This is a genomic window from Phycicoccus sp. M110.8, from assembly GCF_032464895.1.
In the GTDB taxonomy this organism is placed as follows: domain Bacteria; phylum Actinomycetota; class Actinomycetes; order Actinomycetales; family Dermatophilaceae; genus Pedococcus.
The window spans coordinates 625,479-856,164 of record NZ_JAWDIC010000001.1; the positions used below are offsets into that span (position 1 = coordinate 625,479).

The window sequence follows — 230,686 nt, forward strand, 5'->3', positions numbered from 1 at the left end:
TGGCGTCGTCCTCGACCCAGGCCGGGTCGACGTCCGCCGCGGCGACGACACGCTTGGCCACAGCAGTGCCCTGCGCGGCCTCTGCCGCCTCGACCGCCTCGGTGAGGGCGGCGTACTCCCACTCCTCCTCGTCGGCGGTGGGCAGGGAGCGCTCGAGGCGCCGGGTCACGGCATACGCGGCGACGGGCGCCGGGCCGACCTCGCGGCGCTCGGCGAGCACGCGCACGTCGGAGGGCGTCAGCGGCAGGTAGATCCGGGTCTGGGTCATGGGGTCATCCCACATCCTCGAAGGTGCTGTGGTCGGGCAGGGGGGCGGGGTCGCGCAGCGCGGCGGCGGAGGTGCGCAGGGACGTGGCGATGACACCTGGACGCCGGCTGACGTCCATGAGGTTGGAGCCGAACGCCTCGAGGTCCTCCTCACCCGGACCGAGGATGGTCACCTCGGCACCGTCGGCGTGGACCCGGTGCAGCTCGCGCAGGGCGCGCAACGTCACCCGGTTGCGCCACTGGCGCTCGACCCGGGTGCGCCAGTGGGTGGGGGTGTCCTTGACGAAGCTGACCTGGGGCGCGAGGACGTAGACCTCGTCGAGACCGAGCCCGACCATGAGGTCAAGGTTGGTGGAGGACCAGGCCCCGCCGTCGATGTAGCGGTGGTCGCCGATGCGCACGGGCTGGTACCAGCCGGGGATGGCGCACGACGCCATGACCGCGGCCGGCAGGTCGACCTGGGGCGCCTCCTCGCGCCCGAACGGCACCCGCTCGCCGGTGTCGTAGTCGAGGGCGACGACGGTGACGCCGTCCCGGGGCACCCAGCCCGACGGCACGACGTGGCCGACCATGGCGCCGACGGCCTCGAGGCTGCCCCGCCCCTCCGGGAGGATCGCCGACAGGACGGCCGTCGGGGGCAGGCTGCGCAGGTGGAGTGCGTTGCGGCGCAACAGCTCTCGCGACCCCAGTCCGGGGCGCGGCAGCCCCGGCCGGTCGCCCCCGGTGTCGCGCTCGTAGTCCCAGAGGTACCCGGCCAGCGGCCCCGCGTCGATCGAGCCCTCGAGCTGGTGGTGCAGCAGGTCGGCCACCGGGACCCCCGCACCCAGCAGCCCGGCCAGCACCGAGCCGGCCGAGGTGCCGACCACCTGGTCGAAGTCGCGGGCGTCGAGTCCCGTCTGGGCCTCCAGCGCGCTGAGGGCACCGACCATCCACGCCGCGCCGAGGACGCCCCCACCGCCGAGGACCAGGCCCCGGCGGATGCGCTCGCCCCCCTGCGCGCTCATCGGCGCGTCGACCGCTGCGTGTCGAGGAGCTCGGCCAGCGAGTCGACGATGCTCTGGCCGAGGACGTCGACGTCGGGCATGGAGTCGCGGTCGGCGTTGAGGCCGTAGTAGACCCCTCCGTCGTACGACGTGAGGCCGATCGACAGCGCCTGGCCGCGCGCCAGCGGCATGACCGGGTAGGTCGAGAGCATCTTGGCGTCCGCGGCATACAGGGTGTGCTGCGGGCCCGGCACGTTGGTGATGACGACGTTGAACAGGCGGCGCGACACCGCCGATCCCAGTCGCGCGCCGAGCGAGTGCAGCGTCGGCGGGGCGAAGCCCGCCAGCCCGGCGAGCGACTCCGCGCCGACGGCCTGGCCGCCCTCCATCTGCTGGCGCATCGCGAAGGCGATCTGGTGCAGCCGCATCGACGGCCCCGGCTCCCCCACCGGCAGGTCGACGAAGCACGCGGTCAGGCGGCTGCTCACGTGGCGAGCCCCCTCGTCGTAGACGCTCACCGGCACCATCGCGCGGACCGTCGTGCCGGAGTGCACCGACTCCCCGCGGGTCAGCAGCCACGAGCGGAAGGCGCCGGAGATCGTGGCCAGCACGACGTCGTTGATCGACACGTCGTCGGCGTAGCGGCCGCGCGCCAGCCGCGCCCGCACCTTGCGGTAGTCCTCGAGGTCGGTGCCGATCATGACGTACCGGCGGGCCTCCCCCACCGTCGCGTTGAGGGGCGAGTGCGGGGCCGGCCTCGCCGCCGTGCGGGCGAGGGTCGACATGACGTCCCCGGCCGCGGTCAGGGCACGGGCACCGACGGCCTTGACGTCGGCCATGCCACCGCGGATGTTCTCGACCACCTCGCTCGGGCGCCGCACCGCGTCGACGAGCGCGCCGGTGAGCAGCTCCACGTCGCTGGGCTCGCGCGCGGGGCGCCACGTGTCGGTGACCAGCCCCTCGGCCGCGGGGTCGCCGTCGACGATGACGTGCGCGATGTCGACCGCGTTGACCCCGTCGACGAGCGCCTGGTGCGACTTGGTGACGATCGCGAACCGTCCCTCGGCGAGGCCCTCGACGAGGTAGACCTCCCACAGCGGCCGGCGCCGGTCCAGCGCCCGCGGCTGGATCCGGGCGACGAACTCCTGCAGCTGCTCGTCCGTGCCCGGGCGGGGCAGCGCCGAGCGCCGGACGTGGTAGGTGACGTCGAAGTTCTCGTCGTCGACCCACACCGGGTTCGCCAGCCGGCCGGGCACCTGGCGGATCCGCTGGCGGTAGCGTGGCACGAAGGCGATCCGGGTCGACACCAGCTGCACGAGGCGGTCGTAGTCGAAGCCGTCCTCCGGCGGGTCGAACACCATGACCGAGCCCACGTGCATCGGCGTGGTCGACTCCTCGAGGTAGAGGAACGACGCGTCGAGCGAGGTGAGGCGGTCAGGCACCCCCACATCGTGTCAGAAAGGCCTGTCTAGACTTCGGATCGTGACCAACATGACGTGGCCCACACCCCTGCGGTATGCCGGGTCCGTCGTCCTCGTCGTGGGGCTCGCCGCCTGCGGCGGCGGCGCCGCATCCACCTCGGGCACCTCCTCGAGCGGCGCCGGCTCCTCCGCCACCTCCACCGCCTCGTCGTCGGCGCCGTCCCCGTCCGGCTCGTCGTCGGCGTCGTCCTCGAGCAGCCCGGCGCAGCGGACCGTCACGGTGACGGTCACGGGCAGCCGGGTGACCCCCGCTCCCCGCACCGTCGACCTGGGCGTCGGGGAGACGATGACCCTCACCGTCACCAGCGACCACGCCGACCAGCTCCACGTGCACGGGTTCGACATCGAGAAGGAGCTCCCCGCCGGGACACCGGTCAGCGTCGAGCTCACCGGTGAGTCGCCGGGCGTGTACGAGGTCGAGACCCACCACCCGGAGCTGCGGCTGCTCAAGATCGCGGTCCGGTGAGGCTGTCACTGCTGCCGTCGCTGGCCCTGCCCGCCCACGGCGTCGGGTCGCGCGAAGACCTGCCGCTGCCGTTCTCCCTGCTGCTCGTCGGCGCGGGCGCGGCGCTCGTCGTGTCGTTCGTCGCCCTCGGCGCGCTCTGGCGCACGCCGCGGCTGGGCGCCGAGGACGGGGTGCCGCTCCCACGGGGACTCGCCAGGGTGCTCGACAGCCGGGCCCTGCGGTTCGTCGCGGTCGTCCTCACGCTGGTCGTCGCGGCCTGGACCCTGCTGGCCCTCCTCCTGGGCAAGGACGACGCCAACAACCCCGTCCCGTACGTCGTCTACGTCTGGCTGTGGGTCGGGCTCGCGTTCCTGTCGATGCTCGTCGGCGGCGTCTGGCGCCTGGTCAACCCGGTGCGCTGGCTGCACGCGGGGCTCTTGAAGGTGGCGCGGATCGAGCCCGAGTTCGCCCTCGCCGACTACCGGCTCGGCTACTGGCCGGCCGCGGCCGGGCTCGCCGCCTTCGTCTGGCTCGAGCTCGTGGCCCCCGACAACGCGACGCTGCCGGTGCTGCGGGTCGCCGTCCTCGGGTACCTGCTGCTCAGCCTCGTGCTGGCGCTCGCGTTCGGGCAGCCGTACCTGCACCGCGGCGACCCGTTCGCGGCCTGGTCCGGGCTCTACGGGACGCTCAGCCCGCTCGGCCGGCGCACCGACCGGCGGTGGGTCCTGCGCACGCCGCTGCACGGGCCGCTGCAGGTGCGGCCCGAGCCCGGACTGCTCGCCGTCGCGGCGGTGATGCTGGGCTCGACCGCGTACGACGGGTTCTCCGGCGAGACCCGCTGGTACTCCTTCGTCCAGTCCCGTGCGGTGCCACGCCTGTGGGAGACCGGCGGCCTGGTCGCGGTGTGCCTGGTCGTGGCCGGTTCGCTCGCCCTCGCGGCCCTGGTCTCGGCCCGGCTGGCCCGGGTGTCGCCCCGGGGCGTGGCGAGCGCGTTCGCGCCGTCGCTCATCCCCATCGCCGCCGGGTACCTCGTGGCGCACTACTGGTCCCTGTGGGTGTGGGAGGGCGCCAACGGCCTGGCCAAGTTCTCCGACCCGCTCGGCACGGGCGCCGACTGGCTCGGCACCGCCGGCGTACGGCCCTCGGCCGCCCTCATCGCCCCCGGCCTGGTCGCCGGCATCCAGGTCGTCGCGATCATCACCGGTCACGTGCTCGGGGTGGTGGTCGCGCACGAACGCGCGCTGACGCTGTTCCCGCGACGGGCGGCGGTCGTGGGCCAGGTCCCCCTGCTGGTCCTCATGGTCCTGTACACGGTGGGGGGCCTCACGCTGCTGTTCAGCTCCTGACCGTCCCGCGGCCGGCCGGCTGCCGCAGTCCCACTGCCACCCGGCGGCCGCCAGGGCGACCAGCGCCGCCGGCGGGAGTCCGTCAGCGGCGGGCCGCGCGCCGCGAGCGCCGGCTGACCGTGGCCCCGTCTGCGGCCCACCGGGCCGCCAGGGCCTGCAGCGCCCGCCGCAGCTCGGACTGGGGAGCGTGGTCGAGCAGCGTGGTCCCCGCGAACATGGCGGCGTCGAGCGTGGCCTGGTCCCAGGGCAGGTACGTGAGGTCGTCCATCCCGGCGAAGCGTTCGAGGGCCTCGGCGATCCGGCGCTCCGGGCGCGAGCCGACCGCCGAGGCGCGCACCTTGTTGACGACCACGGTCGGGGTCGGTGAGGGCACGATGGCCAGGTCCTGGACGGCCCGGACGAGCCGCTGCAGCCCGATCGGGTCCGCCGCCCCCACGACGACCAGGTCGTCGGCCTCCTCGAGGGCGGTCAGGGTGGCGGCGTTGCGCCGCGGGGCGAGGGTGTCGTACGAGAGCTCCTCGTCGTCCTCGACGCAGAAGCCGCAGTCGATGACGACGTGCGTGGCCAGCTGTCGCGCGATGGTGAGCACCTGGGCCACCGACGGTGCGCGCAGCTCGGTCCAGCGGTGCGGCCTCGGGGTCCCGGTCAGCACCCGGAGGCCGGGGCTCACCTCGGGCGCCAGGCGGGCGAGGGCCAGCAGGTCCAGCCCACCCTGGTCGGCCGCGCGGCAGGCCGCCGTCATCCCGGGGGCCTCGTCCAGCAGTCCGAGGGCCTGGGCGAGCGACGAGCCGTAGGTGTCGGCGTCGACGAGCACCGTGGGTGCGTGGACGGCCAGCTCCGCGGCGAGGTTGAGCGCGACCGTGCTGCGACCGGGAGCTCCGGTGGGTCCCCACACGGCCAGCACCCGGCCGGGGCGCCCACCGGGCAGGTCGAGCGGGTCGTCGCCCACGGGATCCTCGACGGCGACCTCCACGGCGGCCCCGAGGAACCCGAATGCCACCTCGTCGAGGGCGTCCTCCAGGTCCGGCGTCGAGACGTCCGCCCGCACGACGACGGCCAGGCCGAGCTGGCGCAGGCGCCGCTCCCCGGCCTCGTCGCCCGGGGCCACCACCCCCGCGACCCCGAGCCCGTGCTCGGCCAGCTCGTGCAGCGCCGGACGGTCCAGCGCCCGGAGCTCCGCGGAAACCAGCGCCAGGTCGCCGAGCCCTGCCGCAGCCGTCGCGAGCAGGTCGGCGAGGTCGGCGCAGCGCCGTGCCACGGCATACCCCGACGTGGCCTCCAGCGCCGTCACGACGTCGGGCTCCCACGCCCCGGTCAGGGCGGTCAGCACGCTGCGCGTCACCGGGCTCCCCCGGTGCCGGCCACCGGCACCACCGTGACCCGCGCTCCCAGGTCGACGGCGCCGATGATGTCCTTGATCCGGTCGGTGGGCGCCATCACCTGGATCGGCCGGTCGGCCCCGGTGCCGGACCCCAGACCGCTCGACGTCTTCGGCAGGCCGGCCACCGAGACGCCCTGCAGGGCCAGCTCGGGCCCGGTGAACCGCTTCGCGGTGCCCGTCGCGGCCGGGTCGACGGGGTTGACGTAGACGTCGACCCGGGTCCCCACCCTCAGCGTCGCCGCGGACCCTGCGTCGACGACCAGCGTGAGCGGCTGGACCTCGACCCGCTCCCGGCCGCCCACGGCGGACGCCGGGACGAGCTCGCCGGCCGGGACCTCCCGCAGGACGTAGCGGTCCGGCGCGAGACCCGCCGCGGCGGACAGGTACGTCCCGGCGTGCGAGCCGAGCTGCACGTCGACGCGGACCAGGTCGTCCTGCGTCAGCGGCTGGCCCGGCACCAGCGGCCGTGCGGCGGCGTACACGGGCAGGCGGTCGTCGGCGTGGGCGACGACGTACGAGCCCAGGGCAACGGACCCGAGCACGAGCAGGAGGCCCACGAGCAGGCGGGCGTCACGCCAACCGGGTCGGTGCAGCCGGCTCGCCGATGGCACGGGCAGGTCACTCACGGTCTCCCCCTCGATCTGGTGCGTCCCCCGGCGGCCCATCATGGCGTACCCAACGGGCGTTCCGCCCGGCTAATCCACAGCAGGGGGATCATCCACAGGGCCGGGCTGTCAACTCCCCCGAACGGCCGAGGATGCGAGAATTCCCGAATCGACCAGACGCCATCGCACGATCATGGTAAAAAGTTGGTCAAGAGAAGGTTAGTTCCCAGTCAAGTGGGGCGAGAGAGGGGTTGGCCGTGGCCAAGCGCTTCATCCAGTTGTCCGAGGTCTCCGAGGTTTTGGACATCTCCTCGGCCCAGGCGTACGCCCTGGTCCGCTCCGGCGAGCTGCCCGCGATCAAGGTCGGGGGTCGGGGGCAGTGGCGCGTCGAGGTCGCCGAGCTCGAGAGCTACATCCAGCGGATGTACAACGAGACCAAGAGCTTCGTCGCGGCCCACCCGTTCGGGCAGGGCCAGGACTGACCTCCTGACGTCCCACCCCGCCGGGCGGGTCGGCTTCCGACCCTCCGGCGTGGGGACGGTGACCGGCCCCCTGCACCTCGCCCGGGGCCGCGAGCACCGCCCCGAGCCGACGCCCGGCGAGGTCTCTCGCCGACTGCGAGCGACGGCCCGCCGAGGGGCCTCGAGCGGGCCGCACGGCTTCGCCGACTCCGGTCACACCGGCCGCACGAGGACGATCGACGCGAACGGCACGACCCGGTGGCCGGTCAGGTTCTCCGGACGTCGGGGCAGGTCAGCGGCATGCTCGGCCAGCTCAAGGTGGTCCGAGCCCACCGCGTCGATGGTGCCGGTGCAGGTGGCACCCGTGGCGTCGGTCAGCCGCACGACGGCACGGTCGCGGCTCACCGCGCGCAGCGCGTAGCCGAGCCCGAACCTGCGACCCACGGACCCCTCCACGGCCCTGGCGGCCAGGCCCGTCACGGACGCGACGGCCGAGATCGGCACCAGGCAGGGCGCGCGCCCGGCCTCGCCCAGCAGGCACCAGCCGTCCCCCACGTCGGCGACCCGTCCGCTCAGCCGCGACCCGTCGCGCAGCGTCACCGAGACGGGGCCGGCCCCCGCCGCGGCGAGGCGGTCGCCCAGCGACACCGTGGCCCGCTCACGGCGCGTCCGGTCCGCGACCTCGGCGTCCAGCTCGCGACGCTGCTCCGCCTCCCACTGCGACTCCAGGTCCGCGAACAAGTCCTCCCAGCGCATCCCATCCCCCTCCTCGATCGGCGTGGCGAGCGTACGGCACCCGCAACCCCTTGCCTGCGTGAATGCATGCAGATACCTTCTAACGAAGGTAAACACATGCAAACTGCTTCATCAGGGGGATGACATGGCAGGCCGAACCACACGACGGGGACGGATCGCGGCACTCGCCACCGGGGCGCTCGTCGCAGGGTCGGCGCTGGAGACGGCGCTCGTCGCCTCGGCCGAACGGCAGTGGGAGGCCGTCCTGGCCGCCGGACCAGCGAGGCCCGACGAGGTGGTGGGGGCCGTCCTGGCCACCGCGGCCGTCCTCCTCGGGGCCTGGCTGGCGGTCACCACCCTGACGTCCCTGCTCGCTCACCTGCCCGGCCGGGTGGGACGGCTCCTGGACGCCTGGTCGAGGTCGTGGTCCCCCGCGGCCGTGCGGCGGGTGGCGGCGGTGCTCGTCGGCGCGAGCGTCAGCGGCGTCCTGGCGCCGGGCTCCGCCGTCGGTGCGGCCCCACCGTCCCCCTCCCCGGGCTTCACGGTGACCGCTCCCGCGACTCGTCCCACGGCAGCCCCGGACCAGGGCGGTGCCGCCGACCGGGCGGCCCTGCCCGGGTTCACCGTGACGGGAACCCGGTCGGCCCGACCCGAGTCACCGGCCGCGGCACCCGGCTGGGTGCCGCAACGGCCCGTCGTGCGGCCCCAAGCCGCCCCCGGCCTCGTGGCCGGCACCCCGCGCCGGACCTCCGGCGCCGAGGTGGTGGTGCTGCGCGGCGACAGCCTCTGGTCGATCGTGGCGCACCGCCTCGGTCCGGAGGCGACCGATGCCGAGGTGGCCGGGGAGTGGCCGCGGTGGTACGCCGCGAACCGCTCGGTCATCGGCGACGACCCCGGCGTCCTGCTGCCCGGACAGGTGCTCCACGCGCCGCGCGCCGAGGCGGTGGCGCGGTGAGCTCCGTGACCGGGAGCTCGGTGACCGGGAGCCCGGTGACCGGGAGCCCGGTGTCAGGGCCGGGCAGCTCGGCCGGCTCGGCCGCCCCGGCCTCCCGTGTCCCGCAGGGCGCCACGGGAGGGGCTGCGCCGTCCGGCGAGCCCGGGCGCCCGCGGCTGCGCCCGCTGCGGATCATGCCCGCCCCTCGGCACCGGCCGCCGGTGATCGCCGACACCGAGTGGTGGCCCGAGACCGACGGCGACGATCCCCGCTACGTCCAGGGCGCCCTCGCGGTCGACTTCGACAGCCTCACCGACGAGCAGCTGTTCGGTGCGCGGCCCACGCGGCGTGACGACCTCCCCGATCCGCGTGAGTGGGCCGGCCACATCGCCCAGGCACTCGTCGAGGTGATGGCCGGTTCGCGGCCGGCGCCGCAGCTCCTGCGCTGGACCGTGCCCGAGGTGTATGCCGTGGTCGCGCGTCGCGCGGCCGTCTCCGCCCGGCGGGCGGCAGGCGAGGGGCGTCGCGGGGCACCAGCCCCCGGCAGGGCCGTGGTCCGGAGCGTCCGGCTCTGCGAGCCCGCCGACGGGGTCGCCGAGGCCAGCGCGGTGGTCGTCGACGGTGGTCGCGTCCGCGCGCTGGCGTTCCGGCTCGTCGGGTTGGACGGGCGGTGGCGGGTCGAGGCCCTCCAGGTGGGCTGACCGGCATACCGCTGCCCACCCGGGAGTGTCGGGCGCCGGCCGGCACAACGGCGTCGGCCCGCTGCGTCCCGGCACGCCGAGGCGCACCTCGGGTCAAACGCGGACGGCGCCACCCCGTGGGGGCGGCGCCGTCCGGGCTGCCGTGCCGCTGCAGCCGAGCTGCGTCGGTATTGGCCGACTAGAGGTTCTTGCCGTGGCACATCTTGAACTTCTTGCCCGAGCCGCACGGGCACGGCCCGTTGCGCGACGCGCCCCGGAGCTGCTCATCGGTCAGGGTGTCCTGCGCCGTCCCGACCGCGCGGTGCTCGACCTCACCGGTCTCGGTCGGCGCGGAGTACTGCAACTGCTGCGGGCGTCGCTCGGGCTGCTCCAGGCCCTTGGCCCGGAACGACGGCTGCGGCTCGGCCTCCTCCGCGGCTGCGGCTCCCGCCGGCTGCGCCGGCGCCAGCGCCTCGACCGGCTGGCCCTCGGCACCCTGCGCCTCGGCCTCGGCCCGCTCCGCGCTCGACAGCCCTGAGCCCGCGAGCATGTCGGAGACGCTGACCGGCTGGACCGCCGGCGTCTCCTCGTGGGTGTGGTCGACGTCCACCTGGATGTTGAACAGGTAGCCGACCGACTCCTCCTTGATGGAGTCGTTCATGGCCTCGAAGAGCTGGAAGCCCTCGCGCTGGTACTCCACGAGCGGGTCGCGCTGGGCCATGGCGCGCAGGCCGATGCCCTCCTGCAGGTAGTCCATCTCGTAGAGGTGCTCGCGCCACTTGCGGTCCAGGACCGACAGCACGACACGGCGCTCGACCTCGCGCATGACCTCCTCGCCGAGCTCGGCCTCGCGGGCGTCGTAGGCGTGGTGGGCGTCGGAGGTGATCTGCTCGCGCAGCAGGTCGGCGGTGATGCCGGACCGGCCGCCGGCCAGCTCGGCCACGTCGTCGGGCGTGATCGAGACCGGGTAGAGCGTCTTGAGGGCCGACCACAGGCGGTCGTAGTCCCAGTCGTCGGCGAAGCCCTCGGCGGTCTCGGCCGCGACGTAGCTGTCGATGACGTCGTTGACGAAGTGGCGGATCTGCTCGTGCAGGTCCTCGCCCTCGAGCACCCGGCGGCGCTCGTCGTAGATGACCGTGCGCTGCCGGTTGAGGACGTCGTCGTACTTGAGGACGTTCTTGCGGATCTCGAAGTTGCGGCCCTCGACCTGGCCCTGCGCGCTCTGGATCGAGCGGCTCACCATCTTGGACTCGATCGGCACGTCGTCGTCCATCTTGGCCGTCGTCATGAACCGGTCGACCATCGCGGCGTTGAACAGGCGCATGAGGTCGTCCTGCAGCGACAGGTAGAACCGCGACTCACCCGGGTCACCCTGGCGACCGGAGCGGCCACGCAGCTGGTTGTCGATGCGGCGCGACTCGTGCCGCTCGGTGCCCAGGACGTACAGGCCGCCGAGCTCGGTGACCTCGTCGTGCTCGGCCTTGACGGCCTCCTCGGCCTCGGCGAGCGCCTGGTCCCAGGCCGCCTCGTACTCCTCCGGGGTCTCCTCGGGGTCGAGGCCGCGCTGCTTGAGGGCGGCGACCGCCATGAACTCGGGGTTGCCGCCGAGCATGATGTCGGTGCCTCGACCGGCCATGTTGGTGGCCACGGTGACGGCGCCCTTGCGACCTGCCTGGGCGACGATCGCGGCCTCACGCTCGTGCTGCTTGGCGTTGAGGACCTCGTGCGGGACACCGCGGCGGCGCAGCTGGTCGGAGAGGTACTCGCTCTTCTCGACCGAGGTGGTGCCGACGAGGACGGGCTGGCCCTTCTTGTGCCGGTCGACGAGGTCGTCGACCACCGCGGAGAACTTCGCCTCCTCGGTGCGGTAGACGAGGTCCGGCTGATCCATGCGGATCATCGGCCGGTTGGTCGGGATCGGCACGACGCCCAGCTTGTAGATCGAGTACAGCTCGGCCGCCTCGGTCTGGGCGGTGCCCGTCATGCCCGAGAGCTTGTCGTACATGCGGAAGTAGTTCTGCAGGGTGATCGTGGCGAGCGTCTGGTTCTCGTTCTGGATCTCGACGCCCTCCTTCGCCTCGATCGCCTGGTGCATGCCCTCGTTGTAGCGCCGGCCGGCGAGGATGCGGCCCGTGTGCTCGTCGACGATGAGGATCTCGCCGTTGAGGTTGACGTAGTCCTTGTCCCGCTTGAACAGCTCCTTGGCCTTGATGGCGTTGTTGAGGTAGCCGATGAGCGGGGTGTTGACGGACTCGTAGAGGTTGTCGATGCCGAGGTAGTCCTCGACCTTGGCGATGCCCGCCTCGAGCACGCCGACGGTCTTCTTCTTCTCGTCGACCTCGTAGTCGCCCTGACCGGACTCGAGCTCGCCGCGGGTCAGCCGCTGGGCGATGCGCGCGAACTCGGTGTACCACTTGGTCGCCGCGTCGGCGGGTCCGCTGATGATGAGCGGCGTGCGTGCCTCGTCGATGAGGATCGAGTCGACCTCGTCGACGATCGCGAAGTTGTGGCCGCGCTGGACCAGCTCGTCCATCGACCACGCCATGTTGTCGCGCAGGTAGTCGAAGCCGAACTCGTTGTTGGTGCCGTAGGTGATGTCCTTGGCGTACTCGGCGCGCCGCTGCTCCGGCGTCATCGACGACAGGATCACCCCGGTCTCGAGGCCGAGTGCGCGGTGGACGCGGCCCATCAGCTCGGACTGGTACTCGGCCAGGTAGTCGTTGACGGTGATGACGTGCACGCCCTTGCCCTCGAGGGCGTTGAGGTAGGACGGCAGGGTCGCCACGAGGGTCTTGCCCTCACCCGTCTTCATCTCGGCGACGTTGCCCAGGTGCAGGGCGGCGCCACCCATGAGCTGCACGTCGAAGTGCCGCTTGCCGATGGTGCGCTTGGCCGCCTCGCGGACCGCCGCGAACGCCTCGGGAAGGATGTCGTCGAGCGTCTCGCCGTCGAGGAGGCGCTTGCGGAAGACGTCGGTCTCGGCGCGCAGCTCGGCGTCGCTGAGCTTCTCGAAGTCCTCCTCGATCGCGTTCACCTGGGCGGCGATGCCCTGGAGCTTCTTGAGGACGCGTCCCTCACCGGCACGCAGCAGCTTTTCGACGATCTTGGACACGCAGTCTCTCCTGGGAAGTGTGCGGCCTCCGACGACCCTTGCGCCGGCGGCCCGCACTAGGTTAGTCGACCCGTCCCGACCCGCGGACGCACGGCGTGGGGGAACTCTCCCCCTCGAGGGCCAACGCCGGGTGCCGCCTCGCGGTTCCGGCGTCGCCGGGTCCCGCGCTGCCGTTCCGGCGTCACGGTGTGGGGCTACGGCGCCACGAGGTCCTGGTACTCGGGGTGGCGCTCGATCCAGGCCGCGATGAAGGGGCACATCGCCACCACGTCGTGCTCCCCCGCTGCGCGCACCTGGTCCAGGGCACCGCGCGCCAGCTCGCTGCCGACGCCCTGGCCCTCGTACGCGTCGTCCACCTCGGTGTGGGTGAACACGATGTGCCCACCGGAGAAGCGGTATGCCGCGAAGCCGGCGAGCGCGCCGTCGACGTACGCCTCGAAGCGGCCGAGGTCGGGGTTGTCCTTCACGGTGGTGTCGCTCATGGGCCCACCCCACCACGTCGGACCGGCCGAGCGCACCTCAGGCGACGGCCGCGACCTCGGCCTCCTCGAGCGGCGCGGTGTCGCGCTCCTCGCCGGGCGACCGGGAGATCGCGAGGCAGGCCAGCGCTGCGAACAGGCACAGCCCGCCGGCGGTGAGCCACGCGGTGTAGTAGTCGCCGGTGGCCTGGCGCACCCACCCGGCATACGACGCGGCGACGCCGGCGCCGACCATGTGGGCGGCGAACACCCACCCGAACACCACGCTCGACCGGGCCACGCCGAAGTGGCGCCGGCACAGCGCGATCGTCGGCGGGACGGTGGCGACCCAGTCCAGGCCGTAGAAGACGATGAAGACGAACAGGCTGGGGTGGATGTCCGGACCGAGCAGGGCGGGGACGAACAGCAGGGACAGCCCGCGGAACCCGTAGTACCCGCAGAGCAGCAGCCGCGGGTCGACCTTGTCGGTGAGCCACCCGGAGGCGATGGTGCCGACCAGGTCGAAGACGCCGACGAGGGCCAGCAGCCCGGCCGCCGTGGTCTCGGGCATGCCGTGGTCGTGCGCGGCGGGGATGAAGTGGGTGCCGATGAGCCCGTTGGTGGACCAGCCGCAGATCCAGAAGGTCGCGAACAGGATCCAGAACGTCCGGGACCGCGTGCTCGACCGGAGGACGGCCAGCGCGGTCCGGGCCGGCCCCGGACGGCCGGGGGTGTGGCGTGGTGGCGAGGGCTCGGTCACCGCCCCCGGCGCGGAGCCGTACGGCGCCAGCCCGAGGTCGGCCGGGTGGTCGCGGACCGCCAGCAGGACCAGGGGCACCAGCAGCAGCGAGGCGCCGGCGACGACGAGGGCAGCCCAGCGCCAGCCGGGACCGGTCGCGAGCGCCGCGATCCCGGGGAGGAAGACGAGCTGCCCGGCCGCCCCCGCGGCCGAGAACACCCCCGTCACGAGGCCGCGGCGGGACTCGACGAACCAGCGGTTGGCGACCACGGAGCCCAGCACCAGCGCCATGGCGCCGGTGCCGACACCGATCGCGAGCCCCCAGAGCAGCCAGAGCTGCCATGGCGCGGTCATCAGCGTCGTCAGCCCCGAGCCTGCGGCCACGAGCGCGAGCGCCGAGACGACGACGGTGCGGATGCCGAAGCGCTCCATGAGGGCGGCGGCGAAGGGCGCGGTCAGGCCGTAGACGACCAGGTTGGCGGTGACCGCTCCGGACGTGGTGGCGCGCGACCACCCGAACTCGGTCTCGAGCGGGACGAGGAGGGCCCCGGTCGAGGAGCGGAAGCCCGCAGCGGCCACGAGGGCCCCCAGCACGACGAGGGCGACCCACCAGGCGCGGCGCCCCGCCGCGCGGGAGGGTCGGGGAGCCGGCGGCGCGGCAGGAAAAGTCACTTGCGCAGGTTATCTGCCACGGCGACCGCCGGGCCAGCAGGATCCGGACAACGGTCGCCCGGTTCCCGCCAGCCCCTCAGCGCGTCCCTGCAGGTCAGTGGGTCTCGTTCTGGTCACTTCGCCTCCGGGCGCGCCCTCCCCCGGTTACGGTCTGGGCAGGGCTCTGCGGGCATGGGACGCGGGGACAGGAGCCCGGGCAGGGGGTCGAGCGTGCTGGAGCTGCTCGCGACGTCGATGGCGGTGGCCGGTGCGCTGCTCGCCGCCCTCGCGCTGTACGCGGCCTGGCGCCGGGACACCCCCACGGGCTGGAGCCTGGCGGCCGTCCTCGGCTCCGTCGCCTGGTGGGGCATCGCGTACGCCGTGGAGCTCGGCTCCGACGGGGTCGCGGCCAAGTCCCTGTGGGGAGACCTCAAGTACATCGGGGTCAGCACGCTCGGGCCGTCGTTCCTGTGCTTCGTCCTGCAGTACACCGGCCGCGGCCACCGGGTCACGCGCAGGCTGCTGCTGCTCCTGGCCGTCGAACCCGTGGTGGTCATGACCGCCCTGGCCGTCCCGGCGACCCACGACCTGGTCCACCACTACCCACCCCGCGTCGCCCCCGACCAGCTGGTCGTCGTGGAGACCGGTCCGCTCTTCTGGGTGCACCTCGTCTACGTCAACGGCCTGCTCGTCGTGGCCACGGTGCTGTTCATGACGAGCATGGTGCGCCTGGCGCACAGCTACCGGCGGCTGGCCGTCCTCCTCATGGCCTCCGGTCTCCTGCCGTGGGTGGCCAACGTCCTGCACAACGGCGACGTCGGCCCGTTCGCGCGCATCGACCTCACGCCCTTCGCGTTCAGCGTGACCGGCGGGGTGCTGGTTTGGGGCCTGTTCCGCGAGCGCCTCCCCGACCTGGCGCCGCTCGCCCGCAGCGCCGTCGTGGAGAGCATGACCGACGCCGTGTTCGTCCTGGACGTGTTCGGACGGGTCGCGGACGTCAACCCCTCGGGCGCCCGGGCCCTGTCCGCGACGCGGGGTTCGCTCGTCGGCCGGCGCCTGGCCGACGTATTGCCGCAGGAGGTCGGCTTCGCGGTCGCACAGTCGGGCGCCCCCACGTCCGACGCCGGCATACCCGAGGTGCACGTCGACGGGCCGTCCGGCCGGCGGTCCTTCGACGTGCTGCGCCAGCAGCTGGCCGACCGGACCGGGCGGCCCGCGGGCGAGCTGGTCGTGCTGCGCGACGTGACCGAGCGCGTCCGCGCCAGGACCGAGCTGCAGCACGTGCTGGCCGAGCAGCAGCGCGTCGCCGCCGCCCTGCAGGCCAGCATGGTCCCGGGGCGCCTGCCCGAGGTGCCCGGCTGCGAGCTCGCCAGCGCCTACCACCCGGCCGGCGACGGCAGCGAGGTCGGCGGCGACTTCCTCGACGTCTTCGCGCTCGGCCCCGGCACCTGGGGCTTCGTCCTGGGCGACGTGAGCGGCAAGGGAGCGCAGGCCGCGGCGGTGAGCGCGGCAGCCCGGTACACGATCCGGGCGCTCGCCGACCCCCGCCACGCGCCGAGCCGCACGCTGCGCGCGGTCAACACCCGGCTCGTGGGCGCCACCGACCCCGAGATGTTCTGCACCGCGGTCTACGGGCAGGTCGAGCCGCTCGACGAGGGGGTCCGGCTCACCTTCTGCCTCGCGGGGCACCCGCTGCCCGTCGTCGTCGGGGGCGGCGCCGCCGGTGAGCTCGGCGTCCCGGGGACGGTGCTGGGGCTGCTCGACGACCCCGACCTGCACGACACGACGGTCGTCCTGGCACCCGGGGACCTGCTGTGCGCCTTCACCGACGGGCTGGTCGAGTCGCGACGTGGCCCGGCGATGTTCGAGGCCGACCGGGTCGAGACCGTCCTGTCGCGCCACGCGGACGAGCCGACGCAGTCGGTGGTCGACCACCTCGTCCAGGCCGTGCGCGGATTCCACGGCGGCCAGCTCGAGGACGACCTGGCCGTCCTGCTCCTGCGCGCCTCGAGCGGCTCAGCGGGCGACGGCACCCACGAGCTCGCCGGTCACGCCCGACAGGCCTAGCCAGCCGGCGAGGGACGCGAGCTCCTCGTCGAGGGCGGCGCGCGCCTCGTCCGGCGCGCCGGGCTCCCAGTGGACGGCGTGGACCCGGAGCACGCCCGCGGCCCGGTCGGCCTTGAGGTCGCACCGGGCGACGAGGTGCTCGCCGAAGAGGAACGGCAGCACGTAGTACCCGTGCACCCGCTGCGCGGCCGGCACGTAGATCTCGAGGCGGTAGTCGAACCCGAAGAGCGCGGCCGTGCGGTCGCGCTGCCAGATGAGGGAGTCGAACGGGCTGAGCAGGGCGCGCGCCTGCACCCTGCGGGGTCGGCGGGCCTCCACGTGCAGGTATGCCGGGCGGCGCCACCCCTCGATCGTGGCCGGCACCAGGACGCCCTCGGCGACGAGTGAGTCGATGGCCGGGCGGGCCTGCGCGGGCTTGAGCCTGAAGTAGTCGCGCAGGCACTGCTCGGTGCCGACGCCGTGCGCCCGCGCCGACAGCTCGACGAGGGCGCGGAAGGCCGTGGTGTCGTCCGGGCGGTCCTCGGGTCGGGCCGCGACCGCCAGCACCTCCCTCGGCAGCACCCGCTCGAGCGAGGCGTACCGGCGCTCGAACTGCTGCGTGCGCCCGGCCGAGGTGATCCGGCCCGACCAGAAGAGGTGCTCGAGGGCGTTCTTGACCAGGGACCAGTTCCACCCCCACTGGTCCCGCTCGCGCGGCAGGTCGTGCTCGAGCGCTGCCTCGAGCTGGCGGGACGTCACCGGGCCGCGCTCGACCACCTCGGCGAACACCGCCTCGACGAGCTCGGGGTGGTCGCGGGCGACCCGCTGCATGCCACCCCAGGAGTCGTCCTGCGCGCGACGCATCCGGAAGTCCAGCAGGGGCCACGTGGTCGGCGGCACCAGGCTCGCCTCGTGGGCCCAGTACTCGACCAGCCGGCGCGGCGCACGGTCACGCGCACGGTCGAGCAGGGCCGTGTCGTAGGGCCCGAGCCGGGAGAAGAACGGGAGGTACTGGCTGCGGCTGACGACGTTGACGCTGTCGATCTGGACGACCTGCACCCGGTCGACGACGCGCTGCAGGTGCCGCATCGTCGCAGCACCGGCCGGTGGGCGGGCGTCGAGGAACCCCTGGGCCGCCAGGGCGATCCGTCGCGCCTGGGACGTCGTGAGGCGGACGGTGGCGGCGCCGGTCACTCGTCGGGTTCGAGCAGGTTCTCCCGCACGGCATACATCGCGGCTTCCATGCGCGAGTGCAGCTGGAGCTTCTCGAGGATGTTGCGGACGTGGTTCTTGACGGTGTTCTCGGAGATGAACAGGTCGTGCGCGATCTCCTTGTTCGCGAGGCCGCGCGCGACCAGGCGGAGCACCTCGAGCTCGCGCTCGGTCAGCCGCGGGGCGCCGACGGCCGACGGCCGCTCCCCCTGGCGGCGGCTCATGAGCGCGAACTCGGCCAGCAGCTTGGAGGCCATCGACGGGGAGATGAGCGAGTCGCCGTTGTGCACCGCGCGGACGCCGTCGGCGATCTCCTCGCCCGGCACGTCCTTGAGCAGGTAGCCGTTGGCCCCGGCCTTGACCGCCTCGTAGAGGTCGGACTCCTCGTCCGACATCGTCAGCATGATGATCTTGGTCGAGGGGACCTGGGACTTGATCTTCTGGCACGCCTCGATGCCGGAGGTGTGCGGCATGCGCACGTCCATGAGGACGACGTCCGGCAGCAGCTCGACGGTGCGGTCCACGGCCTCCTTGCCGTCACCGGCCTCGCCGACGATCTCGATGTCGTCGTCCTGGGAGACGACCATCTGGAGGCCGCGACGGTAGAGGACGTGGTCGTCCGCGATGACGACCCGGATGGGGTCGGCGGCCGGCGCGGCCTGCGGGTCCTCGGTCACTCGCGCATTCTGTCATGACAGGAGGCCGGCTGCGGCAGGACTCCATCTTCGCGCCCTGCCGCGCCGGCCCTCGTCAGTGCAGGTCAGGAGACCTTTCGGGAGGTCTCGGGCTCCGACACGTCGAGGTGGATGACGCCGTAGGACCAGCCGCGGCGGCGGTAGACGACGCTCGGCTGGCCGGTGTCCTCGTCGTGGTAGAGGTAGAAGTCGTGCCCGACGAGCTCCATCTCGCGGACCGCCTGGTCCAGACCCATCGGCGTCGAGGCGTGGATCTTCTCCCGGACCTCGATCGGTGAGTTCCCCTGCGTCCCGAAGCGGTCGTGCTCGGCGTCCTCGGCCGCGGTGCCGGGCTCCTCCACACCCGACGACCCGTTCGCCTCGAACCGGGCGCTCGCCTCGGCGACGGACTCGGGCGTGTGCCGTCCCCGGTGGACCCGCTTGCGGTCCTGCGCCCTTCGCAATCGCTCCATGAGCTTGTCCATGGCAAGGTCGAGCGCGCCGTACTTGTCGTCGAGGCAGGCCTCCGCCCGCACGATCGGGCCCTTCACGTGGCAGGTGATCTCGACCCGCTCGCACGCCTTCGACTGGCGCTTGTTCGGCTCGTGACTCACCACGACGTCGACCCGCTGGGCGCGGGGCGCGAGCTGGGGGATCTTCGCCAGCTTCTCGTCGAGGTGGGCACGGAAACGGTCCGAGACCTGCATGTGACGTCCGGTGACGACAATTTCCACGGTGTCCTCCATGGTTACGGCGGATGGGGGTGTCGGGAGCGGCAGGACCCGGGAAAGTCAGCCGCGGCACCACCTCCCGATCGCGACGACAGGAGTGTCCGCTCCCCTCGCCGGGGCGTCGGCCGGACGCGGTCGGCGACGCCCTGTGTACGCGTCCAGCGCGTGGGCCAGGGGGGCCATGTACCGACGGTAGACGGTCCGGCTGGATTGCGACAGCGCATCTGACCCAACGTTTACCCGGTGCTGGCAGAGCCGTTCCGAATGCCCGGAATCCGGCGCTCGGTGGCACATGCGGCCGCGGCGAGCACCTCGGGCGCGCCCGCCGCCCGCAGGGCGCGGGCGGCCTCGGTGAGCGTCGCTCCCGTGGTCAGCACGTCGTCGACGAGCAGGCAGGGCAGGCGGCCGACATGGTCGCGCCATCGGGCGCGGACGGCGAAGGCGTGCTCGAGGTTGGCGGCACGGTCCGCGGCACCCAGACCCGCCTGGTCGGCCACGCGCCGTCGCACCGTGAGCGCTGTGGACACCAGGACCTCGCCCGGTGGGAAGCCACGGACCGCCCTGCGGGCGAGGTCGACCAGGGGCGAGTCGCCGCGCGCGCGACGCGCCCGGGCGGAGGACGGGACCGGGACGACCAGCACGGGTCCGGCGCCCGCGGCCAGCGAGGCCGCGAGGGCGGGGTGGAACGCGAGCGCGCCCTCGATGCTGGCGCCCAGCAGCTGCGCCAGGACGGGTGCGCAGTCCCTGCGGTCCCGGTCCTTGTGGGCCACCACGAGTCGCGCGACGGTGCCGGCGAAGGCGGTGGCCGCCACGACCGGCGGCAGGCCCGCCGGGCACGGGGTCGGCGTCACCAGTCGCGGCCCCTGCCAGCTCGACGCCTCGAGGTCGGCCGTGCACGGGCCACACAGGCCGTCGTCTGGCCGCCCGCACGCGGCGCAGGACGGCGGCACGGCGAGGTCGACCAGGCTCCTCAGGGCGCCTCCCAGGGCCGTGACGACGGGCATCTCCCCAGAGTCGTGACCTCGGCTGTTGCGGGCGATCGGGCGACGCGGACCTGTGGACGCGACTAGGCTGTGGACCGGCCTGTGGACAGCGGGACGTCGGAGCCGGGTGAGACGGGAGGCACAGATGAAGTGGATGCCCCACCTCGCGGTGTCCACCAGGCTCCGCCTGGCGTTCGCCCTGCTCGCGGGCATGTTCGCCTACATCGACGGGAACCTGCTCGCCGGGCTCCCGTGGATCCTCCTGGTCCTCACCCTCGACCTCACCGCAGCAGGGCTGGCATACCTCACCGTCCTCGACACGGCGGTGCGGCGGGCGCAGGTCTGGGCGCTGCTGTGCGGCTCGGCCGTCGTCGCGGGTCTCGCCATGGGCTACGCGAGCGGGTGGGCCAAGCTGCTCGTCCTCATCCCGGCATACCACGCAGGCACCCGGTTCCGGCACCGCGGCGCGGTCGTCGTCCCGGCCCTCAGCGCGCCCATCGCCCTGCTGACCGCCTGGCAGCTGCACCGCCTGGACCCGGCCGAGGCCGTCAGCATCGGGCTGGCAGTCCTGCTCGCCCTGCTGTTCGGGATGCTCGGCGCCTGGTCGCACGCGCTCGAGCCCGAGGCCCCGCCGGTCGACGCCAACGTCGCCGCCGAGGCAGGGCTGCTGCTGCGCCGGCTGCACGAGCTGGCCGACACCCTCGACACCGGGTTCGACGCGCCGGCCTCCGCCGAGATGGCGCTGCAGGACCTCGCGAGCCAGATGCGGGCCGCCCGCAGCGCGATCCTCGTCGGGTACGGCACGGACCCGGCCGTGCCGCTCGCGATCCGCGGCGCCGACCGCACCCCGTGGCCCGACCCGACGGAGCCCGGCTCCGTCCTCGGGCCGGCCTGGAACAACGGCACCGCCACGCTGACCGAGTGGACCGAGGACCTGGTCGGCCGGTCGCTGCTCGCGGTCCCCCTCAACGACGAGAACGGCCAGCGGATGGGCCTGCTCGTCGCGGACCGCCCCTTGGTCACGCCGTTCACGGCCGACGACCTCGACGCCGCGGTGGTCGTCGCCGAGCGGCACTCCACCAACATCGACCTGTCGGTCCTCTTCGCCGGCCTGCGCGAGCGCGCCGGGCTCGAGGAGCGCGAGCGGCTGGCCCGGGAGATGCACGACGGCATCGCGCAGGAGATGGTCGCGCTGGGCTTCGGGATCGACTCCCTGCGCCGCACCGCGCGCAACCAGGGCTCCGCCCTCGCCGACGACCTCGACGGCCTGCGCGAGGAGGTCTCGCGGGTGCTGGCGGACCTGCGCCTTCACATCGCGGACCTGCGGATCGCGGTCCGGCCCGACACCGGCCTCGGGGCGATGATCGGGGCGCGGCTGCAGAACTTCGGCTCGAGCTCCGGCGTCACGACGCGGATGCACCTGAGCGAGAACGGCTTCCGGCTGCCGGCGCACACCGAGGTGCTCATCTACCGGTTGTTCCTGCAGGTGCTGGCCGACGCGAGGCACTCCCTCAACGCCACCACCGTCGAGGTGCGGCTCAACGTCGCGGCCCCGCGGGTCGAGCTCTGGATGGGCCACAACGGGACCAGCTCCCTCACCGAGCGTGACTTCACCGACAACCCCCTGACCGGGCTGGGCGGCGAGATCGTCGTCGAGCCCTACGCTGGTGACGGCGTCGCCATCCGCATGCGCATGCGGGGCCGCGGCGGCGCTCCGTCGGCAACGCTGTCGAACGAAAGGATCCCCCAACCGTCATGACCATCAACGTCGTGGTGATCGACGACCACACCCTCGTCCGTGAGGCGGTGTGCCGGATGATCGACAGCGAGGACGACCTCAAGGTGGTCGGCCAGGCTGGTGGGATCGCCGAGGGCAAGGCCGTGCTCGCCGCCAACCTCATCCATGTCCTCGTCGTCGACGTGTCGATGCCGGACGGCTCCGGCCTCGTCCTGGCCCGCGCCGCGCGCGAGGCCTCCCCCCGTCTGGGGATCGTCGTCCTGACGATGCACAACGACGACGAGACCCTGCTCGAGGCCCTCGACCTCGGGGCCTCGGCCCTCGTGCTCAAGTCGGCACCCTCCGACGAGGTCATCGCGGCCGTGCGCCGCGCGGCCGTGGCTCCGGACGCCTTCATGGCCACCGGGCTCGCCGAGGCGCTGCGCCGCCGCGACTCCAACGACAAGCCGCGGCTCACCCCCCGCGAGGCCGAGGTGCTCGACCGGCTCGTCGCGGGCGACTCGATCGCTGCAGTGGCCAAGCGGCTCTACATGAGCGAGTCCACGGTGAAGACCCACGTGTCGAAGGTCTACGAGAAGCTCGGCGCTCACAACCGCGCGTCGGCCGTCATGGCGGCGCTGCGTCTCGGCCTGGTGAAGGCGGAGGCGGTCGGCCAGACCAACCGCTGAGCTCCGCCACGCTGAAGGGCGGCACCTTCGCGGCTCCGGACGCGCGAAGCGGGTCCACTAATCGGTGGACCCGCTTCGATTGGGGCGGAGCCCGCTCAGATCTTGCTAAAGGTCTCGATCATGCTGATCGCGCCGGGGCCGATGATGACGATGAACAGGGCCGGAAAGATGCACAGCAGCATCGGGAAGAGAATCTTGACCGGCACCTTCTGCGCCTTCTCCTCGGCGCGCTGGCGACGGACGAGGCGCATCTGGCTCGACTGCTCACGCAGGACGTTCGCAATGGGCAGTCCGAGCCGGTCCGCCTGCACTAGGGCGCTCACGAAGTTTTTGGCCTCAGGGACGGTGGTCCGCATCGCCAGCGAAGAGAATGCCTCCCCGCGCGACTTCCCGATCTGGACCTCGGACAGGACGCGGGCGAACTCGCCGGCAATCGGGCCGTCGACGGACCGCGCTACCTGCAGCAGCGCGGCGTCAAAGCCTTGCCCCGCCTCGACGCAGACCGTCAGCATGTCCAAGGCGTCCGCCAGGCCGCGCTGGAGCTGGTCCTGCCGTTTGATGCCCTGGTTGTACAGCAGCAGGTCCGGAAGGAAGAAGACAAGCGCGGCGCCGATGAGAGCGAACAGCAGACCCTTGACGCCGATGCCACCGAAGAGGAAGCCGAGTGCACCGCCGACCACGATCCCAGCGCCCTTACCCGCCATGATCCGCTCCGCGGTCCAACTGCTCGGGTTGCCAGCCAGGTCGAGCCGTCGCTGCATCTTCTCGGAGGTTCCGTCCGGCGACAGCCGGTAGGCGAAGCCGCGCGCCGCGGTGAGCATCGGGAGCAGCAGGCGCTCGTATGCCGGCAGGTCGGCCTTGCCCACCTCCTTGGCATCGACCGTCCGCTCGATGATCGCCAGCGAGCGGGCGACGCCAGTCACCTCGCTGGCACCTGCGCTGACCGCGAGAACGAGCGTCACGAGCCCAACGACGATCGCGACCAACCCGACGAGGAGAAGCATCGACGTCATCATCACACCTCCACATCCACGACTTTTCGCATCCAAAAGATTCCAACCCCGAGCGAAATGACCCCGGCGGTGAGCATGGCCAGTCCGAGCGGCTTGGTCCACAGCAGCTCCACGTAGGACCGGTTGGTCTGCATCGAGTAGAGGAAGATGCCGATCGGGAGGGCGATGAGGATGTAGGCCGACAGCTTGCCCTCGGCCGAGAGTGCCTTGACGTGCCGCTGGAGGGCCTCGCGCTCCCGCAGGGTGCCCGCGGTTGTCCGTAGCGTCTCGGCCAAGTTCCCACCGACCTCGCGCTGGATCCGGATGGCCATCGTCGTCCACCGCATGTTGGCGCTACCGGTTCGGTCGGCCATCCGCTCGAGCGACTCGCTGATGTCGGCGCCGATCCGGGTCTCGGCCAGAGCGCGTCCGAACTCCTTGGCGGCTGGCTCTGCGGCGTCCTTGGCGACCGCGTCCAGCGCCTGGAGCAGCGAGAAGCCCGTCGACAGGCTGGAGGCGACGAGGGTGAGCACGTCGGGGAGCTGGGACTCGAACTTCTTGCAGCGCCGCTTGGCCAGGAACCGCAAGACGAAAGCCGGCACCACGATGCCCGTACCGACGCCGAGGAGCATCGAAATGATCGTCATGATCGGGCCGCCGCGCAACAAGATCATCACGAGCGCGGTCGAAACGATAACCGCGACGATCCGCAGGACCCACCATTCCCCAGCACGCAGCGGGAGGTCGGCCTTCTCGATCAGGGCCATCGTCTTGCTCGTGGACTCCCGACCCTGCATTACCTTCTCGCCCAGGTTGACGAGGTTGGTAGAGATGTTGGTCGGGGAGCCGACGTTGCCGCTCATGGTGACCGAGGTAGTGGGGTTGACGTACCGCTCGATGGTCTCGACACGCTTGGAGCGGCCGGACCGCAGCTGCGGTGCCATGAAGGCAATCACCAGCACGAGCAGGCCGAAGAAGATAGCAGCGGCCGCCGCGATGATCGTGAAGCCCGACTCGCTCACCGCCGTCAGTCTGGCCGGCGCGGCGCCCTCGTCGAGCGGGACGGGGACAGCCGTGGTCGCAACAGGCGCTGGAGCAGGCGCCCCGAAGTCGACGGTGGACTGGGCCTCGAACGGGCGCCCACCTGCCACGCCCGTGATCGACACCGGGATGACCGAGGAGAGCCCCGCATCCGGTCGCACGGTGAAGCTCACCTGGGAGTCGAGCACCTTGGCCGCAGCCTCGAACGCCGCCTTGACGGCGGCGGTGTTGTTTGCCGCGGCGACACTGCCCCCGCCGGCCTGGGCGAAGCCGGTCAGGACGGAGTTGTCGCTCTCGGCGGTCTTGAAGGCCACTGCCTCAGCGCGAACTCCGTACTTTCGGAGCGCTGCCGTCGCGGAGGTCTTGGTCGCCTTGTGGCTGACCGTGTCGCCGCCATCGCTCAGCAGGATGAGGCTGCGGTCGTCGTAGCTCGAGAGCGCCGAGGCAGCGAGGGCGACCGCGTCGTACAGGGACGTCTCGCCGCGCGACTTGAGCGCATCGACCTCCTTCTGCACCTTGGCGCGGTCCGTCGTCGGGGCGACGTCGACGCCTGCGGTGCCGGCAAACGAGATCAGCCCCACGGCGACGTCGCGGGGTGCGTCGGCGAGGAAGGCTGCGACGGAGGTCCGGACCGTCGCCATGCCGGCCTGTCCCATGGAGCCGCTCGTGTCGACCACGAGCATCGTGGCTCGGCGGGACGCCGAGACGGGACGCGTGCTGACCGGGTACGTCTTGCCGCCCACCGTTGCGCGCAGCGAGCTCGTGTCGATGGTGAGCGCGTCCTGTCCGCCGCGAACACTCAGTACACCAGTGAGGTCGTCGCCCTGGTGGGCGAGCGCGCTCAGGGACGCCGGAGCCGGTGACTCTGCGGCCACGGACACACTGGCGCCCACGAACGCTCCGAGAAGGACGGCTGCCGCGACAGCAGCACCCATCCGTGCCGCACGGCCAATCTGCATACGCATCCTCACTAGACGCCTCGGATGAACATGTCGGGCGGGAACTCGATACCGAGGTCCCGGAGCTCGTCCGCGAACTTGGGCCGCAGGCCGGTGCTGACAAGGGTCCCGCGGAAGCGCCCCTGCTCGTCACGGCCGGCGGAGTAGTTGAAGGTGAAGATGTCCTGCATCGTGATGATGTCGCCCTCCATGCCGGAGACCTCGCTGATGGCGACGATCCGGCGCGAGCCGTCCTTGAGGCGAGCCTGCTGGATGACGAGGTCGACGGCGCCCGCGACCTGCTCGCGGATGGCGCGGACCGGGAGGTCGACGCCGGCCATGAGCACGAGGGTCTCGAGGCGAGACAGGCTGTCGCGCGGGCTGTTGGCGTGGACGGTGGTGATCGAGCCGTCGTGGCCGGTGTTCATCGCCTGCAGCATGTCGAGCGCTGCGCCGTCACGGATCTCACCGACGACGATGCGGTCGGGGCGCATACGCAGCGAGTTCTTGACGAGCTCGCGGATGGGGATCGCGCCCTTGCCCTCGATGTTGGACGGGCGTGACTCCAGGCGCAGGACGTGGTCCTGGCGCAGCTGGAGCTCGGCGGCGTCCTCGATCGTGACGATGCGCTCGTCCTCGGGGATGAAGGAGGAGACGACGTTGAGCAGGGTCGTCTTACCCGAACCGGTACCACCGGAGATGATGATGTTCCGGCGTCCTCGCACGCAAGCATCGAGGAAGTCGCGCCCGCGCTGGGTGAACGTCCCGAAGGCGATCAGGTCGCGGTCCGTGAACGGGTCGGTCGAGAACTTCCGGATCGTGAGCATGGCGCCGTCGAGGGCGATCGGCGGGATGACCGCGTTGACACGGGAACCGTCGGGAAGGCGGGCGTCCACCAGCGGGCTCGCCTCGTCGACGCGACGGCCCACCCGGCCGACGATCTTGTCGATCGTGCGGCGCAGGTGCGCCTCGCTGGCGAACCGCGTCTCGACGGGGTACAGCTTGCCGGCCCGCTCCACGTAGATGGACTCGGCGCCGTTGACCATGATCTCGGAGATCTCGCTGTCCCGAAGGAGCGGCTCCAGGGGCCCGTGGCCGAGGATCTCGTCGGAGACCTCCTGCGCGATACGGGTACGGTCCGACAGCGAGAGCGGGGTCTCCTCCTGGTCGATGACCTCCTGCAGCGTGTGCCGCACGCGGGTCTCGAGCTCGTTCTGGTCCAGGTGCGGGTCGTACAGCTGCGGACCGAGCGAGTCCAGAAGGGCCTGGTGCACGCTCGCCTTGACCGTCGCGAAGGGGTCGACGATGCGGTGGCGCTCGGGCTGCTGCTGCCCGGCCGTCTTGGCCGCGGTGTCAGGCGTGTTCGGCTGGGCCGCGCGGCGGACGCTGTCGAGGCGGTCGGCGAGGCTCATCACTTACCTCCTCGGCTGAGGCTCCAGCGGCGCTGGGGCCCGGCGTCGACCTTGGCTTCCGCGCGGGTCTCGACAGGTCCGGGGTTGCGCAGGAACTTCTCGGTGAGCTCCTTGAACGCGACGCTGACGGCGTGGCGCGGCTCGTCGATGACGAGCGGGATGCCCTTGTTCACGGAGGCCGGCACCGCCGGGCTCGTGGGGACCATAAGGGCGATGTCCTGGCGGATCGCCGTGACGACGTCCTCGGCGCGCAGGCCGACCTTGGCGTCGGAACGGTTGAGCACCACGAGGCGCGAGTCCTTCGGGGTGCCGAGCAGGTCGAGCGTGTCGAGGCTGAGCCGCAAATTCTTCACCGCGGGGATGTCCAGGGTGGCGATGAGCACGAGCAGGTCGCTGTTGTCGAACGCTGCGAGCACGTGCTCGGTGAAGGCGGGGGGCGTGTCGATGATGACGAAGTCGTACACCGTCTTGGCAACCCGAAGCAGCTCGCTGATCGTGCTCCCGGGGATGCGGTCGGCATCGCTGGGGTCCGACGGCGCCGCAGCGGCGTCGAGCCCGCTGCTGTGGTGCGTCACGACCGAGGCAAGACCCTGCTCGTCGATGTGGCCCGCCATGCTGACGAGGTCCATGATCGAGGTCGTGGGCAGCATCTGCAGGCTGATAGCCACGTCGCCGAACGCGAGGTCGAGGTCGACGAGGAGCACCTTCGAGCCGGAGGTGGCCAAGTAGGCGGCGATGTTGGTGGAGAAAGTGGTCTTGCCGACCCCTCCCTTGGCGGAGAAGACGGTGATGACCTTCCCCTCCCGGCTCGCGTCAGACGTCGTGTGGCCGGCGACCTTCTGGGAGATCTCGCGGCTGCGCCGGGCAGCGTCAGCCAGCGAGGTCAGGTCGTCGGCCTGGACGACCTCACGGACACCTGCCCGCAGCGACTGCGCCAGCACCGTCACGTCGACGCGGCGACGGGTGAGGATGACGCCGACCTCCGGCCGCTGCACGCGGACACCCTCGGAGAAATCACACGCCGAGGCGAGATCGACGTCCGGGCCGATGATGACCAGGAACTCACTCGAGTCTGCCTCGAGCGCACGGCCCAGAGCTGCGGGCGAGTCGTGCCGGGTGACCCCACCCAGCGCGACTTGGAATCGCTCGACGGCGCCGGGGTCGGCGTCCCAAAGGAGGGTCACTTGCCCAGACCCGTCAGATCGACGAGGTTGAGGTCGTCCGCACGCTTGACCTGGCCCATCTTCAGGTCCGCGCTGCGCAGACCGGCGTACAGGCTGCCCTTCTGGATGGCGTGGACCAGCTTCGTGGAGTCCGCCGGGGTCACGGCCACGGTCACGAGGAAAGCGGCCTCCCCAGTGGCCGGCGTCGCGGCCTTGGGGTTTTCGCCGTCGGCGACCGTGGCGGTGTTGCTCTGCCCCGGGTTGAGCGCGGAGCCGCCCATGCCGATGACCAGCACGTCGTCCATCAGCAGGCTCGTGCCGCTGATGCCGGCGTCATTGATGGCCTTCGACTTCGCATCGGCCCCGATCGACTTGATGTTGTACGTGTCGAAGATCGCGATGTGGCTGCCGGGCGTCACGAACGAGCCCACTCGCGCGGGGTCGCTCAGCGAGACCGAGATCGCGATCATGCCCTGCGGTACCTCGATGGCCTTGGTGCCGGTCGGCGTGGTGCCGAAACGGGCCGACTGGATGTACTCACCCGGTGCGATGTCGGCGACGGCGAGCAGGTTGCCGTTGACCTCGTTGACATCCGTCAGGACACCCTCTGGGGCGGCCTTCTTGGCCACCTGGGTGCGCACGATGAGCCCGGAGCGCACTGCGTCCTTGAGCGTCGTCGAGGCCGGCACGAGCGCCTTGGAGACGTAGACGGTTGTCGGTTGGTTGGCGGCCACGGCCCGGCTGTCGGCGCCACGGGCATACAGGAGCACTGCCGCGACGCCGACGAGGGCGATCAGGGCGGCGGCGAAGATGGCGATGACTCGACGTCCCATGGGAGTTCCGATTCCTTAACCGAGTTGAGCGACCGAGGTGAGCCCGTAGTTGGGCGCACCCGGCGTGGGGTTGATGAGGCTGGCCATGTCGGAGGCGCTGATGAGGTCCTTGAGGAACCAGCCCTCGATGCATCGATCACCGCCGGTGCACGGCAGGCCACCGCCGACGATGGACGACTGCGGGGTGCTGGAGAAGTACCAGCCGGTGAGGTAGAAGGCTGCATAGCCCGACACGTGGTAGTAGAGGTTGCTTCCGCTCCCGGAGTTGCAGTCCGTGGCGGCTGTGATGGTCGTCGGCGCGGCGGTCATGCAGTCGAACACCGGCAGATAGACGACCGTGCCGAGCAGGCCGGCGAAGCTCGTGGAGGGGCACGGCGTGGAGTTGCCCGGCTGACCGTGGTACCAGGCGCCGTTGGTGGTCGACACGCTGCACACGGTGTTGGTGTCCAGCTGGGAGAACCCGCCGGGGGCGACGTGGCCGTTCCAGGTCGAGCAGGTGCTCGGGCTGCCCTTGGTGTAGATCGTCCGCTGCCAGCTGGTCTGCCAGGGGTTGGTGCCGCCGTAGCCGTAGGAGTTGATCGAGTAGTCCGGGGCCGGCGGGTAGGTGGCGCTGCCGGGTGTGCCGGTGTAGCCGGTGGCCGCCGTCCAGTCGCAGTACGAGACCGTGATGGGCAGGACGTTCAAGTTGGCCGGGTTGACGCCGCCCCAACCGGCGCGCGAGCAGGCGCGCACGGAGTTCGTGGCGGCGTTGCGGTTGGCGATCCGGGCGAAGCGGTTGATCAGCGTGCTTGAGCCGGTGCTCGTCCTGGTCAGCGTCCGGACCTCGACGTACGGCAGGTTCGCGGCCGCCGTCGGGATCGTCGGGCAGTCCGTCAGCCCGGGACTGGCCGGCGCGGTACACAGGGTCAGGCCGGGCGAGGAGGCGCGCGCTGCGGCGCTGCCGCAGATGGATGTGACGGTGGCCATGTTGTCGTTGGCGTTGGAGTTCGCCATCGTGGCCACGGGCCCGCTAGTGATGCTCGGGGGGCACAGCGACGGCTTCTCGGCGCAGGTCTGTGCGGCGGTGAAGGCCGCGGCGTCGGCGCCGTTCTGGAGCTGACGTCGCTCCGACAGCAGGTTGCCCACGTCAACGCTGAGGGCGGCCGCGGCGAAGAGCACCGGCACGAGCAGGATGATGGTGAGGACGGCGGTGGCGCCGCGCTCGGGAGCCGACGCCAGCCGGCGCCGCATTCCGCGGCGCGAGAAGGTCATGAACATGTCATCGTCGCCGTTCCCCTGAGTGCCGGCACAGGGAGGCCGGGCACGAAACGAAGGACCGTGTAGCTGTACGCGGTGGTCGGGGTCACTGTGACCGTGACGGTCGACCCCGAGGTGGAGCAGTACCATGCGGTCGCGGTGGAGGACACCCCGAGCGGGCTGGCCGACTGGACGATCCGGCTCTGGATCTGCGACTGGCTCCAGCCCGAGGCGCTGTTCGCCACGACCTGGCGTACGCCGTCGCGCGCCGCGTTCGTCAGCTGGATCTGCTGGCGGTACATGTTGCCGAAGTCGAGGACTGCGCCGACGAGCATTAGTAGCACTGGCAGGACGAGGGCGAACTCGACCGCGGCAGCACCCCGCTCGCGTCGACGCATGCACCTGAGCACTCTGGTCACAGCGCGCTCGCCGGCACCTGGAAGAGCTGGATGAGGTTCTGGCCGAAGATCGTGACGCTGCCGACGATCACGACGGCGATCAGGCTCGCCATGATCGCGTACTCGACAGCGGTGGCTCCGTGGTCGCCTCGGCGGGTGCCGAGGCGACCACGGAGACCGCGTAGGGGGAGGGGCTGGAGAGAAGTACCGGTACCTCGCACGTCGCGGACGACGTGTGCGGTGCGGATGGACTTGCTCATGGCCTCTCCTCAGTACGTGGCGTCCGACCCGTCGGTGCCATTGGTGGATCTCTGGTGCACAGTGCGACCGGCTGCGCCGGTCACTCCCGGGTGTGGGTCAGACCGAGCTGCCGACGTTGGTGAAGAGGGTGTTGAGGTTGGTACCGAGGGTGGCGACGGCAGCGATGATCACGATGGCGATGAGGGCGACCATGAGGCCGTACTCGACGGCGGTGGCGCCGTCCTCACGGGTGAGGCGGGTCTGCAGCTTGGCGACGAACTTGGTCATGTCTGTGAGTCCTTTCGAGACCGACAAGGGTGGGCAGACGGGTGTCTGCGGGAGAAAGACTCCCAACGCGCCACCTGCCTGCGAATCCCCTGTCAAGCCACTCCGGACTGGACCTTTGCATCGCGGAGATCGGACGAACGGGTGATGGACCGCGCGGTGGGTTGTCCGCCATGACGCGCGCGCGGCATCGTGACCGGGTGACCCGCCGCACCCCAGTACGGAGCCTGCCCGTTTCGGTGTGGACCGTGACCGCGGCGGTGCTCCTTGCCGCCGGCGCGCTCGCGGTCCGGGCAGTCTCCGACCCCAGCCCCTGGCTCCACCTCAAGGTGGGCCAGTTCCTCCTCGACGGAGGGCGGTTCGGCGACCGCGACCCCTGGGCGCCGTTCGCGCTCGGGCACTACGAGCCCACCCAGTGGCTGCCGTCGGTGGCCACGGCCTGGCTCTACGGCTGGTGGGGCCTGCCGGCCGTCGCGTGGACGCGCGCCGCAGGCATCATCACCCTGACTCTGGTACTGCTGCTGGCGCTCCGGGCGTCGTCCCGCCCGTGGCTGGCCCTGCTCGGCACGGGTTTGGCACTGGCCGGCTCGTGGCCCGCCCTCACCGAGCGCCCCCAGCTCGCGGGGTTCGCGCTACTCGCCGTGACCGTAGGCGCCTGGTGGCGCAGCGCGCACGACGGCCGGCCGCGGTGGTGGCTGGTCCCGCTGACATGGCTCGCCGCCTGCGTCCACGGCGTGTGGTCCATCGGGCTCGGCGTCGGACTGGTCGTGGTCGTGGGTCTGGCCATCGCCCGCTCCTTTGACGCCGGGGGGCGCACCCGCCTGGCCCTGTGCCTGCTGGCGAGCCTGGCGGCGACGGCCCTGACGCCGCTCGGGCCGCGGCTCACCGCCTCCCCCTTCGCGGTCGGCGGCAACGCCCGCCAGTTCGTCGGCGAGTGGATGGCCTCTTCTGCGCGAACACCCTCGGTCGCCCTCACCCTCGTGACGCTGGCGGTGGTCTTCGCTCTGTGGGTGCGACGCGGCACGCGACCCGAGCCGTGGCAGCTAATCCTCTGGCTCGTCGCGCTGGCCGTGACCCTGGTCATGCGCCGCACGGTGCCGGTGGGGGCGGTCCTCGCCGCCTTCCTCGTGACCGAGGCACTCGAGCAGACCCTGGTGTCCCGTGGCCGGCTCGGGGCGCGGGGCGTCGGGACCCTCGAGCTGCGGACCCTGGCGGTCGGCGCGCTGGTGGGAGTGCTCGCGGCCGTCCCCTTGGCCGAGGTCCGGTCGCAGCACCCGGTCGGGGTGCCGATCGGGCTCACCGAGGCGCTGCGGAGGCTCCCCTCGGGGACGCGCCTGCTGTCCGACGGAGACATGTCCGGCTGGGTGCTGTTCGTCGCGCCGAACGTCGCGCCCGTCTACGACCTACGAGTCGAGGCGTACACGCCCGCGCGGATCGAAGGTTTCATCGGCGCCCGGGACGCGCAACCGGGGTGGGCCGACTACCTCCGCAGCTCCGGCACCCGCGCCGCGCTGCTGGAGCACGACGCACCACTCGTCTCGGCGCTGGAGTCGCGTTGGCACTGGCGGACCGTCGCGACCGACGACGGCTACGTGCTCATGGCGGCCTCGTGAAGTCCGCACCCCGCACACCCACTTGGCTGACGGTCGCCGCCCCCGGGCTGCTCCTGGTCGTCGCCCTGTCGCGGGGTCTCTCCCGCTTCCTCGAGCCCGACGTCTGGTGGCACCTGCGGGTCGGGGAGCACGTGCTGGACACCCACCAGCTCTACGGGCGGGACCCGTGGGCCCACTTCATGGACCGCCCCTACCTCGCCTCGCAGTGGCTCGCCGAGGCAGTCGCGGCGCAAGCGTACCGGTGGGCCGGCCTCGGTGGCGTCCTTTGGCTGCGTGCGCTCGCGGTGCTCCTACTCACCGTGCTCGTGTACGCCGCTGCTCGTCGCACGGCCGGCCATCTCCCGGCCGCCCTAGCAACTGGGCTGGGTCTGGTCGGCGCAAGCGGCGGCTTCAACCCGCGCCCGCAGCTTGTGAGCCTCGTCATCCTCGCCCTGGTCGTCCACGCGTGGATGGGCACAGCGGTGGACCTCCGACCGAGGTGGTGGCTGGTCCCCCTGTACTGGCTGTGGGCCTGCCTGCACGGCCTCTGGATGTTCGGCATCCTCCTCGGCGTCGTCACGACCCTCGCGCTGGCGCATGCCGTCGTGCGCAGCGGATCATGGCGTGGCCCACTGCTGCGACTGGGTATATTGCACGCCGCCTCGGTGGTCGTTCTGGCCCTGACCCCCCTGGGGCCGCGGCTGCTGCTCAGCCCCTTCACCGTCGCGGGCAACGCTCACGATGTCGCCGACGAGTGGCAGGCCACGCCGGTGACCAACCCCTTGGCGGTCGCCGCCCTTGGGCTGATCGTACTGACCGCCGTCTGCTGGCTGCTGCGTCCCGCGCGACGCGCGTGGTGGCAGTACGCGTGGCTGGCCCTTGCCACCGTCCTCGTGCTCGTGATGTGGCGGCTCGTGCCGCTCGGCGTCATCATCGTCGCCCCCCTCGCCGCCGGCGCGTTGCAGCCTCTGCTCACCGCAGGCCGCGAGCCGGTTACGCGGCGGGAGCGGACCGGGCTGGCCGCGGCAACCGCGGTCGCGCTCGTCGTCGCCGCCGTCGTTTGCGCCGGTCCGCAGGGTTCCCGCGCTTTCGCCTACCCGGGCTCGATGACAGCCATCGACGCCGATCTGTCCCGCGCTCCGTCGGGCAGTGTCGTTATGGTCGACTTCGGCGTGAGCGGTTGGCTCCTGTGGGCCCACCCGGACCTCACACCCACGGCCGACCTGCGTATGGAGTCTTACTCCCGGCCCTACCTGCACCGCTACATCGACGCGCTGGCAGCTAAGCCCGGCTGGCAGCGCTACTTGAGTGAGGTGGGTGCGCACTACGCGTTGCTCGAACGTGAGTCTGCTCTGAGCGATGCGCTACTTCACGAAGGTGGGTGGCGGGCCGAGGCCTCGAGCGGGCGGTTCGTCCTCTTGGCGTCCCCCATCGCGCGCTGACCATGGCCTGACGTGTCTCTACGGCACGAGGCGCTGCCCAACAAGTGAGATCTCGCGCCCGTCACCGTCTGATGGGCCAAACCGGTGTTCGGCATCCCAGGACGAGCAAAGTCCACCATTGGCGCAAGGGGGTAGGTAGGGACATACCGGAACCATGCCGTGCACTTCAGTCGACGCGGCGCTTTCCTCACCGAGCCGCGACCAGGAAGCCCGTGCCCTTGCCCACGCTCTGCCAGTTGTTGCCGGCCCGGATGTAGACGTCGCCGCCGTCGGTCGTGACGACCAGCTGCCGCTCGCCGCTCACGGTGGTGATGGCGACGGCCCCGGCGAGTCCCGGACCCGCCGTGATCGGGCCGCCCAGCGGGACGAACCACGGTCGGATGACCTGGTTCGCGGACTTGCGTCCCAGAACCGCGAGGGTGGAGTCGTCGACCCAGACCGCGTCGCGCATCAACGTGAGCGACGGTGCGAGCGTCAGCGGTGTCGAGAGGGCCGTGGGCGTGCCGTCGGGCTGGCGCCGGACGCCCGCGACGTCGAGCCGCGGGTCCTGCCCGGAGGCATTCGTGCTGATGACCGCCACGCGCTGGCCGTCGTCGGAGACCCGCAGGCTGACGACCAGGCGGTTGCCCAGCCACGGGGTCGACACGGCCGTCGGGGGGCCGGGCGAGCGGTCGGCGGTCTGGGCCGAGGTGTTGAGCACCCAGATACGACCTTCGCCCGGCGCGTGCCCGCCCACCCACAGGACGTCGCGGACGTCATACGTCGGGGTGGTGAGGTGGTCGCCGTCGACCTCGGAGACCGTGAGCTGGGTCGTGCCTCGCCAGCGCGTCAGCTGCCGGCGGTCCCCGCTGACGGCAGCGACCTCCTGCCCGGTCCGGGACAGCGCCAGGTACGCCCATCCCTCGGGCACCTCCGGGAGGGCGGCGCCGGACGGCCGCGGGGCGTTGCGCGCCGGGTCACCGACCTGCTCGGGGTCCACGCGCACCAGGGACGTCCCCGTGCGCAGGATCGGCTTGACGGCCGGTGGGCTCTCGGTGAGGAAACCCAAGGCGCTCAACGAGTCCAGGCTCGTCGGCGCCCCCGGCACCTGGAGCGTCGTCCCGTCCACCTGGAGCACGACCTTGTCGACCCCCGGCGCCTGCGTCACCGTGGCGAGCACCTGAGCGGCCAGGGCCTGTCGTTGGGCTGGGTCGGCCACCGGGTTGGTGGCGGCGAGGTCGACGGTCGCGGTGCCGCTGTCGATGGGGACGGCGTCCACGGCCAGGCGCGCGCCGGCCGGAAGCTCGGTGCGCACCGCACCTGCGAGGTATGCCGGGACGCCGCCGAGGAGGGCACGCGCCAGACGCGTCGCCAGGCCGCTGGCGAGCCGGAAGTACCGGGTGTCGGGGACGAGCTGGCGTGCGGTCGCGGACTCGAAGTACACCCTGAACGGGTCGTACAGGCGGTCGGTGTCGGACTCGCTCAGCCACGTGCCGAAGCTGTCGGGCACGCGGTCGATCCGCCACTGCCCACCGACCTGGCGCAGGCCGAAGTCGGCCTGCACGACCGAACCGGGCGGGCGCTCGGCATACCGGCCCGAGGAGTCGATCGCGCCCGTCACCTTGGCCGTCGCACGCACGACACCGGGCCGCACCTGCGCGATCGTCAGTGACGACTCGTCGGTGAAGACCATCACCGACCCGTCCGGCCGCCACGTGGACTCCGGCGACGGGGCGAGGTAGGAGCGGGCGACCTGGTAGTCGTCGTCGGTTGCCGCGCCCGCGCGGATGAAGCCCGTCACCACGTCCACGGGGGTCGAGCCGTCGCTGGGCCCGGCGGGCAGGACCCGCACCTCGTTGGCCTGCACGTCGCCGACCTCGAGTCCCGGGCGGACCGGGGAGCTGGTCGCCAGGCCCCCGCACGCGGACAGGGCCAGCGCCGCGACGCAGGCCAGCGCCGCCAGCCGTCCCGTCCTCACTCGGGACTCCGGGCCAGCGGCGGACCGGTGCGCACCGGTGCGGGGAGGACTCCGGCCCGTCCGGCGCCGAGCGGCGAGCCACCGGGAGTGCGGGAGCGCCCGTCGTCCGGCTTCAGCGGCAGCGGGGACTCGTTGATCGGGACGTGCTGCCGGCGCGGCAGCGTGAGGCGGAAGCAGGAGCCGTTGCCCGGCTCGCCCCACGCCTGCAGCCAGCCCTCGTGCAGCCGGGCGTCCTCCAGGGAGATGGCGAGGCCGAGTCCGGTGCCCCCGGTGGTCCGGGCGCGCGCCGGGTCGGCGCGCCAGAAGCGGTTGAAGACCAGGGCGGCCTCCCCCGGGCGCAGACCGACACCGTGGTCGCGGACAGTGACCGCGACGGCGGTGGCGTTGCTCGCGATCGCGACGTCGACGGGCTTGCCCTCACCGTGCTCGACGGCGTTGACGAGCAGGTTGCGCAGGATCCGCTCGACGCGGCGGGCGTCCACCTCCGCCGACATGCGCCCTTCCCCCGCGGTCACGGTGATGACGGTGCCCCAGCGCTCCGCGAGGGCGCGTGCCGAGTCGACGGCCCGCGCCACGACGTCCCGCAGGTCGACGTCGTCGGCCTCGAGGGCCGCGGCGCCGGCGTCGAACCTGCTGATCTCGAGCAGGTCGGCGAGCAGCTCCTCGAAGCGGTCGAGCTCGGCGTGCAGCAGCTCGGCAGAGCGTCCGACCGCCGGCTCGAACTCCCGACGCGAGTCGTGGATGAGGTCGGCGGCCATCCGGATCGTGGTCAGCGGGGTGCGCAGCTCGTGGGAGACGTCGGACACGAACCGCTGCTGGACCCGCGACAGGCCCTCGAGCTGGCGGATCTGCGCCTGCAGGCTGTCGGCCATCTCGTTGAAGGACTTGGCCAGCAGCGCCAGGTCGTCCTCGCCACGAGCGCGCATGCGCTCGTTGAGCCGTCCGGACGACAGCCGCTCCGCCACCACCGCAGCCCGTCGTACCGGCAGGACCACCTGGCGGGTGACCACCCAGGCGATCGCGCCGACGAGCAGCACCAGCGCCACCCCGCCGATGGCGAAGGTCCGGGTGATCAGGCCCAGCGTCGCCTCCTCCCGCTGCATGGGATAGATCGCGTACAGGTCGTACGCGCCGGCCACCGGCACCTCGACCTGGGACCCCACGACCACAGCCGGAACCCGTTGCCTCGTCGCAGGATCGGTGATGCCGATGAGCCGCACCTGCTGGCGCCGGGGGTCGGCGCGAACGGCGGCGCGCACGTCGTCGGGCAGCTCCGCGAGCCCGACGGCCCCGGACTCGACCGTCTGCACGTAGGTGGGACGCGAGTTCCCGAGGGTGCGCGTGAAGACGAGGTAGCGCTCGCTGTCGCCGGACTGGGCCGCCGTCTTCTGGATGAGGTCCTGGGCGAACAGGTTGAGCTGGCCCGCACTGCCGGTGCGGTCGGTGCTGTCGAACTGGCGCTGGATGTCACTGCTCAAGCGAGCTGCCTCGACCTGCGCCGTGTCGATCCGGTCCTGCTCCAGGCCGTCGGAGATCGAGGAGTAGAGCCACGACCCGAGCAGCATCACGACGACGAGCCCGAGCAGCATGGTGCTCGTCACGACGCGGAACTGCAGCGACCGACGCCACGCGTGGACGAGTCGGCGCAGCCAACCCCGGACGGCGGGACGGGCCCGGTCGAGCAGCCCTCGCCCGCGGGCGAGGAACGTCGCACCGGCACCCCGGGACCCCGCCGGTCCCTCCGGCGACCTCACGGGCGATGGGCCGGGTGAGAGCGACACGACTAGCCGGGCCCCGCCTTGTACCCGACGCCGCGGACCGTCACGACGATCTCGGGGTGCTCGGGGTCCTTCTCGATCTTGGAGCGCAGGCGCTGCACGTGCACGTTCACCAGCCGGGTGTCACCGGCGTGGCGGTAGCCCCAGACCTGCTCGAGCAGCACCTCGCGGGTGAACACCTGCCAGGGCTTGCGGGCGAGGGCGACGAGCAGGTCGAACTCGAGCGGGGTGAGCGAGAGGGGCTGGCCGTCGCGTCGCACCGAGTGGCCCGCGACGTCGATGCTGAGGTCGCCGATCTCCAGGCGCTCGGGCTCGGGCTCCTCGCCGCGGCGCAGCCGGGCGCGGATGCGGGCGATGAGCTCCTGCGGCTTGAACGGCTTGACCACGTAGTCGTCGGCGCCGGACTCGAGCCCCACGACGACGTCGACGGTGTCGGTGCGAGCGGTGAGCATGACGATGGGCACCCCCGACTCGGCTCGGATCCGCCGGCACACCTCCATGCCGTCGAGCCCCGGGAGCATCACGTCGAGGAGGACCAGGTCCGGCTTGGAGTCACGGAACGCGGCGACCGCGCCGGCCCCGTCGGCCACGTGCGTGACCTCGAGGCCTTCGTTGCGCAGGACGATCCCCAGCATCTCGGCGAGCGCCAGGTCGTCGTCGACGATGAGCACGCGACCGTTCACGCGTCAGCCCTTTCCCCAACAGTTGGTCAAGAGATTCCCCCAGAATTCTCACACACGGGTGCTGGGCACGTGGTCACCCTCGCTGACCTCGCGCCTCGTGTCCACCGACCGGGCGAGCAGGACCCACCCCAGGATCCCCACCGCCCAGATCGCCCACGCCGCGGACAGGAGCACCTCGGGGATGCTGTAGCCGAGGGCGTCGTTGGCGCGTCCTGCGAGCGCCCACATCGGCGGCAGGAAGAACACGACTGCGGTGACACCGGCGACCAGCCAGGCGCGCGCGGCAAGCAGGACGACGAGGACGGGCACGACCCAGACGTAGTGGTGGGTCCAGGTGACCGGTGCGACGAGAAGGCCGCCGAGGGCCACCGCGACCAGCGCCGCGAGGTCGTTGCCGACGCGGTGGGCACGGCGTGCCGCGAGCAGGGCGAGCGCGAGGGCTGACCCGGAGAGCATCACCGTCACCAGGGCGACAGCCAGCGGCGACAGGCCGCTGGCCTGCGTCGCGCGGTCCACCACGGCCCCGATCGCCTGGTTGTCCCAGCGCCGCACCTCGGGGCCGAACCTGCCGAGGGAACCGAAGGCCGAGAACCAGAAGGAGTACGAGTCGCGAGGCAGGACGAGCCACGCCAGCCCGACGGTGGAGGCGAACGCCGCCGTAGCGGTGGCCGCCGCACGGTACTCGCGTCGCAGGAGGAACCACACCACCACGACGGCGGGCGTCAGCTTGATGCCCGCGGCAACTCCCACCAGCACGCCGCGCCACCTGCCGCGGACCCGCAGCGCGTCGAGCACCACGAGCGCGAGCAACAGCAGGTTGACCTGACCGAACAGCAACGTCCGCTGGACCGGCTCCAGGGCAAGGCCAGCCGCGGTCAACAGCACCGCTACGGGTGTCCCCAGGCGAGCCCGCGAACAGCAGATCCAGACCACCAGCACGTAGCAGGCCAGCGACAGCGCGGTGAGGACCGCCAGGGCGGCCGGGCCCACCAGCGCCAAGGGGACGAAGAGGAGCGCTGCGAAGGGTGGGTACGTGAACAGCAGGTGCCCGCCCTGACCGTCGGCCACTGCCAGGGAGTAGAGGGCGTCACCGTGCAGCACCGCCTGGCCCCCGGCCAGGTAGACCGAGAGGTCCACCGGTCGCGCCTGGGAGACGGTCGTCCAGCGCTGCAGCAGCGCGATGAGCACCTCGACGGCGGCCACGACCCAGACGACCCGCGGCACGACGGGACGGAGAGAGGCAGCGCGGATCGCCGTCCGGCTCATCTGGCTCACGGTTGGGGCGCCTTCCTGGAGCGTGCCTGGATGCTCAAGCCAGTCAACATGAAAGAAGGCAGGGCGTGCCTGTCCGCACACAGCTGGCGCACGGAGGTGCTACTGCATGCAAACCGTTCGGACGATGCCGCCCGGACAGCGGTATGCCGCCCGCTCTGGGTCCCACGCTTTGCGTGGGCGGTGAGCGGGCGGCATACCGAGTGGTGCTGGGGTGCCGTGGAGGCGGTGCCTCAGTAGCGGTAGTGCTCCGGCTTGTACGGGCCGGCGACGTCGACGCCGATGTACTCGGCCTGCTCCTTGGTGAGCTCGGTGAGCTTGGCGCCGAGGGCGTCGAGGTGCAGGCGGGCGACCTTCTCGTCCAGGTGCTTCGGGAGCACGTAGACCTGCTTGTCGTACTCGTCGTTCTTCGTGAACAGCTCGATCTGGGCGATCGTCTGGTTCGCGAAGGAGTTCGACATGACGAAGCTCGGGTGGCCGGTGGCGTTGCCGAGGTTCATCAGGCGTCCCTCGGACAGGACGATGATGGAGCTGCCGTTGCTGAAGGTCCACTCGTGGACCTGCGGCTTGATCTGCGTCTTGGTCACACCCGGGATGCGCGCCAGACCGGCCATGTCGATCTCGTTGTCGAAGTGGCCGATGTTGGACACGATCGCCTTGTTCTTCATCTGCTGCATGTGCTCGGCAGTGATGATGTTGAAGTTGCCGGTCGTGGTGACGTAGATGTCGGCGATGTCGAGGACGTCCTCGAGGCGGGCGACCTGGTAGCCCTCCATCGCGGCCTGCAGCGCGCAGATCGGGTCGATCTCGGTCACGATGACGCGCGCGCCCTGGCCGGCCAGCGCCGACGCGACACCCTTGCCCACGTCGCCGAAGCCGGCGACGACCGCGACCTTGCCGCCGATGAGGACGTCGGTCGCACGGTTGAGGCCGTCGATGACGCTGTGACGGCAGCCGTACTTGTTGTCGAACTTGGACTTGGTGACCGAGTCGTTGACGTTGATCGCCGGGAAGAGCAGGTCACCGGTCTGGGCGAGCTCGTACAGGCGGTGCACGCCGGTCGTGGTCTCCTCGGTGACGCCCTTGATGCCGGCGGCGACCGTCGTCCACTTCTGGGGGTCCTCGGCGATGGTGCGGCGGACGAGCGCCTTGAAGACGCCGAACTCCTCGGAGTCCTGCTCGTCCGTGGCCGGGACCTGGCCGGCCTTCTCCCAGTCGCGGCCCTTGTGGACCAGCATGGTGGCGTCGCCGCCGTCGTCGAGGATCATGTTCGGGCCCTCGCCACCGGGCCAGGTGAGGATCTCGTTGGTGCAGTCCCAGTACTCCTCGAGCGTCTCGCCCTTCCAGGCGAAGACCGGGACGCCCTGCGGGTCCTCGGGCGTGCCCTTGCCCACGACGACGGCCGCGGCGGCCTCGTCCTGGGTGGAGTAGATGTTGCAGGAGGCCCAGCGGACCTCGGCACCGAGCGCGGTGAGCGTCTCGATGAGGACGGCGGTCTGCACGGTCATGTGCAGCGAGCCGGCGATCTTGGCGCCCTTGAGGGGCTGGCTCTCGCCGAACTCCTCGCGCAGGGACATCAGGCCGGGCATCTCGTGCTCGGCGAGTCGGATCTGGTGACGGCCGGCCTCGGCGAGGCCCAGGTCGGCAACCTTGTAGTCAAAGGACATGACGAATCTCCTGTAGTTGACTTCACGATGTTCGACCCGGCGCAGCCCATCTGGGCGTTCACGAGAGCGGGGTATCACCCGCGCCGGCGACCTCCCACTCTACCGGAGCACGCCTCCGGGGCCCCAACCGAACAGCCCCGGGGCGGCACTCGGCGGGCGCCGACCACCAGTGCGTCCTACGGTGAACCTGGCCGGTGCCGAGCGGCGCACGGTGTCGTGACCCGGCAGCCGGGGGCGTTCCGGCCGACCGTCCGCCAACCAGCACAGGAGCAGCAATGAGCGAGCCGAGCAGCGGCGTCCCGAGTGAGATCGCCGACGCCGAGGTCGAGCAGCCCCAGGAGCAGGGGAACCAGCCGGAGCGCGTGGAGCTGGACGTCGACGAGGAGAAGCTCGAGGCCTGGGACAAGGTCAAGGGCGACTACCAGGTGAACCCCGGCGGCGAGCCCGTGCCCAACAGCCAGGAGGACCGGGTCGCCCCCGGCGACGAGGATGACGACGACGACGAGAACGTCGGGGCGCCCGGGCCGTCCTGACGTCGGTCGGCGAAGCGTGACCGCCGGGGCCACCAACTAGGCTGATCGCGTGACCCCTGCACTCATCCTGGTCCGCACCCGGGACGAGTCCACCACGGTGGCCTGCTGATGGCCGGTGGACTGTTCGCCCTGCTCGACGACGTGGCCGTCCTGGCCAAGGCAGCGGCCGCCTCGATCGACGACGTCGGCGCCGCCGCCGGGCGCGCCAGCGTCAAGGCGACCGGCGTGATCGTCGACGACACCGCCGTCACGCCCCGCTACGTCGAGGGCATCGAACCGGCGCGCGAGCTGCCGATCATCCGCAAAATCGCGGTCGGCTCCCTGCGGAACAAGATCCTGCTCATCCTCCCCGCGGCCCTGCTGCTGAGCCAGTTCCTGCCAGTCGCCCTCACGCCGCTGCTCATGCTGGGTGGCACCTACCTCTGCTTCGAGGGCGCCGAGAAGATCTGGGAGCGCGTCAGCGGGCACGGCGGCGAGGAGGCGTCGGGCGACGAGGGCACCAAGCCGGACGAGGACGAGATCACGCGGAGCGCCATCCGCACCGACTTCATCCTCAGCGCGGAGATCATGGTGATCTCGCTGAACGAGGTGGCGAACGAGCCCCTCCTCAGCCGCGCGGTCATCCTCGTCATCGTCGCGCTGCTGATCACGCTCCTCGTCTACGGCGTGGTCGCCCTCATCGTGAAGATGGACGACGTCGGCCTGCACCTCTCGGAGACAGGGTCTGGTGCGACCCGGTCGCTGGGGCGGGGACTCGTCCATGGCATGCCGCGCCTGCTGTCGACCCTGTCCGTGGTGGGAGTCGCCGCGATGATCTGGGTGGGTGGACACATACTCCTGGTCGGACTCGACGACCTTGGGCTCCATGCTCCGTACTCCTGGGTGCACCACGCCGAGGAAGCCGTCCACGACGCCGCCGGTCCCCTCGGCGGCGTGCTGGGCTGGGTGACCAACACCGTGGGCTCGGCCATCCTGGGCCTGGTCGTGGGCGCCCTGGTCGTGGCAGTCGTCTCCGCCATTCACCGAGCGCGCCACGGCGGCGACGTCGAGCCGGAGACGCCTCGGTAGCCTGCGCGCATGGCCACCCCCGAAGGCACGCTCTCCTGGGCGCCCGCCACCGAGCACCCGCACCTCCTCGCCGCGCCCGTCGCCGTCGCGCTCGGTCACGCCCCCTCCGCCCGGGTCGCGCCGATCGACCCGACGCTGGCGGACACGGCCGCCTTCTGCGAGGCCTACGAGAGCGACCCCGCGCACTCGGCGAACTGTGTCGTCGTGGCCGGCAAGCGTGGCGGCGAGGTCCGGCGGGCCGCTGTCCTCGTGCTTGCGACCGACCGGGCCGACATCAACGGCGTCGTCCGGCGCCACCTCGACGTGCGCAAGATCAGCTTCGCGCCGATGGACGAGGCGGTCGCCCTGACCGAGATGGAGTACGGCGGCATCACCCCGGTCGGCCTACCGGGCGACTGGCCGGTCCTGGTCGACGAGGGCGTCCTGGCCGCCGGGACGGTCGTCATCGGCAGCGGCATCCGCGGGAGCAAGCTCCTCGTGGCTACCAATGAGCTCGCCGCGCTGCCAACGGCCGAGGTCCTGCAGCTGTCCCTCTGACGGGCCCGGGGGCGGACTCCAGTGAGGCGTCAGCCCCGTCCCGTACGCCCGGTGCGGTCGGCGAGGTCGGCGACGTGGGGGGAGACACCGGGGTCGAGGCCCAGCCCCAGCGCGAGGTAGGTGGCCGCGAAGTCGGTCGTGGCCATCAGCCCGGCCAGCCTCGTCACCGGCTCCCCCGGTTGCGCTACGACCTCGGACACGCGTGCCCCGGCCTCCCGGGCCGCGTCGGCCACCGTGTCGGCCAGCCGCAACGCCTCGTCCGACTCCCGCGTCGGCGGCTCCACCGGCGCGTCACGCAGCATGAGGAGCGACAGCCGGGGTGAGGCGGGCGCGTCGAGGTACGGGTCGGCGAAGATGTCCACCTCACCCGCCCCCCGACCTGGGCCGGACCACCCGGACCCGCCAGATCCGCCCGCGTCCCCGGAGCCGCCGGCTCCGGCCACCCCTGAGAAGGCCGTCGTGAACGGCCCGTCGAGGCAGGCGACCACCTGCGCCGCGTCGTCGGGCAGCTCGCCCGTCGTCGCGGGCACCCGGGCCGTGCGGGCCAGCATCGAGGCGGCGCGCAGGGCCGCGACACCGGTCAGCGGCCCGTCGCCCAGGATGACCGGCACGCCGTCGGCGAGGTCGGTGGCGAGCACCTTGGCCGGGTTGACGAACGACTCCGACGACGGCCGGCAGGCCTCCGCCACCTCGTCGAGCCGGTCCGCCGTGTCGTAGAGCACCCGCTCGTCCACGTGCACCAGCCCCAGCCGGCCGGCCCCCAGCAGCACGGGCGCCAGCAGCGACCACAGGGCCGTGCGCGACGACGCCCGCTCCCGGCCGATGTCGATGTGCACCCCGCGCGCCCGCGCGCAGACGTCCGCCAGCGGCGACTCGGCGGCCCCGACCGTCAGCAGTGCCGCGCCGCGCCGGGCCGCCTCCGCCGCAAGCGCGAGCGGTCCCGCCGCCCGCCCGGACAACGACACGGCGATGACGAGGTCGAGCGGGCCGACCCACCCGGGCAGGGGCACGTTGCGCCGGGTCGACACCGGCACGGGCGACCCCGGCTCGGCCAGCAGGTCGAGCACGTCGCACACCACCGCCGAACCACCCAGCGACGCGACCAGGACCGATCGAGGGCGCTCTCCCCCGGCGACCCGGTCGATGCCGCCCTCCGTGGCGAGCGCCACCGCCTCGCGCACCTGGGCACCGGCCGTGGCCAGCCCGCGCAGGGTCTGGCGCGAGTCGAGGGCGGCGACCGCCTCCTCGCTGTCCATGCGAGCCTCGTCGAGGAACGGTGCCATGGCGGCCCTCGGCTCAGGCGGGCTTGCGGGCTTCGTCGACCAGGAGCACCGGGACGCCCTCGTCGATGCGGTACTGCAGACCGCACGAGGTGTTGGTGCAGTGCAGCTCGGCGCCCGTCTCACCCTGGGCGTCGGCCAGCTCGGACCGGCAGGCGGGGCAGCGCAGGATCTCGCGCAGCCACGGCTCGATGGAGGCGGCCGCCCCCGTGTCGTGCGCCATCACTGTTCTCCTCTCACCAGGGCGAGGACATCGTCCCGCACCCGTGCCATCGTGTCTGCATCCGCCGCCTCGACGTTGAGCCGCAGCAGCGGCTCGGTGTTCGAGGCGCGGAGGTTGAGCCACCACATCGGGTCGCCGTCGCCACCTGCGTGGGTCGCCGTGAGGCCGTCCAGCTCGTCGAACTCGGCGCCCTGCCCGGCCGCCCACTCGCGCACGAGCCCGGTCGCGGCGCCCGCGTCGGTGACCGTCGAGTTGATCTCGCCGGACGCGGCATACCGGCTGTATGCCGCGGTGAGCCGGCTGAGCGGCTCGTCCTGCTCGCCGAGGGCGGCGAGCACGTGCATGGCGGCGAGCATCCCGGTGTCGGCGAACCAGAAGTCGCGGAAGTAGTAGTGCGCGCTGTGCTCGCCGCCGAACACCGCGTCCTCGCGCGCCATCTCGGCCTTGATGAACGAGTGGCCGACGCGAGTGCGGATGCCGCGGGCGCCCGCCTCGCCGATGATCTCGGGGACGGCGGCCGACGAGATGACGTTGTAGACGACTCCCACCTCGGCGGCGTCGCGGCCCGCGGCCACCTCGCGCGCCACCTCCCGGGTCGCGACCAGGGCGGTCACCGCGCTCGGGCTGACCGGCTCACCCCGCTCGTCGACGACGAAGCAGCGGTCGGCGTCCCCGTCGAAGGCCAGGCCGATGTCCGCACCCTCGCGGACGACGGCCGCCTGCAGGTCGCGCAGGTTCTCCGGCTCGAGCGGGTTCGCCTCGTGGTTGGGGAAGGTGCCGTCGAGCTCGAAGTAGAGCGGGACGACGTCGAGGGGCAGGGCGGGCAGGCCCGCGCCCGTGCCGAGGACGGCGGGGACGGTGTGGCCGCCCATGCCGTTGCCCGCGTCGACGACGACCTTGAGCGGCCGGCCACCGGACAGGTCGACCAGCCCGCGCAGGAATGCCGCGTAGTCGGCGAGGACGTCGCGCTCGCGCAGCGTGCCCGCCTCGACATCGGCCGGCCCTGCGGACGTCCCGGAGTCCAGGAGCGCCTGGGCGGTGTCGCGCACCGTCGCCAGGCCGGAGTCCTGCCCGACAGGTCGGGCGCCCGCGCGGCACAGCTTGATGCCGTTGTAGCGGGCCGGGTTGTGCGACGCGGTGAACATGGCGCCGGGCAGGTCGAGGGCGCCGCTGGCGTAGTACAGGCCGTCGGTGCTGCACAGGCCGATCAGCGTCGCGTCGAGCCCGTGGGCCGTCACCCCGGCGGCGAAGGCGCGCGACAGCTCTGGCGAGGAGGGGCGCATGTCGTGGCCGATGACGACGCCGGTGGCCCCGTCGGCGGCGACGAGCCGGGCGAAGGCCGCGCCGATCGCCCACGCCACGTCGACGTTGAGCTGCTCGGGGACGACGCCACGGACGTCGTAGGCCTTGACGAAGTCGGTCAGCACGGGAACGGGCACGGCACAGACCCTAGCGGGGCCACCGGCCCCGGCGGTCGCAGGCTCAGAGGTCCCGCAGGACGCGCAGGTGGCCGCGGCGGCTGGTCTCCACGGCCCCGGAGGAGCCCTCGTCGACCTGGCCGACGACCCGGGAGGGGGCGGGCGGCTCGCCGAGCTTGGGCCGGCCGGCCTCGCGCACGGCGTTGGCGAGCGCGAGCAGGTCGTCGTGCGAGGGCTCGGGCTCGACGTACTCACCCGACAGGCGCACGATCTCCCAGCCGCGGGGGGCGGTGAGCCGCTCGGCGTGGTCGGCGCACAGGTCGTACGTGTGCGGCTCGGCGAACGTGGCCAGCGGCCCGACGACGGCGGTCTGGTCGCCGTAGACGTAGGTGAGCGTGGCGATGGCTGCCTTGGGGCACGCGGTGCGGGAGCACCTTCTCGACAGACTCACGCGAGGACTGTATGCCACGGCTCCGACAGCGCCGTCCCGGCACGCCGTAGGGTGGCTGCGTGAGTTCGACCCGAGGGGCGTCCGGCCAGGGGCGTGGGCGCACCCGCGACCGCCGGGGCCGGGGCCTGCGGGGTCCCCTGGCGTGGCCTGCCGTGCCGGCGATGGCGACCCGGCGCGAGCAGTTCGACGACCTCGTGCTCGACAGCGCCGCCCGGCTCGAGGGACGCGTCGGGCCGCGGATCCGCGACGTGGAGTTCGCGGTCGAGGACGTCCCACCGTCCGACCCCGCGCCGTGGGAGCGCGACGGGGTCCCGCTGGGGCGCACCTTCCCCGCGCACGGACGGCAGCCTGCCCGGGTCGTCGTCTACCGGCGCCCGGTGGAGAACCGGGCAGAGAGCTCCCGCGAGCTCACCGCGGTCGTGCAGGACGTCGTCGTGGAACAGGTGGCCGCGCTGTTCGGGCTGAACCCCGAGGAGCTCGACCCGCGCTACGACGACGAGTAGCCGCAACAGACGACGAGCAGCCGCGCCGGACCGGCAGGCGGCACGCGCGGGCGCCGACGTCGGCCACCGGGGTCAGCCCTGGGGCGCCTCGCGCACGGCCACCGTGGTCGAGCGGAGCGTCGCGTCCCGCAGGGGCGTGCTCGAGATGAGGGTCCCGCACGAGTCGTTGCCCCACGAGACGACGCCCGCCCGCACGGCGCCCGAACCCGAGACCCGGTGCACCCACACGGACGAGGCCGCCGTGACGTCGACCGTGGTCGTGCTGTCGGCCGCGACCGACACCCGGTTCGAGGTGGCCGTGCCGGACCCGTCGACCGTGACCACCTCGACCCCGGCAGGGGCGCCCGTGGCGGTCAGCAGCAGGGTGCGGTGCAGCACGAACCCGTCCGGCGCGCCCGCCGGCTTCGCGAGCGGCATACCCGCCACTGCGGAGATGGCCGGGGTGGACGACGTCCACGCGAGGTCGCCCGGCTTGCCCGGGGCGTCCCGGACCACCATCGCGGCGGCCACGACCGGGTGGTCGGCGCGCACCTGCAGGGCGACCGAGCCGCTGGGCAGCCCGGAGAGGTCGATGTCGTGCACCGCGCCACCGTCGACCCGGACGACGCCCCCGGCCGGCAGGGCCCGCGGGCCGTCCTTGGTGAGCACCCGCGCCTGGACGACGGCCTCGTCGCGACCGGGGACGACCACCCGCAGGGTGGCCCGCCCGTTGACCGACACGGCAGGGACGACCTGTTCGCGCGACGGCGCCGCGCTGGGCACCGCGTCGTCCGAGCCGGCCGCGCGGGTGCCGTCGAGCCACGTGTCCGCCACGACCGCGCCGACGACGCCGCCGTGGGCGACGACGTGGACCGCCGGGTCGGCCAGGTCGGAGGAGATCGAGTCCAGCAGGAAGGCCGTGCGGCCGTGCGCCGGCACCACCAGGCCCGAGCCACCGGGCGAGGCGACGGGCCCCTTGTCACCGTGGAGCGTGACGTCGACGGACACGGGGTTGCCACCGGGGTTGGTGAGGACGAGTCGCTCCTGGCGGCCGGGCGCGCCACCCCCGGCGAGCAGCCAGAGGTCCGAGCCGGGGTCACCACAGCCCGTCACCGACAAGGCGCGGCGGTCGCCGGACGGCTCCAGCCACGACTGGGCCGCGGCCAGGCCGGGCGCGAGGTTCTGGGTCGCCCGGACCTGCACGCCCGCGGAGGCCCCCACCGTGGCGGAGGTGCTCGCCCCGCGCTGGGTCGCGGGTGACCCCTGCGCGGCGCCGCCGGGCATCGTGCGCAGCGAGACGCGCCCCCCGGCCCCCAGCGGTCGGGTGCTGCCGAGCAGGCGGTCCGGTGCCGTGACCGCGGCAACCCCGACGGGCACGGACTCGTCGTCGAGACCGGGCACGCCGCGCAGCTCCGGGCCGGGGCACAGGAGCGAGGCGTCGCGCACGGCGGCACTGGCCGGTGCGGGCGACGTGGTGCGCGCCCCCGACCCGATGGCGAACGCGCCGTCGTGCTGGGTGGCGGCCAGGACGACCCCGGCACCGGCGGCGGCGACCAGGGCGGTCCGGACGAGGGCGGCGACGGGGACGGTCATGGACGCCTCCGGGACGCGCGGTTGCCGAACGGGATGGCGAGGAACGCCGCCACGAGCAGCGTCAGGCCCTGCAGCCAGCGCCAGTACGTGTCGCTGGGCAGGACGGTCACCTCGAGCCGGTGCGAGCCGGCCGGGACCTTGTATGCCGCCGCGTCGCCGGCCGGCGCCAGCACCTGCCCGTCGCTGGTCACCCGGGCGTGCCGGGTCCACGCCTGCGGCTCGGCCAGGACGAGGGTGGTGCCCTGCGGGGCGACGACCTGGGCGTCGAGCCGGGCGTGGTCGCCCGCGGTCGGGACGACCTGCTCGGAGGACTTCGTGACCAGCCGCGCGCGGGCGGGGGCGAGGCTGTCGTCGGCCGACCGGCCACCTCCGGGCAGGACCCGCCAGAAGATGCTGCCGTCGTGCTCCCCGAGGCGGCTCAGGCCCGCGGTCGCGTCGAGCGCGCGCACCCGCGGGTCGTCGGCGTCGGCGCGCAGACCGACGAAGCCGACGGCGAGGTCGGACAGCACCGCTGTCGGGCTCGTCGCGGGCGCGTCCCCCTCCTGGAAGAGGGTGGTGACGGCGGCGGACAGGGCCCGGGTGTCAGGGCGGTCGGTGGCCACCGGCAGGGCGCGGGCGACGTCGCCCGGCTCCCGGCCGACGAGGCGGTAGGACAGGCCCTCCCCGTCGGGGGCGATGAGCACCATGCGGTTGGAGATGCCGCTCTCGGCCTGGTCGACGGCGACGGCCGGGCGCGGGTCGGACCAGGCACCCAGCGTGGACCCGACGGTGCGCCAGGTGGTCCACCCGGCGCTGAGCAGGACGCCCACGACGAGCGCTGCCCCGACGGGCCAGCGCAGCAGGGCGAGCCAGCCGCCCCGGGCCCGGCTCACGGGCAGGCCGTCGGCACCGAGGAGGGCGGCGGCGACGAGACCGAGCGCCCAGACGAGCAGGCCCGTGCCGGCCCACACCGTGACGGGCCGGCCGGCGTGCGGCAACCCGTCCGGGACGGTGCCGACGACGATGCGCGGTGCCACGACGGCATACGCGAGCCCGGCGAGCCCGAGCAGCGCGAGGGCACCCGCGGCGGCGCCCCTGCGCCCGACCCGCAGCTGGGCCAGGAGCCCGGCCGCGACGACGGGGGCGGACAGCAGTACGGGGAACGACCCGGGTCCGCCGGGATGCAGCAGGGCCAGCTGCCACGGCGCGGCCTGCGCGGTGCCCCACACCGCCAGCCCGGGGCCGGTCAGCAGCAGGGCCGGCCGGTCCAGGACGGCGCCCACGAACGGCCCGAGGAGGGCGAGCGGGCCGGCCACGAGGGCCAGGCCGCGCCAGCGACGGCCTCCCGGCCCGAGGACGAGGAGGACGAGGCCGGCCACGACCACCGGCACGAGCAGGGCCGGCGCGAAGGCGCCGAGCACCCCTGCCGCCAGGACGGTGCCGGCCGTGGCCGTCGCGGTGCCGGAGCGGCGGGCGGCGAGGACGACGCCCGCGGCCACGAGGGGCAGGACGATGGCGGCGACCACGCCCCCGAGCCGCCCGCCCGCGATGGCGGACGTCAGGACCGAGGTGGTCGACCAGGCCAGGGCGGCCAGGGCGCGCGGCCAGCGCGAGTGGGTGACGACCCGCGCGGCGAGGTATGCCGTGGCCGTGGCCAGCGGGAGGGCGAGCGTGACGAGCAGGGCGACGGCGGTACCGGCGGGCGAGTCCGGGGCGGACAGGAACGGCACGTGGGAGACGAGCCACGCCAGGCCGGCCAGCACGACGAGGTGCGGTCCCGCCTCGCCCGACCCGCCCAGGCCGGCTCCGTGCCAGCCGTCGAGCCAGGCGTGCAGGAGCGAGGATGACGTGGCGCGCACGCCGAGCAGCTCGCCACCGCTCATGCCGGAGCCGAGCCGGTCGACCCAGCTGCCCCCGAGGTCGCGGGTGCCGACCACCGCGACGACCGTCATGAGCACCACGGCGAGCAGGCCGGGGTTCCGGGCGGTGCGCGAGACCCAGGTCGAGCCCAGGACGTGCAGGTCCTGGGCCTCGTCGGCCACGGGGCCGGTCTCCGAGCCGACCGCGCCGTCGTCGTCGGTGTCGCCGATCCCCACCTGGTCGTGGATGAGGTCGGTGGTGTGGCGCAGGACCGTCCGGGGCGGCACGAAGAGCCCGTGCAGGTCGCGACGCCGGACGCGGCGGGTGCCGCGCGAGCGCCACCGGGCGCCGAGGACGCGTCCGGGCGTGAGCACGGCCCCCACGTCCGAGAGCTCGGCCCACGCGGCGCGGGGTCGCTTGGCCAGCAGGAGCGCGGCCGCGGCGACCAGGCTCGTGAGGACGACCCAGGCCGCGAGGAGGGGCAGGGCCCAGATGGCGCAGCGGGCCAGGGCCACCCGCCGGGCCTCCCGGCGGCGGCGCGACGGGAGGTCGGCCGGCTGGGCATCGCCCTCGAGGAGGGGAGCACCCGTGCGGACGGTGGCGCGCGGCACCACGACGACCCGGCGCCCGGACTGGTGCGCCCGCCAGGCGAGGTCGACGTCGCCGCCGAAGTCGCCGAGCGCCCGGTCGGGGCCGCCCAGGTGCTCGAAGAGGTCCTGCTCCACCAGCATGCCGGTCGAGGGGACCGCGAGGACGTCGGTGCGGCGGTCGTACTGGCCCTGGTCGGGCTCGCCCGGGGCCGGAGCGGGGATCACCCGGCCGGAGCGGGTGAGCTGCAGCCCGACCGAGTGCAGCGCGCCGGGCCGCTCCCAGTCCAGGAGCTTGGGGCCGGCCACGCCGACGGAGGGGCTGCGCCGGACCGCGTCGAGCAGCCGGGCCAGGGTCATGGGGGCCGCGACGCTGTCCGAGGTCAGGACCCACACGTGGCGCACGGCGTCGTGGGAGCCGCTCGTGGACCCCGCTGTCAGTGGTCGGTGGGACGTTTCCGCCAGGGCCGTGCGGACGGCGGCGGACACCGAGCGGAGGCGCGGGATGGTGACGTAGAGGATCTCGGGGACGGCCGAGGCGAGGCCGTCGTGGGCCCGCACCTGCTCGACGGCGTTGCCGTCGAGGCCGGCGTCGACGACGACGAGGCGGTCGGGGTGGCGGGTCTGCCGCGCGAGGGAGTCGAGGGTCTGGGCGAGGGCCGAGGCCGGGCCGCGGAGCACGAGGACCGCGGTGACCACGGCGTCGGCGAGGGACCCACCCGGGGGGTCGGTCAGGCCGTGCTGGGGTGGGGCAAGCGTCATGCGCTCGTCACGAGGGAGCCGCCGCGCGGGCGGCTAGACCGCACGCTTCTTGAGCTTGCGGCGCTCGCGCTCGGACAGCCCACCCCAGATGCCGAACCGCTCGTCGTTGGCCAGTGCGTACTCGAGGCACTCGGACCGGACCTCGCACCCGACGCAGACCTTCTTGGCCTCGCGGGTCGAGCCGCCCTTCTCGGGGAAGAACGCCTCGGGATCGGTCTGGGCACACAGCGAGCGCTCCTGCCAGGACAGCTCGCCCTCGTCGCCCCCGTCGAGGGCGATCAACTGAAGTTCCTGCACGGCTTCCTCCTCGACCCGGTGCCGCCGTCGTCGTGACCGGTTCGTCACAACACTGGAATTACACGCGTGTCATACGTGGTTCGTCAAGCCGAACTCTGATATCCGCCCGATCGGAGGAGGAGGGCGGACCCGCGTGCCCTCAGCCCCGGTCCATGAGGTACAGCGCGCGGGCGGGGCACAGGCGCACGGCGGCCTCGACGTCGGCCGGGTCGTCGTGCCCGCCACCGGGGGCCAGGACCGGGTAGCCCCACTCGTCGAGCTCGACGGTCCGGGGCAGCAGGCTCGCACAGATCCCGTGGCCGCTGCAGTCCACCCGGTCCACGCGCAGCTCGGCCGCGCCCGCCTGCGGCGTACCGGTCCGCGACGAGCTTCCAAGGCTCATGCCGCCACCCCCGAGGTGGTCGAGCAGCGTCCGGACGCGTGCTCCTCGAGGTGCTCGGCGAGCACCCGCACCGCGGAGGTGGCGAAGCCCGCCACGCCGTCGGGGAAGCGGCAGGCCCCACGGCCCCGCAGCAGGTCGGCGCGTCGCTCGACGCGGTCGAGGGCCGCGTCCCAGCTGCGCGAGACCGCGCCCCCGGCCAGCAGCTCCCAGTCCTCGGCGAGCGCGGGCACCCCGAACATGCACGGCCCGCACTGCCCCGCGCTCTCGCCCGCGGCATACCGCAGCCACCGCGCCACCTCCTCGACCGGGCACACCGCCGGGTCGAGCACGTGGACCACGCCCGGACCGGTGCTCGTGCCGTACGCCGCGAGGTCCTGGCTCGACCACCGCAGGCCCCGGGCCTCGTCCGCCGACAGCAGGACCCCGCCGAGGCCCCCGACGACGACCGGGCCCTCGGGCAGCGGCCCACCGGCCGCCTCGACGAGCTCGGCCAGGCGGACCCCGGCCGCGGTCTCGACCACGCCGGGACGGCTCACGGCGCCGCTCACGGTCACCAGGCGCGGCCCCGGCTCGGCGGCCGTGCCGTACGACCGGAACCACTCCGGCCCGTGCTCGAGCACCTGGTCGACCCGCCACACGGTCTCGGCGTTGAGGACGACGGTCGGGGCGATCCGCCGGCCGGTGGAGTCCGAGCCGCCGACCACGAACGGCGCCCGCTTGGTCATCGGCCGCGCGAGGCCGCCGTGGGCGAGGGAGATGAGCGAGGACTCCTCGGAGGAGACGTACCGGTGCGGCACCTCCAGCACCTTCACCCGGGCGGCGTGCAGCCGCGCCGCCGTGGCCGAGCCGCGGTGGGCGGCGAAGCGCACCCGCTTGCCGGCGATGGCACGCGCGCCGCGGACGAGCTCCTCGAGGTGGTGCTCGACGACGAAGGCGTCCTTGGCCGCCCCGAGCTCGCCGTCGCAGGCGTTGACGATGAGCGAGGCACGGTGCTGGTGCGCGGCCCGGATCTTGGTGGCGGTCGGGAAGGCGGCTCCACCGCGCCCGGTCAGGCCGGCGGACTCGAGCTGGGCGAGCAGGTTCATGACCACTCCTGGAGGGCGACGGCACGACGGCGGTCGCGGTCGTGGTGGGTGCTGACGACGCGCCACGCGAGGGCGGCGAGCCCGATGGCGGCGCAGGCGAGGGTGGAGCCCCGCAGCAGGGGCTGGTTGGCCGTGCCCATCGCCCAGCCGTGGACGACGGCGGAGGGCCACAGCGCGAAGGCGAGGACGTGCACGGCCTTCCAGAGCCGCTCGGGCAGGCGGTGGCGCAGCAGGGAGGTGACGACGAGCGCGAGCACGAGGTCGAACGCGATGGTCCCGAACCCGACCCACAGCGGCTCGTACCCCGAGGTGAACGGCAGGAACGCCGAGACGAGGTCGATGTTGACGTAGGTCTCCCCCACGGCCGTCGCGATGTGCGCGATCAGGAACGTCGTCGTCCCGAGGGCGAGGGAGCGGTGCAGGCCCATGACGACCGCGGGCGAGACGCGGTGCGGTGCGCGGCGACCCGCAGTGAGGGCACCGAGGACGAGCACCGCGGTCAGCAGCGCGAGGCTGACGACGCCGGTGGCGCGGGAGGTGTACCAGAGCAGCTCGTTCATGCCGCACTCCCCGTGAGGTCCTGGCGGGCCGGGTCGGGCCAGCCGGGCGTGGTGGTGACGGCGCCGTCCGTGGCCCGGTCGAGCCGGGCCGGTATGCCGTGCCGCGCCAGCCAGGCGGGCGCGTCCGGCCCGAGCACCACAGCCGCGGTGGACGCGGCATTCGCCTCGACGGCGGTGGCGCCGGCGCAGGTGACCTGCTCCCAGTGGCTCGAGGCGGTGCGCCCCGTGCGCGGGTCGACGATGTGGTGCCGGGGCTGGCCGCCCTGGGTCCACGTGCGACGGGTGGTGGAGGAGGTCGCGAAGGCCTGCCCCGTCCCGGTCACCACCTGGCGCTCCTCGCCGCCCGTGCCCTCGACGCCGATCTGCCACCCGCCGGGCGGCAGGTCGCCGGAGACGGCGATGTCGCCGCCGAGCCCGACGAGGAACCCGCCGGGGAGCGCGGCGGCCAGCCGGGTGGCGATGACGTCGGCGGCGTGCGCCTTCGCGCTGGCCCCCAGGTCGAGCAGCACGCCCTGCGGCACGGTGAGCAGGCCCAGCTCGCGGTCGAGCCGCACCTGCTGCCAGCCACCCACGAGCGGCTGCACCGTCCGCAGCGGCCGGTCGCCCGCCCGCACGACCTCGAGGTCGTCGTCGTAGCCGCTGGCCGCGACGGCCGCCCCCACCGTCGGGTCGACGAGGCCGTCGGTCAGCCTGGCAGCGGCGAGGGCGGCGTCGAGCGCGTCGGCGAGCACGTCGGAGACCAGCGCGGTGACCGGTCCCCGCTCGGCCCGGCGGGCCAGCACGCTGACCTCGGAGTCGGCGCGGAAGCGCGAGGCCGCCCGGTCGAGCTCCGCGAGGTGGGTGCGCGCGGTGACGATGGCCTCGCCCAGGACCTCCGGGCGGGTCACCACGATGCGGTGGGTGGTCCCGATGGCGCGGAAGGTCGCGGCCGCGGTGAACGCGTCACGGGCGTCGTGGCGGCCGGTCATGACCCGCTCGAGCTCGCCTGGGAGGACCCCGTGCCGGAGCCGACCGAGCCGACCGAGCCGAAGCTGCTCGAGGACGACGAGGACGACGTCGACGTCGTGGCCTTCGCGGTCGCCTTGGCCTTGGCCTTGGCCTTCGCGGCCGACGTCGTCGACGAGCTCGAGGAGCTGGACGACGGGGTCGAGGAGCTCGACGCCGAGCCCGTCGTGGACGTGGTGCCGGTCGAGCTGTGGCTCGCTGCCGTGGCGGTGCCGTGGTCCTGCGCGAGGTGCAGGCCGAGGGCGGCGCTGACGGCGGTGCCGGCCAGCATCGCTCCGGTGGTCCACCTCCGGGCGGTGGTGAGCGGGTGGGTGCGGCGGGTCATCGCTGGGTCCTTCCCCGGTCGAGGGTCCTGTCCATGTCCCCACCGTGGGGGCGCTCCCTGTGCGGTTGCTGTGGCCGTCATGGGGGTTCTCTCCCGCCCTCGTGAGCGGCCCGCCGAGGCGCACTGACAGACTGCGTGGCATGCGCATCACGGCACTGGCCGGTGGCGTCGGCGGCGCCCGCTTCCTGCGCGGCCTGCGCGACCACCTCGACCGCATCCCCGACCTCGCGGACGCGACCCTGACCGTCGTCGGCAACACCGGCGACGACATCACCCTGTTCGGCCTGCGGGTCTGCCCCGACCTCGACACGCTGCTCTACACCCTCGGCGGCGGCGTCCACGAGGGCCAGGGCTGGGGCCGTGCCGACGAGAGCCACCGGCTCCAGGGCGAGCTCGCGGCATACGGCGCGGAGCCCCAGTGGTTCGCCCTCGGCGACCTCGACTTCGGCACCCACGTCGTCCGCTCCCAGTGGCTCGGCCAGGGCCTGACGCTCTCGGAGGTGACCGGCCGGCTCGCCGACCGGTGGGGCCTGCCCGGGCGTGGTATCACTCTGCTGCCCATGACCGACTCCCCCGTCGAGACACACGTCGTGGTCGAGGACGACGACGGCCGCCGGGCGGTGCACTTCCAGGAGTGGTGGGTGCGCATGCAGGCCAAGGTCCCGGCTGAGCAGTTCCTCGCCGTGGGCATGGACCGCGCGACGCCCGCGCCCGGCGTGCTCGAGGCCATCCGCGAGGCCGACGTCGTGCTGCTGCCGCCGAGCAACCCGGTCGTCTCGATCGGCATCGTCCTGGGTGTCCCCGGCGTGCGCGACGCCCTGCGCGGCAGCCGCGCCCCGGTCGTGGGCGTGTCACCGCTCATCGGCGGTATGCCGGTGCGCGGCCACGCGGACGCGTGCCTGTCCGCCATCGGGGTCGAGTCCACCGCGGGTGCGGTGGCCGGCCTGTACGAGGACTTCCTCGACGGGTGGCTCGTGGCACCCGACGACGTCGACGCGGTGAAGCTCCCCCGGGCCACGGTGGTCGGGCGGCCGCTCCTGATGACCGACCGGGAGGCGGCGGCGGACATCGCCGGCGCCGCCCTCGACCTCGCGCTCGAGCTCCGGGCGCGCTGAGGTGCGGCTCGAGGTCATCGGGGTCGAGGGGGTCCCGGAGGTCCGTGCCGACGACGACCTGGCCGCCCTGCTCGTCGAGGCCTGCGCGGCCATGGCCGTCGACCTCGTGGACGGCGACGTGGTCGTCGTCTCGAGCAAGGTCGTGTCGAAGTCGCTGGGCCTGTGGGCCGACACGAGCGACCGTTCCGCCGCCGTCGTCGGGCAGACCGTGCGCGTGGTGGCCGAGCGGATGGCAGGCGACCGGGTGACCCGGATCGTCCAGGCCACGAGCGGCCCGGTCATGGCCGCGGCCGGGGTGGACGCCTCGAACACGGGCGGGGTCGACGGGCTGCTGCTGCTGCCCGACGACCCGGACGCCGAGGCCGCGCGGCTGCGCGAGCGGCTGCTGGTGCTCACCGGGCTCACCCGGCTCGGGGTGGTCGTGAGCGACACCGCCGGGCGGCCGTGGCGGGTGGGGCAGACCGACTTCGCGCTCGGCGCTGCCGGGGTGCAGGTCACCGACGACCTGCGCGGCAGCGTGGACGCCGACGGTGCGCCCCTCAGCGTCACCAGCCGGGCCGTCGCGGACGAGCTCGCGGCCGCCGCCGACCTGGTCAAGGGCAAGGTCTCGCACGTCCCGGCCGCGGTGGTCCGCGGCTCGGGCTGGGCCGGCGAGGTCGTCGGCGCGGGCGCGCGCTCACTGGTCAGGACGGGGCGGGAGGACTGGTTCGGCCTCGGCCGGGTCGAGGCCGTCCGGTCCGCGCTCGGGGTCCCGCCGGGCTCCCCCGCCGCCCTCGAGGACGGCATCGCCTCCGTCGCCCCCGAGGCGGTGGCCGAGCGTGTGGCCCGAGCCGTGCGGGTGGCCTTGCGCGGCTGCCCGGACGCCGCCGTGGACGTCGGGCCCGGCCACCTGCGCGTCCAGGCGGACTCCGGCTACCAGCTCGGGGTGGCCGTCAGCCGGCTGCGGACGGCACTGTGGGGCGAGGGCGTCGAGGTCGCCGACCCGCCCGAGCCGAGTGGGCTCGAAGCCGTCCTGCACCTACCGAACGCCTGACCCCGACCCCGGCCTCCCCGCCCGCGTCGCGCCACGACCCGTTCGCGCACCTGGCGCGCGTCCCGCGCCCCCGGCCGGGTCGGCGGGTGTCAGCGCTGGCGGTTGGGCAGGTGCGTCCGCGGCGCCATCCGCGGCCCGCGGCGCGGACGCATGGCACCGCTCAGCTCGAGCAGCCGCTGCACCCGGAACCGGTGACCGCGGTACGGCTCGAGCACCTCGGCCATCTCCTCGTCGCCGAGCGCCTCGCCGGTCAGCGCCCAGGTGACGTTCTTGGCCACGTGGTAGTCGCCGAAGCTCACGGCGTCGGCGTCACCGAACGCGCGCTGCGCCGTCTCGGCCGCGGTCCAGACCCCGATGCCGGGTACCGCCCGCAGGCGCCGCCCTGCCTCCCGTGGCGGCAGGACCGCGGCCTGCTCCAGCCGCCCCGCGACCTTGGCGGCCCGCACGGCCGTGCCCGACCGGGCACCGTCGACCGAGGCCCGCAGCCACTCCCAGGACGGGATGGCGGCCCAGCCCGCCGCGTCCGGGGCGACCCACAGCCGCCGGTCGGCCCCCGGCCCGGGCGCGCGCGAGCCGAACCGCCGCACGAGCGCGCGGTACCCCCCGAAGGCCTCCTGCCCGGTCACCTTCTGCTCGATAGCGGCGGGCACGAGGGCGTGCAGCACCAGGCCGGACCGCGGGACGTGCCACGCGGCATACCTCCGGTGTGCCTGTGCCACCTGCGGGTGGTGCGCCACGAAGTCGCCGTCGTCGTCGTCGGCCCCGAGCAGGGACGGCACCTGCTCCAGCGCCCACTGCGCTCCCGGGCCCCAGGCCGTCGCGTGCACCTCGGCGAGGTCCGAGCGCTGGACCAGCCGCAGCGTCGCCGGCCCGGCAGGCGTGGGCAGGCCGAGCCACCACCCGTCACCCCGGTCGGACTGGAACGTGGGGTCGCCGGCCCCGCGGCGGAACGCCGCGACGACGAGCCCGACCGCCGTCGGGCGAGCGGGCCGCCACACACGGGTCGACTCGGCGGACGGGGACACCAGGCCATTCTCGCGCGTTGCCCCGACAGACCACCGGTCGCCCGGCAGCTCGCCGGACTCCGACCGGGCCACCGGGCGAGGACCGTAGACTCTGCGCGAACCGCCCCCGACTCCCCGAGGAACCCGTGAGCAACAAGCGTGCGAGCCAGGACCGCAAGGCCCGACTGGCCGAGATCCAACAGCAGCAGAAGGCCAAGGAGCGCAGGGTCGCCGGGATGATCATCGTCGGCTGCCTCGTCCTGCTGGCCGCCCTCGGTGGTGTCGTCCTGTTCGCGGTCAACGACGCGAAGGCCGGCCAGCTGCCGAACCTCGGTGCCTCCCTCGCGGCCGCGAAGTGCCAGCCGATCACGACCGACCCCAACACCGGCAGCGGCGAGCACGTCGGCCCGGGCACGAACAAGCCGGACGAGACGTCGGTGAAGTACGACACCGTCCCGCCGAGCCACGGCCCCCACTTCGCCACCCCGGACGTCAGCGGCCGCGACTTCTACACCGCCGCCGACCGGCCGCCGCTCGAGGTCCTCGTGCACAACCTCGAGCACGGCTACACGATCCTCTGGTACGACGGCACCAAGGTGAAGGACACCAAGCTGCTCAAGGAGATCGCCGACAAGGCGGACAAGCAGCCCGAGGCCTCCGGCAAGTTCAAGGTCGTCGAGTGGGACGCCAGCCGCGGAGCCTTCCCCGCCGGCACGCCGTACGCGCTGTCGCACTGGGCCTCCGACGCCGGTCACCGCCAGATGTGCGGTGACCTGTCCGGCAAGGTCGTGATGGACTTCATCACCAAGTACCCGAAGGACAACACCCAGGAGCCCGGCGCCGCCTGACGCCGCGACCGCCCTTCCTGGCTGCAGAGAGACGACGAGGGCCGCCCGCACACCGCGGGCGGCCCTCGTGCATGGTGCCGGGGAGAGGGGCTCGCCGCGTCAGCGGGCCTGGCGGCGGCGGAAGGTCAGCAGGATGAAGGTGTAGTCCAGGTCCACGCGGTCCCAGTGCACCGGACGCTCGGCGTGCGACAGGGCGTCCGAGGTCGAGAGGTCGCCGACCAGCTCGAGCCCCGCGGCGTCGGCCATCGAGACGAGGGCGCTGATGTCCGCCGGGCCGAAGATCTTCACCGGCGTGCCGTATGCCGTGCGGCCGGTGGTGTCGGGCGGGTCCTGGTCGTAGTCGGTCGAGACGCAGAGCACCCCTCCGGGACGCAGCACCCGTGCGCTCTCGCGCAGGAAGCCCTCCAGCGGCACGCCGTGCTCGATGACGGACATGCAGGTGATGGCGTCGAGCGAGCAGTCGGGCAGGCCCGTGGCGGTCACGTCACCGTGCCGGAACACGACGCCGTCCCGGCGCACCTCGTCGCCGAACTCGAGGTTGATGCCGAGCAGGGAGTCGGGGGCACCGCCCAGGCCGTAGAGCCGCAGCCAGGGCAGGACGGGCGAGTAGCGCGCGCTGCCGGCGTCCATGACCCGCGCCGTGCGCGAGCCGTCGTCGGCCAGCGTCAGGACGGCGCCCACCGCGCCGAGGGCGTCCCAGTTCTTCGGTTGGTCGCGGTGCAGCGGCAGGCGCAGGTGCTTCCCCTCGGCCACGGCCCGCTCCCAGTCGGCAGCGGTCCGCAGGACGGCGGTGGGGGGCACCGACCGCGGGACCGGCCGGTTCGCGGCATACCCGCGCCTGGCCTCGGCCCGGCGCTGCACGGCGACGCGCGCCCACAGCACGTGCTCGGCGGCACGCTTGGCGACGGCGAGCAGGGGTCCCCCGGGCGGCGCGGCGACCTGGCCCGAGGCAGCGGCCTCGTCTGGAGTCGTCATTGGCGCAACCTATCGTTCCCGGTCCTCGGGCACGACGACGTGCTCCGCCACCCGCTCCTCGCGCGAGGTCAGCAAGTGGTGGGAGCGCGCGTAGGCCCACCCGAGCAGCGCGAAGACGACGTCGGCCATGACCGTCAGGAACCGCGAGATCACGACCACGGCCGTCGCGGCCGAGGTCGAGGTCACGGGTCCGAGGATGAGGACGAGCAGGCCCTCGCGGACCCCCACCCCGGCGGGCAGCAGGACGCTGAACATCGCCAGCGAGGACGCCAGGGCGAAGCCGCTGAGGGTCCCCAGCACGAGCCGGCCCCCGTCGTACCCGCTGCTCGTGGCCCGCGCCAGGACCAGCACGTGGGAGCCGGAGGCGAGCCACGCCCCGATGAACAGGGCGCTGGAGGTGAGCACGGCACGGCCGGACAGGGTGTGCTCGAGCGGCTCGCGGCGCAGGACGCGCAGCACCAGCGCGATGCCCCAGTTGAGCAGGCGCGGGTAGAGGACCACGGCCAGCAGCGGCACGACGAGCAGCAGGAACCACCCGGTCGTCGCCGCTCCCCCACCGAGGCCGAGGAGCAGCGGCAGCGCGGGCAGCCCGACGATGAGCCCGCAGATGGCGGCCAGCGCGACGCTGACGAAGGCCACGACGGCCGACCGGCGCCGCGGGATCTCCAACCGCGCGCCCATCTCCGCCTGGGCCACGATGCTCCAGACGGCGCCGGGCAGGTACTTGCCGAGCTGGCCGACGAAGAACACGCCGCCGGCCGGGGCCACGTGCAGCGGGGTGCCGAGGTCGGCGAGCAGCACCCGCCACCCCAGCATGGTCAGGATCGGGGGGATGCAGACGAGCAGGGCGGCCAGGGCGAACGTGCCGCCGTCGATGCGGTCGATGTCCTCCGAGACCTCGGCCCAGTTGTGGGCGACCGCGAGCGCGACGGCCGTGACCACCAGCAGGGCGAGGGCGATCCGCAGGACGGTGAAGACCCGGGCGCGCGTCATCAGCGCCGCCTCAGGGTCAGGCGCAGCAGGCTGTATGCCGCGTCGGTGCGCCGGGAGGTGCCGCTGGCCCGGCGCATCCGCTCGGTGATGTCGCCGTCGAGGTCGCCCACCAGCACGAAGCCGAGGTCGTGCGCACGGGCCAGCACACCGCGGACGTCGGCCGGGCCGAGCGCCCCCTCGGCGCCGAGGTGGCCGATCGGCAGGGTGAGGCAGAGCAGGCCGCCGGAGCGCAGCGCCCACGACGCCTGGCTCATCGCCTCGTCGACGTCGTCGGCGTCGCAGCCGCCGGGGTGCAGCCGCACGATGACGTCGAGCGAGGCCGTGTCGACGTCGAGCACCTCGACGCTGGAGCGCGGTCCGGTGAGCTCGAGCTCCACGGGCGCGAACCCGATGGCGCGGGCCCAGCGGGACAGGGGCGAGCGGCTGCCGCTCTCGTCGACGATGACCGCGCTGCGCCGCCCGTCGTCGCGCACGCGGACGATCGCCGCGAGCGTGCCCAGGGCGGCCCAGGCGGCGATGCCGTCGGAGCACCGGGGCAGGCCGAGGGCGCGGGCGAAGGCCTTGGCGTCGTCGGCGTCCTGCGCGTCGGCGAGGACGTCGGACGGCCGGATCCAGTCGGGCAGGTCGGTCGGCCCGAGCTCGACGTCCGGCCGGGCGGCGGCCACGAGTCCCCGAACGCCGGTCGCGAGCCGCCGGCCGAGGCGGCCGGCGACCGCGGCCGCACCGGTCTCCTGCGGCTCGTCGTCCTCGGGGGCGTCCGGCTCCGCAGCCGGCTCGACGCTCGCGAGCGCCTCGATGGCACCGAGGTAGCGCGCCCAGGGCCCCGACAGGTCCGGCGGCCGCACGGCCGACCGGAGCTGCTCGGCATACCCGGGCTCGGCGAGGCGCCGCAGGGCACCGACGAGGGCCTCGCGGTCGTTCGGGGGCACGACGAGCCCGTCGACCCCGTCGCGGACCTGGCGGCCGAAGCCGGCGACGTCCGTGGCCAGGACCGGGAGGCCGTGGCGCTGGCCGAGCAGGGCGTTCTGCGAGGCGGTGGCGCTGCGATAGGTCAGGGTGAGCACGTCGTGGCCGGCGAGCAGTGGCGCGAGCCGCTCGGCGGGCACGTAGCCGCCGTGGACCTCGACCCGGCCCCGCAGCCGCGGGTCGGCGGCGAGCTGCTTGACCCGGTCACCGGCGGCCCCCCACATCTCCCCGGCGACGGTGAGCGTGGGACCGGGCACCTCGGCCAGGGCCTCGAGGAGCAGGTCGACGCCCTTGTACTCGCGGACCAGGCCGAGGGCCAGGAGCCGCGGAGGCCCGTCGTGCTCGGGCCGGTCGACCGGCGGCCCGCCGGGCAGGTGCGGCGGCAGCTCGGCGACCGCGACGTGCGGGGCGTGCAGCTCGCGGGCCAGGCGGGCCTGGTCCTCGCTGTGGACCAGGACCGCGTCGACCCGCTCGAGGAACTGCTGCATGAGCTCGCGGTCGCCGACGTGCGGCTCGTGCGGCAGGACGTTGTGCGCGATGACGACGGTGCGCGGGTGGCCCGGTCGCACGGAGCGTCCGGCAACCGTGCGCCGCCCGACGCCGGCGGCGCGCAGGAGCGCGAGGTGGGCCGGGACGACCGCCGGGATGACGTGCACGACGAGGACGACGTCGAAGGAGCGCAGCCGGCGGCCGGTGCGCACCCACGTGTCGGGGCGCGCCCAGCTCAGGGCGCGGACGGTGCGCGGGAACGGGTCCACGTCGGGGGCACCCCCGGGGACCGCCTGCTCACCCGGGTAGAGCTTGCTGGGGTACAGGTGCGACCACGAGACCAGGGTGACGTCGTGCCCGGCGTCGGCGAGCTCGTGCGCGAGGCTCGTCGTGTGGGCGGCGACCCCGCCCTTGTAGGGGTGGGTCGGACCGACGACCGCGACCTTGAGCGACGCCGTGCTCACACACCCGCCCGCGAGCGCACGACCAGGTCGGACAGCAGCGCCAGCGACCCGATCATGATGCCGCTGACGATCAGCAGCACGGTGCTCGCCGGGAAGTAGAACGGGTGGCGGACCATGTCGACGACGGCCTTGACGACGCCGATGACGATCATCCACAGGGCCGGCGGCATGAGGACCTTGAGCGGGTCGAAGTACATGACCATCCGCAGCACCTGCAGGATGTAGCGGTAGGCGTCGCGCACGAAGTGGAACTTGCTCTCCCCCGCACGCTTGGCGTAGCTCGTCGGCACGTACTTGATGTCGTGCTGGTTGGACAGGAACGCCAGCGTGATGGTCGTGACGCAGCTGAACCCGGGGGGCAGGAGCCGCAGGTAGGGCAGCGACACCTCGCGCCGGAACGCGCGCAGGCCGGAGTTCAGGTCGGGGATCCTCTGGTTCGTGAGCTTCTCGGCGATCTTGCGGATGAGCCACTTCGCCGGGACGCGGGCCCACTTGTGCGTGCCCTCCTCGGTGGTGCGGGCGCCGACGACCTGGTCGTAGGTCGGGTCGTCGCGCAGGATCCGCACGAGCTCGGGGATGCGCTCGTTCTCGTAGGTCATGTCGGCGTCGGTCCAGACGACGATCTCGCCGTACGCCTGCTGGGTGCCGATGCGGCGGGCCGTGCCGCTGCCACCGTTGCGGCGGAACGGCATCACGCGGATGTTGGGGTACTCCGCAGCCGCCCGGTGGAGCACCTCGAGGGTGTCATCGGTCGACGCGTCGTCGATGCAGAGCAGCTCGTACGTCAGCTCGCTGGCGTCCATCGCCGCGGTGATCCGCTCGATCTCGCGCATGACGTGCCGGCCCTCGTTGTAGCAGGGCAGGACGATGGTGACGTAGGGCTTCGACGGGTCCTCGCCGGGCGCGCGGGTGGCCACCTCGGTCGCCGGCAGGTATGCCGCGTCGGCGGGGTGCACCGGCACGTCACCGGGCGCCGGGGCGGGCGGGGTCGCGCCGGCCGGGGTCGTCGTCGACGGGGCGGGCAGGCCGGTGCTGATGACCTCGGTCGCCGGGCTCTCGGGCACCGGGAAGGTCTGGGTAGGTTCGCTCATCTCGCCCGCGAGCCTACCGGCCAGGCACCCTCCCCGAGTTCGTGCGGCGCGGCGCGGTGTGGAACGGTGGGGTCCGTGGACACCGACGAGGTGCTGGACCTGCTCAAGACCGTGGCCGCCGAGGTCATCACCCCCCGCTTCCGGTCGCTGGCCGACGGCGAGGTGATGGAGAAGAACCCGGGCGACCTCGTCACCGTCGCCGACCAGGAGTCCGAGGCGATCCTCACCCGCGAGCTCTCCGCGGCATACCCGGACGCCTTCGTCCTCGGCGAGGAGCGGACGGCCACCGACCCCACCGCGATCAGCCAGTTCGTGGCCGCCGACCACGCCTTCACGGTCGACCCGGTCGACGGCACCAAGAACTTCGTCCACGGGTCCCCGGACCACGCCGTCATGGTCAGCGAGGTCAAGGGCGGGGAGACCGTCCGCGGCTGGATCTGGCAGCCCGAGCACGAGGTGGGCTGGGTCGCCGAGAAGGGCGCCGGTGTCTACCGCAACGGCCAGCGGGTCACCCGCGAGCCCGTCGCCGACGACGTCGCCCCCCACGGGGTCACCTCGATCTGGCCCCTGCGCGGGCACAGCCTGGGCGACCTGCCCGCCCTCACCGGGTCGTGGGTCTGCTGCGGCGTGGATTACCCCCGCCTGATCGAGGGCGCCACCGACTACATCCTCTACGCGCGCAACAGCCCGTGGGACCACTCCCCCGGCTCGCTCATGGTGCGCGAGGCCGGCGGCACCGTGGGTCATCCCGACGGCACGCCCTACTCCCCCTCGGCGATGACCCCCGGCATCATCGTGGCCGCGGACCGGGGCACGTATGCCGCGGTGCGCCGGCTCGCCGCCGACGCCTTCGCGCGCCGCAGCTGACGGAAAGCCGCCACTCAGCCGTCGAGCCGGCCCAGCCAGACCAGCAGCGGCAGGTCGACGAGGTCGTCGGGGCGGCGCTCGAGCAGGCGCGCGTCCTCGCGGACGGTGGTGTCGACGGCCTTGGTGCCGGTCCGCAGCCCCAGGTCGGTGAGGGTCTTCGGCCCGTCGGCGGCCACGAGGACCAGGCGTCCACCGCGGGCCTGCACCGCCGACTCGACCTGCGCCAGGGTCGAGCGCAGCCGCGGCGGGTCCTGGCGCAGGGTGGTCGTCGTCGACAGCGCGGGCACCCCGCAGTAGCCGCGCAGCACCTGCGGCCACTCGTTGGCCGCACGAGAGTCGACCATGATGGCCACGTCGCCGGGCTGCATCGCCGAGCAGACCCGGTCGACCGCGGCCAGCTCGCCCTGCTCGACCCGCTCGTCGCGGTGCGGCCACGTGGCCATGCCCGCCGGGACGACGAGCGCGACCGCCACGAGCAGGCTCGTGGCGACGTTCACGGCATACGGCAGGCGCCGGGTGGACCACCGCGACACCACGGCCGCGCAGGCGACGGTCAGCAGCACGACCGTCGGCAGGGCAATTACCAGCCGCCGGTCGGCCCACGGGTGGTCGGGGGTGATCCCCGGGCGGTAGAGGGTGAGCAGCGTCGACCCGATACCGACCACGGCCGGTCCGGTCCACGCCGGCAGCTCGCGCCCGTCCACCCAGGACGACGCGGCCCGGTGTGCGAGGACGGCCGTGGCGACCAGCGCCAGCACCAGCGCCACGGGGCCGAGCCACCACGACATCCAGACGAGCGACTGCTCGGCGTAGGTGCGGCCCCCGTCGACGGGCAGCCCTTGGCGGGCCTGCAGCCCGGCGACCACGCGTGACCCCGGGTCGGTCGCGGACTGCCGCACCGTCTGCCACAGCGGCCGGGAGGCGAGGAAGGCCCCCACCAGGACGACGGCGCCGGCGAGCGCCCGGGGCAGCCATGCGGTCGCCAGCGTCCCGAGGGACCAGCCCCGTCGCGAGCCCACGACGAGCGCGAGGCCCGCGAGCCCCACGACCAGGCCCAGTGCGACCAGCGGGAGGAGCGACCCGGCGATGCTGCCCAGGTACTCGTAGGACGTCAGCCAGGTGAGGCCGAACGCGACGGCCGAGGCGGCGAGCGCGCTTGCGAGCAGCGCCCTCGCCCAGACCTGTCGCTGCGCGCCCGCGAGCGCGGCGACGACGACGAGCAGGACCACCTCGCGCAGGGCGTCGACCCGCACCACGATGCTGCCGCCGAGCAGCACTCCCGCGACGACGGCCGCCCGTCGCGACGCGGCGGCGTCGCCGGCCGTCCCCGACCGCGCCGCCATGGTGAGGGCCACGAGCGCGACGCCGAGGGCCGGCAGCGCGACCGGCTCGGAGTAGGTCGAGCGCCCGACGTGCAGCAGCGGGAAGAGCAGGGTGGTGGCGAGCGCGGCGAGCGGTCCCCACCGCGGGCCGACGAGCAGCGAGCCCAGGAGCCCGACCGCGAGGACGGTCACGCCGAACAGCGCCGCGGCGAGCCAGAACGCGGCGTCCGCCCCGCCGAGCCACCAGGCGACCGAGTACCAGGCGCTTGGGCCGATCGGAAACTGCGGCTGGATCGCCGGGGAGGCGGGCGACCCCACCGAGTAGAACGCGGGGCTGGCGAGCGTCACGCCGGGCAGCCGCAGGACGGCGGCGCCACCGACGGACCGGGCTGGCACGTCGATGGGGCGGGCGTGCCCGGCCGCGAGCTGGATCGCGGACTGCAGGTAGGAGCCGGAGTCCCGGCGGGGCAGCACCTGCTCCGAGTGGGTCGACCCCGCCCACACTGTCGCCCCGACGCACAGGAGCAGCAGCAGCGCCGTGGACCAGACGGGCAGGGGTCGGGCCGGCACCATCGCGGCCACGCGGACGGCGACGGCCAGCAGGACGAGCAGGACCGGGCCGGCCACCCACGGCTGCCACCACCCCAGCAGGGCGAGGACGCCGGCGGCGACCGCGCCGAGGACGAGCCACGAGGCGACGCCGACCACGCTGCGCGAGACGAGCAGGCCGCCCCACGCCTCACCCCGCAGCAGGGGCAGGTCGCCGGGGTCGGGGGTGTACGGATAGCTGCGGGGCGCGCGGCTGCTCACAACCCGCAACGCTAGCGCTCCGGCGGTGCCAGGAGTCCACGGCGTGCACTGGACCCGCGCGGAGCGTGCGGGTGCCCCCGGCGCGGCGCGGTAGCCTCACGCCATGTCCCAGGAACCGCGGCCCGCTGACGACCCCGCCACCAGCACGAACGGCCGGCGCACCGTCATCACCTTCGGCACCTTCGACGTCCTCCACGTGGGTCACATCCGTATCCTCGAGCGAGCTGCGGCGCTCGGCGACCGCCTCGTGGTCGGGGTGTCCGCGGACGAGCTCAACATGCGCAAGAAGGGCCGTGCCCCCGTGTTCTCGCAGGCCGAGCGGGTCGAGATCGTGCAGAACCTGCGCATGGTCGACGAGGTCTTCGTCGAGGAGAGCCTCGAGCTCAAGCGCGACTACATCACCCGACACAGGGCCGACGTCCTTGCCATGGGCGATGACTGGAAGGGCCGGTTCGACTTCGTCTCCGACCTCTGCGAGGTCGTGTACTTTCCCCGGACCCCCTCGATCTCGACGACCGAGGTCATCGAACACATCGCCAACAACGCCTGATGCCCCCCACGCCCGCGGACGTGCTCGCCCGCATGGTGGCTGGTGACCCGGGGCGCCCCAGGGTGACGTTCTACGAGGACACGCCGGGTGGGACGCAGGGCGAGCGCATCGAGCTGAGCGCCAAGGTGCTGGCCAACTGGGTGAGCAAGGCAGCCAACGCGCTCCAGGACGAGTGGGACCTCGGACCGGGCAGTGTCGTGCGGCTCGACCTGCCGGCGCACTGGCGTGCCCTCTACTGGGCGCTCGCCGTCTGGTCCGTCGGCGCGACCGTCCTTCTCGACGAGGGCCCATGTGACCTGCTCGTCACCGCTGCGCCGGCCGCCACCCCCGCCGAAGCGGCACCGGCGCCGCGTGATGCGGTGCCGGTCGTCGTGGTCACCTTGCCCGCGCTCGCCCGGACGGCTGCCGCACCCCTTCCCCCGGGGACGATGGACGAGGCACGTGAGCTGGCCACGTATGCCGACCAGTTCGCCGCCCTGTCTGACCCCGGGCCCACCGACCCGGCCGTCGTGGGGCACGGCTGGAGCGCGGCATACGACGAGGTGGTGCCGCACCGGGACTGGGACCGAGGCACGCGCGTGCACATCAGGGGTGACGACCTGCCCCGACTGCTCGAGGCCTCGCTGGCGGCGTGGGCGGTCGACGGCTCCGTCGTCGTGTCGCGCGGTCCGGAGCCGCGCGGTGGCCGCGCGGAGCGCCTGGCCTCCGAGGGCGTCACCGTGGACCTTACGGCCTGACGGGCTCACGCGCCGGGGGTCAGCGCCTGCGAAGCTCGGCCTCCAGCGCCTTCCACGTGAGAGTCGCCACGGTGCCGGTTCGCGCCAGCTTGGCGCGGCCCTGCAGGGCCTTGACAGCTGCGGTGGTCCTGGGCCCGTAGGCGCCGTCGGCGGTGACTCGCAGCGCCCTCTGCAGAGCCACCACGGCCGCACCGCGCGACCCGGTGCGCAGCACCGTGTCGTAGTACGCGTGAAGGGGGTAGTCGCGCAGCTCCAGCGCCCGCCACAGCCTGCCGTCGGCCACGCCGGTGACGGGCAGGCGGTGCGACTTCTGGAAGGACGTGACGGCAGCGGTGGTTCGAGGCCCGTAGGCGCCATCGACCGACACTCCGCCGAGCGCACGCTGGAGGGCCTTGACAGCAGAACCCTTCGACCCCGAGCGCAGGACGGTGGACATCAACGCGGTGTACGGCGTGGAGGTGCGCGTCGCGTCGCGCGACACCGTGCTGCCTCCGGATGCGCCGCCTGATCCCGAGGTGGTGCCGTGGCCCGCCCCCGGGGACGAGGCCACTGCCGCCCCCATGAGGGCCGACCAGGTCGCCGGCCCGCAGACGCCGTTGGCCGGCAGGTTGCGTCGGGTCTGGAACGCCTTGACGGCGGCCTCGGTGATGGGCCCGTAGCCTCCGTCGACGGTGACCGACAGCGCCTTCTGCAGGGCTCGGACGGCTGCGCCGGTCGAGCCGCGCTTGAGCGTCGTCTTCGCATAGGGCGCAAGTGGGCTCGACGCAGCGCCCGCAGGCGTGCCCGGCACCGCGGGAGTGGGCGGCACCGCGGGAGTGGGCGGCACCGCGGGAGTGGGCTTGGCGGGGGTCGTCGGCGCTGTCGTCGAGGAGACCGGCCGCGAGGGGACCAGCTTGAGCGCGATCAGGCGGGCCCACGTGGCGGAGTCGAGCTTGCCGGTCACCGGCAGCTTCTGCGCCTTCTGCCAGGCGACGAGTGCCGCCAGGGTCTTGGGCCCGAAGACACCGTCCGCGGGGACCTTCAACACCTTCTGCACGAGGACGACGTCCGCTCCCGTGGCCCACTCGGTGAGCACGGTGTAGACGGCTGAGGGGGCTGTGGGGGGCGTTGTCGGCAACGGTGTGCCGGGTCGTCCGGCGACGGTCTCCAGCGCCTTGCCGGTCCACCAGGACGTGCGGCCGTAGGCGCCGTCCCACGAGAACGAGAAGTGGATGTGGTCGGTGTGCGGGGCCGAGCCGGTGTAGGGCGCCCAGCCACGGCCCGGGTCGTACGCCCGCCACATCTTGCGGTTCCAGATGATGTACATGATCCCGAAGCGGCGGGCCATGGCGCCGGGACGGCCCTGGGCGTCGGGCGCGGACAGCCACTGGGTCACCGAGTCGGCGACCGCCTTCTGCGTGGGGTCGTTGACGCTCAGCATCCAGTCGAGCGCACGGCCCTCGGAGTGCTCGGTGACGCCGCTGTTGCAGTTGCGGCCGATGCCGTACGACGTGGTCGTCACCGAGGCGTAGTGGCTCTTGAGCAGGTCGCCGAACTTCACGACGTACGGCTTCGCGGTCGGGTCGCAGGTGCTCTGGCCGACGTAGGGCTCGGCGATGTCGAGGGCCGCCGGGAGCGCCTTGCTCGGGGGCGGCGGGATCTTCACCGTCGCCGCGGCCGGCAGCACCGAGGCGCTCACCGAGGCGGCGGCGAGCGGGAGGGTGACGGCGGGGATGGTGACGGCACCGATGGCGCGGACCGCGTAGGACGCTCGCACTGGCTGACGCTCCGGGAGTGTGTGCCGCAGGGACGGTGCGGCGGGTTCGACGGGGGCACCCGGTTGTGTCGTGCAACCGGGCCAGACATTTGTCCCAGCAGTTCACAGCCGTCACAAGCCCGTGGCGGGAACTACAGACGTGGAACTCCTCCTTTCATCAGCCGTTCGGACGATGCCACCCGCGTCCGGTGCCCCGGCCGGTGCCATCACCGATGCGTGACAGGTGCCGTCACCGATGCGTGACGGGTGCCTCACCGGTGCGTGACGGGTGCCGTCACCGGCCCCCAGCCGGCCGGCACCCCACGTCGGGCGGACCGGGGTGTGGTCGGGCCACGCGGTTCCGGCGGGACGGTGGGGAGGCACCACGCAGGACGCCCATCACCGGCCCACTAGAGTCCACGCCATGGACAAAGTCGTCTCCACTGCTGCCGAGGCCATCGACGGGATCGTCGACGGCTCCTCCCTGTCGGTGGGCGGTTTCGGGCTCTGCGGCATCCCGAGCGTGCTCATCGCGGCGATCCACGACGCGGGGGTGAGCGAGCTCGAGGCGATCAGCAACAACTGCGGCGTCGACGACTGGGGGCTCGGGATCCTGCTCAAGGACAAGCGGATCCGCCGGATGGTCTCCTCCTACGTCGGGGAGAACAAGGAGTTCGAGCGCCAGTACCTCCACGGCGAGCTCGAGGTCGAGCTCACCCCGCAGGGCACCCTGGCCGAGCGGCTGCGGGCCGGCGGCTCCGGCATACCGGCCTTCTACACGGTGACCGGCGCCGGCACCCAGGTCGCCGAGGGCGGCCTCCCGTGGAAGTACGACGCCGACGGCAACGTCGTCAAGGAGTCACCGCGCAAGGAGACCAAGGTCTTCACGGTCGACGGCGAGGACAAGGAGTTCGTCCTCGAGCACGCCATCGTCGCGGACTTCGGCCTCGTGCGCGCCTGGAAGGGCGACCGGCACGGCAACCTCGTCTTCAACAAGTCCGCCCGCAACTTCAACCCCCTGGCCGCCATGGCGGGGCGCGTCACCATCGCGGAGGTCGAGGAGCTCGTCGAGCCCGGCGAGCTCGACCCCGACACGATTCACCTGCCCGGCATCTACGTGCACCGCGTGCTGCCACTGACCGCCGAGCAGGCCGCCGACAAGCGGATCGAGCGCCGGACCGTCCGACCGAAGCAGGAGGCCTGACATGGCACTGACCCGTGAGCAGATGGCGGCCCGGGCCGCCCGCGAGCTGTCCGACGGCTCGTACGTCAACCTCGGCATCGGCCTGCCGACCCTCGTGCCGAACTACGTCCCCGACGACGTGGAGATCGTGCTGCAGTCCGAGAACGGCATCCTGGGCGTCGGCGCCTACCCCGTCGACGGGGAGGAGGACCCCGACCTCATCAACGCCGGCAAAGAGACCGTCACCCTGCGGCGCGGCTCCTCCTTCTTCGACTCGGCCACGTCCTTCGGGATGATCCGTGGCGGCAAGGTCGACGCGGCCATCCTCGGCGCGATGCAGGTCTCCGCGAAGGGTGACATCGCCAACTGGATGATCCCCGGCAAGATGGTCAAAGGCATGGGTGGCGCGATGGACCTCGTGCACGGCGCCAAGAAGGTCATCGTCCTCATGGAGCACAACGCCAAGGACGGCTCGTACAAGATCGTCGACGAGTGCTCGCTGCCCTACACCGGTCGCGGCGTCGTCCAGCGGATCATCACCGACCTGTGCGTCTTCGACGTCACCGACGACGGTCTCGTGCTGCGCGAGCTCGCCGAGGGCGTCACCGAGGACGAGGTGCGAGACCGGACCGAGCCCGACTTCACCGTCGACGTCGGCTGAGCCGGAGCTGCCCGGTCACCATCCGGTAACGATGGGATGGCGCGGCGGTCCGTCGACCGGCTCGCCCGGCAGCATCGAACTCGGCCAAAAGGTGTCAAACAGAGGGATCGGACCGACATGCCCTTCTCCCCGCGAACCCTGCTTGCCTCGACCGTCTCGCGCACGGGGGTGCTGAGCCTGGTCCTCGCGACCGGCTTCACCATCTCCCCCGTGGTGGGCGGCCACGGTCGAGCGGCCCCCCACCCGGTCGCGACCCACGTCACGCAGCTTGGGATGGACCGGCTCCCGGTGAGCCGCACGGCAGGCGCAGGGAGCCGGAAGCTCACCACCAGCGACGAGGTGGCGACCGGCATGGCGACGGGTTCGCTTGTCGGTGTCACGTGGCCGCACGAGCAGGCTCCGCCCGCGGGCACCACCCTCCGGGTCCGAGGGCTGCGGGACGACGGCACGTGGACGGCGTGGACCCAGACCGAGGTCAGCGCCGAGGACGACTCGGTGGCCACCAGGGCAGGGCGGAAGACCAGAGTGGGGACGGAGCCGGTGTGGACCGGGCCGGTCACCCGGGTCCAGATCCGCTACGACTTCGCCGAAGGGCGGATCATGCGCCGCGGCAGGGTCGAGGTCGTGGCGCCCGGCTCCTCGCCTGCCGACGTCCCGGCGACCACTCCGGCCGGTGCGGCGACCGCGGTCCCGGCGCAGCCGAGGATCATCTCCCGCAGGGGCTGGGGGGCGGACGAGTCGATGCGCACGTGCACCGACTACATGGCCTCGACGACCTCCGCGATGGTGGTCCACCACACGGCCGGGACCAACAGCTACACCGCCGCGCAGTCTGCCTCCATCGTTCGCGGCATCTACGCCTACCACGTCAACGGACAGGGCTGGTGCGACATCGGCTACAACGCCCTCGTCGACAAGTTCGGTCAGATCTTCGAGGGCCGCTACGGCGGCCTCGACCTCCCTGTGATCGGCGCACACACAGGCGGCTTCAACACGGACACCTTCGGGGTCTCGGTGCTGGGCACCTACGACAGCGTGGCGCCCAGCTCGTCCGCGCTCTCGGCCCTCACCACCCTGATGGCCTGGCGTGAGTCGATGTTCTACCGGAACGCGACCAGCAGCTCGGTCCTGACCAGCCGCAGCAGCACGTCCAAGTACCCCGAAGGCACCAGGGTCACGGTGCCGTTCATCGTCGGTCACCGCGACCTATGGCCGACGGGCTGCCCCGGGGCCGTCCTCTACGGACGTCTGGGCACCATCCGGAGCACCGTGCAGTCCAAGACCTCGTTCACGTCCAGCGCCATCTACAAGCGCTGGGCCGCAAGCGGTGGACTCCGCAGCGCCCTCGGCCCGGTGCTCAAGGGTGAGGGCCCGGTCTCCTTCGGCCGGCGGACGGTGTTCCAGCGGGGCTTCGCCATGTATGCCGTGGGCTCCTCGACCCGGCTCGTCGGGCCGGGCAACGACCGCCTCTACTGGCACCTCGGCGGTCCGGCCGTATGGGGAGCCCCACTCGCGGACGAGGCGGCCGTCCCCGGCGGCAGCCAGGTCGCGTTCCAGGACGGCCACCTCGCCGTCTACTCGTCGGCGACCGGCGCCCAGCCGCTCTTCGGCGCGATCCGCGGCTACTGGCTCGCGCCGGGAGCCGGGCTCAGTCCCGTTGGCTATCCCAGGACCGCCGAGTCGGTCCTGCCCTCCGGTGGCGTCGTCCAGACCTTCACCCAGGGCAACGTGTACTACCGCTCCGGGCTCGGCGCTCACGGGGTGTCGGGTCGGATCCTTCTCACCTACCTCCAGCGCGGTGGCCCCGCCGGGGCCCTTGGCTACCCCACCGGCGAGCAGCGGACAGTCGGGACGACCCTCGTCCAGGCATTCCAGGGCGGCACGGTCACCGTGCCGATCTCCGGCCCGACGGCCCCGACCCCGCAGGGCACGGTGGTCCGCCGCCGGTGACTCTGCGGCTCCCGGCTCACCGGCGCAGTCGGCGGCACCACCGGAACGGTCAGCGGACGACCTGGACGGCGCCCGCCGCCTGCGCTGCCTGCCACTCGGCCGGCGTCACGTGGTGCGGCGCCTCCGAGAGCAGCGGCGTCTCCGCGTACACGGCCTTCTCACCGCTGTTGCGCCACCACATGGTGCCCCACAGGTTGCCGACGACCGTCGGGGTGGGCGACCCGAGCGACTGCCACGTCGTTGCGCTCAGGGCGTTCACCTGCGGGCGGGCCTCGCCCGGCCACTGGTAGACGGCATACACGGTCGAGGACCACGCCAGGCGCTGGTAGTTGGGCTTGACGACGGTGACCGGCGGCCTCCCCGACGCCGCGTAGTCGGTGGCGGTGACCCACCCCCGGTCGGTCCAGGAGCCGTTGGGGGCCGAGTAGAGCCGGTACACCTCGGGGGCGTGGGCCAGGCGGACGTAGCGGACGTTCGTGGCCTGCTGCACCGGCTGCACGGCCGGGTAGAACCATGTCGACTTCAGGCCGTACGCGGCGGCGAAGGCGTTTCCGCTGACTCGCACGGTCCTCGTGCTGCCCACCACGTCGAGCGCCGTGACGCGCCCGGAGCCACCGACCCCGGTGCTCGTGACCACTTTGAGCTGCCGGAAGGTGCCCACCCCGTAGCGGGTCGCGATCGCCGCCCCGGACAGACGCACGGTCCAGGCGTGGTTCGGCGAGTGCAGGTCACCGTCGTCCCGGATCACCGGGAAGGCGCCCCCGGCCGTCCAGCCTCCCGTCGACGACGAGAACTCGGTCGACACCACGGCTCCGGTCGAGCTGACGCGGACCTCGCCGCGGGTCGCCGAGATCGCCTCGTCCGTGCGCGGGTCCGCGACGGAGACCCCTGCGGAACTGCGGCCGCCGTACACCTGGCAGCTCGTCGTGTCGCAGGTCTTGGCGTAGGCGTAGCGGTTCTGCGTCCACGCGTAGCTGCGGGCCGCGACTGCCTGCGCCTTGAGCGCCTCGATGCCCCAGCCCTCGCGCACGTCTGCCCAGCTGGCCGGCGACTCGCTGGGGACCACGCCGCGCAAATAGGACTCGACGGGGACGTCGTTGACGAGCCGTGTTGCGGAGCCGTCGCGCACCCAGCGCAGGCTGCCGAGGTAGCCGCGGTTGTTGGCACACACGAGGAGGGTGTCGGTGAGGCCGGTCCCTGGTGTCACGAGGGCGGCCGTCTGCGCCTTGGCGGTGGTCCCCCAGGCCGTGGCCCCCGTCGTGCAACCGTTGTACTTCGTCTCCAGTCGCCAGCCGTTCGTGGTCGTCGACCAGACGACCCTGGCCGCAGAGCCGCCTGCCACGCGGTAGCCACCAGCGGTGAAGTCCTTGTCACTGGTCACCCAGGTGTCGGTGGCGGGCTCCAGGGACAGCAGCCGGACCCCGATCACCGGGTTGCCGATGCTTCCGGGCTTGGTGCCCCCGTAGAAGTGGTTCAGGACCGTGGAGTACTTCCAGCCGTTGTCGACCACGTAGCCGTACGCCCCGTACTGCCCCATGCCGCGCCCGTGCCCCCAGCCGTGGCCGACCACCACCACGTCGTCCGCCGCGGCGACGGCGGGGAGCGCACTGCCCGCGAGCAGGGCGCCGCCGGCGAGGACGGCCGCGCCGGCGACCCGGCGACGACGGGGCAGTAGCAGGGCAGAGGTCATGCGAGATCCAATCGTGGGTGACACGGAGAGGGTAGTGCGCCTCCTGTGGCCGCAGACACCGTATGGGCATTTTGTTCACAACGTCGCGGACCCCGAACCGCCCGCACACGCCCTCGATAGGGTGGTGACCCCACCAGCACCGCCGGAGGTCAGCACTACGATGATCCGCTTCGCACGCCTGCGCGGCAGCGCCCGTCGGGGGTTCGAGGCGGCCGGTGACCTCGCGGGACGGGCTCGCCTGCTCGCGACCGACCGGGTGCTGGAGTCCCGGCACGACGGCTTGCGAGTCCGTGGGCGGGAGGAGTCCTTCGACGTCGTGCTGTTCTTCTCCGCGGAGCCGGCACAGCTGTACCAGGCGACGATGTGGCTGGGGCCGCTCGAGGAGCTGGCACGACACGTCCGCGTCGCCGTCCTCTGTCGCCAGGCCGGTCACGCCATCCGGCTCGCCTCGATGACCGGGCTCCCGGTCCGGATGTCCCGTCGGGCCGAGGAGTGCAACGGTTGGCTGACACGGTCGGGGGTCGCCCTGGTCGTGTACGTCAACCAGAACACCCAGAACTTCCAGACCCTGCGGCTGCCCCGGCCAGCCCACGCGCACCTCAGTCACGGTGAGAGCGAGAAGGTCTCGATGGTGTCGAACCAGCTCAAGGCCTACGACCTGGTCTTCACTGCCGGCCCCGCGGCACGCCACCGGATCCTCGAGAACCTCTTCGACTTCGACCCCGCAGCCTTCGTCGACGTCGGGCGGCCGCAGGTGGACGTGCACGACGCCGTCCGACACCTGCCTTCCAGCGACCGTGTCACCGTGCTGTACGCCCCCACCTGGGAGGGGGACTCCCCAGCCATGGCATACGGGTCCGTGGCCTCGCAGGGCGAGGCCATCGCCGCGGCAGTGCTCCAGAGCTCGGGTCACCGGCTGGTCTACCGTCCACATCCGCAGACCGGGCGGGTGTCCGCCGCCGCTCGCCGGGCCGACCGGGCCATCCGCACCCGGATCGAGCGGGCCGCGGCCGCCGACCCCGCCGCGGGTCACCGGGTCGACACCTCGAGCGTCTGGGGTTGGCAGCTCGACGAGGCTGACCAGTGCATCTGCGACGTCTCGGCCGTCGCGTTCGACTGGTTGGCCACCGGCAAACCGATACTGCTCACGGCCGCCAAGGGCGACGCCCGGTCGGTGGGGCCCACCACGGCACGGTTGCCGCGGCTGTCCGTGGATGAGACGCCTCGCGTCCTGGAGCTGCTGAGCAGCGAGACGGACCTCCAGCACCGACAGGCTCTGGCCGCCCTGGTGGAGCACCACTTCGGCGACACGACCCCTGGGTCGAGCATGCGTCGGTTCGTCCAGGCCTGCACGGATGCCGTGACCCACCGGCGGTCGCAGTGGGGCGAGGGCTGACGTGCCCGCTCGTGGCTCATTCACCTTCGCGGCCGGCAACACGCGCAAGGTGCTCGCCCTTCCCCTCTACGCGATCGGCCAGGTTGCCGCGCTGCTCGTCCCCCGCCGCAACGACCGGTGGGTGGTCGGCAGCGCCTTCGGCGTCCACGACGGAGCCTTGGCGCTGGTCCGGGAGGTGGCTCGCCGCAGTCCAGCGCCGTCGGTCACGTGGCTGACGGGGTCGCCGGGGGACGAACACCGTGCCGAGGACCTGGGGTTGCTGCACGCTCCGCGAGGGTCGCTCCGCGGGTGGTGGCTCACGCAGCGTGCGGGGGTCGTCGTGGTCACCCACGGCTTCGGCGACGTCAACCGGTACGCCGTCCACGGGGCCGTCGTCGTGCAGCTGTGGCACGGCGCACCGCTCAAGCGACTGCACCTGGACAGCCCGGCGGCGCTCGACTTCCCGATGATCGGCCGGGTGCCAGCGGTTCGCGCCGCGCTGCGTGGCATGTACCGGCGGGGCACGCGTCGCATCAGCGTCCTGCCGGTCTCGTCCGACATCATCGCCCCGAGACTCGCCAGCGCGTTCGGTCTCCCGGCGGAGCGTGTCCCCGTCCTGGGCGAGCCGCGGACGGACGTGCTGTTCGCTGGGACCCCGGCGGAGCGGGGGCAGCAGGCTCGACAGCGCCTGGTGTCCGCCGTGGGTGCCCTGCCCGGCGGCCCCGTCGTCCTCTATGCACCTACCTGGCGCGACGGGGGTCACGACCCGGACGTCCCCGACCGCGAGGAGTGGTCTCGGCTCGAGGCGTGGCTGGAGCGTCGCGATGGCACCCTGCTGGTCCGCCAGCACCCGCTCGGTGCCGGCCGGTACACGCCCCGGTCGCCACGGGTGCGTCTCGTGCCGGCCTCGGTGGAGCCCGAGGTGAACGCGGTTCTCTGGGCTGTGGACGCACTGGTGACGGACTACTCGTCCATCCTGTTCGACTTCGCCGTGACCGGCCGTCCCATCGTCTTCTTCGCCAGCGACGTCGAGCAGTACTCGCTCAGCCACGGCCTGTACGAGCCCTACGACTCCTTGACGGGCGGCACCACGAGCGTCAGCTGGGAGCAGACCCTGTCCCACCTCGACGCCGTCCTCGACGAGGGAGCGCAGCGCGATGCCGCCCTGGCTCGCAGCAGGGCCATCGCCGACCGGTACCACTCCCACCGTGACGGTCGGAGCGCCGCCCGCATCGTCGACCACGTCCTGGCACTGACCCGGGTTACTCGGCCGTCCGCGCACGACCGGGCTGGCGACGCGGGGCGCGGGCCCGTGTTCTTCGAGAGCTACTACGGCCGTAACGCCTCCTGCAACCCCTTGGCGCTCGACCGGGAAATCGCCAGGCGGTGGCCGAGCGTCGAGCGCTTCTGGTCGGTCGAGTCCTCGGACGTCGCCGTCCCACCTGGTGCCACGGCCGTCGTGGTCGGCACTGCCGCGTGGGAGCAGGCACGCGAGAGCTCCCGGCTCGTCGTGGTCAACGACTGGATCCGGGACGACTGGCGCCCTCGTCGGGGGCAGACCGTCGTGCAGACTTGGCACGGCACCCCGCTCAAGCGCATCGCGCTCGGCCGCTCCGACCTGGGCCTACGTGACCGCCTCGCGGTGGTGAAGCAGTCGAGCCGCTGGACGGTCACCCTCGCCCAGTCCCCGTCGGCGTCGCGGATCCTCCGTCGGTCGTATGCCGTGACCCGCCGGATGTGGGTCGAGGGATACCCACGCGACGACGTCATCGTCCGCGGAGAGCCCGACGGCCTGCGCGACGAGCTCGGCGTCCGGACCCCGAAGGTCGTCCTCTACGCACCCACCTGGCGGGATGGCGACCTCGGTGCCGCCCACCAGCTCGACGCCTCGGCGCTGGCTGACGCGCTCGGCGCCGACTGGACGGTCATGGTCCGGGGACACGCCCGCACCATGCACGAGCGCGGTGCCAGCGTGGGCGACCGCGTGCTGGACGTGACGCGCTTTCCGGATGCGTCGCCTCTCCTCGCGCTCGCCGACGTGCTGGTGACCGACTACTCCTCGGTCATGTTCGACTTCAGCGCGGGCGGTCGCCCCATGGTCTTCCACGTCCCCGACCTGGCGGACTACGCGGGCCGCGGTCGCGGGTTCTACTGGGACCTGGCCGCGCGCGCTCCCGGCCCGCTGGTCTCGACCACCGCCGAGTGCGCCCGGCGAGTGCTCGACGCAGAGGCAGACGCGCCGCAGTGGGCGGGACGCTATGCCGCGTGGCGGGCGCGCTTCAATCCGCTGGACGACGGCGCCTGCAGCCGACGGATCGTCGATCGGCTGGACCGGGAGCAGCTCATCTGAGTCGTGACCGGTCCAGGGTGCCGACCGCGCCCCGCACGAACCCCTTCCAGAACCCCGCCCCCCACGAGACGTGCATCGTCGCGAGGGCCCCGGCGTTGTAGGCCCAGTCCCGAGGACTGTCGCCCCCCAGAGCGCGGACCGAGGCAATGCCCAGGAAGGCGGCATACGCAACGGGGGCCGTGTGCACGATCCTGACGGCCGACGGCGCCGCACCCAGCGCTCGGGAGCCCGCGACGGCCAGCGACGCGGCCAGTCCGGCCACCAGCGAGGGTGCGACAAGGTACCGGACCGGGGAGCGCTGCTGACGGCGGAAGATCTCGCCACGCCACGCCCCAGTGGCCCACATCTGCCGTGCGAGGTCCGCCCACGAACTCCGCGGCCAGTACGTCACGGCGACGTCGGGCCGCAGCCACACGAGGTGGCCGGCAGCGATGATCCGCTGGTTGAGCTCGTAGTCCTCACCGCGCAGGATGGTCTCGTCGAAGCCGCCGACCTCGCAGAGGACCTGGCGCCGGAAGACGCCGAGGTACGCCGAGTCCGCCGGCCCCTCGACCCCTCCGCCGTGGTAGACCCCGCCGCCGAGACCAACCGGGCTGTTGTAGGCGCGTGCGATCGCCGCCTGGACCGGTGATTCGCCTCGTGCGGTCATCACACCACCCACGTTGGCGGCGCCCGTGCGCACGAGGGTGTCGACCATGGTCGCGGTGTAGCCCTCCGGCAGCTCCGTGTGGGCATCGACCCTGACCACGACGTCACCCGTCGACCTGCTGATCGCGCGATTGAGCCCAGAGGGAATGTGGGCATCGGGGTTGTCGACCACGGTCACGCGCGAGTCCTGTCGCGCCAGCTCAGCTGCGACCTCCTCCGTGCCGTCGGTCGATGGCCCGACCGCGATGACCATGGTCTGCTGCCCCGGGTAGTCCTGAGCCAGCACGGACCTGACCGCGGTGCCCAGCCTGGCCGCCTCGTTGAGCACGGGCATGACGTACGTGACGGTGGGGGTGCCCGTCATCCGTCCGCGTCCGCCTTGTAGGCATCGAGCGTCTCGGTGATGGAGCCGTCTAGGACGAGGTCTCCCTGGCGCATGTAGAGCCCGCGGGTGCAGAAGCGCTTGAGGTCCGACTCGTTGTGGCTCACGAGGAAGAGGGTTCGCCCCTCGGCGAGAAGGCTCTCCATCCTGGCTTGGCACTGCTCACGGAACTTGCGGTCGCCGACGGCGAGGACCTCGTCCACAAGGATGATCGGCTCGTCCAACGTGGTGATGACCGAGAAGCCCAGACGTACCTGCATACCCGAGCTGAAGTGGCGAAAGGGCATGTCGAGAGCCTTGCGAACCTGCGGGCCGGCGAACCCGACGATGTCGTCGAACCGCTCGTCGACCTGGCTCGCGGACAGGCCGTGCAGCCCAGCGGTGAGGTAGATGTTGTCCCGTGCGGTGAGCTCGCCCTTGAACCCACCCGTCAGCTCGATGAGCGGGGCCACACCGGCGTTGACCTCCACCGTTCCCTCGTCGGGCAGGAGCACGCCAGCGATCATCTTGAGCAGCGTGCTCTTCCCGGAGCCGTTGGCGCCCACGAGGCCGACCGCCTCCCCCTCGTGGATGTCGAAGGTGGCGTGCCGGACCGCCCAGAACTTGTCGCTGCGATGGGTTGTCCGTCGCTGCAGGAGCATCTCCCGAACCGACAGCTTGCGGCGGCGCGACTGGTAGAACTCGACGCCGACGTCGTCGGCACGGATGAGCACGCTCACGACTCAGATCTCCTTGAGGACGCTGCGTTCGAGCCTGGTGAATGCCCATGACCCCACCACCAGAAGCACCACGCCGCCGACCAGTGACACCCAGACCGATCTCCACTGGAGCTCGTCGTGGAAGAAGCCGGCCCGCAGCAGCTCGAGCACGCCCGTCATGGGGTTCAGGTCGATGAGCAGGCGCCACGGCTCCGGCACACGCGACGGGGCGTACAGGACGGGCGTCAGGTAGAAGGCCATCCGCAGCAGGATGCGCACGACACGCTGCATGTCGTTCACCAATGCCGTGACCGGCGCGAGCAACAACCCGACGCCCACCAGGAGCACGAACTGCAGGAGGATCCCGACCGGGAAGAGGAGCAGCCGGGAGTTGAAGTGGACTTCGCCACGCACGGCATAGACGACCGTGAACAGCACCAGGACCGGGAGGGCGTAGAGGTACTCCACGGTCTTGGCCAGCACCACCCGGACCACCCAGATCTCCCTGGGAAGGTTGGTGGAGCGCACCAGTCGCGCGTCCTGGATGAGAGACCGGGCGGTGTCGGTCACCGAGGAGCTGAAGAGCTGCCACGAGAGCAGCCCGATCACGAGGAACAGGAAGTAGGGACGGTGCCCGACGTCCCCGCGCTTGAAAATGCCCACGAAGACGACGAAGTAGATCAGGCTCATCGCCAGAGGGTCGAGGACGGTCCACACGTAGCCGAGCCACGACTGCGCGTAACGGACCCTGAGGTCCCGGACCACCAGGGTGCGCAGGACTTGGCGGCGCTGCCAGACGGCAGCGGCTCGACTGGCGGCACTCACGGCGCGATCCTAACGGGCCCTGCCGTGGACCTCGTCCCGGGCATCACAGCACACCCCGGCGCTGCAGTTCCTCCACCACACGCTTGGCAGCGCGCCCGTCGTCGAGCGGGCAGAAGCGCTGGCGGAACGCCTCGAGCTCGGCACCACGGGAGTGAAGCGCCTCGCCGTTTCGCAGCAGCTCGATGACCTCTTGGGTGGTCCGGACGAGCGGTCCAGGCGCCTCACGCTCGAAGTCGAAGTAGAACCCGCGCAGGTTGTCGCGGTACTGCTCGAGGTCGGGGACGAAGAAGATCATCGGCCGCTGCAGCACGGCGTAGTCGAACATCACGGACGAGTAGTCGGTGATGAGGACGTCTGCGCAGGCGAGGAGGTCCTGCATCTGGAACCGCGTACCGCCGTTGTGGACTCCGCGCGGCAGCCGCACCCGACCCCGGATGATGGGGTGAAGGCGCACGATGAGCTCGTACTCCTCCCCCAGCTGGTCGAGCATGGCCTTGACGTCGAGCGGGAGCGCGAATGTGAAGCGCTTGCCCACGGCCTGGTCGTCCCGGAAGGTGGGCGCGTAGAGCACCACCTTCTTGCTCCGCGCCAGCCCAAGCTGCTTGCGGACCGCCGCCGCGCGCTCCCGGGTCCGCTCGTCGGCGAGGACGTCGTTGCGCGGGTAGCCCGCCTCGATGACGTCACCCGAGTAGCGGAACGCTGAACGGAAGCGCTCCGTGGCCCATGGGCTCGGCGACAGGAGCATCGACCACTCGGAGATCATCTGGTCGACCCGGCACACGTACCCCGCATCCCGTCCCACGATCGTGTCGAGGTCGTGCAGCATCCTCTTCAATGGCGTGCCGTGCCACGTCTGGAGGTAAGCCACCGCGGACGGCCTGCGCATCCAGGACGGCATGTTCTGGTTGCCGATCCACACGCTGGCCCTCCCCATCGCCCAGACATAGGGGAAGCTCAGGCGCCGCACCGCACGGGCCCCGGCGGGCGCGTGAACGTCCGGCTGCACCACCCACAGCGCTCGACGTGCAATCCCCTCGGCCCGCATGGCCTCGTAGATCGCGCCGGGGCTGTCTCCCGTGTCCGCGCCGAGGTTGCTCTCGAACACGATCGCTCCGCTGCGGGGAAGGACCCGCGCCAGCGAGTAGGCCCACCGGAGGGCGGGGGTCCGCACGCGCTCGCGCAGCGACTTGTACCTGGGGTTTCGGCGGAGCCTGGCGCTGACTCGCCTGGCGGTCCCGAAGGCGTCCCGCAGTCCCGGGCCCACGAGCCTGCGCCGCGGCGCACGGCGGACGGCGTCAACGATCCGCTCGCGGGCACCTGTGTCGCGGTGGGCGATGAGGTTGGACGCCTTGTCGCGCGCGGACCGGCTGATCGCGAAGTCGCGTCCGGCAACCTGCGTCAGGACCTCCATGACCTCGGGCAGGGTCATGGCGATCTCCCCGGGCAGCTCCTCGTCGAGGTCGAAGTGGGACGGTCGTTTTCCGATGAACCGGTTGCGGTCGAACTGGTAGTAGACGACCGGACGGTCGAGGAAGGCGAAGTCGATCGCCGCACTGGTGTAGTCGGTGATCATGAGCTTCGAGCGCAGGAGCAGGTCCTGGATGCCCGTCTCACCGTGCACGATGACGTTCACGTGCGACAGGTCGAACAGTCCGACGTACGGCTGCATGTTCGCGTGCAGGTAGAAGTCGGCCGTGAGGTCGTGCTGCTTCAGGAACCCGAGGAACTCAGGTGAGCTGAGGAGCGCGCTCCACCGGGCAAGGAAATCGCTCGAGGCGACGGCGTCGGGGTTCTTGAGCCAATCCCGCCACGTCGGCATGATGAGGACGCGTCGCTCCGGGGCGGGCCGGCGATCGAAGAGCCGATCGTACCGGGACAGTCCCGTGACGAAGACCCGCCGAGCAGGCCACCCGAAGTCCTCGCAGATCATGCGGCGCTCGCGCTCCGAGCTCACGATGAAGGCCTCCGCCGTGAACCCGGGGGCGTCATATCCGTAGTTCGTCACCATGTTCTTGGTTCCCATGACCCCGTGCTGGAGGAAGACCCGTCGGGCCTTCACGGCGCGTTGGAAGGCCGGGCCACGTGCCGCCAACAGGTAGTCGGCGTGGTGCGAACTGAGGATGCGCCGTGCCGCCAGGCTGGTCTCGACGTGTGCGCGGCTGCCGAGCTCGACCACGCCCTGCTCGTCCCTGAGCCGGTGCCGGTCGGGAGAGTCGGCCGTGATGACGTAGCGGGCGTCGATCTCCGGGTGGCATTCCCGCAGGTACTCGTACATGGCCAGTCCCGTGTCCTGCGCCGTCTCCGGACGTTCCCCCACCATCCAGACGGGTCGATGCCGGCTGCGCCATCGCAGGCGCTTGGCGTTGAGCCAGGCGGACCGCGCAGTGGTCACCGCGTCTGGGTCCATCGGTCGCAGCTCGAGGGCGAGGGCCCCCGCCTTGAAGGTGCGGTATGCCCTCAGCTCGGCCGCGTGCAGGCCGTCCGAGAAGATCGAGGCGTTGAGGAACAGCCGCGCTCTGGGGGCGATGCGGCGCACCATGACCTCGACCGGTTCGGGGAAGCCGGTGAGGTCCAGCACCAGACGCGCGTCGAGGTACTCGGGGCGATCGAACCTTCCCAGGAGCAGATCCTGTCGGATCTCGGCGACGACGAGTGATCTCCGGTGACCGGACGGCTCGTGCCCAGCATCCTGCGGGAGCAGCTGCGTCGGTAGTTCGATCCGCTGACCGCTGCGTCGGGCCACCAGGACCACGACTGCCCGGTCAACCCCGAAGCTCTGGGTGTCGACAGTGACACGCACCCGCCACATGCCATCGTGACGCGAGATCCGAGCCAGGCTGGCCGCGCTGCGCGGCAGGGGCTGGGTGGCCCCGAAGACAAAACTGATGCCGTGGTCGTCGTGGAGGAAGGCCGTGAGGTTGCCGTGCTCGCTGGGGATTGGCCGGGACGCCTGGACCTCGGTCCGCGCGAATCCCGCGGTGCGCTGGTCGGAACGGCCGAGCGGGATGGTCTCGGTGGCTCGGCTCGACTCGACCGTCATACCCAGGTCCGCGAGCAGCCTTGTTTGCGGCGCCTGCTCCGAGGCGGGAGCCACCTCCGTCGCCATCAGGTCACGCCAGGCGCCTTCGAATGCTTCAACCAACTCGGCCACCGGGATGCGGATCTCGGTCTGGCGGGCTGGCAGGACCTCCACCGACCAGAGGTCCGGTGTGAACGGCGTCCGCGGCCGGACGTAGACGCGAACGATGTTCAACGGGTCGGCAACGGCCAGTCGGACCACAACGTGCTCATCGACGTAGGAGAGCCCGATACTGCGCAGGGGATTGCGGGGGAGCCGTGGCACTGGTGGGGTTCCTCAAGGACGCGGTCAGAATCGTCGCGCCACTGTAGTCCGTGTCGCCGAACCCGAGCCTGCACGGGTTCACCGACGACCGTCAGCAGCGTGCCACATTGCTACTGTGACCGCCGTGCCAAGGACCCCCCGACCGACCCGCCATGACCCGATGCTCGACCGCGTCGGCGACCTCGTCTCCGACCTCGGGATCTGGGGCTTGGCCCTGTGGACCGTCGTCTACCACGCAGGCCGTTCCGCCGGTGTCTCGACCGACCTCCTCGTCGTGGTCGTGGTCGTGGTCATGGTGCCTGTGGGGGTGCTGGCATGGCGCCACGGACAGGTCCCGCCGTCGGCCACCTGGAAGGACGCCACTCCCAGGCGCGCCTGGCCGCTGCTGCTGGTCACCGCTCTTCTCACACTCGCTGCAGTGGTGGTCCACTGGACGGACCGAGCCTCCACGTACCCCCTCGGCTGGGTGCTGGCAGTCGCGGCACTCCTCCCCTTGGTCTGGCTGGCGCTCACCCGCGACCGGGCCGACCGAGTCGAGCTCGCGGGACACGATGAGGAGGACGATGCGCTGGCCCGCGGGAGGTGGCCACAGCTGTCCAGTGCCGCGGTGTGGGGGGTCGCTCTGGTCCTCTCCTACCTGTCCCTGCTCACGGTCCGGTTCGACGCCGACGACGTCTTCTACGTCAACAAGGCGGTCTTCGTGGCCGAGACCGGGCGGATCCCTCTGCGGGACACGATCTACAGCAACCAGGCCCTGCCGGCCCTTCGAGGCGCAGGAACCGCCCCAGTGCAGTCCATCGAGGTCCTGCAGGGGGCAGTGGCGCACCTCTTCGGCTTGTCCGGAGGCACGGTCGTATACCTGCTGACGCCGGCCGTCATGTCCTTCCTGGCCGTGTGGGCAGTGTGGCGCCTGGTTCGCAGCTGGTCTCCCCGGCGCGCAGTGGTCGCCTTCGCCGTCGCCATCGCCTACCTGCTCTGGGGCGTCAAGGACGGTTACGGACTGGGCGCGTTCTGGATCGGGCGCATCTGGCAGGGCAAGGTGATGTTCGTCTGCCTCGCGCTGCCCCTCCTGTACCTCGCGCTCACCCGGTGGGTGACCAGGGGGCGCGTCTACGACGCGGCACTTCTCTTCGCCACCGGCGTCATGGCCGTCGGGCTCACGTCGACGGCGACCCTCGTGGTGCCCCCGATCGGTCTCGCCGTGGCAGCGGCCCTGCTGGTGTGTCGGTACCAGAGGTGGTGGGGGGCCCTGCTCCCGGTGCTCTACCCCGTGGGCAGCGGCCTCATCGTCTCGGCCTCCTCGCCGAGCGGCCAGTTCGGCGACGTCGCGTTCACGTCCTACGCGGCGTACCACCACGTCGTGGGCGACCACCTCTGGGGCGCCCTCGGCCTGACGGCGATCCTGGTGGCCCCCTGGGTGGCGCGTGCCGGCGGCACCCGGGTGGTGGTGGCAGCGGGCTCGTTGGCCGCCCTCGTGATGATGGCGCCGGGCATGCCCGACCTCGTCAACCGCGTGACTGGGGCGGGACCCATCCTCTACCGGCTCATGTGGGTGCCGGCGATCCCGGTCCTCGTGGGCCTGCTCGCCACCGTGTCGCTCCCCGTCCCTGTCGCGCGGCCGGCCCGGGTCCTCGCGATGGTCCTCGCGCCGGCAGCCGTCCTGGCCCTCATCCTCGCCGGCGGACGACTCCTGTGGCTGTCCCCCACCACGTACCTCGAGGGCGCCCCGGTGTGGAAATTCGACCGCAGGGCGCTAGCGCAGGCGCGCTCCATCGAGAACGACTACTCGGGCTCGGGGCCCGTCCTGGCCCCGTGGCGCGTGATGCGAGCCATCGCCTTGACGACCGCAACCGTGCACGCGGTCGACCCCCGGAACTTCTACCTCAGTGCGATCGACGAGCCCAGCGACGTGCACCGGGCGCGCATCCGGCTGAGCGCTTCCATGAAGAACGGCAACCCCGCTCCGCCGGCCACGTTCGCCCAGGACGTGCAGCTGCTCCGCGTCGGCTACATCTGCCTCGACGCCCCCAAGAAGAGGACGACGGCTGCGGTGCTCGCGATGGGGTGGCGCCAGTCCGATCGCGGCCAGGGCCTCACCTGCTACCGGGCGCGCTGACCCACCCTCTCACCGAGGGACGCCCCGCTCGGGATTGCAGGCACTGACAGTGACCGCTCACTCAGCGTGGGTCAGCTGGACGCGGGACCCCCGTCGTCGTCGCGCCGGGAGTCCACGGGCTCCGGGAGGACAGTGGGGGGCAGGGCGGGGTGGTCGCTGTCGCCGTCCTCGCGCAACGCCCTCTCGATCGCCAGGGCCCGCGCGAGCTTGCGGACGCGGGCGTCGCTCTCCTTGATCCGGAAGTACAGGCCCAGGCTCGTCAGCGTGAAGACCACGACGAGCACGTAGAGCAGCAGGTCGGTCCCGCGGCCCACCCCGAGCGCCTCCGCAACCCGCTGCGGGATACCCGGATCGGCGATCGAGGCCACGGCGGCGGCGGCGAGGACGATCGCAACGACCCGCGAACCGGCCCTCAGCTCGACCCGGTCCCGGTTGCGGAAGAGCGCCACCAGGGCAAGGACGGCGAACAGAATGAGGGGAACCTTGACCCACTGCATCAGCGGTGACCTCGCAGGATGCGGTTGACCAGCACGTCGACGCCGATGTTGATCGAGTTGACCGACCGCTGGCCCTTGGCCCGCGAGTAATCGGTGTACGCCACGGTCACGGGGTACTCCTCGTAGGTTGCCTTGACCTCGAACATCCGTTGCAGGAACTCGCTCGCCCACGCCATGTCGGCTGTCCTCATCTCCAGGACCGACGCGAAGGACCGGTCGAACACCCTCAGACCCTGGTGGGCGTCGGTGAGCTGGATGCCTGACGTCAGTCGCTCGAACACGGTGGCGGTCTTGAGCAGGGCACGCTTGCCGAACGACATGCCGACCGCGTCCGCCCCGAGGAACCGGGAGCCGATGACGACCTCCACCCCGGACTCGCGGGCCCGCTCCACCATCTGCACGGCGTCCTCGACGCGGTGCTGCCCGTCGGCGTCGAACGTGACCACGTAACGCATCTTCGGGTCCAGTAGTGCGAAGTCGATGCCAGTCTGCATGGCGGCGCCGGCCCCCATGTTGATGGGGTGCTGCACGAGCCGGGCCCCCGCTCGGCGGATCTCCTCGGCGGACCGGTCGACAGAGCCGTCGTCCACCGCCACGACGTTCGGGAAGTGCTCGAGCAGCCCACCGATCACCTCACCGACGACGGGCTCCTCGTTGTACGTGGGGACCACGACCCAGACGTCGGTGTTGCTGTGCATGCACGCCTCTCGTGTGCGCGGGGTAACCTTGGCGAGCGCTGCCGGCTCCGGCTGTGCCCCGATAGTAGCCGCTCAGGAGAACCCAACCCGTGACCCGACCCGTGTCCGTCATCGTGCTCGGATACGGCACGGAGGACCTGCTCGAGAGCTGTCTGGAGAGCATCGCCTCCCAGCTCCCGGTCGACGGGGAGCTGCTGCTCGTGGACAACGGCATTGCCCGCGCCTCGGAGCGACGGTCCCGGTGGCCCGGCATCGTCCGCGTCCTCGGCGACGGCTCGGAGAACACCGGCTTCGCGGGGGGCTGCCTCGTTGCCGCCGAGCAGGCGCAGGGTGAGGTGCTCGTCTTCCTCAACTCCGACGCCATCCTGCGCGAGGAGGCCCTGGACCGTCTCGTCACTGCTGCCGCGGCCCCCGGCGCGGGGATCGTCTGCGGCTGCCTGCGCCTGGCCCAGGAGCCCGACCTCGTGAACTCGGTCGGCAACCCACTGCAGTTCCTCGGCCTCACCTGGGCCGGCGAGTGCGGCTCCCCGGCGAGCGAGCACACCGACGCGCACGAGGTCCCCGTGGCGACTGGCGGCTTCTTCGCACTCAGCCGGGCCGTCTGGGACGCCGTCGGAGCCTTCGACCCGACCTACTTCGCCTACCACGAGGACACGGACCTGTCGGTTCGGGCGTGGCTGAGCGGGCGCACCGTACGCGTGCTTCCCGACGCGGTGGCCGACCACCACTACGAGTTCTCCCGGAACCCGTTCAAGATGTACCTGCTGGAGCGAAACCGCTTCATCCTGGTCCTCACGACGTACCCGACCGCCCTCCTCCGGCGGGTCCTGCCGGTCCTGGTGCTGCTCGAGCCGGCCTTCTTCCTGCTCTCGGTCCTGCAGGGATGGCCCCGGCAAAAGCTGCAGGCCTGGTGGTGGCTGGCCAACAACACGGCATACCTCCGCCGGCGGCGTGCGGAGGTCCAGGCGCTGTCGACCGGTCCCGACGCCACGGCCCGCCTGGCGGCGCTGATGACGGCCGCCATCGACCCGCCCAACGTTCCCCAACCGCCGGGGATGGGTGTGCTCAACGCGTTCCTGCGGGGCTACTGGGTTCTCGCCCGCCCACGGCGACGCGGCTGATGAGCGAGTCCACGGCCGCCGCGACCGCTCCCACAGGGTCGCTGCGCAGCGGCTCCCTCAAGGTCCTCGCCGGCGTCAGCTTCTTCGGAGCCAGCACCTACCTCTTCACCGTCGTCGCCTCGCGCGCTCTCGGGCCGCTGGGTTTCGCCGAGTTCAGTGTCTTCTGGGGCCTCACCTACGGGCTCGGCCTGGGCGTCAGCCTGCCCTTCGAGCAGGAGACGAGCCGGAGGGTGTCCGCCCTCATGGCGCACGGGGAACGGCCGGGACCGGTCCTGCGAGCTGCGCTCGGGGCGGCCACGGTGGTCTCCCTGCCGATCGTCCTCGTCCTGCTGCCCGTGTCCTTCGCCCTCGCTGATGGCGGACATGCGTGGGCCCTGTGGGCGGCGTGCTCCACCTCCGTCGGGCTGCTGGCCGTTGCCTACCTCACCCGGGGCGGTCTCTCCGGCACCCACCACTTCGGCTCGTACGCCTCCCAGTTCGGCATCGAAGGCGTCACCCGACTCGTCGGCGCCGGCGCCCTGGCCGTCCTGGGCGTCCGTTCCCCCTGGGCGTTCGCCTTCGTCATCCCGGTGGCTCTGGCCCTGGCCGTCGTGGGCACCGTTCGGATGCTCCTGCGCGAGAATCGGGTGCCGCGCCCCCGTTCGTCGGACCCGGTCACGCTGCGCGTCTTCCTCACCACGCTGATCGGCATGATGATCGCTACCACGATCTCGATGTCGCTGGTGAACTTCGGGCCGGTCGCGGTCAAGGCCCTCACCCCCAGCGGGACCACCTCCAACGCGGGGTCCTACCTCGCCGCGGCCCTCATCGCGCGCACCCCCATCTTCCTGTTCGCCGCGGTGCAGTCGGTGCTCATCCCGCAGCTCGTCCGCGCGGTGGTCCGCCGCGACCACGCCGCCTTCCGCTCCACAGTCCGACGGGTCATCGTCCTGACCGCGGGGCTGGGGGTACTGGGCATCCTCGGCTGCCTGGCACTCGGGCCGGAGGTGCTCCGCCTCATGTCCGGGCCGAGCTTCCACCTCGACCGGACCGACATCACCCTGCTGGCCGTGTCCACCGCCTTCATCCTCGGCACGCTCGTCCTGCAACCCGCGGCCTTCGCCCTGGAGAAGCACTGGCCGGCAGTCCTGGCCTGGGTCGTGGCGGGCGTGTCGTTCGGTGTCGTCTGCCTCGTGCCGGGCGACCCCGTGCGGGTCGTGGGGTCGGCGCTCGTCGTGTCGGCCGCGGTGGCGACCGCCGGCCTGGCCGTCGTGGTGAACCGCGGGATGCGCAGCTGACGGAACGTCAGGCGCACTGGGCGGCGACGTCGTCCTGCTGTGCCGGACCGCCGGCGTCTTTGGGGTCCACCGTGGGCGGTACGACCGACGGGGTCGAGGTGGCGCCGGGCCGCGTCGACGGGCCCGATGTCCTCGTGGCCCGCCCCCTCTCGGAGGTGCTGATCGTGCGCGACACAGTGCCCGTGACGAACGTCGCGTCGTAGTCCCAGGGCTTCATCAGCGGCGGCACGAAGTTCACGCTCGTGATCTTCTGCTCGCGTGCCTTGAGCGCGAGCTCGGCGAAGAAAGGGAGCTCGGAGGCCGGCAGGTCGGACTCGAGCAGTCCCGAGCTGGCACGGGCGAGCTCGTCGAAGCGCAGGATGACCGTCTGCGGGTCGAGCTGCTGGACCATCGCTGTCATGACACAGCGCTGGCGGGCCATCCGCTCGTAGTTGGTCGAGCCCGTCCGGGACCGCGCGTACCAGAGGGCGGTCCGGCCGTCGAGGTGCTGGCGTCCGGGTTCGATCCACCCCAGGATCGGTGAGCTGCCCCCACCCATGGGCGTGCGGCGCTTGACCGTGATGTCCAGGCCCCCGACGGCATCCACCATCCGCTGGAAGCCTTTCAGGTCGATCATGACGTAGTACTGGATGTCCAGGCCGCTGAGCGCCTCGACGGCCTCCCGGGTCGCGAGGACTCCGGGGTCCCCACTGCCCGGCGGGAACAACGCCCGGTGGTCGTCCGCCCAGGTGTAGAGGGCGTTGAGCAGGCACTGGTCCCCGCAGTTCCATCCCTCCGGCATGAGGCGCTGCATGACCGAACCAGGGCGGAAGTTGATGTTCTCGGTGTCCCGGGAGAAGCCGAACGTCACAGTGCGCCCCGTCCGGGCGTCGACGCTGGCCACCTGGATGCTGTCGGGCCTCGTGCCCACACGGTTGCGCCCCGTGTCGGCCCCCAGCAGGAGGATGTTGTAGCGCCCATGCGAGGGCGGCATGCTCGTCCGGCCGACGAACACGTCGCCGAGCGCCGCACGTCCCGCTCCGACCGCGGTGCCCGCGTACACGAGCCCGCCTGTGGTGGTCACCAGCATCCCCGCCGTGAGCACCGAGATCCACCGACGAGCGGTGAGGACGATCGACCGCGGCCGCCCCAGCCGCCAGGCGTCGACGATGAGGACCCCCCACAGCACCGCCGAGCCCCAGAGCAACGCCTGCAGGCCGGTGAGGAACCAGTCGCGGGTCAGCAGCCCCAGTGTGGAGGTGCGGTCGACGAGCAGCGCGGCCCCGAACAGCACGGCCCCGGCCCACCAGGCCAGCCAGGCCCTCAGTCCCAGTCGACCCAGAGCGCGCCGCCCGACCGCCAGCTGGGCGGACCCCGGGACCAGGACGGTCGCGAGCAGCAGCGTGAGCGCGCGCCGGCGGTCCCGGGCCGGCGACAACGCGTGCTCGCGTGCGGTCCCTGCCTGGCCCACGGACCTGCTGTATTGCGCCCGTCCGGGAAGCGAACCGGTGGGGGTGGCGCGATGCATGCCCAGCAGTATGCGGGACAACCAGTGGTGTTGATGTGACCTGTGTGACGACGCGAGTGTCGCGCCCCTGCCATCATGGCGGTTCCCCGAGTTGGGTGGCCTCGGCCAAGGCTGGCACGATGCATGCCTGACCCCGACCGAAAGGCCAGCATGTCCGAGCACCCCGTGCACCGCGGCGACGGATCAGAGACCGCAGGCTCCGACTACGCCCAGAGGCTGCAGCGGCTCGAGGGCGCCCGCTGGAAGAAGTTGCTCGACGTCCAGCGGCCGTACCGCTGGAACCTGCGCCGCTTGGGCCTCGGCCGGGTGCTCGATGTCGGCTGCGGTATCGGTCGGAACCTCGCCAACCTCGGTCCCGACAGCGTCGGCGTCGACCACAACGCCGACTCGGTGGCCGCGGCCCGCGCGCGGGGTCTCACGGCATACACCACCCAGGAGTTCTGGGACACGGAGGTGGCGCGACCTGGGTCATTCGACTCGCTTCTGCTCGCCCACGTCATGGAGCACGTCGACGCGGACGTCGCGGACGGCATCGTCCGGGAGTACCTCCCTTGCCTACGGCCGCGGGGCAAGGTCGTTCTCATCACGCCTCAGGAAGTCGGCTTCCGAAGTGACGCGACCCACGTCCGGTTCGTCGACTTGGCCGGACTCGACGACCACGCGCAGCGGCTCGGGCTCGCCGTGGACCGGGCCTACTCCTTCCCCTTCCCCCGCCCTGCGGGGAGGGTGTTCAAGTACAACGAGTTCGTTCTGGTCGCATCGGTCCCGGGAGCCTGACCGTGACCGGCGACAACGCGCGGGCCATCCCGCAAGGCGGCCGAGGCGTTCCGGAGGACGGGGGCGACGTCTACACGGTCGACGTGCGCAGTCGCAGACGACCCGGCGCGGCGGGGGCTCCGACACCGAGGGCCGACCCTGGTGCCCGCCGCCCGACGCTCCCCGCCGACCGGGACAGGGAGGACGACGCGCCGCGACGCCGACGTCGGATTCCGGTGGTTCGGCTGGTCCTGCTACTCGTCGCAGCCTGGCTGGCCTTCATGGTCTACACCCCGCTGCACGCGTGGAACGCGGTCACCAAGCAGGACACCACGCCGCCCGGGCAGCGGCCGCCTGTAGGCAAGGGCTTCAACTACCTGCTCGTGGGGTCGGACAGCCGTGAGGGTCTGACCAGGGCCCAGAAGAAGGAGTACTCGACCGGTAGCGACGCGGGCCGCCGCACCGACTCGATCATCCTGGTGCACACCTCCCAGAGCGGCGGCAAGCCGGTGCTCATCTCGATCCCGCGCGACTCCTACGTTCCGATCCCCGGGCACGGCAGCAACAAGATCAACGCCGCCTTCGCCTTCGGCGGGCCGAAACTGCTGGTCGAGACCGTGGAGAAGGTCACGGACCTGCACATCGACGGCTACGTCGAGATCGGGTTCGCCGGGTTCGCCGGTGTGGTGGACAGCGTCGGCGGGGTGAACATCTGCGTGCCGTTCCACATGAACGACAAGAAGGCCGGCATCAACCTGCAGAAGGGATGCCAGGTCCTCGACGGGCGCAACGCCCTCGGGTACGTCCGCGCGCGCTACTCCGACCCCCGCGGCGACATCGGCCGCGCCGAGCGCCAGCGCCAGTTCCTCGGCGCGATCATGAAGAAGGCGGCCACGCCGTCCACCGTGCTGGTGCCGACCCGGTACTGGGACTTCACCCACGCCGCTGCCAGCGGCCTCATCGTGGGGAACGACACCTCGATGCGGGACGCGAGCCGGGTGCTGCTGGCGATGCGGGCGGTGTCCCAGGACAAGGGCCTGAGCCTCGTCGTGCCGATCCAGAACCTGAACTACCAGACCAGCGCCGGGTCGTCGGTGAAGTGGAACACCGCCCGCGCCAAGGCGCTGTTCGCCGACCTGCGCGAGGACAAGCCGCTCGAGGCGCCCCCGGCCGGCACCGACGGGAAGCCCTCCGCCGGCTGAGTCCGCCTCGGGGCCCTGCCGACCACGGCCCGACCGCAGGAGCGGTCGGGCCGTGGTCGGAGCCTGACGAGGTGGACTACCTCAGGATCTGGCGGGCCATCACGACGCGCTGGATCTGGTTGGTGCCCTCGTAGATCTGGGTGATCTTGGCGTCGCGCATCATCCGCTCGACCGGGAAGTCGCGGACGTAACCGGCGCCGCCGAGCAGCTGGACGGCGTCCGTCGTGACCTCCATGGCGACGTCCGAGGCGTAGCACTTGGCGGCGGCGCCGAAGAAGGTCAGGTCCTTGTCGCTGCGCTCGGACTTGGCGGCCGCGGCATACACCATCTGGCGGGCGGCCTCGACCTTCATGGCCATGTCCGCGAGCATGAATTGCAGGCCCTGGAACTCGGCGAGGTGCTTGCCGAACTGCTTGCGCTCCTTGACGTACGCGACGGCGTGGTCGAGCGCGCCCTGCGCGATGCCGACGGCCTGCGCGCCGATGGTGACGCGGGTGTGGTCGAGGGTCTCAAGGGCGATCTTGAGGCCGCTGCCGACCTCCCCGACGACGCGGTCGCCGGGGATGCGGACGTTGTCGAAGTGCAGCTCGCGGGTGGGGCTGCCCTTGATGCCGAGCTTGCGCTCCTTCTCGCCGAAGGTGAAGCCCTCGTCGGACTTCTCGACGACGAACGCGGTGACGTTGGCGCCGCGGCGGCCCTCGGGGTCGGTGACCGCGAGGACGGTGTAGTAGTCGGAGACGCCGGCGTTGGTGATCCACGACTTCTGGCCGTTCAGGACCCAGCCGTCGCCGTCCTGGCGCGCACGGGTCCTCAGCGACGCGGTGTCGGAACCGGCCTCGCGCTCGGACAGACCGTAGGAGAACGTCGAGCGCCCCTCGGCCACCGGCGGGAGGTAGCGCTGCTTGACGTCGTCGCTCGCAGCGAGGATCAGCGGCATCGTCCCGAGCTTGTTGACCGCCGGGATCAGGGACGCCGACGCGTCGACGCGGGCGACCTCCTCGATGACGATGCAGGTCGCGAGCGCGTCCGCGCCGACGCCGCCGTACTCCTCGGCGATGTGCGGGGCGAAGAAGTCGCTGGCGACGAGGGCGTCGTGTGCCTCCTGCGGGTAGCGCGCCTCCTCGTCGACCGCCGCGGCATACGGCGCGATCTTGTCCTCGGCCACGGCGCGCACGGCCTCGCGCAGCGCCTCGTGGTCCTCGGAGATCCGGAAGAGGTCGAAGTTCGGGTCACCACTCACAAGGGCTCAGGTTACCCGCTGGTATGCCGGGTCGACACCGCTCCCCGCTGTGGTGCCCACCACGGTCCCTCGCCGCCCGGGTGCCCGCCGCGGTGGGGGGCACCCGGGCGTGGGCTCAGATCTCCTGGCGGAGGTGCCAGAGGTGCCCGTGCTGCTCGCGGTCGAGCAGCTCGGGCATGACGTCTCGCTCGAACATCGCGATGCCGGTGGTGTCGTACGCGGCCTCGTAGAAGTAGGAGATGAGGTAGCGCATGCCGAGGCCGTCGAGCTCGCGCAGCCGCTCGACCAGCTGCTCGGCGGTGCCGACGCCGGGCGAGCGGCGCAGCTCCTCCATCCGGCGCTCCCGCTGGGCGTCCGGGACGCCGGCGCCCTTCATGTGGTCGTCGAGCCAGGACAGGCGGTCCGCGATCTCCCGCTCGTCGGCGCCGATGACGATGTCGAGGTTGGTGGTGCGGGTGATCTCGGAGAAGTCGCGGCCGACCTCCTCGCACCGCTGGCGCAGCACCTCGGACTTGTGCTGGAAGTCCTCGGGCACGCCGGAGCCGAAGTTGGTGTAGTCGGCGTACTGGGCGGCGATCCGCAGCGTGACCTTCTCGCCCCCGCCCGCGACCCACATCGGGATGTTGTTGGCCTTCGAGCCCGGCTGGGCGGTGCCCTGCAGGGGCAGCGGGCGGCACAGCGCGCCGTCGGTGCTCCAGTGCCTGCCGGAGAAGGTGGAGGTCCCCTCGGTCCACATCTGGCGGAAGATCTGCACGCCCTCGTCGAGGCGGGCGAGCCGCTCCCCGGCGCCGGGGAAGCCGTAGCCGTACGCCTTCCACTCGTGCTCGTACCAGCCGGCGCCGATGCCCATCTCGAGCCGGCCCTCGGAGACGACGTCGACGGTCGCCGCGACCTTCGCCAGGTAGGCCGGGTTCCGGTAGCTCATGCACGTGCACATCTGCCCGAGCCGCACCCGCCCGGTGACGCCGGCGAAGGCGGCCATGAGCGTCCACGCCTCGTGGGTGGCCTCCTCGCTGGGCACCGGCACGGTGTGGAAGTGGTCGTACACCCAGATGGACGCCCAGTCCTCGTTGGCGTCGGCCCGGCGCGCCAGCCCGGCCATGACGCCCCAGTGCTGGCTCGGATCGATCCCGACGAGGTCCATCTTCCAGCCCTGCGGGATGAACAGTCCGAACTTCATGGTGCTCCTCGGGTCGCGTGCCTGCGGCGTACGACCCTCACCCTAGGTGCGCCGTCCCGGCCTCGCCCCCGGTGGCAGCGCACCCGGCACGCCTCCTCACTGCCCCTCGAGCAGGCGCAGGGCCCCGTCCTTCTCGAGGTAGCTCTCACCGGTGCTCGGGCAGGTCCAGCGACCATCGCCGATCGGCTCCAGGGGCTGACCGGCCCGGCCCACCCAGCGGATCCGTCGGGCAGGCACGCCGGCCACGAGGGCGAAGTCGGGGACGTCCTTCGTGACCACCGATCCGGCAGCCACCAGGGCCCATCGGCCGATGGTCACGGGGGCGACGCATACCGACCGCGCGCCGATCGAGGCACCCTCGCGGCACACGACGCCCACGGCGTCCCAGTCGTCCCCGGTCTTCAGCGACCCGTCGGGGTTGACGGCCCGGGGGAAGTAGTCGTTGGTGAACACGACGGCCGGACCCACGAAGACGCCGTCCTCGAGGACCGCGGGCTCGTAGACGAGGGCGTGGTTCTGGAGCTTGCAACGGTCCCCGATCCGCACGCCGGGGCCCACGTAGGCGCCCCGCCCGATGATGCAGTCGGCACCCACCTCGGCCCGTTCCCGGATCTGTGCCAGGTGCCAGACGAGCGTGCGCTCCCCGATGCGGGCCGTGTCGGCGACGTCGGCCGAGCTCTGGATGGTCGTCACCCGACGATCGTAGGCAGGGGGCTGCTTGCGAGGAGGGCGAACCGTGTGATGCTGGCAGGGTGACGTTGAAGCACCAGAACGACCCCGACCTCATCCGTGAGCTGCTGATCGATCCGGGCATCTGGGCCGTCGTGGGGCTCTCTGCGAACCGCGACCGCCCGGCCTATGACGTGGCCCGGTGGCTCAAGATGGAGCTCGGCAAGGGCCTCGTCGCCGTGCACCCCTCGGCGCAGGAGGTCCACGACTCCCCCGCCTACGCGTCGTTGGCGGACATCCCGGACGGCACAGACCTGAAGGTTGTCGACTGCTTCGTCAACTCCCAGCACGTGGGCGCCGTCGTCGACGAGGCGATCGAGCACAGGGACCGCCTGCAGATCGACGCGGTGTGGATGCAGCTCGACGTGGTGGACGAGGCAGCGGCAACGCGCGCCCGTGACGCGGGTCTGGCTGTCGTGATGGACACGTGCCCGCGCATCGAGTGGCGGAACGTGCGGTCCGCCGGCATGGCTCGCTGAGCCCGGGCCACCAGCGGGACCGTCCGATCGACGGGTGACGCCCCTGCCGGTCGATGCGGCCCGGCTCAGTGCGTCCGGCGCTCCCGCAGCGCGGCGCCCTTGGCGTACGCGGCGTCGCGCAGCGACGCCTGGAAGGCGGTCATCCGCTCGCGCAGCCCCTCGGCATACGCGCCCTCACCGGCGGCGAGCACCCGCACGGCGAGCAGGCCCGCGTTGCGCGCCCCGCCGATCGACACCGTCGCGACGGGCACGCCCGCGGGCATCTGCACGATCGACAGCAGCGAGTCCATGCCGTCGAGGTGCTTGAGCGGCACCGGCACCCCGATGACGGGCAGCGGGGTGACGGCGGCGAGCATCCCGGGCAGGTGCGCGGCGCCTCCTGCCCCGGCGATGACCACGCGCAGGCCGCGGCCGGCCGCCTGCTGCCCGTAGGCGATCATCTCGTCGGGCATGCGGTGCGCGGAGACGACGTCCGCCTCGTACGGCACGCCGAACTCCTCGAGCGCCAGCGCCGCCTGCTCCATGACCGGCCAGTCGCTGTCGCTGCCCATGACCAGCCCGACGAGGGGCTGCGTCGCCGCGGTGTCGCTCATTCGGTGACCACTCCCGTGAGGTAGTCGGCGGCGTGCTGGGCGCGCTCGCGCAGGTCGGCGAGGTCGGTGCCGCTGACGTTGACGTGGCCGATCTTGCGGCCGGGCCGGACGGACTTGCCGTAGAGGTGCACCTTGAGCCCGGGGTCGCGGGCCATGACGTGCCGGTATGCCGGGTAGAGCTCGGGGTAGTCGCCGCCGAGCACGTTGGCCATCACGGTCCACGGCGCCCGCGGGGCGGGCGAGCCGAGCGGCAGGTCGAGCACCGCGCGCAGGTGCTGCTCGAACTGACCGGTGACCGCGCCGTCCATCGACCAGTGGCCGGAGTTGTGCGGGCGCATGGCCAGCTCGTTGACGACGTACTCGGGCGCGCCGGTCTCGGGGTCGCGCACCTCGAACATCTCCACGGCGAAGACGCCGGTGACGCCGAGGTCCTCGGCGATGCGCAGCGCGGCCTCGGTCGCGACCGCCGCGAGGTGCGGGTCGAGGTCGGGCGCCGGGGCGAGCACCTCGGTGCAGATGCCGTCGGTCTGGACCGTCTCGACGACCGGCCACGCAGCGGCCTGGTCCGACGGGCTGCGGGCGACGAGGACGGCCAGCTCGCGCACGAAGTCGACCTTCTCCTCCAGCAGCAGCCCGTCGCGCAGCGGCCCGCTCCCCTGCGCCGCGTCGCTGTCGGCCCGCTCCAGCCAGTCGGCCAGCTCCTCGACGGAGCCGACGACCCGCACGCCCTTGCCGTCGTACCCGCCCCGAGGCGTCTTGGCGACGATGGGCCAGCCCACCTGCTCGGCGAACGTCTCGACGTCGGCGGCGGTCCGGGCCTGCGCCCACGCCGGGCAGGCGACGTCGATCTCGGTGAGGCGGTGGCGCATCGCCAGCTTGTCCTGGGCGAAGACCAGGGCGGCGGGGCTGGGGTGCAGGGGGACGCCGCGCTCCTCCAGCGCCGCGAGGACCTCCGGCGGCACGTGCTCGTGGTCGAAGGTGACGACGTCGCACTCGGCGGCGAACGCGAGCACCGCGTCGACATCGGTGTGCGACCCCACGGGGGCCGACGGGATCACCTGCGCGGCCGCCGCGTCGGGGGCCTCGGCGAGGACCGACAGGGAGACGGCGAGCTCGGCTGCCGGGCCGGCGCACATGCGGGCCAGCTGGCCGCCACCGATGACACCGACCACGGGGAAGCCGCCGGGGGCACGCTGCGGGGAGGTCACGCCGCGAGGATAGCGACGGGCGGGGTCCACCGTTCGTCCGGCTCCCGCTGGCGTTCGTCCGGCACCCGGTCGCCGTGGCATCCGGGCACAGGCTGCCCCGGTACGCTCCCCCGGTGGCACCCACCTCCGTCCTCGACCGCGCCCGTGGCGCCGTCGGGGTGCTCTACCGCGAGATGATCAAGTTCGGCGTCGTCGGTGCGGTCTCGTTCGTCGTCGACGTCGGCCTCATGAACGTGCTGCGGCACACGGTGATGGAGGACAAGCCCACGGGCGCCAAGGTCGTCTCGGCCTCGGTCGCCACCGCCATCGCCTGGATCGGCAACCGCGCCTGGACCTTCCGGCACCGGCGCAACCGCCCGGCGCACCACGAGGCGGGCCTGTTCTTCCTGACCAACGGCATCGCGCTGCTCATCGGCGCCGGCTGCATCGCCCTCTCGCACTACGGGCTCGGCCTGAAGTCGCTGGCCGCCGACAACGTCGCGAACGTCGTGGGCATCGCCCTCGGCACCCTCTTCCGGTTCTGGGCGTACCGCCAGTTCGTCTTCCGCCGCGAGCCCCTGGTCGACACCTCCCCCATCTCCGACCGCCACTGACCCTCGACGGCCGAATTCGTCCGGCCGACCGTCTGGCCCACCCGCCGGTCACTCCGCCAAACCTCCCCCCGGCACAACGGCGGTTGCTGACGCGAAACGGCAGTTCTGGGATGCCGTTTCATGCCAGCAACTGCCGTATTGCGGGGACGACCGCCCAGGCGGGGTATGCCATGGGCGGGGGTATGCCGGGCTGCCGGCGGGCGCCGCTCAGGCGGCGTCGGACTCGCTGAGGAAGAGGGCGAAGATCGCGGGCTGGGCCTGGATCAGCTCGAGCCGGCCGCCGTTGGACTCCGCGAGGTCACGGGCCAGCGCGAGGCCGAGGCCGGTGCCCGTCGTGGTGACCGACCGCTCGAAGATGTGCGGCGCGATCGTCGAGGGCACGCCCTCGCCCTGGTCGCTGACCTCGACCACGACCGACGGACCGCTGCGCCGGGCGTGGACGTCCACCGTCCCGCGGCCGTGGGCCAGCGCGTTCTCGAGGAGCGTCGACAGGACCTGGGACAGGTCCACCGGCTTGGCCTGGACCACCAGGCCCCGCTCGCCGTGCACGTGCACGCTGCGGCGCGCCTGCTCGAAGGCCGGCTGCCACTCCCGCTGCAGGGCGGCGATGACCGAGTCGAGCGAGACGGTCGCCTTGGGCTCGTCGCCGCCGCGGCGGGTGCGCGCCATGAGGTCGTCCACGACGCGGGTCAGGCGCTCGACCTGCGCGATGGCGATCGTGGCCTCCTCCTGGACGACGTCGAGGTCGTCGGTCACCGAGATCTCCTCGAGCCGCATGAGCAGCGCGGTGAGCGGCGTGCGCAGCTGGTGCGAGGCGTCCGCGGCGAAGTCGCGCTCGGACGCCAGCGACTTGGTCAGCCGCTGCGCGCTGCGGGACAGCACCTCGGAGACCTGGTCGAGCTCGGCGATCCCGGAGTGCAGCGGCTGGATGCGCGACTCACCCGCGCCGAGCCGCTCGGCCCGGTCGGCGAGGGCCCGCATGGGCTGCGACATCTGGTGCGCCTGCCGGATGGCCACGAAGACACCGGCCGCCAGGGCCAGCACCGCCAGGGCGACCACGACCGCGACGAGCCGCATCGACGTCTGGCCCGGCGTGCCCTCGGCCAGCCAGCGCCCGACGACGCCGCGCCCGTCCCCGACGCTCGCGTTCCAGATCGCGAAGCCGACCGGGGCCATCGTGATGACGATGGCGAGGCCGACCGCGAGCACCGTCGAACGGATCAGCTGCTGACGCATGGCACGGGCTCAGACGTCGTCGCGCTCGAACCTGAAGCCGACACCGCGGACGGTGGCGATGTAGCGCGGCTGCGCGGCGTCGTCACCGAGCTTGCGGCGCAGGACGGAGATGTGCATGTCGAGGGTCTTGGTCGACCCGAACCACGCGGTCTCCCAGATCTCGCGCATGAGCTGCTCGCGGGAGACGACCTTGCCCTGCTCGCGCACGAGCACCCGCAGCAGGTCGAACTCCTTGGCCGTGAGCTGCAGCTCCTCGTCCTTGAACCAGGCGCGCCGGCCCTCGGGGTCGATCCGGACCAGCTCGTGTGCGGCCGGGGCGTCGGAGGGGTTGCGGCGCATCAGGGCCCGCACGCGCGCCAGCAGCTCGGCCAGCCGGAACGGCTTGGTCACGTAGTCGTCGGCGCCGGCGTCGAGGCCGACCACGGTGTCCACCTCGTCGGCCCGGGCCGTGAGGATGAGCACGGGGACGGTGCGGCCCTCGGCGCGGATCCGGCGGCAGACCTCGAGGCCGTCGACGTACGGGAGGCCCAGGTCGAGCACGACCAGGTCGGGGTTCTCCGCGGAGGCCTCGAGCGCTGCCCGTCCGTCGGCGCGCACGTCGACGTCGTAGCCCTCCCGGCGCAGCGCGCGGGCCAGCGGCTCGGAGATGGCGGGGTCGTCCTCAGCGAGGAGCACTCGGGTCATGGGGGGAATCGTAGGCAAAGCGACGCGTCTTCAGCGACCGGGCCACTGTGGTCGGCGTTTCTCGTTGAACGCGGCCACTCCCTCGGCCCGGTCCGCGGAGAAGGCCGTGGCGGCCCACATCTCGTCCTCGATCCGCAGCCCGGCATCCAGGTCGGTGTCGAATCCGCGCCGCATCGCGGACTTGGCGTTGCGGATGCCGACCGGGGAGTTGCCGGCGACGACGGTCGCCAGCTCCAGGGCACGCTCCCGCGCGGTCCCTGCCGGCACGACCTCGTCGACGGCCCCGAGCTCGTGGGCCTCCTGCGCCGTGAACCGCTGGGCGGTGAAGACCATCCGCGCCGCGCGGCTCCAGCCGACCCGCCGGGTGAGGAGCTGGGTGCCCCCGCCGCCGGGGATGACCCCGACCGACACCTCGGGCAGCCCGACGACCGCTCCCTCCCCGCACACCACCAGGTCGCAGGACAGCGCGATCTCGAAGCCGCCCCCGAGCGCGTACCCGTCCACCGCCGCCACCACCGGGACGGGCAGGTCGAGGACGCCCCGGTATGCCGCCTGCGCCAGCGGGCGCTGGGCGCGCAGCTGCTCGTCGGTGAAGGAGTTGCGCTCCTTGAGGTCGGCGCCCACGCAGAACGCCTTGGGGTGCGTGGAGCTGACGACGACGGCCCGCACGGTCGCGTCGCCCGCGACCTCCCGGGTCGCGCGGCCCAGCGCGTGCGCCATCTCGGTGGAGACGGCGTTCATCGCCTCGGGCCGGTCGAGCACGAGCTCGGCGACGTGCCCGCCCTCCCCGTGCCGCTCGATCCGGACCAGGTCGGTCGTCATGCGGTCGTTCCTCTCGTCGTCGGGTTCCACGTCGTCGCGGCCAGCCCCGCGCCGTCATCGGCTGCCGGGTCGTCGTCGGCCGCGGCGTCCGCCGGCGCCGCGCCCGTCCCCGCCGCGACCGGCCCAGCCGCGTCGTCGTGACCGGTCGGCAGCGGGGCGAGGCCCACCGGCGCCCCGACGAGGTCGAGGTCGGCGAGGACCGCCGACCGGCCCCCGGCCGAGCGGCGCAGGGCGCTCGGGGTGACCTGGCCGATGCCGCGCAGGGTGCGGCGCCGCTGCGGGGTGGTCTGGAAGCCGGACAGGCTGGCGAGCGCGGTCGCGAGGGCGTCGTCGACGAGGACGCCACCGCCGGGCGCGACGCTCGTGAGCCGGCTGGCCCGGTTGACCGTCGTGCCGAAGACGTCGCCGAGGCGGGAGAGCACGGGCCCGAACGCCATGCCGACGCGCACGTCGGGCAGCAGCTCGTCCTCACCCATGAGGTCGACGAGGTCGAGCGCGATGGCGGCCGCGGGCGAGGGCTCGATGTGCACGAACAGCACCTCGTCGCCCACCGTCTTGATGACGCGTCCGCCGTGCGCCGTCACGACGTCGGTGGCCAGGGCCTCGAACCGCTGCACCATGACGGCGAGCTGCCGCTCGGTCATCCGGCGGACCAGCGAGGTGAAGTTGACGAGGTCGGCGAAGCCCACGACCCGCACCACGCCCTCGGACGACGACTGCGGGTCGGCGTCGGCGAGCATGCGCGAGATCGCGGCCGTGAGGTGGCGTCGCCACGCGTAGACCAGCAGGGGCTCGAGCTCGTCGGCCATGTCGGCGAGCTTGAGGGCCGAGGCGCGGGCGGCCGACAGGTCGGGCACCGCGCGGGCATCCGCCTCGTCGAGGGCCGCCTCCGTGTCGGGGGCGGCCAGCGCCTCGGCCATCAGCTGGGTCTGCCAGACCGCCAGCCGGTCGGCGGTGCGGGCGAAGGCGCGCGTCATGGCCAGCGCGGTCGCCTCGTCGAGCTCCTGGTCCCGCACCAGGCGCGCGACGGCCTTGAGCGCCATGAGGTCCGCCTCGGTGAACATGGCGTCCTCGTCCTCGACGATCGGGAACCCGAGGGCGTGCCAGAACTTGCGGGCCGACAGCAGCGAGACCTCGGCGCCACGGCTGACGTCGCGGCGTCCCATCGTCGCCGGTCGGCCCAGCAGGCGGGCCTCGAGGTCGTCGGGGCTCAGCCCCGCCAGGTCCTCGGGCCGCACGATGCGGTGTCGACCGGCGTCCGTCACGCCGCCACCCTAGCCAGCGGCGGACCGCACGTGGACCACGTCACCCGCCGCCACGGCATACTCCCCCGACGGGCCGCTCACCACGAGCCGTCCGTCGTCGTCCACACCGACCGCGCGCACGCGCCGGACGTCGCCCCCGGTGACGTGCAGGTCCACCTCGCGCCCGATGGTGACGCACGCCTTCCGGTATGCCGCGTGGACCTGCGCGCGGCCCTGCGGCCCGGCGGAGAGCAGGCCGTGCCAGTGGGCCAGCCGCTCGAGCACGGCCACGACGAGGTCCTCGCGCCGCACGTCCCGGGCGCCGGCGAGGCGCAGGGAGGTCGCGGTGTCGACCGGCAGCTCCTCGCGCGACTGGTCGACGTTGATCCCGAGGCCCACCACGACACCGCCCGGCTGCAGCTCGCAGAGGATGCCGCAGACCTTGCGCTCGTCGTCCGCGGGGAGCAGGACGTCGTTGGGCCACTTCAGGTCCGCCTGCAGGCCGGTCACCTCGGCGACGGCGTCGCGGACGGCCAAGCCGGTGACCAGCGGCATCCAGCCGCGACCCGCGTCCGGGGCCGGCAGCAGGACGGACATGGTCACCGAGGTCGAGGCCGGTGTCTCCCAGGTGCGGCCGAGCCGCCCCCGGCCGGCCTGCTGGTGGTCGGTCACCACGACGTGGAACGGGCGGGCGAGCCGCGCCGCCTCCGCGTTGGTGGAGCCGAGGGTGGGATGCACGTCGACGCCGGTCCACGGCTTCCCGGACGTGACCAACGCCTCGTGCAATGCCTCACTGTCAAGGGGTCCGCGCATGGCTCCAAGGCTAGGCTCGCCGCCATGGCCTCGACCACCGATCCCCTCGACAGCTTCACCACGACGGGCGGCACGGACGTCCCGGACGACATCGACATCCACTCCACGGCGGGCAAGCTCAAGGACCTCAAGCGCAGGGTCGCCGAGGTCGCCCACGCCGGCTCGGAGCGGGCGGTCGAGAAGCAGCACGCGCGCGGCAAGAAGACGGCCCGCGAGCGCCTCGAGATGCTGCTCGACGAGGGGTCGTTCGTCGAGATGGACAAGTACGCGCGGCACCGCTCGACGGCGTTCGGGCAGGACCAGAACCGCCCGTACGGCGACGGCGTCGTCACCGGCTACGGCACGGTCGACGGGCGCACGGTCGCGGTCTTCGCGCAGGACTTCACGGTGTTCGGCGGCTCCCTCGGCGAGGTCTTCGGCGAGAAGATCTGCAAGGTCATGGACTTCGCCATGAAGGTCGGCTGCCCCGTCATCGGCCTCAACGACTCCGGCGGCGCCCGCATCCAGGAGGGCGTGGTCAGCCTCGGCCTCTACGGCGAGATCTTCCGGCGGAACGTGCACGCGTCCGGTGTGATCCCGCAGATCTCGCTCATCATGGGGCCGTGCGCGGGCGGCGCCGTCTACTCCCCCGCGGTCACCGACTTCACCGTCATGGTCGACCAGACCTCGCACATGTTCATCACCGGGCCCGAGGTCATCAAGACCGTCACCGGCGAGGACGTGTCGTTCGAGGACCTCGGCGGAGCGAAGGCGCACAACACCAAGTCCGGTGTCGCGCACTACATGGGCAGCGACGAGCAGGACGCCATCGACTACGTCAAGGCGCTCATCTCCTACCTGCCGAGCAACAACCTCGAGGACCCGCCCGCCTTCGAGGAGGAGGCGGATCTCGAGGTCACCGACCACGACCGCGAGCTCGACACCCTCATCCCCGACAGCGCGAACCAGCCGTACGACATGAAGACGGTCATCGACCACGTGCTCGACGACGGCGAGTTCCTCGAGGTGCACCCGCTGTTCGCGCCGAACATCGTCTGCGGCTTCGGCCGGGTCGAGGGCCGCTCGGTCGGGGTCGTCGCCAACCAGCCGATGCAGTTCGCCGGCACCCTCGACATCGACGCCTCGGAGAAGGCCGCCCGGTTCGTGCGGACCTGCGACGCGTTCAACATCCCGGTGCTCACCTTCGTCGACGTGCCGGGCTTCCTGCCGGGCACCGACCAGGAGTGGGACGGCATCATCCGCCGCGGTGCCAAGCTCATCTACGCGTATGCCGAGGCCACCGTCCCGCTCGTCACCGTCATCACCCGCAAGGCGTACGGCGGCGCGTACGACGTCATGGGGTCCAAGCACCTCGGTGCCGACATCAACCTCGCCTGGCCCACCGCCCAGATCGCCGTCATGGGCGCGCAGGGCGCGGTCAACATCCTCTACCGCCGCCAGCTCGCGGCGGCGCAGGAGGCCGGCGAGAACGTCGACGACGTCCGCCAGCGGTTCATCACCGAGTACGAGGACACCCTCGCCAACCCCTACGTCGCGGCCGAGCGCGGGTACGTCGACACGGTGATCACGCCGAGCAACACCCGGATGAACGTGACCAAGGCGCTGCGGGCGCTGCGCACCAAGCGCGAGACCCTGCCGCCCAAGAAGCACGGGAACATCCCCCTGTGAGCCGACAGCGAAGCGAGGACCCGAGCGAGGAACGAGCGAGGCCCGGAGCGAGCGCGGAGGCGAACGAACAGGCTATGAGCGAGGACCAGAGGACCGGCGACGAGCCGGCGCAGGACGGGGCTGCGGACGTCGACGGGGTGGCTGCCGAGCGGCCCCCGCTGCGGCTGGTGCGCGGCGACGCCACCGCCGAGGAGGTCGCCGCGCTGCTCGCGGTGCTGTCCGCGGCGGCCGGTGGCGACGACCCCGCGCCGGCGCCGCCACCGGTGTCGCGGTGGGCCTCGCGGGAGCGCGCCGTCCGCCCGCCGCTGAGCCCCGGTCCGGGTGCCTGGCGCGCCTCGGGCTGGCCCCGGTAGCCCACGCGGCACCACCCTGACGCACTAGTACCAACGACCCCGAGGCCGCATGGGCCGTTCGGCCGGTATCCGTCGCCCGGCTAGGTCCTCGCCGGGGCCCGACCTACCGTGGAAGCCAGTCCCCGCCAGCCAGGGCGGGGCGGTCCGCCCGGTCGCCGAGCCCCGACACCCGTGCGGACGGCAAGCGAAGTCTTGCCGCGAGTGTCGGGGACGGAGAACCCAGCAGGACGGGAGCGGTACGAGCGCTTCCTCGGGGTGAAGCCGCTGGCGCACAGCCACGGCCGGGCAGTTCGGTAGCCCGAACCCGACAGGTCACTCTTCGCAGGCGGTCCGAAGATTGGCCTCCCCGCATGTCCCTCCCCACCTCCCTTCGCCGTGCCCTGCCCACGTCCTGGCCGGCATACCTGCTCGCCCTCCTGCTCGGCCTGGGGCTCGTCGTGAGCCCCGTCGCCACCCCCGAGGCCCACGCCGCGGTGTCCCTCGGGACCGTGTCGTCTGCCGCGCGCGTCGCCGGCGCCCAGGTCGGCGTGCCGTACCGGTACGGCGGCACGAGCCCCAGCACCGGCTTCGACTGCTCCGGCCTCACGCTGTACGCCTACGCCCGCGCGGGCAAGCGCCTGCCCCGGACGGCGCAGCAGCAGTACGCCGCGGCCACGCGCATCAGCCGCGCCAGCGCCCGGCCGGGAGACCTCGTGTTCTTCCACAGCGGCAGCACCGTCTACCACGTCGCGGTCTACGCCGGGTCCGGCTGGATCTGGCACGCCCCCAAGCCGGGGAAGCGCGTCGCCAAGGTGCGGCTCTGGACGAGCGCGGTCACCTACGGCCGCGTCCGCTGACGTCGGCTCCCGGCTTTGGGGGTGCAGGGGTGACGGATCCGTCACCCCTGCACCCCCAAAGCGGGAGGGCGCGATCGCTGGGGCGGCGAGGGCTCAGGCGTCGAGCTCGACCCCGGCGGGGGCGCGTCGCTCGACCATGGCGCGCAGCTCGGCGGCCTCGGTCTCGACGAGGCAGCCGGAGTCGAGCACCCGCTGCGCCGCGTCGAGGTCGCCCATGAACGCCCGGAACGTCACCGGCACCGTGATGCCGTGGTCGGGCCGCGAGCGGACCACCACCGGGTCACCGCTGCGGATCGTGCCGGGCGAGACGACCGACAGGTATGCCCCGGTGCGGCCCCGGGCGGCGAACCGCTTCGCCCAGCCACGCTCGCCCATGCGTGCGGTGAAGGTGGCGCACGGGATCCGCGGGCCACACACCTCGAGCACGACCTCGTCGCCGACCTCCCACACCTCGCCCACGACCGCGCTGTCGACGTCCAGCCCGAGGGTGGTGAGGTTCTCGCCGAACATGCCGTTCGGCAGCTCGCGGCCCAGCTCCTCACCCCACCGGTCGAGCTCCTCGCGCGCGAAGGCGTAGACCGCCTGGCTGTCCCCGCCGTGGTGCCGGGTGTCGCCGATGAAGTCGCCGGCAACCCCGCTGCCGAGGCCGCCGTGCTTGGGCCCGGGGGCACGGACCTCGACCGACCCGACCGGCACCTTGCCGATGCCGGTGGTGCCGACCTTCTTCGCGCTGTTGGGCTGCGGCGCCCCGACGTTGAGGGACAGGACGGAGGCGCTCATGCCGCCACCCTACGAGCCGAGCCCGCCGGAATCGCCCGGATATTGCCGATGCCTCCTCCCGGGACCCCGGGGTAGGTTCGCCCCTTGTGACGACCGAGACGACTCCCCGCCCAGCAACCGACATCGACCGGATCGCCGACGAGTACCTCTCGGCCCTGGTGGCCCTGAGCCCGATCACGGCGACGTACCTCGGCATCCCGGGCCACGAGGAGGAGCTCGACGACTTCTCCCCCGCGGGTCACGAGGCCCACGCCGAGCTGCGGCGCGAGACCCTGGCCCGGCTCGAGGCCGCCTCGCCCGTCGACGACATCGACCGGGTCACGCTGGCCGCCATGCGCGAGCGGCTCGGCCTCGCCGAGGAGACCCACGCGGCCGGGCTCGACGAGATGGCGCTCAACGTCATCGCCTCGCCCCTGCAGGAGGTCCGCGGCTGCTTTGACCTCATGGCGACGGCCACCGACGAGGACTGGGGCGTCATCAGCCGGCGCATGGAGAAGGTGCCCGCCGCCCTCGAGCAGTGGAAGCAGAGCCTGCTCGCCGCCGCGGACAAGGGGAACGTCGCGCCGCGGCGCCAGGTCGAGGCGTGCATCCAGCAGTGCGCCGACCTCACGGCAGCGGACGGCTACTTCGCGACCCTGGTGAAGGACGCGCGCCTGTCCGACGGCGAGGACGACGGCGACCTCTCGGAAGGCACCCGCGCCACCCTCGGCGAGGCGACGCAGGCGGCGTCCGCGGCATACGGGGAGCTGGGGACCTGGCTGCGTGAGAACCTGCTCGACCGCGCGCCCGAGACCGACGCGTGCGGGCGCGAGCGCTACCAGCTGCTGTCGCGCTCCTTCCTCGGCGCCACCGTGGACCTCGAGGAGACCTACCGCTGGGGCCAGGAGGAGGTCGCGCAGATCACCGCCCGGATGGAGCAGGTCGCCGAGCGGATCAAGCCCGGCGCCACCGTCAAGGAGGCCATCGCCGCCCTCGACGCCGACCCGGCGTACCAGCTGCACGGCACCGACGCGCTCAAGGCGTGGATGCAGGAGCGCGCCGACGAGGTCATCGCGAACCTCGCCGGCACCCACTTCGACATCCCCGACCCGGTGCGCACCATCGAGTGCCTCATCGCCCCGACCCAGACCGGCGGCATCTACTACACCGGGCCCTCGGAGGACTTCTCCCGGCCCGGCCGCATGTGGTGGTCGGTGCCCAAGGGCGTCACCGAGTTCGGCACCTGGAAGGAGCTCACGACCGTCTACCACGAGGGCGTCCCGGGCCACCACCTCCAGGTCGCGCAGACGGTGTTCCGCTCCGAGCTGCTCAACTCCTGGCGCCGCATGGCCGCGTGGACCTCCGGCCACGGCGAGGGCTGGGCGCTGTATGCCGAGCGGCTCATGGACGAGCTCGGGTACATGGACGACCCCGGCAACCTCATGGGGCTGCTCGACAGCCAGTCGCTGCGCGCGGCCCGCGTCGTCATCGACATCGGCGTGCACTGCGGGTTCGAGGCGCCGCAGGAGGTCGGTGGCGGCGAGTGGACCTACGACAAGGCGTGGCAGTACCTCACCGCGCACGCCAACCAGGGCGAGGCGTGGCTGCGGTTCGAGCTCGACCGCTACCTCGGCTGGCCGGGCCAGGCGCCGTCGTACAAGATCGGCGAGCGGCTCTGGATGCAGCTGCGCGACCAGGTCCGCGAGCGCGAGGGCGAGTCGTTCTCGCTCAAGGACTTCCACCGCCGGGCGCTCGACATCGGCGGCGTCGGCCTCGACACCCTCCGGGAGGCCGTGCTCGGCGAGCTGTGACCGCTCCGGCGCGGCCGACCCCGTGGAGTCGGTCGCGCGGAGCCGGTCACGCCGGCCGACCGGTGCGGCTCAGGCGTCGTCGCGCATCCGTAGGTCGCCGTAGGTGCGCCGTGCCCCGTCCAGGGCGCTCACGTACGCAGACCGTTCGTATGCCGTGGCGTCCGTCCCGAGCGGTACGGCCAGGAGACCACGCAGGTCGTCGACGGAGCCGAAACCCTTGCGCGCCATCCAGTCCTCGAGCCCGGCGAGGAGGCTCGCGGCATACGCCTCCCCGTGCCGCAGCAGGGCGGAGGCGGTCATGACGACGTCCGCGCCGGCGAGCAGGTACTTCACGACGTCCTCGCCGGTCTCCACCCCCGTCGTCGCCGCCAGCGAGCAGCGCACGCGGCTGCGGAGGATCGCGACCCAGGTGCGCGGCAGCCGCGCCTCCTCAGGCACCGACAGGGAGAGCTGGGGGTGCACGGAGACCGTCTCGAGGTCGATGTCGGGCGGCAGGAACCGGTTGAACAGCACCAGTCCGGCGGCCCCGGCCTCATCCAGCCGCAGCGCCATCTGGCCGACCGAGCTGAAGTGCGGGCTGAGCTTCACCGCCACCGGGACGGAGACGACCTCGCGGACGGTCCGCAGGATCTCGACGTGCCAGTCCTCGACGTCACGGCCCGAGAGGTGCGGGTCCCCGGGGACGAGGTAGACGTTGAGCTCGATCGCCGCCGCCCCGGCGTCCTGCAGCGACGCGGCGAAGCCGGCCCACCCACCCGGGCTCGAGCCGTTGAGGCTCGCGACGACCGGCACAACCAGGTCGCCGGCCACGCCGACAGCGCGTTCGACGAGGTGCAGGTAGTGGGCACCACCGCCGGAGGACCCGGCCCGGCTGGGGAAGTACGACAGCGCCTCCCCGAACGACTCGTCGTACGGTTCGGTGACCTGCAGGTCGCGCAGCTGCTCCTGCCGCACCTGCTCCTCGAACAGCGACGGCAGCACCACGGCGCCGACCCCCGCGTCGGCGAGGGCCCGCACGCCCTCCACGGTCTGCGACAGCGGTGAGGCGGAGGCGACGAGCGGGTTGCGCAGGGCCAGCCCGAGGTAGCGGGTCGCGAGGTCGGTCACCTGCTCCTCCTGGCGTCGGCCGCGAACGCCGCCGGGCCACGGGTCGCCATCTCCTCGTAGGTGGCCCATCGCCGATCCACGGCCTCCTGGGCGAGGCCGAGCAGGCGCTCCGCCTCGGCCGGGTCGGAGCTGCGCAGGAGGCGGTAGCGCAGCTCGCGGTAGACATAGTCCGCCAACGGGATCCGCGGCCTCGGGGAGTCGAGCTGGAAGGGGTTGCGGCCGTGGTCGCGCGCGACCGGGTCGTAGCGCACCAGCGGCCAGTGACCGCTGGCGACGGCGCGGTACTGCTGGTCGAGGCCGTCCTTCATGTCGATGCCGTGGGCGATGCAGTGGCTGTAGGCGATGACCAGGGACGGTCCGTCGTAGGCCTCGGCCTCGCGGAACGCGGTCAGGGTCTGCTGCGGGTCGGCCCCCATCGCGACCCGTGCGACGTAGACGTTGCCGTACGCGATCGCCTGCAGCGCGAGGTCCTTCTTGGCTGCGGTCTTGCCCGCCGCCGCGAACTTCGCCACGGCCCCGAGTGGCGTCGCCTTGGACGACTGCCCGCCGGTGTTGGAGTACACCTCGGTGTCGAGCACGAGGACGTTGACGTCCAGGCCGCTCGCGAGCACGTGGTCCAGCCCCCCGGAGCCGATGTCGTAGGCCCACCCGTCGCCACCGACGATCCACAGGCTGCGCCGCAGGAGGTGGTCCGCGACGCTGCGCAGGTCCGCGACGGCCGGCCCGTCGAGGCCGGTCAGGCGGCCCAGCAACTCGGTCACCCGGTCGCGCTGGGCGACGAGCTCGTGCTCGCGGACCTGCGGGGCGGTCAGGATCGCGTCGACGAGGTCAGCGCCGACCTCGTCACGGAGCTCGGCCAGCCGCTCGCGCGCCAGCCGCGCGTGCAGGTCGGCGGCGAGCCGCATGCCCAGGCCGAACTCCGCGTTGTCCTCGAACAGCGAGTTCGACCAGGCGGGGCCGCGCCCGGCGGCGTTCTTCGTCCAGGGGGTCGTCGGCAGGTTCCCGCCGTAGATCGAGGAGCAGCCGGTCGCGTTGGCCACCATCGCCCGCTCGCCGAAGAGCTGGGTGAGGAGCTTGAGGTACGGGGTCTCGCCGCAGCCGGCGCATGCCCCCGAGAACTCGAACAGCGGCTGGAGGAACTGCGTCCCGCGCACCGTCCCGAAGTCGACGCGGGCCCGGTCGTTGACCTCCAACGTTTCGAAGAACGCGATGTTCTCGCGCTCGACGTCGAACCGCTCGACGGCCGGGGTGAGGTTGATCGCCTTGCGGTCCGGCCTTCCGATGGGGCTGACCGGGCACGCCTCGACGCACAGCGAGCACCCGGTGCAGTCCTCCGCGTAGACCTGCAGCGTGTACCGCGCCGACGGCAGCCCCACGGCGTCGAGGGGCGCCGACGCGAAGCCCTCCGGCGCACCGGCCAGGTCCTTCTCGTCGTAGTACTTCGCGCGGATGACGCTGTGCGGGCACACGAACGAACAGGTGCCGCACTGGATGCAGGTGTCGGGATCCCACTGCGCGACCAGGTCGGAGATGCGCCGCTTCTCGTAGGCCGTGGTGCCGCTGGGGAAGGTGCCGTCCACGGGGAGCGCGCTGACGGGGAGGTCCTCGCCACGGCCGGCCATCATCGCGCCCGTCACCTCCCGCACGAACGGTGGTGCGGACGCCGGGACGGCGGGTGGGGAGACCCGCCCGGAGGTCACCACCCCCGGCACCGGTACCCGGTGCAGGGCGGCCAGGGCGGCATCCACGGCCTCCTCGTTCCGGCGGACCACGGCGGTGCCGCGCTTCCAGTAGGTCCGGTGGATGGCTGCCTTCACCTGCTCGACGGCCTGCTCTCGCGGCAGCACCCCGGAGATCGCGAAGAAGCACGTCTGCAGCACCGTGTTCGTGCGCCCCGGCAGGCCGCACTCGCGTGCGACGCGGTCGGCGTCGATGGTGTAGAGCCGCAGGCCCTTGTCGAGAACCTGCTGCTGCACGGTCGCGGGCAGCGCGTCCCAGAGCTCGTCGGGTGGCTGCGGGGCGTTGAGCAGCAGGGTGGCCCCGTCCGCTGCCCGGCCGAGGACGTCGACCTTCTCGAGCAGCCCGAGGTGGTGGCAGCCGACGAAGCCGGCCCGGTCCACGAGGTAGGGCGCACGGATGGGGTGCGGCCCGAAGCGCAGGTGCGAGACGGTCTGCCCGCCGGACTTCTTGGAGTCGTAGACGAAGTAGCCCTGGGCGAAGAGGTGCGGGTCGGCGCCGAGGATCTTGATCGTGTTCTTGGCGGCCCCGACCGTGCCGTCGGAGCCCAGCCCGAAGAAGACCGCGCGCACGGTGGCCGGGTCCTCGATGTCGAGGTCCGGGTCCCACGGCAGGCTGGTGCCGGTGACGTCGTCGACGATGCCGACCGTGAACCTCGGCCGCGGCTCCGGCCGGGCGAGCTCCTCGAACACGCCCACGACCATGCCCGGCGTGAGCTCCTTGGACGACAGGCCGTAGCGGCCACCCACCACCCGGGGCAGGGTGCCGCGCCGACCGCTCCCGTGGGCGTCGGCCAGTGCCGCCACGACGTCGAGGTGTATCGGTTCCCCCGCCGAGCCCGGCTCCTTCGTGCGGTCCAGGACCCCCACCGTCCTGACGGAGGCAGGGAGCGCCGCCACGAGCTGCTCGGCGGGGAAGGGCCGGTACAGCCGCACCTGCAGCACGCCGACGCGCTCCCCCCTCGCGACCAGGTGGTCCACCGTCTCCCGGACCGTCTGCGCTCCCGACCCCATGACGACGACCACCCGGTCGGCCTCGGGGTGCCCGGCATACTCCACCAGCCGGTAGGCCCGCCCGCAGCGCTCGGCGAGCTCGTCCATGACCGACTGCACGATGCCGGGCGTGCGCGCGTAGAACGGGTTCACCGTCTCGCGGGCCTGGAAGTAGACGTCGGGGTTCTGCGCGGTGCCGCGCACGAAGGGCCGCTCGGGGCTGAGCGCCCGCAGCCGGTGCTGGCGGACGAGCTCCTCCGGCACCAGGGCGCGCAGCACGTCGTCGGGCAGCAGCTCGACCGTCGCCAGCTCATGGGAGGTGCGGAAGCCGTCGAAGAAGTGGACGAAGGGCACCCGCGAGCGCAGCGTCGCCGCGTGCGCGACCAGGGCGAGGTCGTGCGCCTCCTGCACCGACGCCGACGCGAGCAGCGCGAAGCCGGTCTGGCGCACCGCCATGACGTCGGAGTGGTCGCCGAAGATCGACAGTCCCTGGGCCGCGAGGGCCCTGGCTGCCACGTGGAAGACGGTCGAGGTCAGCTCACCGGCGATCCTGTACATGTTGGGCACCATGAGCAGCAGGCCCTGAGACGCGGTGAAGGTGGTGCTCAGCGCCCCTCCCTGGAGCGCGCCGTGGAGGGCCCCGGCGGCGCCGCCCTCGCTCTGCATCTCCATGACGGTGGGCACGCTGCCCCAGATGTTGGGCCGGTCGCGTGAGGCCCACTCGTCGGCGAGCTCGGCCATGGCCGACGACGGCGTGATCGGGTAGATGGCACACAGCTCGCTCAGCCGGTACGCCACGCCCACCGCGGCCTCGTTGCCGTCGACGGTCGCCCGCACCTCAGATGCCCCCACCCAGGATGTCCTGCTCCGCTGCAGCCGGCTCGGCCACCATCTCGATGGCGTGCACCGGGCACTGCCGGGCGCAGGTGCCGCAGCCGGTGCAGGCGGTGTAGTCGAAGCGGTACCGGTGCCCCGCGCCGAGCTTGATGACCGCGTCCTCCGGGCACGCCCCGAGGCAGCCGTCGCACTCGAAGCAGTTGCCGCAGGACAGGCACCGCCCCGCCTCGTGCGCCACCTCCTCCGGCGTCAGCCCGGCGGTCACCTCGACGAACCCGTGCACCCGCTCGGCCGGGTCGAGCTCGGCCTGCTCGCGGCGGCCGTGGTCCCCGAAGTACCAGAGGTTGAGCTTCTCGAAGTCGGCCGGCGGGTGCTTGGGGCGCGGCGCCGGCTCGCGGCCGGAGAGCCAGGCATCGATGCTGCGGGCTGCCCTCTTGCCGTGGCCCACGCCGACGGTCACGGTCCTCTCGCTCGGCACGGCGTCACCGCCGGCGAACACGCCCGGGGCGCCGGTCATGAGGGTGAACGGGTCGACCTGGACCGTGTCGCCGTCCAGCCGCACCCCCGGGACGGAGCGCAGGAAGCCGGTGTCGCTCTCCTGGCCGACGGCGAGGATGACGGTGTCGGCGGCGAGCTTCTCGAACTGGCCCGTGCCGTGGGGCCGGCCGTCCTCGTCGAGTGCCTGGACCTCCACGGTGAGCTCGTGCTCGTTCATCGAGCTGATGGTGCGCAGCCAGGTGATGCGGATGCCCTCGCGCTCGGCGTCGGCCGCCTCCTGCTCGTGGGCGGGCATCTGCTCGCGGGTGCGCCGGTACACGATCACGGTGTCGTCGGCACCGAGCCGGCGGGCCACCCGGGCGGCATCCATCGCGGTGTTGCCGCCGCCGTAGACGGCCACGTGACGGCTGGCCAACGAGCCCTGCTCGCCGGACTCGACACCCCGCAGGAACGAGACGGCGTCGATGACCCGGCTGGCGTCCTCGTTGGGGATGTCCACCCGCTTGGACAGGTGGGCACCCACCGCCGCGAACACCGCGTCGAACCCGCCGTCGTGCATCTCGGCGGTGAGGTCGGTGACCCGGTGGTCCTGCTCGAAGACCACGCCCAGGGCGGCGATCCGGGCGATCTCGGCATCGAGCACGTCCCGCGGCAGCCGGTAGGACGGGATGCCGTAGCGCATCATCCCGCCCGGTTCCGGTCCGTTGTCCCGCACCACCACCTCGTGGCCCAGGCGGGCGAGGTGGTATGCCGCGCTGAGGCCGCTGGGTCCGGAGCCCACGACGAGCACCCGCCGGGAGCTGCGCCGCGGCGGCGGGTCGAAGCGCCAGCCGGACTCGATCGCCAGGTCGCCGAGGAACCGTTCGACCCCGTGGATGGACACGGCGGCGTCGAGCTCGACGCGGTTGCAGGCGCCTTCGCACGGGTGGTAGCAGACGCGACCGTGCACGGCGGGCAGCGGGTTGTCGGCCGTGAGCAGCCGCCACGCCTCCTCGTGCCGTCCGGCCCGCACCAGCGCCAGCCACCCCTGGATGTTCTCCCCCGCCGGGCACCCCGCGTTGCAGGGCGGCAGCAGGTCCACGTAGACCGGCCGCTGGGAACGCTGCGGGCCGGCTCGCAGCCGGCCCAGCCCCAAGGGGGCCGGGGGCGTCAGGTCCGGGTCGTCGAGTCCCATCTCCACCTCCGTCGCGTCCGATGCTCACGGCGGAAGGTCAGGCGGGACAGGGCCCTTGGTCACGGTCGCGGGCCACTGCGCCGCCCGGGTCGTCGCGGGTGGCGCCGGGGCAGGAGGGCCGGCGGAGAGGGGTCGGGCGCAAGAGGGCCGGCCGCCCGCGGCGCCGGTGAGACGGGAGTCGGCGGGGTGCCCCGGCGGGTGCGAGGATTCCCCCCGTGGAAGCAGCAACGGCGATCGTCGCCATCATCGCCGTGGTCGTCGTCGTGGCCGGGCTCGCCCAGCGGTTCGGCTTCCTGGCACCCCTGGCCCTGCTCGTCGTGGGGGTGGGCATCAGCTTCGTGCCGGTCATCCCCGAACCGGCCCTGAGCTCCGAGCTCGTCCTGGTCGGCCTGCTGCCCCCGCTGTTGTATGCCGCCGCGATCCGCACGTCGCTGGTGGACTTCCGGGCCAACTGGAGCCCGATCCTGGCCCTGTCCGTGGGGCTCGTCCTCTTCACGGCCGCGGGCGTGGGCCTCGTGACGTGGTGGGCCCTGGGCGTGCCGTTCGTGGTGGCCTTCGCGCTCGGCGCCGTCGTGGCCCCGCCGGACGCGGTGGCGGCGACCGCGGTCGCGAGGCGCATCGGCCTCCCCCGCCGGATCGTGACCATCCTCGAGGGCGAGTCGCTGCTCAACGACGCGACGGCCCTGGTGTCGCTGCGGACCGCGTCCGCGGCGATCATCGCCGCCGGCAGCGTCACGTTCGCCTCCACCGCCGTGGACTTCGGTCGCGCAGTGGTGCTCGGCGTCGGTGTCGGGGCGGTCGTGGCGCTGGGTGTGGCGTTCGTGCGCCGCAAGGTCACCGACCCGGTGATCGACACCTCGATCTCGTTCATCGTCCCCTACGTCGCCTACCTTCCGGCCGAGCACTTCCACGGGTCCGGGGTGCTGGCCGTCGTCGTCGCGGGCATCGTGCTGGGCCACAAGTCACCCGTGGTGCAGAACGCGTCCTCGCGCCTCAGCGAGCGGATCAACTGGCGGACCACCCAGTTCATCCTCGAGAACGTCGTCTTCCTCATGCTCGGCATGCAGATGCGCCGGCTGGTCAAGGACGCCCTCGACTCCGGTGTGGGTCTGGGGCGGCTCATCGGGGTCTGCACCCTCGTGGTCGTCACGGTCATCGTGCTGCGGCCGCTCTACGTCTTCCCCTTCAAGTGGGTCGAGTCGAAGATCAAGGGCGGCGGCCCGCAGTTCCGGCCCTCCAACAGCGCGGTCATCTCCTGGGCCGGCATGCGCGGCGTGGTGACCCTCGCGGCCGCCTTCGCGCTCCCGGAGCAGACGCCGGAGCGGCCCGTCCTCGTGCTCGCCGCCATGTCGGTCACCGTGGGGACGCTGCTGCTCCAGGGCCTGACGCTGCCGTGGCTCGCCCGGCGGCTCGGGGTGCGCGGTCCCGACCCCCGCGAGGACGCCCTGCAGGAGGCCACCATCCTGCAGGCCTCCGTCGCCGCGGGCCTCAAGGCCCTCGAGGAGCACGACGAGGCGGACGAGGAGACGATCGACCTGCTGCGCCGTCGCGCCGAGAACCGCACCAACATCGTCTGGGAGCGGCTCGGGCAGGGCCGGGAGGACGCGAGCGAGACCCCCAGCGCGGCATACCGGCGGCTGCGGATGCACATGCTCGGCGCGGAGCGCGAGGAGCTGCTCAAGATCCGCGACGCGGGCAACGTCGACCAGGAGATCCTGGTCCACGTCCTGGCCCAGCTCGACCTCGAGGAGTCGATGCTCGACCGCATCGAGGAGCGCTCCGACGAGCTGCGCGAGGACCCGCTGCTGCCGCCGGAGCGGGCGGTCGACGAGTGCGAGCACCTCGCCGCGCACCACGACCGGTTCGTGCCGCCGCTCACCCCGCACGGCTGCCAGGAGTGCCTCGAGCTCGGCGACACCTGGGTGCACCTGCGGCTGTGCCTCGACTGCGGGCACGTAGGCTGCTGCGACTCCTCGCCCAACAAGCACGCGAACAAGCACTTCGAGGAGACCGGTCACCCGGTCATGCGCAGCTTCGAGCCGGGCGAGGCGTGGCGCTGGTGCTTCGTCGACGAGCAGGTCGGCTGACCCGGCTGCGCAGCGGCTAGGTTGTGCGCGTGACCCTGCACCTCGTCCTCGCCTCCGCCTCACCCGCCCGCAAGAAGCTCCTGGTCGCCGCGGGCGTCGAGGCGAGCATCGTCGTCAGCGAGGTCGACGAGGACGCAGCCGTCCGCGACGCCCGCCACGTCCACGGTGACGAGCTCGGCGCGGAGGACGTCGCCCTCCTGCTCGCGCGCGCCAAGGCCGAGGACGTCGCCGCCCAGGTCGACGGCGCGCTCGTCCTCGGCTGCGACTCGGTGCTGGAGCTCGACGGGGAGATCCACGGCAAGCCGGCGTCGGTGGCCGAGGCCGTCTCGCGCTGGTCGCGGATGAGCGGCCGGTCCGGCGTCCTGCACACGGGTCACTGGGTCGTCGACACCCGCGACGCCGACGAGGGCGGCACGGGGGCGACGCTCGGCGCGACCGCGGCGACCACCGTCCACTTCGCCCGGCTCGAGGCCGAGGAGGTCGAGGCGTACGTCGCCACCGGCGAGCCGCTGCGCGTGGCCGGCGCGTTCACCCTCGACGGGCTCGGCGCGCCGTACGTCGCCGGCATCGAGGGCGACCCCAGCAACGTCGTCGGGCTGTCGCTGCCCCTGCTGCGCGAGCTGCTCGCCGAGGTCGGCGTGCCGTGGCGCGACCTGCGCGCCGCCGCCTTCCAGGGCGCCCAGGGCGAGCGCGGCGCCTGACGCCGGGGCCGGAGCGGGGCCAGGGCGCCGACACCTCCGCAAAACGGCGGTTGCTCGGCAACCCGCGGGACAACAACCCGCGGTATGCCGCGCAACCGCCGTTTTGCGGGTAACCCAGGGCGGTCAGACCGGGGGGATGTCGCGGCGCTTGGTGGCGAAGTGGCGCTCGCGGTTCTTCGCGTAGCGCAGCCGCAGCAGCAGCTCGGACCGCAGCGCATCGGCCTCGATCACCTGGTCGAGGACGAGGTCGGCGGCGAGCCGCTCGAGGTCGACGTCCTCCTCGTACTCGCGTCGCATCTGCTGGACGAACGCGTCCCTGGCCTCGGTGCCCTGCTCGGCCTCGATGGCCGCGATCCTGTTGGCGTACACCGCGTTGACGGCTGCCTCCGGACCCATGACCGCGATCCGTGCCGTCGGGAGCGCGATCGTCGCGTCGGGCGCGAACCCCGGGCCGCCCATGGCGTAGAGCCCGGCGCCGTAGGCCTTGCGGACGATGACGCAGAACTGCGGGACGGTGGCCGACGAGACCGCCGAGACCATCTTGGCGCCGTGCCGGATGATGCCGCCGCGCTCGACCTCGGAGCCGATCATGAAGCCGGGCACGTCCGCGAGGTAGACGAGCGGGATTGAGTACGCGTCGCACAGCCAGATGAACCGGGCCGCCTTGTCGGCGCTGTCGGTGAAGAGCACGCCGCCCTTGACCGCGGAGTTGTTCGCGACGATGCCGACGGTCTCGCCGGCCATCCGGCCGAAGCCGACGACCAGCTCGGGGGCGAAGAGCGGCTTGACCTCGAAGAACGACTCGTCGTCGACGAGGCCGTCGATCACCTCGTGGATGTCGAACGGCTGGCTCTCGCGCTCGGGCACGGTGTGCCGGGTCAGCGGGCGCGACGGCTCCTCGGGGGCGTACGTCGGCAGCTCCGAGCGCCACGACGCCGGCAGGTACGAGAAGTAGAGCCGGGCCATCTCGATCGCCTCGGCGTCGTCGGACACGAGCAGGTCGCCGACACCCGAGACGGTGCAGTGCATCCGCGCGCCACCCATCTCCTCGAGCGAGACCTTCTCCCCCACGACCATCTCGGCCATGCGCGGGCTGCCGAGGTACATCGACGCGTTGCCCTCCACCATGATCACCAGGTCGGTGAACGACGGGATGTACGCGCCGCCGGCCGCGCTCGGCCCGAACAGGCAGCAAACCTGCGGCACCTTGCCGGACAGGGCCACCTGGTTGTGGAAGATGTGGCCCGCACCCCGCCGGCCGGGGAACATCTCGACCTGGTCGGTGATCCGCGCCCCCGCGGAGTCGACGAACCAGAAGACCGGCAGCTCCTCACGCAGCGCCATCTCGGTCGCGCGGACGATCTTCTCCACGGTGCGCGCACCCCAGGACCCGGCCTTCACGGTCGGGTCGTTGGCGATGACGATGGCGGGGCGGCCGTCGACGGTGCCGCGGCCGGTGACGACGCCGTCGGCGGGCAGTCCGGTGGCCGTCGCGTTGGCGTAGCGGCCGTCCTCGACGAACGACCCCTCGTCGAACAGCAGGGCGATCCGGTCACGGACGTAGAGCTTGCCCTGGCCGTCGAGCTTGGCCTGCGCCTTATCCGGCGCCGAGGCGGAGGCGTCGTGTGCCGCGGCGAGCCGCTCGCGGACGTCGGTCACCTTCGGGTCGGAGCCCGAGTCACCACCGACCGCGAACGGGGCGGACCCGGGCCCGGTGGACGCGGACCGGGTGGACGACGCTGGCGTGGAGGTCACCGGCATACCCTCTCGAACTTCGGTGGACGAACGGATTGCGTTACGGGGCAATGACTTCTGGGGTGCAGGTTCAGGCGGTCGGCAGGCCGAGGTGGCGTGCGATGACCATGCGCTGCACCTCCGAGGTGCCCTCGCCGATCTCGAGGATCTTGGCGTCGCGGTAGAACCGAGCGACGGGGTACTCCTCCATGAAACCGTTGCCGCCGAAAACCTGGGTGGCGATGCGGGTCGCGGTCACGGCCGCCTCGGTGGAGTACAGCTTGCAGATCGCGGCGGCCTGCTTGACCTCCTTGACCGAGCGGCGCCCGCGCTCGAGCTCGTCCTTGAGCCACGCCGCCTTGTAGGTCAGCTGGCGCGAGGCCTCGACCATGACCGCGAGGTCGGCGATCTGGAAGGAGACGCCCTGGTTGACCCCGATCGGCTTGCCGAACGCCTTGCGGGTCTTCGCGTACTCGGTCGTCTCCTCGAGCATCCGCTGGCTCATCCCGACCGCGAGCGCGGAGATGGCGATGCGGCCGTCGTCGAGCGTCTTGAGGAACTGCTTGAAGCCGTCGCCCTCGTTGCCGAGCAGGTTCGAGGCGGGCACCCGGCAGTCCTCGAACGTGAGCCCGTGGGTGTCGGAGGCGTGCCACCCGAGCTTGTCGTATGCCGGCTCGACCGTGAATCCCGGTGTGCCGGAAGGGATCATGATGGCCGAGATCTGGGCCGAGCCGTCGTCGGCCGTGCCGGTACGGGCGGTGACCGTCACGACGGAGGTGATGTCCGTGCCCGAGTTGGTGATGAACGCCTTGGCGCCGTTGACGACCCACTCCTCGCCGTCGCGGACGGCCCTGGTGCGGGTGGCCCCGGCGTCGGAGCCGGCGTCCGGCTCGGTGAGGCCGAATCCGGCGAGCGCGCGGCCGGCGACGAGGTCGGGCAGGAAGCGCTCCTTCTGCTCCTGGCTGCCGTACGTGAGGATCGGGTTGATGCCCAGGCCCACGCCGGCCGACAGGGTGATCCCGATCGACTGGTCGACCCGGCCCAGCTCCTCGATCGCGACGCAGAGCGAGGTGAAGTCGCCGTCGTCGCCCATGCCGCCGAACTCCTCCGGCACGACGAGCCCGAACAGGCCGAGCTCGCCCATCTTGGGCACGAGGTCGGACGGGAAGTGGTGGTCCTTGTCCCACTGGGCGATGTGCGGCTCGACCTCGGCCTGCGCGAACTCCCGCACGACCTTGCGGAAGTCCTCGTGCTCCTTGCTCAGCTCGAACATCGCTTCACTCCTTCGTGGGGCGCGCGCCGAGGATCACCCGGCCACGCGGCATACCCGCCATCGCTTGACGTTGACGTAAACGTAAAGCAATACTCGCGGGTATGCCAAGCCCCACCGCGACCGAGCAGCGGACCTGGACGATCCGCGAGGTCGCCGAGGAGTTCGGGGTCACCCACCGCACCGTCCGCCACTACGAGGACCTCGGGCTCATCTCCCCCGAGCGGCGCGGCACCCAGCGCGTCTACCACCGGCGCGACCGCACCCGGCTGGGGCTGATCCTGCGCGGGCGGCGCCTCGGGTTCCCGCTCGAGGAGATCCGCACGATCATCGACCTCTACGACCGGCCCCGGGGCAAGGCCAGCCAGCTCGAGTACGTGCTCGGCCAGATCGACGAGCGCCGCACCGACCTCGAGCAGCGTCGCCGCGACCTCGAGGACGCCCTCACCGAGCTCGACGAGTTCGAGCGCCGCTGCCGCGAGGACCTCGACCGGCTCCGCTGAACCGTCGGGACGGTCCCACAGGCTGCTGGGCTAGGTTCGCCGCCGTGAACTGGGACGAGGTCGGGGCACGCGTCGTACCCACCGACGGCATCGCGCTGGCCCCGTCGGCGGTGCTCACCTCGCTCGCCGTCGCGCTCGTCGTGGTCGGCGTCGCCCCGGTCTGGCAGGCCCTGCGGGTCGTCGTGACGCTGGTGCACGAGCTGGGCCACGCGCTGGTCGGCATCGCGGTCGGCCGCCGTTTCACCGGCTTCGTGCTTCGGGGGGACATGTCGGGCCACGCCGTGACCGTGGGCCCGTCCCGCGGCGCCGGTCGCGTGGTCACGACGTGGGCCGGCTACCCCGCCCCCGCCGTCCTCGGCGCGGTCCTGGTCTGGGCCGCCGGTCGCGGCTGGGCGGCGCCGATGGTGACCGCCGGACTCGTGGTGCTCGTGGTCGCCGTGCTGAGGGTGCGTTCGGCGCTCACCGCCCTGGTCATGGTGCTCGTGCTCGCCGCGAACGCAGCCCTGTGGTGGTGGCGGGACGACCGGGTGCAGGCGACCGTGCTCGTGGCCCTCGGCGTGGTCCTGCTCGTCGGCGCCTGGCGGCACCTGGCCGCCGTCGCCGGCAGCCGTGACCGCGGCAGCGACCCGGCTGTGCTCGCCGCGCTGACCCGCGTGCCCCGCGGGCTGTGGACGTCGACCTTCGTCCTGGTCTGCGCGGCGGCGACCGTGTGGGCCGGCCGGGTGCTGCTCGACCTCGTGCGCTGACCGACCCCGTCGAGGAGTCGCGCCGCCACCGGCCCGGTCGCAGAGTCAGTGGTCCTGGGCCGCGAGGAAGGCGTCGATCTCCGCAGCCGTGGGGGCGGTTGCCGGTCCCCGCCGGGTGACCTTGATCGCCCCGGCGGCGTTGGCGCGCCGGGCCGCCGTCACCCAGTCCGTCCCCCGGGACACCTCGGCGACCAGCACACCCGTGTGGGTGTCCCCGGCGCCGTTGGTGTCGACCGCCTCCTGCGGGTACCCCGGCAACGCCTCGGTCCGGCCGTCCAGGCGCAGGTGGCACCCGCGCGCCCCGTCCCGGACCACGGCGACGGCGCCGCCCGCGACCGCGCCACCCGCCAGCGCGCCGCCCGCCAGCGCGCCGTCGGCGAGCCGCTCCGCGACCGCCGCGACGGAGTCCACCGGGTCGGCGCAGCCAGTCAGCTGCTCGGCCTCCTCAGCGTTGCTCGTCCACACCGCGGTGCGCTCGAGCACGTGCTGCTGCAGCGAGGGTGCGAGCTCGCCGAACGCCGCACCCGGGTCGAGCACCACCAGCACCCCGTCGGCCAGGTCGTCGAGCCACTCCAGCAGGGGGTCGCGGGTCCGTCCCACGAGCGAGAACCCGCTGACGCAGACGAGGTCCCCGGCTACGGGCCGGCTCGTCGCGAGGCTGGCCGCGCTGATCCTCCGCTCGGCACCCTGGGTCGTGACGAACGTGCGCTCGGCGCTCGGCTCGACCATGACGACGCAGATGCCGGTGTCGAGGCCGTCGACGACCGGGCTCGACACCACGACTCCCTCGGCCGCGAGCGCCGAGCGCACGAGGTCGCCGTTAGGCCCCTCGCCCACGGCTCCGGCGTGCACCGCGTCCGCGCCCGAGCGGGCGGCGGCGACGAGGATGTTGACGGCTCCCCCGGCATACCGCTCGTAGCTGCGGGCCACCGCGTTCCCGCCGCGCCGCGGCAGCGCGTCCACCTCCACGACCACGTCGACGAGGGCCTGTGCCGTGTGGATGACCCGCGTCATGTCCGGAAGTATGCAGGTGGCCGCTACCGTCGGCAGGGAGGCCGGCGAGCGCTCCGGCCCGGGCACTGCAGGAGGGGACGTGCGCGACCTGGTGTACCCGCCGATCGTGGTCGCGGCCAAGCTGGGCCTGCGGCTGCTCGGCCAGCAGGTCGACCTGGCCGGAGCCGAGAACGTCCCGCGCCACGGGGGCGTCGTTCTCGCGCTCAACCACCTCGGCTACCTCGACCCCGTCTACGGCGGCCTGGCCGCCGACCCCTCGCGGCGGCTCGTGCGGTTCCTGTCCAAGCGCGAGCTGTTCGAGCACCGGTGGATCGGCCCGGTGATGAGGGGCGTTCACCACATCGAGGTCGACCGGGCCGAGGGCGGGCGGTCGCTGGAGACGGCCGTCGAGTACCTCCGCGCCGGCGAGGCCGTCGGCATCTTCCCCGAGGCGACGATCTCGCGGTCGATGGAGCTCAAGGAGTTCAAGACCGGCGCGGTGCGCATCGCCGCCGCTGCCGGCGTGCCTGTGGTCCCGGTGGTGCTGTGGGGCACGCAGCGGGTGCTCACCAAGGACCACCCGCGCGACCTCACGCGCGGGCGCACCGTCACCATCCGGGTCGGCGCCCCGAGGAGGTATGCCGCGACCGACCCGGTCGCCGACACCGCCGACCTGCGCGCGGTGATGGGCCGGATGCTGGAGGAGGCGATCGCGGCCCACCCCGCGGACGAACAGCCGCCCGGGTCGTGGTGGCTGCCCGCCCGGTTCGGCGGCTCGGCGCCGACGCCCGAGGAGGCGGCCCGGCTCGACGCCGAGGAGAAGGCGCGTCGGGCTGCCCGTCGCGAGGCGCGACGGGGATAGTCCGGAGGCTGCCGGCAGGACGCCCGTGGCCGAGCGCCGGTGGCTACACCCGGGTGCGGACGGCGTAGAGCTCGGGGAAAAAGGTCAGGTCCAGCGCCCGGCGCAGGAAGTCGACGCCGGACGACCCCCCGGTGCCCCGCTTGTGGCCGATGGTGCGGGTGACGACCTGCAGGTGGCGGAACCGCCACTGCTGGAAGTTGTCCTCGATGTCGACGAGCTCCTCGCAGGTCTCGTAGACGCCCCAGTGGTCGCGCGGGGCCGCGTAGACCTTGGCGAAGGTGTCGACGAGCGCCTCGTCGGCCCGGTAGGGCTGGGACCAGTCGCGCTCGAGCAGGCCCTGCGGCACGGCATACCCGCTGCGGCCGAGGTGGCGCAGGAACTCGTCGTACAGGCTCGGCTGGTGCAGCAGCTCGGCGAGCATCGCGCGGGCCTCCTCGTCGTGCTCGAAGACCTGCAGCATCTCGGCGTTCTTGTTGCCCAGCAGGAACTCCACCGCGCGGTACTGCCAGGACTGGAAGCCCGAGCTCGTCGCGAGGAACGGCCGGATGAGGGCGTACTCGCTCGGGGTCAGGGTGGCCAGCACCGACCACTGGCCCGTGAGGACGACCTGGATGTGCTTGACGCGCGCGAGGCGCTTGAGGGCCGGCGCGAGGTCGTCGGCGGCGAGCAGGTCACGGGCCGAGCGCAGCTCGTGCAGCATGAGCTTGAGCCACAGCTCGGACGTCTGGTGCTGGATGATGAAGAGCAGCTCGTCGTGCTGGGCGGGCACGCTGCGCGGGTGCTGCGCCGACAGCAGCCGGTCGAGGTCGAGGTAGTCGCCGTAGGACATCGCGCGGGAGAAGTCGCGCTCGACCGTCTCCTCGAGGTGGCGCAGGGCGCGGGCGTCGTCGGCGGTGCTCATGGGGCACACGATAGGGCCCGGCCGTGGCCCCAGTGGACGCGTCGTCGACTGTCACCCATGCCACACCCCCGTCGCCGTGGGTGCCGTGACGGAAACGGCTAGGCTCCGCGACATGGCGCCCATCTCCAAGGTCCTCATTGCCAACCGCGGCGAGATCGCCGTCCGCGTCGCCCGTGCCTGCGCCGACAGCGGCCTCACGTCGGTGGCCGTGTATGCCGAGCCGGACCGGGACGCCCTGCACGTGCGCGTGGCCGACGAGGCCTACGCCCTCGGCGGCACCACGCCCGGCGACTCCTACCTGGTGCAGGAGAAGCTGATCGAGGTCGCCAAGAAAGCGGGCGCCGACGCGGTGCACCCCGGCTACGGCTTCCTCTCCGAGAACGCCTCCTTCGCCCAGGCCGTCATGGACGCCGGGCTGACCTGGATCGGGCCGCCGCCGCACGCCATCGACTCCCTCGGCGACAAGGTGAAGGCCCGGCACATCGCTGCTCGCGCCAACGCCCCCCTCGTGGCTGGCACCGCCGACCCGGTCGCCGACGCCGACGAGGTCGTGGGCTTCGCCAGGGAGCACGGGCTCCCGGTGGCGATCAAGGCGGCATACGGCGGCGGTGGTCGCGGCCTCAAGGTCGCACGCACCATCGAGGAGATCCCGCACCTGTACGACTCGGCGGTGCGCGAGGCGGTCGCCGCCTTCGGCCGCGGCGAGTGCTTCGTCGAGCAATACCTCGACAAGCCGCGCCACGTCGAGACCCAGTGCCTCGCCGACCAGCACGGCAATGTCGTGGTCGTCTCCACCCGCGACTGCTCGCTGCAGCGCCGGCACCAGAAGCTCGTCGAGGAGGCGCCCGCGCCGTTCCTCACCGACGAGCAGAACGCCGAGCTGCGCCGGGCGTCGAAGGCGATCCTGTCCGAGGCCGGGTACGTCGGTGCCGGGACCTGCGAGTTCCTCGTCGCCCAGGACGGCCGCATCTCCTTCCTCGAGGTGAACACCCGCCTGCAGGTCGAGCACCCCGTCACCGAGGAGGTGACCGGCATCGACCTCGTCCGCGAGCAGTTCCGCATCGCGAACGGCGAGGAGCTCGGCTACGACGACCCCGAGCCGGTGCGCCACTCGATCGAGTTCCGCATCAACGGCGAGGACGCCGGCCGCGGCTTCCTGCCCGCGCCGGGCACCGTCTCGGTCTTCGACCCGCCGTCGGGTCCCGGCGTGCGCCTGGACTCGGGCGTCGTCTCGGGCGACGTCGTCGCCGGGGCGTTCGACTCGATGCTGGCCAAGCTGATCGTCACCGGCCGCGACCGCCAGCAGGCCCTCGAGCGCTCGCGCCGGGCGCTGGCCGAGTTCGTCATCGAGGGCATGCCCACGGTCCTGCCGTTCCACCGCGTCGTCGTCGAGGACCCCGCGTTCGCGCCGGAGGGCGACAAGCCGTTCACCGTGCACACGCGGTGGATCGAGACCGAGTTCGACAACCAGATCCAGCCGTATGCCGGGCCGGTCGCCGATGCGCCCGAGGACGCCGGCGAGCGCCAGACCGTGGTCGTCGAGGTCGGCGGCAAGCGGCTCGAGGTCGTCCTGCCCGGCGGGCTCTCCCTCGGTGGCGGTGGTGCCGCGGCCAAGAAGAAGGCGCCCCGGCGCTCCTCGTCCGCCAAGGGCGGCGGCGCCGCGTCGGGTGACTCCCTCACCGCGCCCATGCAGGGCACCATCGTCAAGATCGCCGTCGAGGAGGGCCAGCAGGTCGAGGCGGGCGAGCTCGTCGTCGTGCTCGAGGCGATGAAGATGGAGCAGCCGATCAACGCCCACAAGGCCGGCACCATCACCGGACTCGCGGCCGAGGTCGGCCAGACCGTCACCAACGGCGCGGTCCTGGCGGAGATCAAGGACTGACCCGGCTGCCGGCGCACCCCACGCCGGCACCACCCACCCCACGACGAAGGGCGCCTCCCCGGCGGGAGGCGCCCTTCGTCGTGTCGGGCGGTCAGGAACCGGTCAGGAACCGGTCAGGGGCGGCCGAACGGCGGGAGCTCCTTCTCGGGTGCGCCGGCATCACCGGTGTCCGGTCCGGGGCCGGCCGTGCTCGTCGTCCCCGGCTCGTCGGTCGGCACCTGCACGGGCCCACCGGAGTCCGGCTGCCCGCCGCCGGGAGCCGGCTCGTCGGGCTGCGGCTCGCCCTGCTGGGTCGGGCCACCCTGCGGGAGCGGGTCGGCATCCGGGTCCGAGGGCTCCGGGGTGGTGGGAACGTCACCCGGCGACCCGGCGTCCGCGGGCCGCCCCGGCTCGGGGTCACCGGTCCCCGGGCTGGGGTTCGGCGCCGGCACCGGGCTCTCCTGCGAGGACGCGGGCGGCGTCCTCGAGGCCCCCGGCCCCGGCTCCGGCTCCGGGGTGGGCACCGGCCCCGGCTCCGGGGTGGGCACCGGCCCCGGCTCCGGGGTGGGCACCGGACCGGGTTCGGGCTCGGGGGTGGGCAGCGGCGCAGGCGCGGTCGGCGGCTGGCCCGGGTCCGGGTCGGCCGGCGCCCCCTGCGGCGGCAGCCCGAGCTTGTCGCGCAGGACGTCGCCACCCTTGTCGACCTGGTCGGCATACCGCCCGCCCGTGCGCTGGTCGATGAGGTCCTCGACCTTCTCGATCGCCGAGTCGGCCTTGTCGGGGTTCCCCTTCGCGAAGTCCTTGATCTTGTCGAGCCACTCGCCAGCCATCGTCTGCCTCCGGTTGGAACGCGTCGTGCTGGGCACCGGGCGGCACCCGTCGTTCGACCCTACCGAGGCCCGGCCGACCCGGCCCGTCCTGCAGCCGGTCCACCGCCGCGCCGCCTCCCCACCCGACAACAACTCCCCACTTGTTGCCACGTGGTGGTCACCACGCCGGCGATGGGGACCCTTCGTGACCACCACGTGGCAACAAGTGGGAAGGGAGGAGACGGGTCAGTCGCGGGGGTGGAGCTGGCGCGCGGCCTCGGCGATCGAGCCGGACAGCGACGGGTACACCGTGAAGGTGCCCGCGAGCTGGTCGACGGTCAGCCCGTGCTGCACCGCGATCGTGACGGGGTAGATGAGCTCGGACGCCTTGGGCGCCACCACGACCCCGCCCACCACCGTGCCGACCCCGCGCCGGGCGAACAGCTTGACGAAGCCGTCGGTGATCCCCTGCATCTTGGCGCGCGGGTTCGTCGCGAGCGGCAGCATCACGCAGGTCGCGTCGACGGTGTCCTCGTCGACGTCCTTCTGCGAGTAGCCGACCGTGGCGATCTCGGGGTCGGTGAAGATGTTCGCGGACACGCCACGAAGGTTGAGCGGGGCCACCGCGTCGCCGAGGGCGTGGGCCATGGCGATCCGCCCCTGCATGGCGGCCACGGACGCGAGGGGCAGCACGCCCGTGCAGTCGCCCGCGGCATACACGCCTCGCACGGAGGTTCGCGAGACGCGGTCGGTGACGACGTGACCCGACTCGCTGAGGGCGACCCCGACCTCCTCGAGTCCGAGCCCGGACGTCTGCGGGACCGAGCCGACGGCGAGCAGGGCGTGCGAGCCCTCGACCTCGCGGCCGTCGACGAGGCGCACGACGACACCGTCGTCGGTACGCCGTACCGACTCCATCCGCGAGCGGCCGAGGACCTCCATGCCGCGCTTGCGGAAGACGTCCTCGATGACCGTGGCGGCGTCGGCGTCCTCACCGGGCAGGACCCGGTCGCGGGAGGACACGAGCGTGACGCGGGCGCCGAGGCCGAGGTAGGCCTGTGCCAGCTCGGCACCGGTGACGCCGGACCCGACGACGACGAGGTGGTCGGGCAGCTCGGGCAGCTCGTAGATCTGCTGCCAGGTGAGGATGCGCTCGCCGTCGGGTCGCGCGCTGTCCATCACGCGCGGGGTGGCACCCGTGGCGAGGAGCACCACGTCGGCGGCCAGAGTGCGGGTCGAGCCGTCCTCGAGGGTGGCCTCGACCTTGGAGGGCGACAGCAGCCGGCCAGTCCCCCGCAGCACCTCGACGCCGTCGGACGCCAGCCGCTCGCCGATGTCGCGGGACTGCGCGGCGGCGAGCGCCATGACCCGGCGGTTGACGGTGACGAGCTCGGCGACCGAGTCGGACACCTCGTCGCCCTCGTGGTCCTCGAGGTGCAGCCCGAGGTCGGAGGCGGTCTCGAACTGGGAGCGGAAGTCCGCGGTGGAGATGAGCGCCTTGGACGGCACGCAGTCGGTGAGCACGGCCGCTCCCCCGAGGCCGTCGCGGTCCACGACCGTCACGGACGCGCCGAGCTGGGCGGCGACGAGGGCGGCCTCGTACCCGCCGGGGCCGCCACCGAGGATCACGACGGAGGGCTGGGGCGCGTTCACGGCCCCCATCCAACCACTGGGGGCGCCGGCGCCTGCCACCGCGTCAGTGGCGGCAGGACCGCCACCAACCGCGCCACCACGCCGGAGCGCCGGTCAGCGCATGTTGCCGGTGTGGCCCAGCGAGAACCGCCCCGGCTGCGGCCAGACGCACAGGCCGTGCGGCCCGCTGTCGACCTTGATCGTGTGGGTGACCTTGCCGGTCGTGGTGTCGAAGACGTAGACGACGTGGTCGTACCGTCCGGCGAGCCACAGCTCGTCACCCATCGCGGTCACCCCGCCCATGTCCGGCGAGCCGCCGCCCGGGATCTTCCACAGCGCCACCTTGGCCAGGGTGCTGCTGTCCAGGACCGTGATCGAGCCGGCGTCGCGGTTCGACACGAACAGGCGCTTGGCGTCCCGCGAGGGGTAGATGCCGTGGGCCCCCATCGCGGTGTGGATGAAGCGGGAGATCTTCTGCGTCTTCGCGTCGATCACCCAGACGCCGTTGCGCAGCATGTCGGCGACGAGGAACCAGCGGCCGTCGGGCGTCAGCCGCACGTCCTGCGGCATGGCGGACGCGCCGGGCATCAGGCCCTGTTTCGGGCTGCCGGGCATGTTCATCGCCTGGCGCGGCGACGTCGCCCCGGGGGTCTTTACCTTGTTCAGGTCGATGACCTTGCGGACCTTGCGGGCCTCCGCGTCGATCACGAGCAGCTTGCCGGAGAACTCGCAGCTGGCGACGAAGAAGCTCTCGTCGGCGCTGAAGTCGGCGTGGTTGACGCCGTGGCACGGGACCGGCAGCGAGCGCTGCAGCTTCATGGTCTGCGGGTCGCGGACGTCGATGCGCCGCAGCCGCTCGGCCATGACCAGGGCGTGCTTGCCGTTGGGCGTGAAGTACAGGTTGTACGGGTCGTCGACCGGGACGGCCTTGCCCTGCTTGCCCGTCAGCGGGTCGATCGGGATGAGGTCGTTGCCGAGGTCGTCGTTGACCCACAGCGTCTTGAGGTCCCACGACGGCACGACGTGCTGCGGCTCGCGGCCGGTGCTGAACCGGCGGATCACCTTGTACGTGCGCGGGTCGATGACCTGCACGGTGTTGGCCATGGTGTTGGGCACGTAGACGAGCGGCTTGGCCTTCGCCGCCTCCGGCGAGAGCATGCCGGCGCCGTCGTGCTCGTAGACGTTGGTCGCCGCGGCGGTCGTCGTGCTCGAGGACGACGCCTGCGACGCGCTGGTGCTCGGCGTGGTCGTCCCGGACGTGTCGCTCACCGACGGGCTGCAGGCGGACAGCACGCACCCGGCCGTGACGGCCCCGGCGAGGGCGGCGAGGCGCAGGCGCGCGGCCGCCGGTCGGCGTGTCCTCACGCGACGTCCCGCAGGAGGGTGCTCAGCCCGACCGGGCGCAGCCCCATCCGGGACAGGTCGGTGAGTATGCCGGGCAGCGCCTCGGCAGTGCCGGGGTGCCCCAGGTGCAGGCTCACGATCGACCCGGCCCGCACCTGCGCGCGGGTGCGCTGCCGGACCGCGGCAGCGCCGGGGTCGAGGAAGTCCTGGGGGTCCACGTCGTACGACACGCAGCGAGCGTAACCAGCGCGGCGGGCCGCGGCGCGGATGCGCGCCGTGCTGTGCAGGGTGCCACTGGGCCGGAACCACCAGCCGGCCGAGCCGAGGGCCTTCTCCAGGGCGGAGACGCCCTTGGCGACCTCGGCGTCGGCGGTCGCCGCGTCGAGGGTCTTCATCTGCTGGTGGCTCCACGTGTGGTTGCCGACCTCGTGGCCGGCGGCCAGCACGGCGCGGGCCAGCTCGGGGGCGGCGGTGACCCACGTGCCGACCGCGAAGACGGTGACATGGGCGTCGGCGGCCTTGCAGGCCTCGAGGACCTGCTTGGTCAGGGAGGCGGGGCCCTGGCCGTGGAAGGTCAGGGCCACCTCGGACCGGTCGCGCGGCCCGTGGACGATGTCGTCGCCGGGCCGGGAGGCGATGCCCGGCTTCACGAGGCCGCCACCTGCCGTGGCCGTGGATGACCCGGTCGCCGTCGAGGTGGCCGACCCCTTGGTGGTGGTCGTCGACGGCGACGTCGGGGAGCCACTCGCCCCGGACTGCCCGCCCGGGTGGTCGGACGTCGAGCACGCGGCCGTGGTGAGCGCGACTGCCGCCGCCCCGAGCACCGCCCGGCGCGTCGGCGCGGGCCCCCGACCGGCTGGGCGTTCGGGCAGGACGGGGTCTGCGTCGCTGTTCACGCCGGGCATGGTCGCAGGTCTCCTTGGGAAGTCGATCAAGACACCCCTGCGCGCAGGGCCCCGGCCGTCGCTACGCTTCCGGGGTGAGTGAGCAGAGCCGCCCGTCGCCGGGCACGCCGGACCTGTCCGACCCCGCCGTGGACCCCTTCGACGTCGCCCGCGCCGCGGCCGCCGTGATCGCCGAGCGCACGGGCGCCGAGCGCCACGACGTGGCCCTCGTCCTCGGGTCCGGCTGGGGGCAGACCGGCGACCTCATCGGGGAGACGCTCGCGACCATCGACAACGAGGACGTGCCCGGCTTCGGCCGCGCCGCCGTCGCCGGCCACTCCGGCACGATGCGCTCGGTCGCGATCGGCGACACCGGCAAGCGGGCCCTGGTCTACGGCACCCGCACCCACTTCTACGAGGGCCGCGGCGTCCGCGCGGTGGTCCACGCGGTGCGCACCGCCGCCGCGGCGGGCTGCTCGACGATCGTCCTGACGAACGGCTGCGGCGGCCTCAACCCCGCGTGGCGCCCCGGCACCCCGGTCCTCATCCGCGACCACATCAACCTCACGGCGCACTCCCCCATCGAGGGCGCGAACTTCGTCGACCTCACCGACCTGTACTCCCCCCGCCTGCGCGAGCTCGCCCGCAGCGTCGACCCCGACCTCGACGAGGGTGTCTACGTGCAGTTCCGCGGCCCGCACTACGAGACCCCGGCCGAGGTGCAGATGGCCAAGGTGCTCGGCGGCGACCTCGTCGGCATGTCGACCACGCTCGAGGCGATCGCGGCCCGCCAGTGCGGGCTGGAGGTGCTCGGCATCTCACTGGTCACCAACCTCGCCGCCGGCATCAGCGACCAGCCCCTCTCGCACGAGGAGGTCCTCGAGGCCGGCCAGGCCGCTGCGGAGCGGTGCGGTCGGCTGCTCGCCGCCGTGGTCGGCCGGATCTGAGAGGAGCACCCCATGACGTATGCCGCGCGCCACGGCCGCGACGGGTCCACGCCCGAGACCCACGGCCACGAGGACGAGCTCGTCGAGGCCGCCCAGCACTGGATCGACGACGACCCCGACCACGACACCCGGGTCGAGCTCGGTGACGTCCTCGTCCGCGCCAAGCAGGGCGACGAGGAGGCGCTGGCCGACCTGTCGGACCGGTTCGCCGGGATGCTCGAGTTCGGGACCGCCGGGCTGCGGGGTGCCATCGGCGCCGGGCCCAACCGGATGAACCGCGCGGTCGTGATCCGCGCGGCGGCCGGGCTCACGGCATACCTCGAGGAGACCGAGCCCGAGCCCTTCGTCGTGGTCGGCTACGACGCTCGGACCAAGTCCGACGTCTTCGCCCGCGACACCGCGGCGGTGGTCGTCGGTGCGGGCGGCCGGGCCGCGGTGCTGCCGCACGTGCTGCCCACCCCCGTGCTCGCCTTCGCGATCCGCTACCTCGGCGCCGACGCCGGCGTCATGGTCACGGCCAGCCACAACCCGCCGCAGGACAACGGGTACAAGGTCTACCTCGGCGACGGGTCGCAGATCGTCCCGCCGTCCGACAGCCGGATCGCCGGGCACATCGCGCGGGTCGCGCAGGTCGCCGACGTCCCGCTCGCCGACGACGGCTGGGAGACCCTCGGCGACGACGTGCTCGAGGCGTACCTCGACGCGACCGCGCGGGTCGTCGCACCCGACAGCCCGCGCGACCTGTCGGTGGTGCACACGGCCCTGCACGGCGTCGGCAGCGACACCCTCATGCAGGTCTTCGAGCGGGCCGGCTTCCCGGCACCGACCCCGGTGGCCAGCCAGGAGCACCCGGACGCCGCCTTCCCGACCGTGACCTTCCCGAACCCGGAGGAGCCCGGCGCCATCGACGCCGCGCTCGCCCTCGCCGAGGAGGTCCGGCCCGACATCGTCCTGGCCAACGACCCCGACGCCGACCGGTGCGCGGTCGCCGTCCCCGACGGCGGGCAGTGGCACATGCTGCGCGGCGACGAGGTGGGCGCCCTGCTCGGGGCGCACATCCTCGCCCGCGGGGTGCCGGAGGACGCCGTGTTCGCCAACTCGATCGTCTCCTCGCGGCTGCTCGCGGCCATGGCGAAGGACGCCGGCATCCGCCACGAGGAGACCCTCACCGGCTTCAAGTGGATCTCGCGGGTCGAGGGGCTGCGCTACGGCTACGAGGAGGCGCTGGGCTACTGCGTCGACCCGGCGACGGTGCGGGACAAGGACGGCGTGAGCGCCTGCCTGCTCATGGCCGAGCTGGCCGCCACGCTCAAGGCGCAGGGCCGCACCCTCACCGACCTGCTCGACGAGCTCGCGGTGAAGCACGGCGTCCACGCCACCGACTCGTTCTCGGTGCGGGTGGCCGACCTGTCGCTCATCGGCACCGTGATGGCGCGGCTGCGCGAGCAGCCCCCGACCGACGTCGGTGGGACCGCCGTCGCGCGCGCCGACGACCTGGCCACGGGCAGCGAGTCGCTGCCGCCGACCGACGGCCTGCGCTACCACCTCGAGGACGGCAGCCGGGTCATCGTCCGGCCCTCCGGCACCGAGCCGAAGCTCAAGGTCTACCTCGAGGTGGTCGAGCCGGTCGCCGACGAGGAGGCCCTGGACGAGGCCAAGGCCGCCGCCGCCGAGCGCCTGGCGGCCCTGCGCGAGGCGATGTCGGCGCTCACCACGCCCTGAGGCCGCTCACCGGGGCCTGAGCCCTCCGTCCGGCTAGGACTTCCGCCAGAACCGCTTCCTGCCTCCCGACGCCTCAACCGGGTCGGGGGACGGCGCCACGGGGTCGGCGTCCCGGACCACCTGCCGGTCGCCCTCGAAGTCCTGGGCCTCGCCCTCGAGGGCGACCAGCAGCAGGCTGACGAAGTGGCCGGCCCCCTGGTCCCCCGTGACCGCCTCGAGCTCCACCTGCCCGTCCTCGACGAGGAAGTGGAAGGCGTCCAGGTCCGACAGGCGCAGCTCGGTGATCCAGACCGCCTCGAGAAAGCTCGACACCTGCCGCGGGCGCGTGCCCGGCCGGTACCGGACCAGGGCGACCAGCAACCGCTCGGGGTCGTCGGTGACCTCCACCTCCACCTGCGCGAACATCACGCTCGAGACGAGCCGGCGTCGCAGCCGGGCCGCGGCGTCGTCCAGCGGCGCACCGGAGGCGGGCGGCAGGTTGTTCGTCACCGCCTCACGGAGCTGCAGGAATTCCGCGCGGTCCACGCGGGCGAGCGTGCCCGACTTGGGCGGAAACGGCAATGGTGTCCACCGCACGGCGCGTCGCCCGGCGTCGACGGCCGCGCGGCCGGCCGACGGGGAAGATGCAGCGCGCGGAACCGGCCGATCCCGGGCCGCGGCGCCATAGGGTTGCGGATGACCTGGTCCGGCCGTGCCCGGGGACGGACAGCTGCTCGGGAAGGACCGGCGATGAAGGTTCTCGTGGTGGAGGACGACATGGACATCCAGGACCTCGTCGTGACCCTGCTCACCCGTGACGGGCACACGGTGGTCGCCGAGGCGGAGGGCTGGGACGGCCTGGCCGCCGCGCTGGCGCAGGCACCCGACCTCGTGGTCCTCGACTGGATGATGCCGGGCATGAGCGGGGTCGACGTCTGTCGCGCCCTGCGTGCCGACGCCCGCACCAAGGACGTCCCCGTGCTGATGCTCACCTCCAAGGCGCAGGAGGCCGACATCGACCAGGCGTTCACGGCCGGAGCCGACGACTACATGGTCAAGCCGTTCCGCGGGCGCGAGCTGGTCAGCCGGGTCCGCGCCCTCGCCACGCGCTAACGGCATACCGCCGCCACCGCACCCACAGCGACCGCTCAGGCTCGGTACAGCCGGGGTCCACCCGCGAGGTGTGTCGTGGGGTCCATCGATCCCCGACCCGAACCGCAGGTGACCCCGATGCCAGCCCTCCGCCGCTCCATCGCCCTCTCCCTCGTCACCGCCGGCGCCCTGGCGGCCGGCGCCGTCGGCTACGGCGGGTACCAGCTGGAGAGTGCCCTCCGGGCCTCGAACGGCACGGTCGCGGTCGGCGGCACGAGCGCCGGCACCGAGCCCGCCCGATGGGGTGGTGGCCGGTATGCCGGGGACTCCGGCGCGTGGGACAGCGACGGTTGGTGGGGCGCCGGCAGCGACGGCACCGGTGCGGGCGGCTCCGGCACGGACGGCTCCGGCACCGGTAGCTCCGGCACGGGCAGCCCCGGCACCGGCAGCCCCGGCACGGCCACCGCCGCCGGGACGACGACCGAGGCAACGGCCCGGCAGCTGCGCGGAGTCGTCGACATCGTCACGACCGTCGACTACGGGCAGTCCCAGGCCGCCGGCACGGGCATCGTCCTCACCTCCGGCGGTGAGGTGCTCACCAACAACCACGTCGTCGACGGCGCCACGACCATCACGGTGACCGTGCTCTCGACGGGCCGCAGCTACGTCGCCACCGTCGTCGGCACGAGCCCGACCAACGACCTCGCAGTCCTGCGCCTGCGCGGCGCGAGCGGGCTCACGACGGCACCGATGGGCACGTCGTCGTCGGTCGCCGTCGGGGACGCGGTCACCGGTGTCGGCAACGCCGGCAACGATCCCGGCACCGCCGCGGCGAGCGGCACGGTCACGGCCCTCGACCAGCAGGTCACCGCGAGCGACGGCGACGGGACGAGCGAGACGGTCACCGGCCTCATCCGCACGAGTGCACCGATCCAGTCCGGCGACTCCGGCGGCCCGCTGCTCGACAGCGCCGGCAAGGTGATCGGCATCGACACCGCCGCCGAGACGAGCGGTTACGCCGGCCAGACCGTCGCCGGCTACGCCATCCCGATCGACCACGCCCTCGACGTCGCGACGGCCATCCTGTCGGGCACCGACAACGCGACCTACCACCAGGGCCTGCCGGCGTTCCTCGGCGTGCAGACCGGTGGCTCGGGCGCGTATGCCGGGTCGACCGCCGCGGGTGTGCCGGTCGTCGGCGTGGTCACCGGCTCCGCCGCCGAGCGCGCGGGCCTGCAGGCCGGCGACACCATCACCCGGGTGAGCGGGACGGCCGTCTCGTCCCAGACGGAGCTCACCGGTGTGCTGGCGCGACGGTCGCCCGGCGACCGCGTGGTCGTGTCCTGGGTCAACTCCTCCGGGGTGGCCCACCACGCGACGGTGACCCTCGGGTCCGGCCCCGCGGACTGACGGCCGACCCGGGCGGGACAACTCAGCGACGCGGCGCAGCCACCCCAGCGGCGCGGCGGGGGCACCCGCGCGGCCCGGCTAGGATTGGTCGGTGAGCACCTCCCCCGCCGCGGCCCCCGTCGTCGACGCGACGGCCCGCGCCCGTGACCTCCTCGGCGTCTCGCGCCTGTCCAACAGCGCACTGACGAGCTGGCTGCACGGCCTGCCCGGCGTCGACCAGGTCGGCTGCGAGGCCCGCGCCGCCTCCCTCGGCACCCGCTCGATCAAGACGACCTCGAAGGCGTGGGGCATCGACACCGCGATCTCGATGATCGACCTGACGACGCTCGAGGGCGCCGACACCCCCGGCAAGGTGCGCGGGCTGGCGTCCAAGGCGCTCACCCCGGACGCCACCGACATGACGACCCCGCGCCCCGCCGCCGTGTGCGTCTACGGCGACATGGTCGCCACCGCCAAGCAGGCCCTCGGCACCGACAGCGGCGTCAAGGTCGCCGCCGTCGCCACCGCGTTCCCGAGCGGGCGCGCGATCATGCCCGTCAAGCTCGCCGACACCGCCGCGGCGGTCGACGCCGGGGCCGACGAGATCGACATGGTCATCGACCGCGGCGCGTTCCTGTCGGGCGACTACCTCACGGTGTTCCGCGAGATCGCGGCCGTGAAGGAGGCCTGCGGCTCCGCGCGGCTCAAGGTCATCATGGAGACCGGCGAGCTCGTGACGTACGACAACGTCCGCCGCGCGTCCTGGCTGTCGATGCTGGCCGGTGGCGACTTCATCAAGACCTCCACCGGCAAGGTCTCGCCCGCCGCGACCCTGCCCGTCACCCTGGTCATGCTCGAGGCGGTGCGCGACTGGCGCGACCTCACTGGCGAGATGGTCGGGGTCAAGCCCGCCGGGGGCATCCGCACGAGCAAGGACGCGCTGAAGTTCCTCGTGACCGTCAACGAGGTCGCGGGCGAGGACTGGCTCGACAACCACTGGTTCCGCTTCGGCGCCTCGAGCCTGCTCAACGACCTGCTGCTGCAGCGCCAGCGCATGCGGATCGGTGCCTACTCGGGCTCCGACTACGTCACCGACGACTCCCCCAGCCTGTACTGACCTCCCGCCGCGCCCACCGGCCGCGGCCCCGCCCGTCCATCCTCCATCCGCACCGAACCGAGGACACGAACCCGATGGCCACCTTCGAGTACGCACCGGCACCCGAGTCGCGTGCCGTCGTCGACCTGCAGCCCTCCTACGGGCTGTTCATCGACGGCGAGTTCACGCAGTCCCAGGGCGGGTCGGCGTTCAAGTCGACCAACCCCGCCACCGAGGAGGTCCTCGCCGAGGTCACCGAGGCGAGCGAGGCCGACGTCGACCGCGCCGTCGCCGCGGCCCGGCGTGCGTACGAGCGCGTCTGGAGCCGGATGTCCGGCGCCGACCGCGGCAAGTACCTCTTCCGCATCGCGCGCATCCTGCAGGAGCGCGCCCGCGAGTTCGCGGTGCTCGAGAGCCTCGACAACGGCAAGCCGATCAAGGAGAGCCGCGACGTCGACGTCCCGCTCGCGGCGGCGCACTTCTTCTACCACGCGGGCTGGGCCGACAAGCTCGACTACGCCGGCCTCGGCACCAACCCCCGGCCCCACGGCGTCGTCGGCCAGGTCATCCCGTGGAACTTCCCGCTGCTCATGCTGGCGTGGAAGATCGCCCCCGCGCTGGCCACCGGCAACACCGTGGTCATCAAGCCGGCCGAGACCACTCCCCTGTCGGCGCTGCTCTTCGCCGAGGTCCTCCAGCAGGCCGAGCTGCCGCCGGGCGTCGTCAACATCGTCACTGGCGCCGGCGCCACGGGCCAGGCGATCGTCGACCACCCGGGCATCGACAAGCTCGCGTTCACCGGCTCGACCGGCGTCGGCAAGATGATCGCCCGCTCGATCGCCGGCACCCGCAAGAAGGCCACCCTCGAGCTGGGCGGCAAGGCCGCGAACATCATCTTCGACGACGCCCCCATCGACCAGGCCGTCGAGGGCATAGTCAACGGCATCTTCTTCAACCAGGGCCACGTCTGCTGCGCCGGGTCGCGGCTGCTCGTCCAGGAGTCCATCGCCGACGAGGTCGACAAGCGGCTCAAGCGCCGCCTGGCCACCCTGCGCGTCGGCGACCCGCTCGACAAGAACACCGACGTGGGCGCGATCAACTCCCGCGCCCAGCTCGACCGCATCACCGAGCTGACCGCGGTCGGCGAGGCCGAGGGCGCGGAGCGCTGGGACAACGGCTGCGAGCTGCCCAGCAAGGGGTTCTGGTTCCGCCCGACCGTCTTCACCGGCGTCAGCCAGACCCACCGGATCGCCCAGGAGGAGATCTTCGGGCCGGTCCTGTCGGTGCTGACCTTCCGCACGCCGCACGAGGCCGTGGCCAAGGCGAACAACACCCCGTACGGCCTGTCCGCCGGCATCTGGACCGAGAAGGGCTCGCGCATCCTCTGGATGGCCGACCAGCTCCGCGCCGGTGTCGTCTGGGCCAACACTTTCAACAAGTTCGACCCGACCAGCCCCTTCGGCGGCTACAAGGAGTCCGGCTACGGCCGCGAGGGCGGGCGCCACGGCCTGTCCGCCTACGTCACGACGGGAGACGCCAAGTGAGCCCCACCGCCCAGAGGTCCGCCGCCGCGGACACCCGCCTGGACGTCCGCAAGACCTACAAGCTCTACATCGGCGGCAAGTTCCCCCGCTCGGAGTCCGGCCGCTCCTACGAGGTCGTCGACTCCCGCGGCCGGTTCCTCGCCAATGCCGCGCAGGGCTCGCGCAAGGACGCCCGTGACGCCGTCGTCGCAGCGCGTGGCGCGTTCGCCGGCTGGGCCGGCGCCACGGCATACAACCGCGGGCAGGTGCTCTATCGCATCGCCGAGGTGATGGAGGGGCGTCGCGCCCAGTTCGTCGCCGAGGTGCGCGCCGGCGAGGGCGTCACCGAACGCCGCGCGGAGGCGCTGGTGAGCGCGTCCATCGACCGCTGGGTCTGGTATGCCGGGTGGGCCGACAAGCTCGCGCAGGTCCTCGGCGGGCTCAACCCCGTGGCCGGCCCGTACTTCGACATCTCGGCACCCGAGCCGACCGGGGTCGTGGGAGTGCTTGCGCCGCAACGGTCCTCGCTGCTCGGCCTCGTCTCGGTCCTCGCGCCGGTCATCGTCTCGGGCAACACCGCGGTGGTGCTCACCAGCGAGCTGCGGCCGCTGCCGGCGATCACCCTGTCCGAGGCGCTGGCGACCTCCGACGTCCCCGGTGGCGTCGTCAACCTCATCACGGGCCGCACCGCCGAGGTCGCCCCGTGGATCGCCTCGCACCGCGACGTCAACGCGATCGACCTCTCCGGCGCGGCGGACGCCGACGGCGTGAGCTGGGGCGACCTCGAGCTCGCCGCCGCGGAGAATCTCAAGCGGGTCGTGCGCCCGGCCGGTGAGGGCACCGAGGCTGTCGAGCCCGACTGGACCCGCGAGCCCGACCTGTCCCGCGTCACCGCCTTCCTCGAGACCAAGACGGTCTGGCACCCCAAGGGCCGTTGACCGCGGCCCGCGTCGTCGTCCTTGCCGGCCCCAGCGGGGCCGGCAAGTCGCGCCTCGCCGCCCGGCTGCACGACGCGCACGGGTGGCCGATCGTCCGGCTCGACGACTTCTACCGCGACGAGGACGACCCGGCGATGCCGCGCTCAGCCGAGCTCGGCATCGTCGACTGGGACCACCCCGACTCGTGGAACCGCGAGGCGGCGGTCGTCGCCCTCGAGACGCTCGTCGCCACCGGGTCGGTCTCGACCCCGGTCTACGACATCGGCCTCAGCCGGGCCGTCGGGTCGACGGTCGTCACCGCGGGACCGGACGACCTGGTCCTCACCGAGGGCATCTTCGCCGCCGAGATCATCGCCGACCTGCGCGAGCGCGGGCTGCTCGCCGGCGCGTACTGCGTCCACCACCACCGGGCGCTGACCTTCGCCTGGCGCCTGCTTCGCGACCTGTCCGAGCGGCGCAAGCCCCCGTGGACACTGGTGCGCCGCGGGCTCGCGCTGATGCGGGACGAGCCGCGGGTGGTCGCCCGCCAGGAGGCCCTGGGCGCCCTCCCGGCCCGGGCCAGCGAGCTCGAGCCGCTGCTGTCCGCCCTGGCCCACTGAGGCGTCCGGCCTGACGCGGTGCCCGAACGCCTCCGGGAACGGCTGCGGAGTTGGTAGGTTCGCAGCACGCACGGGGTGGAGCAGGAGGGGGCAGGTCGGATGACGCAACCCGCGGGCGGCAACGGGAGTGCCGCGACGCCCGGCTGGTCCGCGCCCGGTGCACCCCCGCCACCCGGTGCCGCCTCCACGCCCAGCGCTGCCTCCACGCCCGGCGCTCCCTCTGCGCCCGGGGCAGCGTTCCCGCCCGGTGCAGCCGTCCCGCCCGGGATCCCGGCCCCCCAGTACCCGCCGCAGGCGCAGTACCCGCCGCAGGCACCGGCATACGCCGGCAGCGGGGCGCCCGGCAACGCACTCCCCGCGGCCCACTGGTCCTCGGCCCTCACCGCGCACAAGCCGGGCATCATCCCGCTGCGGCCGCTGGGGCTCGGCGACATGATCGAGGGCGGCTTCGCGGCGATGCGGCGCAACCCGCGCACCTTCTTCGGGCTGGCGCTGCTCGTGACACTCGCCGTCGTGGTCCTGCTCGGCGCCCTGGGCGCCCTCGGCTACCTCGCCGCGACCACGCTCGGCGGCTCCGCCAGCGACGCCGTGCTCGCGGTGGGCGCCGTCGGCGGCCTCACCCTGCTCTACGCGCTCAGCGCGGTCACCGGGGTCGTCCTCACCGGCATGCTGTCCTACCCCGTCGGGGAGGCGGTCCTCGGCCGCAAGCCCACGACCGGTGAGGTGTGGCGGCACACGCGCCGGATGATCCCCCGGCTCACCGGGCTCTGCCTGCTCCTGCTGGTCCCCGTCGTCGCCGTCTTCGGCGGGCTCATCGCGCTGGTCGTCCTGGCGTTCAGCCGTGGCTCGGACGCCGGTGGGGTCGTGGCGCTGCTCGCGGTGTTCGTCGCGGTGGGGCTCACCGCGTACGTCACGATCCGCCTGGTGCTGGCCACACCGGCGCTCGTGCTGGAGGACCTCGGCGTCGTGGCGTCGCTCAAGCGGTCGTGGCAGCTGACCGACGGGCGCTTCTGGCGCACCCTCGGCGTGCTCATCGTGACGGGCCTGCTCGTCGGGATCGTCCAGCAGGTGCTGGGATTCGGCTTCCAGTTCGCCGGGATGGCGCTCGGGTTCGGCCTGGTGTCAACGACGCACGGCGACCCCAACGGCCCCCTCCTGGCGATTGTCACCGTCGGCACCTCGGTGCTCGGCGCGGGACTGGCGGCCCTGCTCACCCAGCCGTTCTCGGCGGCCGTCTCCGCCCTGCTCTACACCGACGCGCGCATCCGGGCCGAGGGCTTCGACCTCGCCCTGGCCCGCGCGGTCTCCGGCGCCCCGGTGGGTCTGTGACCCTGTCGGCCCTCGCCGCGCTGCCCGCCCGGCTCGACCCCGGCAACGACGAGGCCCGGGCGTGGCTGCGCAAGGAGCTGTCCGACCCGGTCTACCGCGACACCCGCGACCCGCTCCAGCGGGCGCTCGACGCCTTCGGCCGGTGGCTCTCAGACCTGCTCAGCGGGGTCCACGGCTCGTCGAACCCGCTGCCGTCGGTGGCCGCCGGCGTCGTGGCGGTGCTGCTGCTGGTGCTCGGGCTCGTCGCCCTCCGGTACGTGCGCCGCACCGCGCGCCGCGCCGACGACAGCCCCCTGCCGGTGCTCGGCACCGAGGCGCTCACCGCTGCCGAGTACCGCGCCCGGGCCACCCGCGCGCTGGACGAGGGCCGGTATGCCGCGTGCGTCCTCGATGCCGTGCGCGCGGTCGCGGCCGGTGCCGTCGAGCGGACCCTCCTGCAGGACGCTCCATCGCTCACCGCCCACGAGATCGCCGCGCGCCTCGGCCCCGTCTTCCCGCCGCACGCGACCAGCCTGCGGGCGGCCGCCGACCTGTTCGACGCGGTGGCGTACGGCGAGGCGTCCGCGTCGCGGGAGGAGGCCGCCGAGCTGCTGCGGCTGGAGCGGGCGGTGTCCGCCGCCCGTCCGGAGCGTGTGGATCGCGAGCCCGTCAGCGCGGTGGTGCTGCCGTGACGCTGCAGGTGTGGGAGCGCGCGGCGGCGCACGAGGCCACGCGGGACGCCGCCTCGCCGTCGCCGAGCGGTGGCGAGGCACCTCCTCGCGGCCGGCGACGCTGGCGCGGGCGGCTCCTCTGGGCCGCGGCGGTCCTGGCGGCGCTGGCACTGGTCGCGATCGCCGTGCAGGTGGGGCTCACCCGGTCGGCCCACCGTGGCCAGGAGCTCGACCCCCAGAACGCCGGCCCCGAGGGCGCGCGCGCCGTGGCCCGGGTCGTCGACGACCACGGCACGCGGGTGCGGGTCGTCCGCAACGAGGGCGCCTTCGACGGTGCCGAGGTCGACGGCGGCACCACCGTGGTGGTGACCCGCACGGACGCGCTGTCCGCCGAGACCGCCCGCTCGATGCTCGACCACGCCCGCGGCGCCCGGCGACTGGTGCTCGTCGGTCCAAGCCGGTTCCTGTTGCGCGAGCTCGAGCTGCCCGTCTCCCCCGCCGCGGCCGCGAGCGCCCCGCGGGTCGTACGCGCGGGGTGCACGCTGGACGGCCTCTCCCCCACCGACACCGTCGCCGGTGGCGCCGACCTCTACACGGCCGATGCCCCCGGGGCTACGTCGTGCTTCACCGTCGGCGACGGCTCGGGGCTCGTGGCCCTGCCACCGTCCGGCGGACGCCCCGAGGTCGTGGTCCTCGGCGCCACGGACCTGCTGCGGAACGACTCCATCACCCGGTTCGACGCCGCGGGCGTGGCCGTGCGGCTGCTCGCCCGGGGCGACTCCGTGGTCTGGTACGTCCCGTCGTACCTCGACATCACCAGCAGCGACACCACTGCCACCTCGGAGGTCCCGAAGGCCGTCGCTCCCTTGGCGTTCCTCGCGCTGTGGGCGTTGCTGGTGCTGATGATCTGGCGGGGTCGACGGTTCGGGCCGCTGGTGACCGAGCCGCTGCCCGCCGTGGTCAAGGCGATCGAGACCACCCAGAGCCGCGGCCGGCTCTACCGCAAGGCGGGTGACGCCGGACGCGCCGGAGAAGCGCTGCGTGCCCGGGCCGTCCGCCGGCTCGCTGCAAGGCTCGGCCTGCCCACCGGCGCCTCTGCCACAGCCGTGGCCGCGGCCGCGGCCGAGGCCACCGGGCAGGACCCGGTCCTCGTCACCGCCACCCTCGCCGGACCCGCCCCCACGTCGGAGTCGGCCCTCGTCGACCTTGCCCACGACCTGTCGCAACTCGAGAAGGATGTGCGCCGCGCATGACCGACCACCCGACCTCTCCAGCCCCGTCCACCGGGACCGGCGCCGCCCCGATGGGCGCCGCCCCGATGGGCGCCGCCCCGTCGGGCGCCCCGGCGGCATACGCATCTCACCCCATGGGTGGGCGGGACGAGAGCGACGAGCGCGCCCGTGCCGCGCTCATGGCGGTGCGCACCGAGGTGGGCAAGGCCGTCGTGGGCCAGGACGCGGCCGTCGCGGGCATCCTCATCGCGCTGCTGTGCCGCGGGCACATCCTGCTCGAGGGGGTGCCGGGCGTGGCCAAGACCCTGCTGGTCCGCAGTGTCGCCGCCGCCCTGGACGTGCAGACCAAGCGCGTGCAGTTCACCCCCGACCTCATGCCGGGCGACGTCACCGGGTCGCTGGTCTACGACAACGCCACGTCGGAGTTCTCGTTCCGCGAGGGGCCGGTCTTCACCAACCTCCTGCTGGCCGACGAGATCAACCGGACGCCCCCCAAGACGCAGGCGTCCCTGCTCGAGGCGATGGAGGAGCGCCAGGTCTCCGTCGACGGCACCCCGCGCCGGCTGCCGACCCCGTTCCTCGTGGCCGCCACCCAGAACCCGGTCGAGTACGAGGGCACCTACCCGCTGCCCGAGGCCCAGCTCGACCGCTTCCTGCTCAAGGCCGTCCTGCCGCTGCCGCCGCGCGAGGACGAGATCTCGGTCATCAGCCGCCACGCGGCCGGCTTCGACCCCAGGGACCTGGCGGCGGCCGGGCTGCGCGCGGTCGCGAGCGCCGAGGACGTCGAGGCCGGTGCGGCGCGGGTCCGGCACGTGCAGGTGAGCCCGGAGGTCGCGGCATACATCGTCGACATCGCCCGGGCGACGCGGAGCTCACCGTCCCTGTCTCTCGGGGTGAGCCCGCGCGGCGCCACCGCGCTGCTCGCCACGAGCCGCGCCTGGGCCTGGCTCAACGGCCGCACCTTCGTCACCCCGGACGACGTGAAGTCGCTGGCGCAGGCGACGCTCGCCCACCGCCTGTCGCTGCGTCCCGAGGCCGAGCTCGAGGGCGTCGCCGTGTCGGCCGTGCTCGACGCCGCCATCGGCTCGGTGCCGGTCCCCCGCTGACCGTGTTCGTCACCGGCCGTCTGCTCGCGCTCGTGCTCCTGGGAGCCGTGCCCGTCCTCGTGCGCCCGGACACCACCACGGTCTGGGTGTGGGTCGGGGTGTGCCTGGTCGCGGCCGCGCTCGACCTCTCGCTCACCGGCTCGCCGCGTGCGGTGCGGCTCGACCGTATGCCGGTCGCGCCCGTCCGGCTGGGTGAGGGCACATCCACGACGCTGCTCGTGGACAACCCGGGGAGCCGACGGTTCCGCGGCTCCCTGCGCGACGCGTGGCAGCCGTCTGCGGGGGCCACCGGCACGCGCCACCGCCTCTCGGTCCCAGCCGGCGAGCGCAGGCAGGTGACCACACCCTTGCTGCCGACCCGGCGCGGCGACCGGCTCGCCGACCGCGTGACACTGCGCCGGCTGGGGCCGCTCGGCCTCGCCGGGCGTCAGGCGTCGGTCGTCGTCCCCGGCCACGTCCGTGCGCTGCCGCCGTTCCACTCCCGCAAGCACCTGCCGTCGCGGCTGGCCCGGCTGCGCCAGCTCGACGGCCGTTCGGCGGTGCGCACCCGCGGTCAGGGCACGGAGTTCGACTCGCTGCGCGACTACGTCGACGGCGACGACGTGCGCAGCATCGACTGGCGCGCCACGGCCCGGCGCCGCACCACCGTGGTGCGCACCTGGCAGCCCGAGAAGGACCGCCACATCATCCTCGTGCTCGACACGTCACGGACGTCGGCAGGCCGGGTCGGCGACGTGCCGCGCCTCGACTCCGCCATGGATGCCGCGCTGCTGCTCGCGGCCCTGGCCTCCCGGGCGGGCGACCGTGTCGACCTCGTCGCGGGCGACCGACGGGTACACCGCAAGGTCGTCGGGGCCAGCCGCACCGAGCTGCTCCCGGACCTCGTGACCGCGATGGCCCCGCTCGAGCCGGCCCTCGTGGAGGCCGACTGGCCGCTGCTCGTCTCGGAGGTCTCGCGGGTGAGCCGCCAGCGCGGCCTGGTGGTGCTGCTGACGCCGCTCGAGCCGTCGGCCGTGGAGGAGTCCCTCCTCGCCCCGCTGTCCGTCCTCGCGCAGCGCCACCGCGTGGTGCTCGCCTCGGTGTCGGACCCGGCGCTCACCGCGATGGTGGAGTCACACGAGGACGGCCGCGCGGCCTACGACGCCGCCGCCGCAGCGCGGACGATCGCGCTGCGCGAGCGCACCGGGGCGGCGCTCGGGCGGCTGGGGGTCGACGTCCTCGACGCCGACCCCGAGCAGCTGCCCGTCGCCCTCGCCGACCACTACCTCCTGCTCAAGTCCCGCGGCCTGCTTTGAGTGGACCTTGCCTGTTAGCAGTCGGGATCCAGCAGAGGGAGGCGGCGACACGGCACCTGGGGCCCATCACTCCGCCCACTATGCGCCGCATCTCATACCTAATGTCACACCTCGGAGACGGTCCGCACGAGCCGCTTCACTCGCCATACCCCGCGAGCGAGAACCTCATCGAACGTGAGGACCTTGACGAGCCCAACTGGGCGCCCGAAACTGGCCCCTCCTCCGGAGCGCCAAGCAGTGCCCTGTCAGCCTGGTCAGGCAGACTACGACCGTGCCCGTTGAGCCGACGACCCCAGCTGCCGCGGCAGCCCGGGCTGCCGCCATCTTTCCCCGAGTCCGATGGATGGGCTCCAAATACAAGCTCCTGCCGCATCTGGCTGAAGCGTTCGCGGACGTAGGCGGCAATACCGCCCTCGACGCCTTCTCCGGCAGCGGGGTCGTGTCGTATCTGCTCAAGCAACAGGGATACAGCGTCCACTCAAACGACTACCTGGGCTTCCCTGGCATCGTCGCTCAGGCCTCAGTCGTTAACCAGACCGTCAAACTCACCGCGACCGACATCGCGCGCATCACGGGGCCTGCCGCTGACGACCGCGATTTCATCCGCCGAACGTTCGAAGGCATCTACTACACGCCCGGCGACCTGGAGTTCCTCGATGCGGCGTGGTCCCACATCGCGACAATGCGTGGCCACAAGAGGAACCTAGCTGTAGCTTCCCTGTGCCTCGCAGCCGCTCGGAAGCAGCCACGTGGGGTGTTCACTATTTCGGGCGATCTGTCGCACTACGACGACGGCCGGCGCGACCTACGGATGTCGCTTCGTGAGCATTTCGTTGCGCGGGCCGCAGACTACAACGCGGCGGTTTTCAAAGCGGGCGCTGGCCACGAGGTCACGAGCGTCGAGGTCGCGGACTTGGAGTCGCGCCGATACGACGTTGTTTACTTGGACCCACCGTACGCGCCCCCGACAGACGACAACGACTACACGAAACGCTTCCACTTCCTCGAGGGCCTAAGCCGCTATTGGGTCGGCGACACGATCATGGCTCAGACGAAGACGCACAAACTTCCGAAGCGCGTCACAAAGTTCTCTTCAAAGCGGACCATCGAAGAGGGCTTCCGCGACCTGTTCAAGCGGTTTCACGACTCGACCCTCGTCCTCTCCTACTCATCGAACGCACTTCCTGACCGGGAAACTCTTCTAGGGTTGCTGCGTGAGTTCAAAGACGACGTGGAGGTGCGGGTCATTCCGCACACTTACCACTACGGCACGCACAGCACTGCCGAACGCCGCAAGGTCGACGAGTATCTGTTCATCGGACGCTGAGCATTGTGGCTGACAACCCCGAAATGCTCGCGTACCTCGCGCGACTCCAGAAACTGACAGCGCACGTCGACCCAACCATCTCGACGCCTGCAAGCAATGAAATCAAGTTCGCGGCCTGGTCCCTCGGAGCGCTTTCCGTCATTGACCGAGCGTCCCTGACAGCATGGGCACAGAACAGGCCCAAGGACGTGTACACGCTGGGCCTGGTTGTCGGCCTATCGCAGGAGAAGCTGAAAAACCTAGTGCGCGCCGAGTTCAATACGGCGTCATGGGTCAAGGCAGCCAAGGACGACGCCGCCGCGCTGATCGCTTGGCTGGACGACACGTTCAACCTCGTTGCGTCACTGAACGCGCAACGGTTCGCCTCGTACACGTTCGCTGACGTCCTGATCGCCCGCGGCACTAGCCGCACTGCTGCAACGTCTGCCGGCGTGGCCGGCAAGCTCATCGAAGATGCGGTCGAAGACATCGTGAAGGGCCTTGGACTGCCTTACGCGATGCGCGGACGGTTCACTGGCCGCAATGGCGAGACCGGCCCGGCCGACCTCGTCATCCCCGACTTTCCGAACGCAAAGATCACGGTTGCATGCAAGGGTTTCGATTCGACCGGCTCCAAACTCACTGCCGCGGTCACCGAAGTCGAGGCAATGGCGCAGGTCCGTTACGCCGACCAGTACGTGTTTGGGGTTGTCGACGGTATCGGCTGGAATGGTCGACGGGGCGACTTCCGCCGCATGTTCGCCCTGGCTGAGTCGGGCCGAATTGACGGGCTGTACACCCTCGCCGACTTGCCACGGTTCGAGACGGCCCTAGTGGCTGCAGCACAGCGGGTTGGCCTGCTGCCGTAGCATTCTCACCCAAGAGGTCACGCCTAACGCACTTAGACATCAACGGTGCGTCTGACCCCGCATGAGGGCAGGTTCCGCAGACCCATCCTGGACCGAATGACACGTGCTCCTTCGACTCAAGAGTGCGTGACTGCGAGACACTGCTTCGCGACATCCGCACAGCGGGTCGCGTTCTTGAAGAGGCTTGCGAGGTAATTGCCGCCATAGGACTTCCCGACAACCCGGACAGCATCGTCGTACCGGTCCTTCACCTTGCTCGAAATTCCAGCCAGCACTTTCGCAAAGTCGGCTTCGTCGCCCACGGTGACGCCTGCGCCCAGATCCTGGAAGATGATATGCGCGAGAAGCCTGTTGCCATGGACGCCGATTTGACGATCCCTGCCGGTGCGCCGGCTCTGCTCCTTCAAGAGGCACGCATCGATCTCTCGAAGTGTTCGTACGTATCGCCAAAGGTGCGGTCCCGACGTGCTGGAGTTGAACAGCCGCCGGTACTGAGAGCCTCCCTTCGGTGATTCGGCTCCAACCCAGAGGCGACCGATCTCTCTCTTGGCCTGGACCGCGAGTTCCGAGGATGGGTCTGCACATGCCAACGCAACCGTGGCCTCGACCACCGTCAAGCCGGTGGCGGCGGGCGGACTCGGCTCACCGCTCTTGATGACGTATGTAATTCCATCGATCGCGAGCTCTTCGCGAATGCGCACCTGTTCCTTGTCAAGCGCTACGAAGTCTCGACGCTCTACGCGGTTCTGAGTGTTCGTTCCACGAGTTACCTCGGATGCAAAGTCGTCAGGACAGTTCTCGAGGGAGATAAAGCGAACCGTCACACGAGCGTCGGCCACATAGTCTGCATCCTCGGCCGCGGCCTCAGCAATGCACCCTACAGTCTGCGCACCGTTAACGACCGAGACGCCAACGAACTCGAACTGGCCCGACTTTTTCATCGTCGCCCCGGCGGCAGCCTTGCGGACGCTCTCGCACAACACAGTGATGCCGTTGTTTAGGTACCAGAAACGCTCAGGAGTGTTTCGTAGCGTGTTCATGAGCGAGGCATTGACTTCTGACGATCGGCCCAAGAACTCACGCAAGTTCTTATCGAACAGCGATGTCTTGTAGGTGGCATACCAATCTGCGATCTCCGCTGCGTCCACCTGCCCGTAGTACGCGGAATACGGGTCTTGTGTGTACCCCCAGTCGTGCAGCGTCACGCGGAGGTCAGGCTGAGCTCCCCGCACGCCTCTGCGTAGAAAACCGTGCAGCTCCGCTTGGGTCAGACTTTCAAAAGATGCCGTCTCAATCGGGTCGTTCACGTCCAGCAGGAGGTCGTCAATGATCTCGCGACCTTCCTTCGCGAGCGGGCTCGACCCCGTGTGCGCCAGTACGAGTATGAACTTGACCTCTGGGTCGCTTAGCGCAGCCTCGATGTCACTCTGTTTCGCCTGCAGCTTCGTGTTGAAGCGACTGAACTCTGCGTTCACTAGATCTTCGAAGCCCTTGACGAACTTGTGAATGTCGCCTGTAGCAGCGGAACCAGTTCCGTTGACGCTCCACTTACTCTGAACCAGATAGACAGTGCTATTCGTGGCGTCAATATGGATCGCGTCGACGCCATTGTCGCCAAAGTCATCGACCACGGACGCAGCCGCCTCAGCCTCTGTACAGCCGGAGAGTTCCTCAACACTCCACGCCGCCAAGCCCCTGGTGCGCAAGGCCATCTCGGGGTCCTTGGCGTCGCTCGTGTCGATCTTGCCCCGATACTTATCGAGGATCCGTGCTTCGATCTGGTTTAGCTGGATCATGCCCACGCGGCGACCCTAGTCGATCCAGTTACGGCCGGGGCGCAGTCAAGCGAACCGGTCGGAGCCCGCGTCATTCCGCCGGGAACCGCACGGACTGCCGCATTCACAGTCGGGATTGAAAGGCAGCTCACTGGAGGATCTCCCAGTGGGACGTTGGGGTTCACTTATCGAATGGATGCATCCGGGACTGCGGCCCCATCCCGAAAGAGACCCGCGATCACCTCGAAGCTGGTTCGCAGGGCCGGAGCGGTCATCCCGAGTGACCAGACCTGTTGGTAGGTGGGGTGGCTGAAGCGGTTCCGCAGATCCCTGCCGATATCCAGGAAGGACCGCATGTCGTCTGTGATGAGTCCAGCCGCGTGGGCTCGGGATATGAGACCGGCGAAGTTCTCCGATCGCTTGGCACCTAGTCGCAAGCGAAGGGCCGACTCGACTGCAAGGAGGGCGGTTGACACGGCGACAGCGCCGAACTCCCAGACCAGCAGCGAGTGCGTGTAAAGCTGACGAGCCACGTGTAGCTGGTGTTCGATCGCCTCGGGGATGTGAGGACTAGATGCCCACCGATCGGCGACTTCTTCGAGATCCGCCCTGACGAGCGGCCTGAAGCCGTCGCTTGTGCGGACGACCACTGTTGCCGCTCGTGGGTCTATTGAGTAGTCCATAGGGCAATCATCGTCGCGCAGTCCGTCGCGAATGGCTCATTCCGCCACTAATAGCGTGGCCGCGCGGTCAGCGACGTCCGTGCCCGGCCATCACTCCTGAGGCTCGATCAATAGAAGCTGGTGGCCCCGCCGGTTGGGCAGCGCTCGGAGATTCGTGGTCAAGCCCTCGGCCCGAGGTGACCGCCGGCGACGGTGACACGTCGGGTCGCCGCGGGCTCACGGCATACGCGCTGCGCCCGGTGGACGGACGCGCTCGAGCTTCGCCTGCCCCAGGCCGAGGCCGGCCGGCGTCAGCCGGCGACGGGCACGTCGAAGCCGCGCTCGGCCTCGGCGAGGTCACCGGTCTCGCCGCGGTGGTGGGCCCACCGGCCGAGGGTGAAGACGTAGGCGAAGAACGCCCCCTCGGCGAGCAGGCCGATGCCGATCCGCGCCCAGGTGGGCAGACCGGACGGCGTCACGAATGCCTCGATCAGCCCGGACACGAGCAGCAGCACGACGAGCCCGAGCGACACCCCCAGGGCGGCACGCCCCTCCGCCGCCAGCGCCCGCACGCGCGAGCGCGGACCCGGCGACACCCACGCCCAGAACAGCCGCAGCCCCACCCCGGCCGCCACGAAGACGCAGGTGAGCTCGAGCATCCCGTGGGGCAGGATCAGCCCGAAGAACAGGTCGCCCCGCCCGTGCCGCACCATGATCGAGCCGACGACCGCGACGTTGAGCACGTTGGTCACGAGCAGGAAGACCACCGGCAGGCAGAAGACGCCGAGGGCCACACACAGGGCGGCGAGCCAGAAGTTGTTGGTCCACACGTGGAGCGCGAACGACGTCGCGGCGTACTCGCTGTAGTAGCTGGCGAAGTCGTCGTTGACGAGCTGGTCGATCTCCTGCGGCGTCGCGAACGAGCTCTCGACGCGGGGGTGGTCGAGCAGCCACCATCCGATGACGAACGCGAGGACGACGTTGACCACCAGGACGGTGAGCCACCACCAGCGCATCCGGTACAGCGCAGCGGGGAACGACACGGCGGCGAATCGCCCGGCGTCCGACCACGACAGCGTCCGGGTGCCGGCCGACCGCGAGCGCGCACGGGCGAGCAGCATCGACAGGTAGCCGACGAGCGAGGCGTCGGGCGCGGTCGAGCGGATCATCGACAGGTGCGTCGCGACGCGCTGGTACCGGTCGAGGATCTCGTCCGCGTCCGCCCCGGTCAGCCGTCGCTGCCCGGTCAGCTCGTCGAGCCGTTCCCATTCCCCCCGGTGGGCGGCCACGAAGGCGTCCAGGTCCACATCGGCCACCCTAGCCGCCGGCCGCCGTTACAGTGGCCGACATGAGCAGCAGCACCGTGGGGGTCGGTGCGGACGACCTGGTGACGGGTGAGGCCGTCGCCCTGGACCTGCCGAGCGCGGGCATCGGGCTGCGCATCGTCTCCGGCCTCATCGACTACGTGCTCGGGATGCTCGTCCTCATCGGGCTGCAGATCGGGGCCGACGCGGTGTTCGGCGGCGTCGACGACGCCCTCACCCTGGCCATGACGACGCTGGCGACCATCGCGGCCCTCGTGGCGCTGCCCACGACGTTCGAGACGCTCACCCGCGGCAAGACCCTCGGGCACCTGGCGCTGGGACTGCGGACCGTGCGCGACGACGCCGGCCCGATCCGCTTCCGGCAGGCCCTGACCCGGGCGATGCTCGGCGTGGTCGAGGTGTACGGGTGCAGCGGCGTCCCCGCGCTCGTGTCCGCCGCCGTGTCGTCGCGCGGCAAGCGCCTCGGGGACCTCCTCGCCGGCACGTACGTCGTGCGCGACCGGCAGCGGATCAAGCTGACGCCGCCCACCCCCATGCCGCCGCAGCTCGCTGGCTGGGCGGCCACCGCGGACCTCGCGCCCCTGCCCGACCAGCTGGCCGTCGCCGTCCGCCAGTTCCTCGCGCGGGCGCACACGTTCGCCCCGCCCGTGCGCGAGCAGCTCGGCGCCCGACTGCTCGACGAGGCGCGCCCCTACGTCGCACCCGCACCGCCCCCCGGCCACCACGCCGAGTACGTCCTCATGGCGATGCTCGCCGAGCGCCGCACCCGCGACGCCGACCGGCTGGCCCGCGAGGCCCGTCTGCGCGAGCGGCTCCTGCCACCCGACCCCGTGGGCGGCGTCGCCTCCCAGCCGCCGTCGCCCATCCCCTCCTGGGGGACGGGCCCCGGCGGCGCGACGACCGGTCAGCCCAGCAGCTCGGCGTAACCCGGCTTCACGACGTCGTCGATGATGGCGAGCCGCTCGTCGAACGGGATGAACGCGGACTTCATCGCGTTGATGGTGACCCAGCGCAGGTCCTCCAGCGACCAGCCGGCCTCCGCGACGAGCAGCCCCATCTCCCGGCTCATCGACGTGCCGCTCATGAGCCGGTTGTCGGTGTTGACGGTGACGCGGAACCGCAGCCGCTTCAGCAACGAGATCGGGTGCAGCGCAACGGATTCCGCTGCCCCGGTCTGGACGTTGCTGCTCGGGCACATCTCGAGCGGGATGCGCATGTCCCTGACGTATGCCGCGAGCCGGCCCAGGTGCACGTCGGCCGGGTCTGCGGCGATCGCCGCCGCGACGTCGTCGCCGAAGGGACGGCCCTTCACCATGAGGTCGTCGACGATGCGGACGCCGTGCCCGAGCCGGTCGGCGCCGCACCACTGGATCGCCTCCCAGATGCTCGGCAGCCCGAAGGCCTCACCGGCGTGGATGGTGAAGTGCGCGTTCTCCCGGCGCAGGTACTCGAACGCGTCGAGGTGGCGGGTGGGCGGGAACCCGGCCTCGGCCCCGGCGATGTCGAAACCGGCGACCCCGCGGTCCCGGTAGCGGACGGCGAGCTCGGCGATCTCGGTGCTCTTGGCGGCGTGCCGCATCGCGGTGAGCAGCGCGGTGACCCGGATTGGGTTGCCCGCCTCCGCCGCCTCCTGCTCCCCCTCCCGGAAGCCGGCGTTGACCGCCTCAACGACGTCCTCGAGCTCGAGCCCCTGCGTGAGGTGCTGCTCCGGGGCGTACCGGCTCTCGGCATACACCACACCGTCCGCGGCGAGGTCGACGACGCACTCACGGGCGACCCGGCGCAGGCCGTCGGCGGTCTGCATGATGGCCAGGGTGTGGTCGAAGGTCTCGAGGTAGCGCACGAGCGAGCCCGAGTCCGCGCTCTCGCGGAACCAGTCGCCGAGCGCCTCGGCGTCGCCCGCCGGCAGGCCGGCATACCCGACCTCGTCGGCGATCTCGAGGATCGTCTGCGGTCGCAGGCCGCCGTCGAGGTGGTCGTGCAGCAGCGCCTTGGGGGCGCGGGCGATCCGCTCCTCGGTGGTCAGCGCAGCGGTCCCGGCCTCGGCGTCCTGGCCGTCCGCGTCGTCCTTGCCGTCCTTGCGCCCGAAGATCACGCGCCCTCCTCCTCGCGGTTGACCGTGTCGGGTGAGAACGCCGGCAGGCAGACGGCGACGTACTCGGCGCCCTCCGGGCCGGTGGAGTAGCGGATCCGCTCCCCCGCCCGGGTCATGACGCTCTGCCCCGCCTCGACCCGCAGCTGACCGCCGTCGTGGTCGACGAGGACGGCGCCGGCGAGGACCAGGGTGTACTCGTCGAAGGCCGGCGCCTGGAACGGCTCGGTCCAGTCGGCCGGGGCCTTCATGTGGGCGATCGAGACGCCCTCGGAGCCGGTGTTCACCCGGCCCACGTGTTCGTCGATGACCTTGCCGCCGGGGACGGGGATGGTGGTGGGGGACGCGATCAGCTCTGGCACGAGCCCACCCTAGTGCGTGACCTGTCGGGGCCTTGCTGAATCCGAACGGTCGTGCTTTTATGTGTCGGTGAGCAAGGGCGAGGAGACCCGCGAGGCGGTGCTGGCCGAGGCGCTGGCCCAGTCGAGCCGGGTCGGCCTGCGGGGCATCACCATCGGCAGCCTCGCCGACTCCCTGGGGATGTCCAAGAGCGGGCTGTTCTCGCACTTCGGCTCCAAGGAGGGCCTGCAGACCGCGGTCCTCGAGTTCGCCGCCGACCACTTCGCCCGGCTGGTGATCCGTCCTGCGCTGCGCGAGGCCCGCGGCGAGCCCCGCCTGCGCATGCTGTTCGAGCGCTGGCTCGGCTGGGGCGGGTACAGCGACTACGCCCTACCCGGCGGCTGCATCTTCGTCTCCGTCGCAAGCGAGTTCGACGACGAACCGGACACCCCCGTGCGGGACAGGGTCGTCACGACCGAGCGCGACCTCCTCGACACCATCGAGACCATCGTCCGCGGCGGCGTCGCCGAGGGCCAGTTCAGCGAGGACACCGACGCCGCCGCGTTCGCCCAGGACATGCTGTCGATCGTCCTCGGCTACAACTTCTCCGCCCGGCTGCTGCGCGACGACGCCGCAGCTGAGCGCGCCCGGGCGGCCTTCGACCGCCTGCTCGACCACATCCGCGCCTGACCTCCGGGCCACCTCCTCGAGGAGCTGTCATGTCGGCAGAAAAAAGCACGATCGATCGTTTTGGTATGCCGGGTGGCGCCGCTCTGGTGGCCGCACCCCGAGTGGCGACACCGCGGCGCGCGCGCCGCAGGAGCCCGCTGGCCACCTCCTCGCTGCTCCCCGTGGTCTTCCGGCAGCTTGAGCGCACGCCCTCGGTCGGCGGCTGGCTCGCCGAGCGGCTCTGGTTCCGCCTGCCCGCGGCACCTCCCGCGGCCGAGCGCGAGCGCCGGACCCCGCCTGGGGGCGAGCCGTTCGAGACCGCCTGGTCCGGGGGCGTGGTCCGCGGCCGGGTCTACGGCGACCGGGGCCTGCCCACGGCATACCTCGTCCACGGCTGGGGTGGCTGGTGGCAGCAGCTGTCCGCCCACGTGCAGCCCCTGCTCGACCGCGGGCTGTGCGTCGTGGCGTTCGACGCGCCCAGCCACGGCGGCTCGGACGCGGGCCGCTTCGGCGGCCGGTCGACCACGTTCGTCGAGATGGGCGAGGCGCTCGCCGCGGTGGCAGCCGACTTCGGGCGACCGGCCGTGGTCGTCGCGCACTCCGCCGGGGCGATGGCGACCCTGCTGGCCATCGACGCCGGCCTCGACGTCGAGGCGCTGGCCCTGCTCGCTCCACCCATCTCGGTGGCGCCGATCCAGCGCTTCGTCGCGACGTCCCTGGGTGTCGGGCCGCGGTCGGAACGGGTCATGCGCGCCCGCGCCGAGCGCCGCGTGGGCCTGCCGATGCAGGCCCTCGACCTCGTCGACCTCGCCTCACGCCAGCGTTCCCTCCCCCGGCTCCTCGTGGTGCACGACCGCCACGACCGGGAGGCACCGTTCGCGGGCGCGGTCGAGCTCGTCACCGCGTGGCACGGCGCCCGGCTGGTGGTCACCGAGCGCCTCGGTCACCACCGGGTCATGTGGCACCCGGACGCGGTCGCCCGCGTCGCGGCCCTGGGCGGTGACGCCGCCGAGGGGGTCAGGCGATCCGCTCGATGACCAGCGGCAGCAGGTCGGGGCGGGAGCCCTCGGGGGCGATGGTGAAGGCTCCGTCGAGCACGTCGAGGGCGCGCTCGAACTTCTCCGGGGTGTCGGTGTGCAGCGTCAGCAGCTTCTCGCCGCCGCGGACCACGGCACCGGGCTTGGCGTGCATCTCGACGCCGGCGCCGGCCTGCACCGGGTCCTCCTTGCGGGCCCGGCCGGCCCCGAGGCGCCAGGCCGCGACGCCGACCTTGTAGGCGTCGAGCTCGGTGAGCACGCCGTCGGCCGGGGCAAGCACCTCGTGCGTCTCCTGCGCGACCGGCAGCTCGGCGTCGGGGTCGCCGCCTTGCGCGCGAATCATCGCCTTCCACGTGTCCATCGCCCTGCCGTCCTTGAGGGCGTCGGCCGGGTCCACGTCGTCCCGTCCCGCCGCAGCCAGCATCTCGCGGGCCAGCGCCAGGGTGAGCTCGACGACGTCCTCGGGGCCGCCGCCGGCCAGCACCTCGACCGACTCCCGGACCTCGAGCGCGTTGCCCGCGGTCAGGCCGAGCGGGACCTGCATGTTCGTGAGCAGGGCGACCGTGTTGACCCCCGCGTCGGTGCCGAGGTCGACCATCGTGCGGGCGAGCTCGCGGGCGTCCTCGACCGTCTTCATGAAGGCGCCGCTGCCGACCTTGACGTCGAGCACCAGCGCGCCCGTGCCCTCGGCGATCTTCTTGCTCATGATCGAGGAGGCGATGAGCGGGATCGCCTCGACCGTGCCCGTGACGTCGCGCAGCGCGTAGAGCTTCTTGTCCGCCGGGGCCAGGCCCGCGCCGGCCGCGCAGATCACAGCGCCGACGTCCTCGAGCTGGCGCATCATCTCGTCGTTGCTGAGCGCGGCCCGCCACCCGGGGACCGACTCGAGCTTGTCCAGGGTGCCGCCGGTGTGGCCGAGCCCGCGGCCCGACAGCTGCGGCACCGCGACGCCGCAGGCGGCCACGAGCGGAGCCAGCGGCAGGGTGATCTTGTCGCCGACGCCGCCGGTCGAGTGCTTGTCGGCCGTGGGGCGCGACAGCGAGGAGAAGTCCATCCGCTCACCCGACGCGATCATCGCCGCGGTCCAGCGGGAGATCTCACGCCGGTTCATGCCGTTGAGCAGGATCGCCATGGCCAGGCTCGACATCTGCTCGTCGGCGACGACCCCGCGGGTGTACGCGTCGATCACCCAGTCGATCTGCGCGTCCGACAGCTCCTGCTTGCCACGCTTGGTGATGATGACGTCGACGGCGTCGAAGGACTCGCTCATGGGGCTCATCGTGTCAGACGCGTGGCCGCCGCCGACACAGGGCGACAGGCGCCGGTTTCGCCACGACTCGCCCCCGACCGCCGGGCCCGAGGGCGATTCCTGACGTTTCCGGCGCGAGCCGCCCCCGACGGATCGCAGCCGGGGCGAGATCTGACACTTGCGGCGCGAGTCGCCCTCGACCAGTGGGACCCGGGGCGACTCCCGACGTTTCCGGCACGAGTCGCCCCGCCCACTGCAACCGGACGTATGCCGCGCGCGTCGGCGCGGCATACCTCAGCGTGCGGGGGTGGCCGTCAGACGCCCGAGAAGTGCAGGCGCCACTCGTCCGACGTCACCCGAACGGTGCGCCCCTGGGCGGCCAGCGCCGCCACCACCCTGGCAAGGGTGCGCTCGGGCTCCCGGTAGACACCCTTGGCGAGGACGACCACGATCCGCCAGCCCTCGGCATCCAGCTCCTCGCGGCGCTCGACGTCGCGTTCCCACTGCCGCTGCGACTCGGCGTGCTGGCGTCCGTCGTACTCGACCGCCAGCCTCAGCTCGGGGTACGACAGGTCGTACCGACGCACCCACCGACCCCACTCGTCGTGCTCGATGTGGTTGACGACCGGCTCGGGCAGCCCGGCCAGCACGAGCAGCATCCGCAGCCGGGACTCCATCGGCGAGTCCACTCCCGCGCGCACGAGGCCGGCCGCCCGCCGAGCCATCGCCGCGTGCCGCCCACGCATGGCGTCGGCGGCGGCCACGAGAGCGTCGGGAGTCGTGCGACCGCGCCCGACGAGCGAGTCGCCGAGCACGACGAGGTCGACCAGCCCCAGCTCGCCGGCCAGGTCGACGAACGTGTCCTCGGCGGTCGTGACGGGCAGCCCCCCGATCCGGGCGAGCCGGCGCCTGCCCGAGCGCACGCGCGTGGTCACGCCCGGCACCCGAAGCCGACCGCTGGGGACGTTCAGGTGCACCCTGGTCTCGTGGGGGACGATGCCGCCCAGGAGCTCCGCGGCCGTCCAGCACGCGGCAACCGAGCCCTTGGGGGCGAGTCGCAGGGCCGCCAGAGCGCGCACCCGGGTGTCGAGCGGCACGTCGCGTCGCACGTACACCCCGCGGAAGACGCGCTGCACCTGCGGTCCGCGCAGGACCTTGTCGCTCAGCCGCGCACCGAGGGCCTCCGCTCGGGTGAACACCCGGGGCAGGCCGTCGTCCATCGCTCCAGCGTGGCGGACGCGGCGACGTGGGCCGGCGTTGTCCACAGGGGCGATCCGTGCCGTTTCCGCCACGAGTCGCCCCCTGCCGGCCGAGAGCAAGGCGATTCGTGCCGGTTACGGCACGAATCGTCCTCGAGGGCCCAGGCGGAAGGCGCGGGTCAGGCGCGGGTCAGGCGCGGGTCAGGCGGGGTGGTCGGCGACGGCTGCGGCTGCTGCGGCGGCGGTGAGGTTGTCGGGGCCGAACGCCTGCGGCAGCACCTCGCGCATCGGCAGCACGCCCTCGGGGGTGAGCAGCAGGCACTCGGGGCCACCGTTCTCCCACAGCAGCTGGCGGCACCGGCCGCAGGGCATGAGCGGCTGCCCGTCGCCACCGACGCACGACACCGCGACGAGCCGGCCGCCGCCGCTGGCGTGCAGCGAGGAGACCATGCCGCACTCGGCGCAGAGCCCCACTCCGTATGCCGCGTTCTCGACGTTGCAGCCCACCACGACGCGGCCGTCGTCCACGATGCCGGCGACGCCCACCGGGAACCCGGAGTACGGCGCGTACGCCTTGCGCATGATCGCGACGGCCTGCTCGCGCAGGACCTCCCAGTCGATGTGCTCGGCGCCGTGGGGGCTGCCGTGGACCGGAGCCGGGGCGTGCCCGCCATCCGGGGACGCCCCGGACTCGTGGGCGCCGACCGGGGACGCCCCGGACTCGTGGGAGCCGGCCGCCGACGCACCCGACGTCGTCGCGGCGTCGGGCCCGCCGGCATACCCCTCGTGCTCGGTGCCCGGCACTAGGCCCCCTCGCCCTTGCGGTAGATCTGGCCGTCGGCGGCCGGCATCCGCAGCCGCTGCGAGGCGAACGCGAGGACCAGCAGCGTCGTGACGTACGGCGTCGTGCCGGTCAGCTCGGCCGGCACGGCGTCGGCGGCGAAGTACCACCAGGCGACGAGCACGCCCACGACGAGCGCCAGGATCCCCTGCACGAGCCGGCGGTTGCGCACGATCTGCCACACGCCGACGGCCACGAGGATGACGGCGAACAGCAGCAGGAACGCGTGCACCGTCGCGCCACCGCGCAGCTGCACCGCGTCGGTGTAGCCGAACAGGGCCGCGCCGCTGAGCAGGCCGCCGGGCCGCCAGTTGCCGAAGATCATGGCCGCGAGGCCGATGTAGCCGCGGCCGCCGGTCTGGCCGTCGCGGTAGATGTTCGCGGCGACGAGGGCGAGGAACCCGCCACCGAGGCCGGCGAGGCCACCGGAGACCAGCACGGCGAGGAACTTGTACCGGAGCACGTGCACGCCGAGCGACTCCGCTGCCACCGGCGACTCGCCGACCGACCGCAGCCGCAGCCCGAACGGCGTGCGCCACAGCACCCACCACGTCCCCACGAACAGCAGCACCGCGATGATCGTCAGGATCGACAGGTTGGTGCACAGCGCCCGCAGCACGGCGGCGAGGTCGCTGACGAAGAACCAGTTCTTGCGCTCGATGTCGCCGAGCCCGTCGGAGACCCCCGGCAGCGTGAACGCCGGCAGGTCCTTGATCGGCGGCGACTGCGTCGGGCCACCGCCGGGCAGCCCGCTGAAGAACCGGGCGGCGAGGTACTTGGCCACGCCGAGCCCGACGATGTTGATGGCAACACCCGAGACGATGTGGTCGACCCCGAACGTCACGGTGGCGACGGCGTGGATGAGGCCGCCGAGCATGCCCATGAGGATCGCGCCGACGACGCCCATCCACGGACCCATGTGGTACCCGAAGAAGCCGGCCCCCCACGTGCCGAGGATCATCATGCCCTCGAGGCCGATGTTGACCACGCCCGCGCGCTCGGACCACAGGCCACCGAGGCCCGCGAGCCCGATCGGGACCGCGAGCCCGATGGCCGCGGCCAGGGCGCCCGAGGAGGCGATGTCGTCGGCACCCGTGACCACCCGCAGCACCGCGATGACGGCGAGGACGCCCACCGCGACGACGGCATACTCGCGCAGGCCGTAGCGGCGCCGCTTCGGCGCGCCGGCCGTCACCGGCTTGGTGCCGACCTCGAGACCTGCGGCGCTCATGCCGGGGCTCCTTCCGTCGCCGGGGCCTTGGGCTGGGCGGCCAGCTCCCGGGACACGCGCTGCTGCTCGAGGCGCTTGTCGGTGCGGCGGATCAGCTCGTAGGCGATGACGACCGCGAAGAGGATGACGCCCTGGATGATGAAGACGATCTCCTGGGCCACGCCCGCGGTGATCTGCAGGGCATTGGACTGGATGTCGAGGAACGCCCACAGCACCGACGCGAACGCGATGCCGACGGCGTTGTTGCGGCCAAGCAGGGCGATGGCGATGCCGGCGAACCCGAGGCCGGACTGGAACGTGGTGCCGTAGTTGTGGTCCTGCCCGAACAGCAGTGGCATGCCGATGAGCCCGGCGAGCGCGCCCGACGCGATCATCGCCGTCATCACCATCCGCGGGACCTTGACGCCGCTGGCGACGGCCGCGGTCTCGGACCGGCCGGTGGCGCGCAGGTCGAAGCCGAACCGCGTCTTGCCGAGCACGAACCAGTAGGCCAGCCCGACGAGGATCGCGAGCACGATCAGCGTGTAGACGCGGTTGGTCGCACCCGGGATGAGCTTCAGGCCCTGGAGCTGGGAGGAGTCGGGGATCGTCTTGGTGTTGACCGCGTTGCTCCCCTCCTGCCGGTCGGCGACCTTGAGCAGGAGCCAGCTGACGACGCCGGTGGCGATGGCGTTGAGCATGATCGTGGAGATCACCTCGGAGACGCCGCGCTTGACCTTGAGGTATGCCGCGATGCTGGCCCAGAGGCCGCCGGCCACCATCGCGACGACGATGGACGCGAGGATGTTGAGCCACCCCGGCAGCCACGCCTGGCCGGCGAAGACCGCAGCCGCGAAGACGGCAACGCGGTACTGGCCGTCGACGCCGATGTTGAACAGGTTCATCCGGAAGCCGACCGCCACGGCGACGGCCGACAGGTAGTAGACGGTGGCGGCGTTGACGATCTGCACCGTCTGGCGCGGCTTCGGCACGTGCAGGATCGTCTTCCAGACGTCGCCGACCGGGTCGCCGAAGAGGGCGAGGATGAGCGAGGTGATGACGAAGGCGACGACGAGCGCCAGCACCGGTGCCGCGAGGCCCAACAGGATCCGGCGGGGGTTGAGCCGGTTCATGCGGTCTGCTCCTTCTCGCCGGCGCCGGTCATCGCGGCGCCGAGGTCCTCTGCGGTCACGTGGTCGGGGTCGAAGTCGCCCGAGAGCCTGCCGCGCAGGATCACCCGGATGGTGTCGGAGAGCCCGATGAGCTCCTCGAGGTCGGCGGAGATGAGCAGCACCGCCAGGCCCTCGCGCCGCGCCGCCCGGATGTGGTCCCAGATGCTCGCCTGCGCACCGACGTCGACCCCACGGGTCGGGTGGGCGGCGACGAGCACCTTCGGGTGGTGGCTCATCTCGCGGCCGATGATCAGCTTCTGCTGGTTGCCGCCCGACAGCGACCCGGCGGTCACGAAGATCGACGGGGTGCGCACGTCGTACTCCTTGACGATGCGCTCGGTGTCGGCCTTGGCCGAGGCCGCGTCGATGAGGGCGCCCTTGACGTTGGGTTCCTCGGTCTGGTGGCCGAGGACGCGGTTCTCCCACAGCGGCGCCTCGAGCAGCAGTCCGTGGCGGTGGCGGTCCTCGGGGATGTACCCGACGCCCGCCTCGCGGATCTCGCGAACCCCCCACTCGGAGATGTCGGTGTCGCCGAGGAAGACCTTGCCGGAGGTGGGCTCGCGCATGCCCATGATGACCTCGACCAGCTCGGCCTGGCCGTTGCCCTCGACGCCGGCGATGCCGAGAACCTCGCCGGCGTGGATGGTCAGGGAGATGTCGTCGAGGACCGGGCGCCCGGTGCCGTCGCCGAGGACGAGGTCCTCGACGCGCAGCAGGACCCGGTCGGTGACGGTCGACTCCTCCGTCGTGGGCGACGGGAGCTCGGAGCCGACCATGAGCTCGGCCAGCTGACGGGCGTTGACCGACGCGGGGTCGACCGTGTCGATGGTCGTGCCGCGACGGATCACCGTGATCGAGTCGGCGACGCGCAGCACCTCGTCGAGCTTGTGCGAGATGAACAGGACGGTGAGGCCCTCGTCCTTGAGCTCGGCGAGCTGGTCGAACAGCTCGTCGACCTCCTGCGGCACGAGGACGGCGGTGGGCTCGTCGAGGATGAGGGTCTTGGCGCCGCGGTAGAGGACCTTGAGGATCTCGATGCGCTGGCGCGAGCCGACACCGAGGTCGGCCACGAGGGCGTCGGGGTCGACGTCGAGCTTGTACGCCTGGGAGATGCGGGCGATCTCGCGGCGGGCGCCGTCACCGATGCCGTGCAGCTTCTCGGCGCCGAGGACGACGTTCTCCAGGACGGTGAGGTTGTCGGCCAGCATGAAGTGCTGGAAGACCATGCCGATGCCGGCGGCGATCGCGTCGGAGGGCGAGTGCAGGTCGACGACCGTGCCGTCGACCTTGATCGTGCCCTCGTCGGGGCGCTGGACGCCGTAGAGGATCTTCATCAGGGTCGACTTGCCGGCACCGTTCTCGCCGACGATCGCGTGCACCGTGCCGCGCTGGACGGCGAAGGTGATGTCCTTGTTGGCCACGACGCCGGGAAACCGCTTCGTGATGCCCTCGAGCTCGACGGCGGGCACGCCCGCCGGAGACGTCTGCGCTGCGGTCCGCTGCAGGGGTGGGGAGGCGGTGATGGGTCACGCTCCTGGTCCGGGCCCGCGGCGTCGCGAGCAGTGTGGCGCTGGGGGCCCGCCGGGTTCCGGCGGACGGAGGGGCCGAGGTCGGGGAAGCACACGGCCCGGGTCAGACGCTACCGCGCCGCCCGGGCCGTGTAACCAACCCTCAGCCGGTGATCAGGGGGTCGTGGGGACCTTGATCTTGCCGGAGATGATGTCCTGCTTGTAGGCGTCGAGCTTGGCCTTGATGTCCGACAGGTGGTCGCCGGTCGTGGAGTAGTCCACACCGCCGGCCTTGAGGTCGTACACGTTGTTGCCCGTGAGCTCCTTGCCCTCCGAGGCCGACTTGATGAAGTCGTACACGGCGACGTCGACCTTCTTGATCATCGAGGTCAGGATGACGTCGCGGACCTCGGCCGGGGCGGTGAGCGCCTGGTCGGAGTCGACACCGATCGCCCAGTGGTTCGGGCCGGCCGCCTTGGCCGCGGTGAAGACACCGCCGCCGGAGCCACCCGCGGCGTGGTACACGATGTCCGCGCCCTTCTGGAACATGCCCTCGGCCGCGGTCTTGCCCTTGGCCGGGTCACCGAAGCCGCTGAAGTCCGGCGGCTGGGTGAGGTACTGGGAGTCGATCTTGATGTTCGGCTTGACCGCCTTGGCGCCGGCGATGTAGCCCGCCTCGAACTTCTTGATCAGCGGGACGTTGACGCCGCCGACGAAGCCGATGTGGTTCGTCTTGGTCTTCAGCGCGGCCGCCGCGCCGACGAGGAACGAGCCCTCGTTCTCGGCAAAGGTGATCTGGTCGACGTTCGGGCCCTTGGAGTCCGCCGAGGCGTCGTCGACGATGGCGAAGTGGACGTCCGGGTTGTCCTTGGCGGCCTTGCCGACGGACGCGGCGTAGGCGAAGCCGACGGCGACCACGTGCGTGTAGCCGGCGTCGACGAGCTGCTGCAGGCGCTCCTCGCGGGCGGCCTCGTTCTCACCGTTGACGGCCGCGGCCTCCTTGGTGTCGACACCGAGCTCCGACTTGGCCTTGTCCAGGCCGGCGGCGGCGGCGTCGTTGAACGACTGGTCACCGCGACCACCCACGTCGTAGGCCATGCCGACCTTGAGCTTCTTGCCGCTCGAGCTCGAGCCGCTGGCGCTGCCGCTGCTCGAGCTGGTACCGCCCGAGCCGTTGCCCGAGTCACCGCACGCGGCCAGGGCCAGTGCTGCCACTGACACGACCGCTGCAACCTTCATCGTGTGACGCAAGGCTGTCTCCTGTTCTTTGGTCTGCACGAGGCGCCATGCTGCGCCACTAGGGCGGCAGGATAGCCGCAAGAACTCCGGGCTCCGACCGCCTTTGGCCGTAGAACTTGCAATTCCCGCAAACCGTTACCGATCCGCGACGGTGCGCTCCCCCGAACTCTTGACCACGCCGGCCACGACCGCCCCGGCCAGCAGCCGCGCGCCGTGGGCCACGGACGTCTCGTCCACGACGAGGTCCCCCTGGTGCAGGTCGTAGGTGCGGCCGCCCGGCGTGCGGGTCCCGAGCCGGGCCATGGCGCCGGGCACGCGGCGCAGGTACCAGGCGAAGTCCTCCCCACCCAGCGACTGCGGGGTGCCGACCGCGCTCATGCCGCTGCCCTCGGTGGCCTGCCGCAGCACGTCGATGGCCGCGACGTCGTTGACCACGGGCGGCACGCCCTGGACGTGCTCGAGCACGGCCGTCACGGCATACGGCGCCACCACGTGCTGGACCGCCTCGGACAGCAGGGGGCCGATGGTGGTCCAGGCGGTGGCGTCCAGCATCCGCAGGGTGCCGGCGGCGGTGCCGGTCGGCGGGATGACGTTGGCGGCCTGGCCGGCGTGGACCTCGCCCCAGACCAGCGCGAAGGCGGTGCGCGGGTCGAGGCGCCGCGACAGGACCGCCGGCAGCTCGGTGACGACCTTCGCGAGCGCGAAGGTGAGGTCCTCGGTGAGGTGCGGGCGGGAGGTGTGGCCGCCCCGGCCGCTGAGGTGGACGGTCACGCGGTCGGCCGCGGCGGTGATCGGGCCCTCGCGCAGGCCGACGCTGCCCGCGTCGATGGTCGGGTCGCAGTGCACCGCGAAGACGGCGTCGACGCCGTCGAGGGCGCCCGCGGCGATGAGGTCGACCGCCCCTCCGGGGATGACCTCCTCGGCGGGCTGGAACAGCAGGCGGACACCGATGCCCCGCTCCCGCAGGCCCTCCTCGTGCTCCTTGAGGGCCAGCCCCGCGCCGAGCACGGCCGCGACGTGGACGTCGTGGCCGCACGCGTGGCAGATGCCCTCGGTGGTGGAGGACCAGGTGAGCCCGGTGCGCTCGCTGACCGGCAGGGCGTCGAGGTCGGCCCGCAGCGCGACCCGGTATGCCGGCTGCTCGGCACCGAGGTCGGCGACCAGGCCGGAGACGGGCAGGGTGGTGACGGCGATGCCCGCCTCCCGCAGCCGCCGCTCGACGAGGCCGGTGGTGCGCAGCTCCCCCCGGGACAGCTCGGGGTGCGCGTGGATGTCGCGCTGGACCTCGAGCAGGTGGGGGGCGAGGGTCTCGACGCTGGCGCAGACCGCGTCCAGCAGGGGGTTGGTGCTCATCAGGGCGCACTGTACCCGTGCCCGGCATGCGGTCTTTGAGCGATCTGCGCGGTCCCGGCCGCCGCGACCGCTCAAAGACGAGAGGACACCGGACTCGCGGGCGCCTGCCGGCCAAGGTCTGCCGGCCGCGCGGAGGTCAGAAGGTCTCGCGCGGGACGTACAGGCCCCACACGTCGCGCAGGGCGTGGCTGATCTCGCCGCCGGTGGCGCGCAGCCGCAGCGCCTCCTTCATGGGGTAGAGCACGTTGTCTGTGCCACGGGCGGCCTCGCGCACCGCCTCGAGCGCGGCCTCGACGGCGGCGTTGTCGCGGTCGGCGCGCAGGGCGGCGAGCCGCTCGCGCTGGTCGACCTCGATCTGCGGGTCGACCCGCAGCGGCTCGTACGGCTCCTCCTCGTCGAGGGTGAACCGGTTGACGCCGACGACGGTGCGCTCGCGGTTGTCGATCTCGAGGGCGATCCGGTAGGCGGAGCGCTCGATCTCGGACTTCTGGAAGCCCTGCTCGATCGCGGCGACCGCACCGCCCCGGTCCTCGACCGCCTGCATGAGCTCCAACGCCGCGGCCTCGACGTCGTCGGTCATCGACTCCACGACGTAGGAGCCGGCGAACGGGTCGACCGTCTTGGTCACGTCGGTCTCGTACGCGATGACCTGCTGGGTCCGCAGCGCCAGGCGAGCGGCCTTCTGGGTCGGCAGCGCGATCGCCTCGTCGAAGGAGTTGGTGTGCAGCGACTGCGTGCCGCCGAGCACGGCCCCGAGGCCCTGGAGCGCGACCCGGACGAGGTTGACCTCCGGCTGCTGGGCGGTGAGCTGGACCCCGGCGGTCTGGGTGTGGAAGCGCAGCATCTGGCTCTTGGGGTTCGTCGCCCCGAACTCGTCGCGCATGACCCGGGCCCAGATGCGGCGGGCCGCACGGAACTTGGCGACCTCCTCGAGCAGGGTCGTGCGCGCCACGAAGAAGAAGGACAGCCGCGGCGCGAAGTCGTCGACGTCGAGCCCGGCGGCGATCGCGGCCCGCACGTACTCCTTGGCGTTCGCGAGGGTGAAGGCGATCTCCTGCGCGGGCGTCGCCCCCGCCTCGGCCATGTGGTAGCCGCTGATGGAGATGGTGTTCCAGCGCGGCAGCTCCTTGGCGCAGTAGGCGAAGATGTCGCTGATCAGCCGCAGCGACTCCTTCGGCGGGTAGATGTAGGTGCCGCGCGCGATGTACTCCTTGAGCACGTCGTTCTGGATCGTGCCGGCCAGCCGCGTCGGGTCGGCGCCCATCTCCTCGGCCACGAGCTGATACATGAGCAACAGCGTCGAGGCCGGGGCGTTGATCGTCATCGAGGTCGAGAGCTCGCCGAGCGGCAGCCCGCCGAAGAGGGTGCGCATGTCGTCGATGGAGTCGATCGCCACGCCGACCTTGCCGACCTCGCCGTGGGCGATGGCCTCGTCGGAGTCGTAGCCCATCTGGGTCGGCAGGTCGAACGCGACGGACAGTCCGCCGGTGCCGTTGGCGACGAGCTCGTGGTACCGCTCGTTGGACTCCTTGGCGGTGCCGAACCCGGCATACTGCCGCATCGTCCACGGGCGCCCGGTGTACATGTTCGGGTAGACGCCGCGGGTGTAGGGGAAGGCGCCCGGCTCCCCCAGCTGGGCCGCTGCGTCGAAGCCGGCCAGGTCGTCCGGCCCGTACACCGCCTTGATCGGCAGGTCGGACTCGGAACGTGCGTCGGGGACGTCGGCGGCCATGCCGCACACCATAGTGAGCGGGTATGCCGCCTGCTCATGGCTCGTGGCCAACCTCACCCGAGGGGGACGTGTGGCGACGACACACGTGACCACCCACCCCCGTCCGGGGGTTCGACTGGTAGCCGAGCTCGGCCCGTCGCTCGTCCCAGCGAGCGGAGAGCTGCTGCATCTCCTCGGTGACGAACTCGAGGAAGTGGACGCTGAGCGCCAGCCGGTCCCCCGCGCCCGACCCGCGACCGCCGACCTCCTCCACGCCCTCCCGCAGGGCGGCGGTGAGCGGCTCGTAGATCCGGGGGGTGTTGAGCATGACGTCGTGCCAGGCGTCGTCGGCCACGACGTAGACGTCGCGCCGGGTGCCCGGCTCGCGCTCGCGGTGGATCATCCGCATCTGCTGCAGGTGCCGCACCGCACCGGACACCGAGGCCGCGCTGACCGACAGGGCCTCCCCGATCTCGGCCGCCGTCATCCGCCCGTCCTCGTCGGCCAGCAGCGCGGCGAACACCCGGGAGGGCAGGCGCTGCATCCCCGCCTCGGTGAGGGCCGAGCCGAACCGCTCGACGAACCGAGTGGCGTCGCGGCGGTCGGCGTCGGGCTGTCGGGCAGCGCGGGAACTCATGCGAGCAACTTTAGATCATTCAGTATCTTCTGAAAACTGTGTACACTCGGCGGCATGGATGCAGTGCTCGAGGCCTCCGGCCTGCGCAAGACGTTCGGCTCCACGGTCGCCCTCGACGGCCTCGACCTCACGGTCCACCGTGGTGAGGTCCACGGCTTCCTCGGGCCCAACGGCGCCGGGAAGTCCACCACCATCCGCATCCTGCTCGGGCTGCTGCGCGCCGACGGCGGCTCGGTCAGCCTCCTCGGCAGGGACCCCTGGCGGGACGCCACCGAGCTGCACCGGCAGCTGGCCTACGTCCCCGGCGACGTCGTCCTGTGGCCCAACCTCACCGGCGGCGAGGTCATCGACCTGCTCGGCCGCCTGCGCGGCGGCGTCGACCGGGCGCGCCGCGACGAGCTGCTCACGCTGTTCGAGCTCGACCCCACGAAGAAGGGCCGCTCCTACTCCAAGGGCAACCGGCAGAAGGTCGCCCTCGTGGCGGCGCTGGCCAGCGACGTCCCGCTGCTGGTCCTCGACGAGCCGACGTCCGGCCTCGACCCCTTGATGGAGAAGGTCTTCGAGGCCCAGGTCGCCCGGGCCAGGACCGAGGGGCGGACGGTCCTGCTGTCGAGCCACATCCTGTCCGAGGTGGAGGCCACCGCCGACCGGGTGAGCATCGTGCAGGCCGGCCGCATCGTCGACTCCGGCACCCTCGCCGACCTGCGGCACCTGACGCGCACCAGTGTCACCGCGACCCTGGGCACGGTTCCGGACCTGGAGCAGGTCCGGGCATGGCCGGGCGTGGACGGGGTGCGCGTCGACCGCGACCGGCTGGTCATGTCGGTCGAGTCCAGCGCCGTGGGCGACGTGGTCGGGCGCCTCGGCGGCTACCGCATCGACGCCCTCACCTGCCAGCCGCCGACCCTCGAGGAGCTGTTCCTCTCGCAGTACCGCGACGACCTGTCCGCCGCGTCCCGGGGCGAGGAGGTCCGGGCGTGAGCACCTTCGCCGGGACCTGGCCGCTGCTGCGCCTGGCGTGGCGGCGCGACCGGTGGGTGGTGACCGCCAGCGTGCTCGCGCTCGTGGTGACGGCCTACTCCTCGATGGTGGCCACCCTCGACCTCTACCCCACCGACGCCGAGGCCGCCGCCGGTGCCAGGGTCATGGCCGACAACCCGTCCATCACAGCCCTCTACGGCCCCCTCCCGTCGCTCACCGCCCCGGCGGTCGGCGTCCTCAAGACGATCATGTTGGGCAGCGTCTTCACCGCGTTCCTCGCGTTCGCGCTCGTGCGCCGGCACACCCGCACCGAGGAGGAGGAAGGCCGCTTCGAGCTCGTGGCCGGCGGCGTGGTCGGGCGCCGCGCGCCGCTGGCCGCGGCAGTCCTGCTCGCCACGGCGACCGTCCTCGCGACCGGCGGCCTGTCCGCCCTCAGCCTCGTGGCGACCGGCGTCGACCCGACCGGGTCGCTGGCCCTCGGCGTCGTCGAGGTGGTCGCCGGGCTCGTCATGGTCGGCATCACCGCCGTCGCCTGCCAGCTGACCACGACCGCACGGGGAGCAGGCGGGCTGGCGCTGACGATCCTGCTGCTCGCCTTCGTCGTCCGGGCGGTGGCCGACACCTCCACCGACGGCCAGGACCTCGCGTACGCCTCCTTCCTCGGCTGGGCCGAGCGGGTCAGCCCCTTCGGCGACAACCGGCTCTGGCTGGTGCTGCCGGCCGTGGCAGCCCTGGCGGGGCTGCTCGTCGTCGCCGACGTCCTGCTGCAGCGCCGCGACCTCGGGTCGGGCCTCTGGGCCGCGCGGCCCGGGCCGGCGCGCGCCGCAGCCTCGCTCGGCTCCCCGCTGGGCCTGGCCTGGCGGCTGCAGCGCGGGGCCGTGCTGGGCTGGACCATCGGGTATGCCGTCCTCGGCCTGGTCGTCGGCAGCATCGCCCGGTCGGTCGACGAGATCGCCAGCAGCCCCGGCATCGAGGAGATGTTCCGCAAGATGAGCGGCGGGCAGGGGTCGCTGCTCGAGGTCTTCTTCGGCACGGAGATCCGGTTCCTCGCCGTCGGCGCCGCGGCATACGGCATCACCACGGCCCTGCGGCTGCGGTCGGAGGAGAGCGGCGGCCGCGCCGAGGTCACGCTCGCCACCAACGTGGGCCGGTGGCGCTGGCTGTCCAGCCACGTGCTCGTCGCCGTCCTGGGTTCGCTGTGGCTGCTCGTCGTCATGGGGCTGTCCGCCGGACTGTCCGGGGGCGCGGTGAGCGAGGTCGGCGTCGCCGAGGTCCTGCCCGCAGCCCTGGCGACCGCCCCGGCCGTGCTCGTCTGCGTGGCCCTGACGGTGCTGCTGTTCGGGACGGTGCCCCGGTGGACGGCGGCGGCGTGGGGCCTGCTCGCGGCGTTCGTCCTCATCGGCGAGCTCGGTCCCCTCGTCGACCTGCCCGGGTGGGCGATGGGGCTGTCGCCGTTCGACCACCTAGGCAGCCTGCCGGGCGGGGACGCGAACCTCGTCGGCCTCACGGGCCTGCTGCTCGTGGCGCTCGCCGCGGGGGCCCTCGGGTATGCCGGGTTCCGCCGCCGCGACCTCGTCACCTGAGCCGGCCGGTCCCGCGACCCCTTCCCCCGGGTCTTTGAGCGATAGCAGCGGTGATGACCGCTGCTATCGCTCAAAGACCCGGGGAGGCAGAGCTGGGGTCAGAGCAGGTCGGTGCGGCCCTCCGACCGCAGCGCGTCGACGACGGCCTTGACCTCCTGGGCGCGGTCCCTGGCCACCACCAGGACGGCGTCCGTGGTGTCGACCACGACGACGTCCTCGAGCCCGACCAGCGCCACCACGCGACCGGTCCCGGGGACGACGACCCCGGTGGCGTCGGCCACCCGCACCCGGTCCGCGGCCCCGAGGACCTGCACCCCCGGCATACCGTCCGCGTCGGGGAGCAGCTCCCCCAGCGAGGCGAAGTCGCCCACGTCGTCCCACCCGAACCCGCCGGGCACGACGGCCACGCGACCCGCCGCCGCCGCGGGCTCGGCGACCGCGTGGTCGATCGCGATCTTCTCCAGCCCGGGCCACGACTGCTCGAGGCGCGACGGGTCGGCCGCGAGCGCGCGCAGCCCCTGCGCCAGCTCGGGGTGCCACTGCGCCAGGAGGTCGAGCAGCACGCGTGCCTTGACGACGAACATGCCTGCGTTCCAGCGGAACCGGCCGGTGGCGAGGTAGTCCTGCGCCCGCTCGCGGTCCGGCTTCTCGACGAACTGCACGACGGCGTGGGCAGGTCCCCCGCCCAGGCGCTCGCCCAGCTCGATGTAGCCGAACCCCGTCGCCGGGTGCGTCGGTTCGATGCCGATGGTCACGACGAGGTCGTCGGCCGCCGCTTCGACGGCAGCGGCCACGCAGGCCCGGAACGCGTCCTCGTCGCGGATCACGTGGTCGGCCGCGAACGAGCCGAGCACCGCCTCCGGGTCACGGGCCTCCAGCAGCGCGGCCGCCCACCCGATCGCGGCCATCGAGTCGCGCGGCGCCGGCTCGGCGAGCAGCTGGTCGCCGGGCAGGTCGGGCAGCTGCTCGCGGACGGCGTCGACGTGGGCCCTTCCGGTCACCACGAGCACGCGGTCGCCGGTCAGCGGGACGAGCCGGTCCCAGGTCGCCTGGAGCAGCGTGCGGCCGCTGCCGGTGAGGTCGTGCAGGAACTTCGGGGCGGCGGCGCGCGACAGCGGCCACAGGCGGGTGCCCGCTCCCCCGGCCGGGATCACGGCCCAGAAGTGGTCGGTCGACATGGCCGGAACGCTAGCCGACCGCACCCTCCCGTCACCTGCCGCTCACCCGACACGCCCCCGGCCGTCGCCGTGGCCACACCCGCGCGGCGGACCGTGGAGGCGTGCGAGTCGCCATCGTCACCGAGTCCTTCCTCCCGACGTTCAACGGCGTCACGACCAGCGTGTGCCGGGTCACCGAGTGCCTCGTCGCCGCGGGGCACGAGGTGCTCCTCGTGGCGCCACGGCCGGCGCCCGAGTCGTATGCCGGGTGCCCGGTGCACGGCGTCGCCTCCGTGCCGGTGCGGGGCTTCCCGCTGGGGATGCCGTCTCGCGAGATCGAGGACGTGCTGCGCGGGTTCGGGCCGGACGTCGTCCACGTCGCCTCGCCGTTCGTGCTCGGCGCCAGCGCCCTCGCGACCACGTCCCGCCTCGGCGTGCCCAGCGTGGCGGTCTACCAGACCGACATGCCGTCCTACCTCCAGCGCCACGCACCGGCCGCGGTTGGCGCCGGCGCGTCGCGCGCGGCGTGGCGCTGGCTGCGGCGGTTGCACGGCATGGCCGACCTCACCCTCGCCCCGTCGACCGCGGCGCTGGCCGACCTGCACTCGCACGGTGTCGCCCGGACGGCGCTGTGGGGGCGCGGTGTCGACACGCGGCAGTTCTCCCCCGACTGGCGCCTCGACGCCGGCACCCGCGCCCTGCGCCGGCGGCTGTCGCCGGACGGCGAGGTCGTGGTCGGGTACGTCGGCCGGCTGGCCCCCGAGAAGGAGCTCGACCGGCTCGTGCCGGTGGCGACGCTGCCGGGTGTCCGGCTGGTGCTCGTCGGGGACGGACCCGACCGGCAGCGCATCGGCGCCGTCCTCGCGGGCGCGGCGGCGTCGGCGGGCGTGCCGGCGCCCGTCCTCCTGGGCCGGCGCGACGGCGACGACCTCGCCCGGGCGTATGCCGCGCTCGACGTCTTCGTCCACACCGGCACGCGGGAGACGTTCGGCCAGACCCTGCAGGAGGCGGCGGCGACGGGACTGCCCGTCCTGGCGCCGGCGCGCGGAGGGCCGCTCGACCTCGTCGACCACAGCCGCACCGGGCTGCTCTACGACCCCGACGACCCGGCGGCCCTCGTCGACGCCGTCCGGCACCTCGTGGGCGACCGGGCCAAGCGCGAGGCCCTGGGCCGCGCCGGACTCGAGCGCGTGGCCGACCGGGGCTGGACGCCGCTCACGGCAGCGCTGGTCGGGCACTACGAGCAGGTCGCCGCCCGCCAGAGGGTGACCTGACCCGGCCGCGCGACCTGCCGCCGGGGTGCGACCTGCGCCCGGCCGTGGGCATGCTGGCCGCGACCCCGGAGGTGACATGCATGCACTACCGCACGATCGGTTCCGACCCCGCCCGACAGCGCACGGTCAGCGTGCTCGGACTCGGCACCATGGCATTCGGCACCGGCTTGGACGAGGCGGCGTCGTTCGCGCTGCTCGACCGGTTCGTCGAGGCCGGCGGGACCCTGCTCGACACCTCCAACAACTACGCCTTCTGGGCCGACGGCAGCCAGGGCGGCCAGAGCGAGACCATGGTCGGCCGCTGGCTGGCGGCCAGCGGCGCCCGGGACCGCGTCGTGGTGGCGACCAAGGTCGGGGCCCGGCCCGTCCGGCCCGCCCGCGACTTCGCGGAGGTCGAGGGCCTCTCCCCCGACGTCGTCCGCGAGCAGGTCGACCGCAGCCGCGAGCGCCTCGGCGTCGAGCAGGTCGACCTCCTGCACGCCCACCTGCGCGACCCGGCGACCCCCCTGGCGGACCAGGTCGCCGGGCTCGCCGCGCTCGTCGAGGCCGGATCGGTGGGGGTGCTGGGCGCGAGCAACTTCTGGGTCTGGGAGCTCGAGCGCTCCCTGCAGCTCGCCGGCGACGGCCCACGCTACGACACCGTGCAGTACCAGCACTCCTACCTGCGACCCCGCACCGACCTGCCCTCCCTGCACGCACCGGAGGGTGCGGCCGGCGTCGCCGACGGGCAGGTGCTGAGCTGGCTCGCCGACCGTCGCGACGTCACCCTCATCGCCTACTCCGCGCTGCTCAAGGGCACGTATGCCGCGCCGGACGCGCCGCTGCCGCCGGGCTTCGACCACCCCGGCACCCACGAACGACTCGCCGTGCTGGACGAGGTCGCCCGCGAGACGGGCACCTCCCGCAACCAGGTGGTGCTCGCCTGGCTGCTCGGCGGCCAGGTCCCCTCGATCCCGCTCGTGGGCCCGAGGACCGTGGCCGAGCTCGACGAGTGCCTCGCTGCCGTGGACCTGGAGCTCACGGCCGACCAGCGGCAGCGGCTCGACGGCCCCCGCACGTTCGTGGGCTGACCCTGCATACCGGCTGGTAACCACTCCTGTCTGGTTTCTCACAGGCGGGCGGCGCGCGGCCCCGCGGAGCGGCCAGATAACCTGACGGACGAACTACGGCAACCGCCGCCCTCGTCGGACGAGCGACGCCGTCTCCACTCTTCTCGAAAGGGACGCGCAGTGGCGCAGGCAACCACGGGGACTCTCTACCGCGGCCGCGAAGGCATGTGGTCGTGGGTGGCCCACCGCATCAGCGGCGTACTCCTCTTCCTCTTCCTCTTCGCGCACGTGCTCGACACGGCGCTGGTCCGGGTCTCGCCGGACGCCTACAACGAGGTCATGTCGGCCTACAAGAACCCGGTCGTCGGGCTGGGAGAGGCGGGCCTGGTGGCCGCGGTCATCTTCCACGCGCTCAACGGCCTGCGGATCATCGCCGTCGACTTCTGGGGCAAGGGCCCGAAGTACCAGCGGCAGATGTTCTGGGGCGTCGTCGTGGGCTTCGTCGTGCTGTTCGCACCGTTCGCGGTCCGGCACCTCACCAACGTCTTCTCGCACTGAAGGGGCAGAGAATGAGCGCCACCAGCCAGACCACCCCCGTGCCCACCGAGCCGGTCCGCCAGTCGCCCTACCGCAGGGTGAACCGTGGCCGCGGCAACTTCGAGCTGTGGTCGTGGGTCTTCATGCGCGGCAGCGGCATCCTGCTGCTCGTGCTCGTCTTCGGGCACCTGTTCGTCAACCTCATGCTGGGCGAGGGCATCCACGCGATCGACTTCGCGTTCGTCGCCGGCAAGTGGGCCAGCCCGTTCTGGCAGGTCTGGGACATGCTCATGCTGTGGCTGGCCATGCTGCACGGCTTCAACGGTGTCCGCACGATCATCAACGACTACACCGAGCGCGAGAACACGCGCTGGGTGCTCAAGGGCCTGCTGGTGCTGGCGACCTTCTTCACGGTCGTCCTCGGGACGCTGGTGATCTTCACCTTCGACCCCTGCATCGACCCGAACTCCACCCTCTCCGTGTGCACGCGCTGACCCCGCACCTCGCGCAGTAAGGACACAGACACCCATGCAGACGCACAAGTACGACGTCGTCATCGTCGGCGCCGGCGGGGCCGGCATGCGCGCCGCCCTCGAGTCGAGCAAGCGCACCCGCACCGCCGTGCTCACCAAGCTCTACCCGACCCGCTCCCACACCGGCGCGGCCCAGGGCGGCATGTGCGCCGCCCTCGCCAACGTCGAGGAGGACAACTGGGAGTGGCACACCTTCGACACCGTCAAGGGCGGCGACTACCTCGTCGACCAGGACGCCGCCGAGGTCATGTGCCGTGAGGCCATCGACGCCGTCATCGACCTCGAGAAGATGGGCCTGCCGTTCAACCGCACGCCCGAGGGCAAGATCGACCAGCGCCGCTTCGGTGGGCACACCCGCAACCACGGTGAGGCCGCCGTGCGCCGGTCCTGCTTCGCAGCGGACCGCACCGGCCACATGATCCTGCAGACGCTCTACCAGAACTGCGTCAAGCAGGGCGTCGAGTTCTACAACGAGTTCTACGTCCTCGACCTGCTGCTCAACACCGGCGCCGACGGCGTCGAGCGCGCGGCCGGCGTCGTGGCGTACGAGCTGGCCACCGGCGAGCTGCACGTCTTCCAGGCCAAGTCGGTCGTCTTCGCCACCGGCGGCACCGGCAAGGTCTTCAAGACCACCTCCAACGCCCACACCCTCACCGGCGACGGCATGGGCGTGGCCTTCCGACGCGGCATCCCGCTGGAGGACATGGAGTTCTTCCAGTTCCACCCGACAGGCCTCGCCGGCCTCGGCATCCTGCTCTCCGAGGCCGCCCGGGGCGAGGGCGGCATCCTGCGCAACGCCGACGGCGAGCGCTTCATGGAGCGCTACGCCCCCACCATCAAGGACCTCGCGCCGCGCGACATCGTCGCCCGGTCGATGGCCAACGAGGTGCGCGAGGGCCGCGGCGCCGGGCCGAACAAGGACTACGTCCTGCTCGACCTGACCCACCTCGAGCCGGCGCACATCGACGCCAAGCTCCCCGACATCACCGAGTTCGCCCGCACGTACCTGGGCGTCGAGCCGTACACCGAGCCGGTCCCGGTCTACCCGACCGCGCACTACGCCATGGGCGGCATCCCGACCAACGTCGAGGCCGAGGTGCTGCGCAACAACACCGACGTCGTCCCGGGCCTGTACGCCGCCGGCGAGGTCGCGTGCGTGTCCGTGCACGGCTCGAACCGCCTGGGCACCAACAGCCTGCTCGACATCAACGTCTTCGGCCGCCGTGCCGGCATCGCCGCCGCGGAGTATGCCGTGGACGCCCCGTGGGTGGACCTCCCCGAGGCCCCGGAGGCCCTCGTCACCGGCATGGTGGAGGGCATCCGCTCGCGCGAGAGCGGCGAGCGCGTGGCCGACCTGCGCCGCGAGCTGCAGGAGACCATGGACCGCAACGTCCAGGTCTTCCGCACCGAGGCCTCGATGAAGGAGGCCCTCGGCGTCATCGACGAGCTCAAGGAGCGCTACGCCAACGTCGTGGTGCAGGACAAGGGCAAGCGGTACAACACCGACCTGCTCGAGGCCGTGGAGCTCGGCTTCCTCATCGAGCTCGCCGAGGTCATCACGCTCGGCGCCCTCGCCCGCAAGGAGTCCCGCGGCGGCCACTTCCGCGAGGACTACACCGCGCGCGACGACGTGAACTTCATGCGGCACACGATGGCGTACCGCCCGGCGGTCGACGGCGACCTCGGCGCGGGCCCGTCCTTCGCCGACGAGGTCCGCCTCGACTACAAGCCCGTGACCGTGACCCGCTACCAGCCGATGGAGCGCAAGTACTGATGACTGCCACTGCCGAGAAGCAGACCACCGAGGAGCAGAAGGCGGGGGCCGTCCCCACCTTCACGGTGACCCTCAAGGTCCAGCGGTACAACCCCGAGGTCGACAGCGAGCCGCACTGGGAGACCTACGAGGTCACCTCGCACGCCACCGACCGGGTGCTCGACGCCCTGCACCAGATCAAGTGGGAGCAGGACGGCTCGCTGTCGTTCCGCCGTTCCTGCGCCCACGGGGTCTGCGGCTCCGACGCCATGCGGATCAACGGCAAGAACCGGCTCGCCTGCAAGACGCTCATCAAGGACGTCAACCCGGACAAGCCGATCACCGTCGAGCCGATCAAGGGCCTTCCGCTCGAGAAGGACCTCATCGTCGACATGGAGCCGTTCTTCGACGCCTACCGCGAGGTGATGCCGTTCCTCGTCACCACGGGCAACGAGCCGACCCGCGAGCGCATCCAGAGCCAGGCCGACCGCGACCGCTTCGACGACACCACCAAGTGCATCCTGTGCGCCGCCTGCACGACGAGCTGCCCGGTGTTCTGGAACGACGGCCAGTACTTCGGCCCGGCCGCGATCGTCAACGCCCACCGCTTCATCTTCGACAGCCGCGACGAGGGCGGGGCACAACGCCTGGAGATCCTCAACGACAAGGAGGGCGTGTGGCGCTGCCGCACGACCTTCAACTGCACCGAGGCCTGCCCCCGCGGGATCCAGGTCACGAAGGCCATCCAGGAGGTCAAGCGCGCCCTCCTGACCAGCAGGTTCTGACGAACCGGCCCCCTCTGGGGCACACTGTCGCCAGTGCTCAGCCGACGACACCTGACCGCCGCCACCGCCAGCGCCCTGCTGGCGGTCGGCGGCGTCGTCGTTCCCGCCCTCACTGCGCCCGCTGCGGCTGCCCCCAAGCCCAGGCCCGGTGCCACCCCCACGCTGCCCGTGCCGCGCGCGACGGTGCAGCCACTGCAGTCCGTCGGCGGCCCGAAGCTGGCTGCGACCGGCATCGTCACGGACCTGCCCCCCGGCGTCCCGGCCCCGCCGAAGCTGCGCGACGTCGCCTGGCTGCTCGCCGACCTGCAGACCGGTGAGGTGGTCGCGGCCAAGGCACCGCACGCCCGGCTGCTGCCCGCCAGCACCCTGAAGACCCTCACGGCCCTGACGCTCATCCCCCAGGTCCCGCCCGACGAGGTCGTGAAGGCGTCCGCGGCCGACGCCGCCGCCGACGGCACCCGCGTCGGCATGGTCCCCGGGCAGACGTACACCGGACGGCAGCTGTTCCAGGCGCTGCTGATGTCCTCCGGCAACGACGCGGCATACGCCCTCGCGGAGGCGGCCGGCGGCCGCGACAAGGTGCTGGCGCAGATGAACGCGAACGCCGCCCACCTCGGCGCCCACGACACCGTGGCCAAGGACCCGTCGGGGCTCGACGCGCCCGGCCAGACGTCGAGCGCGTACGACCTCGCCCTCATCGCCCGCGCCGCCCTGCAGCTGCCCGACTTCCGCGCCTACGTCACGACGAAGCAGGCCGACTTCCCCGGGCTGGTCGACCCGAGGACCAAGAAGCGCAAGACGTACAAGATCAACAACCACAACGCCCTGCTGTACAACTACCCCGGCACGATCGGCGTCAAGAACGGCTACACGGTGGCGGCCCACCGCACCTTCATCTCGGCCGTCAGCCGGGGCGGGCACACGTACCTGCTCACCGAGATGTACGGCCTCGACAACTCGTGGCGACCCCAGGCGGCGATGTACGACTGGGCGTTCCGGTACGCCTCGAAGGCACGTCCCGTGGGCCGGCTCGTCGAGCCCGGCGAGGTCACCGCGCCCCTGTCCGCACCGCCGACCGCGGTCGCGGGTGCGCCGGGCGACACGGGCGCGCAGCCGGCCCAGCGGACGGCCGCCGCGGCCGCGGTCCCGCCGGCGCAGCTCGGGCCGGTGGCCTCCGTGACGCCGTGGCTGGGCTTCGGTGGCCTGGCGGCCCTGGTCGGGGCCGTCGCGGGCCTGCGGCTGCGCGCCAAGCGCGCCGTCCGCGGCCGCCACCGCGCCCTCTCCTGACCCAGACACCTCCCCCCATCCCCCGCGCAAAACAACGGTTGCCCGTCAACCCTCGGGATGACTTCGCGAGGGTTGGCGGGCAACCGTTGTTTCGCGGGACTTCGCGAGGAGGCGGACGCGCGGCTGTGTCGGGTGCCGGGCAGGAGCCGGTATGCCGGGTGCGTGGCCCGGGCGTGTCAGTGGCGGCGCAGGAGGGCGCGCAGGCCGCGACGGGCCGTCCCGAGGGCGGTCGCGCCGACCGCGCCGAGCACGAGGCCGGCCGCGAGGGTCGTGCGGTCGGCAGCCACCGGCCCGAACGTCGGCAGGCCGGCGTCGGTGCGGGCACGCACCGAGTCCAGCGGCTCGGGCGCCGGGCCCTCGACGAGCTTCTCCCGCTGCGCCGCCGACAGCTGCCCGGCGGTGCCGGCGCTCTCGTCGAGGTCGTTGGCAGCCCAGGCTGCGGAGATGAGCAGCACCCGGGACATGAAGTTCAGCCAGACGAGCAGCCCGACGACGAGCGCGAACCCGAGGTAGAGCTTGTTGTTCGTCGTGCTCGCCAGCAGGACCGACCCGAACTTCTTGAGCAGGGTGAGGGAGATGCCGCCGAACACCGCGGCGTTGCGCAGCCCGTGCCACGGGACGTCCACCCCGGACAGCAGGCGCAGCATGACGACCACGATGGCTCCGTCGAGGGCCACGCCGACGAGCAGCGACACGAGGGTCAGCACCCAGCTCTGGCCGCCGAGCCCGACGAGGCCACCGAGCCAGCGGGCGGCCGCACCCGCGATGCCACCGACGGCTGCCGACACCACGATGCCGACCCCCAGCAGGGCGAGCACACCCAGGTCGCGCAGCTTGGCCACGACCGGGTTGCCCCCGGAACCCTCCACGCCGAAGACGGCGCGGATGCCGTCACGCAGCGCACTCAGCCAGCCCGTCCCCGCGAGCACGAGCAGGACCACGGAGACGATCCCGCTGATCGACAGCGTCGCCGAGCTCGGCATCTCGACCTTGATGATGCCGTCCGGGTTGGCCTTCGACTGCACGAAGCCGGGCAGCAGGTCGTTGATCGCGTTCTTCGTCTCCTCGAGCAGGTCGGGCTGGCCGCGCAGGACGAAGCCGAAGATCGTGAAGGCGAGCACCACCGCCGGGAAGACGGAGAAGAAGGCGAAGTAGCCCACGCCGCCGGCGAGCAGGTTCCCGCGCGCATCGCCGTACCGCTTCCAGGCGCGCCAGACGGGCGTGGTCTGGAACCGGGCCCACCACTGCTTGAGGGTCTGCACCGGTCAGGCTCCGCTCGGTCGGGACGCGTCCGGGCAGCCGCCCAGCGGGAAGGACGTCACCGGGCGCCACACGGAGTCCGCACCGTGCTCGTAGAGGTGGAACTCGGTCACGTCGAACGTGCACTCGAAGTCGGCGAGCTCCTTGAACGCGCGGTCCAGGCTCTCGTCGGGGACGTGGTGTGCCACCGTCACGTGCGGGTGGTAGTAGAAGTCCAGCTTCCGCCGCAGCGGCCCCCGGCGGACGGCCTGCTCGAGCAGCTCGCACTCCCCGATGCCGCCGGAGACCTGGACGAAGACGACCGGCGAGATCGGTCGGAAGGTGCCCGTCCCCCGCAGCACCATCGGGAACGGCTCGCGGCTCGCCGCGGCCTGCGCCAGGTGGTCGTTGACGTCGTCCATCCGCTCCGGCTCCACGTCGGTGGGCGGCAGCAGGGTCACGTGCGTCGGGATCGAGTCGGCGAGGGGGTCGCCGAAGGACGCCCGCTTCGCCTGCAGCATCTCCGCGTGCGGTGAGGGGATGGCGATCGACACACCGATGGTCGGCACCCGAGCGACCCTACCGAACTGCGGGCAGGAGGCCGACCCGGTCGCGGACCCTGGCCATCGTGCCCCGGGCCACCTCGCGCGCCCGCTCGGCGCCGTCGGCGAGGATCCGGTCGAGCTCGGCGGGGTCGTCGAGCAGCTCGCGCATCCGGTCCTGGAAGGGCGTCAGCGCCGCCACCACCACCTCGGCGACCTCCTTCTTGAGGTCGCCGTACCCCTTGCCCGCGAAGGAGTCCGCGACCTGCTCCACCGGCGTGCCCGAGAGCACGGAGTGGATGACGAGCAGGTTGGAGACGCCGGGCTTGGTGTCGGGGTCGTAGCGCACCTCGGCCTCGGTGTCGGTGACGGCCGAGCGGATGTTCTTGGCGATCCGCGCCGGGTCCTCCATGAGGTCGATGAGGCCCTTGGGCGACGAGCCGGTCTTGCTCATCTTCGACGTGGGGTCCTGCAGGTCCTGGATCTTCGCCGAGCCCTTGACGATGTACGGCTCGGGCACGACCAGGCCCCCGCCGAAGCGGGTGTTGAACCGCTCGGCGAGGTCGCGGGTGATCTCGAGGTGCTGGCGCTGGTCCTCCCCGACCGGCACGTAGGCAGCGTCGTACATGAGGATGTCGGCCGCCATGAGCATCGGGTAGGTGAACAGCCCGACGTTGGCGTTCTGGCCCTTGGCGGTCTTGTCCTTGAACTGCGTCATCCGGCTCGCCTCGCCGAACGCGGTGAGGCAGTTCATCACCCAGCCGAGCTCGGCGTGCTCGGTGACGTGGCTCTGGCAGAACACGGCCGAACGCTTGGGGTCCACGCCCCCGGCGATGAACTGGGCGGCCGTGACCCGGGTGCGTCGCCGCAGGACCTCGGGGTCGGTCGGCACGGTCAGCGCGTGCAGGTCGGCGACGAAGTAGAAGGCGTCGAAGTCGTCCTGGAGCTTCACCCAGTTGACCAGCGCCCCGAGGTAGTTGCCGAGGTGGAGCGAGTCGCTGGTGGGCTGCATGCCGGAGAGGATCCGTGGCAGCGCCTGCTGGGTGGGCGTGGCGGACATGGGCGCCATTGTGTCAGGTGAGGTGCAGCAGGAGTCCCTGGGCCGGGGCGAGCACCGGCATGGGCAGCCCGACCTGCGACAGCAGCGCGCCGTCGAGGCGCAGCTCGCCGGACAGTGCGGCCTCCCACCACCCCGGCGCCACGTGCTGCACGAGCGCGGGCATCCCGGCCTCGGGACGCACGCGCACGGCATACGTGCGCTCCGGGTCCAGCCCGGGCAGCCGCACGAGCCCGGGCGTGGCCCGCCGTGCGCTGTCGGTGCGCAGGACCGTGTATGCCGCCTGCGCCCGGTCCGCGGCGAGCGTGCCGGTCACGAGGAGGGCGCCGTCGTCGACGGCGTCGCGGACGAGGTCGCCGGTGTGCAGCAGCCCACGCAGCTCGCGGTACAGGCCCGACCAGGCTCGCAGCGCGTCCAGCTCCTCCGGCGTGCAGGCGCTGACGTCCCACTCCAGGCCCGCGTGCCCCTGCAGGGCGACGAGCATGCGGAACGGCAGGTCGAAGGTGCGGTGGGTGGTGTGCGCGGTGGCCGGCCCCACGTGCGTGCCCATCGTCTCGGCCGGCACGAGGAGGGAGGTCCAGCGCTGGATCTGCACCCGCTCGAGCGGGTCGTTGCAGTCGCTGGTCCAGACGCGGTCGGTGCGGGACAGCACGCCGAGGTCGACACGGGCTCCCCCGCTGGAGCAGGACTCGATCTCGAGGTCCGGGTGGGCCGCGCGCAGGCGGTCGAGCAGGGCGTAGAAGGCGAGGGTCTGCTCGTGGACCGCGGGCCGGTCGGTGCCGCGGCCGTCGCTGCGGACCGCCTCGTGCAGGTCGCGGTTGTGGTCCCACTTGATGAAGTCGATGCCGAGCTCGCCGACCAGGGAGCTGATCTGCCGCTCGACGTGGGCGGCGGCCTCGGGATTGGCGAGGTCGAGCACCTGCTGGTGGCGGGACTCCCGGGGCCGGCCGGCGCGGGGACCGAGGACCCAGTCGGGGTGCGCGCGCACGAGGTCGGAGTCCTCGTTGACCATCTCGGGCTCGAACCACAGCCCGAACTCCATGCCGAGGTCCTTGACGTGCCGCACGAGCGGCTCCAGACCGGTCGGCCAGGCGTCCTCGGAGACCACCCAGTCGCCGAGGCCGCGGTGGTCGTCGCGGCGTCCGCCGAACCAGCCGTCGTCGAGGACGAAGCGCTCGACGCCGATCGAGGCGGCCGTGTCGGCCAGGCCCTTCAGCCGGTCGAGGTCGTGGTCGAAGTAGACGGCCTCCCACGTGTTGAGCACGAGCGGCCGGGGGCCGGTCGCCCGCGTGCGGGTGGCCCGCTGGCGCCGGTGGAGGCGGCGGGAGACGCCGTCGAGCCCGTCGGTCGCGTGCACGAAGAGGACGTCGGGTGCGGTGTACGCCTCGCCGGGCGCCAGGCGCACCTCGCCCGCCTCGAGCAGCTCACCGCCGCCGAGGACGGCGCCGTGCATGCCGGCCCCCTCGGGCAGCCGCTCGACGAGGTGCTCGTGGTTGCCGCTCCAGGCGACGTGGGTCGCCCACACCTCGCCGTGGCCGAAGTCGAACCCTGCGGTCCCGGCCAGGAGCAGGAGCGTCGCGTCGTGACCGGTGCGGCCGCGCCGGGAGGCGCGCAGGTGGGTGCCCTCGTCGAGGGCCGACCGCTGCGGCGACCGCTCCCGGCACCAGCGCCCGGTGAGGTCGAGCACCTCGGTGGCGCGGGACGGCAGGGGCAGCACCGCCCGCAGGGCCGCCAGGTCGAGCGTGGCGGCGGCAGCATCCCCGTCGGCGGTCCCGTCCGAGCCGGTGTTCGTCACCGAGCGGCCGATGCTCAGCACCCCGTGGTCGTCGAGCTCGAGCACGACCTCGACCCGGATCCCGCCGTCCTCGGCGACCGTGCGGAGCGTGCCGTCGCCGTCGCGGGTGGTGGTGGCCCGCCACCGCGGCGCCGTGGCGCCGCCGGCGCGGTGCGCGGCATACGTCGGGGTGCCGAGCCAGCCGTCGCCACCGGTGGGCAGCAGCGTGAGCGGCCACGGCTGGTCCAGCGCGTTCGGCGGCACGGGCCCCCGGGCGAGCAGGGGCAGCGCCTCGACCGCGCTGTCAGGCAGGTCGGCACCCCAGTGCAGGACGCGCGGGAGACCCGGCCCCGAGGTGTCGAGCACCACGAGGGTGCCGGGGGATCGGAGGACCTCGAGGTCGGGACTCATCCCTTGGTTGCTCCCAGCGTCAGGCCGGCGACGAACTGCTTCTGCAGGACGAAGAAGATGATCAGGGTCGGCAGCGCGACGACGACCGAGCCGGCCGCCACCAGGTTGTTGTCGGTGAAGAACTGGCCGCGCAGGTTGTTCAGCGAGCTCGTCACGGGGAACTTGTCACCGGACTGCAGCAGCACCGTCGCCCAGAAGAACTCGTTGTAGATCCAGGTGACCTCGAGCGTCGCCAGCGCGGCCAGCGGCGGCCGGCACAGCGGCAGGGTCAGCTGGAAGAACTGGCGCAGCACGCCAGCCCCGTCGACCACGGCCGACTCGTAGAGCTCGCGCGGCAGCGTCTTCATGTAGTTGGACAGGACGAAGGCGCAGAAGCCGGTCTGGAAGGCGACGTTGACCGCGATGAGGCCCCAGTAGCTGTTGAGCAGGGTGCCCGACTCGCTGAACCAGAACGGCACCTCGATGGACCGGAACATGCGGTAGACCGGGATGAGCAGCGCCTGCGGGGGCAGCAGGTTGGCCGCGGTGAACAGGCCCAGCAGCGCCAGGTTGAACTTCCACGAGAACCGGGCCACCACGAAGGCTACGCAGCAGGACAGGAACAGCGTGAGCAGCACCGCCGGGATCGTGATGATCGCGGAGTTGAGCATGGTGTGCGAGAAGTTCGCCTGCTGCCACGCGTCCTTGTAGTTCTGCAGGGTGAACCCGCCGAACGAGAAGTACCCGTACTTGGACGTGTAGGCGTAGTCGCGGAAGCTGCCCAGCACGGCGTAGGCCACCGGGAAGAGCCAGAGGAGCCCGACCACGCCGAGGAAGACCTGGATGAGCAGGTGCCCGCGGGCGCCGCCCGCCGGCTTGGCGCGCTTGGCGGTGAGCGGGTTGGCGCCCGCGGGGGCCGCGACGGGGGTCTCGGAGGCGGTCATCGCTGCTCCCTCATGACGATTCGCAGGTAGAAGACGATGAAGATCGAGCTGATGAGCAGCATCATCGTCGCCAAGGCCGAGCCGAAGCCGATCCGGCTGGCCTCACCGACGATGTTGCTGGTGACGAGCGTGGAGATGAGCTCCAGGCCGTTGCGTCCCTTGTTGATGACCCAGACGAGGTCGAACGCGCGCAGCGACTCGATGACGGTCACGACCAGCACGATGATGTTGATCGGTGCCATCACCGGGAAGACGACCTTGAAGAAGGTGGTCCGCTCGTTGGCCCCGTCGACCTTGGCGGCCTCGCGCAGGCTGGGGTCGACCCCCTTCAGCCCGGCCAGGTAGAGCAGCATGATGTAGCCGACGTGCCGCCAGCTCGAGGCGACGAGGGCCGCCCAGAGGTTGTAGCGCTGGTCGCCGTACCAGTCGATGGTGCTGCCGGTGACCTGGTTGATCAGGCCCTGGTCGCGGCTGTAGATCAGCTGCCAGATGAAGCCGACGAGGGCCAGCGACAGGACGACCGGCAGGTAGATCGCGGTCTGGTAGACCCGCGACCCGCGCAGCTCGCGGTCGAGCAGCACCGCCAGGAAGATGCCGAACGGCGTGGCCACGAGGAACATCACCGCGAGCCAGATGAGGTTGTGCTGCACCGCCGGCCAGAACGGCGGGTAGATGGTGACCACGTCGTGGTAGTTCTTCAGGCCGATCACCTTGGCCGACGAGATCGGGCCGATGCCGTCCCAGTCGGTGAACGACAGCAGGACCGACCCGACGGCCGGCACCCAGACCAGCCACAGCACCAGCGCGGTCGGGACCGCGATCATCAGTGCCACGACCACCCGGTCGACCGGGCTGAGGTGGTCGATGCCCTTGTAACTGCGTCTCGCCACGAGAACCTCCTCGGTGGGGGGCGAGCACGGGGGCCCGGGCGGGATCGCCCGCCCGGGCCCCGGTGGCTCAGGAGCCGAAGATGCTCTTCTTCTGGTTCTCGATGCTGTTGCAGAGCCCGTCGATGTCCTTCGGGTTCTTGATGAAGGTCTGGATCGCGGGGATCATCACGGTCGACGCGAAGTCGGGCCGGGTGTCGCGGTCCATGAACTGCGCGATGGACTTGGCCTGCTTGACGAACTCGACCGACTTCTTCTGCAGGGCCGTGTAGCTGCCCTGGTCGGCCTGGTCGGTCGTCGCGATGACCGACGGGTCGGCCTTCACGGCGAGGTTCTGGGCGTCCGCGGAGCCGAGGTAGGCGAGGAGCTTCTTGGCGCCGGCCTCGTTCTTCGGCCGCTTGGCCATCATGTAGCCGTCGATCGGCGCCTCGATGGCGTCCGCACCGATGGTGGAGTCGACCTCCGGGAAGTTGAAGAAGTCGAGGTCGTCCTGCTCGGCGCCCTTCTGGAACTGCTGCGCCACGAAGGCGCCGAGCACGTACGTGCCCGCCTTCTTCTGCTGCAGGGCCTGGGCGGCCTCCTGCCACGTGCGGCCGAGGGAGTCGGGCTGGTGCAGGTCGAGCATGCCGGCCCAGGTGTCGAAGACCTTCTTGACCTTGTCGCCGTTCCAGGCCTCCTTGCCGGCCATCAGGCTGACGTGGAAGTCGTAGCCGTTGACCCGCAGGTTGAGCTGGTCGAAGGTGCCCATGGCGGGCCAGCCGTCCTTGTCGCCGAACGCGATCGGGACGAGGCCGTCCTTCTTCATCTGGGCGCCGAGGGCCTTGAACTCGTCGAGGGTCTTGGGGACCTGGTAGCCCTTGTCCTGGAAGACGCTCTTTCGGTAGAAGACCGCCCACGGGTAGTAGGTCGACGGCACGAAGTACTGCTTGCCGTCGTCGCCGGTGGACGCCTTCTTCAGCGCGTCGGACATGCCGGAGAGGTTCTTCCAGACGTCCGAGATGTCACCGGCCAGGCCCTTGTCGGCGAAGAACCGCATGCGGTACCCGGAGAACCAGGTCCAGACGTCGTCCGGCGAGCCCTGCAGGTAGTTGTTGATGTTCTCCTGGAACGTGTTGTGGTCGATCGTGTTGATCTTGACCGTGAGGCCGGAGTTCGCCTTCTGGAAGGCGTCCATCACCGACTGGACGGCGGCCTTCGGCACGGCGTCGGACTGGTTCGAGCCGAGGGTGACGGTGCCGGTGGCCTTGCCGCTGCCCCCGCTGGAGCTCCCGCCACCGCCACAGGCGGCGAGCAGGGAGGGGGCGGCGAGCAGCGTCCCGGCGCCCAGGGCACCGCGCAGCAGGGTCCGGCGGTCCACGCCACGGACGGAGGGCGGGACAAGGCTGGCGAGGTACTCGGCCTCGGTGGCGGGGCGGGTCATGACGGTCTCCTTTGACGCGACGACGTTGTGCCGAGGGCTCCCGAGCGATAGCCACACATTCGATCAGAAACCAACAGCTCCGGACTGAGAATGACCGGCCGCCATATTTCTGTCAAGAGCTTGAAACCGATTCGTCACCTCTTCTTTCAGCGCGTCAACGTGCGGGGCGCCAACGAGTTTCGCCTCGAACGCGGCTGACGGCAGCAACTTCCGCGAGCTGGTGGCAGACGTGTTGGTTTCTGTTGACATTTGCCACCCGAGTCCCGACACTGGCCGTCATGCGCTCATGGCCGAGTGACCGGATCGCCTTCGGTGGCGACTACAACCCCGAGCAGTGGCCGCGTGAGGTCTGGGACGAGGACATGGCCCTGATGCGCGAGGCCGGTGTGAGCTTCGTGTCCCTCGGGATCTTCTCGTGGTCCTGGCTCGAGCCCGCCAAGGGCGAGTACGAGTTCGGCTGGCTCGACGACGTTATGGACCTGCTGCACGCCAACGGTGTCGCGGTCGACCTCGCCACCGCCACCGCGACCCCGCCCCCGTGGCTCTCCACGGCCCACCCCGACATCCTCCCGGTCGACGTCGACGGCCACACCCTGTGGCCGGGCAGCCGGCAGGCCTGGTGCCCCAGCTCGACCGTGTACCGCGAGTACGCCCTCGCCCTGACCCGCCAGCTGGCCCAGCGCTACCACGACCACCCGGCCCTGGCCCTGTGGCACGTCTCGAACGAGTACGCCTGCCACAACATCCCCTGCTACTGCGACACCTGTGCCGCGGCGTTCCGGGTCTGGCTGCGCCGTCGGCACGACAGCCTCGACGCGCTCAACGACTCGTGGGGCACCGCGTTCTGGAGCCAGCGCTACACCGAGTGGGACCAGGTCCTGCCCCCGCGCCGGACGACCACGTTCCACAACCCGACGCACGTGCTGGACTACCGCCGGTTCCAGTCCGACCAGCTGCTCGACTTCTTCCGCGCGGAGAAGGCCGTCCTCACCGAGGTCTCCCCCGGCGTCCCGGTGACCACGAACTTCATGACCCTGGCCCACTTCGAGCACCTCGACTACTCGCAGTGGGCGCCCGAGCAGGACGTCGTCAGCACCGACCACTACGTCGTCGACGCCCTCGAGCACCCGCAGGCGGAGCTGTCGTTCTGCGGCGACCTGACCCGGGGCCTCGCCGGTGGTCGGCCGTGGCTGCTCATGGAGCACTCGACCAGCGCCGTCAACTGGCAGCCGGTCAACCCGGCCAAGGCGCCCGGCGAGATGACGCGGAACAGCGTCGTCCACGTGGCGCGCGGCGCCGACACCCTGGGGTTCTTCCAGTTCCGCCAGTCGCGGGCCGGCGCCGAGAAGTTCCACTCAGCCCTCGTGCCGCACGCCGGCCGGGACAGCGCCCGCTTCCGCGAGGTGGCCGAGCTCGGCGCGCTCGCCGGACGGCTGGGTGAGGTCGTCGGCAGCACGGTCGAGGCGCAGGTCGCGATCCTCTGGGACTACCAGTCCAACTGGGCCGCCACCGGTCCGGCCATGCCGTCGAGCGCCCTGCACCCGACCGCCGTCCCGCACGCGGTCCACCGCCTCCTGCGCGACCGCGGCGTGACGGCCGACGTCGTGCACCCCGGTGCCGACCTCTCGGCATACCGCGTCGTCGTGGTGCCCACCCTGTACTCCGTGACCGACGAGCACGCCCGCAGTGTTTCGGACGCGGCGGCTGCGGGCAGTCACGTCGTCGTGACCTTCTTCTCCGGCATCAGCGACGAGCACGACCACGTGCGGCTGGGCGGCTACCCCGGCGCCTTCCGCGACCTGCTGCAGGTGCGGGCCGAGGAGTTCTTCCCGCTCCGCGTCGGCGAGACCGTCGCCGTCGGCGCCGGCACCGGGAGCCTGTGGAGCGAGGACCTCACCACCTCCGGCGCCGAGACCGTCGAGACGTATGCGTCCGGTCCCCTCGCCGGCAAGCCCGCCGTCACCAGGGCGACCGTGGGCGAGGGCAGCGCGTGGTACCTCGGGACCCTGCCGGACGACGAGCTGCTGGGCAGCCTGCTCGACCGGGTGCTGGGCGACGCGGGCGTGCAGCCCGCGGCGGCCGTGCCGCTCGGGGTCGAGGCCGTGCGGCGCAGCAGCGGGAGCGGCTCGTGGCTGTTCCTCGTCAACCACACCGACAGCGAGCAGACCGTGCCGGCGTCCGGCACGGACCTCGTTCGCCAGGCGGCCGTCGGGCCGCAGGTGACGCTGCCGGCCGGTGGCGTCGCCGTGGTCCGAGAGTCCTAGTCGTGCTCGCCAGCCAGCGCCGCAGCCGGATCGCCGACCTCGTCGAGCAGACCGGCGCCGTCCGGGTGTCCGACCTCGTCGCCGAGCTCGGCGTCTCGGACATGACGATCCGGCGCGACATCGACCAGCTGGCGGACCAGGGGCTGCTCGAGCGCGTCCACGGCGGCGCCGTCGCGGTGAGCACGCCGACCAGCGAGGAGCCGGGCTTCCGCGCGAAGTCGACGCTGATGACCGCCCAGAAGCGGGCCATCGGCGAGGCCGCGGCCGCCCTGGTCGAGCCGGGGTCGTCGATCGGCATCTCGGCGGGGACCACGACCTACGAGCTCGCCCGTGCGGTGCGTGCGGTGCCGGACATCACCGTCGTCACCAACTCGGTGCCCGTCGCCCAGCTGCTGCACGAGTCGGGCACCCCCGGCCAGACCGTCGTCCTCACCGGTGGGATCCGCACGCCGTCCGACGCCCTGGTCGGCCCGGTCGCGGTCGCGGCCCTGCGCTCGCTGCACGTCGACCTGCTCTTCCTCGGCGCCCACGGCGTCGACGCCGGCGCCGGCCTCACCACCCCCAACCTCGTCGAGGCCGAGACCAACCGGGCCCTGGTCGCCTGCGCCCGCCGGACGTGCGTGCTCGTCGACCACTCCAAGTTCGGCGTCATCGGCCTCAGCACCTTCCTCGACCTCGACCAGGTCGACGTGCTCGTCACCGACGACGAGCTGTCCCAGCGGGCCCGGGCGACCGTGGCCGACGTGGTGGACACCCTCGTCGTGGCCCGCGACCACGGCCGCACCGAACGACGGGAGGGCACCGCATGACCGCCCACGGTGAGCGCGTCCGCGTGCGCCGCACCAGCCGCACGCTGGCGGACGGCCGCGAGATCATCTACTTCGACGACAGCCCGGACGCACCGCCGCGCGAGGCGGTCGACGGCCGTCCCCTCGGCCCCCGGGCCAGGGCGGGCCAGGTCCGCTACGACGCGCTGGTCGGCGACTGGGTGGCGATCGCCGGGCACCGCTCGAACCGCACCTTCCTGCCCCCGAAGGACGAGTGCCCGCTGTGCCCGACCGGCACCGGCACGGTCCCGTCCGAGGTGCCGGAGAGCTCGTACGACGTCGTGGTGTTCGAGAACCGGTTCCCCTCGTACGCCCCGGTGTCCGACTTCGTCCCGGAGGTCCACTCCGACCTGGTGCGCTCCGGTCCCGCCCTCGGCCGCTGCGAGGTGGTCTGCTTCACCAGCGACCACGACTCGACGTTCGCGGAGCTGAGCCCGCAGCGCGCCCGCACGGTCATCGACGCCTGGGCGGACCGCACGGCGGCACTCGGGGCCGTCCCCGAGGTGGAACAGGTGTTCTGCTTCGAGAACCGCGGCCAGCAGATCGGCGTCACGCTGCACCACCCCCACGGGCAGATCTACGCCTACCCCTACGTCCCCCAGCGCTCGGCCGCGATCCTCGCCCGGGCCCGCGAGCACCACGCCGCCACCGGGCGGCTGCTCGGCGCGGACCTGCTCGAGGCCGAGCGCCGCGACGGCCTGCGGGTCGTCCTCAGCGGGCAGCACTGGACGGCATACGTGCCGTATGCCGCGCGGTGGCCGGTCGAGGTCCACCTCGCCCCGCACCGCGACGTCCCCGACCTGCCCGCACTCGACGACGACGAGCGCGACGAGCTCGCCGTGCTCTACCTCGACCTGCTGCAGCGGCTGGACCGCTACTACTCGAAGAAGGACGGACGCGACGTGCGACTGCCGTACATCGCCGGCTGGCACCAGGCCCCGGCGAAGGAGGGGCGGGACGTCTCACGGCTGCACCTGCAGGTGATGTCGGTGCTGCGCTCGCCCAGCAAGCTGAAGTACCTCGCCGGGTCCGAGTCGGGTGTCGGCGGCTGGGTCAACGACGTGTCGCCCGAGGACATCGCCGCCCGGCTGCGCGAGGTGGGTGCATGAGCACCGAGTCGGCCTCCGCGGTCTTCCGCGACGCCTTCGGCGCCGAGCCCGAGGGCGTCTGGTCGGCCCCGGGCCGGGTCAACCTCATCGGCGAGCACACCGACTACAACGGCGGGCTGTGCCTGCCGATCGGCCTGCCGCAGCGGACGTTCGCGGCGGTGCGCCGTCGCGACGACGGGCTGCTGCGCATGGTGTCCGCGCAGGGCGGGGACGTCGTCGAGGTCGCCCTCGACGACGTCGGCCCCGGGAAGCCCGAGGGCTGGGCGGCCTACGTCGCCGGGGTGCCGTGGGCCCTGCGCCGGGCCGGGCACGAGGTGTCGGGCCTCGACGTCGCCGTCGACGGCAGGGTGCCGCTCGGAGCGGGCCTGTCGAGCTCGGCCGCCCTCGAGTGCGCGGTGGCCGCAGCCGCCTCGGACCTCTTCGGGCTCGGCCTGCTCGCGGACGCGGCGGGGCGCACGGCCCTCGCCGCTGCGTGCGTCGACGCCGAGAACACGATCGCCCAGGCCCCCACCGGCGGCATGGACCAGTCCGCCGCGATGCTCGCCGAGCCGGGCCACGCCCTGCTCCTGGACTGCCGCGACCACCACACCGAGCAGGTGCCCTTCGACCTCGTCGAGGCCGGTCTCGCCCTGCTCGTGGTCGACACCCGGGCCGAGCACGCGCTGGTCGACGGCCAGTACGCCGAGCGGCGCGACAGCTGCGAGCAGGCGGCCCGCGAGCTCGGCGTGCCGACGCTGCGCGAGGTGGCGGTCGAGGAGCTCGACGACGCGCTGGGCCGCCTCTCCTCCGACCTGCTGCGTCGCCGGACCCGGCACGTCGTCACCGAGATCGACCGCGTCGTGCAGGCGCGGGAGGCACTGCGGCACGACGACTTCGAGCGGCTCGGGGCCTTGTTCCTGCAGAGCCACGCCTCGATGCGCGACGACTTCGAGATCTCCGTCGACGAGCTGGACACGGTCGTGGAGACCGCGGTCGAGGCCGGGGCGCTCGGCGCCCGGATGACCGGCGGCGGCTTCGGCGGCTCGGCCATCGCCCTGGTGCGGGCCGACGCCGTCGACGCGACGACCGAGCGGGTGGAGGCGGCGTTCGCGCAACGTGGCTTCCGGGCGCCCCGGGCGTTCGCCGTGACCGCCTCGGGCTCCGCCGCGCGGGACTCCTAGACGGGCCTGCCCGGCCGGCCGTCCAGCCCGGCCGGGCAGTGCCACCTCCCTCCGCCGCGCGGCGCGGGGGACGCCCTAGCGCGGGTGCGGCCACGCAGTGTCCACCCAGGGGGGGTCGGTCAGCCGAGGTCGTAGTCGACGACCATCGCGGCGTGGTCGGACCAGCGCTGGTCGTAGGCCGCGGCACGGCCGGCCCGCGCCGCGGTGGCCCGGGCCGCCAGCGCGCGGCTGGCCACCTGGTAGTCGATGCGCCAGCCCGCGTCGTTGTCGAACGCCTTGCCGCGCCACGACCACCACGTGTACGGGCCCGGCCCGGGTCCGTGGAGGCTGCGGTGCACGTCGACCCACTCCCCGTCCGCGAACCAGTGGTCGAGGTAGGCCCGCTCGTCGGCCAGGAAGCCGGACTTGGTGAGGTTGCCCTTCCAGTTCTTGAGGTCGTCCTCGCGGTGGGCGATGTTGAGGTCGCCGGTCACGACGGCGAGCGCCCCGGCGGCGGCCCACTCCATGAGCCGGACCGTGATTGCGTCCAGGAACCGGTACTTCTCCTGCTGCCGGGGCGTGCCGGCCTCCCCCGTGTGCACGTACGTCGAGGCCAGCGTCACCGTCCCGGACGGGGTGACGACGTCCGCCTCGACCCACCGGCCCGCCCCGTCGAAGTCGCGGGTGCCCACCGACGTCGCCACGCGCAGCAGCGGGTTCCGGCTCACCACCGCGACACCGGCGCGGCCCTTGGCCTCCGCCTCGGTGTGGGCGACGTGCCAGTCGCCGAACCCGCCGGCCTCCAGGGCCTGCGCGAGCTGCTCGTCGGAGGCGCGCACCTCCTGCAGGCAGAGGACGTCGGGCTCCTGCTCGGCCAGCCACTGCATGCCGCCGCGACGAGCGGCGGCTCGAACTCCGTTGACGTTGGCCGAGATCACACGCACTGGCCCATTCTCCGCGACCCGCGCCACCTCCCCGCACTAGGGTGCAGCCATGGCCGACGACGCCGCACCCACGACCACCTCCACGCCCGCCTCCACACCCGACGAGACCGCCAGGGCGGAGGGCTCCTCGACGACGACCACGACCGACACGACGACGGTCACGACGACCCCGGCCCCGCCGCAGGACGACCTCGTCACCACCCGGCACACCCTCGCCGTGGGTCGGCGCCGCCTGCACTACACGGCCACCACGGGCCGCGTGGTGCTGCGGGAGGAGGTGTTCGAGGACGACGTCTTCAAGGGGCTGCACGCCAAGGCCGAGCTCAGCATCACGGCATACGTCGTCGACGCCCCGGCGGGCACGAACCGGCCGGTGACCTTCGCCTTCAACGGCGGCCCCGGCTCGAGCTCGATGTGGCTGCACCTGGGGCTGCTGGGTCCGCGGCGCGTCGACTCCGGCGACGCCGGGGCCCTGACCCCGCCGCCGTACGGGCTCCTGGACAACCCGCAGTCGCTGCTGGCCGTCTCCGACCTCGTCTTCATCGACCCGGTGTCGACGGGCTTCTCCCGCGCCGTGCAGGGCGGGAAGGCCAAGGACTACCACGGCTTCACCGGGGACATCGAGAGCGTCGGCGAGCTCATCCGGATGTGGACGAGCCGCGAGAACCGTTGGCTGTCACCGAAGTTCGTCGCGGGTGAGTCCTACGGCACCGTCCGGGCCGCCGCCCTGGCCGAGCACCTGCAGAGCGCGCACGGCCTCTACCTCAACGGCGTCATGCTCATCAGCTCCGTGCTGGACCTCGACACGGTCGAGTTCGAGTACCGCAACGACCGCGCGTACGTCGACTACCTGCCCACCTACGCCGCGACCGCGCACCACCACGGCAAGCACGGCCGCAAGGCGCTGCGCACGGTGCTCGCGGAGGCCGAGGAGTATGCCGCGCGCGACTACCCGTGGGCACTGGCCCGGGGGTCCCGCCTCACCGCCGCGGAGCGGGCAGAGCACGTGCGGCGGCTCTCGGAGCTGACCGGGCTGTCGCCGGAGTACGTGGACCGGGCGGACCTGCGGGTCGAGCACGTCCACTTCCTCACCGAGCTGCTGCGCGACCAGGGCCTGGCCGTCGGACGGCTCGACACCCGCTTCACCGGCCCCCTCCACCACCGCAACGCCGCCACGTGGGACGCCGACCCGTCGATGGACGCGATCCTCGGGTCGTACTCGGCCGCGCTCAACCACTACCTGCGCCAGGAGCTGGGCTACCGGCACGACCTCGCCTACACCGCGAGCTCGTCGCGGGCGTACAAGGAGTGGTCGTTCAAGGAGTTCGAGGGCAAGCCGGTCGACGTCAGCGCGAAGCTGTCGCGGGCGATGCGGGCCAACCCCCACCTGCAGGTGCACGTGTCCTACGGGTACCACGACGCGGCCACGCCGTACTGGGCGGCCGAGGACGCCGTGGCGCACCTGGACCTCACGCCCGACCTGCGCGCCAACATCGAGCACGCCTACTACGAGGCGGGGCACATGATGTACGTGCACGAGCCGAGCCGGCTGGCCCAGAGCGCCGACCTGGCCGCGTTCGTGACCCGCGCCAGCAGCCGGTGAGGGCCCCGGCCTAGGCCGAGCGCCCGGTCACGGTCTGGACGAGCGCGGCGTCGACGTGCGGCACATCCCCACCCAGGCCGCGCGCGGGCCTGGAGGGGCGGCGGTCGGCCGGAGTGCCTCCACCGTGAGCAGCCGTCGCGGCCGCGACCTCTCCGCCGGTGCGGTCCGGACCGGCGGACGGCAGCTCGAGGTCGTCGGGCTCCAGGGCCGCCACGGCCACCGGTCGGGACGTGCCACCACGGCCGTAGTAGCCGCCGTAGTGCCCGCTGTCGGTCGAGCGGGGCGCGACACGGTTGAGCACGACGCCGAGGGTCCGGCCCTGGACCGCGTCGAGGTTGCCGAGGGCGGCACCCAGCTGGCTGTCGAGCGTCTGGCCGGCCGTGGCCACCACGAGGGCACCGTCGGCCGAGGCCGTCAGGACAGCCGCGTCGGTGACCGGCAGGAGGGGCGGTGCGTCGACGATCACCGTGTAGCCGCGGTCGGCCAGGCCTCGCAGCAGGCGACCCATCGCCTTGGACCCCAGGAGCTCGCTGGGGTTGGGCGGCGTGCCGCCGGCGGCCAGGACGGTGAGGTTGGGCAGCGAGCCGACACCCTGCGCCACGTCGGAGAACCGCACCCGCCCGATGAGGACGTCGGTGAGGCCGGCGCCCTCGACGAGGCCGAACGACTCGGCCACGACCGGCCGGCGCAGGTCACCGTCGATGAGGACCACCCGGCGGTCCGAGAGCGAGAGGGCGGCCGCGAGGTTGGCGGCGACGCTGGACTTGCCGTCGCCCGGCAGCGGGCTGGTCACCACGATGATGCGCGGCGGGTTGTCGATGTCCATGAACTGCAGGTTGGTGCGCAGCTTGAGGAACGCCTCCGCGGCGTGGGCGGGGTCGTCGGGGCGCTCGGCACCGACGACGAGCGGCACGAGGTCGCCGTCCTTGCGGACCATCGCCTGGCTGCGCGGGATGGTGGCGGCCACGGTGACCCCGAACATCCGCTGGACGTCCTCCGCACGGCGGACCTTGCGGTCGAGCTGGCTGCGCAGCACGGCATACCCGAGGCCCAGCAGCATCCCCGCGGCGAAGCCCATGCCGACGTTGCGGGTGAGGTTCGGCGAGATCGGGGCCGTGGGCAGCGAGGCCGACTCCACGGGCTCGAGCCGCAGCGCCTGCTGGGCGGTCCCGCCCGGGTCCTCGACCTTGCGCACCTGCTCGCTCAGGGCGCGGACCCAGGCGTCGGCCAGGTGCTGGGCCCCGAGCGGCGACGCGGCGCGCGCGCTGATCTTGATGAGCACGGTGTCGGTCGGCTGCGTGACGCTGACCTGTCCGATGAGCGCGGCGGGCGACGCCGTCAGGTGCAGGTCGTCGATGACCGCCTGGGCGGTCGCACGGGAGGTCGCGAGGTCGACGTAGGACGCGGCGCGCGACTTGGCCAGGCTGTCGCCGACCGAGGCCTCACCGGTCGTCGTCGCGGACCCGGCGGAGACGAAGCCGCTCGCGTCTGCCTGGTACACCTTCGGCGTGGCCAGGCTCAGCCCGGCTGCCGCGCCGATCCCCATCAGGACGAAAAGCGCGACCCCGCGCCAGTAGGCCCGGACCACGCGCAGGTAGTCGGTCAGCTCCATGCGATCGCCCCCCTCGCCGTGGACCGTCCTCTACCCTGCGAGCTGTGACCGACGAGAGGGGTGCGGCCCTGCGCACCGCCGTGTCGGCCATGGGTGTCGTGGTGGGCATCGAGGTCACCGGTGCCAGAGCCGCCGAGGTGCTGGCGCGCGTGCCCGAGCTCTGGGCGCACTGCCGCGCCGACGACGAGGCGGAACCCGAGACGGTGGTGCCGGTCCACTTCGACGGCCGTGACGACGCCCCCGGCGGCAAGGCGGACGACGATGCAGTCGGCAATCCGGACAACACCGAGGGCGAAGATGCCGACGCCCGCGGCCCGGTCCGTCACCGCACCGAGCCCGTCACCGCGCCCGACCTCGAGGACCTGCTCCAGCTGCTGACGCAGCGCATCACGGTCGCGGCCATCGACGCCCTCGAAGGCCGTCACCTCATGCTGCACGCCGCGTGCCTGGCCGACCCCACCACGGGCCGGGCCGCCGTCTTCGTGGCGCCGGGCGGCACGGGCAAGACGACCCTGGTCCGCACGCTGGGCCCCGGCCGCTGGTACGTGACCGACGAGACCGCGGTCATCCGCTCCGACGGCAGCATCGAGCCGTACCCCAAGCCGCTGTCCGTGCGACGCAAGCCCGGCAGCGCCTGGAAGAACGAGACGGCTCCGGGCGGCGCCGGCCTGGTGCCGCCGGCCGGTCCGGTACACATCGTGGCTCTGTCCATCCTGCGGCGCGACGACGCGCACAGTGGCGCCCCGGCCGTGACGACGCTGGGCACGCTCGACGCGGTCGTGGAGCTCACGCACCACGCGTCGCACCTGCCGTCGCTCGACCGGCCCCTCCAGCGCGTCGCTGCGCTGGTCGAGTCCCTCGGTGGAGTGCATTCGGTGACCTATCGGGAGTCCGCGGATCTCGCGGAGCTGGTGGACGGCTGGCTGGCGGTGCCCCGGTGAGGGCTCGCCGGCTGCCGGTCGCGGACCGCGTGGACCGCGACGGGGAGTCTGTGGTGCTCGTGGGCCGTGAGGTCGTGCGCCTCTCGGCCCTGGCCACGGCGCTCCTCGACGAATGCTGGGACTGGGCCGAGGAGGAGCGGCTCGTGGCGGTGCTGGTGGACCGGTTCGGACCCCCGCCCGACGGCGGCGACCCGGCGGTCCTGGTCGAGGAGGCCCTTGCCACCCTCAGCGAGCACCGGCTGGTGGAACGTGGCTGAGGGCCGCTGGCGGCGCTGCCCCGAGGTCGCGGTCGTCGACCGCGGTTCCCGGGTCGTCGTGCTCCCGCTCGCGGACCCCGCCGCCGGCCGCCCCCTGGTGCTCGAGGGGCCGGCGTCCGCCGTGTGGCACGCCTTGGACGAACCGGGGACGAGCCGCGAGGTCGCGGGGCGAGTGGCCCACGCGGTGGGTGTCCCCGCCGCCGAGGTGGAGGCCGACGTCGCCAGCTTCCTCCTGCAGCTGGCGGCCGTCCGTGTCGTCGAACCCCCGCCCGACGACACAGACGCCACCCCCGCCACCACGAGCTCCTGTTAAGGCTTCTTGGGTGCGACGACTTTGTTCTTGATGACGACGCCCACGGCGGTCTTCACGGCACCGTTGAGCACGTAGGTGACGTCGACAGTCATCGCAGCATTGTTGTCCGGACGCTCCAACATGAAGGTCACGGTCGCGGTCGTCCCGCTCGTGGCACTGAAGGACTGCACCTCAGTGGGGAGCGTGATCCACGGTCCCTGGGTGATGTCCTGGATCTGAATGGTGTTCGTCCCAGTGACACCGCTGAAGCTGAAGGTGAACCAGACCTGCCTGTTGGGCCCGTCAGCCTCACCCTTCTCGCCCCACACCGCGGCCAGGGCCGTGCGGTCGTTCGCGGGCGTCTGCGATCCGACGTCGGCCGGCGCGGCGACGGCCGCGAGGACGACGGGGACGGACCACGCCGCCCCCAGGTTGACGGTCCGTCTGCTGACCAGACCGGTGTCGGCGGCGCCCACCCTGCTGGGTCGCTCGTCCATGTTCCACCCCTTGTCCGGGACCCCCGCAGGTCCCTCTCGTGTGGACCCATCGTGGCGGCTTAGTCAAAGGAATGCCTCGCTTTGGTAAAGAAAAGGTAAGGAGGACTGTCCGGTTCGCCCGGGTTGGGGCTCATTCATCCGACGTATGCGGCGATCCTGCCCTCGTCCGTTCGGCTGAGGCGCGCGTCGGGGGTGTGCGAGGCGCCGCCGTGCGGGACAGTGGTCCCGACCGGGCCCGCCGGGGGGCCCGCCGTACCGGGAGGGACACCCCATGCGCATCCCCGCACTGCGCTCACGCCTGGCCGCCGAGGCGCTGGGCACGTTCTGGCTCGTCTTCGGGGGCTGCGGCAGCGCGGTCTTCGCGGCGAAGTTCCTGGCCCCCAACGTCGTCGCCGGCCAGAGCGTCCAGCTCGGCATCGGCTTCCTCGGCGTGGCCCTGGCCTTCGGGCTCACCGTGACGACCATGGCGTATGCCGTGGGCCACGTGTCCGGCGCGCACTTCAACCCCGCAGTCACCCTGGGCGTCGCCGTGGCCCGGCGGTTCCCCTGGCGCGACGTCCCGGCATACGTGGTCGCCCAGCTCGTGGGCGGGCTGCTGGCCGGGCTCGCCCTCTGGGGTGTCGCGCGCGGGGTCCCCGGCTTCAGCGCCACCGGTCACCTGGCAGCGAACGGCTACGGCGACCACTCCCCCGGTGGGTACACGCTCGTTGCGGTCCTGTGCGCGGAGGCGATCCTCACCGCCTTCTTCCTCTACGTGATCCTCGGAGTGACCGACGAGCGGGCGCCCGTGGGCTTCGCTCCCCTGGCGATCGGCCTGGCCCTGACGCTGATCCACCTGATCTCGATCCCGATCAGCAACACCTCGGTCAACCCGGCCCGCTCGACCGCGGTCGCCTTCTTCAACGGCGATGGCGCACCCGGCCAGCTCTGGGCGTTCTGGGTGGCGCCGCTACTCGGGGCCGCCATCGCCGGGGCGACGTACCACCTCGTCACCGGCATCGACCGCCGCGACGAGGACATCACCGGCGTCGTGGACCCCGAGGACCTCACACCGGTCGAGTGAGGGCGAGTGAGGGCACCTGCGCCCGGGCTCCGGGTTCCCCGACGCGGGCCGCTCCGGTAGGATTTGTCTTGACATCAAGATAATCGGCACGACCCAGCGAACGACCACACAGCGAGGAGCGTCCACGCGCACCATGGCCACGATCATCTACACCCTCACCGACGAGGCGCCGATGCTGGCGACCTACTCGTTCCTCCCCGTCATCGAGGCCTTCGCCGGCACCGCCGGGGTCGACGTCGAGACCCGTGACATCTCCCTCGCCGGGCGCATCATCGCCGCCTTCGACGACCAGCTGCCGCAGGAGCAGCGCATCGGGGACGCCCTGGCCGAGCTCGGCCAGCTCGCCACCACCCCCGAGGCGAACATCATCAAGCTCCCCAACATCTCGGCCTCGGTCCCGCAGCTCAAGGCCGCGATCGCCGAGCTGCAGGCGCAGGGGTACGGCCTCCCGGCATACCCCGACGAGCCGCGGACGGACGCCGAGAAGGACGCCCGCGCGCGCTACGACAGCGTCAAGGGCAGCGCCGTGAACCCCGTTCTGCGCGAAGGCAACTCGGACCGCCGGGCGCCGGAGTCGGTCAAGAACTACGCCCGCAAGCACCCGCACTCGATGGGTGCGTGGTCGCCCGACTCGAAGACCAACGTCGCCACGATGGGCCAGGACGACTTCCGCTCCAACGAGCAGTCGGTCGTCATGCCCGCCGCCGACACGCTCACCATCCGGCTCGTGACCGACGGCGGCACCACGGTCCTCAAGGACGGCCTGAAGGTGCTCGAGGGCGAGGTCGTCGACGCGACCGTCATGCGCGCCGCGGCGCTCGACGCGTTCCTGCGCGAGCAGGTCGCGCGGGCCAAGGCCGAGGGCGTGCTGTTCTCGGTGCACCTCAAGGCCACGATGATGAAGGTCTCGGACCCGATCGTCTTCGGCCACGTCGTGCGTGCCTTCTTCGCCGACGTGTATGCCGAGCACGGCGACGCGCTGCTCGCGGCCGGCCTCGACGGCAGCGCCGGCCTCGGCGCGGTCCTCGCCGGGCTCGACGCGCTGCCGAACGGCGCCGAGATCAAGGCTGCGTTCGACCGCGCCCTCGCCGACGGCCCGGAGCTGGCGATGGTCAACTCCGACAAGGGGATCACCAACCTGCACGTGCCGAGCGACGTCATCGTCGACGCCTCGATGCCGGCGATGATCCGCACCTCGGGCCACATGTGGGGACCGGACGGCCAGGAGCACGACACGCTCGCCGTCATCCCCGACTCGTCCTACGCCGGCGTCTACCAGGCCGTGATCGAGGACTGCCGGGCCAACGGCGCCTTCGACCCGACCACCATGGGCTCGGTGCCGAACGTCGGGCTCATGGCGCAGAAGGCCGAGGAGTACGGCAGCCACGACAAGACGTTCGAGATCGCCGAGGCGGGCCGGGTCGAGGTCGTCAACGCGGCCGGCGACGTGCTCATGTCGCACGACGTTCAGCCGGGCGACATCTGGCGCGCGTGCCAGACCAAGGACGCCCCGATCCGCGACTGGGTCAAGCTGGCCGTGACGCGCGCCCGCGCCTCGCAGACGCCGGCGGTGTTCTGGCTGGACGAGACCCGCGCGCACGACGCCAACCTCATCGCCAAGGTCAAGGCGTACCTGCCCGAGCACGACACCGAGGGCCTGGACATCTCGATCCTGTCCCCGGTCGAGGCGGCGACGCTGTCGGTGCAGCGGATCCGCAAGGGCGAGGACACCATCTCGGTGACCGGCAACGTGCTGCGCGACTACAACACCGACCTCTTCCCGATCCTCGAGCTCGGCACCTCGGCCAAGATGCTCTCGGTCGTCCCGCTCATGAACGGTGGTGGCCTCTTCGAGACCGGCGCCGGCGGCTCGGCGCCGAAGCACGTGCAGCAGCTCGTGGCCGAGGACTACCTGCGCTGGGACAGCCTCGGTGAGTTCCTCGCGCTGGCCGAGTCCTTCCGCCACGAGGCCACCACGACCGGCAACGCGCGGGCGCAGGTCCTCGCCGACACCCTCGACCGTGCGACCGGCACCCTGCTCGAGGAGAACAAGTCGCCGGCCCGCAAGGTCGGCCAGATCGACAACCGCGGCAGCCACTTCTACCTCGCCCTCTACTGGGCGCAGGAGCTGGCGGGGCAGACCGAGGACCCGGCGCTGGCCGAGGCGTTCGGCCCGGTCGCCGAGGCCCTGACCTCGAACGAGCAGAAGATCAACGACGAGCTGCTCGCCGTGCAGGGCCACCCGGCCGACATCGGCGGGTACTACCGGCCCGACGCCGAGAAGGCCGCTGCGGTCATGCGCCCGTCCGCGACGTTCAACGCGGTGCTCGCCGACCTGCGCTGATACCGCAGGCGGCCCAGCGCCGCCGCACCTCACGAGATTTGGGGGTGCAGGAGTGACGGATGCGTCACCCCTGCACCCCCAAGTCGTGTCCGGAGGCGCGAGTCGTGCCCGGGACCGAGGCGTATGCCGGGAGGCGGCGGCTCAGGGAGCGGCGGCGCCGCGGCGGCGCTCCTGCTCGACCACGTCGTCGAGGTCGGCGAGCCGGTGCCGCTGCTGCAGCGGCCGGGCCATCCGCAGGTTGCCCTCGAGCCGGTCGGCGGTCCGGTCGAGGAACGCCCAGTAGCCGGCCGTGAACGGGCAGGCGCGCTCGCCGACGCGGACCTTCGGGTCGTACCGGCAGCCGCCGCAGTAGTCGGACATGCGGTTCACGTAGGCGCCGCCGGAGACGTACGGCTTGGTCGCCATCGCGCCGCCGTCGGCGTGCTGGCTCATGCCGACGACGTTGGCCGGCATGACCCAGTCGTACCCGTCGACGAAGCGCGTCTGGAACCACTCGGTCAGGGCGTCGGGGTCGTAGCCGCGCTGCGCCGCCCAGTTGCCCAGCACCATCAGCCGCGGGATGTGGTGCACCCAGCCCCGGTCGCGCACGCCCTCGAGCACGTCCCGCAGACAGGCCGCCTCGACCGCGTCGGCGTCGAGCTCGTCGAACCAGGTCGGCAGGGACCGGCGGGCAGCGAGCGCGTTGCGCCGGCGGTAGGTCGGCCCGAAGTGCCAGTAGAGCTGCCAGACGTACTCGCGCCAGCCGACGACCTGGCGCACGAACCCCTCCACCGAGGCCAGCGGCGCGCTGCCGTCGTGGTGTGCCGCGACGGCCCGCTCGGCAACCTCGACCGGGTCGAGCAGGCCGAGGTTCATCGGCACGGACAGCAGGCTGTGCGCCATCGCCCAGTCGCCCTTGAGCATCGCGTCCTCGTGCGGCCCGAAGGCGGGCAGCCGCTCGGTGACGAACCGCTCGAGCGCCGCCAGGGCCTCGCGCCGGGTGACGGCGAACAGGCGTGGGCCGTCACGGCCGACCGTGACCAGCCCGTCCTCGCGCTCCCACCGGTCGAGGTCCTCGCGGACCTGCGCGTCGATGTCGTCCTCGCGCGGCCGGTACGGCGCCGGCACGTCGAGCCGGTCGGCACCCTTCGGCGGCGGCTCGCGGTTGTCCGCGTCGTACGACCACGACCCGCCGACCGGGCCGTCGCCCTCGAGCAGCAGCCCGAGCCGGCGGCGCTGGAACCGGTAGAAGTCGTCCATCCGCAGCTGCCGTCGGCCGTCCGCCCAGGCCCGGAACTCGCTGCGGGGCAACGAGAACCCGGGTGTCGGGTCGACGCCCTCGACCGTGCCCACCTCCACCTGGCGCCGCACGAAGCGCTCCGCCGACCGCGACGTCGGCTCGTAGACGCGCACGGGCCCACCCACCTCGGCGAGCGCCTCGGCATACGTCGTCGTGCGCAGGAGCACCGCGGAGTCGCCGAGCTCGGCGGCGCGGTGCCGCAGGGCCGACAGGACGAGGTGCAGCTTCTGCCGGTGGTAGGTGCGGCGGCCGAGGGCGGCGCGGCTCTCGACGAGCAGCACACCGTCCCGGCCGACGTCGAAGTGCGGGCCGAGCTGGTCGGCGAACAGCCACCGCCGCGTCATGGTGTGGTCCAGGCCGGTGTGGTCCTGGCCGGTGTGGTCCTGGCCGGTGTGTTCCCGGCCGGTGTGGTCCTGGCCGGTGTGTTTCCGGCCGGTGTCGTCCTGGCCGGTGCAGTCCTGGGTGGCGCGGTCCTGGCCGGAGTCGTCCTCACCGGCTCAGTCTCTGCGACACCGGCGCACCCGGCACGTCCGGGCACGACGCCGTAGCGTGGGCGCGGTGGACCTCCCCGACCTCACGGCGCCGCTGCGCGGCGCGCACAGCGGCACCGCCGACGTGCCGGTCGACCGGCTGTGGCGGGTCGTCACCTCGGTCGGCGGCGACACCGGCTGGTTCACCCCCGAGCCCGTGTGGGCCGCCCGGTGCGGTGTGGACCGGCTGCTCGGTGGACCCGGCCGGCGCCGTACCCGGCCCGACCGGCCGCCGCGCGCGGGTGACCTGCTCGACTTCTGGCGGGTCGAGGACGTGGTGGCCACGGGACCGCGCCGGCGCCTCGTCCTCAGCCCACTCACGAAGCTGCCGGGCACGATGCAGCTGGACCTCGAGGTGGACAGGGAGGCGCCCCGGCGCAGCCGGCTCACCGTCCGGCACGTCTTCACCCCGTCCGGGCCGGCCGGGCTCGCCTACGGCCTGACGACCGCTGCTGGGGACCAGGCCCTGTACGCATGGATGCGCACCGCCATGCTGCGGGCCGCGGAGAACGGCTGACGCGCAGCCCTGGTGTCAGCTCCGCTGCTCGACGCGGCAGCCGAGCGCGGTGAGGATGGGCGTCCACGTGCGCCGCAGCGGCCCACCCGAGGACGCCAGCTCCGCGGCGCCGTCGGCCGCCTCCCCCAGCGCTGCCAGGCCGGCCAGGGCGTCGAGCAGGCCGTCGCCGCCACCGCCGCCGGCCATGCCACCCGCGAGCCCCGGGACGGGCATGCCGGCGGCCTTGAGCTGCTCGACCTGGCGCGTGGTGAAGTTCGGCGACCAGTTGGCTCCGTGCCGCTGCAGCGCGAGGCGACGGCCACCGTGGGTCAGGTGCATCAGCCCGAACCGGCTGAACCGCGCCGACACCTCCGTCGCCGGGGCGTCCAGGAGCACGCGGTCCTTGTGGTCGACGAGGCGCATCCGCCGCTCGGCGACGGTGAGGACGGCGGGGTGCAGGACGAGGTAGTTGCGGTACCTCGGCCGGACGTAGAACCCCTGCGTGACCGTCAGCTCCCCCACGTCGCCCATGGGGCCTCACCCTATGCGGGCCCGGGTCGCGACTCAGGCGCGGCGCTCCATCCACACCTCACGACGCACCGAGTCCAGCCACTCCCGGTCCTCGTCGGCGCCGTTGGCGACGACCCACGGCGCGACGCTGTCGAGGTCGCGCAGCAGCTCCCGCTTGCGGTCCGGGATCGCCGCGGCGACCGCCGCGTCCATCGTCGAGAGGACCCGACGCGTTCCCTCGTCGTACTGCGGGCCCGGCCCCCGTGGGTTGCGCTTGGACAGGTCCTTGCGGAGCCGCTTGAGCATGACGTCGACGTACGCGCGCACCAGCTCGAGTCCCAGGTCGGCCCGGCCGCCGGCGGCGAACAGGTCGAGCACGTCGCTGGCTGCCTCGTCCGGCCAGGGCTCGGTGCTCCACTGCCTGCGCACGCGGGTGGTGTGGTACCTCAGCAGCGGCTCCCACGCCTGCTCCGCGGCATAGCGCCGCTGCAGGGGCAGCCGGAGCGCCCAGTCGACGTCGAGGAACAGCGCCCGGGCGAGGTCGAGCGACCCCTCGTCCTCCCTCACGGCCCGGGAGGCCGCGGTGCTGATCCGCTCGAAGTCCACCCTGAAGTCGCGGAACCGCGGCTGCGCCTGCGCCACGAGCCGGTCCCCGAGCGCCGAGAGCTCGGTCGACGGGTCAGTCACCAGTGCCCAGCTGGAGCTTGTAGCCCTCGTGCGAGCCGACGAAGCCGAGCCGCTCGTAGAACCGGTGCGCGTCGGTGCGGGACTTGTTCGTCGTGAGCTGGACCATCCGGCAGCCCCGCCGGCGGCTCTCCTGCACGACCCACTCCATGAGCCGGCCGCCGAGCCCGCTGCCGCGCCGGTCGGACGCGATGCGCACGCCCTCGACCTGTGCGCGCCAGGCGCCGCCATGGGAGATGCCCGGGATGAAGCTCAGCTGCAGGGTCCCGACCACCTGGCCGGCGTCGTCGAGGACGACCAGGAGCTGGTTGGGGTCCGCGTCGATCGCCGCGAGCCCACGCCGGTATGCCGTGAGGTCGCCCTCGTCCTCCCGCGTCGCCCCGAGCCGGTCGTCGGCCAGCAGGTGCACGATGGCGCGGAGGTCCGCCTCGCGCGCCCGGCGCACGACAACCTCCCGGTCCCCGACGCGCAGGGTGGCGAGGACCTGGTCGCGGGCCGGCCGCCCGGCATCCCCGTCCTGGCCGCCGGTGGAGGTGTCGCCGGTGGAGTCGTCGCCGGTGGCGAACCAGACCCGGCCGCCGTGGGTGAGGGCGCGGTCGAGCCGGACCCGCGAGCGCTCCATCATCGGCGAGGGCAGGGCGTCGGGGGCGAACCAGCCGACCTCGAGCGACTCGTCGTCGTTGACCCGGGCCTCGCCGGAGACGTAGGTCGCGAGGAAGCACAGGTCGAGGTACTGCGCCCGGTCGCCGTTGGGGTACTCGATCGGCGGGAGGGTCCAGACACCGGTGAGGGTGTCGACGGTCGCGACGACCCCGGTCTCCTCCTCGATCTCGCGGCGCAGCCCCTCGGCCGGCTGCTCACCCGGCTCGAGGATGCCGCTGACCAGCGCCCACTGGTTGTTGTCGGCCCGGCGGACGAGCAGGACCTCGCCGCGGTCGTTGCGGACGACGGCGCTGACACCGCTCAGCCACAGCAGGTCGGTGCCGACCCGCTCGCGCAGGGCCACGATGAACTCGGGGACGGGCATGGACCGACCCTAGCCACCCGGCATCCGCCCGACCGGGTGCGCCGCTCCGCGCCCCGGACGGGGCGGCAACCACCCGGTCGGCGCGCACGGCCATCCTGCTAGCGTCGGCCGCAGACACCCCACCAGCGACGCGAAGGGTCCCCACCGTGAGCACTACCCCCGTCAAGGTCGCCGTCACCGGCGCGGCCGGCCAGATCGGCTACAGCCTCCTGTTCCGCATCGCGAGCGGCTCGCTCTTCGGCCCGGACACCCCGGTCGAGCTGCGCCTGCTCGAGATCACCCCGGCGCTCAAGGCGCTCGAGGGTGTCGTCATGGAGCTCGACGACTGCGCGTTCCCGACCCTGGCGAAGGTCGAGATCGGCGACGACGCCGAGAAGATCTTCGACGGTGTCAACCACGCCCTGCTCGTCGGCGCCCGCCCCCGCGGCCCGGGCATGGAGCGCGGCGACCTGCTCGAGGCCAACGGCGGCATCTTCGCCCCGCAGGGCAAGGCCCTCAACAAGGTCGCGGCCGACGACATCCACGTCACCGTCACCGGCAACCCGGCCAACACCAACGCGCTCATCGCCATGAGCAACGCCCCCGACATCCCCCGCGAGCGCTTCTCCGCGCTGACCCGCCTGGACCACAACCGCGCGATCTCCCAGCTCGCGGCCAAGCTGCAGGTGCCGGTCACCGAGATCAGGAAGATGACGATCTGGGGCAACCACTCCGCCACCCAGTACCCCGACCTGTTCCACGCCGAGGTCTCCGGCAAGAACGCCGCCGAGGCCGTCGGCGACCAGAACTGGCTCGAGAACACCTTCATCCCGACCGTCGCCAAGCGCGGCGCCGCGATCATCGAGGCCCGGGGCGCGTCGTCCGCGGCGTCGGCTGCCTCCGCCACCGTCGACCACGCCCGCGACTGGGCGCTCGGCACGCCCGAGGGCGACTGGGTGTCGATGTCGGTCTGCTCCGACGGCTCCTACGGCGTCCCGGAGGGCCTGATCTCCTCGTTCCCCGTGACCGTCAAGGACGGCGCCTGGGAGATCGTCCAGGGCTTGGAGATCGACGACTTCTCGCGCGCCAAGATCGACGCCTCGACGGCCGAGCTGGCCGACGAGCGCGAGGCCGTCAAGGGTCTCGGCCTCATCTGACGCCCCGGGGGGCTCCTGCTCCCCTCGCGAAACGGCGGTTGCTCGGCATACCGCGGGTTGTTGTCCCGCGGGAAGCCGGGCAACCGCCGTTTTGCGTGGACGGAAGCACAGGGTGACGCCGGCGCGGCGGTATGCCGAGGGGCTCAGCCGCGGGGGCGCAGGTCGAGCACGTGGGTGATGACGGCCAGGCCGACGGCCAGCACGACGAGCGTCGCCACGTCGACGAACCGTGAGCGCACGGCGAGCCCTCCCCCGCGCCCGGCGGGCAGCACCAGGCGCAGCACCGCGGCGAGGCCGACACCCGCGGCCATGACGTAGCCGGCCAGCCGGACCTCACCCCGGGTGAACGCGTACAGCCCGAGCAGAAGGACCGGGGTGGCCACCCACCACCAGCCGAGCTTGGGCGGCGTCACGCGGTGACCGGGTCAGCCCGCAGCGGCGGCGCCGCGGCCACCCGAGGCTGCCTGGCGCTCTGCGGCGGCGACGATGTTGGACAGCAGCATCGCGCGGGTCATCGGGCCGACGCCGCCGGGGTTGGGGCTCACCCAGCCGGCGACCTCGGCCACGTCGGGCGCGACGTCACCGGCGACGACCGACCTGCCGTCCTCGGCCTCGATCCGGCTGACGCCCACGTCGAGCACGGCGGCGCCGGGCTTGACCATGTCGGCCGTGACGAGACCGGGCACGCCCGCTGCCGCCACGACGATGTCGGCCGTGCGCACCTCGGACGCGAGGTCGCGGGTGCCGGTGTGGCACAGCACGACGGTGGCGTTCTCCGACCGGCGGGTCAGCATGAGGCCCAGCGGACGCCCGACGGTGATGCCGCGGCCGACGACCGCGATGCGCGCCCCTGCGATCGGCACGTCGAACCGGCGCAGCAGCTCGATGCACCCGGCCGGGGTGCAGGGCAGCGGGGCGGCCTTGCCGAGGACCAGCCAGCCGAGGTTCGTCGGGTGCAGGCCGTCGACGTCCTTGACCGGGTCGACGCGCGACAGCAGCGCGAACTCGTCGAGCCCGGTGGGCTGCTGCACGAGGAACCCGGTGCACTCGGGGTCGGCGTTGAGCTCGTCGATGACCGCCTCGACCTCGGCCTGCGGCGTCCCGGCGGGCAGGTCGCGGCGGATCGAGGTGATGCCGATCTCGGCGCAGTCCTTGTGCTTGGCGCCGACGTACCAGCGGCTGCCGGGGTCGTCGCCCACGAGGACGGTGCCCAGGCCGGGCACGACCCCCTGCTCGCGCAGGGCCGCGACGCGGACCTTGAGCTCGTCCTTGATGGTCGCGAGGACCGCCTTGCCGTCGAGGATGCCTGCCGTCACGGACGCCCATCCTGCCACGGCACCACGCGCCGACCCGAGGCGCCCACGCGGGCAGGCCGGCACGGCATACGGAAGGCTCCTCAGTCCCGGGCCGGCACGGCGTCCGCGAGCGCGGCCAGGGCCGCCGGGAAGCACTCGGCCGGCGGCGTCACGAGTCCCGCGCCCACCTGCCCGGTGCCGGCGACCCGGCCGGCCATGCCGGTGTTGATCTGCGGCAGGATCCCGGTCCGCGCGACGGCCGCGACGTCGATGCCGGTGGGCGTGCCGCGGAACTCCAGGATGGGCACCTGGTATGCCGGGTGCTCGCCGACGGTGATCTCGTACATCGTGCGCGTGGCCTGCAGCGCCATCGGGACGTCGCCGCCGACGAACCGGACGATCGCCGGGGCGGCCGCCATGGCGAACCCGCCGATGCCCGCGGTCTCGGTGATGGCGGAGTCGCCGATGTCGGGGTTGGCGTCGTCGGGGCCGTAGTCGCCGAGAAAGAGGCCGTCGGGCGTGTTGGCCGGCCCGGTGAACCAGCGGTCGCCCGTGCCGGCGGTGCGGATGCCGAAGTCGGTGCCGTTGCGCGCCATCGTCGTGACGACGGTCGAGCCGGGGATGCCCTCCGCGGCCAGGGTCGACAGCTTGCAGGCGGGCATGCCGAGGTTGAGGAAGAAGTGCTCGTTGACGCCGGAGAACCGCACCGCCTCGGCGATGTCGGTCGAGCTGCCGTCGGCGGTGATGAGCGTCGGCAGCAGCTCGCGCAGCAGCATGAGCGACCCGGCGCGGTTGCGGTTGTGTCCCTCGTCGCCCATCTGGAGCATCTGGGCGAGGATCGCCTTGATGTCGACGGGGCCCCGCGCGCGCACGGCCCGCTGGAGCAGCGGCCCCAGGACGGCGTTCATCCAGTGCAGCCGGTCGATCACCTCGGGCCCGTACGCGCCGTAGCGCAGCACCTTGCCCAGCCCCTCGTTGAGCGAGCACCACGAGGTGTGGTCGTGCACCTCGTCGCGCAGCTCGTAGACCCACATCGACGGCGAGACCACGCCCGCCATCGGCCCCACCGCGTCCCGGTGGTGGCACGGCTCGAGGTCGTATGCCGCGGCCGCCAGCTGGCGTTCCGCTTCCTGCGGCGTGTCGGCCAGGCCCTCGAACAGGACGGCCCCGATGAGGGCGCCGCGCAGCGGGCCGGAGGCCCGCTCCCACTCGATGGGCGGCCCGGCGTGCAGGAAGGTGCCGCGCTCGAGGCCGAGCGCCTCGTGGGCCCGGCGGACGTCGACGAGGTCGGCGCCGGCGGCCGTCATCCGGGCGAAGGCGAGCGCGTTGGCCTCGGCCCGCCGTCGGTCGGCGAGCACGGTGACGAGGTGGCGATCGGTCCCCTCCATCGGCGGCTGCCAGTCGGCCTCGGTGACCGGGACGGCCTGGTCGCGCAGGGCGTCGGCGAACAGCCCCACCCCGGCCGTCGCGACGACCGGGTCCTCGGACAGCAGCCCGTGCAGTGGTGCGGTCACCGGTCCTCCCCGGGGGCGAGCAGCTCGACCGCGTGCCGGGCGGCGGCGGCGTTGGAGAGGTGGACGTGGGCACCGGCGGCACTGAGCTGGTCGGCACAGGCGAAGAGGTCCTGCGGGTCGCCGGGAGTCCCCGTCAGCGAGACGACGACGGGCAGCTCCCGGCCCGCCTCCGCCGCGGTCGCCCGGGCGGCCTCGATGGCCGCGGCGAGCTCGGGGGCCGGGTCGGGGTGGGCGCCGTGGCCGAGGACGAGGTCGAGCAGCAGCACCCCGCAGCCGGGGTCGGAGGCCTCGGCCGCGATCCGCTCCATCCGCAGGCTCGGGTCGATCATCGGGTGGGCGCGCCCACGGGTGAGCGCGTCGTCGCCGAAGTCGATGACGACGTGCCCGTCGGCGCGCAGGTCCGCCCCCAGGGCCAGGTCGGGCGACAGCGGGGTGTTGGAGCGGATCGGCCCGAGCGCCTCGCCCGCGACCAGCATCGCCTCGTCGGCGAGCGTCCCGCCGCAGAACAGCCCCCGCAGGAAGGTCTTTGCGCGATCCCGGCGGTCCTGACCGCCGCGATCGCTCAAAGAACTGCCCAGGGTCCAGGTCGGTGAGCCCAGGTCGCGGTCGGGCACGTCGGCGAGGGGATCCACGGCCTCCGGCCGCTCCGACGCCGCCGCGACCTGGGGCTCAGCGGCCTCCGGCTGCTCGCGGGCCTCGGCCTGTGCGGTGGCGTCCGGCTGCGCCGCGACCTCCGGCTGCGCCACGACCTCCGGCTGCGCCGAGGCCTGGGGCTCCGCGGCCTCCGGCGGCCATGGTCCCGACTCGAGGACGGGCCGCCAGCGGGGCGGCCAGCCCTCCCCGAGCTCGACGCCCGTCGCGGCGACGACCTCCTCGACGGCGGTCGTGAGGTCGGGACGCCCCGGCCCGAGCGTCGCCCAGTGGACCGGCACGGCCAGCCCCGCGGCATACGCCTCGAGGTCGGCGAGCACCTCGGGCGCCGGCGGCTTCGACACGACGACGATGCGCTCGGTCCCCTCGTCGGCGGCGAGCGCGGCGAGCGCCTGGCGGGTGGAGCGCCCGGCGACGGCGGTGGAGAGGTCGCGTCCGCCCACGCCCAGGCAGTGGCTGACGCCGAGGCCGGCCGCGTCCAGCAGCGCCAAGATCTGCTGGGCCCCCGTGCCGGACGCCGCCACGATGCCGACCGGGCCGCGACGGACGACGTTCGCGAAGCCCAGGGCGACGCCACCCACGACCGCGGTGCCGCAGTCAGGGCCCATGACGAGCACGTCGCGCTCGGCGGCGAGGTCCTTGAGCAGAACCTCGTCCTCCACCGGGACGTTGTCGGAGAACACCATGACCGACACGCCCCGGTCGATCGCGTCGAGGGCCTCGACCACGGCGTGCGGCCCGGGCACCGAGACGAGGGCGAGCGTCGCGCCAGCGGCGTCCACGGCCCGCCCCAGCGTGCGAGGCGGCGGCGTGTCGCCGAACCCTCCCGCCTGCTGTGACGCCGAGTGCAGGCCGGCGAGAGCCGTCGCGGCCGTCGCGAGCGCCGCCTGCACGGCGGCGTCGTCCTCCCCCCGGACGGCCAGCAGCAGGTCGTTGGGCCGGGCGTCCGCGGGCACCTCGAAGCCCATGCCACGGATGACGTCGACGTTGAGGTCGGTCGCCATCGCCACCTGGGCGGCCGTGACACCGGCGGTCGCGGCGACCTGCCGCGAGACCTGCATGAGGCTCACCGAGTCGTGGTACGCGCCGCGCCTCACCTCCACGTGGTCGGTCACGACGCCTCCTCCAGGGCAGGGACGGCAGCCGCTCCCGCGAGCTCGAGCGCCGAGACCAGTCCAGCGAGCAGGTCCCGGCCCGAGGAGTGACCCACCGCTGCCACCTCGCCCGCGGCCACAACGGCGCCACGGTCGTCGCCCCGCGCGAGGGCGGCGGTGAGCCGCACGACCTGGGGCACGGCATACCCGTCAGCCGCCTCGGTGAGCAGCGCGGCGGAGAGGGAGGTCGTCGCGCCCAGCTGCCGGCGCACGACGTCGCCCAGCGACGACACGGCGTCGAGCCGGCCCGCGAGCCGCAGGCCGAGGAGGACGCCGCACAGCACGTCGTCGCCGCTCGGGGTGAGTCCCGGGCCGGCACCCACGAGGGCTCCCACCGCCGAGACGGGGTCGCGTCCGTCCAGCACCAGCCCGGTCAGGTCGGCCGCGACCGCCCGCCACGCCGCGCTGCCCCGGTCGAGGCCACGGGGCACCCGGACCGGACCAGCGGCAGGCACCACCCGCCGCGGCTGCCAGGTGCGCACGGCCACGATGTCGGCCCCGGGCAACCGCACCCGGCCCGAGCCCACCTCGACGACGTCGCCGGACCGGACTCCCCACCCGGTCCGAGCCAGCCCCCGGCCGAGGACGAGGGACGTCGGCAGGCGCAGCCCGTCCGGCGTGACGACCGACAGCAGCGACGCGTCCACCTCGAGGTAGAGGGCGGCGGGGAACGCGGCCAGCACCGTGGCCGGGCGCAAGGACCCGCTGAGCGCCTGCGGAGAGCGGCACGACGCAGCCGCCGGCCAGGCCGTCGCGGGCAGGGACACCGACCGACCTCCGAGGGTTTGGCGGACAGGTCCTGCGACCGTATCCAGTGCGATTACAGTCCCCTCATGGTGAATGTTGCCAACGATCGCGGCCTGCGTGACGTGGAGTTGCCATCCGCGGCGGCAGCCGCCTCGCCCGCCGTCCGCGAGCTCGTCGCCGGGCTCTCGCTCGAGCGCCTGCTCGCCCTGCCGTCGCTCGCCGGGGTGCGGGTGGCCACCACCGCCCCCGACGTTTCCGCGGGCGCCGGCGCGGTCCTCACCCGGGCCAGCCTGCTGGGTGCTCCGCAGGCATCGGTGCCGCCGTGCGCAGGCCACCTCGTCGTCGTGCCCGCAGACGTCCTCGCCCGGCACGAGGCTCAGGGCCACGACGTCGTCGCGGCCCTGGCGAGCGCCGGGGCAGGAGCCCTGCTCGTGACCGGGGTCCCGGCCGCCACGGCCGACGAGCTCGAGGCGACGCGCGAGCGGGCGGCCCTGCACGGCATACCGCTGCTGCTCCTGGACGGCGGCGAACCCGACGCCGTGGTCACCGAGGTCCTCGGCGCCCTCCTCGACCAGCAGACGGCGATCCTCGCGCGCGTCGACGAGGCGCACCGCATCCTCGTCGACGTCGTGCTCGCCGGCGGCGGGCTGGAGGACCTCTGTGAGCGGCTGGCCGGCTTCCTCGGCGGCGCGGCGATGGTGACGAGCACCGACGGGCGGGTGCTCGCGGAAGCCGGGTCCGAGCAGGCGCTCACCGCCGCGCACGCCCTCGACTGCTTCGACCGGACCGGGCGGCTCGTGACCGAGCGCGAGGCCGTGGGCACCCGTCCGCCGGGCACCCCGGTCTCGGGACGAGCCCTGGTGCGCATCGTCGCCGGCGGGCTGGGCCACGGGCTGCTCGCGGCGTTCGTGCAGGACCGCAGCCTCACCGCGGACGACGTCCACCTGCTCGAACGCGCGGCGACGGTGGCGGCTCTGGCCATCACCAAGGAGCAGGCGGTGTCGGCGGTCGAGAGCAAGTACCGCGCGGAGTTCCTGCGTGACGCGCTGGCGGGGCGGGCGGGGGCACCGGCGGAGGCACTGCTGCACGCGGCGGCGCTCGGCTGGGACATCGACCGCCCGCTGGTCGTCGTCGTCGCCGAGACCTACGAGGACGACGAGCACACGACCCGCACCAGCGAGGAGGTCACCGACCTGCAGCAGCGCTTCTCCCGGGCGTGGAGCCGCGCCATGGCGGTGCGCGACCCGCGCGCGCCGGTGATGGGTTTCAGCCAGGAGGTCGTCGCGCTGTTCGCGGTGCCGGGCGACGCCGACACCGACACGGTGATGCGGTCGGTCGGCGAGGTCGTCCGCGTCGTGCGCGGCGACGGCGGTGGCGGGCGCCGGACCTTCTCCACCGGGGTGTCCCGCCCGGTCGAGTCGCCGGCCGACCTGCCGCGGGCGTACGAGGAGGCGCTCAGCGCCGTGAGCGTCGGCCGCCAGCTCAACGGTGACGGCTCGGTCGCGCACTTCGACCAGCTGGGCATCTACCGGCTGCTCGCGCTCGTGCCGGACAGCGCCGACCTGCGCCGGTTCGTCGAGGAGGCGCTCGGACCGCTCGCCGACGACGACGTCCCCGAGCACGCCGACCTGCGCACGACGCTCAGCATCCTCATCGACACCAACATGAACGTCGCCGAGACCGCCCGGCTCTTGTTCTTCCACTACAACACGCTGCGCTACCGCATCGCCAAGCTCGAGCGCATGCTCGGCCCCTTCACCACCGACCCGCAGCTGCGGCTCAAGCTCGCGCTGGCCCTGAAGGTGCACCAGATGCGCGGCATCTGACTCCGCCGGACCGCCTCCTCCGCGGATGGCAACAATTGCCCAACGCAGGTGCTGTCCCGGCCGCTAGGTTGCCGCCTAACCTGCAGGGACCGTATGCCGCGTGCCTGCCGGGCACGCGGTCCGCGAGAAGGAGTCCGGATGAGCTTGGGCCTGGGTTGGAAGCTGCACGGCGACGGCAACCTCGCCGGACCGGACGACGTCGTCGCCCCCGACGAGCGCCTCGGCTGGGGCAAGACCGTCGGCCTCGGCGCGCAGCACGTCGTCGCCATGTTCGGCGCGACCTTCGTCTTCCCGATCGTCATGGGCCTCAACCCCCAGCTGGCGATCATGATGAGCGGCATCGCGACGATCGTGTTCCTGCTCATCGTCTCGGGCCGGGTGCCGAGCTACCTGGGCACCTCGGCGTCGTTCGTCGGTGGCGTCGCGGCGATCCGCGCGCAGGGCGGCGACAGCAAGGAGGTCACCGGCGCGATCCTCGTCGCCGGCGTCGTCCTCGCCGTCGTGGGCCTGCTGATCCACTTCCTCGGCTCGGGGCTGCTGCACAAGGTGCTGCCGCCGTCGGTGACCGGCGCCGTCGTCATGCTCATCGGCTTCAACCTCGCACCGGTCGTCGCGGGCATCTACTGGCCGCAGGACCAGTGGGTCGCGCTGACGGTCATGGTCTTCACGATCGTGTGCGCCGTGGCGTTCCGCGGCTTCATCGGCCGCATCGCGGTCTTCCTGGCGCTGATCTTCGGCACCGTGCTGTCGTGGGTGCTGGACAAGACGGCCGGCCAGATCAACAGCGTCCTCGGCGGCGCCACCAAGGCGACCGACCACTTCCGCACCGACTTCTCGAGCCTGACCTGCTCTGCCGGGGAGAAGCTCGCCAACGGGTCCCTGTGCCCGTCGTGGCTCGGCTTCCCGTCGCAGACCACCATCGCGGCGGACGGCAAGGAGGTCGTCGGCTGGCACACGCCGTCGTTCTCGGTCACCGCGATCCTGCTCGTCCTGCCTGCCGTCATCGCGCTCATCGCCGAGAACACCGGCCACGTCAAGGCGGTCGCCGAGATGACCGGCCACGACCTCGACCCCTACATGGGTCGCGCGATCGCCGCCGACGGCATCGGCACCGTCCTCGCGACCTCGGTCGGGGGCTCCCCGACGACGACCTACGCCGAGAACATCGGCGTCATGGCGGCCACGCGCGTCTACTCGACCGCCGCGTACTACGTGGCGGCGGTCGTCGCGATCCTCTTCGGACTGTCGCCCAAGTTCGGTGCCCTCGTGGCGTCGGTCCCGGGCGGCGTCCTCGGCGGGATCACGGTCGTGCTCTACGGCATGATCGGCCTGCTCGGCGCCAAGATCTGGAAGGAGAACGGCGTCGACTTCGGCAACCCGATCAACCTCGTGCCGCTCGCCGCCGGCATCATCATGGGCATCGGCAACGTCGCCCTGAAGTTCTCGGACAACTTCTCGCTCAGCGGCATCGCCCTCGGCACCATCGTCGCCGTCGGCGGCTACCACCTGGCCAAGGCCGTGGCCCCGCGCGAGCTGCGTGACCGCGCCAACGCCAACCGGCCCGGCGGTGCCGCCATCGTCCTCGGCCGCGACACCTACGGCGAGAGCGACGTCGACGACCTCTACCAGGACACCCACGCCGGCCACGTCGGCGCGCACCGCGCCGGCACGACCGGCACGCGCACCCAGGCGGCCGAACCCGGCGCCACCGGCACCGGCCCGGGCCGCACCCCGCACTCCGGGTCGCACCCGGGACAGGCCGGAGACGGGAACCCCTGACCCGTCTGCCGGGTGGGCCCCCGACCGCGTCGGGGGCCCACGCCCTCTCCCCCGCAGACCCGAGCAGGCAGGAACTCCCCGTGAAGCCAGCACCCTTCGTGCACCACGCGCCACGCACCGTGGACGAGGCCACGAGCGTGCTCGCCGACGTGGGCCACGACGGCAAGGTGCTCGCCGGCGGCCAGAGCCTGGTGCCGATGCTCAACATGCGCCTGGCCACGCCGGCCCACCTCGTCGACCTCGACCGCGTCGCCGGCCTCGACGGCGTCGAGGTCACCGCGGACCACGTGCGCGTGGGTGCGCTCGTCCGGCACGCGGACCTCGAGCGGCACGAGCAGGCGTATGCCGCGTTGCCGCTGCTGCGCCAGGCGTTGCGGCACGTGGCCCACCCCGTGATCCGCAACCGGGGCACCACCGTGGGTTCGATCGCGCACGCCGACGCCGCTGGCGAGATGCCGTCGGTGCTCGCCCTGTGTGACGGCGTGGTCGAGGTGGCCAGCGCGACCGGTGCGCGCGAGATCCCTTGGCACGACTTCTTCCTCGGCCCGCTCGAGACGTCGCTCGCGCCGGAGGAGCTGGCGGTGGCGGTCCGCTTCGGGCGCCTCCCTGCCGGGACCGGGACGGCCTTCGTCGAGCGCGCCCGCCGTCACGGCGACTACGCACTCGCCGGCGTGGGGGCGGCGGTGACGGTCGCCGACGGGACGGTCACCCGGGCGCGGCTGACCTTCGTGTCGGTGACCGACGTGCCCACCGTCCTCGACGTGACCGGGCCGTTCGCGGGACGGGAGCAGTCCTCGGTCGACTGGTCCGGTGCGGCCGAGCTCGTCGCCGCGGCGGTCACCCCGGAGGGCGACATCCACGCCACGGCCGAGTACCGCCGGATGCTGGCCGTGGAGCTCTCCCGGATCGCGCTGGCCGAGGCGGCGGCTCGCTCCGCTGCGCCAGGAAGCGGGAGGGGCGCGGCATGAGCGGGGATCCCGTCGTCGAGGAGCTGCTCGACGTCACCGTGACCGTCAACGGCGTCCCGCGCCACGCCCGCGTGCCCGCGCGACGGCTGCTGTCGGACTTCCTGCGCCACGACCTCGGCCTCACCGGCACCCACGTGGGCTGCGAGCACGGGGTGTGCGGCGCCTGCACGGTCCTGCTCGACGGCCGTCCCGCGAGGTCGTGCCTCGTCTTCGCCGTCACCGCCCAGGCCCACGCCGTCACCACCGTGGAGGGGCTCGGCACCCGTGAGGCGATGGGGCCGGTGCAGCGCGCGTTCGCCGAGTGCCACGGCCTGCAGTGCGGCTTCTGCACGCCTGGCTTCCTCACGACCGTCACGGCATACCTCGAGGAGCACCCGCACCCGACGCAGGACGAGGCGCGCGAGGCGATCTCGGGCAACCTGTGCCGCTGCACCGGGTACCAGAACATCGTGAGGTCCGTCCTGCGCGCCGCCGAGCTGCGCGAGGCCGCCGAGGCCGACGCCACGGCAGGCGACTCGTGACCACCTCGATGTTCGGGGCGCCCGTCCAGCGCCGGGAGGACCCGCGGCTGCTCACGGGCGGCGGCCGCTACCTCGACGACCTCGGGCACGACGCCCTGGCCGCCGCACTCGTCCGCAGCCCGCACGCGCACGCCCGCATCCGCGACATCGACGTCACCGACGCGCTCGACGTCGACGGGCTCGTCGGCATCTGGACGCACGAGGACCTGCCCGGCCGGGTCGGCGAGCCCCTGCCCCTTCTCATCCCCCACCCGACCCTGACGCACGGCCGCACCCAGTACGCCCTGGCCCGCGACGAGGTGAACCACGTCGGGGAACCGGTGGTCCTCGTCGTCGCTCGTGACCGCTACGTCGCCGAGGACGCGTGCCAGCGCATCCGCGTCGACTACGAGCTGCTCTCCCCCGTCGTCGGCATCGAGGACGCCCGCGCCGCAACGCATCTCGTCCACGACGACGTCCCCGACAACGTCTCGGCGCACATGCTGCAGGAGGTCGGCGACGTCGAGTCCGCCATGGCCGCCGCCCCGCACACCCTCGAGCTCGACCTGTCGATCGAGCGCAGCGCGAGCATGCCGCTGGAGGGCCGGGGCGTCTACGCGCGCTGGGACGACGAGCGCGAGGAGCTGCGGATCTACTCCTCCACGCAGACCTCGACCGGCGTCCGGGCCGCGGTCGCCGCCAAGCTCGACCTGCCCCTGGCCAAGGTCGAGTGCATCGCTCCCGACGTGGGCGGTGGGTTCGGCGTCAAGATCAACCACCCGTGGCCCGAAGAGGTCCTGGTCCCCTGGGCCGCAAGGGTTCTCGGCCGACCCGTGAAGTGGACCGAGGACCGCCGCGAGCACTTCGTCTCCAGCGCGCACGAGCGCGGGCAGCTGCACCGGGTGCGGGTCGGCTTCGACGACGACGGGCGGCTGCTGGCCCTCGACGTGAAGTTCTGGCACGACAACGGCGCCTACACGCCGTACGGCATCATCGTCCCGATCATCACCTCGACCCAGCTGCTCGGGCCGTACAAGCCCGGCACCTACCGGGTCGAGTTCTGGTCGCTCTACACCAACACGGTCCTGGTCACGCCCTACCGCGGCGCCGGCCGGCCGCAGGGCTGCTTCGCCATGGAACGCACCATGGACGCCATCGCCGACGAGCTCGGCCTGGACCGCACCGAGGTCCGCCGCCGCAACTTCATCCAGCCCGACGAGATGCCCTGGGACCACGGGCTGCTCTTCCAGGACGGCCGCCCGCTGCGCTACGACAGCGGCGACTTCCCGGCCACGCTCGCGACCCTGGAGCGGCTCGTCGGCTGGGACGACTTCGCTGCCTACCGCGACCAGGCCCGCGCCGAGGGGCGCAGGGTCGGGCTCGGCATCGGCTGCTACGTCGAGGGCACCGGCGTCGGCCCCTACGAGGGCGGGCACATCCAGGTCGAGACCAGCGGCCGCGTCAACGTCTCGACCGGCCTCACATCGCAGGGGCAGGGGCACGAGACGGTCTTCGCGCAGGTCGTGGCCAGCGAGCTCGGCGTGCGGCTCGAGGACGTCCACGTCACGACCGGCGACACCAGGCGCATGCCGTATGCCGTGGGCACGTTCGCCTCGCGGGCTGCGGTCATGAGCGGCAACGCCATCGCGCTCGCGGCCCGCCAGGTCCGGGCCAAGGCGCTGCGGATCGCGGCCGACGCGCTCGAGGTCAGCCCCGAGGACCTCGAGATCGTCGACGGCGACGTCCGGGTCAAGGGGGCGCCCGACACCCACATGGGCCTCGGCACGGTGTCGGTGATGTCGAACCCCCTGCGCTACGCGTTCGACGAGGCCGCCAAGGCGGCCACCCAGTTCGCCGGCAGCAACGACCCCGACAAGCCGCCGGTCGCCGACGACGAGGAGCCGGGGCTGGAGGGCAAGGACTTCTACTCCCCCACCCAGGCGACGTTCGCCAACGGCATGCACGCGGCCGTCGTCGAGACCGACCCGGTGACGGCGGAGGTCCGCATCCTGCGCTACTGCGTCGTCCACGACTGCGGGCCGATGATCAACCCGATGGTCGTCGAGGGCCAGGTCCACGGCGGCGTCGCCCAGGGCGTCGGTGGCGCGCTGTACGAGCGGATGGTCTACGACGGGGGCGGCCAGCTGCTCAACGCCAGCTTCATGGACTTCCTCATGCCGTACGCGTCCGAGGTGCCGTTCATCGAGACCGACCACCTGGAGACGCCGTCACCGCTGAACCCGTTGGGCATCAAGGGAGCCGGCGAGGCGGGGTGCATCCCGGTGTCGGCCGTCATCGCCTCGGCGATCGAGGACGCCGAGGGCTTCCCGATCCGCTCGATGCCGATCTCGCCGGTCGAGTTGTGGGAGCTGCGCCGGCGGCACGAACGCGGCGAGTGGCCCTCGCTGCGGCACGCCCACGGCATACCCGCCGACCCACCGGCGGCCACGGCGCCCGGCGACCCGCGCGACCCGCGCGACCCCCGCGACGAGCCCACCCCCGCCACCCGACCCGAGGAGCAGCGATGAGGATCTCCGGCACGGCCGAGCTCAAGGCCAGCCCGCAGGAGGTGTTCGACGCCTTCCACGACCCGGCCGTCCTCGCCCGCTGCCTGCCGGGCTGCGAGTCGCTCACCGAGATCGGCACCCACCGGTACGCCATGACCGTCACTGCGGGGGTCGCTGCGGTCAAGGGCACGTACGACGGCACGGTCGCGCTGCACGACCCCAACCCGCCGGAGGGATTCACCCTCAAGGCGAGCGGCGCCGGCAGCCCCGGCACCGTCGATGCGGACGTCGTCGTCCGGCTGGCCGTGGCCGACGGTGGGGGCACCGCCCTCGCGTACGACGCGGACGCCACGGTGGGCGGCATGCTGGGCGGCGTCGGCCAGCGGATGCTCACCGGCGTCACGCGCAAGATGGCGGGCCAGTTCTTCACCGCCGTCGACGACGACATCGCCGGCGTGCGACCGGTGCCGATCGAGCAGCCCGTCCTCACCCGCGCCCCCGGAGCGCCCGCCGGTGCCCCCGTGTACGCCGGGCGGCGGGCCGTGCCTGCCGCCGAGGCCGGGGTGGGGGCCCGGGGCAACCGCGACTTCGGCTGGGGCGTGCTCACGGGCGGGGTGGTCGCCCTGGCCGGGGTTATCGTGGGATGGGCGATCGGAGGACGCTGATGCGCGCATTCACCACGGCCGCGATCCAGGTCGCGCCGGTCCCCGGGCCGCTGTCGCCCGAGACCGTGCGCAAGAACCTCGACAAGTGCGTCGACTTCGTCCGCCGCTGCGTCGACGCGACCGGCGCCGAGCTGGTCGTCCTGCCCGAGACGGCGACGACCGGTTTCACGCCCGACTGCTCCACCGAGGACCTCTGGGACCTCGTGTCCGAGGTGCCGGGCCCGGTGACCGAGCCGGTGCAGCAGGTGGCGCGCGACCTGGGCGTGCACGTCGTCCTCGGCACGTACGAGCGCGGGCCGGAGCGGGGCGTCGTGCACAACGCGTCGGTGCTGGTCGGCCGCGACGGGGAGGTCGCCGGTGTCTACCGCAAGACGCACCCGTTCTGCACCGAGCACGTCGACGGCGGCGGCTGGGTCACCCCGGGCAACGACGTCACCGTGGTCGAGACCGACCTCGGGCGGATCGGGATGATCATCTGCTTCGACGGCGACTACCCCGAGCTGTCGCGGATCCAGGCGGTCCGCGGTGCCGAGGTGATCGTCCGGCCGTCGGCGCTGCTGCGTTCGGCCGACGTCTGGGAGCTCACGTCGCGGGCCCGGGCGTACGACAACCACGTCTTCGTCGTCGGGGCCAACGCCACCGGCACCGACCCCGCGGGCGTCCTCTACTTCGGCAACTCGCACATCGTGACGCCGGTCGGCCACATCGTCGCCAAGGCGGCCTCGCACGAGGGCTGGGTGAGCGCGCTGCTCGACCCGGACACGGCGCTGGCCTCGCTGACGCCGGGCTCGAACATCGGCCAGGGGTTCGACCACCTGCGCGACCGGAACCTCGAGCTGATCCGCCGCCACCGCTCCGAGCTCGAGGGCGAGGCGCAGACCCCCTTCCCGCACTAGCCGCCGGCCGCCGGCCGGGTGGCAGGTCAGACCGGTCGGCCGGGTGGCAGGTCCGGCCGGTCGGCCGGGTGGACGCCACCCGGTTAGGGTTCCCGTATGCGACGGCGACGGGGGGTGGTCGTCCTCCTGGGCGCGGTCCTCGTCCTCACCCTCGCCGGCGTGCTGGCGATCGAGCTGTGGCTGCCCGGCCGGCGCCCCGCGCTGCAGGCCGGTGAGACCTACGGCGTCGACGTCTCCGCGCACCAGGGCACCATCGACTGGCCGGCCGTCGCGGCGGACGGGGTGTCCGCGGCATACCTCAAGGCGACGGAGGGGGCGACGTTCCGGGACCCTGCCTTCGCCCGCAACTGGGAGCAGGCGCGCGCGGCGGGGCTGCAGGTCGGCGCGTACCACTTCTTCACGCTCTGCCGCGGCGGTGCCGAGCAGGCGGCGAACCTCCTCGGCTCCCTCGACGAGGTGGGCGGCCGCCGCGACACCCGCTCGCTGCCGGTGGTCGTCGACCTCGAGCTCAGTGGCAACTGCTCCGCCCGGCCGCCGCGCGCGACGGTCCAGCGCGAGCTCGACGCGTTCGTCGAGGCGGTGGAGCAGGGCACCGGGCGGCCGGTCCGCTACTACGTCCTCAACAGCTGGGACGCGAAGTACCCGCCGACCCGCGACCGCCAGCGCTGGGTGCGCAGCATCGTCGTGCGGCCGCCCGGCGCGTGGGTCTGGTGGCAGGCGAGCAACCGTGCGCGGGTCGCCGGGGTCCACGGGCCGGTGGACCTCAACGTCGTCCGGCCCACGCGCTGACGCGACGCGGCACTCGACGCGGCACGGGACTCCACGCGGCGCGCCGGCCGCAGCCGGGTTAGCGTCGGCAGGTGACCGCAGCCTCCCCCGTCCTGCCCACCAGCACCCCGTCTGCGCAGGGCATCGACGCCCGCGGCGTGCTCGCCCTCGTCGACGCCCTCGAGGCCGACGGCCACGACCCGCACAGCCTCCTGCTCGCGCGGCACGGCCACGTCGTGGCGCGCGGGTGGTGGGCGCCGTATGCCGCGGACCGTGTGCAGCTCGTGTACTCGCTGAGCAAGTCGTTCACCGCGACGGCGGTCGGGCTGCTCGTCGACGAGGGACGCCTGTCGCTCGACGACCGCGTCTTCGACGTGCTGCCGCCTGCCCTGCTCCCGGCCGGGGCAGAGGTGTCCGAGCGGTACCGCAGCCTCACCCTCGGCCACTGCCTGACCATGGCGACCGGCCACGACGTCGACGCGTGGCCCGGCCCCGTCTTACTGGCCTCGCTGGCCCCGTCCGACGACGGCACCGACCCCGTGCTCGGCGCGATCCTGGCGCACGAGCCCGAGCACGAGCCGGGCACCGCGTGGGCCTACAACCAGCTCGCGACCTACCTCGCGGCGTCGTGCGTCCGCGAGGTGACCGGCGCGAGCCTGCTCGACCTCGTGCGCTCGCGCGTCCTGGGGCAGCTGGACCCGGGAGGTGCCGACCGCGCGCGCTGGCACCGCACCGCGACCGGCCGCGAGCTCGGCTTCTCCGGCATCCACGTCGGCACCGACGCCATCCTGGGGCTGGCCCAGACCTACCTCGCCGGGGGTCGGTGGGCGGGCGAGCAGCTGCTGTCTGCGGACTGGGTGGCCGCTGCGACGGCGCCGACCGGCCTGCCCAACCGGGAGCCGGACCCCAACCCCGACTGGACCCACGGCTACGGCTGCTCGTTCTGGGGTGCCAGCCACGGGTACCGCGGCGACGGCGCCTACGGCCAGTACGCGATCGTGCTACCCGAGCAGGACATCGCCCTCGCCATCACGTCCGAGACCGTCGACATGCAGGCCGTGCTCGACCTCGTCTGGGAGCACCTGCTCCCGGCCGTCGATCGCGAGGGTGACGCGGCGGCGGACGACGCGCTGGCCACCCGCATGGCCTCCCTCACCGTCCCGACGCCGTCGTCGACGACGGCCGGACCGGACGAGGGCTCGTGGACCCGGTCGCCGAACAGCCGGCTTCCCGAGGCGTATGCCGGCGTGCGCGTGGAGCGCGTGGCCGCAGGCGGAGCGGGAGGCCCGGGTCACGAGGGCGGCGACGTGACCGGCGGCGCAGCCTCGGGCGCCCGTGCCGGCACGGCATACCGGCTCACGCTCGAGGCGCACGGCACCACGGCGACGGTCGACGTCGGGGACGGGCACTGGGTCGACACGCGCCTCACCGTCGGCGACGTCGAGCTCGTGGTCGCGGCCTCGGGCGGCTGGACCGGGGACGGGACGTTCGAGGCCGATCTGCGACTGGTCGAGACGCCCCACCGGGTCCAGGTGCGCACCCGGCCCGACGGCTCGGCGTGGCTGGGCTGGCACGAGGTGCCGCTGCACGGGTCGGACCCCCTCGCGCTCGTGCTGCCCGGGGACCGCGCCTACCTCTCGCTCTAGGCCCGGTTGGCAACATGTGCCGACGCCCGTGCGAGGGCGAGTGGGTTGAATCGCACGCATGGCGCGACGGATCCGGATCGGCATCGACACCGGCGGGACGTTCACCGACGTCGTCGCGCTCGACGAGGACTCCGGCGACCTCGTCACGACCAAGACGCCCTCGACGCCGGGAAACCCGGCCGACGGGTTCATCACCGGCGTCGAGAAGGTCCTGGCCCTCATGGAGGCGACCGGCGCGGACGTCACGTCCGTCAGTCACGGGACGACCGTCGCGACCAACAAGCTGCTCGAGGGCAAGGTCGAGCGGCTGGGGTTCGTGACGACCGAGGGGTACGAGTTCCTGCTCGAGATCGCGCGGCAGGCGGTGCCCGACGGGTACGGCAACTCCTACTTCTGGGTGAAGCCGCCGCGCATCGTCCCGGCCGACCAGGTCCGCACCGTCGGTGGCCGGATGGATTACGAGGGCAATGAGATCCGTCCCTTCGACGAGGCGGGCGCGGTGGCGGCGGCACGCTGGTTCCGCGACCGCGGCATCACGACGATCGGCGTCTGCTTCCTGCACTCCTACGCCGACGACCGGCACGAGGTCGCGATGCGCGAGGTCCTGCGGCGCGAGCACCCCGAGGCCGTCGTGTCGATCTCCAGCGAGGTGCTGCGCGAGTACCGCGAGTACGAGCGGGCCATGACGACGCTCGTCGACGCGGCGGTGAAGCCCAGCGTGTCCCGCTACGTCGCCAACATCCACGAGCGGCTCGACGCGATCGCGCCCGGCGTCCCGTTCTCGATCATGAAGTCGAACGGCGGCGTCCTGTCGGCCGACGAGGTGGTGCACCAGCCGATCACGACGGTGCTGTCCGGCCCGGCCGCCGGGGCCCTCGGTGCGGGGCTCGTGGCCGCCCGCGCCGGGTTTCCGAAGGTGCTGACGTGTGACGGGGGCGGGACGTCGACCGACGTGTCGGTGGTGCTCGACGGTGAGCCGACGCTGACGACCGAGGGCACCGTCGGGGCCTACCCCAGCAAGATCCCGATGATCGATGTCGTCACGGTCGGGGCAGGCGGCGGCTCCATCGCCTGGGTCTCCCCCGAGGGCACGCTCAAGGTCGGCCCCCAGTCGGCCGGTGCCGACCCCGGCCCGCTCTGCTACGCCAAGGGCGGCACCGAGCCGACCATCACCGACGCCCACGTCGTCCTCGGGCGCATCCCGCCGCACCTGCTCGGTGGGGAGATCCCCCTCGACGTCGACGCGGCGCGGGCGGGGATCGACGCCCTGGCGGAGCGGCTCTCGCTCGACCCGGTGCGCTGCGCCACCGGCGTCCTCGAGATCTCCGCGTGGAACCAGGCCAACGCGCTGCGACAGGTCTCTGTCAAGCGCGGGCTCGACGTCCGCGACTTCATGCTGGCGACGTTCGGCGGCTCGGGGTCGCTGCTCGCGTGCCGGCTCGTCGACATCCTCGACCTGGCCGGGGTCGTCGTGCCGCGGGACCCGGGCAACGTCAGCGCGTTCGGGCTGCTGACCGTCGACGTGAAGAACGACTACGTGCAGACGATGGTCGCCCGGCACGCCTCGCTGGACCTCGCGGCGGTGCAGAAGACGTTCGACGAGCTCACCGACCGGGCGGCCGCTGCGCTCGACGCCGAGGGGTTCCCGCGCGACCGGCACCGGTACGTCCGCACCGTCGACCTGCGCTACTTCGGGCAGGCGTTCGAGGTGCGGGTGCCGGCTCCCGACGGTGGGGCGGGACCGGTCGACGCGGCGTATGCCGGTGCCGTCGCCGACGCGTTCCACGCCGGGCACCGCGCGCTGTACGGCTACGACTTCGCCGGCGACCCGACCCAGCAGGTGGAGTGGGTCAACCTGCGCGTCACCGGGATCGGCCCCATCACCCGCCCGCAGCTGCGCGACCTTCCCTCCCGCCCCGAGGCGCACTTCCCTGCTGCCGGTGCGGCATCCGCCTCCTCCGACCGCGAGTCTTTGAGCGATCCCGGCGGTCCTGACCGCGGGGATCGCTCAAAGACCACGACACGACGGGTCTGCTTCGACGCGGACGCGGGGTACGTCCAGACGCCGGTTCTGTGGCGGCCGGACCTGCGGGCCGGCGACACGTTCGACGGGCCTGCGATCGTCGAGGAGTTCGGTTCCACCGTGCCGGTCCACCCCGGCTTCCGGTGTGAGGTCGACCGCCTCGGCAACCTCGTGCTGACCCGCACGGAGCGAGGAGGCGACCGATGAACCCCGCAGGCCTGCCCACGGCATACGAGCACGGGAAGCGGCTCACCCCCGAGGGGACGGACGTCGACCCGATCCTCGTCGAGATCGTCCAGGGCACCCTGGCCAGCGTCGAGATGGAGGTCGAGACCGCGATCGCGCGCACCAGCCGCAGCCCGATGATCCGCGACGCCCACGACTTCCGCGCGGGCATCCACGACCGGCAGCTGCGCAAGCTCACCGGGCGGTCGTACTCGGCGCTGGTGCACCCGGTCGTGCGCGACTTCCCGATCGCGGAGATGTCCGAGGGCGACGTCTTCTTCCACAACGACGTCTACGAGTCCGAGGGCGGGATCGGGCACCTGCCGGACCTCTGCGTCACGGTGCCGGTGTTCCACGAGGGCGAGGTCGTGGCCTTCGTGCAGGCGTTCGGCCACCACGACGACATCGGCGGCGCGGTGCCGGGGTCGATGCCGAGCAACGCGACGACGGTGTTCGAGGAGGGTCTGTCGGTGCCCCCGATCCGCTTGTGGGACAAAGGAGTTCCCAACCGCGCCGCCCTGCGCATCATGACCCGCAACAGCCGTATGCCGGACAGCCTCGCCGCCGACCTCGACGCCGAGTGCTCGGCCTGCCTCATGGGGGCGCGGCGGCTCGGGGAGCTGTTCGCCCGCTACGGACGCGCCGACATCGAGGCCGCCTTCGACACGATCCTCGACCGCACCACCGAGACCTACCGGCGCGAGATCCTGTCGCAGATCCCCGACGGCACCTACGTCTGGGAGGACTACGCCGAGCACGACGGCGTCGACGAGCCCCAGCTGCACACCCAGCGGATCACCCT

The 230,686-nt window shown here is 72.5% G+C and carries 204 protein-coding genes and 1 pseudogene (2 of these 205 only partly in view); 92 read left to right on the forward strand and 113 right to left on the reverse strand.

Going from position 1 to position 230,686, the window contains the following annotated elements:
• The 3 genes in view from RKE38_RS02985 to RKE38_RS02995 are tightly spaced (at most 4 nt apart) and all read right to left on the reverse strand, a layout consistent with a single transcriptional unit that may run on beyond the window.
• A protein-coding gene (locus tag RKE38_RS02985; RefSeq protein WP_316005967.1) for a DUF6912 family protein crosses the window boundary here: on the reverse strand, positions 1-268 show its 5' portion. 155 nt of this gene lie to the left of the window's left edge; only the first 268 of its 423 coding nucleotides appear in the window; the start codon lies at positions 266-268; the stop codon falls past the left edge of the window.
• A 4-nt stretch (positions 269-272) separates the two neighbouring features.
• Positions 273-1,271: a patatin-like phospholipase family protein gene (locus tag RKE38_RS02990; RefSeq protein ID WP_316005968.1), complete on the reverse strand. Its 999-nt coding sequence runs from the start codon at positions 1,269-1,271 to the stop codon at positions 273-275.
• The gene (locus RKE38_RS02995; protein WP_316005969.1) at positions 1,268-2,692 is read right to left on the reverse strand and encodes a wax ester/triacylglycerol synthase family O-acyltransferase; all 1,425 of its coding nucleotides are present in this window, start codon (positions 2,690-2,692) and stop codon (positions 1,268-1,270) included. The genes RKE38_RS02990 and RKE38_RS02995 overlap by 4 nt, the downstream gene beginning before the upstream one ends.
• A 40-nt stretch (positions 2,693-2,732) precedes the next feature.
• Between RKE38_RS02995 and RKE38_RS03000 the strand changes: the two genes are divergently transcribed.
• A complete protein-coding gene (locus RKE38_RS03000) occupies positions 2,733-3,197 on the forward strand; it encodes a cupredoxin domain-containing protein (protein WP_410055424.1) in 465 nt (154 codons plus the stop codon).
• Complete coding sequence (locus RKE38_RS03005) at positions 3,194-4,522, forward strand: hypothetical protein (RefSeq protein WP_316005970.1); 1,329 nt, start codon at positions 3,194-3,196, stop codon at positions 4,520-4,522. The genes RKE38_RS03000 and RKE38_RS03005 overlap by 4 nt, the downstream gene beginning before the upstream one ends.
• 82 nt (positions 4,523-4,604) lie before the next feature.
• On the opposite strand, the gene RKE38_RS03010 is transcribed toward RKE38_RS03005, so the two are convergent.
• Both RKE38_RS03010 and RKE38_RS03015 read right to left on the reverse strand, forming a co-directional pair.
• Entirely contained in the window at positions 4,605-5,864 is a 1,260-nt protein-coding gene (locus RKE38_RS03010; RefSeq protein WP_316005971.1) for a hypothetical protein, read from the reverse strand.
• Positions 5,861-6,529 (reverse strand): SAF domain-containing protein, encoded by a 669-nt coding sequence (locus RKE38_RS03015; RefSeq protein WP_316005972.1) that lies wholly within the window; start codon positions 6,527-6,529, stop codon positions 5,861-5,863. The genes RKE38_RS03010 and RKE38_RS03015 overlap by 4 nt, the downstream gene beginning before the upstream one ends.
• Positions 6,530-6,765: 236 nt before the next feature.
• Between RKE38_RS03015 and RKE38_RS03020 the strand changes: the two genes are divergently transcribed.
• Positions 6,766-6,990, forward strand: coding sequence for a helix-turn-helix domain-containing protein (locus RKE38_RS03020; RefSeq protein WP_310149325.1), 225 nt, complete (start codon positions 6,766-6,768; stop codon positions 6,988-6,990).
• A gap of 192 nt (positions 6,991-7,182) precedes the next feature.
• On the opposite strand, the gene RKE38_RS03025 is transcribed toward RKE38_RS03020, so the two are convergent.
• Entirely contained in the window at positions 7,183-7,725 is a 543-nt protein-coding gene (locus RKE38_RS03025) for a hypothetical protein (protein ID WP_316005973.1), read from the reverse strand.
• Between the two features lie 124 nt (positions 7,726-7,849).
• Here RKE38_RS03025 and RKE38_RS03030 point away from each other — a divergent pair, with 124 nt between their 5' ends.
• Together RKE38_RS03030 and RKE38_RS03035 are read left to right on the forward strand one after the other, a co-directional pair.
• Positions 7,850-8,659, forward strand: a complete 810-nt coding sequence (locus tag RKE38_RS03030) for a hypothetical protein (protein WP_316005974.1) — start codon at positions 7,850-7,852, stop codon at positions 8,657-8,659.
• Positions 8,656-9,339: an Rv3235 family protein gene (locus RKE38_RS03035; protein ID WP_316005975.1), complete on the forward strand. Its 684-nt coding sequence runs from the start codon at positions 8,656-8,658 to the stop codon at positions 9,337-9,339. Before RKE38_RS03030 ends, RKE38_RS03035 begins: the two co-directional genes overlap by 4 nt.
• A 178-nt stretch (positions 9,340-9,517) precedes the next feature.
• Here the strand turns inward: RKE38_RS03035 and RKE38_RS19560 are convergent, their stop codons facing one another.
• From RKE38_RS19560 to RKE38_RS03050, 4 genes and pseudogenes are all read right to left on the reverse strand, one after another.
• On the reverse strand, positions 9,518-9,868 hold the full coding sequence (locus RKE38_RS19560) for an SEC-C metal-binding domain-containing protein (protein WP_410055447.1): 351 nt from the start codon (positions 9,866-9,868) through the stop codon (positions 9,518-9,520).
• A 68-nt stretch (positions 9,869-9,936) separates the two neighbouring features.
• Positions 9,937-12,430, reverse strand: a pseudogene (gene secA, locus RKE38_RS03040) (preprotein translocase subunit SecA); the annotation flags it as partial.
• A 194-nt stretch (positions 12,431-12,624) separates the two neighbouring features.
• Positions 12,625-12,912, reverse strand: a complete 288-nt coding sequence (locus RKE38_RS03045) for a GNAT family N-acetyltransferase (protein ID WP_316005977.1) — start codon at positions 12,910-12,912, stop codon at positions 12,625-12,627.
• Positions 12,913-12,949: 37 nt separating this feature from the next.
• On the reverse strand, positions 12,950-14,299 hold the full coding sequence (locus RKE38_RS03050; protein ID WP_316005978.1) for an MFS transporter: 1,350 nt from the start codon (positions 14,297-14,299) through the stop codon (positions 12,950-12,952).
• Between the two features lie 210 nt (positions 14,300-14,509).
• Between RKE38_RS03050 and RKE38_RS03055 the strand changes: the two genes are divergently transcribed.
• Positions 14,510-16,345 carry a histidine kinase N-terminal 7TM domain-containing protein gene (locus tag RKE38_RS03055; protein WP_316005979.1) on the forward strand — a complete coding sequence of 612 codons (1,836 nt, stop codon included), beginning with the start codon at positions 14,510-14,512 and terminating at the stop codon, positions 16,343-16,345.
• On the opposite strand, the gene RKE38_RS03060 is transcribed toward RKE38_RS03055, so the two are convergent.
• The 4 genes from RKE38_RS03060 to RKE38_RS03075 form a co-directional block, all read right to left on the reverse strand.
• The gene (locus tag RKE38_RS03060; protein ID WP_316005980.1) at positions 16,295-17,518 is read right to left on the reverse strand and encodes a winged helix-turn-helix domain-containing protein; all 1,224 of its coding nucleotides are present in this window, start codon (positions 17,516-17,518) and stop codon (positions 16,295-16,297) included. The two genes, RKE38_RS03055 and RKE38_RS03060, sit on opposite strands and share 51 nt — an antisense overlap.
• Entirely contained in the window at positions 17,515-18,213 is a 699-nt protein-coding gene (locus RKE38_RS03065) for a response regulator transcription factor (protein ID WP_310149348.1), read from the reverse strand. Before RKE38_RS03065 ends, RKE38_RS03060 begins: the two co-directional genes overlap by 4 nt.
• An 83-nt stretch (positions 18,214-18,296) precedes the next feature.
• Positions 18,297-18,944 (reverse strand): ribosome hibernation-promoting factor, HPF/YfiA family, encoded by a 648-nt coding sequence (hpf, locus tag RKE38_RS03070; RefSeq protein ID WP_316005981.1) that lies wholly within the window; start codon positions 18,942-18,944, stop codon positions 18,297-18,299.
• Positions 18,945-19,177: 233 nt separating this feature from the next.
• A complete protein-coding gene (locus RKE38_RS03075) occupies positions 19,178-19,945 on the reverse strand; it encodes a ComF family protein (protein WP_316005982.1) in 768 nt (255 codons plus the stop codon).
• A gap of 124 nt (positions 19,946-20,069) precedes the next feature.
• Between RKE38_RS03075 and RKE38_RS03080 the strand changes: the two genes are divergently transcribed.
• Both RKE38_RS03080 and RKE38_RS03085 read left to right on the forward strand, forming a co-directional pair.
• Entirely contained in the window at positions 20,070-21,683 is a 1,614-nt protein-coding gene (locus RKE38_RS03080) for a histidine kinase (RefSeq protein ID WP_316005983.1), read from the forward strand.
• On the forward strand, positions 21,680-22,330 hold the full coding sequence (locus RKE38_RS03085) for a response regulator transcription factor (protein WP_310149359.1): 651 nt from the start codon (positions 21,680-21,682) through the stop codon (positions 22,328-22,330). Before RKE38_RS03080 ends, RKE38_RS03085 begins: the two co-directional genes overlap by 4 nt.
• A gap of 95 nt (positions 22,331-22,425) precedes the next feature.
• Here RKE38_RS03085 and RKE38_RS03090 read toward each other — a convergent pair whose 3' ends face one another.
• From RKE38_RS03090 to RKE38_RS03130, 9 genes are all read right to left on the reverse strand, one after another.
• A complete protein-coding gene (locus tag RKE38_RS03090) occupies positions 22,426-23,346 on the reverse strand; it encodes a type II secretion system F family protein (protein ID WP_316007586.1) in 921 nt (306 codons plus the stop codon).
• On the reverse strand, positions 23,346-25,238 hold the full coding sequence (locus RKE38_RS03095) for a type II secretion system F family protein (protein WP_316005984.1): 1,893 nt from the start codon (positions 25,236-25,238) through the stop codon (positions 23,346-23,348). The genes RKE38_RS03090 and RKE38_RS03095 overlap by 1 nt, the downstream gene beginning before the upstream one ends.
• Positions 25,239-25,333: 95 nt before the next feature.
• Positions 25,334-26,713: a CpaF family protein gene (locus RKE38_RS03100; protein ID WP_316005985.1), complete on the reverse strand. Its 1,380-nt coding sequence runs from the start codon at positions 26,711-26,713 to the stop codon at positions 25,334-25,336.
• Positions 26,713-27,897: a CpaE family protein gene (locus RKE38_RS03105; RefSeq protein ID WP_316005986.1), complete on the reverse strand. Its 1,185-nt coding sequence runs from the start codon at positions 27,895-27,897 to the stop codon at positions 26,713-26,715. The genes RKE38_RS03100 and RKE38_RS03105 overlap by 1 nt, the downstream gene beginning before the upstream one ends.
• A complete protein-coding gene (locus RKE38_RS03110; RefSeq protein WP_316005987.1) occupies positions 27,894-28,709 on the reverse strand; it encodes a Flp pilus assembly protein CpaB in 816 nt (271 codons plus the stop codon). Before RKE38_RS03110 ends, RKE38_RS03105 begins: the two co-directional genes overlap by 4 nt.
• Before the next feature lie 15 nt (positions 28,710-28,724).
• On the reverse strand, positions 28,725-29,960 hold the full coding sequence (locus tag RKE38_RS03115) for a pilus assembly protein TadG-related protein (RefSeq protein WP_316005988.1): 1,236 nt from the start codon (positions 29,958-29,960) through the stop codon (positions 28,725-28,727).
• Positions 29,957-30,343, reverse strand: a complete 387-nt coding sequence (locus tag RKE38_RS03120; protein ID WP_316005989.1) for a TadE/TadG family type IV pilus assembly protein — start codon at positions 30,341-30,343, stop codon at positions 29,957-29,959. The genes RKE38_RS03115 and RKE38_RS03120 overlap by 4 nt, the downstream gene beginning before the upstream one ends.
• A 17-nt stretch (positions 30,344-30,360) precedes the next feature.
• Positions 30,361-30,603, reverse strand: a complete 243-nt coding sequence (locus RKE38_RS03125; protein ID WP_316005990.1) for a Flp family type IVb pilin — start codon at positions 30,601-30,603, stop codon at positions 30,361-30,363.
• Positions 30,604-30,700: 97 nt separating this feature from the next.
• Positions 30,701-30,871, reverse strand: a complete 171-nt coding sequence (locus tag RKE38_RS03130; RefSeq protein WP_316005991.1) for a Flp family type IVb pilin — start codon at positions 30,869-30,871, stop codon at positions 30,701-30,703.
• Positions 30,872-31,116: 245 nt separating this feature from the next.
• On the opposite strand from RKE38_RS03130, the gene RKE38_RS03135 reads away from it, so the two are divergent.
• Both RKE38_RS03135 and RKE38_RS03140 read left to right on the forward strand, forming a co-directional pair.
• Positions 31,117-32,481, forward strand: a complete 1,365-nt coding sequence (locus RKE38_RS03135; RefSeq protein WP_316005992.1) for a hypothetical protein — start codon at positions 31,117-31,119, stop codon at positions 32,479-32,481.
• On the forward strand, positions 32,478-33,902 hold the full coding sequence (locus tag RKE38_RS03140) for a hypothetical protein (RefSeq protein ID WP_316005993.1): 1,425 nt from the start codon (positions 32,478-32,480) through the stop codon (positions 33,900-33,902). The genes RKE38_RS03135 and RKE38_RS03140 overlap by 4 nt, the downstream gene beginning before the upstream one ends.
• A gap of 187 nt (positions 33,903-34,089) precedes the next feature.
• Here RKE38_RS03140 and RKE38_RS03145 read toward each other — a convergent pair whose 3' ends face one another.
• From RKE38_RS03145 to ahcY, 5 genes are all read right to left on the reverse strand, one after another.
• On the reverse strand, positions 34,090-35,859 hold the full coding sequence (locus RKE38_RS03145) for an LpqB family beta-propeller domain-containing protein (protein ID WP_316005994.1): 1,770 nt from the start codon (positions 35,857-35,859) through the stop codon (positions 34,090-34,092).
• On the reverse strand, positions 35,856-37,460 hold the full coding sequence (gene mtrB / locus RKE38_RS03150; RefSeq protein WP_410055425.1) for an MtrAB system histidine kinase MtrB: 1,605 nt from the start codon (positions 37,458-37,460) through the stop codon (positions 35,856-35,858). The genes RKE38_RS03145 and mtrB overlap by 4 nt, the downstream gene beginning before the upstream one ends.
• A gap of 182 nt (positions 37,461-37,642) precedes the next feature.
• On the reverse strand, positions 37,643-38,320 hold the full coding sequence (gene mtrA, locus RKE38_RS03155) for an MtrAB system response regulator MtrA (protein WP_316005995.1): 678 nt from the start codon (positions 38,318-38,320) through the stop codon (positions 37,643-37,645).
• 48 nt (positions 38,321-38,368) lie between these two features.
• Positions 38,369-39,586, reverse strand: a complete 1,218-nt coding sequence (locus RKE38_RS03160) for a glycosyltransferase 87 family protein (protein ID WP_316007588.1) — start codon at positions 39,584-39,586, stop codon at positions 38,369-38,371.
• Between the two features lie 239 nt (positions 39,587-39,825).
• Positions 39,826-41,259, reverse strand: a complete 1,434-nt coding sequence (gene ahcY, locus RKE38_RS03165; protein ID WP_316005996.1) for an adenosylhomocysteinase — start codon at positions 41,257-41,259, stop codon at positions 39,826-39,828.
• Between the two features lie 275 nt (positions 41,260-41,534).
• Here ahcY and RKE38_RS03170 point away from each other — a divergent pair, with 275 nt between their 5' ends.
• From RKE38_RS03170 to RKE38_RS03180, 3 genes are all read left to right on the forward strand, one after another.
• Positions 41,535-41,792, forward strand: coding sequence for a hypothetical protein (locus RKE38_RS03170; RefSeq protein ID WP_316005997.1), 258 nt, complete (start codon positions 41,535-41,537; stop codon positions 41,790-41,792).
• A gap of 108 nt (positions 41,793-41,900) precedes the next feature.
• Positions 41,901-42,860: a DUF808 domain-containing protein gene (locus RKE38_RS03175; protein WP_316005998.1), complete on the forward strand. Its 960-nt coding sequence runs from the start codon at positions 41,901-41,903 to the stop codon at positions 42,858-42,860.
• Between the two features lie 9 nt (positions 42,861-42,869).
• On the forward strand, positions 42,870-43,397 hold the full coding sequence (locus RKE38_RS03180) for a YbaK/EbsC family protein (protein WP_316005999.1): 528 nt from the start codon (positions 42,870-42,872) through the stop codon (positions 43,395-43,397).
• A 29-nt stretch (positions 43,398-43,426) separates the two neighbouring features.
• On the opposite strand, the gene RKE38_RS03185 is transcribed toward RKE38_RS03180, so the two are convergent.
• From RKE38_RS03185 to RKE38_RS03200, 4 genes are read right to left on the reverse strand one after another with little or no spacing between them, the layout of a single operon-like run.
• Positions 43,427-44,653: an SIS domain-containing protein gene (locus RKE38_RS03185; RefSeq protein WP_316006000.1), complete on the reverse strand. Its 1,227-nt coding sequence runs from the start codon at positions 44,651-44,653 to the stop codon at positions 43,427-43,429.
• 40 nt (positions 44,654-44,693) lie between these two features.
• Complete coding sequence (locus RKE38_RS03190; RefSeq protein WP_316006001.1) at positions 44,694-44,900, reverse strand: Trm112 family protein; 207 nt, start codon at positions 44,898-44,900, stop codon at positions 44,694-44,696.
• Positions 44,900-46,339, reverse strand: coding sequence for a phosphomannomutase/phosphoglucomutase (locus RKE38_RS03195; protein ID WP_316006002.1), 1,440 nt, complete (start codon positions 46,337-46,339; stop codon positions 44,900-44,902). Before RKE38_RS03195 ends, RKE38_RS03190 begins: the two co-directional genes overlap by 1 nt.
• A 43-nt stretch (positions 46,340-46,382) precedes the next feature.
• On the reverse strand, positions 46,383-46,769 hold the full coding sequence (locus RKE38_RS03200) for a DUF3499 domain-containing protein (RefSeq protein ID WP_316006003.1): 387 nt from the start codon (positions 46,767-46,769) through the stop codon (positions 46,383-46,385).
• A 59-nt stretch (positions 46,770-46,828) separates the two neighbouring features.
• On the opposite strand from RKE38_RS03200, the gene RKE38_RS03205 reads away from it, so the two are divergent.
• Positions 46,829-47,272, forward strand: coding sequence for a metallopeptidase family protein (locus RKE38_RS03205; RefSeq protein ID WP_310149444.1), 444 nt, complete (start codon positions 46,829-46,831; stop codon positions 47,270-47,272).
• Positions 47,273-47,344: 72 nt separating this feature from the next.
• On the opposite strand, the gene RKE38_RS03210 is transcribed toward RKE38_RS03205, so the two are convergent.
• The 8 genes from RKE38_RS03210 to RKE38_RS03245 form a co-directional block, all read right to left on the reverse strand.
• Complete coding sequence (locus RKE38_RS03210) at positions 47,345-48,844, reverse strand: DUF5719 family protein (RefSeq protein ID WP_316006004.1); 1,500 nt, start codon at positions 48,842-48,844, stop codon at positions 47,345-47,347.
• On the reverse strand, positions 48,841-52,032 hold the full coding sequence (locus RKE38_RS03215; RefSeq protein ID WP_316006005.1) for a glycosyltransferase: 3,192 nt from the start codon (positions 52,030-52,032) through the stop codon (positions 48,841-48,843). Before RKE38_RS03215 ends, RKE38_RS03210 begins: the two co-directional genes overlap by 4 nt.
• Positions 52,033-52,065: 33 nt before the next feature.
• Positions 52,066-52,329: a WhiB family transcriptional regulator gene (locus tag RKE38_RS03220; protein WP_310149452.1), complete on the reverse strand. Its 264-nt coding sequence runs from the start codon at positions 52,327-52,329 to the stop codon at positions 52,066-52,068.
• A 139-nt stretch (positions 52,330-52,468) separates the two neighbouring features.
• A complete protein-coding gene (locus RKE38_RS03225) occupies positions 52,469-52,711 on the reverse strand; it encodes a ferredoxin (protein ID WP_316006006.1) in 243 nt (80 codons plus the stop codon).
• A complete protein-coding gene (locus RKE38_RS03230) occupies positions 52,708-53,796 on the reverse strand; it encodes an NADH-ubiquinone oxidoreductase-F iron-sulfur binding region domain-containing protein (RefSeq protein ID WP_316006007.1) in 1,089 nt (362 codons plus the stop codon). Before RKE38_RS03230 ends, RKE38_RS03225 begins: the two co-directional genes overlap by 4 nt.
• Positions 53,793-54,356, reverse strand: coding sequence for a ferric reductase-like transmembrane domain-containing protein (locus RKE38_RS03235; RefSeq protein ID WP_316006008.1), 564 nt, complete (start codon positions 54,354-54,356; stop codon positions 53,793-53,795). The genes RKE38_RS03230 and RKE38_RS03235 overlap by 4 nt, the downstream gene beginning before the upstream one ends.
• On the reverse strand, positions 54,353-55,324 hold the full coding sequence (locus RKE38_RS03240) for an FAD:protein FMN transferase (RefSeq protein WP_316006009.1): 972 nt from the start codon (positions 55,322-55,324) through the stop codon (positions 54,353-54,355). Before RKE38_RS03240 ends, RKE38_RS03235 begins: the two co-directional genes overlap by 4 nt.
• A complete protein-coding gene (locus tag RKE38_RS03245; protein ID WP_316006010.1) occupies positions 55,321-55,686 on the reverse strand; it encodes a hypothetical protein in 366 nt (121 codons plus the stop codon). Before RKE38_RS03245 ends, RKE38_RS03240 begins: the two co-directional genes overlap by 4 nt.
• A gap of 140 nt (positions 55,687-55,826) precedes the next feature.
• Between RKE38_RS03245 and cofD the strand changes: the two genes are divergently transcribed.
• Together cofD and RKE38_RS03255 are read left to right on the forward strand one after the other, a co-directional pair.
• Entirely contained in the window at positions 55,827-56,801 is a 975-nt protein-coding gene (gene cofD, locus RKE38_RS03250; protein WP_316006011.1) for a 2-phospho-L-lactate transferase, read from the forward strand.
• Position 56,802: 1 nt separating this feature from the next.
• Positions 56,803-57,834: a coenzyme F420-0:L-glutamate ligase gene (locus RKE38_RS03255; protein WP_316006012.1), complete on the forward strand. Its 1,032-nt coding sequence runs from the start codon at positions 56,803-56,805 to the stop codon at positions 57,832-57,834.
• An 89-nt stretch (positions 57,835-57,923) separates the two neighbouring features.
• Here RKE38_RS03255 and RKE38_RS03260 read toward each other — a convergent pair whose 3' ends face one another.
• Entirely contained in the window at positions 57,924-58,859 is a 936-nt protein-coding gene (locus RKE38_RS03260; protein WP_316006013.1) for a DNA-3-methyladenine glycosylase 2 family protein, read from the reverse strand.
• Between the two features lie 125 nt (positions 58,860-58,984).
• Between RKE38_RS03260 and RKE38_RS03265 the strand changes: the two genes are divergently transcribed.
• Entirely contained in the window at positions 58,985-59,686 is a 702-nt protein-coding gene (locus RKE38_RS03265; RefSeq protein ID WP_316006014.1) for a DUF3105 domain-containing protein, read from the forward strand.
• Between the two features lie 99 nt (positions 59,687-59,785).
• Here the strand turns inward: RKE38_RS03265 and RKE38_RS03270 are convergent, their stop codons facing one another.
• Genes RKE38_RS03270 through RKE38_RS03285 form a run of 4 tightly spaced genes read right to left on the reverse strand, consistent with a single transcriptional unit; the run spans position 59,786 to position 64,664 of the window.
• Complete coding sequence (locus tag RKE38_RS03270; RefSeq protein ID WP_316006015.1) at positions 59,786-60,661, reverse strand: class I SAM-dependent methyltransferase; 876 nt, start codon at positions 60,659-60,661, stop codon at positions 59,786-59,788.
• A gap of 9 nt (positions 60,662-60,670) precedes the next feature.
• Positions 60,671-61,654: a lysylphosphatidylglycerol synthase domain-containing protein gene (locus RKE38_RS03275; RefSeq protein WP_316006016.1), complete on the reverse strand. Its 984-nt coding sequence runs from the start codon at positions 61,652-61,654 to the stop codon at positions 60,671-60,673.
• The gene (locus RKE38_RS03280) at positions 61,654-63,573 is read right to left on the reverse strand and encodes a glycosyltransferase family 4 protein (RefSeq protein WP_316006017.1); all 1,920 of its coding nucleotides are present in this window, start codon (positions 63,571-63,573) and stop codon (positions 61,654-61,656) included. Before RKE38_RS03280 ends, RKE38_RS03275 begins: the two co-directional genes overlap by 1 nt.
• Positions 63,570-64,664 carry a glycosyltransferase family 2 protein gene (locus RKE38_RS03285; protein WP_316006018.1) on the reverse strand — a complete coding sequence of 365 codons (1,095 nt, stop codon included), beginning with the start codon at positions 64,662-64,664 and terminating at the stop codon, positions 63,570-63,572. The genes RKE38_RS03280 and RKE38_RS03285 overlap by 4 nt, the downstream gene beginning before the upstream one ends.
• A 75-nt stretch (positions 64,665-64,739) precedes the next feature.
• Here RKE38_RS03285 and RKE38_RS03290 point away from each other — a divergent pair, with 75 nt between their 5' ends.
• Positions 64,740-65,531, forward strand: a complete 792-nt coding sequence (locus tag RKE38_RS03290) for an inositol monophosphatase (protein ID WP_316006019.1) — start codon at positions 64,740-64,742, stop codon at positions 65,529-65,531.
• A 14-nt stretch (positions 65,532-65,545) separates the two neighbouring features.
• Here the strand turns inward: RKE38_RS03290 and RKE38_RS03295 are convergent, their stop codons facing one another.
• On the reverse strand, positions 65,546-67,663 hold the full coding sequence (locus tag RKE38_RS03295; RefSeq protein ID WP_316006020.1) for a hypothetical protein: 2,118 nt from the start codon (positions 67,661-67,663) through the stop codon (positions 65,546-65,548).
• Positions 67,664-67,766: 103 nt separating this feature from the next.
• Here RKE38_RS03295 and RKE38_RS03300 point away from each other — a divergent pair, with 103 nt between their 5' ends.
• Together RKE38_RS03300 and RKE38_RS03305 are read left to right on the forward strand one after the other, a co-directional pair.
• Positions 67,767-68,213 (forward strand): adenylyltransferase/cytidyltransferase family protein, encoded by a 447-nt coding sequence (locus tag RKE38_RS03300; protein WP_316006021.1) that lies wholly within the window; start codon positions 67,767-67,769, stop codon positions 68,211-68,213.
• On the forward strand, positions 68,213-68,950 hold the full coding sequence (locus RKE38_RS03305) for a TIGR03089 family protein (protein WP_316006022.1): 738 nt from the start codon (positions 68,213-68,215) through the stop codon (positions 68,948-68,950). The genes RKE38_RS03300 and RKE38_RS03305 overlap by 1 nt, the downstream gene beginning before the upstream one ends.
• A gap of 19 nt (positions 68,951-68,969) precedes the next feature.
• On the opposite strand, the gene RKE38_RS03310 is transcribed toward RKE38_RS03305, so the two are convergent.
• Complete coding sequence (locus RKE38_RS03310; RefSeq protein WP_316006023.1) at positions 68,970-70,706, reverse strand: peptidoglycan-binding domain-containing protein; 1,737 nt, start codon at positions 70,704-70,706, stop codon at positions 68,970-68,972.
• Positions 70,707-71,109: 403 nt separating this feature from the next.
• Between RKE38_RS03310 and RKE38_RS03315 the strand changes: the two genes are divergently transcribed.
• The 3 genes from RKE38_RS03315 (at position 71,110) to RKE38_RS03325 (ending at position 74,479) form a co-directional block, all read left to right on the forward strand.
• Positions 71,110-71,889, forward strand: coding sequence for a CoA transferase subunit A (locus RKE38_RS03315; RefSeq protein ID WP_316006024.1), 780 nt, complete (start codon positions 71,110-71,112; stop codon positions 71,887-71,889).
• A gap of 1 nt (position 71,890) precedes the next feature.
• A complete protein-coding gene (locus RKE38_RS03320) occupies positions 71,891-72,529 on the forward strand; it encodes a CoA transferase subunit B (protein ID WP_316006025.1) in 639 nt (212 codons plus the stop codon).
• Positions 72,530-72,646: 117 nt separating this feature from the next.
• Entirely contained in the window at positions 72,647-74,479 is a 1,833-nt protein-coding gene (locus RKE38_RS03325; RefSeq protein WP_316006026.1) for an N-acetylmuramoyl-L-alanine amidase, read from the forward strand.
• Between the two features lie 49 nt (positions 74,480-74,528).
• Here RKE38_RS03325 and RKE38_RS03330 read toward each other — a convergent pair whose 3' ends face one another.
• On the reverse strand, positions 74,529-76,169 hold the full coding sequence (locus RKE38_RS03330; RefSeq protein ID WP_316006027.1) for a SpoIID/LytB domain-containing protein: 1,641 nt from the start codon (positions 76,167-76,169) through the stop codon (positions 74,529-74,531).
• A 160-nt stretch (positions 76,170-76,329) separates the two neighbouring features.
• Between RKE38_RS03330 and RKE38_RS03335 the strand changes: the two genes are divergently transcribed.
• Together RKE38_RS03335 and RKE38_RS03340 are read left to right on the forward strand one after the other, a co-directional pair.
• Entirely contained in the window at positions 76,330-77,565 is a 1,236-nt protein-coding gene (locus RKE38_RS03335) for a CDP-glycerol glycerophosphotransferase family protein (RefSeq protein WP_316006028.1), read from the forward strand.
• A gap of 1 nt (position 77,566) precedes the next feature.
• A complete protein-coding gene (locus RKE38_RS03340; RefSeq protein WP_316006029.1) occupies positions 77,567-79,894 on the forward strand; it encodes a CDP-glycerol glycerophosphotransferase family protein in 2,328 nt (775 codons plus the stop codon).
• Here the strand turns inward: RKE38_RS03340 and RKE38_RS03345 are convergent.
• The 4 genes from RKE38_RS03345 to RKE38_RS03360 are packed head-to-tail and all read right to left on the reverse strand — an operon-like array spanning position 79,887 to position 85,553.
• Positions 79,887-80,906, reverse strand: a complete 1,020-nt coding sequence (locus RKE38_RS03345) for a glycosyltransferase family 2 protein (RefSeq protein WP_316006030.1) — start codon at positions 80,904-80,906, stop codon at positions 79,887-79,889. The two genes, RKE38_RS03340 and RKE38_RS03345, sit on opposite strands and share 8 nt — an antisense overlap.
• Positions 80,903-81,643: an ABC transporter ATP-binding protein gene (locus RKE38_RS03350; protein WP_316006031.1), complete on the reverse strand. Its 741-nt coding sequence runs from the start codon at positions 81,641-81,643 to the stop codon at positions 80,903-80,905. Before RKE38_RS03350 ends, RKE38_RS03345 begins: the two co-directional genes overlap by 4 nt.
• Before the next feature lie 3 nt (positions 81,644-81,646).
• Entirely contained in the window at positions 81,647-82,447 is an 801-nt protein-coding gene (locus RKE38_RS03355; RefSeq protein WP_316006032.1) for an ABC transporter permease, read from the reverse strand.
• A 43-nt stretch (positions 82,448-82,490) separates the two neighbouring features.
• Positions 82,491-85,553 (reverse strand): CDP-glycerol glycerophosphotransferase family protein, encoded by a 3,063-nt coding sequence (locus RKE38_RS03360; protein ID WP_316006033.1) that lies wholly within the window; start codon positions 85,551-85,553, stop codon positions 82,491-82,493.
• Positions 85,554-85,914: 361 nt separating this feature from the next.
• On the opposite strand from RKE38_RS03360, the gene RKE38_RS03365 reads away from it, so the two are divergent.
• A complete protein-coding gene (locus RKE38_RS03365; RefSeq protein ID WP_316006034.1) occupies positions 85,915-87,906 on the forward strand; it encodes a DUF6077 domain-containing protein in 1,992 nt (663 codons plus the stop codon).
• Positions 87,907-87,977: 71 nt separating this feature from the next.
• Here the strand turns inward: RKE38_RS03365 and RKE38_RS03370 are convergent, their stop codons facing one another.
• Both RKE38_RS03370 and RKE38_RS03375 read right to left on the reverse strand, forming a co-directional pair.
• Positions 87,978-88,403, reverse strand: a complete 426-nt coding sequence (locus RKE38_RS03370; protein WP_316006035.1) for a DUF2304 domain-containing protein — start codon at positions 88,401-88,403, stop codon at positions 87,978-87,980.
• Positions 88,403-89,101 carry a glycosyltransferase family 2 protein gene (locus tag RKE38_RS03375; RefSeq protein ID WP_316006036.1) on the reverse strand — a complete coding sequence of 233 codons (699 nt, stop codon included), beginning with the start codon at positions 89,099-89,101 and terminating at the stop codon, positions 88,403-88,405. Before RKE38_RS03375 ends, RKE38_RS03370 begins: the two co-directional genes overlap by 1 nt.
• 89 nt (positions 89,102-89,190) lie before the next feature.
• Between RKE38_RS03375 and RKE38_RS03380 the strand changes: the two genes are divergently transcribed.
• Positions 89,191-90,222, forward strand: a complete 1,032-nt coding sequence (locus RKE38_RS03380) for a glycosyltransferase family 2 protein (RefSeq protein ID WP_316006037.1) — start codon at positions 89,191-89,193, stop codon at positions 90,220-90,222.
• Positions 90,222-91,499 carry a hypothetical protein gene (locus tag RKE38_RS03385; protein WP_316006038.1) on the forward strand — a complete coding sequence of 426 codons (1,278 nt, stop codon included), beginning with the start codon at positions 90,222-90,224 and terminating at the stop codon, positions 91,497-91,499. Before RKE38_RS03380 ends, RKE38_RS03385 begins: the two co-directional genes overlap by 1 nt.
• Before the next feature lie 7 nt (positions 91,500-91,506).
• Here the strand turns inward: RKE38_RS03385 and RKE38_RS03390 are convergent, their stop codons facing one another.
• Positions 91,507-92,949 (reverse strand): LCP family protein, encoded by a 1,443-nt coding sequence (locus tag RKE38_RS03390; RefSeq protein ID WP_316006039.1) that lies wholly within the window; start codon positions 92,947-92,949, stop codon positions 91,507-91,509.
• A 180-nt stretch (positions 92,950-93,129) separates the two neighbouring features.
• Here RKE38_RS03390 and RKE38_RS03395 point away from each other — a divergent pair, with 180 nt between their 5' ends.
• On the forward strand, positions 93,130-93,783 hold the full coding sequence (locus RKE38_RS03395) for a class I SAM-dependent methyltransferase (protein ID WP_316006040.1): 654 nt from the start codon (positions 93,130-93,132) through the stop codon (positions 93,781-93,783).
• Positions 93,784-93,998: 215 nt separating this feature from the next.
• The gene (locus tag RKE38_RS03400; RefSeq protein ID WP_316006041.1) at positions 93,999-94,964 is read left to right on the forward strand and encodes an LCP family protein; all 966 of its coding nucleotides are present in this window, start codon (positions 93,999-94,001) and stop codon (positions 94,962-94,964) included.
• Positions 94,965-95,040: 76 nt separating this feature from the next.
• Here the strand turns inward: RKE38_RS03400 and RKE38_RS03405 are convergent, their stop codons facing one another.
• From RKE38_RS03405 to RKE38_RS03415, 3 genes are all read right to left on the reverse strand, one after another.
• Positions 95,041-96,204: an acyl-CoA dehydrogenase family protein gene (locus tag RKE38_RS03405; protein WP_316006042.1), complete on the reverse strand. Its 1,164-nt coding sequence runs from the start codon at positions 96,202-96,204 to the stop codon at positions 95,041-95,043.
• 115 nt (positions 96,205-96,319) lie between these two features.
• Positions 96,320-97,384: an LLM class F420-dependent oxidoreductase gene (locus tag RKE38_RS03410; protein ID WP_316006043.1), complete on the reverse strand. Its 1,065-nt coding sequence runs from the start codon at positions 97,382-97,384 to the stop codon at positions 96,320-96,322.
• A gap of 96 nt (positions 97,385-97,480) precedes the next feature.
• Positions 97,481-98,077 carry an acyltransferase gene (locus tag RKE38_RS03415; protein ID WP_316006044.1) on the reverse strand — a complete coding sequence of 199 codons (597 nt, stop codon included), beginning with the start codon at positions 98,075-98,077 and terminating at the stop codon, positions 97,481-97,483.
• Between the two features lie 59 nt (positions 98,078-98,136).
• Between RKE38_RS03415 and RKE38_RS03420 the strand changes: the two genes are divergently transcribed.
• Positions 98,137-98,592, forward strand: a complete 456-nt coding sequence (locus tag RKE38_RS03420; protein WP_410055426.1) for a CoA-binding protein — start codon at positions 98,137-98,139, stop codon at positions 98,590-98,592.
• Between the two features lie 65 nt (positions 98,593-98,657).
• Here RKE38_RS03420 and purE read toward each other — a convergent pair whose 3' ends face one another.
• Both purE and RKE38_RS03430 read right to left on the reverse strand, forming a co-directional pair.
• Positions 98,658-99,185 carry a 5-(carboxyamino)imidazole ribonucleotide mutase gene (gene purE, locus RKE38_RS03425; protein ID WP_316006045.1) on the reverse strand — a complete coding sequence of 176 codons (528 nt, stop codon included), beginning with the start codon at positions 99,183-99,185 and terminating at the stop codon, positions 98,658-98,660.
• The gene (locus RKE38_RS03430; protein ID WP_316006046.1) at positions 99,182-100,393 is read right to left on the reverse strand and encodes a 5-(carboxyamino)imidazole ribonucleotide synthase; all 1,212 of its coding nucleotides are present in this window, start codon (positions 100,391-100,393) and stop codon (positions 99,182-99,184) included. Before RKE38_RS03430 ends, purE begins: the two co-directional genes overlap by 4 nt.
• Before the next feature lie 113 nt (positions 100,394-100,506).
• Between RKE38_RS03430 and RKE38_RS03435 the strand changes: the two genes are divergently transcribed.
• Complete coding sequence (locus tag RKE38_RS03435) at positions 100,507-100,986, forward strand: GtrA family protein (protein ID WP_316006047.1); 480 nt, start codon at positions 100,507-100,509, stop codon at positions 100,984-100,986.
• Positions 100,987-101,193: 207 nt separating this feature from the next.
• Here RKE38_RS03435 and RKE38_RS03440 read toward each other — a convergent pair whose 3' ends face one another.
• From RKE38_RS03440 to RKE38_RS03460, 5 genes are read right to left on the reverse strand one after another with little or no spacing between them, the layout of a single operon-like run.
• A complete protein-coding gene (locus RKE38_RS03440; protein WP_316006048.1) occupies positions 101,194-102,222 on the reverse strand; it encodes a HAMP domain-containing sensor histidine kinase in 1,029 nt (342 codons plus the stop codon).
• A gap of 9 nt (positions 102,223-102,231) precedes the next feature.
• A complete protein-coding gene (locus tag RKE38_RS03445) occupies positions 102,232-102,906 on the reverse strand; it encodes a response regulator transcription factor (RefSeq protein ID WP_310149621.1) in 675 nt (224 codons plus the stop codon).
• A 30-nt stretch (positions 102,907-102,936) separates the two neighbouring features.
• Entirely contained in the window at positions 102,937-103,728 is a 792-nt protein-coding gene (locus RKE38_RS03450) for an enoyl-CoA hydratase/isomerase family protein (RefSeq protein ID WP_316006049.1), read from the reverse strand.
• Positions 103,725-104,993 carry an adenylate/guanylate cyclase domain-containing protein gene (locus RKE38_RS03455; RefSeq protein ID WP_316006050.1) on the reverse strand — a complete coding sequence of 423 codons (1,269 nt, stop codon included), beginning with the start codon at positions 104,991-104,993 and terminating at the stop codon, positions 103,725-103,727. Before RKE38_RS03455 ends, RKE38_RS03450 begins: the two co-directional genes overlap by 4 nt.
• A 9-nt stretch (positions 104,994-105,002) precedes the next feature.
• Positions 105,003-105,785 (reverse strand): biotin--[acetyl-CoA-carboxylase] ligase, encoded by a 783-nt coding sequence (locus tag RKE38_RS03460; protein ID WP_316006051.1) that lies wholly within the window; start codon positions 105,783-105,785, stop codon positions 105,003-105,005.
• Between the two features lie 24 nt (positions 105,786-105,809).
• Here RKE38_RS03460 and RKE38_RS03465 point away from each other — a divergent pair, with 24 nt between their 5' ends.
• From RKE38_RS03465 to RKE38_RS03475, 3 genes are all read left to right on the forward strand, one after another.
• Entirely contained in the window at positions 105,810-107,453 is a 1,644-nt protein-coding gene (locus tag RKE38_RS03465; RefSeq protein ID WP_316006052.1) for an acyl-CoA carboxylase subunit beta, read from the forward strand.
• Between the two features lie 74 nt (positions 107,454-107,527).
• The gene (locus RKE38_RS03470) at positions 107,528-107,806 is read left to right on the forward strand and encodes an acyl-CoA carboxylase epsilon subunit (protein ID WP_316006053.1); all 279 of its coding nucleotides are present in this window, start codon (positions 107,528-107,530) and stop codon (positions 107,804-107,806) included.
• Between the two features lie 350 nt (positions 107,807-108,156).
• Positions 108,157-108,642: a C40 family peptidase gene (locus RKE38_RS03475; RefSeq protein WP_316006054.1), complete on the forward strand. Its 486-nt coding sequence runs from the start codon at positions 108,157-108,159 to the stop codon at positions 108,640-108,642.
• Between the two features lie 93 nt (positions 108,643-108,735).
• Here the strand turns inward: RKE38_RS03475 and RKE38_RS03480 are convergent, their stop codons facing one another.
• On the reverse strand, positions 108,736-109,422 hold the full coding sequence (locus tag RKE38_RS03480) for an MOSC domain-containing protein (RefSeq protein WP_316006055.1): 687 nt from the start codon (positions 109,420-109,422) through the stop codon (positions 108,736-108,738).
• An 86-nt stretch (positions 109,423-109,508) separates the two neighbouring features.
• Between RKE38_RS03480 and RKE38_RS03485 the strand changes: the two genes are divergently transcribed.
• Positions 109,509-111,212 (forward strand): DUF885 domain-containing protein, encoded by a 1,704-nt coding sequence (locus RKE38_RS03485; RefSeq protein ID WP_316006056.1) that lies wholly within the window; start codon positions 109,509-109,511, stop codon positions 111,210-111,212.
• Between the two features lie 69 nt (positions 111,213-111,281).
• Here the strand turns inward: RKE38_RS03485 and RKE38_RS03490 are convergent, their stop codons facing one another.
• The 3 genes from RKE38_RS03490 to RKE38_RS03500 are packed head-to-tail and all read right to left on the reverse strand — an operon-like array spanning position 111,282 to position 117,557.
• The gene (locus RKE38_RS03490; protein WP_316006057.1) at positions 111,282-112,319 is read right to left on the reverse strand and encodes a dihydroorotate dehydrogenase-like protein; all 1,038 of its coding nucleotides are present in this window, start codon (positions 112,317-112,319) and stop codon (positions 111,282-111,284) included.
• Positions 112,316-115,900, reverse strand: a complete 3,585-nt coding sequence (gene nifJ / locus RKE38_RS03495) for a pyruvate:ferredoxin (flavodoxin) oxidoreductase (RefSeq protein ID WP_316006058.1) — start codon at positions 115,898-115,900, stop codon at positions 112,316-112,318. The genes RKE38_RS03490 and nifJ overlap by 4 nt, the downstream gene beginning before the upstream one ends.
• Positions 115,887-117,557: an NAD(P)-binding protein gene (locus RKE38_RS03500; RefSeq protein ID WP_316006059.1), complete on the reverse strand. Its 1,671-nt coding sequence runs from the start codon at positions 117,555-117,557 to the stop codon at positions 115,887-115,889. Before RKE38_RS03500 ends, nifJ begins: the two co-directional genes overlap by 14 nt.
• 215 nt (positions 117,558-117,772) lie before the next feature.
• Between RKE38_RS03500 and RKE38_RS03505 the strand changes: the two genes are divergently transcribed.
• Both RKE38_RS03505 and RKE38_RS03510 read left to right on the forward strand, forming a co-directional pair.
• Positions 117,773-119,644, forward strand: coding sequence for a Na+/H+ antiporter (locus tag RKE38_RS03505; RefSeq protein WP_316006060.1), 1,872 nt, complete (start codon positions 117,773-117,775; stop codon positions 119,642-119,644).
• A 35-nt stretch (positions 119,645-119,679) separates the two neighbouring features.
• Positions 119,680-120,345 carry a Maf family protein gene (locus RKE38_RS03510; RefSeq protein ID WP_410055448.1) on the forward strand — a complete coding sequence of 222 codons (666 nt, stop codon included), beginning with the start codon at positions 119,680-119,682 and terminating at the stop codon, positions 120,343-120,345.
• Between the two features lie 123 nt (positions 120,346-120,468).
• On the opposite strand, the gene RKE38_RS03515 is transcribed toward RKE38_RS03510, so the two are convergent.
• Both RKE38_RS03515 and RKE38_RS03520 read right to left on the reverse strand, forming a co-directional pair.
• Complete coding sequence (locus RKE38_RS03515) at positions 120,469-122,106, reverse strand: acyl-CoA carboxylase subunit beta (protein WP_410055427.1); 1,638 nt, start codon at positions 122,104-122,106, stop codon at positions 120,469-120,471.
• Between the two features lie 64 nt (positions 122,107-122,170).
• Positions 122,171-123,352, reverse strand: a complete 1,182-nt coding sequence (locus RKE38_RS03520) for an acyl-CoA dehydrogenase family protein (protein WP_316006062.1) — start codon at positions 123,350-123,352, stop codon at positions 122,171-122,173.
• Positions 123,353-123,453: 101 nt separating this feature from the next.
• Between RKE38_RS03520 and RKE38_RS03525 the strand changes: the two genes are divergently transcribed.
• On the forward strand, positions 123,454-123,852 hold the full coding sequence (locus tag RKE38_RS03525; protein ID WP_316006063.1) for a MerR family DNA-binding transcriptional regulator: 399 nt from the start codon (positions 123,454-123,456) through the stop codon (positions 123,850-123,852).
• Between the two features lie 44 nt (positions 123,853-123,896).
• Positions 123,897-124,598, forward strand: a complete 702-nt coding sequence (locus RKE38_RS03530) for a M50 family metallopeptidase (RefSeq protein WP_316006064.1) — start codon at positions 123,897-123,899, stop codon at positions 124,596-124,598.
• A 45-nt stretch (positions 124,599-124,643) separates the two neighbouring features.
• Here RKE38_RS03530 and RKE38_RS03535 read toward each other — a convergent pair whose 3' ends face one another.
• A complete protein-coding gene (locus RKE38_RS03535; protein ID WP_316006065.1) occupies positions 124,644-125,612 on the reverse strand; it encodes a PfkB family carbohydrate kinase in 969 nt (322 codons plus the stop codon).
• Between the two features lie 79 nt (positions 125,613-125,691).
• Here RKE38_RS03535 and RKE38_RS03540 point away from each other — a divergent pair, with 79 nt between their 5' ends.
• Positions 125,692-126,453, forward strand: coding sequence for a lysophospholipid acyltransferase family protein (locus RKE38_RS03540; RefSeq protein WP_316006066.1), 762 nt, complete (start codon positions 125,692-125,694; stop codon positions 126,451-126,453).
• A 43-nt stretch (positions 126,454-126,496) separates the two neighbouring features.
• On the opposite strand, the gene kynA is transcribed toward RKE38_RS03540, so the two are convergent.
• Positions 126,497-127,354, reverse strand: coding sequence for a tryptophan 2,3-dioxygenase (kynA, locus tag RKE38_RS03545; RefSeq protein ID WP_316006067.1), 858 nt, complete (start codon positions 127,352-127,354; stop codon positions 126,497-126,499).
• 112 nt (positions 127,355-127,466) lie between these two features.
• On the opposite strand from kynA, the gene RKE38_RS03550 reads away from it, so the two are divergent.
• Positions 127,467-129,236: an acetyl/propionyl/methylcrotonyl-CoA carboxylase subunit alpha gene (locus tag RKE38_RS03550; protein ID WP_316006068.1), complete on the forward strand. Its 1,770-nt coding sequence runs from the start codon at positions 127,467-127,469 to the stop codon at positions 129,234-129,236.
• 113 nt (positions 129,237-129,349) lie between these two features.
• Here RKE38_RS03550 and RKE38_RS03555 read toward each other — a convergent pair whose 3' ends face one another.
• The 4 genes from RKE38_RS03555 to RKE38_RS03570 form a co-directional block, all read right to left on the reverse strand.
• A complete protein-coding gene (locus RKE38_RS03555) occupies positions 129,350-130,045 on the reverse strand; it encodes an antitoxin (protein ID WP_316006069.1) in 696 nt (231 codons plus the stop codon).
• Positions 130,046-130,270: 225 nt separating this feature from the next.
• A complete protein-coding gene (locus tag RKE38_RS03560; RefSeq protein WP_316006070.1) occupies positions 130,271-131,686 on the reverse strand; it encodes an NAD(P)H-quinone dehydrogenase in 1,416 nt (471 codons plus the stop codon).
• A gap of 84 nt (positions 131,687-131,770) precedes the next feature.
• On the reverse strand, positions 131,771-133,021 hold the full coding sequence (locus RKE38_RS03565) for a YncE family protein (protein ID WP_316006071.1): 1,251 nt from the start codon (positions 133,019-133,021) through the stop codon (positions 131,771-131,773).
• Positions 133,018-133,896 carry a polysaccharide deacetylase family protein gene (locus RKE38_RS03570; RefSeq protein WP_316006072.1) on the reverse strand — a complete coding sequence of 293 codons (879 nt, stop codon included), beginning with the start codon at positions 133,894-133,896 and terminating at the stop codon, positions 133,018-133,020. Before RKE38_RS03570 ends, RKE38_RS03565 begins: the two co-directional genes overlap by 4 nt.
• A gap of 83 nt (positions 133,897-133,979) precedes the next feature.
• On the opposite strand from RKE38_RS03570, the gene RKE38_RS03575 reads away from it, so the two are divergent.
• Both RKE38_RS03575 and RKE38_RS03580 read left to right on the forward strand, forming a co-directional pair.
• Positions 133,980-134,831 (forward strand): purine-nucleoside phosphorylase, encoded by an 852-nt coding sequence (locus RKE38_RS03575; RefSeq protein ID WP_316006073.1) that lies wholly within the window; start codon positions 133,980-133,982, stop codon positions 134,829-134,831.
• Positions 134,832-134,843: 12 nt separating this feature from the next.
• Positions 134,844-136,553, forward strand: coding sequence for a phospho-sugar mutase (locus tag RKE38_RS03580; protein ID WP_316006074.1), 1,710 nt, complete (start codon positions 134,844-134,846; stop codon positions 136,551-136,553).
• A gap of 33 nt (positions 136,554-136,586) precedes the next feature.
• Here the strand turns inward: RKE38_RS03580 and RKE38_RS03585 are convergent, their stop codons facing one another.
• The gene (locus RKE38_RS03585; protein ID WP_316006075.1) at positions 136,587-137,078 is read right to left on the reverse strand and encodes a hypothetical protein; all 492 of its coding nucleotides are present in this window, start codon (positions 137,076-137,078) and stop codon (positions 136,587-136,589) included.
• A gap of 204 nt (positions 137,079-137,282) precedes the next feature.
• Here RKE38_RS03585 and RKE38_RS03590 point away from each other — a divergent pair, with 204 nt between their 5' ends.
• The 13 genes from RKE38_RS03590 to RKE38_RS03650 all read left to right on the forward strand — a co-directional run bounded on the left by RKE38_RS03590 (position 137,283) and on the right by RKE38_RS03650 (position 150,956).
• Positions 137,283-137,645, forward strand: coding sequence for a response regulator (locus RKE38_RS03590; protein WP_316006076.1), 363 nt, complete (start codon positions 137,283-137,285; stop codon positions 137,643-137,645).
• Positions 137,646-137,762: 117 nt separating this feature from the next.
• Complete coding sequence (locus RKE38_RS03595) at positions 137,763-139,034, forward strand: S1C family serine protease (RefSeq protein WP_316006077.1); 1,272 nt, start codon at positions 137,763-137,765, stop codon at positions 139,032-139,034.
• A gap of 91 nt (positions 139,035-139,125) precedes the next feature.
• Complete coding sequence (deoC, locus tag RKE38_RS03600; RefSeq protein ID WP_316006078.1) at positions 139,126-140,130, forward strand: deoxyribose-phosphate aldolase; 1,005 nt, start codon at positions 139,126-139,128, stop codon at positions 140,128-140,130.
• 74 nt (positions 140,131-140,204) lie between these two features.
• Positions 140,205-141,653 (forward strand): aldehyde dehydrogenase family protein, encoded by a 1,449-nt coding sequence (locus tag RKE38_RS03605; protein WP_316006079.1) that lies wholly within the window; start codon positions 140,205-140,207, stop codon positions 141,651-141,653.
• Positions 141,650-142,570, forward strand: coding sequence for an aldehyde dehydrogenase family protein (locus RKE38_RS03610; RefSeq protein ID WP_316006080.1), 921 nt, complete (start codon positions 141,650-141,652; stop codon positions 142,568-142,570). Before RKE38_RS03605 ends, RKE38_RS03610 begins: the two co-directional genes overlap by 4 nt.
• Complete coding sequence (locus RKE38_RS03615; protein WP_316006081.1) at positions 142,567-143,169, forward strand: ATP-binding protein; 603 nt, start codon at positions 142,567-142,569, stop codon at positions 143,167-143,169. The genes RKE38_RS03610 and RKE38_RS03615 overlap by 4 nt, the downstream gene beginning before the upstream one ends.
• A 99-nt stretch (positions 143,170-143,268) precedes the next feature.
• Entirely contained in the window at positions 143,269-144,498 is a 1,230-nt protein-coding gene (locus RKE38_RS03620) for a glycerophosphoryl diester phosphodiesterase membrane domain-containing protein (protein WP_316006082.1), read from the forward strand.
• Complete coding sequence (locus tag RKE38_RS03625; protein ID WP_316006083.1) at positions 144,495-145,169, forward strand: DUF4129 domain-containing protein; 675 nt, start codon at positions 144,495-144,497, stop codon at positions 145,167-145,169. The genes RKE38_RS03620 and RKE38_RS03625 overlap by 4 nt, the downstream gene beginning before the upstream one ends.
• Positions 145,166-146,401: a DUF4350 domain-containing protein gene (locus RKE38_RS03630; RefSeq protein ID WP_316006084.1), complete on the forward strand. Its 1,236-nt coding sequence runs from the start codon at positions 145,166-145,168 to the stop codon at positions 146,399-146,401. The genes RKE38_RS03625 and RKE38_RS03630 overlap by 4 nt, the downstream gene beginning before the upstream one ends.
• Positions 146,398-147,486: an AAA family ATPase gene (locus RKE38_RS03635; RefSeq protein ID WP_410055428.1), complete on the forward strand. Its 1,089-nt coding sequence runs from the start codon at positions 146,398-146,400 to the stop codon at positions 147,484-147,486. Before RKE38_RS03630 ends, RKE38_RS03635 begins: the two co-directional genes overlap by 4 nt.
• Positions 147,487-147,488: 2 nt before the next feature.
• Entirely contained in the window at positions 147,489-148,781 is a 1,293-nt protein-coding gene (locus RKE38_RS03640) for a DUF58 domain-containing protein (protein ID WP_316006085.1), read from the forward strand.
• A gap of 343 nt (positions 148,782-149,124) precedes the next feature.
• A complete protein-coding gene (locus RKE38_RS03645) occupies positions 149,125-150,108 on the forward strand; it encodes a DNA adenine methylase (protein WP_316006086.1) in 984 nt (327 codons plus the stop codon).
• A gap of 5 nt (positions 150,109-150,113) precedes the next feature.
• A complete protein-coding gene (locus tag RKE38_RS03650) occupies positions 150,114-150,956 on the forward strand; it encodes a hypothetical protein (protein ID WP_316006087.1) in 843 nt (280 codons plus the stop codon).
• Positions 150,957-151,072: 116 nt separating this feature from the next.
• Here the strand turns inward: RKE38_RS03650 and RKE38_RS03655 are convergent, their stop codons facing one another.
• The 3 genes from RKE38_RS03655 to RKE38_RS03665 form a co-directional block, all read right to left on the reverse strand.
• Positions 151,073-152,752, reverse strand: a complete 1,680-nt coding sequence (locus RKE38_RS03655; RefSeq protein WP_316007592.1) for an AIPR family protein — start codon at positions 152,750-152,752, stop codon at positions 151,073-151,075.
• 164 nt (positions 152,753-152,916) lie between these two features.
• Positions 152,917-153,414 carry a hypothetical protein gene (locus RKE38_RS03660; RefSeq protein WP_316006088.1) on the reverse strand — a complete coding sequence of 166 codons (498 nt, stop codon included), beginning with the start codon at positions 153,412-153,414 and terminating at the stop codon, positions 152,917-152,919.
• Between the two features lie 290 nt (positions 153,415-153,704).
• On the reverse strand, positions 153,705-154,700 hold the full coding sequence (locus tag RKE38_RS03665; protein ID WP_316006089.1) for a stage II sporulation protein M: 996 nt from the start codon (positions 154,698-154,700) through the stop codon (positions 153,705-153,707).
• Positions 154,701-154,741: 41 nt separating this feature from the next.
• Here RKE38_RS03665 and RKE38_RS03670 point away from each other — a divergent pair, with 41 nt between their 5' ends.
• A complete protein-coding gene (locus tag RKE38_RS03670; RefSeq protein ID WP_316006090.1) occupies positions 154,742-155,644 on the forward strand; it encodes an RDD family protein in 903 nt (300 codons plus the stop codon).
• Here RKE38_RS03670 and RKE38_RS03675 read toward each other — a convergent pair.
• Positions 155,623-156,744 carry an adenosine deaminase gene (locus RKE38_RS03675; RefSeq protein ID WP_316007593.1) on the reverse strand — a complete coding sequence of 374 codons (1,122 nt, stop codon included), beginning with the start codon at positions 156,742-156,744 and terminating at the stop codon, positions 155,623-155,625. The two genes, RKE38_RS03670 and RKE38_RS03675, sit on opposite strands and share 22 nt — an antisense overlap.
• Positions 156,745-156,809: 65 nt before the next feature.
• Complete coding sequence (locus RKE38_RS03680) at positions 156,810-157,172, reverse strand: cupin (RefSeq protein WP_316006091.1); 363 nt, start codon at positions 157,170-157,172, stop codon at positions 156,810-156,812.
• A gap of 67 nt (positions 157,173-157,239) precedes the next feature.
• Between RKE38_RS03680 and RKE38_RS03685 the strand changes: the two genes are divergently transcribed.
• Both RKE38_RS03685 and RKE38_RS03690 read left to right on the forward strand, forming a co-directional pair.
• A complete protein-coding gene (locus RKE38_RS03685; RefSeq protein WP_316006092.1) occupies positions 157,240-157,839 on the forward strand; it encodes a TetR/AcrR family transcriptional regulator in 600 nt (199 codons plus the stop codon).
• A gap of 29 nt (positions 157,840-157,868) precedes the next feature.
• Positions 157,869-158,855 (forward strand): alpha/beta hydrolase, encoded by a 987-nt coding sequence (locus RKE38_RS03690; protein ID WP_316006093.1) that lies wholly within the window; start codon positions 157,869-157,871, stop codon positions 158,853-158,855.
• On the opposite strand, the gene RKE38_RS03695 is transcribed toward RKE38_RS03690, so the two are convergent.
• From RKE38_RS03695 to RKE38_RS03740, 10 genes are all read right to left on the reverse strand, one after another.
• Entirely contained in the window at positions 158,836-160,125 is a 1,290-nt protein-coding gene (locus RKE38_RS03695) for a thymidine phosphorylase (protein WP_316006094.1), read from the reverse strand. The genes RKE38_RS03690 and RKE38_RS03695 overlap by 20 nt on opposite strands.
• Before the next feature lie 293 nt (positions 160,126-160,418).
• Positions 160,419-161,324: a DUF559 domain-containing protein gene (locus RKE38_RS03700; RefSeq protein WP_316006095.1), complete on the reverse strand. Its 906-nt coding sequence runs from the start codon at positions 161,322-161,324 to the stop codon at positions 160,419-160,421.
• 180 nt (positions 161,325-161,504) lie between these two features.
• Positions 161,505-161,885 (reverse strand): cytidine deaminase, encoded by a 381-nt coding sequence (locus RKE38_RS03705; RefSeq protein ID WP_410055449.1) that lies wholly within the window; start codon positions 161,883-161,885, stop codon positions 161,505-161,507.
• Between the two features lie 221 nt (positions 161,886-162,106).
• Entirely contained in the window at positions 162,107-163,375 is a 1,269-nt protein-coding gene (locus tag RKE38_RS03710) for an ABC transporter permease (protein ID WP_316006096.1), read from the reverse strand.
• The gene (locus tag RKE38_RS03715) at positions 163,372-164,487 is read right to left on the reverse strand and encodes an ABC transporter permease (protein WP_316006097.1); all 1,116 of its coding nucleotides are present in this window, start codon (positions 164,485-164,487) and stop codon (positions 163,372-163,374) included. Before RKE38_RS03715 ends, RKE38_RS03710 begins: the two co-directional genes overlap by 4 nt.
• Entirely contained in the window at positions 164,484-165,995 is a 1,512-nt protein-coding gene (locus tag RKE38_RS03720) for an ABC transporter ATP-binding protein (RefSeq protein WP_316006098.1), read from the reverse strand. Before RKE38_RS03720 ends, RKE38_RS03715 begins: the two co-directional genes overlap by 4 nt.
• A 213-nt stretch (positions 165,996-166,208) precedes the next feature.
• The gene (locus tag RKE38_RS03725) at positions 166,209-167,273 is read right to left on the reverse strand and encodes a BMP family ABC transporter substrate-binding protein (protein WP_316006099.1); all 1,065 of its coding nucleotides are present in this window, start codon (positions 167,271-167,273) and stop codon (positions 166,209-166,211) included.
• A 135-nt stretch (positions 167,274-167,408) separates the two neighbouring features.
• Entirely contained in the window at positions 167,409-168,626 is a 1,218-nt protein-coding gene (locus RKE38_RS03730) for an amidohydrolase (RefSeq protein WP_316006100.1), read from the reverse strand.
• 136 nt (positions 168,627-168,762) lie between these two features.
• On the reverse strand, positions 168,763-170,358 hold the full coding sequence (locus RKE38_RS03735) for a methylmalonyl-CoA mutase (RefSeq protein ID WP_316006101.1): 1,596 nt from the start codon (positions 170,356-170,358) through the stop codon (positions 168,763-168,765).
• A gap of 34 nt (positions 170,359-170,392) precedes the next feature.
• The gene (locus tag RKE38_RS03740) at positions 170,393-170,974 is read right to left on the reverse strand and encodes a GbsR/MarR family transcriptional regulator (protein WP_316006102.1); all 582 of its coding nucleotides are present in this window, start codon (positions 170,972-170,974) and stop codon (positions 170,393-170,395) included.
• 54 nt (positions 170,975-171,028) lie between these two features.
• Here RKE38_RS03740 and RKE38_RS03745 point away from each other — a divergent pair, with 54 nt between their 5' ends.
• Positions 171,029-171,955: an ABC transporter ATP-binding protein gene (locus RKE38_RS03745; protein WP_316006103.1), complete on the forward strand. Its 927-nt coding sequence runs from the start codon at positions 171,029-171,031 to the stop codon at positions 171,953-171,955.
• Complete coding sequence (locus tag RKE38_RS03750) at positions 171,952-173,538, forward strand: polyketide antibiotic transporter (protein ID WP_316006104.1); 1,587 nt, start codon at positions 171,952-171,954, stop codon at positions 173,536-173,538. The genes RKE38_RS03745 and RKE38_RS03750 overlap by 4 nt, the downstream gene beginning before the upstream one ends.
• A 98-nt stretch (positions 173,539-173,636) precedes the next feature.
• Here the strand turns inward: RKE38_RS03750 and RKE38_RS03755 are convergent, their stop codons facing one another.
• Positions 173,637-174,716, reverse strand: a complete 1,080-nt coding sequence (locus tag RKE38_RS03755; RefSeq protein ID WP_316006105.1) for a mannose-1-phosphate guanylyltransferase — start codon at positions 174,714-174,716, stop codon at positions 173,637-173,639.
• Between the two features lie 101 nt (positions 174,717-174,817).
• On the opposite strand from RKE38_RS03755, the gene RKE38_RS03760 reads away from it, so the two are divergent.
• From RKE38_RS03760 to RKE38_RS03790, 7 genes are all read left to right on the forward strand, one after another.
• The gene (locus RKE38_RS03760) at positions 174,818-175,969 is read left to right on the forward strand and encodes a glycosyltransferase family 1 protein (protein ID WP_316006106.1); all 1,152 of its coding nucleotides are present in this window, start codon (positions 174,818-174,820) and stop codon (positions 175,967-175,969) included.
• Between the two features lie 80 nt (positions 175,970-176,049).
• Positions 176,050-177,039: an aldo/keto reductase gene (locus RKE38_RS03765; protein WP_316006107.1), complete on the forward strand. Its 990-nt coding sequence runs from the start codon at positions 176,050-176,052 to the stop codon at positions 177,037-177,039.
• A gap of 159 nt (positions 177,040-177,198) precedes the next feature.
• A complete protein-coding gene (sdhC, locus tag RKE38_RS03770; RefSeq protein ID WP_310149807.1) occupies positions 177,199-177,576 on the forward strand; it encodes a succinate dehydrogenase, cytochrome b556 subunit in 378 nt (125 codons plus the stop codon).
• 11 nt (positions 177,577-177,587) lie between these two features.
• Entirely contained in the window at positions 177,588-178,049 is a 462-nt protein-coding gene (locus tag RKE38_RS03775) for a succinate dehydrogenase hydrophobic membrane anchor subunit (protein WP_316006108.1), read from the forward strand.
• Positions 178,050-178,083: 34 nt separating this feature from the next.
• Positions 178,084-179,862 carry a succinate dehydrogenase flavoprotein subunit gene (gene sdhA / locus RKE38_RS03780; protein WP_316006109.1) on the forward strand — a complete coding sequence of 593 codons (1,779 nt, stop codon included), beginning with the start codon at positions 178,084-178,086 and terminating at the stop codon, positions 179,860-179,862.
• Complete coding sequence (locus tag RKE38_RS03785) at positions 179,862-180,626, forward strand: succinate dehydrogenase iron-sulfur subunit (protein ID WP_316006110.1); 765 nt, start codon at positions 179,862-179,864, stop codon at positions 180,624-180,626. The genes sdhA and RKE38_RS03785 overlap by 1 nt, the downstream gene beginning before the upstream one ends.
• A 33-nt stretch (positions 180,627-180,659) precedes the next feature.
• On the forward strand, positions 180,660-181,913 hold the full coding sequence (locus RKE38_RS03790; RefSeq protein ID WP_316006111.1) for a D-alanyl-D-alanine carboxypeptidase family protein: 1,254 nt from the start codon (positions 180,660-180,662) through the stop codon (positions 181,911-181,913).
• A gap of 176 nt (positions 181,914-182,089) precedes the next feature.
• On the opposite strand, the gene RKE38_RS03795 is transcribed toward RKE38_RS03790, so the two are convergent.
• From RKE38_RS03795 to RKE38_RS03825, 7 genes are all read right to left on the reverse strand, one after another.
• Positions 182,090-183,175, reverse strand: coding sequence for a YihY/virulence factor BrkB family protein (locus RKE38_RS03795; RefSeq protein WP_316006112.1), 1,086 nt, complete (start codon positions 183,173-183,175; stop codon positions 182,090-182,092).
• 3 nt (positions 183,176-183,178) lie between these two features.
• Complete coding sequence (locus tag RKE38_RS03800) at positions 183,179-183,721, reverse strand: 2'-5' RNA ligase family protein (RefSeq protein ID WP_316006113.1); 543 nt, start codon at positions 183,719-183,721, stop codon at positions 183,179-183,181.
• A gap of 10 nt (positions 183,722-183,731) precedes the next feature.
• Positions 183,732-184,763 (reverse strand): tryptophan--tRNA ligase, encoded by a 1,032-nt coding sequence (trpS, locus tag RKE38_RS03805; RefSeq protein WP_410055429.1) that lies wholly within the window; start codon positions 184,761-184,763, stop codon positions 183,732-183,734.
• Between the two features lie 4 nt (positions 184,764-184,767).
• A complete protein-coding gene (locus RKE38_RS03810; RefSeq protein WP_316006115.1) occupies positions 184,768-186,936 on the reverse strand; it encodes an alpha-galactosidase in 2,169 nt (722 codons plus the stop codon).
• Entirely contained in the window at positions 186,933-187,859 is a 927-nt protein-coding gene (locus RKE38_RS03815) for a carbohydrate ABC transporter permease (protein ID WP_316006116.1), read from the reverse strand. The genes RKE38_RS03810 and RKE38_RS03815 overlap by 4 nt, the downstream gene beginning before the upstream one ends.
• Positions 187,856-188,749, reverse strand: a complete 894-nt coding sequence (locus RKE38_RS03820; protein ID WP_316006117.1) for a sugar ABC transporter permease — start codon at positions 188,747-188,749, stop codon at positions 187,856-187,858. Before RKE38_RS03820 ends, RKE38_RS03815 begins: the two co-directional genes overlap by 4 nt.
• 67 nt (positions 188,750-188,816) lie before the next feature.
• Positions 188,817-190,166 carry an ABC transporter substrate-binding protein gene (locus RKE38_RS03825; protein WP_316006118.1) on the reverse strand — a complete coding sequence of 450 codons (1,350 nt, stop codon included), beginning with the start codon at positions 190,164-190,166 and terminating at the stop codon, positions 188,817-188,819.
• A gap of 278 nt (positions 190,167-190,444) precedes the next feature.
• Here RKE38_RS03825 and RKE38_RS03830 point away from each other — a divergent pair, with 278 nt between their 5' ends.
• From RKE38_RS03830 to galK, 4 genes are read left to right on the forward strand one after another with little or no spacing between them, the layout of a single operon-like run.
• Complete coding sequence (locus RKE38_RS03830; RefSeq protein ID WP_316006119.1) at positions 190,445-192,430, forward strand: beta-galactosidase; 1,986 nt, start codon at positions 190,445-190,447, stop codon at positions 192,428-192,430.
• 2 nt (positions 192,431-192,432) lie between these two features.
• The gene (locus RKE38_RS03835; protein WP_316006120.1) at positions 192,433-193,239 is read left to right on the forward strand and encodes a DeoR/GlpR family DNA-binding transcription regulator; all 807 of its coding nucleotides are present in this window, start codon (positions 192,433-192,435) and stop codon (positions 193,237-193,239) included.
• Positions 193,236-194,366 (forward strand): galactose-1-phosphate uridylyltransferase, encoded by a 1,131-nt coding sequence (galT, locus tag RKE38_RS03840; RefSeq protein WP_316006121.1) that lies wholly within the window; start codon positions 193,236-193,238, stop codon positions 194,364-194,366. Before RKE38_RS03835 ends, galT begins: the two co-directional genes overlap by 4 nt.
• Positions 194,363-195,526, forward strand: a complete 1,164-nt coding sequence (gene galK / locus RKE38_RS03845) for a galactokinase (protein ID WP_316006122.1) — start codon at positions 194,363-194,365, stop codon at positions 195,524-195,526. Before galT ends, galK begins: the two co-directional genes overlap by 4 nt.
• 119 nt (positions 195,527-195,645) lie before the next feature.
• Here galK and RKE38_RS03850 read toward each other — a convergent pair whose 3' ends face one another.
• Positions 195,646-196,449, reverse strand: a complete 804-nt coding sequence (locus RKE38_RS03850) for an exodeoxyribonuclease III (protein ID WP_316006123.1) — start codon at positions 196,447-196,449, stop codon at positions 195,646-195,648.
• A gap of 49 nt (positions 196,450-196,498) precedes the next feature.
• Here RKE38_RS03850 and RKE38_RS03855 point away from each other — a divergent pair, with 49 nt between their 5' ends.
• The gene (locus tag RKE38_RS03855; RefSeq protein ID WP_316006124.1) at positions 196,499-198,052 is read left to right on the forward strand and encodes a S10 family serine carboxypeptidase-like protein; all 1,554 of its coding nucleotides are present in this window, start codon (positions 196,499-196,501) and stop codon (positions 198,050-198,052) included.
• 10 nt (positions 198,053-198,062) lie between these two features.
• Here RKE38_RS03855 and RKE38_RS03860 read toward each other — a convergent pair whose 3' ends face one another.
• Positions 198,063-199,664, reverse strand: a complete 1,602-nt coding sequence (locus tag RKE38_RS03860) for a polysaccharide biosynthesis tyrosine autokinase (RefSeq protein ID WP_316006125.1) — start codon at positions 199,662-199,664, stop codon at positions 198,063-198,065.
• Positions 199,665-199,708: 44 nt separating this feature from the next.
• Here RKE38_RS03860 and RKE38_RS03865 point away from each other — a divergent pair, with 44 nt between their 5' ends.
• From RKE38_RS03865 to RKE38_RS03875, 3 genes are read left to right on the forward strand one after another with little or no spacing between them, the layout of a single operon-like run.
• Positions 199,709-200,605, forward strand: a complete 897-nt coding sequence (locus RKE38_RS03865) for a hypothetical protein (protein WP_316006126.1) — start codon at positions 199,709-199,711, stop codon at positions 200,603-200,605.
• Entirely contained in the window at positions 200,602-200,862 is a 261-nt protein-coding gene (locus RKE38_RS03870; protein ID WP_316006127.1) for a hypothetical protein, read from the forward strand. The genes RKE38_RS03865 and RKE38_RS03870 overlap by 4 nt, the downstream gene beginning before the upstream one ends.
• Positions 200,855-201,175 carry a PqqD family protein gene (locus RKE38_RS03875; RefSeq protein WP_316006128.1) on the forward strand — a complete coding sequence of 107 codons (321 nt, stop codon included), beginning with the start codon at positions 200,855-200,857 and terminating at the stop codon, positions 201,173-201,175. The genes RKE38_RS03870 and RKE38_RS03875 overlap by 8 nt, the downstream gene beginning before the upstream one ends.
• Here RKE38_RS03875 and RKE38_RS03880 read toward each other — a convergent pair.
• Positions 201,172-201,651: a hypothetical protein gene (locus tag RKE38_RS03880; RefSeq protein ID WP_316006129.1), complete on the reverse strand. Its 480-nt coding sequence runs from the start codon at positions 201,649-201,651 to the stop codon at positions 201,172-201,174. The two genes, RKE38_RS03875 and RKE38_RS03880, sit on opposite strands and share 4 nt — an antisense overlap.
• Positions 201,652-201,922: 271 nt before the next feature.
• Between RKE38_RS03880 and aqpZ the strand changes: the two genes are divergently transcribed.
• Together aqpZ and RKE38_RS03890 are read left to right on the forward strand one after the other, a co-directional pair.
• Positions 201,923-202,714, forward strand: a complete 792-nt coding sequence (gene aqpZ / locus RKE38_RS03885; protein WP_316006130.1) for an aquaporin Z — start codon at positions 201,923-201,925, stop codon at positions 202,712-202,714.
• 133 nt (positions 202,715-202,847) lie between these two features.
• Positions 202,848-205,058, forward strand: a complete 2,211-nt coding sequence (locus tag RKE38_RS03890) for an NADP-dependent isocitrate dehydrogenase (protein ID WP_316006131.1) — start codon at positions 202,848-202,850, stop codon at positions 205,056-205,058.
• Positions 205,059-205,199: 141 nt separating this feature from the next.
• On the opposite strand, the gene RKE38_RS03895 is transcribed toward RKE38_RS03890, so the two are convergent.
• Positions 205,200-206,681, reverse strand: a complete 1,482-nt coding sequence (locus RKE38_RS03895) for a cryptochrome/photolyase family protein (protein WP_316006132.1) — start codon at positions 206,679-206,681, stop codon at positions 205,200-205,202.
• A gap of 214 nt (positions 206,682-206,895) precedes the next feature.
• Here RKE38_RS03895 and RKE38_RS03900 point away from each other — a divergent pair, with 214 nt between their 5' ends.
• Entirely contained in the window at positions 206,896-207,384 is a 489-nt protein-coding gene (locus RKE38_RS03900) for a DUF2867 domain-containing protein (RefSeq protein ID WP_316006133.1), read from the forward strand.
• Between the two features lie 15 nt (positions 207,385-207,399).
• Here the strand turns inward: RKE38_RS03900 and RKE38_RS03905 are convergent, their stop codons facing one another.
• The 3 genes from RKE38_RS03905 to RKE38_RS03915 are packed head-to-tail and all read right to left on the reverse strand — an operon-like array spanning position 207,400 to position 209,584.
• A complete protein-coding gene (locus RKE38_RS03905; protein WP_316006134.1) occupies positions 207,400-207,894 on the reverse strand; it encodes a hypothetical protein in 495 nt (164 codons plus the stop codon).
• A gap of 33 nt (positions 207,895-207,927) precedes the next feature.
• On the reverse strand, positions 207,928-208,560 hold the full coding sequence (locus tag RKE38_RS03910) for a hypothetical protein (RefSeq protein WP_316006135.1): 633 nt from the start codon (positions 208,558-208,560) through the stop codon (positions 207,928-207,930).
• Entirely contained in the window at positions 208,553-209,584 is a 1,032-nt protein-coding gene (locus RKE38_RS03915) for a GNAT family N-acetyltransferase (protein WP_316006136.1), read from the reverse strand. Before RKE38_RS03915 ends, RKE38_RS03910 begins: the two co-directional genes overlap by 8 nt.
• 146 nt (positions 209,585-209,730) lie before the next feature.
• Here RKE38_RS03915 and RKE38_RS03920 point away from each other — a divergent pair, with 146 nt between their 5' ends.
• Positions 209,731-210,720 (forward strand): malate dehydrogenase, encoded by a 990-nt coding sequence (locus tag RKE38_RS03920; RefSeq protein ID WP_316006137.1) that lies wholly within the window; start codon positions 209,731-209,733, stop codon positions 210,718-210,720.
• 143 nt (positions 210,721-210,863) lie between these two features.
• Here RKE38_RS03920 and RKE38_RS03925 read toward each other — a convergent pair whose 3' ends face one another.
• The 5 genes from RKE38_RS03925 to RKE38_RS03945 form a co-directional block, all read right to left on the reverse strand.
• Positions 210,864-211,133, reverse strand: a complete 270-nt coding sequence (locus RKE38_RS03925) for a DUF3017 domain-containing protein (protein WP_316006138.1) — start codon at positions 211,131-211,133, stop codon at positions 210,864-210,866.
• Between the two features lie 12 nt (positions 211,134-211,145).
• Positions 211,146-212,036, reverse strand: coding sequence for a bifunctional methylenetetrahydrofolate dehydrogenase/methenyltetrahydrofolate cyclohydrolase (locus tag RKE38_RS03930; protein ID WP_316006139.1), 891 nt, complete (start codon positions 212,034-212,036; stop codon positions 211,146-211,148).
• 80 nt (positions 212,037-212,116) lie between these two features.
• Positions 212,117-213,529 carry a DUF1116 domain-containing protein gene (locus RKE38_RS03935; protein ID WP_316006140.1) on the reverse strand — a complete coding sequence of 471 codons (1,413 nt, stop codon included), beginning with the start codon at positions 213,527-213,529 and terminating at the stop codon, positions 212,117-212,119.
• The gene (locus RKE38_RS03940) at positions 213,526-215,295 is read right to left on the reverse strand and encodes a hypothetical protein (protein WP_316006141.1); all 1,770 of its coding nucleotides are present in this window, start codon (positions 215,293-215,295) and stop codon (positions 213,526-213,528) included. The genes RKE38_RS03935 and RKE38_RS03940 overlap by 4 nt, the downstream gene beginning before the upstream one ends.
• A complete protein-coding gene (locus tag RKE38_RS03945; protein WP_316006142.1) occupies positions 215,292-216,101 on the reverse strand; it encodes a DUF2877 domain-containing protein in 810 nt (269 codons plus the stop codon). The genes RKE38_RS03940 and RKE38_RS03945 overlap by 4 nt, the downstream gene beginning before the upstream one ends.
• Before the next feature lie 66 nt (positions 216,102-216,167).
• Between RKE38_RS03945 and RKE38_RS03950 the strand changes: the two genes are divergently transcribed.
• From RKE38_RS03950 to RKE38_RS04000, 11 genes are all read left to right on the forward strand, one after another.
• Entirely contained in the window at positions 216,168-217,907 is a 1,740-nt protein-coding gene (locus RKE38_RS03950; RefSeq protein ID WP_316006143.1) for a PucR family transcriptional regulator, read from the forward strand.
• A gap of 138 nt (positions 217,908-218,045) precedes the next feature.
• Positions 218,046-219,686: a uracil-xanthine permease family protein gene (locus RKE38_RS03955; protein ID WP_316006144.1), complete on the forward strand. Its 1,641-nt coding sequence runs from the start codon at positions 218,046-218,048 to the stop codon at positions 219,684-219,686.
• Positions 219,687-219,766: 80 nt separating this feature from the next.
• Positions 219,767-220,654 (forward strand): FAD binding domain-containing protein, encoded by an 888-nt coding sequence (locus tag RKE38_RS03960; RefSeq protein ID WP_316006145.1) that lies wholly within the window; start codon positions 219,767-219,769, stop codon positions 220,652-220,654.
• Positions 220,651-221,175, forward strand: coding sequence for a (2Fe-2S)-binding protein (locus RKE38_RS03965; protein ID WP_316006146.1), 525 nt, complete (start codon positions 220,651-220,653; stop codon positions 221,173-221,175). Before RKE38_RS03960 ends, RKE38_RS03965 begins: the two co-directional genes overlap by 4 nt.
• Complete coding sequence (cutA, locus tag RKE38_RS03970) at positions 221,172-223,682, forward strand: aerobic carbon-monoxide dehydrogenase large subunit (RefSeq protein ID WP_316006147.1); 2,511 nt, start codon at positions 221,172-221,174, stop codon at positions 223,680-223,682. Before RKE38_RS03965 ends, cutA begins: the two co-directional genes overlap by 4 nt.
• On the forward strand, positions 223,679-224,326 hold the full coding sequence (locus RKE38_RS03975; RefSeq protein WP_316006148.1) for a carbon monoxide dehydrogenase subunit G: 648 nt from the start codon (positions 223,679-223,681) through the stop codon (positions 224,324-224,326). Before cutA ends, RKE38_RS03975 begins: the two co-directional genes overlap by 4 nt.
• A complete protein-coding gene (locus RKE38_RS03980; protein ID WP_316006149.1) occupies positions 224,326-225,222 on the forward strand; it encodes a carbon-nitrogen hydrolase family protein in 897 nt (298 codons plus the stop codon). Before RKE38_RS03975 ends, RKE38_RS03980 begins: the two co-directional genes overlap by 1 nt.
• 96 nt (positions 225,223-225,318) lie before the next feature.
• Positions 225,319-226,011 (forward strand): GH25 family lysozyme, encoded by a 693-nt coding sequence (locus tag RKE38_RS03985; protein WP_316006150.1) that lies wholly within the window; start codon positions 225,319-225,321, stop codon positions 226,009-226,011.
• Positions 226,012-226,082: 71 nt separating this feature from the next.
• Positions 226,083-227,636: a serine hydrolase domain-containing protein gene (locus RKE38_RS03990; RefSeq protein ID WP_316006151.1), complete on the forward strand. Its 1,554-nt coding sequence runs from the start codon at positions 226,083-226,085 to the stop codon at positions 227,634-227,636.
• A 58-nt stretch (positions 227,637-227,694) separates the two neighbouring features.
• On the forward strand, positions 227,695-229,866 hold the full coding sequence (locus RKE38_RS03995; protein WP_316006152.1) for a hydantoinase/oxoprolinase family protein: 2,172 nt from the start codon (positions 227,695-227,697) through the stop codon (positions 229,864-229,866).
• Positions 229,863-230,686, forward strand: the start of a protein-coding gene (locus RKE38_RS04000) for a hydantoinase B/oxoprolinase family protein (protein WP_316006153.1). The gene runs 1,120 nt beyond the window's last position; only the first 824 of its 1,944 coding nucleotides appear in the window; it begins with the start codon at positions 229,863-229,865; its stop codon lies beyond the right edge, outside the window. Before RKE38_RS03995 ends, RKE38_RS04000 begins: the two co-directional genes overlap by 4 nt.

Excerpts from the sequence above, each read along its gene's own strand:
- RKE38_RS02990 (WP_316005968.1), bottom strand. The coding sequence starts at position 1,271 with ATGAGCGCGCAGGGGGGCGAGCGCATCCGCCGGGGCCTGGTCCTCGGC.
- RKE38_RS03025 (WP_316005973.1), bottom strand. The coding sequence starts at position 7,725 with ATGCGCTGGGAGGACTTGTTCGCGGACCTGGAGTCGCAGTGGGAGGCG.
- RKE38_RS03030 (WP_316005974.1), top strand. The coding sequence starts at position 7,850 with ATGGCAGGCCGAACCACACGACGGGGACGGATCGCGGCACTCGCCACC.
- RKE38_RS19560 (WP_410055447.1), bottom strand. The coding sequence starts at position 9,868 with ATGCTCGCGGGCTCAGGGCTGTCGAGCGCGGAGCGGGCCGAGGCCGAG.
- RKE38_RS03045 (WP_316005977.1), bottom strand. The coding sequence starts at position 12,912 with ATGAGCGACACCACCGTGAAGGACAACCCCGACCTCGGCCGCTTCGAG.
- RKE38_RS03075 (WP_316005982.1), bottom strand. The coding sequence starts at position 19,945 with ATGCCCGTCGTCACGGCCCTGGGAGGCGCCCTGAGGAGCCTGGTCGAC.
- RKE38_RS03080 (WP_316005983.1), top strand. The coding sequence starts at position 20,070 with ATGAAGTGGATGCCCCACCTCGCGGTGTCCACCAGGCTCCGCCTGGCG.
- RKE38_RS03085 (WP_310149359.1), top strand. The coding sequence starts at position 21,680 with ATGACCATCAACGTCGTGGTGATCGACGACCACACCCTCGTCCGTGAG.
- RKE38_RS03090 (WP_316007586.1), bottom strand. The coding sequence starts at position 23,346 with ATGATGACGTCGATGCTTCTCCTCGTCGGGTTGGTCGCGATCGTCGTT.
- RKE38_RS03100 (WP_316005985.1), bottom strand. The coding sequence starts at position 26,713 with ATGAGCCTCGCCGACCGCCTCGACAGCGTCCGCCGCGCGGCCCAGCCG.
- RKE38_RS03110 (WP_316005987.1), bottom strand. The coding sequence starts at position 28,709 with ATGGGACGTCGAGTCATCGCCATCTTCGCCGCCGCCCTGATCGCCCTC.
- RKE38_RS03115 (WP_316005988.1), bottom strand. The coding sequence starts at position 29,960 with ATGACCTTCTCGCGCCGCGGAATGCGGCGCCGGCTGGCGTCGGCTCCC.
- RKE38_RS03120 (WP_316005989.1), bottom strand. The coding sequence starts at position 30,343 with ATGCGTCGACGCGAGCGGGGTGCTGCCGCGGTCGAGTTCGCCCTCGTC.
- RKE38_RS03125 (WP_316005990.1), bottom strand. The coding sequence starts at position 30,603 with ATGAGCAAGTCCATCCGCACCGCACACGTCGTCCGCGACGTGCGAGGT.
- RKE38_RS03130 (WP_316005991.1), bottom strand. The coding sequence starts at position 30,871 with ATGACCAAGTTCGTCGCCAAGCTGCAGACCCGCCTCACCCGTGAGGAC.
- RKE38_RS03160 (WP_316007588.1), bottom strand. The coding sequence starts at position 39,586 with ATGAGCCGGACGGCGATCCGCGCTGCCTCTCTCCGTCCCGTCGTGCCG.
- ahcY (WP_316005996.1), bottom strand. The coding sequence starts at position 41,259 with ATGTCCTTTGACTACAAGGTTGCCGACCTGGGCCTCGCCGAGGCCGGC.
- RKE38_RS03170 (WP_316005997.1), top strand. The coding sequence starts at position 41,535 with ATGAGCGAGCCGAGCAGCGGCGTCCCGAGTGAGATCGCCGACGCCGAG.
- RKE38_RS03175 (WP_316005998.1), top strand. The coding sequence starts at position 41,901 with ATGGCCGGTGGACTGTTCGCCCTGCTCGACGACGTGGCCGTCCTGGCC.
- RKE38_RS03180 (WP_316005999.1), top strand. The coding sequence starts at position 42,870 with ATGGCCACCCCCGAAGGCACGCTCTCCTGGGCGCCCGCCACCGAGCAC.
- RKE38_RS03185 (WP_316006000.1), bottom strand. The coding sequence starts at position 44,653 with ATGGACAGCGAGGAGGCGGTCGCCGCCCTCGACTCGCGCCAGACCCTG.
- RKE38_RS03190 (WP_316006001.1), bottom strand. The coding sequence starts at position 44,900 with ATGGCGCACGACACGGGGGCGGCCGCCTCCATCGAGCCGTGGCTGCGC.
- RKE38_RS03210 (WP_316006004.1), bottom strand. The coding sequence starts at position 48,844 with ATGACCGTCCCCGTCGCCGCCCTCGTCCGGACCGCCCTGGTCGCCGCC.
- RKE38_RS03215 (WP_316006005.1), bottom strand. The coding sequence starts at position 52,032 with ATGACGCTTGCCCCACCCCAGCACGGCCTGACCGACCCCCCGGGTGGG.
- RKE38_RS03225 (WP_316006006.1), bottom strand. The coding sequence starts at position 52,711 with ATGAGCCTTGGAAGCTCGTCGCGGACCGGTACGCCGCAGGCGGGCGCG.
- RKE38_RS03230 (WP_316006007.1), bottom strand. The coding sequence starts at position 53,796 with ATGAACCTGCTCGCCCAGCTCGAGTCCGCCGGCCTGACCGGGCGCGGT.
- RKE38_RS03235 (WP_316006008.1), bottom strand. The coding sequence starts at position 54,356 with ATGAACGAGCTGCTCTGGTACACCTCCCGCGCCACCGGCGTCGTCAGC.
- RKE38_RS03240 (WP_316006009.1), bottom strand. The coding sequence starts at position 55,324 with ATGACCGGCCGCCACGACGCCCGTGACGCGTTCACCGCGGCCGCGACC.
- RKE38_RS03245 (WP_316006010.1), bottom strand. The coding sequence starts at position 55,686 with ATGACCCGCCGCACCCACCCGCTCACCACCGCCCGGAGGTGGACCACC.
- cofD (WP_316006011.1), top strand. The coding sequence starts at position 55,827 with ATGCGCATCACGGCACTGGCCGGTGGCGTCGGCGGCGCCCGCTTCCTG.
- RKE38_RS03270 (WP_316006015.1), bottom strand. The coding sequence starts at position 60,661 with ATGACGACTCCAGACGAGGCCGCTGCCTCGGGCCAGGTCGCCGCGCCG.
- RKE38_RS03275 (WP_316006016.1), bottom strand. The coding sequence starts at position 61,654 with ATGACGCGCGCCCGGGTCTTCACCGTCCTGCGGATCGCCCTCGCCCTG.
- RKE38_RS03285 (WP_316006018.1), bottom strand. The coding sequence starts at position 64,664 with ATGAGCGAACCTACCCAGACCTTCCCGGTGCCCGAGAGCCCGGCGACC.
- RKE38_RS03300 (WP_316006021.1), top strand. The coding sequence starts at position 67,767 with ATGTCCCAGGAACCGCGGCCCGCTGACGACCCCGCCACCAGCACGAAC.
- RKE38_RS03305 (WP_316006022.1), top strand. The coding sequence starts at position 68,213 with ATGCCCCCCACGCCCGCGGACGTGCTCGCCCGCATGGTGGCTGGTGAC.
- RKE38_RS03315 (WP_316006024.1), top strand. The coding sequence starts at position 71,110 with ATGGACAAAGTCGTCTCCACTGCTGCCGAGGCCATCGACGGGATCGTC.
- RKE38_RS03320 (WP_316006025.1), top strand. The coding sequence starts at position 71,891 with ATGGCACTGACCCGTGAGCAGATGGCGGCCCGGGCCGCCCGCGAGCTG.
- RKE38_RS03325 (WP_316006026.1), top strand. The coding sequence starts at position 72,647 with ATGCCCTTCTCCCCGCGAACCCTGCTTGCCTCGACCGTCTCGCGCACG.
- RKE38_RS03330 (WP_316006027.1), bottom strand. The coding sequence starts at position 76,169 with ATGACCTCTGCCCTGCTACTGCCCCGTCGTCGCCGGGTCGCCGGCGCG.
- RKE38_RS03335 (WP_316006028.1), top strand. The coding sequence starts at position 76,330 with ATGATCCGCTTCGCACGCCTGCGCGGCAGCGCCCGTCGGGGGTTCGAG.
- RKE38_RS03345 (WP_316006030.1), bottom strand. The coding sequence starts at position 80,906 with ATGACGGGCACCCCCACCGTCACGTACGTCATGCCCGTGCTCAACGAG.
- RKE38_RS03360 (WP_316006033.1), bottom strand. The coding sequence starts at position 85,553 with ATGGCGACGGAGGTGGCTCCCGCCTCGGAGCAGGCGCCGCAAACAAGG.
- RKE38_RS03370 (WP_316006035.1), bottom strand. The coding sequence starts at position 88,403 with ATGCAGTGGGTCAAGGTTCCCCTCATTCTGTTCGCCGTCCTTGCCCTG.
- RKE38_RS03375 (WP_316006036.1), bottom strand. The coding sequence starts at position 89,101 with ATGCACAGCAACACCGACGTCTGGGTCGTGGTCCCCACGTACAACGAG.
- RKE38_RS03385 (WP_316006038.1), top strand. The coding sequence starts at position 90,222 with ATGAGCGAGTCCACGGCCGCCGCGACCGCTCCCACAGGGTCGCTGCGC.
- RKE38_RS03395 (WP_316006040.1), top strand. The coding sequence starts at position 93,130 with ATGCCTGACCCCGACCGAAAGGCCAGCATGTCCGAGCACCCCGTGCAC.
- RKE38_RS03410 (WP_316006043.1), bottom strand. The coding sequence starts at position 97,384 with ATGAAGTTCGGACTGTTCATCCCGCAGGGCTGGAAGATGGACCTCGTC.
- purE (WP_316006045.1), bottom strand. The coding sequence starts at position 99,185 with ATGAGCGACACCGCGGCGACGCAGCCCCTCGTCGGGCTGGTCATGGGC.
- RKE38_RS03440 (WP_316006048.1), bottom strand. The coding sequence starts at position 102,222 with ATGCGTCAGCAGCTGATCCGTTCGACGGTGCTCGCGGTCGGCCTCGCC.
- RKE38_RS03445 (WP_310149621.1), bottom strand. The coding sequence starts at position 102,906 with ATGACCCGAGTGCTCCTCGCTGAGGACGACCCCGCCATCTCCGAGCCG.
- RKE38_RS03450 (WP_316006049.1), bottom strand. The coding sequence starts at position 103,728 with ATGACGACCGACCTGGTCCGGATCGAGCGGCACGGGGAGGGCGGGCAC.
- RKE38_RS03460 (WP_316006051.1), bottom strand. The coding sequence starts at position 105,785 with ATGCGCGGACCCCTTGACAGTGAGGCATTGCACGAGGCGTTGGTCACG.
- RKE38_RS03465 (WP_316006052.1), top strand. The coding sequence starts at position 105,810 with ATGGCCTCGACCACCGATCCCCTCGACAGCTTCACCACGACGGGCGGC.
- RKE38_RS03470 (WP_316006053.1), top strand. The coding sequence starts at position 107,528 with ATGAGCGAGGACCAGAGGACCGGCGACGAGCCGGCGCAGGACGGGGCT.
- RKE38_RS03475 (WP_316006054.1), top strand. The coding sequence starts at position 108,157 with ATGTCCCTCCCCACCTCCCTTCGCCGTGCCCTGCCCACGTCCTGGCCG.
- RKE38_RS03480 (WP_316006055.1), bottom strand. The coding sequence starts at position 109,422 with ATGAGCGCCTCCGTCCTGTCCCTCAACGTCGGGGCGCCGCAGCCCAAC.
- RKE38_RS03500 (WP_316006059.1), bottom strand. The coding sequence starts at position 117,557 with ATGGGACTCGACGACCCGGACCTGACGCCCCCGGCCCCCTTGGGGCTG.
- RKE38_RS03515 (WP_410055427.1), bottom strand. The coding sequence starts at position 122,106 with ATGCCGGTGACCTCCACGCCAGCGTCGTCCACCCGGTCCGCGTCCACC.
- RKE38_RS03520 (WP_316006062.1), bottom strand. The coding sequence starts at position 123,352 with ATGTTCGAGCTGAGCAAGGAGCACGAGGACTTCCGCAAGGTCGTGCGG.
- RKE38_RS03525 (WP_316006063.1), top strand. The coding sequence starts at position 123,454 with ATGCCAAGCCCCACCGCGACCGAGCAGCGGACCTGGACGATCCGCGAG.
- RKE38_RS03535 (WP_316006065.1), bottom strand. The coding sequence starts at position 125,612 with ATGACGCGGGTCATCCACACGGCACAGGCCCTCGTCGACGTGGTCGTG.
- kynA (WP_316006067.1), bottom strand. The coding sequence starts at position 127,354 with ATGAGCACCGCCGACGACGCCCGCGCCCTGCGCCACCTCGAGGAGACG.
- RKE38_RS03550 (WP_316006068.1), top strand. The coding sequence starts at position 127,467 with ATGGCGCCCATCTCCAAGGTCCTCATTGCCAACCGCGGCGAGATCGCC.
- RKE38_RS03555 (WP_316006069.1), bottom strand. The coding sequence starts at position 130,045 with ATGGCTGGCGAGTGGCTCGACAAGATCAAGGACTTCGCGAAGGGGAAC.
- RKE38_RS03560 (WP_316006070.1), bottom strand. The coding sequence starts at position 131,686 with ATGGGGGCCGTGAACGCGCCCCAGCCCTCCGTCGTGATCCTCGGTGGC.
- RKE38_RS03580 (WP_316006074.1), top strand. The coding sequence starts at position 134,844 with ATGACGTATGCCGCGCGCCACGGCCGCGACGGGTCCACGCCCGAGACC.
- RKE38_RS03590 (WP_316006076.1), top strand. The coding sequence starts at position 137,283 with ATGAAGGTTCTCGTGGTGGAGGACGACATGGACATCCAGGACCTCGTC.
- RKE38_RS03595 (WP_316006077.1), top strand. The coding sequence starts at position 137,763 with ATGCCAGCCCTCCGCCGCTCCATCGCCCTCTCCCTCGTCACCGCCGGC.
- RKE38_RS03605 (WP_316006079.1), top strand. The coding sequence starts at position 140,205 with ATGGCCACCTTCGAGTACGCACCGGCACCCGAGTCGCGTGCCGTCGTC.
- RKE38_RS03620 (WP_316006082.1), top strand. The coding sequence starts at position 143,269 with ATGACGCAACCCGCGGGCGGCAACGGGAGTGCCGCGACGCCCGGCTGG.
- RKE38_RS03635 (WP_410055428.1), top strand. The coding sequence starts at position 146,398 with ATGACCGACCACCCGACCTCTCCAGCCCCGTCCACCGGGACCGGCGCC.
- RKE38_RS03645 (WP_316006086.1), top strand. The coding sequence starts at position 149,125 with ATGGGCTCCAAATACAAGCTCCTGCCGCATCTGGCTGAAGCGTTCGCG.
- RKE38_RS03655 (WP_316007592.1), bottom strand. The coding sequence starts at position 152,752 with ATGATCCAGCTAAACCAGATCGAAGCACGGATCCTCGATAAGTATCGG.
- RKE38_RS03660 (WP_316006088.1), bottom strand. The coding sequence starts at position 153,414 with ATGGACTACTCAATAGACCCACGAGCGGCAACAGTGGTCGTCCGCACA.
- RKE38_RS03670 (WP_316006090.1), top strand. The coding sequence starts at position 154,742 with ATGAGCAGCAGCACCGTGGGGGTCGGTGCGGACGACCTGGTGACGGGT.
- RKE38_RS03690 (WP_316006093.1), top strand. The coding sequence starts at position 157,869 with ATGTCGGCAGAAAAAAGCACGATCGATCGTTTTGGTATGCCGGGTGGC.
- RKE38_RS03695 (WP_316006094.1), bottom strand. The coding sequence starts at position 160,125 with ATGAGCGAGTCCTTCGACGCCGTCGACGTCATCATCACCAAGCGTGGC.
- RKE38_RS03700 (WP_316006095.1), bottom strand. The coding sequence starts at position 161,324 with ATGGACGACGGCCTGCCCCGGGTGTTCACCCGAGCGGAGGCCCTCGGT.
- RKE38_RS03705 (WP_410055449.1), bottom strand. The coding sequence starts at position 161,885 with ATGCGCAAGGCGTACGCGCCGTACTCCGGGTTCCCGGTGGGCGTCGCC.
- RKE38_RS03710 (WP_316006096.1), bottom strand. The coding sequence starts at position 163,375 with ATGAGCGCCGCAGGTCTCGAGGTCGGCACCAAGCCGGTGACGGCCGGC.
- RKE38_RS03715 (WP_316006097.1), bottom strand. The coding sequence starts at position 164,487 with ATGAACCGGCTCAACCCCCGCCGGATCCTGTTGGGCCTCGCGGCACCG.
- RKE38_RS03725 (WP_316006099.1), bottom strand. The coding sequence starts at position 167,273 with ATGAAGGTTGCAGCGGTCGTGTCAGTGGCAGCACTGGCCCTGGCCGCG.
- RKE38_RS03730 (WP_316006100.1), bottom strand. The coding sequence starts at position 168,626 with ATGAGCACCAACCCCCTGCTGGACGCGGTCTGCGCCAGCGTCGAGACC.
- RKE38_RS03735 (WP_316006101.1), bottom strand. The coding sequence starts at position 170,358 with ATGGCCGCCGACGTCCCCGACGCACGTTCCGAGTCCGACCTGCCGATC.
- RKE38_RS03740 (WP_316006102.1), bottom strand. The coding sequence starts at position 170,974 with ATGAGTTCCCGCGCTGCCCGACAGCCCGACGCCGACCGCCGCGACGCC.
- RKE38_RS03745 (WP_316006103.1), top strand. The coding sequence starts at position 171,029 with ATGGATGCAGTGCTCGAGGCCTCCGGCCTGCGCAAGACGTTCGGCTCC.
- RKE38_RS03755 (WP_316006105.1), bottom strand. The coding sequence starts at position 174,716 with ATGTCGACCGACCACTTCTGGGCCGTGATCCCGGCCGGGGGAGCGGGC.
- RKE38_RS03765 (WP_316006107.1), top strand. The coding sequence starts at position 176,050 with ATGCACTACCGCACGATCGGTTCCGACCCCGCCCGACAGCGCACGGTC.
- RKE38_RS03775 (WP_316006108.1), top strand. The coding sequence starts at position 177,588 with ATGAGCGCCACCAGCCAGACCACCCCCGTGCCCACCGAGCCGGTCCGC.
- sdhA (WP_316006109.1), top strand. The coding sequence starts at position 178,084 with ATGCAGACGCACAAGTACGACGTCGTCATCGTCGGCGCCGGCGGGGCC.
- RKE38_RS03785 (WP_316006110.1), top strand. The coding sequence starts at position 179,862 with ATGACTGCCACTGCCGAGAAGCAGACCACCGAGGAGCAGAAGGCGGGG.
- trpS (WP_410055429.1), bottom strand. The coding sequence starts at position 184,763 with ATGGCGCCCATGTCCGCCACGCCCACCCAGCAGGCGCTGCCACGGATC.
- RKE38_RS03810 (WP_316006115.1), bottom strand. The coding sequence starts at position 186,936 with ATGAGTCCCGACCTCGAGGTCCTCCGATCCCCCGGCACCCTCGTGGTG.
- RKE38_RS03815 (WP_316006116.1), bottom strand. The coding sequence starts at position 187,859 with ATGACCGCCTCCGAGACCCCCGTCGCGGCCCCCGCGGGCGCCAACCCG.
- RKE38_RS03825 (WP_316006118.1), bottom strand. The coding sequence starts at position 190,166 with ATGACCCGCCCCGCCACCGAGGCCGAGTACCTCGCCAGCCTTGTCCCG.
- RKE38_RS03830 (WP_316006119.1), top strand. The coding sequence starts at position 190,445 with ATGCGCTCATGGCCGAGTGACCGGATCGCCTTCGGTGGCGACTACAAC.
- galT (WP_316006121.1), top strand. The coding sequence starts at position 193,236 with ATGACCGCCCACGGTGAGCGCGTCCGCGTGCGCCGCACCAGCCGCACG.
- galK (WP_316006122.1), top strand. The coding sequence starts at position 194,363 with ATGAGCACCGAGTCGGCCTCCGCGGTCTTCCGCGACGCCTTCGGCGCC.
- RKE38_RS03855 (WP_316006124.1), top strand. The coding sequence starts at position 196,499 with ATGGCCGACGACGCCGCACCCACGACCACCTCCACGCCCGCCTCCACA.
- RKE38_RS03860 (WP_316006125.1), bottom strand. The coding sequence starts at position 199,664 with ATGGAGCTGACCGACTACCTGCGCGTGGTCCGGGCCTACTGGCGCGGG.
- RKE38_RS03880 (WP_316006129.1), bottom strand. The coding sequence starts at position 201,651 with ATGGACGAGCGACCCAGCAGGGTGGGCGCCGCCGACACCGGTCTGGTC.
- aqpZ (WP_316006130.1), top strand. The coding sequence starts at position 201,923 with ATGCGCATCCCCGCACTGCGCTCACGCCTGGCCGCCGAGGCGCTGGGC.
- RKE38_RS03890 (WP_316006131.1), top strand. The coding sequence starts at position 202,848 with ATGGCCACGATCATCTACACCCTCACCGACGAGGCGCCGATGCTGGCG.
- RKE38_RS03895 (WP_316006132.1), bottom strand. The coding sequence starts at position 206,681 with ATGACGCGGCGGTGGCTGTTCGCCGACCAGCTCGGCCCGCACTTCGAC.
- RKE38_RS03905 (WP_316006134.1), bottom strand. The coding sequence starts at position 207,894 with ATGGGCGACGTGGGGGAGCTGACGGTCACGCAGGGGTTCTACGTCCGG.
- RKE38_RS03915 (WP_316006136.1), bottom strand. The coding sequence starts at position 209,584 with ATGCCCGTCCCCGAGTTCATCGTGGCCCTGCGCGAGCGGGTCGGCACC.
- RKE38_RS03950 (WP_316006143.1), top strand. The coding sequence starts at position 216,168 with ATGGTGAATGTTGCCAACGATCGCGGCCTGCGTGACGTGGAGTTGCCA.
- RKE38_RS03955 (WP_316006144.1), top strand. The coding sequence starts at position 218,046 with ATGAGCTTGGGCCTGGGTTGGAAGCTGCACGGCGACGGCAACCTCGCC.
- RKE38_RS03965 (WP_316006146.1), top strand. The coding sequence starts at position 220,651 with ATGAGCGGGGATCCCGTCGTCGAGGAGCTGCTCGACGTCACCGTGACC.
- RKE38_RS03975 (WP_316006148.1), top strand. The coding sequence starts at position 223,679 with ATGAGGATCTCCGGCACGGCCGAGCTCAAGGCCAGCCCGCAGGAGGTG.
- RKE38_RS03980 (WP_316006149.1), top strand. The coding sequence starts at position 224,326 with ATGCGCGCATTCACCACGGCCGCGATCCAGGTCGCGCCGGTCCCCGGG.
- RKE38_RS03985 (WP_316006150.1), top strand. The coding sequence starts at position 225,319 with ATGCGACGGCGACGGGGGGTGGTCGTCCTCCTGGGCGCGGTCCTCGTC.
- RKE38_RS03995 (WP_316006152.1), top strand. The coding sequence starts at position 227,695 with ATGGCGCGACGGATCCGGATCGGCATCGACACCGGCGGGACGTTCACC.